The organism is Corallococcus sp. AB038B (assembly GCF_003668955.1).
In the GTDB taxonomy this organism is placed as follows: Bacteria; Myxococcota; Myxococcia; order Myxococcales; family Myxococcaceae; genus Corallococcus; species Corallococcus exiguus.
Genome location: NZ_RAWO01000010.1, coordinates 173015 through 387480, shown reverse-complemented (window position 1 = coordinate 387480; position 214466 = coordinate 173015). Strand labels below are relative to the sequence as shown.

Annotated in this window: 186 protein-coding genes and 3 tRNA genes (1 of these 189 cut by a window edge); 82 read left to right on the top strand and 107 right to left on the bottom strand. The window is 69.4% G+C overall.

The features are described 5' to 3' along the window. Positions 1–147: 147 nt before the first annotated feature. Positions 148–1221 carry an IS630 family transposase gene (locus D7Y04_RS31755; protein WP_233601656.1) on the bottom strand — a complete coding sequence of 358 codons (1074 nt, stop codon included), beginning with the start codon at positions 1219–1221 and terminating at the stop codon, positions 148–150. Positions 1222–1326: 105 nt separating this feature from the next. After that, positions 1327–1662 (bottom strand): hypothetical protein, encoded by a 336-nt coding sequence (locus D7Y04_RS31750; RefSeq protein ID WP_147477227.1) that lies wholly within the window; start codon positions 1660–1662, stop codon positions 1327–1329. A 191-nt stretch (positions 1663–1853) separates the two neighbouring features. Here D7Y04_RS31750 and D7Y04_RS31745 point away from each other — a divergent pair, with 191 nt between their 5' ends. Beyond that, positions 1854–2474, top strand: a complete 621-nt coding sequence (locus tag D7Y04_RS31745; RefSeq protein WP_233601655.1) for a class I SAM-dependent methyltransferase — start codon at positions 1854–1856, stop codon at positions 2472–2474. A 179-nt stretch (positions 2475–2653) separates the two neighbouring features. After that, the gene (locus D7Y04_RS31740) at positions 2654–3079 is read left to right on the top strand and encodes an OsmC family peroxiredoxin (RefSeq protein ID WP_014397999.1); all 426 of its coding nucleotides are present in this window, start codon (positions 2654–2656) and stop codon (positions 3077–3079) included. Positions 3080–3096: 17 nt separating this feature from the next. Here the strand turns inward: D7Y04_RS31740 and D7Y04_RS31735 are convergent, their stop codons facing one another. Next, a complete protein-coding gene (locus D7Y04_RS31735; RefSeq protein WP_120594595.1) occupies positions 3097–3342 on the bottom strand; it encodes a hypothetical protein in 246 nt (81 codons plus the stop codon). Positions 3343–3448: 106 nt separating this feature from the next. Here D7Y04_RS31735 and D7Y04_RS31730 point away from each other — a divergent pair, with 106 nt between their 5' ends. The 6 genes from D7Y04_RS31730 (at position 3449) to D7Y04_RS31705 (ending at position 8833) form a co-directional block, all read left to right on the top strand. Then, on the top strand, positions 3449–4024 hold the full coding sequence (locus D7Y04_RS31730) for an RNA polymerase sigma factor (protein WP_120577089.1): 576 nt from the start codon (positions 3449–3451) through the stop codon (positions 4022–4024). A 4-nt stretch (positions 4025–4028) separates the two neighbouring features. After that, positions 4029–4814, top strand: coding sequence for a hypothetical protein (locus D7Y04_RS31725; protein WP_121761675.1), 786 nt, complete (start codon positions 4029–4031; stop codon positions 4812–4814). After that, positions 4811–6457 (top strand): caspase family protein, encoded by a 1647-nt coding sequence (locus D7Y04_RS31720; RefSeq protein WP_121761674.1) that lies wholly within the window; start codon positions 4811–4813, stop codon positions 6455–6457. Before D7Y04_RS31725 ends, D7Y04_RS31720 begins: the two co-directional genes overlap by 4 nt. Next, complete coding sequence (locus D7Y04_RS31715; protein WP_121761673.1) at positions 6457–7125, top strand: hypothetical protein; 669 nt, start codon at positions 6457–6459, stop codon at positions 7123–7125. Before D7Y04_RS31720 ends, D7Y04_RS31715 begins: the two co-directional genes overlap by 1 nt. Before the next feature lie 199 nt (positions 7126–7324). Then, positions 7325–7822 (top strand): hypothetical protein, encoded by a 498-nt coding sequence (locus tag D7Y04_RS31710; protein WP_121761672.1) that lies wholly within the window; start codon positions 7325–7327, stop codon positions 7820–7822. A 75-nt stretch (positions 7823–7897) separates the two neighbouring features. Further along, positions 7898–8833, top strand: coding sequence for a DUF4382 domain-containing protein (locus D7Y04_RS31705; RefSeq protein ID WP_121761671.1), 936 nt, complete (start codon positions 7898–7900; stop codon positions 8831–8833). 12 nt (positions 8834–8845) lie between these two features. Here D7Y04_RS31705 and D7Y04_RS31700 read toward each other — a convergent pair whose 3' ends face one another. Continuing rightward, positions 8846–9391: a YceI family protein gene (locus tag D7Y04_RS31700; protein ID WP_121751617.1), complete on the bottom strand. Its 546-nt coding sequence runs from the start codon at positions 9389–9391 to the stop codon at positions 8846–8848. Positions 9392–9542: 151 nt separating this feature from the next. On the opposite strand from D7Y04_RS31700, the gene D7Y04_RS31695 reads away from it, so the two are divergent. Then, the gene (locus D7Y04_RS31695; protein ID WP_120594602.1) at positions 9543–10448 is read left to right on the top strand and encodes a LysR family transcriptional regulator; all 906 of its coding nucleotides are present in this window, start codon (positions 9543–9545) and stop codon (positions 10446–10448) included. A gap of 108 nt (positions 10449–10556) precedes the next feature. Further along, a complete protein-coding gene (locus D7Y04_RS31690) occupies positions 10557–11252 on the top strand; it encodes a pirin family protein (RefSeq protein ID WP_121761670.1) in 696 nt (231 codons plus the stop codon). 59 nt (positions 11253–11311) lie between these two features. Here the strand turns inward: D7Y04_RS31690 and D7Y04_RS31685 are convergent, their stop codons facing one another. The 3 genes from D7Y04_RS31685 to D7Y04_RS31675 all read right to left on the bottom strand — a co-directional run bounded on the left by D7Y04_RS31685 (position 11312) and on the right by D7Y04_RS31675 (position 13685). Beyond that, entirely contained in the window at positions 11312–12877 is a 1566-nt protein-coding gene (locus tag D7Y04_RS31685; RefSeq protein ID WP_121761669.1) for a fibronectin type III domain-containing protein, read from the bottom strand. A gap of 21 nt (positions 12878–12898) precedes the next feature. After that, complete coding sequence (locus D7Y04_RS45250; protein WP_199749761.1) at positions 12899–13060, bottom strand: DUF2378 family protein; 162 nt, start codon at positions 13058–13060, stop codon at positions 12899–12901. 82 nt (positions 13061–13142) lie between these two features. After that, positions 13143–13685: a DUF2378 family protein gene (locus tag D7Y04_RS31675; RefSeq protein ID WP_120594605.1), complete on the bottom strand. Its 543-nt coding sequence runs from the start codon at positions 13683–13685 to the stop codon at positions 13143–13145. Positions 13686–14308: 623 nt separating this feature from the next. Here D7Y04_RS31675 and D7Y04_RS31670 point away from each other — a divergent pair. Beyond that, entirely contained in the window at positions 14309–18235 is a 3927-nt protein-coding gene (locus D7Y04_RS31670; RefSeq protein ID WP_121761668.1) for a Dyp-type peroxidase, read from the top strand. Between the two features lie 53 nt (positions 18236–18288). Here D7Y04_RS31670 and D7Y04_RS31665 read toward each other — a convergent pair whose 3' ends face one another. From D7Y04_RS31665 to D7Y04_RS31615, 11 genes are all read right to left on the bottom strand, one after another. Next, entirely contained in the window at positions 18289–19002 is a 714-nt protein-coding gene (locus tag D7Y04_RS31665) for an immunity 52 family protein (protein WP_121761667.1), read from the bottom strand. A gap of 12 nt (positions 19003–19014) precedes the next feature. Next, the gene (locus D7Y04_RS31660; RefSeq protein WP_121761666.1) at positions 19015–19764 is read right to left on the bottom strand and encodes a Tox-REase-5 domain-containing protein; all 750 of its coding nucleotides are present in this window, start codon (positions 19762–19764) and stop codon (positions 19015–19017) included. A 277-nt stretch (positions 19765–20041) separates the two neighbouring features. Continuing rightward, a complete protein-coding gene (locus D7Y04_RS31655; RefSeq protein ID WP_121761665.1) occupies positions 20042–22885 on the bottom strand; it encodes an ATP-binding protein in 2844 nt (947 codons plus the stop codon). Continuing rightward, a complete protein-coding gene (locus tag D7Y04_RS31650; RefSeq protein ID WP_121761664.1) occupies positions 22885–25791 on the bottom strand; it encodes a DUF1156 domain-containing protein in 2907 nt (968 codons plus the stop codon). The genes D7Y04_RS31655 and D7Y04_RS31650 overlap by 1 nt, the downstream gene beginning before the upstream one ends. Further along, positions 25788–29291 carry a helicase-related protein gene (locus tag D7Y04_RS31645; RefSeq protein ID WP_121761663.1) on the bottom strand — a complete coding sequence of 1168 codons (3504 nt, stop codon included), beginning with the start codon at positions 29289–29291 and terminating at the stop codon, positions 25788–25790. The genes D7Y04_RS31650 and D7Y04_RS31645 overlap by 4 nt, the downstream gene beginning before the upstream one ends. Positions 29292–29491: 200 nt before the next feature. Beyond that, a tRNA-Leu gene (locus D7Y04_RS31640) sits at positions 29492–29573 on the bottom strand. 85 nt (positions 29574–29658) lie between these two features. Next, the gene (secG, locus tag D7Y04_RS31635; RefSeq protein WP_121761662.1) at positions 29659–30057 is read right to left on the bottom strand and encodes a preprotein translocase subunit SecG; all 399 of its coding nucleotides are present in this window, start codon (positions 30055–30057) and stop codon (positions 29659–29661) included. Positions 30058–30141: 84 nt separating this feature from the next. Continuing rightward, positions 30142–30903 (bottom strand): triose-phosphate isomerase, encoded by a 762-nt coding sequence (tpiA, locus tag D7Y04_RS31630; RefSeq protein ID WP_120568041.1) that lies wholly within the window; start codon positions 30901–30903, stop codon positions 30142–30144. A gap of 36 nt (positions 30904–30939) precedes the next feature. Then, entirely contained in the window at positions 30940–32133 is a 1194-nt protein-coding gene (gene pgk / locus D7Y04_RS31625) for a phosphoglycerate kinase (protein ID WP_120594616.1), read from the bottom strand. 55 nt (positions 32134–32188) lie between these two features. Then, positions 32189–33202 (bottom strand): type I glyceraldehyde-3-phosphate dehydrogenase, encoded by a 1014-nt coding sequence (gene gap / locus D7Y04_RS31620; protein ID WP_120568043.1) that lies wholly within the window; start codon positions 33200–33202, stop codon positions 32189–32191. Positions 33203–33299: 97 nt separating this feature from the next. Beyond that, positions 33300–36182 (bottom strand): N-acetylmuramoyl-L-alanine amidase, encoded by a 2883-nt coding sequence (locus D7Y04_RS31615; RefSeq protein WP_121761661.1) that lies wholly within the window; start codon positions 36180–36182, stop codon positions 33300–33302. Between the two features lie 80 nt (positions 36183–36262). Here D7Y04_RS31615 and D7Y04_RS31610 point away from each other — a divergent pair, with 80 nt between their 5' ends. Beyond that, positions 36263–36907, top strand: coding sequence for a diacylglycerol kinase (locus D7Y04_RS31610; RefSeq protein WP_120594534.1), 645 nt, complete (start codon positions 36263–36265; stop codon positions 36905–36907). 50 nt (positions 36908–36957) lie between these two features. On the opposite strand, the gene D7Y04_RS31605 is transcribed toward D7Y04_RS31610, so the two are convergent. Both D7Y04_RS31605 and D7Y04_RS31600 read right to left on the bottom strand, forming a co-directional pair. Beyond that, positions 36958–37356, bottom strand: coding sequence for a YciI family protein (locus D7Y04_RS31605; RefSeq protein WP_233601653.1), 399 nt, complete (start codon positions 37354–37356; stop codon positions 36958–36960). A gap of 194 nt (positions 37357–37550) precedes the next feature. After that, the gene (locus D7Y04_RS31600) at positions 37551–37760 is read right to left on the bottom strand and encodes a hypothetical protein (RefSeq protein WP_169820105.1); all 210 of its coding nucleotides are present in this window, start codon (positions 37758–37760) and stop codon (positions 37551–37553) included. A 321-nt stretch (positions 37761–38081) separates the two neighbouring features. Here D7Y04_RS31600 and D7Y04_RS31595 point away from each other — a divergent pair, with 321 nt between their 5' ends. The 5 genes from D7Y04_RS31595 (at position 38082) to D7Y04_RS31575 (ending at position 44920) form a co-directional block, all read left to right on the top strand. Then, positions 38082–39677 (top strand): NAD(P)/FAD-dependent oxidoreductase, encoded by a 1596-nt coding sequence (locus D7Y04_RS31595; RefSeq protein ID WP_120594531.1) that lies wholly within the window; start codon positions 38082–38084, stop codon positions 39675–39677. Positions 39678–39725: 48 nt separating this feature from the next. Beyond that, on the top strand, positions 39726–40100 hold the full coding sequence (locus D7Y04_RS31590; protein ID WP_120578096.1) for a hypothetical protein: 375 nt from the start codon (positions 39726–39728) through the stop codon (positions 40098–40100). 127 nt (positions 40101–40227) lie between these two features. Then, positions 40228–41367, top strand: coding sequence for a class I SAM-dependent rRNA methyltransferase (locus D7Y04_RS31585; protein ID WP_121761660.1), 1140 nt, complete (start codon positions 40228–40230; stop codon positions 41365–41367). Positions 41368–41423: 56 nt separating this feature from the next. Beyond that, a complete protein-coding gene (locus D7Y04_RS31580) occupies positions 41424–42944 on the top strand; it encodes an HD domain-containing protein (RefSeq protein ID WP_121761659.1) in 1521 nt (506 codons plus the stop codon). A 5-nt stretch (positions 42945–42949) separates the two neighbouring features. Beyond that, on the top strand, positions 42950–44920 hold the full coding sequence (locus tag D7Y04_RS31575) for an HD domain-containing phosphohydrolase (protein WP_121761658.1): 1971 nt from the start codon (positions 42950–42952) through the stop codon (positions 44918–44920). Here the strand turns inward: D7Y04_RS31575 and D7Y04_RS31570 are convergent. The 3 genes from D7Y04_RS31570 to metG all read right to left on the bottom strand — a co-directional run bounded on the left by D7Y04_RS31570 (position 44907) and on the right by metG (position 48898). Beyond that, positions 44907–45683 carry a TatD family hydrolase gene (locus D7Y04_RS31570; protein WP_121761657.1) on the bottom strand — a complete coding sequence of 259 codons (777 nt, stop codon included), beginning with the start codon at positions 45681–45683 and terminating at the stop codon, positions 44907–44909. The two genes, D7Y04_RS31575 and D7Y04_RS31570, sit on opposite strands and share 14 nt — an antisense overlap. Further along, on the bottom strand, positions 45680–46654 hold the full coding sequence (locus D7Y04_RS31565; protein WP_120594526.1) for a HEAT repeat domain-containing protein: 975 nt from the start codon (positions 46652–46654) through the stop codon (positions 45680–45682). Before D7Y04_RS31565 ends, D7Y04_RS31570 begins: the two co-directional genes overlap by 4 nt. Positions 46655–46771: 117 nt before the next feature. After that, entirely contained in the window at positions 46772–48898 is a 2127-nt protein-coding gene (gene metG / locus D7Y04_RS31560; protein ID WP_121761656.1) for a methionine--tRNA ligase, read from the bottom strand. Positions 48899–49007: 109 nt separating this feature from the next. Here metG and D7Y04_RS31555 point away from each other — a divergent pair, with 109 nt between their 5' ends. Further along, a complete protein-coding gene (locus D7Y04_RS31555) occupies positions 49008–49805 on the top strand; it encodes an NRDE family protein (protein WP_121761655.1) in 798 nt (265 codons plus the stop codon). 16 nt (positions 49806–49821) lie between these two features. On the opposite strand, the gene D7Y04_RS31550 is transcribed toward D7Y04_RS31555, so the two are convergent. From D7Y04_RS31550 to holB, 5 genes are all read right to left on the bottom strand, one after another. Beyond that, positions 49822–50712 carry a patatin-like phospholipase family protein gene (locus D7Y04_RS31550; protein WP_121761654.1) on the bottom strand — a complete coding sequence of 297 codons (891 nt, stop codon included), beginning with the start codon at positions 50710–50712 and terminating at the stop codon, positions 49822–49824. 238 nt (positions 50713–50950) lie between these two features. Then, complete coding sequence (locus D7Y04_RS31545) at positions 50951–52846, bottom strand: M4 family metallopeptidase (protein ID WP_121761653.1); 1896 nt, start codon at positions 52844–52846, stop codon at positions 50951–50953. 337 nt (positions 52847–53183) lie between these two features. Then, the gene (locus tag D7Y04_RS31540) at positions 53184–53633 is read right to left on the bottom strand and encodes a hypothetical protein (RefSeq protein WP_120594521.1); all 450 of its coding nucleotides are present in this window, start codon (positions 53631–53633) and stop codon (positions 53184–53186) included. Positions 53634–53658: 25 nt separating this feature from the next. Next, complete coding sequence (holA, locus tag D7Y04_RS31535) at positions 53659–54975, bottom strand: DNA polymerase III subunit delta (RefSeq protein ID WP_120594520.1); 1317 nt, start codon at positions 54973–54975, stop codon at positions 53659–53661. Further along, positions 54972–56006, bottom strand: a complete 1035-nt coding sequence (gene holB, locus D7Y04_RS31530; RefSeq protein ID WP_121761652.1) for a DNA polymerase III subunit delta' — start codon at positions 56004–56006, stop codon at positions 54972–54974. Before holB ends, holA begins: the two co-directional genes overlap by 4 nt. An 83-nt stretch (positions 56007–56089) precedes the next feature. Between holB and D7Y04_RS31525 the strand changes: the two genes are divergently transcribed. Continuing rightward, positions 56090–57580 carry a mechanosensitive ion channel family protein gene (locus D7Y04_RS31525; RefSeq protein WP_121761651.1) on the top strand — a complete coding sequence of 497 codons (1491 nt, stop codon included), beginning with the start codon at positions 56090–56092 and terminating at the stop codon, positions 57578–57580. 24 nt (positions 57581–57604) lie between these two features. On the opposite strand, the gene D7Y04_RS31520 is transcribed toward D7Y04_RS31525, so the two are convergent. Both D7Y04_RS31520 and D7Y04_RS31515 read right to left on the bottom strand, forming a co-directional pair. Continuing rightward, positions 57605–58660 carry a lipase secretion chaperone gene (locus D7Y04_RS31520; RefSeq protein ID WP_121761650.1) on the bottom strand — a complete coding sequence of 352 codons (1056 nt, stop codon included), beginning with the start codon at positions 58658–58660 and terminating at the stop codon, positions 57605–57607. Positions 58661–58681: 21 nt separating this feature from the next. Further along, positions 58682–59611, bottom strand: coding sequence for a triacylglycerol lipase (locus tag D7Y04_RS31515; RefSeq protein ID WP_120578082.1), 930 nt, complete (start codon positions 59609–59611; stop codon positions 58682–58684). A gap of 281 nt (positions 59612–59892) precedes the next feature. Between D7Y04_RS31515 and D7Y04_RS31510 the strand changes: the two genes are divergently transcribed. Further along, a complete protein-coding gene (locus D7Y04_RS31510; protein WP_120594515.1) occupies positions 59893–60678 on the top strand; it encodes a hypothetical protein in 786 nt (261 codons plus the stop codon). Between the two features lie 13 nt (positions 60679–60691). On the opposite strand, the gene D7Y04_RS31505 is transcribed toward D7Y04_RS31510, so the two are convergent. Then, positions 60692–61444: a pyridoxal-phosphate dependent enzyme gene (locus D7Y04_RS31505; RefSeq protein WP_121761691.1), complete on the bottom strand. Its 753-nt coding sequence runs from the start codon at positions 61442–61444 to the stop codon at positions 60692–60694. Between the two features lie 160 nt (positions 61445–61604). On the opposite strand from D7Y04_RS31505, the gene D7Y04_RS31500 reads away from it, so the two are divergent. Then, a complete protein-coding gene (locus D7Y04_RS31500) occupies positions 61605–62633 on the top strand; it encodes a lipoate--protein ligase (protein ID WP_120594514.1) in 1029 nt (342 codons plus the stop codon). A gap of 25 nt (positions 62634–62658) precedes the next feature. On the opposite strand, the gene D7Y04_RS46620 is transcribed toward D7Y04_RS31500, so the two are convergent. Further along, positions 62659–64092, bottom strand: a complete 1434-nt coding sequence (locus tag D7Y04_RS46620; protein WP_304988642.1) for a hypothetical protein — start codon at positions 64090–64092, stop codon at positions 62659–62661. Between the two features lie 116 nt (positions 64093–64208). Between D7Y04_RS46620 and D7Y04_RS31490 the strand changes: the two genes are divergently transcribed. The 5 genes from D7Y04_RS31490 (at position 64209) to D7Y04_RS31470 (ending at position 69686) form a co-directional block, all read left to right on the top strand. Further along, positions 64209–66038: a HAMP domain-containing sensor histidine kinase gene (locus D7Y04_RS31490; protein WP_120594513.1), complete on the top strand. Its 1830-nt coding sequence runs from the start codon at positions 64209–64211 to the stop codon at positions 66036–66038. Continuing rightward, entirely contained in the window at positions 66035–66760 is a 726-nt protein-coding gene (locus D7Y04_RS31485) for a response regulator transcription factor (RefSeq protein WP_120594512.1), read from the top strand. Before D7Y04_RS31490 ends, D7Y04_RS31485 begins: the two co-directional genes overlap by 4 nt. A 117-nt stretch (positions 66761–66877) precedes the next feature. Beyond that, positions 66878–67636, top strand: coding sequence for an energy transducer TonB (locus D7Y04_RS31480; RefSeq protein WP_120594511.1), 759 nt, complete (start codon positions 66878–66880; stop codon positions 67634–67636). 191 nt (positions 67637–67827) lie between these two features. Next, positions 67828–69315, top strand: a complete 1488-nt coding sequence (locus D7Y04_RS31475) for an NAD(P)/FAD-dependent oxidoreductase (RefSeq protein ID WP_121761649.1) — start codon at positions 67828–67830, stop codon at positions 69313–69315. A gap of 113 nt (positions 69316–69428) precedes the next feature. After that, positions 69429–69686, top strand: a complete 258-nt coding sequence (locus tag D7Y04_RS31470; RefSeq protein ID WP_120594509.1) for a hypothetical protein — start codon at positions 69429–69431, stop codon at positions 69684–69686. 44 nt (positions 69687–69730) lie between these two features. Here D7Y04_RS31470 and eutB read toward each other — a convergent pair whose 3' ends face one another. The 7 genes from eutB to D7Y04_RS31435 all read right to left on the bottom strand — a co-directional run bounded on the left by eutB (position 69731) and on the right by D7Y04_RS31435 (position 78686). Further along, positions 69731–71968, bottom strand: coding sequence for an ethanolamine ammonia-lyase subunit EutB (gene eutB / locus D7Y04_RS31465; protein ID WP_121761648.1), 2238 nt, complete (start codon positions 71966–71968; stop codon positions 69731–69733). A gap of 109 nt (positions 71969–72077) precedes the next feature. Further along, a complete protein-coding gene (locus D7Y04_RS31460; RefSeq protein ID WP_121761647.1) occupies positions 72078–73487 on the bottom strand; it encodes a hypothetical protein in 1410 nt (469 codons plus the stop codon). Between the two features lie 44 nt (positions 73488–73531). Beyond that, positions 73532–74686 (bottom strand): hypothetical protein, encoded by a 1155-nt coding sequence (locus tag D7Y04_RS31455; protein ID WP_121761646.1) that lies wholly within the window; start codon positions 74684–74686, stop codon positions 73532–73534. After that, positions 74683–76641: an ATP-binding protein gene (locus D7Y04_RS31450; protein WP_121761645.1), complete on the bottom strand. Its 1959-nt coding sequence runs from the start codon at positions 76639–76641 to the stop codon at positions 74683–74685. Before D7Y04_RS31450 ends, D7Y04_RS31455 begins: the two co-directional genes overlap by 4 nt. 77 nt (positions 76642–76718) lie before the next feature. Next, positions 76719–77648: a TIGR02757 family protein gene (locus D7Y04_RS31445; protein ID WP_171805969.1), complete on the bottom strand. Its 930-nt coding sequence runs from the start codon at positions 77646–77648 to the stop codon at positions 76719–76721. A gap of 13 nt (positions 77649–77661) precedes the next feature. Beyond that, entirely contained in the window at positions 77662–78129 is a 468-nt protein-coding gene (locus D7Y04_RS31440; protein WP_199749765.1) for a molybdenum cofactor biosynthesis protein B, read from the bottom strand. 242 nt (positions 78130–78371) lie between these two features. After that, a complete protein-coding gene (locus D7Y04_RS31435; protein WP_120579317.1) occupies positions 78372–78686 on the bottom strand; it encodes a Rieske 2Fe-2S domain-containing protein in 315 nt (104 codons plus the stop codon). 66 nt (positions 78687–78752) lie between these two features. On the opposite strand from D7Y04_RS31435, the gene polX reads away from it, so the two are divergent. The 3 genes from polX to mrtX are packed head-to-tail and all read left to right on the top strand — an operon-like array spanning position 78753 to position 81860. Then, positions 78753–80513: a DNA polymerase/3'-5' exonuclease PolX gene (gene polX / locus D7Y04_RS31430; protein ID WP_120594503.1), complete on the top strand. Its 1761-nt coding sequence runs from the start codon at positions 78753–78755 to the stop codon at positions 80511–80513. A gap of 19 nt (positions 80514–80532) precedes the next feature. Next, positions 80533–81138 (top strand): trypsin-like peptidase domain-containing protein, encoded by a 606-nt coding sequence (locus D7Y04_RS31425; protein WP_121761643.1) that lies wholly within the window; start codon positions 80533–80535, stop codon positions 81136–81138. Further along, entirely contained in the window at positions 81135–81860 is a 726-nt protein-coding gene (gene mrtX / locus D7Y04_RS31420) for a myxosortase MrtX (RefSeq protein ID WP_120579320.1), read from the top strand. Before D7Y04_RS31425 ends, mrtX begins: the two co-directional genes overlap by 4 nt. 9 nt (positions 81861–81869) lie before the next feature. Here mrtX and D7Y04_RS31415 read toward each other — a convergent pair whose 3' ends face one another. Beyond that, positions 81870–82703 carry a class II glutamine amidotransferase gene (locus D7Y04_RS31415; protein WP_120594500.1) on the bottom strand — a complete coding sequence of 278 codons (834 nt, stop codon included), beginning with the start codon at positions 82701–82703 and terminating at the stop codon, positions 81870–81872. A gap of 214 nt (positions 82704–82917) precedes the next feature. On the opposite strand from D7Y04_RS31415, the gene dnaK reads away from it, so the two are divergent. Then, a complete protein-coding gene (gene dnaK / locus D7Y04_RS31410; RefSeq protein WP_120594535.1) occupies positions 82918–84525 on the top strand; it encodes a molecular chaperone DnaK in 1608 nt (535 codons plus the stop codon). 1019 nt (positions 84526–85544) lie between these two features. Here the strand turns inward: dnaK and D7Y04_RS31405 are convergent. Continuing rightward, positions 85545–85961 (bottom strand): hypothetical protein, encoded by a 417-nt coding sequence (locus D7Y04_RS31405; protein ID WP_147477226.1) that lies wholly within the window; start codon positions 85959–85961, stop codon positions 85545–85547. Between D7Y04_RS31405 and D7Y04_RS31400 the strand changes: the two genes are divergently transcribed. Both D7Y04_RS31400 and D7Y04_RS31395 read left to right on the top strand, forming a co-directional pair. Further along, positions 85960–86928: a J domain-containing protein gene (locus D7Y04_RS31400; RefSeq protein ID WP_233601652.1), complete on the top strand. Its 969-nt coding sequence runs from the start codon at positions 85960–85962 to the stop codon at positions 86926–86928. The genes D7Y04_RS31405 and D7Y04_RS31400 overlap by 2 nt on opposite strands. Before the next feature lie 20 nt (positions 86929–86948). After that, a complete protein-coding gene (locus D7Y04_RS31395; RefSeq protein WP_120594619.1) occupies positions 86949–87713 on the top strand; it encodes a CvpA family protein in 765 nt (254 codons plus the stop codon). On the opposite strand, the gene clpX is transcribed toward D7Y04_RS31395, so the two are convergent. Beyond that, positions 87703–88779: an ATP-dependent Clp protease ATP-binding subunit ClpX gene (clpX, locus tag D7Y04_RS31390; RefSeq protein WP_120594620.1), complete on the bottom strand. Its 1077-nt coding sequence runs from the start codon at positions 88777–88779 to the stop codon at positions 87703–87705. The genes D7Y04_RS31395 and clpX overlap by 11 nt on opposite strands. A 237-nt stretch (positions 88780–89016) precedes the next feature. Between clpX and speA the strand changes: the two genes are divergently transcribed. Continuing rightward, on the top strand, positions 89017–91023 hold the full coding sequence (gene speA, locus D7Y04_RS31385; protein WP_120594621.1) for a biosynthetic arginine decarboxylase: 2007 nt from the start codon (positions 89017–89019) through the stop codon (positions 91021–91023). 13 nt (positions 91024–91036) lie between these two features. Here the strand turns inward: speA and D7Y04_RS31380 are convergent, their stop codons facing one another. From D7Y04_RS31380 to D7Y04_RS31370, 3 genes are all read right to left on the bottom strand, one after another. After that, positions 91037–91564 (bottom strand): hypothetical protein, encoded by a 528-nt coding sequence (locus tag D7Y04_RS31380; RefSeq protein WP_121761641.1) that lies wholly within the window; start codon positions 91562–91564, stop codon positions 91037–91039. A gap of 85 nt (positions 91565–91649) precedes the next feature. Further along, the gene (locus D7Y04_RS31375; RefSeq protein WP_120594623.1) at positions 91650–92078 is read right to left on the bottom strand and encodes an OsmC family protein; all 429 of its coding nucleotides are present in this window, start codon (positions 92076–92078) and stop codon (positions 91650–91652) included. A 45-nt stretch (positions 92079–92123) separates the two neighbouring features. Further along, on the bottom strand, positions 92124–93350 hold the full coding sequence (locus D7Y04_RS31370; protein WP_120577343.1) for a deoxyhypusine synthase family protein: 1227 nt from the start codon (positions 93348–93350) through the stop codon (positions 92124–92126). Positions 93351–93544: 194 nt separating this feature from the next. Here D7Y04_RS31370 and D7Y04_RS31365 point away from each other — a divergent pair, with 194 nt between their 5' ends. Next, complete coding sequence (locus D7Y04_RS31365; protein ID WP_121761640.1) at positions 93545–94375, top strand: PHP domain-containing protein; 831 nt, start codon at positions 93545–93547, stop codon at positions 94373–94375. Here the strand turns inward: D7Y04_RS31365 and D7Y04_RS31360 are convergent, their stop codons facing one another. Then, positions 94376–95926: a methyl-accepting chemotaxis protein gene (locus D7Y04_RS31360; RefSeq protein WP_121761639.1), complete on the bottom strand. Its 1551-nt coding sequence runs from the start codon at positions 95924–95926 to the stop codon at positions 94376–94378. A gap of 258 nt (positions 95927–96184) precedes the next feature. Here D7Y04_RS31360 and D7Y04_RS31355 point away from each other — a divergent pair, with 258 nt between their 5' ends. After that, positions 96185–96553: an NADH-quinone oxidoreductase subunit A gene (locus tag D7Y04_RS31355; RefSeq protein WP_120594627.1), complete on the top strand. Its 369-nt coding sequence runs from the start codon at positions 96185–96187 to the stop codon at positions 96551–96553. 9 nt (positions 96554–96562) lie between these two features. Then, positions 96563–97126 (top strand): NADH-quinone oxidoreductase subunit B, encoded by a 564-nt coding sequence (locus D7Y04_RS31350; protein ID WP_120566535.1) that lies wholly within the window; start codon positions 96563–96565, stop codon positions 97124–97126. Between the two features lie 84 nt (positions 97127–97210). On the opposite strand, the gene D7Y04_RS31345 is transcribed toward D7Y04_RS31350, so the two are convergent. Together D7Y04_RS31345 and D7Y04_RS31340 are read right to left on the bottom strand one after the other, a co-directional pair. Next, entirely contained in the window at positions 97211–97687 is a 477-nt protein-coding gene (locus D7Y04_RS31345) for a PaaI family thioesterase (protein WP_120594628.1), read from the bottom strand. Further along, positions 97569–99752: a sulfatase-like hydrolase/transferase gene (locus tag D7Y04_RS31340; protein WP_121761638.1), complete on the bottom strand. Its 2184-nt coding sequence runs from the start codon at positions 99750–99752 to the stop codon at positions 97569–97571. The genes D7Y04_RS31345 and D7Y04_RS31340 overlap by 119 nt, the downstream gene beginning before the upstream one ends. Positions 99753–99911: 159 nt before the next feature. Here D7Y04_RS31340 and D7Y04_RS31335 point away from each other — a divergent pair, with 159 nt between their 5' ends. From D7Y04_RS31335 to D7Y04_RS31300, 8 genes are all read left to right on the top strand, one after another. Then, the gene (locus D7Y04_RS31335) at positions 99912–101186 is read left to right on the top strand and encodes an adenylate/guanylate cyclase domain-containing protein (RefSeq protein ID WP_120594630.1); all 1275 of its coding nucleotides are present in this window, start codon (positions 99912–99914) and stop codon (positions 101184–101186) included. A 172-nt stretch (positions 101187–101358) separates the two neighbouring features. Continuing rightward, a complete protein-coding gene (locus D7Y04_RS31330) occupies positions 101359–101877 on the top strand; it encodes an NADH-quinone oxidoreductase subunit C (RefSeq protein ID WP_120594655.1) in 519 nt (172 codons plus the stop codon). A 13-nt stretch (positions 101878–101890) separates the two neighbouring features. Continuing rightward, positions 101891–103150, top strand: a complete 1260-nt coding sequence (gene nuoD, locus D7Y04_RS31325; protein WP_120594631.1) for an NADH dehydrogenase (quinone) subunit D — start codon at positions 101891–101893, stop codon at positions 103148–103150. Then, positions 103147–105039: a 2Fe-2S iron-sulfur cluster-binding protein gene (locus D7Y04_RS31320; protein ID WP_121761637.1), complete on the top strand. Its 1893-nt coding sequence runs from the start codon at positions 103147–103149 to the stop codon at positions 105037–105039. The genes nuoD and D7Y04_RS31320 overlap by 4 nt, the downstream gene beginning before the upstream one ends. Before the next feature lie 2 nt (positions 105040–105041). Next, positions 105042–106487, top strand: coding sequence for a complex I subunit 1 family protein (locus tag D7Y04_RS31315; protein WP_121753321.1), 1446 nt, complete (start codon positions 105042–105044; stop codon positions 106485–106487). A 27-nt stretch (positions 106488–106514) separates the two neighbouring features. After that, on the top strand, positions 106515–107273 hold the full coding sequence (locus D7Y04_RS31310; RefSeq protein WP_121761636.1) for an NADH-quinone oxidoreductase subunit I: 759 nt from the start codon (positions 106515–106517) through the stop codon (positions 107271–107273). A 173-nt stretch (positions 107274–107446) separates the two neighbouring features. Next, entirely contained in the window at positions 107447–107809 is a 363-nt protein-coding gene (locus D7Y04_RS31305) for a ferredoxin (RefSeq protein WP_121761635.1), read from the top strand. A gap of 17 nt (positions 107810–107826) precedes the next feature. Next, positions 107827–108894 (top strand): S9 family peptidase, encoded by a 1068-nt coding sequence (locus D7Y04_RS31300; RefSeq protein ID WP_158627614.1) that lies wholly within the window; start codon positions 107827–107829, stop codon positions 108892–108894. 8 nt (positions 108895–108902) lie between these two features. On the opposite strand, the gene D7Y04_RS31295 is transcribed toward D7Y04_RS31300, so the two are convergent. Beyond that, on the bottom strand, positions 108903–111509 hold the full coding sequence (locus D7Y04_RS31295; RefSeq protein WP_366934545.1) for an adenylate/guanylate cyclase domain-containing protein: 2607 nt from the start codon (positions 111507–111509) through the stop codon (positions 108903–108905). Positions 111510–111608: 99 nt separating this feature from the next. Between D7Y04_RS31295 and D7Y04_RS31290 the strand changes: the two genes are divergently transcribed. Continuing rightward, entirely contained in the window at positions 111609–112472 is an 864-nt protein-coding gene (locus D7Y04_RS31290; protein WP_120594636.1) for a hypothetical protein, read from the top strand. A gap of 6 nt (positions 112473–112478) precedes the next feature. On the opposite strand, the gene D7Y04_RS31285 is transcribed toward D7Y04_RS31290, so the two are convergent. The 8 genes from D7Y04_RS31285 to D7Y04_RS31250 form a co-directional block, all read right to left on the bottom strand. After that, positions 112479–113402 (bottom strand): hypothetical protein, encoded by a 924-nt coding sequence (locus D7Y04_RS31285; protein WP_199749764.1) that lies wholly within the window; start codon positions 113400–113402, stop codon positions 112479–112481. Between the two features lie 225 nt (positions 113403–113627). Then, the gene (locus D7Y04_RS31280; RefSeq protein ID WP_120594637.1) at positions 113628–113936 is read right to left on the bottom strand and encodes a YtxH domain-containing protein; all 309 of its coding nucleotides are present in this window, start codon (positions 113934–113936) and stop codon (positions 113628–113630) included. A 52-nt stretch (positions 113937–113988) separates the two neighbouring features. Further along, the gene (locus tag D7Y04_RS31275; protein WP_120594638.1) at positions 113989–114369 is read right to left on the bottom strand and encodes a hypothetical protein; all 381 of its coding nucleotides are present in this window, start codon (positions 114367–114369) and stop codon (positions 113989–113991) included. 26 nt (positions 114370–114395) lie between these two features. After that, positions 114396–114590: a hypothetical protein gene (locus D7Y04_RS31270; protein ID WP_120594639.1), complete on the bottom strand. Its 195-nt coding sequence runs from the start codon at positions 114588–114590 to the stop codon at positions 114396–114398. A 73-nt stretch (positions 114591–114663) separates the two neighbouring features. Further along, positions 114664–114873: a DUF3618 domain-containing protein gene (locus tag D7Y04_RS31265; protein ID WP_120577360.1), complete on the bottom strand. Its 210-nt coding sequence runs from the start codon at positions 114871–114873 to the stop codon at positions 114664–114666. Next, the gene (locus D7Y04_RS31260; protein ID WP_120594640.1) at positions 114863–115336 is read right to left on the bottom strand and encodes a phage holin family protein; all 474 of its coding nucleotides are present in this window, start codon (positions 115334–115336) and stop codon (positions 114863–114865) included. The genes D7Y04_RS31265 and D7Y04_RS31260 overlap by 11 nt, the downstream gene beginning before the upstream one ends. A 169-nt stretch (positions 115337–115505) precedes the next feature. Further along, positions 115506–116270 carry an endonuclease/exonuclease/phosphatase family protein gene (locus tag D7Y04_RS31255; RefSeq protein ID WP_120577362.1) on the bottom strand — a complete coding sequence of 255 codons (765 nt, stop codon included), beginning with the start codon at positions 116268–116270 and terminating at the stop codon, positions 115506–115508. Between the two features lie 25 nt (positions 116271–116295). Continuing rightward, positions 116296–116814 (bottom strand): hypothetical protein, encoded by a 519-nt coding sequence (locus D7Y04_RS31250; RefSeq protein WP_120594641.1) that lies wholly within the window; start codon positions 116812–116814, stop codon positions 116296–116298. Positions 116815–117129: 315 nt separating this feature from the next. Here D7Y04_RS31250 and D7Y04_RS31245 point away from each other — a divergent pair, with 315 nt between their 5' ends. Next, a complete protein-coding gene (locus D7Y04_RS31245; RefSeq protein WP_120594642.1) occupies positions 117130–118200 on the top strand; it encodes a M23 family metallopeptidase in 1071 nt (356 codons plus the stop codon). A gap of 19 nt (positions 118201–118219) precedes the next feature. Here the strand turns inward: D7Y04_RS31245 and D7Y04_RS31240 are convergent, their stop codons facing one another. The 9 genes from D7Y04_RS31240 to D7Y04_RS31200 form a co-directional block, all read right to left on the bottom strand. Then, entirely contained in the window at positions 118220–118981 is a 762-nt protein-coding gene (locus D7Y04_RS31240; RefSeq protein WP_120594658.1) for a TetR/AcrR family transcriptional regulator, read from the bottom strand. A gap of 153 nt (positions 118982–119134) precedes the next feature. After that, positions 119135–119485: a helix-turn-helix domain-containing protein gene (locus tag D7Y04_RS31235; protein WP_014398120.1), complete on the bottom strand. Its 351-nt coding sequence runs from the start codon at positions 119483–119485 to the stop codon at positions 119135–119137. A gap of 67 nt (positions 119486–119552) precedes the next feature. Beyond that, positions 119553–122252 carry an LPS-assembly protein LptD gene (locus tag D7Y04_RS31230; RefSeq protein ID WP_121761633.1) on the bottom strand — a complete coding sequence of 900 codons (2700 nt, stop codon included), beginning with the start codon at positions 122250–122252 and terminating at the stop codon, positions 119553–119555. A gap of 51 nt (positions 122253–122303) precedes the next feature. Continuing rightward, complete coding sequence (locus D7Y04_RS31225; RefSeq protein WP_199749760.1) at positions 122304–123803, bottom strand: AMIN domain-containing protein; 1500 nt, start codon at positions 123801–123803, stop codon at positions 122304–122306. Positions 123804–123901: 98 nt separating this feature from the next. Beyond that, positions 123902–125173, bottom strand: a complete 1272-nt coding sequence (locus D7Y04_RS31220; RefSeq protein ID WP_120580705.1) for an alpha/beta fold hydrolase — start codon at positions 125171–125173, stop codon at positions 123902–123904. Between the two features lie 9 nt (positions 125174–125182). Continuing rightward, positions 125183–126496 carry a folylpolyglutamate synthase/dihydrofolate synthase family protein gene (locus tag D7Y04_RS31215; RefSeq protein WP_199749759.1) on the bottom strand — a complete coding sequence of 438 codons (1314 nt, stop codon included), beginning with the start codon at positions 126494–126496 and terminating at the stop codon, positions 125183–125185. Positions 126497–126514: 18 nt separating this feature from the next. After that, the gene (accD, locus tag D7Y04_RS31210) at positions 126515–127372 is read right to left on the bottom strand and encodes an acetyl-CoA carboxylase, carboxyltransferase subunit beta (protein ID WP_121761631.1); all 858 of its coding nucleotides are present in this window, start codon (positions 127370–127372) and stop codon (positions 126515–126517) included. A 68-nt stretch (positions 127373–127440) separates the two neighbouring features. Continuing rightward, on the bottom strand, positions 127441–128196 hold the full coding sequence (locus D7Y04_RS31205; protein WP_120591634.1) for an MBL fold metallo-hydrolase: 756 nt from the start codon (positions 128194–128196) through the stop codon (positions 127441–127443). Between the two features lies 1 nt (position 128197). Further along, entirely contained in the window at positions 128198–128848 is a 651-nt protein-coding gene (locus tag D7Y04_RS31200) for a Crp/Fnr family transcriptional regulator (RefSeq protein ID WP_120594646.1), read from the bottom strand. Between the two features lie 152 nt (positions 128849–129000). Between D7Y04_RS31200 and purM the strand changes: the two genes are divergently transcribed. Genes purM through D7Y04_RS45910 form a run of 3 tightly spaced genes read left to right on the top strand, consistent with a single transcriptional unit; the run spans position 129001 to position 131392 of the window. After that, positions 129001–130038 (top strand): phosphoribosylformylglycinamidine cyclo-ligase, encoded by a 1038-nt coding sequence (gene purM, locus D7Y04_RS31195; protein WP_121761630.1) that lies wholly within the window; start codon positions 129001–129003, stop codon positions 130036–130038. Continuing rightward, positions 130035–130700 (top strand): phosphoribosylglycinamide formyltransferase, encoded by a 666-nt coding sequence (purN, locus tag D7Y04_RS31190; RefSeq protein ID WP_120594648.1) that lies wholly within the window; start codon positions 130035–130037, stop codon positions 130698–130700. Before purM ends, purN begins: the two co-directional genes overlap by 4 nt. Then, positions 130697–131392, top strand: a complete 696-nt coding sequence (locus tag D7Y04_RS45910; protein ID WP_233601651.1) for a DUF523 domain-containing protein — start codon at positions 130697–130699, stop codon at positions 131390–131392. The genes purN and D7Y04_RS45910 overlap by 4 nt, the downstream gene beginning before the upstream one ends. Before the next feature lie 2 nt (positions 131393–131394). On the opposite strand, the gene D7Y04_RS31180 is transcribed toward D7Y04_RS45910, so the two are convergent. Beyond that, the gene (locus D7Y04_RS31180; protein WP_121761628.1) at positions 131395–132462 is read right to left on the bottom strand and encodes an enoyl-CoA hydratase/isomerase family protein; all 1068 of its coding nucleotides are present in this window, start codon (positions 132460–132462) and stop codon (positions 131395–131397) included. A gap of 83 nt (positions 132463–132545) precedes the next feature. Between D7Y04_RS31180 and D7Y04_RS31175 the strand changes: the two genes are divergently transcribed. From D7Y04_RS31175 to D7Y04_RS31150, 6 genes are all read left to right on the top strand, one after another. Further along, on the top strand, positions 132546–133235 hold the full coding sequence (locus D7Y04_RS31175) for an HAD family phosphatase (RefSeq protein ID WP_120594660.1): 690 nt from the start codon (positions 132546–132548) through the stop codon (positions 133233–133235). An 86-nt stretch (positions 133236–133321) separates the two neighbouring features. Further along, the gene (locus D7Y04_RS31170; RefSeq protein WP_120594651.1) at positions 133322–134842 is read left to right on the top strand and encodes an NAD(P)-binding protein; all 1521 of its coding nucleotides are present in this window, start codon (positions 133322–133324) and stop codon (positions 134840–134842) included. 104 nt (positions 134843–134946) lie between these two features. Then, complete coding sequence (gene rpmB / locus D7Y04_RS31165) at positions 134947–135138, top strand: 50S ribosomal protein L28 (RefSeq protein ID WP_014398134.1); 192 nt, start codon at positions 134947–134949, stop codon at positions 135136–135138. A 23-nt stretch (positions 135139–135161) separates the two neighbouring features. Then, the gene (gene murQ / locus D7Y04_RS31160) at positions 135162–136094 is read left to right on the top strand and encodes an N-acetylmuramic acid 6-phosphate etherase (RefSeq protein ID WP_121761627.1); all 933 of its coding nucleotides are present in this window, start codon (positions 135162–135164) and stop codon (positions 136092–136094) included. Positions 136095–136213: 119 nt separating this feature from the next. Then, positions 136214–137377, top strand: a complete 1164-nt coding sequence (locus D7Y04_RS31155; RefSeq protein WP_121761626.1) for an anhydro-N-acetylmuramic acid kinase — start codon at positions 136214–136216, stop codon at positions 137375–137377. Next, positions 137374–138519: an ATP/GTP-binding protein gene (locus D7Y04_RS31150; RefSeq protein WP_121761625.1), complete on the top strand. Its 1146-nt coding sequence runs from the start codon at positions 137374–137376 to the stop codon at positions 138517–138519. Before D7Y04_RS31155 ends, D7Y04_RS31150 begins: the two co-directional genes overlap by 4 nt. 39 nt (positions 138520–138558) lie before the next feature. Here the strand turns inward: D7Y04_RS31150 and D7Y04_RS31145 are convergent, their stop codons facing one another. Then, positions 138559–139644: a DUF4388 domain-containing protein gene (locus D7Y04_RS31145; RefSeq protein WP_120594220.1), complete on the bottom strand. Its 1086-nt coding sequence runs from the start codon at positions 139642–139644 to the stop codon at positions 138559–138561. A 32-nt stretch (positions 139645–139676) separates the two neighbouring features. Between D7Y04_RS31145 and D7Y04_RS31140 the strand changes: the two genes are divergently transcribed. The 3 genes from D7Y04_RS31140 to D7Y04_RS31130 are packed head-to-tail and all read left to right on the top strand — an operon-like array spanning position 139677 to position 144726. Beyond that, positions 139677–140612 (top strand): metalloenzyme, encoded by a 936-nt coding sequence (locus D7Y04_RS31140; RefSeq protein WP_121761624.1) that lies wholly within the window; start codon positions 139677–139679, stop codon positions 140610–140612. Positions 140613–140623: 11 nt separating this feature from the next. Further along, positions 140624–141595 (top strand): hypothetical protein, encoded by a 972-nt coding sequence (locus D7Y04_RS31135; RefSeq protein ID WP_121761623.1) that lies wholly within the window; start codon positions 140624–140626, stop codon positions 141593–141595. Between the two features lie 38 nt (positions 141596–141633). Then, positions 141634–144726, top strand: a complete 3093-nt coding sequence (locus D7Y04_RS31130; protein WP_121761688.1) for an alpha-amylase family glycosyl hydrolase — start codon at positions 141634–141636, stop codon at positions 144724–144726. Here the strand turns inward: D7Y04_RS31130 and D7Y04_RS31125 are convergent. The 3 genes from D7Y04_RS31125 to D7Y04_RS31115 form a co-directional block, all read right to left on the bottom strand. Continuing rightward, positions 144723–146429: a TldD/PmbA family protein gene (locus D7Y04_RS31125; protein ID WP_121761687.1), complete on the bottom strand. Its 1707-nt coding sequence runs from the start codon at positions 146427–146429 to the stop codon at positions 144723–144725. The two genes, D7Y04_RS31130 and D7Y04_RS31125, sit on opposite strands and share 4 nt — an antisense overlap. A 127-nt stretch (positions 146430–146556) precedes the next feature. After that, positions 146557–147876 carry a nucleotide sugar dehydrogenase gene (locus D7Y04_RS31120; protein WP_121761686.1) on the bottom strand — a complete coding sequence of 440 codons (1320 nt, stop codon included), beginning with the start codon at positions 147874–147876 and terminating at the stop codon, positions 146557–146559. Positions 147877–147947: 71 nt separating this feature from the next. Then, entirely contained in the window at positions 147948–150023 is a 2076-nt protein-coding gene (locus D7Y04_RS31115; protein WP_172817807.1) for an alginate lyase family protein, read from the bottom strand. A gap of 280 nt (positions 150024–150303) precedes the next feature. On the opposite strand from D7Y04_RS31115, the gene D7Y04_RS31110 reads away from it, so the two are divergent. The 3 genes from D7Y04_RS31110 to D7Y04_RS31095 all read left to right on the top strand — a co-directional run bounded on the left by D7Y04_RS31110 (position 150304) and on the right by D7Y04_RS31095 (position 152217). Beyond that, positions 150304–151248, top strand: a complete 945-nt coding sequence (locus D7Y04_RS31110; RefSeq protein WP_158627613.1) for a histidine kinase dimerization/phospho-acceptor domain-containing protein — start codon at positions 150304–150306, stop codon at positions 151246–151248. Between the two features lie 124 nt (positions 151249–151372). Beyond that, the gene (locus tag D7Y04_RS44150) at positions 151373–152014 is read left to right on the top strand and encodes a hypothetical protein (protein WP_147477224.1); all 642 of its coding nucleotides are present in this window, start codon (positions 151373–151375) and stop codon (positions 152012–152014) included. Continuing rightward, positions 152011–152217: a hypothetical protein gene (locus D7Y04_RS31095; RefSeq protein WP_120574963.1), complete on the top strand. Its 207-nt coding sequence runs from the start codon at positions 152011–152013 to the stop codon at positions 152215–152217. Before D7Y04_RS44150 ends, D7Y04_RS31095 begins: the two co-directional genes overlap by 4 nt. 92 nt (positions 152218–152309) lie before the next feature. Here the strand turns inward: D7Y04_RS31095 and D7Y04_RS31090 are convergent, their stop codons facing one another. The 6 genes from D7Y04_RS31090 to D7Y04_RS31065 are packed head-to-tail and all read right to left on the bottom strand — an operon-like array spanning position 152310 to position 159539. After that, complete coding sequence (locus tag D7Y04_RS31090) at positions 152310–154847, bottom strand: response regulator (RefSeq protein ID WP_120594214.1); 2538 nt, start codon at positions 154845–154847, stop codon at positions 152310–152312. Between the two features lie 16 nt (positions 154848–154863). Beyond that, positions 154864–155445, bottom strand: coding sequence for a chemotaxis protein CheW (locus tag D7Y04_RS31085; RefSeq protein ID WP_120594213.1), 582 nt, complete (start codon positions 155443–155445; stop codon positions 154864–154866). Positions 155446–155455: 10 nt separating this feature from the next. Beyond that, complete coding sequence (locus tag D7Y04_RS31080; RefSeq protein WP_120566495.1) at positions 155456–155869, bottom strand: two-component system response regulator; 414 nt, start codon at positions 155867–155869, stop codon at positions 155456–155458. Further along, positions 155866–157452: a methyl-accepting chemotaxis protein gene (locus tag D7Y04_RS31075; RefSeq protein ID WP_120594223.1), complete on the bottom strand. Its 1587-nt coding sequence runs from the start codon at positions 157450–157452 to the stop codon at positions 155866–155868. Before D7Y04_RS31075 ends, D7Y04_RS31080 begins: the two co-directional genes overlap by 4 nt. A gap of 60 nt (positions 157453–157512) precedes the next feature. Then, positions 157513–158979: a CheR family methyltransferase gene (locus tag D7Y04_RS31070; protein WP_121761619.1), complete on the bottom strand. Its 1467-nt coding sequence runs from the start codon at positions 158977–158979 to the stop codon at positions 157513–157515. After that, positions 158976–159539, bottom strand: coding sequence for a chemotaxis protein CheW (locus D7Y04_RS31065; RefSeq protein WP_120594211.1), 564 nt, complete (start codon positions 159537–159539; stop codon positions 158976–158978). Before D7Y04_RS31065 ends, D7Y04_RS31070 begins: the two co-directional genes overlap by 4 nt. Positions 159540–159786: 247 nt before the next feature. Between D7Y04_RS31065 and D7Y04_RS31060 the strand changes: the two genes are divergently transcribed. Next, entirely contained in the window at positions 159787–161844 is a 2058-nt protein-coding gene (locus D7Y04_RS31060; protein WP_120594210.1) for a TonB family protein, read from the top strand. Between the two features lie 28 nt (positions 161845–161872). Here the strand turns inward: D7Y04_RS31060 and D7Y04_RS31055 are convergent, their stop codons facing one another. Genes D7Y04_RS31055 through D7Y04_RS31040 form a run of 4 tightly spaced genes read right to left on the bottom strand, consistent with a single transcriptional unit; the run spans position 161873 to position 165038 of the window. Then, positions 161873–162592, bottom strand: coding sequence for an HAD family phosphatase (locus tag D7Y04_RS31055; protein ID WP_120594209.1), 720 nt, complete (start codon positions 162590–162592; stop codon positions 161873–161875). Positions 162593–162601: 9 nt separating this feature from the next. Beyond that, on the bottom strand, positions 162602–163567 hold the full coding sequence (locus tag D7Y04_RS31050; RefSeq protein ID WP_120594208.1) for a myxosortase-dependent metalloprotease, MXAN_2677/MXAN_2678 family: 966 nt from the start codon (positions 163565–163567) through the stop codon (positions 162602–162604). Continuing rightward, on the bottom strand, positions 163564–164457 hold the full coding sequence (locus D7Y04_RS31045; protein ID WP_121761618.1) for a myxosortase-dependent metalloprotease, MXAN_2677/MXAN_2678 family: 894 nt from the start codon (positions 164455–164457) through the stop codon (positions 163564–163566). The genes D7Y04_RS31050 and D7Y04_RS31045 overlap by 4 nt, the downstream gene beginning before the upstream one ends. Further along, positions 164457–165038, bottom strand: coding sequence for a hypothetical protein (locus D7Y04_RS31040; protein WP_121761617.1), 582 nt, complete (start codon positions 165036–165038; stop codon positions 164457–164459). Before D7Y04_RS31040 ends, D7Y04_RS31045 begins: the two co-directional genes overlap by 1 nt. Positions 165039–165126: 88 nt before the next feature. Here D7Y04_RS31040 and gltX point away from each other — a divergent pair, with 88 nt between their 5' ends. The 4 genes from gltX to D7Y04_RS31020 all read left to right on the top strand — a co-directional run bounded on the left by gltX (position 165127) and on the right by D7Y04_RS31020 (position 167327). After that, on the top strand, positions 165127–166578 hold the full coding sequence (gltX, locus tag D7Y04_RS31035; RefSeq protein ID WP_121761616.1) for a glutamate--tRNA ligase: 1452 nt from the start codon (positions 165127–165129) through the stop codon (positions 166576–166578). Between the two features lie 46 nt (positions 166579–166624). Beyond that, positions 166625–167035 carry a hypothetical protein gene (locus tag D7Y04_RS31030; RefSeq protein WP_120574952.1) on the top strand — a complete coding sequence of 137 codons (411 nt, stop codon included), beginning with the start codon at positions 166625–166627 and terminating at the stop codon, positions 167033–167035. Between the two features lie 68 nt (positions 167036–167103). Beyond that, positions 167104–167174, top strand: a tRNA-Gln gene (locus tag D7Y04_RS31025). 81 nt (positions 167175–167255) lie between these two features. Continuing rightward, positions 167256–167327 (top strand) — tRNA-Glu (locus D7Y04_RS31020). Positions 167328–167458: 131 nt separating this feature from the next. On the opposite strand, the gene D7Y04_RS31015 is transcribed toward D7Y04_RS31020, so the two are convergent. Beyond that, positions 167459–168427 (bottom strand): response regulator, encoded by a 969-nt coding sequence (locus D7Y04_RS31015; protein WP_167548480.1) that lies wholly within the window; start codon positions 168425–168427, stop codon positions 167459–167461. A 72-nt stretch (positions 168428–168499) separates the two neighbouring features. Between D7Y04_RS31015 and D7Y04_RS31010 the strand changes: the two genes are divergently transcribed. Then, entirely contained in the window at positions 168500–169072 is a 573-nt protein-coding gene (locus D7Y04_RS31010; protein ID WP_233601650.1) for a hypothetical protein, read from the top strand. On the opposite strand, the gene D7Y04_RS31005 is transcribed toward D7Y04_RS31010, so the two are convergent. After that, positions 169050–170207, bottom strand: a complete 1158-nt coding sequence (locus tag D7Y04_RS31005) for a sensor histidine kinase (protein ID WP_120574972.1) — start codon at positions 170205–170207, stop codon at positions 169050–169052. The genes D7Y04_RS31010 and D7Y04_RS31005 overlap by 23 nt on opposite strands. Before the next feature lie 136 nt (positions 170208–170343). Then, positions 170344–170604 (bottom strand): DUF2795 domain-containing protein, encoded by a 261-nt coding sequence (locus tag D7Y04_RS31000; protein WP_120594203.1) that lies wholly within the window; start codon positions 170602–170604, stop codon positions 170344–170346. A 195-nt stretch (positions 170605–170799) separates the two neighbouring features. Between D7Y04_RS31000 and D7Y04_RS30995 the strand changes: the two genes are divergently transcribed. Further along, on the top strand, positions 170800–171006 hold the full coding sequence (locus D7Y04_RS30995) for a hypothetical protein (RefSeq protein ID WP_120574948.1): 207 nt from the start codon (positions 170800–170802) through the stop codon (positions 171004–171006). Positions 171007–171069: 63 nt separating this feature from the next. Here the strand turns inward: D7Y04_RS30995 and D7Y04_RS30990 are convergent, their stop codons facing one another. The 7 genes from D7Y04_RS30990 to D7Y04_RS30960 all read right to left on the bottom strand — a co-directional run bounded on the left by D7Y04_RS30990 (position 171070) and on the right by D7Y04_RS30960 (position 179749). After that, positions 171070–172707, bottom strand: coding sequence for a pyruvate dehydrogenase complex dihydrolipoamide acetyltransferase (locus tag D7Y04_RS30990; RefSeq protein ID WP_121761615.1), 1638 nt, complete (start codon positions 172705–172707; stop codon positions 171070–171072). A gap of 6 nt (positions 172708–172713) precedes the next feature. After that, the gene (locus D7Y04_RS30985; RefSeq protein WP_120594201.1) at positions 172714–173700 is read right to left on the bottom strand and encodes a pyruvate dehydrogenase complex E1 component subunit beta; all 987 of its coding nucleotides are present in this window, start codon (positions 173698–173700) and stop codon (positions 172714–172716) included. A 54-nt stretch (positions 173701–173754) separates the two neighbouring features. Continuing rightward, the gene (pdhA, locus tag D7Y04_RS30980) at positions 173755–174882 is read right to left on the bottom strand and encodes a pyruvate dehydrogenase (acetyl-transferring) E1 component subunit alpha (RefSeq protein ID WP_120594200.1); all 1128 of its coding nucleotides are present in this window, start codon (positions 174880–174882) and stop codon (positions 173755–173757) included. Positions 174883–175014: 132 nt separating this feature from the next. Next, positions 175015–175782 (bottom strand): hypothetical protein, encoded by a 768-nt coding sequence (locus tag D7Y04_RS30975; RefSeq protein ID WP_120574971.1) that lies wholly within the window; start codon positions 175780–175782, stop codon positions 175015–175017. A gap of 45 nt (positions 175783–175827) precedes the next feature. Next, positions 175828–177411 carry a hypothetical protein gene (locus D7Y04_RS30970; RefSeq protein ID WP_121761614.1) on the bottom strand — a complete coding sequence of 528 codons (1584 nt, stop codon included), beginning with the start codon at positions 177409–177411 and terminating at the stop codon, positions 175828–175830. Between the two features lie 101 nt (positions 177412–177512). Continuing rightward, entirely contained in the window at positions 177513–178985 is a 1473-nt protein-coding gene (locus D7Y04_RS30965; protein WP_120594198.1) for an MFS transporter, read from the bottom strand. Between the two features lie 83 nt (positions 178986–179068). Further along, positions 179069–179749 (bottom strand): NUDIX hydrolase, encoded by a 681-nt coding sequence (locus tag D7Y04_RS30960; RefSeq protein ID WP_120594197.1) that lies wholly within the window; start codon positions 179747–179749, stop codon positions 179069–179071. Between the two features lie 130 nt (positions 179750–179879). On the opposite strand from D7Y04_RS30960, the gene D7Y04_RS30955 reads away from it, so the two are divergent. The 3 genes from D7Y04_RS30955 (at position 179880) to D7Y04_RS30945 (ending at position 185892) form a co-directional block, all read left to right on the top strand. Further along, positions 179880–182276 (top strand): bifunctional UDP-sugar hydrolase/5'-nucleotidase, encoded by a 2397-nt coding sequence (locus D7Y04_RS30955; RefSeq protein WP_120594196.1) that lies wholly within the window; start codon positions 179880–179882, stop codon positions 182274–182276. Beyond that, positions 182276–184258 carry a hypothetical protein gene (locus tag D7Y04_RS30950; protein ID WP_121761613.1) on the top strand — a complete coding sequence of 661 codons (1983 nt, stop codon included), beginning with the start codon at positions 182276–182278 and terminating at the stop codon, positions 184256–184258. The genes D7Y04_RS30955 and D7Y04_RS30950 overlap by 1 nt, the downstream gene beginning before the upstream one ends. Before the next feature lie 101 nt (positions 184259–184359). Next, complete coding sequence (locus tag D7Y04_RS30945) at positions 184360–185892, top strand: hypothetical protein (protein ID WP_171806355.1); 1533 nt, start codon at positions 184360–184362, stop codon at positions 185890–185892. A gap of 66 nt (positions 185893–185958) precedes the next feature. On the opposite strand, the gene D7Y04_RS30940 is transcribed toward D7Y04_RS30945, so the two are convergent. From D7Y04_RS30940 to D7Y04_RS30910, 7 genes are all read right to left on the bottom strand, one after another. Then, complete coding sequence (locus D7Y04_RS30940; RefSeq protein ID WP_121761612.1) at positions 185959–187797, bottom strand: GspE/PulE family protein; 1839 nt, start codon at positions 187795–187797, stop codon at positions 185959–185961. Further along, the gene (locus tag D7Y04_RS30935) at positions 187794–189551 is read right to left on the bottom strand and encodes an MYXO-CTERM sorting domain-containing protein (RefSeq protein ID WP_120594192.1); all 1758 of its coding nucleotides are present in this window, start codon (positions 189549–189551) and stop codon (positions 187794–187796) included. Before D7Y04_RS30935 ends, D7Y04_RS30940 begins: the two co-directional genes overlap by 4 nt. Positions 189552–189624: 73 nt before the next feature. Further along, positions 189625–190386 (bottom strand): uroporphyrinogen-III synthase, encoded by a 762-nt coding sequence (locus D7Y04_RS30930; protein ID WP_121761611.1) that lies wholly within the window; start codon positions 190384–190386, stop codon positions 189625–189627. Between the two features lie 11 nt (positions 190387–190397). Next, positions 190398–191339, bottom strand: a complete 942-nt coding sequence (gene hemC / locus D7Y04_RS30925; RefSeq protein WP_120594190.1) for a hydroxymethylbilane synthase — start codon at positions 191337–191339, stop codon at positions 190398–190400. After that, a complete protein-coding gene (gene hemA, locus D7Y04_RS30920) occupies positions 191336–192679 on the bottom strand; it encodes a glutamyl-tRNA reductase (RefSeq protein ID WP_121761610.1) in 1344 nt (447 codons plus the stop codon). Before hemA ends, hemC begins: the two co-directional genes overlap by 4 nt. Positions 192680–192681: 2 nt before the next feature. Then, a complete protein-coding gene (locus tag D7Y04_RS30915) occupies positions 192682–193494 on the bottom strand; it encodes an inner membrane protein YpjD (RefSeq protein ID WP_120594188.1) in 813 nt (270 codons plus the stop codon). A 55-nt stretch (positions 193495–193549) separates the two neighbouring features. Continuing rightward, a complete protein-coding gene (locus tag D7Y04_RS30910; protein WP_120574933.1) occupies positions 193550–193912 on the bottom strand; it encodes a hypothetical protein in 363 nt (120 codons plus the stop codon). Between the two features lie 176 nt (positions 193913–194088). Here D7Y04_RS30910 and trxA point away from each other — a divergent pair, with 176 nt between their 5' ends. Beyond that, the gene (gene trxA, locus D7Y04_RS30905) at positions 194089–194415 is read left to right on the top strand and encodes a thioredoxin (protein WP_120599953.1); all 327 of its coding nucleotides are present in this window, start codon (positions 194089–194091) and stop codon (positions 194413–194415) included. Positions 194416–194853: 438 nt separating this feature from the next. Then, positions 194854–195195, top strand: coding sequence for a hypothetical protein (locus D7Y04_RS30900; RefSeq protein ID WP_120599954.1), 342 nt, complete (start codon positions 194854–194856; stop codon positions 195193–195195). A 16-nt stretch (positions 195196–195211) separates the two neighbouring features. Here D7Y04_RS30900 and D7Y04_RS30895 read toward each other — a convergent pair whose 3' ends face one another. The 5 genes from D7Y04_RS30895 to mreC are packed head-to-tail and all read right to left on the bottom strand — an operon-like array spanning position 195212 to position 200424. Next, on the bottom strand, positions 195212–195853 hold the full coding sequence (locus tag D7Y04_RS30895; RefSeq protein WP_121761609.1) for a PilZ domain-containing protein: 642 nt from the start codon (positions 195851–195853) through the stop codon (positions 195212–195214). Positions 195854–195871: 18 nt separating this feature from the next. Beyond that, a complete protein-coding gene (gene rodA, locus D7Y04_RS30890) occupies positions 195872–196999 on the bottom strand; it encodes a rod shape-determining protein RodA (RefSeq protein ID WP_169825988.1) in 1128 nt (375 codons plus the stop codon). A 7-nt stretch (positions 197000–197006) separates the two neighbouring features. Beyond that, positions 197007–199064, bottom strand: a complete 2058-nt coding sequence (gene mrdA, locus D7Y04_RS30885; RefSeq protein WP_120574928.1) for a penicillin-binding protein 2 — start codon at positions 199062–199064, stop codon at positions 197007–197009. Next, the gene (locus tag D7Y04_RS30880; protein WP_120599957.1) at positions 199061–199561 is read right to left on the bottom strand and encodes a hypothetical protein; all 501 of its coding nucleotides are present in this window, start codon (positions 199559–199561) and stop codon (positions 199061–199063) included. The genes mrdA and D7Y04_RS30880 overlap by 4 nt, the downstream gene beginning before the upstream one ends. Continuing rightward, positions 199558–200424 (bottom strand): rod shape-determining protein MreC, encoded by an 867-nt coding sequence (mreC, locus tag D7Y04_RS30875; protein WP_121761607.1) that lies wholly within the window; start codon positions 200422–200424, stop codon positions 199558–199560. The genes D7Y04_RS30880 and mreC overlap by 4 nt, the downstream gene beginning before the upstream one ends. Positions 200425–200654: 230 nt before the next feature. On the opposite strand from mreC, the gene D7Y04_RS30870 reads away from it, so the two are divergent. After that, on the top strand, positions 200655–202232 hold the full coding sequence (locus D7Y04_RS30870) for a SurA N-terminal domain-containing protein (RefSeq protein ID WP_120596548.1): 1578 nt from the start codon (positions 200655–200657) through the stop codon (positions 202230–202232). Here D7Y04_RS30870 and D7Y04_RS30865 read toward each other — a convergent pair whose 3' ends face one another. Then, positions 202233–203333 (bottom strand): sensor domain-containing diguanylate cyclase, encoded by a 1101-nt coding sequence (locus tag D7Y04_RS30865; protein ID WP_120596547.1) that lies wholly within the window; start codon positions 203331–203333, stop codon positions 202233–202235. A gap of 64 nt (positions 203334–203397) precedes the next feature. Between D7Y04_RS30865 and D7Y04_RS30860 the strand changes: the two genes are divergently transcribed. After that, positions 203398–203991 carry a nucleoside triphosphate pyrophosphatase gene (locus D7Y04_RS30860; protein WP_120596546.1) on the top strand — a complete coding sequence of 198 codons (594 nt, stop codon included), beginning with the start codon at positions 203398–203400 and terminating at the stop codon, positions 203989–203991. Beyond that, entirely contained in the window at positions 203988–204656 is a 669-nt protein-coding gene (locus tag D7Y04_RS30855) for a YggS family pyridoxal phosphate-dependent enzyme (RefSeq protein WP_121761606.1), read from the top strand. Before D7Y04_RS30860 ends, D7Y04_RS30855 begins: the two co-directional genes overlap by 4 nt. Before the next feature lie 7 nt (positions 204657–204663). Here the strand turns inward: D7Y04_RS30855 and D7Y04_RS30850 are convergent, their stop codons facing one another. Further along, a complete protein-coding gene (locus D7Y04_RS30850; RefSeq protein WP_120596544.1) occupies positions 204664–204882 on the bottom strand; it encodes a hypothetical protein in 219 nt (72 codons plus the stop codon). Between the two features lie 293 nt (positions 204883–205175). On the opposite strand from D7Y04_RS30850, the gene D7Y04_RS30845 reads away from it, so the two are divergent. The 6 genes from D7Y04_RS30845 to D7Y04_RS30820 all read left to right on the top strand — a co-directional run bounded on the left by D7Y04_RS30845 (position 205176) and on the right by D7Y04_RS30820 (position 212670). Beyond that, the gene (locus D7Y04_RS30845; protein ID WP_120596543.1) at positions 205176–205982 is read left to right on the top strand and encodes a DUF3108 domain-containing protein; all 807 of its coding nucleotides are present in this window, start codon (positions 205176–205178) and stop codon (positions 205980–205982) included. 36 nt (positions 205983–206018) lie between these two features. Beyond that, positions 206019–207704, top strand: coding sequence for a DUF4091 domain-containing protein (locus D7Y04_RS30840; RefSeq protein ID WP_121761605.1), 1686 nt, complete (start codon positions 206019–206021; stop codon positions 207702–207704). A gap of 25 nt (positions 207705–207729) precedes the next feature. Next, positions 207730–208710 carry a DUF3108 domain-containing protein gene (locus D7Y04_RS30835; RefSeq protein WP_120596541.1) on the top strand — a complete coding sequence of 327 codons (981 nt, stop codon included), beginning with the start codon at positions 207730–207732 and terminating at the stop codon, positions 208708–208710. Between the two features lie 176 nt (positions 208711–208886). Next, complete coding sequence (locus tag D7Y04_RS30830; protein WP_233601649.1) at positions 208887–210179, top strand: hypothetical protein; 1293 nt, start codon at positions 208887–208889, stop codon at positions 210177–210179. A 59-nt stretch (positions 210180–210238) separates the two neighbouring features. Continuing rightward, complete coding sequence (locus D7Y04_RS30825; protein WP_121761604.1) at positions 210239–211318, top strand: imelysin family protein; 1080 nt, start codon at positions 210239–210241, stop codon at positions 211316–211318. A gap of 20 nt (positions 211319–211338) precedes the next feature. Further along, positions 211339–212670, top strand: coding sequence for a di-heme oxidoredictase family protein (locus tag D7Y04_RS30820; RefSeq protein WP_121761684.1), 1332 nt, complete (start codon positions 211339–211341; stop codon positions 212668–212670). A gap of 9 nt (positions 212671–212679) precedes the next feature. Here the strand turns inward: D7Y04_RS30820 and D7Y04_RS30815 are convergent, their stop codons facing one another. Both D7Y04_RS30815 and D7Y04_RS30810 read right to left on the bottom strand, forming a co-directional pair. After that, complete coding sequence (locus D7Y04_RS30815; protein ID WP_120596539.1) at positions 212680–213030, bottom strand: hypothetical protein; 351 nt, start codon at positions 213028–213030, stop codon at positions 212680–212682. Positions 213031–213194: 164 nt separating this feature from the next. Next, a protein-coding gene (locus D7Y04_RS30810; RefSeq protein WP_121761603.1) for a hypothetical protein crosses the window boundary here: on the bottom strand, positions 213195–214466 show its 3' portion. It continues 141 nt past the right edge of the window; the window shows 1272 of its 1413 coding nt (coding positions 142–1413); its start codon lies beyond the right edge, outside the window; the stop codon is at positions 213195–213197.

The following is a 214466-nucleotide window of genomic DNA, read 5'->3' as shown; positions in this document are numbered from 1 at the left end:
GCCCATGGCCTCAATCTATGGGCTCCGGAGCGCGCGCCCTTGCTCGTCACGCATGGGCTGGGCCCACCGAGGGCTACGCCCTGCGTCTGCCTCGATCCACGTTCGTGAGCACCGTTGTAAACGACCGATCGTAATTCTCGAACGGTCTCATGCTGCGTGCCGAGCAGGTGCGGTGCGCAGCAGGGGGCTGGCCGTCTTCCGCGTGTTGCGCGCATCGAGGTAGGCGTCCACCTCGGCCATGAGCGCCTCTATCCTCTTGCAGCGATGGTTGCGGGTGACGTTGGCGTGCACGTCCCACCACAGACATTCGATGCGGTTGCCCTCCGGGCAGTACGGCGGCAGGAAGTGCAGCACCAGCCGCTCGCCCAGTGCCTCCAGCGCCTTCTTGCTGGAATGGGTGGCGGCATTGTCGAGGATGAAATGCAGACGCTTCGCTCTGGGATAGGCGGCGTCCACGGCGCGTACCAGGTCGATGAAGAGCGCACTCGTCTTCTTCTCCCCCTGCACCCAAGTCACCCGGGCGGTGCGCGCATCCAGCGCCCCCGCCACGAAACGCTTCTGGTTGTTGCCGGGAGTGACGACCTCTCTGCGCTGTCCAGGCAACGTCCAGTCGGGGCCGATTTTTGGGTTGAGGTGCACGTCCATCTCATCCTCGAAAAGCACAGGCTCGTCGGGCCGGGCCAAGGCCGCATGGCATTTCAGCTGCCAGAGGCGCCGTTGGCGTCGGCGCGCAGGCCAGGGGCAGCGCACCACGGGACGAGGGCGCCGTCTGCGTGCGCCCACCGAGGCCAAGGCGCGTCCCATCGTCGCGGGCGAGACGCGCACCCGGCCTCGCCTCTCCACCTCACGGGCCAGCAACTCGCGCGTCCACGTCGTGCGCCGCCAACCGGACTGCTGCGGCGTGCCTTCCAGCACCCGGCACAACGTCCGCCGGAATCTCTCGTCCACTTTGCGCCGCCCGTTCTGAGCGCGTCCGTCCGAGAGGCCTTCTCGGCCTGATTTCTGGAAGCGCTGAACCGCGGACACCACCGTGGACGTGGCGCACAGCAACTGCCGCGCGGCTTGCGCCCGTGACTGTCCACTGGCCACCTTCGCTACCGCCAGGCACCGCCGCAGGGTGAGCGGGCAGCCAGTCCTCTCTCCCCAGCGAATCAGCTGCCTGCGGTCAGGACATCGCAGGCGCAGCTGTTGCCTCCCCTGAGGCAGGGCTCGCTTCTTCATCCGGTTCTTGCGCACACAAGGCCGAACGAAGCGAGCTCCTACCCCTTCCTTCCTCCGCCAGCGCCTGCCTACCCTCCGAGCCGATCGGGAATTACGACCCGTCGTTTAGCAGCCCATGCAGACCGGCCGGATGTTCTGCCAGTTGCCGCAGCCGTTGTCACCGCAGCACGTCTGGTAGAGCGTACCGCTCCGGCCGTAGGAGCCCTGCGGCCAGGAGCCGTCGCCGCCCACCTCGCGACACGCGGCGCAGGTCGAAGACCAGATGACCTGATCCGCCACGTATTCGCCGATGGCACAGCTGGGCGTCTTACCGATGCCCTGCTCCACCTGCGCCGCATCACCGGCGGCCGGCGACGCATCCTGCTCCGCTGCCGGGCCACAGGCGGAGAGGAGACCCACGGAGAAGGTCGCCAAAACCAAATCACGGATCATGTTTCGCATGCAGGAGACTCCAGGTGACGGAAGCAGATATGCCTCGCGTCCCCGCAGTCCGGCAGAAAGCGATATCCTGCGCAACCGGGGACGTTTGACTTTGACTCCGCTGTTCCTTTCCTGCTCCGGTGCTCGCAATGAATCTCTTCCGTCCGCTGACGGTGTTCCCTTTCCTGAAGCGGTGGAGTCTGTGTCTCGCCATGGCCGCGACGGCCGGTGCCTGCCGCTCCGAGACCAAGGCGGAAGTGCCGCCCGCGCCCGTGGAGGCCGCCGCACCCCAGCCACCTATCGAGCTGCATGGTGTCGGCGGCGTCGAAGGCGTGGATGCCGCGTATGACCGCTCCCGTCAGCCCGCCCGGTTCGTCTCCGCGCTGGAGCTTTCGCCGGGGCAGCGGGTCGCGGACGTAGGGGCGGGGTTGGGGTACTTCACGCAGCGGCTCGCGGAGGCGGTGGGCCCCACGGGCCAGGTCGTGGCCACCGACATCAACGACGAAGCCATCCATCAGCTCCGCGCGCGGGTCCTCGGACGCAAGAACATCGAGGTGCGGAAGGTGGCCCCGGAGGCGCCGGGGCTCGAAGCGGGCGCGTACGACCTGATCCTCCTCTCGGAGGTGGATCACTTCTTCGGGGACAGGGTGGACTACCTCACCCGGCTGCGTCCCGCGCTCACCCCCCAGGGCCGCATCGCGGTGACGCACCTGAGGGCCATGCGCCCTCCGCTCGTCGCCGCCGCGCAGGCCGCGGGCTACGTCATCGTCTCCGAGTACGACGACCTGCCGGCCCACTACCTGCTCTTCCTGCGGCCCGCCCTGAGCCCCTGACGGCGGCCTCAACCGTCCAGAACCCAGGCCTTCGCGCTCGCGAGCGTCCACTCCCCGGCAGAACCCGGCCCCTGTCCGCCGACAGGACCGCCACGCTCCGGTGAGCGCCCTACCCTTCCGCCGCGCGAACGCAACGGACGCGGCACGGTGCCGCGCCGCGCATGGGGAGACAGAACGCCATGGGTATCAGCAAGGGCAGTGCGCAGTGGAACGGCGGGTTCAAGGACGGCAAGGGCTCGATGAAGCCCGGTCACGCCGCGGAGGTCCTCTTCTCGGTCGGCACCCGCTTCGAGGGTCAGCAGGGCAGCAACCCGGAGGAGCTCATCGGCGCGGCGCTCTCCGGGTGCTTCTCCATGGCCTTGTCGGTGGGGTTGGAGAAGGCGGGCCTGAAGCCCACGCGCATCCAGACGAACGCGGACGTGCACCTGGACAAGCAGGGTGACGGCTTCGCCATCACCACCATCGACCTCGTCACCGAGGCCACCATCCCGGGCGCCAACGATGCCCAGTTCCAGAAGATCGCCGAGGAGACCAAGAAGGGCTGCCCTGTCTCCAAGGCGCTCGGGGGCGTGAACATCACGCTGAAGGCGAAGCTCGCGACCTGACGGACCCTGGCCGGCCTTCAGCCGCCGGCGCACGCGTCGCGGCAGTCCTGCCGGCACGCGACGACCTCGGGCGTGTTGCCGACGCAGGTCGCGTAGCACTGGCTCAGGCACGGCGTGAGCCCATGCTCCGCCGCGCCGGGCTCCTCTCCGACCGGGTCCTGCGCCTCGAACGGAGGGTCCTCCGCCGGAGGGGCATCCGCGGGGCCACAGGCCGCCAGGAGCCCTCCCACCGCGGCCAGCGCCATCACCCATTTTCGTCGCATGCGCCACCCCATCCGCGGGAAGGTGAAGGCCCTATTCTAGCCGCGAAAGCAGGTGGAAGAATCCGGGCCCGTGGCCGATTCGTCCTCCAGGAGGTCTTCTGAGCAGGTGGGTGAGACGGACGATGTCACGGACGCGGTTCGGCGCGCGACGAGGGGGGAGTCGTCCGCCTTCAGCGAGCTATACCGCCGCACCCGCCCCTTGGTGGCCCGGCTGGTCGCGGGTTTCGGCACATTGGATCCCGACGAGGCGGAGGACGTCCTACAGGAGTCCTACGTACGGGCGTTCCGGGGGTTGCCCCAGCTGAAGTCAGCGGGGGCCTTCACACCCTGGTTGTTGACCATCGCGCGCAACCGGGCGCGCACGCGGCTGGAGCGCCGCAACCTGCTCCAGCGGATGGAGGACGAACTGGCGGACCCGACACCGGAGACGGTGCCGGCCCTGCCACCCACGCTCCAGGTGGAGAGGGACATCGAGGTGGTGCGGCGGCTCATCGCGGAGCTGCCCGAAGGCGAGGAGAAGAAGACCGTGCAGCTCTTCTACATCGAGGGTCAGCTCTCCGCGCGGGAGATCGCCGAACAGCTCGGCGTGGGCAAGAGCACGGTCACCATGCGGCTGGAGCGATTTCGCGGGCGCATCAAGCGCGAGCTCCTCCAGCGGGTGCTCGCCGGACGGTGGGAATGAAGCCATGAGACACCTGGATGCCACCGCGATGGCCGAGCTCGCCGGGCGCGACCCCGCCGCCGTCGCCTGGTTCCGCGAGCACCTGGCCTCGCCCTGCGAGGTCTGTGAGACGTTCCTCGCCACACACGCGGATCCGCTCGACGGGCAAACGGACGCGCTGCTCCTCGCGCTCGCGCCCGAGAGGAAGACCGAAGCGGAAGTCGTCCCACTGCGGTCGCCGGCCCGCGCCCGCCGCTTTGCCCCGCCGCCACGCCGGTACCTGGGATGGATGGCCGGCGCGATCGCGGCCTCCGTGCTGATGGTGGTGCTGGTGCCGCTGGTGAAGGGGCCCACGAAAGAGGCCACCGAGTGGACCGGTGTGAAGGGCCCGGGCCGCATCTCCCTGGAGCTGGCCGTGGTCGCGCGGAGCACCGACGGAGCCCTGCGCCGGCTGGACTCCGGCGCGGACGTCACCAGCGACGAGGTGCTGCTCCTGCGCTACCACGCCACGGAGTCCGGCACCGCGCTGCTCTACCAGCAGCGGGAGCAGCAGGCGCCAGAGCTGCTTGGCCGCTTCCCCCTGGCGGCGGGAACGCACGACCTGGAGGGGCCTGACGGCCTCGCGGGCGTGAGCCTCGACTCGGATGAGGGCCGGCTGTCGCTGGCGCTGGTGGCCTTCGCTCCCGGTGAGCCCGCAACGGAGCAGGACGCACTCGCCGCGCTCGCCGCGGACGGAAGCCCGGATGCACGCCCGGGGACCGTGGTGAGGTTCGACGTGCGGGTCCAATCCGGTCAGACTCAGGCCCCGTGAGGCGCCTGTTCCCCCTGCTGCTCGTCCTCCTCTGCGCCTGCGCGGGCCCATCCGCCACGGCCGGAGACAAGGGCGGGCTCGTGCCGCTGCGGCTCGACGCCGCGGACCTGTCGCGCGCGTACACACCCCGGCGGCTCGCGCTGCTCGTGGGCGTGTCGTCCTTCGATGATCCGCAGTGGCGCGCCCTGCGCTTCTCTTCCAAGGACGCCAGCGACCTGGCGGCCGCACTGAAGGATCCCGCGCGAGGCCACTTCGACCAGGTGCGCGTCCTCACGCGCCCGGAGGAGACGACCCGCGACGCCATCCTCGCGGCGCTGCGCCAGCTACGGCGTGAAGCCACCCGGCCCGACGACGTGGTGATGGTGTATCTGTCCGCGCACGGCACGCTCGCGCGCGACGGTCGTGGAGAGCTGACGCGCTACCTCGTCACACGAGACGCGTCCTACAGAGCCATCCCGCAGACGGCGCTCTCCATGGACGCGCTGAAGGCGGAGTTCGAACAACTGCCCAGCCGGCGGCGGCTGTTGGTGCTGGCCACCTGCCACAGCGGCAGCGGCAAGTCGCTGCTGCCCCACGAGCTGGAGGTGGAGCTCGCGGGCATCAAGTCCGGCTTCTACGCGCGCCCCCTGGAAGAGTCATCCCGGGCCTCCATGGTGTTCGCCGCCAGCGACTGGGGCGAGACGGCGCGCGAGGACGAGGGCCTGCGCAACGACATCTACACGTACTTCCTCATCGAAGGCCTGGGCGGAGCAGCGGACCGCAACGCGGACGGCGCCGTCACCGCCACGGAAGCGCACGACTATTCGCGCCGCCGCACCTTCGCCTTCACGGAGGGCCGCCAGCGACCGTCCGCTGAAATCATGGAGGTGGGCGCGGATCCGGTCATCCTCGCCGGCCGCATCGACCGCACGGGCCAGCCGGAGCTCTTCTCCTACAACCCACGCCTGGACGGCTTCCTGCTCAAGGTGGATGGCGAGCCGCGCCTGGAACTGCCAGGAGGCGCCGCGGTGGGCCCGGGCCGGCGCACGGTGGAGCTCACCAAGGGAGACGCCGTGCTCGTGCGGCGCGAAGTCGACGTGGCCCGGGGCGAGCGCCTGCCGCTGGAGCGCCTGCTGTCGGATGCCATCCCGCGCCGCGCTTTGTCGCTCGTGGGCGGGATGATGTCCTTCGCGGACGGCAGGAGCCGGCGCGAGCTGTTGCCCGCCGCGCCCCAGGTGGGCGTGGTGCTGCGACTGGAGGATCTGCCGCTCCAGAATCTGGGCCTGATGGTGGACATGGGACTCGGGCGCGGGCGCGAGAAGCTCCAGGTGGCGCCCGGCAGCGAGGTGCCCTTCGGCTACACCACGCTCACACTGGGCGCGGCGGTGCCGTACCTGTGGCGCTGGGAGCGATTGACGCTGTTCGCGGGTCCACGTGTGGCCGCGCTGTACCTGGGCAGGTCTTTCGACGTGGAGGCCTATTCGGGAGGCCAGCGCTACTTCACCGTCAGCCCCGGTGTGGTGGGCGGACTGGCGTGGCGCCTGGGGGAGCGATTGGAGCTCACCGCCCAGGGCCACGGGATGGTGACGTACGTGGTGGTGGACGGACAGGGACAGGCCGTGGGCTTCATCGGCGGAAACGCCGGCGTGGGGTACCGCTTCTGATGCGCCGCCAATCCCTGTTCCTGACGCTGTCGTCGCTCGGCCTCCTGGGCGCGTGCGGAAGCCTGGACAACGAGCCCTTCCGCGCGGGCACCGTGCGAGGCCGGCTCACGGAGTTCGACCCCGCCGTCGCGCTGGTGTCCGTGGTGGGCGCACCCGGCGTGCGCAGCGGAGTGGACACGCAAGGCCGCTTCACGCTGGAGGACGTGCCCGCGGGCCCGGCGGAGCTCTTCGTCGTGGCCACCGAGGAACTGGCCGCGCGAGTGCCGCTCACCGTGCAGGGAGGCCAGTCCGTGGACATTGCGGACGTCTCGCCGCGCACCGCCGGCACCTTCTTCGTGAAGTTCCATGTCCGGGGCAACCGGAAGCTGACGGACGCGAAGGCCATCGTGGACGGCACGCCCATCGAAGCCTCCGGGCTCGACGACAAGGCACCCCACCGTCTGGGGCCGCTGCCAGAAGGTTGTTACGGCGTGAGCGCCTCCGCGCCCGGCTTCGCCTCCACGTCCGTCCAGGACTGCGTGGACGAGGGCAAGCAGACGGTGCTGAACGTGGAACTCATCCCCGAAGGCTCCTCGGGCGAGGAGCGCTGCGCATTCGCGGGCTGTGCCGATGACAGCCATGCCGCGATGGATGGCCGCGACGTCGAAAACTCCGACGAAAGCCATTGAAAGACATCGCCAGGCCGCGACGTCTTCCGCTGTGAATCAAGCTTTCCGCAAAGCCACACATATCCAGACCGCGCGTCGCCTCGCACTTCGCCGCCCGTCTGGAGTTGTGGCCACCCCGCGATTCTCCGGGTCTTTCTGACAACGAGGCACTCCGCTCCCCGAGCGGCCCCCCACCGCCTCGTTTCACAGGAGGATGACCATGCGTATCCCGACCGCTCGCTCTTCCGCGGCATGGATGGTGTTGTGCGCGACGATGCTGTCCCTGGGCTGCGGAGGCCCCACGGAGGCGGAGGATCCGTCGCTCGTCTCGGGCGATGACAACCTGGGCGGCGCCGCCGGAGAAGCGCCCGCCGCGGATGGCGGCACCGCGCCCGGAGGCAACACGGGAATCACCCTCTGCCACATTCCGCCCGGCAACCCCGCCAACGCGCACACCATCACGGTGGGCGTGCCCGCGGTGGCGGCGCACCTGCGCCACGGCGACACGTTGGGCGCCTGCGACGACGAAGGCGAACCGCCCACGGACGGTGGCACCAGCGAGCCCGACGCGGGCACGACGGACGGCGGCTCGGGTGGCGGCATCGACGCCGGGCCCCAGTGCACCCCCGAAGGCGGCGAGTGCTCCACCGAGGGCGATGAAACCTGCTGCAATTCACTGTCGTGCCAGGAAGGCGGGTGCTGGCCGGTCATCGGCTGACACAGCGCCGTGGCCGCTCCGGACGCGGGAGGGTCTCCTCCCGCGTCCATTCCTGATTCCAACAAAGGCTTACAAATGAAGACCCTGCGACACCTGACCTCTACCCTGCTGATGGCCACGGGACTCCTGTTCCTCGCGGCCTGCGGCGACGGAAAGTCCCACGTCACCCTGAAGCTGACTGACGCCCCGGGCGACGGCATCGAGAAGGCCGTGGTGACCATCTCGAAGGTCTACCTGAAGGGCAGCGTGGAAGGAGAAGACGGCAAGGGAGACAAGGGAGACGTGGTGCTCCTGAGCGAGCCCGTCACCACCGACCTGCTCACGCTGGCCAACGACACCGCGGACCTGGTGACGGACGCGGAGGTGCCGGCGGGCACGTACAAGGAGCTGCGCTTCGTCATCACCGGCGGCTACATCCAGGTGAAGCAGGACGGCGTCAGCCGCATCTTCGCCACCTCCGCCGACTACGAGGGCCTGCCCGAAGGGGCCCAGGTGGACAGAGACCTGCAGATGCCGAGCGCCAGCAGCTCCGGCCTCAAGGTGAAGTTCGACAAGGACGCGGACGTCACCATCACCAGCGATGACGACCAGAAGGTCATCCTGGTGGACTTCGACGTGGCGCAGAGCTTCGGCAAGGAGGCCGGCAACTCCGGCAAGTGGGTCATGCGGCCCATCATCAAGGGCGCGGACATGGAGTTCTCCGGCAACGTGGAGGTGACGTTGGAGGCGGGCAGCGTGTCCCTGCCCATGGGCTTCCCGCAGCTGGGCAGCTTCGCCGCGGTGCTCATCAACGCCGACGGCAGCCGCGAGACGCTGTCCTTCCGCGCCAGCACGGCCACCCGCTACGTGGCGGACTTCAAGTACCTGCTGCCCGGCACCTACCAGGTGGACCTGGTGGCGCCCGCGGGCGTGTCGTTCACCACGGACATCACGCGCCCGGCGACCGCGACGGTCAGCTCGGGCGCGGAGTCCGACGTGCACTTCGTCCTGACGTCCTTCGACGTCGAGTAGTCACTTCGGGGTTCAGGCCGCCTTCTCGCCCTGCGCCTGGGCGGCCTGGACCTCGAGGGCGATTTCGATCTTCTCGCCCACCAGCACGCCGCCCGCTTCCAGGGCCTGGTTCCACGTCAGGCCGAAGTCACTGCGGTTGATGGTCGTCTTCGCCTCGAACGCGGCCTTGGTGTTGCCCCACGGGTCCTTGGCGATGCCCAGCTGCTCGGCCTCCAGGACGACCTCGCGGCTGATGCCGCGGATGGAGAGCTGACCCGTCACCTTCAGGTGCTTGCCGGAGGGCTCCACCTTCGTGCTCTGGAAGGTGATGGCCGGGAACTTCTCCACGTCGAAGAAGTCCGGCGAGCGCAGGTGGTTGTCTCGCTGGTCGACGCCGGTGCTGATGCTCGCCGACTCGATGGAGACAGAGACCGCCGAGGCCGCCGGGTTCGCGTCATCCAGGGTGAGGGTGCCGCCGAACTTCGTGAAGCTGCCGCGCACCTTCGCCACGACCATGTGGCGGACGCTGAAGTGGATGCCCGTGTGCGTGGTGTCGATGTTCCAGGTAGTGGTGGCCATGGTCGTCTTCCTTGTCGTGTGCGCCGCGGCAGCGGCGGTGTGTTTCAACGAGGCGTAAGGTAGCGGCCCCCCACGTTCCCGATTAGACGGGACGGACAGGATGCACTGTTCCACGGCTGGAACAGTCCTGCGCCTGCACGAGGGAAGGGCCATGGACCTCAACGAACTCCTCATCTTCGCCCGGGTGGTCCAGGCGGGCAGCTTCACGGCGGCGGCGAAGGCGCTGCGCATGCCCAAGTCCACCGTGAGCCGCAAGGTGTCCGAGTTGGAGGAGCGAGTAGGCGCGCAGTTGCTCCAGCGCACCACGCGCACGCTGCACCTGACGGAGGTGGGCCGCGCGTACTACGCGCACTGCGAGCGCATCGTCGCGGAAGCGGAGGCCGCGGAGCTGGCGGTGACACGCCTGCAAGCAGGGCCATACGGCCTGCTGCGCGTGACAACACCCCTGTCCGTCCATTTCCTCGCGCCACTGGTAGCGCGCTTCATGGAGAAGTACCCGGACGTGCAGGTGGAGCTGCTCTGCACGGACCGGGCGGTGGACCTGTTGGAGGAGGGCTTCGACCTGGCGGTGCGCGCCGGCCGGCTGCCGGACTCGTCGTTGATGGCACGGCGGCTGGGGGACATCGAGTGGCTCGTGGTGGCTTCGCCTGGCTATCTCCAGGCGCGGGGTGCACCGAAGACACCAGCGGACCTGGCGAAGCACGACTGCCTCTTCTTCGGTAAGTCGGTGCAGGGAAACGTCTGGACGCTGCACGCGGGCGGGCGCTCCGTCGAAGTGAAGGTCTCCGGGCGACTGGTGGTGAACGAGCCGGACATGCTGCGCGCGGTGACGTCGTTGGGCGCCGGGGTGGCGCTCATCCCGGGCCAGCAATGCATCGAGGACCTGGCGTCCGGGCGGCTCCAGCGCGTGCTGCCGGACTGGAGCTCCACCGGCGCGCCGGTGCACGCCGTCTACCCACCCACGCGCCACCACGTGCCCAAGGTGATGGCCTTCGTGGAGGTGCTGCGCGAGCACTGGCCCCACAACCAGGAAGCCTTCAAGCGGGCGAAGCGCTGAGACAGTGCCGGCGTTTCGTTCCGTGGATGGAACGATGTGTCCCGAGGTTCGTGTCTGGCCAGGTGGCGTTCCGGAGCGCATGTTGTGTCTCGAAAGGAAGCACACACCATGATGAACGTTCGCCCTTCCGAAGCACGCGGTCACGCCAACCACGGCTGGCTGGATTCGCATCACACCTTCTCGTTCGCGAGCTACTTCGACCCCGAGAACATGGGCTTCCGCTCCCTGCGCGTCATCAACGAGGACCGCGTGCAGTCGGGCGAGGGCTTCGACACGCACCCGCACCGGGACATGGAGATCATCACCTACCCGCTGAGCGGCGCCATCGCGCACCGTGACAGCACGGGAGGCCAGGGGCTCCTGCGCGCCGGTGAAGTGCAGCGCATGACGGCCGGCACGGGCGTGATGCACAGCGAGATGAACGGCTCCAACGAGGACGTCCACTTCCTGCAGATCTGGATCATCCCGGAGAAGAAGGGCCTGAAGCCGGAGTATGAGCAGAAGTTCTTCCCGGAGAAGGACCGTCAGGGACGCTGGCGCGTGGTGGTCAGCCCGGACGCCCGAGACGGCAGCCTCACGGTGCACCAGGACGTGCTGCTCAACAGCACGCTGCTGAGCCCGGGAGAGAAGGCGGAGTACACGCTGCCCAAGGGGCGTCACGCCTGGGTGCAGATCGCCAGGGGCACGGGCACGCTCAACGGCGTGGCCCTGAAGGCCGGTGACGGAGTCGCCGTGTCCGACGAGTCGAGCCTCGTGCTCACCGCCTCCGAGCCGCTGGAGGCCCTGCTGTTCGACCTGGCCTGATGCGCCGGCCACGAAGAAGGCCCCCGGATCCATGAGTGGATCCGGGGGCCTTGTCGTTTCTACGGCGTGAACGAAGTGGGGTTGGGAACGGGAGGGCTGGTGACGGCCTGTCCGTACACGAGCGTGTTGCCGGACACCGTGCCAGTGGCGTTGAGCTTCGTCGCGTCCAGCAGGGTGCCTCGGATGCCTTGCGCGTTGAACGTGCAGGGAGACGAGGACGAGCAGTCATAGGCCACGAGCTTCGCGCCGTTGCTGGAGTACACGGCGATGTCCTTGGCTGTGGTGGTGCCGGTGTGCATGAAGAAGTGGTCGTCGCGAGGCTGGTAGCTGCTGACGTTTTCGACGCGAGGGCCCGGCGTGACGGACTGCCACAGGCGGAAGTTGCGTTTGCACTCAGCGGCGACGGTGTTGCGGATGAGCATGTTGCGCACCTTGGTGTCGACGCAGCCGTCCTCGTTGCCGCGGAAGTAGCTGTCCTCCAGGACGACGTCGCTGGCGGTGCTCTCTCCGTCGATGCCGTCCCCTTGGGTGTAGCCCGTCTGCATGCCGGTGACGTTCATCACCGTGGCCCGGCGCAGGGTGACGTTGTTCGTGGTGTCGTAGAGGGCGATGCCCACGGGGTAGTCACTCCCCTGCCCGCCAATCTGCTCCGGCTCCATATCGACGTAGACGTCCTCCACGAGCGACTGGTTCGTCCCGGACGCGAGGAAGATGCCGCCGCGAGTGAACTGGAGGATCATCGCGTCGCGGATGGTGAGGTCGGTGAAGGCGGTGGAGCTGGAGCGCTCCACATCCACGCAGGTGGCCACATTCTCCGCGCGGAACTGGCTGAGCGTGACGTGGGCCACGGAAGTCGCGGCCTTGAAGCTGAAGCAAGTGCCCACGTGCCTGAACTCCAGGTTGTGGAACACGAGGTTGCTGGCCTTCACCGTGAAGGCCACGGGCCCCGTCTTCGCGCGAGTGGAGGCCTGGAAGGTGGACTGGAAGACGGGCCGGCCCGCCACGCCCTTGATGGTAACGGGAGCGCCCTGGGCGCCGCCCTGGGACACGGTGGTGCCGGTGCCATAGGTGCCGCCGTGGATGCACACCATGCCGCCGGGGCCCACCGCCTGGATGAACGCGTTGAGGCTGGAGAGCGTGCCCGCCGTCTGAGCCGTCAGGCCGTCCTTGGAGCCCGCGCCGGTGACGGTGATGTGGCGGACAGAGGAGCTGGAGCACTCGTCCGCGGTGGGCGTGGAGGACAGTCCGTTCGAGTACCCGGAGGTCGTGTCCCCCGTGGAGCCCTTGATGCGAACGTGGAACTCGTACTTCGTGCCGTTGGTGAGGCCGGTGACGGCGTAGGTCGTGGAGGTCCCCGCGCCCCGGTACACCCAGGAGCCGGAGCCCACGCGGTAGCGGACCTGGTAGCCCTGGGTGCCCGTGGGGCCCGCAGTCCACTTCAGCGTCACCTGCCCGTCGCCGGGGACGGCTTCGAGCAGCGTCGGGGCAGCGAGGGCCGCCTGGGCGACTTCGCCGGTCTCCGCCAGCTCCAGGGTCGGGTCATCCTGCGGCCCACAGGCGAGCGCCAGCAGGAAGGCGCCGGTGCCACACAGCACACGGTGTCGAGCAAAGGAGAATTTCTTCATTTCCCCGTTTTATCAGGGGGCCTACTGGATGCGGTAGGAGCAGGCGTGGCCGTCGAAGTCGAATGGTTCCACCCGGAGGTTCTGGGCCCCGGCCTTGGCCAGGCCGTCCTCGATAACGGTGGCCTGCGGCAATGTCATCACGAAGCCACGGCCGTCCACCAACCCCGGCACAATCTCAATCAAGCCCGTCCGTCTTTCCCAGACACCGGAACTGCTTCACTGTTCTGGCTTTGCCCGGCGCCAGGAGACTCCCTGGGTTTTCGCCTCAGCCGCCCCACCGGATGCGGTAGGAGCAGGCGTGGCCGTCGAAGTCGAAGGGCTCGACGCGAAGGTTCTTCGCGCCGGCACGGGCAAGGCCCGCTTCGATGAGACCGCGCAGGTAGCCCGGGTTCCCGTTGCACTCGTTGACGCGGATGATGTGGTGCCCGGGGCCCTGGGTGAGCAGCTCCGACTTCATGTAGTTGTTGACGGTGGAGAAGCTCTCCTGGATGCGCACCACGACGCGCTCCGGCCCGAAGATGGGCCACATGGACACGAGCGACTTGCCGAGCACGGTCTGCTCCATGCCCTGGATGATGCCGACGCCCAGGCGCCGGTAGCCCTCGCCCACATCGAGCTGCGGATACAGGTGCTCGACGGTGACGCGAATGGCCTCCGCGAAGAGCTTCCGAGCGGTGTGGTGCGGAGACTGAGCGTCCAGGTCCAGGCCCACGTCCTTCAGCTTCGTCCGGAGCTCTGGAGTCAGCCGGTCACCAATGGAGCGGAACACACCCTCCACCGTGTGGCGATAGACGATCTCTTCTTCCACGAAACACCCCGGCCCAGCCCGGCGGTCCCATTCCGCCGTGTCGCAAAGAAGCGTACCCCATCCCCCCGACAAATCCGAAGCCCCCTGGGGCTACGACCCGGGTCTGAGACGTCCCACGGATGTTTCACGGCTGGTTCTGATGCTTAATCTTGTATTGCACGACCTCGATGACTCAGCGGGTCCGGGTGACCTCGGTGAGCCCCACCGCGGAAACGTGGAACACGGCAAAGAAACGACCTCCGCACTCCAGGGCGCCTGAGCATCCCTGAAGCCGTAGGGCTCATGGCTTTCACCAAACATACACACAACAGACCAAACGCACCCAACAACAACAACAACACACAAACAACACAGACACCTGCATTCAAGCAGACTCCGCCATGGATTGACGCCGCCGACGACAGCGCTCCGAGGGAGGACCTGAGACCGCGAGGCCCCTGGTGTTCGCGGACACACCCAGGGTCAATGGGAACCGCATTCGCCTGAAAGGACTAGCGGGTTTCCCTGACATCGGCTTTCGACCCGCCGTGACGTGACAGGAATTGACGGCGTTTGATAGACCCTCCCGCCCGGGGGCCATGGCCAGACATGGCCCTCTATTCGCCCAGCCTTGGAGACGTCGAATGCGCATGCCGTCAGTCCTTGCATCCGAGCACCATTCCGCGAAGTCGTTGTCCACGCAGCAGGGAAACCAGCTCAGCCATGAGCTCTGGTCGCTGGTCCAGCGAGGCCTGGTCTACCCTTCGCCCTACGCCGTCTTCGCGACGTTCTGGCGCACACCGAGCGGAACCGGCGAGCCACTGACCCGGGCGCTCCTCCAGAAGCTGATGCGGGACGTGCGCGAGGAGATCCACAACAACTACGGGAGCGCCAACACCACGGCCATCGTCGGGGTGGGCTTCCGGCTCTGGCAGGAGTGGTGCGCCGAGGACGGGACCGACCTTCCCGAAGGCATGAAGCTGGCCTTCCCGGAGGAGTCCTCGCCGGCCTGGCGCTCCAACGTGTTCTCCCGCTCGAACGGGACGTTCGTCGACTCGCAGGGCGACCTGTGGTTCCACATCAAGTCCGACGAGGAGTCCCACTGCGACGCGGTCTTCGAGCTCATCCGCGCGCGGCTGCAGGACCAGGCGCGATGCGTGCGCTCCGCTCCCCATGACCACCAGAAGGCAGCCACCAAGTCCACGCGCCCCGACAAGCGCGGCGGCAAGGTGCTGGGCTGCCGCTTCGCGGAGAATCTCAACAACCCGTCCGACCCGGTCTCCATCCAGGAGCAGACCCTGGTCGGGTTCGAGGACCCCGCGCACCTGGGCGCCTCGTTCGTGGTCGCGCAGCGCTTCGAGATCAACTGGGAGCACCTGCTGGACATGAGCCCCCAGCAGGTGGAGGACCTGGTGGGGCGCACCACCGAGGACATCCTCATCCCCAGCCAGGACCAGCGCAGCCACATCAAAAGCGCCCGCGTGCAGGACGCCCAGGGCAACACGTTGCAGGTGCTCCGGCTGGGATTGCCCTTCGGGCAGGCGAACACGGTGCACAACACGGAACTGCGCGCCAAGGGGGCCAGCCTCCGGGACGAGGCGGGCATCTACTTCGCGGGCTATGCCCGGAGCGTCCGCGCGCTCGAAACCGTCATGAACCAGCAGATTGGCGACCAGCGCGGCTTCATGCGGGACCGGCTGCTCTCCGAGGTCCGCTCCAACCTGGGAGGCTTCTATTACATCCCCAGCCAGGCGGACCTGGGGCTGGAACCGGTGCGGCTCCAGAGCGCTGAGCAGCAGGACTGGAAGCGCTTCCCCGGCGTGGATTGGAGCCGGCTGGACCGGCACTTCGACGTGTCCTCGTCGAACGGGTACATGCATTACAACCACAAGAACTACCTGTTCCAGATGGCGACGATGTCCGGGGACAAGCGCCGGACGCACCAGCCCCCGTCCAACCGGGTGCTGCAATTGCTGTCAGACGCCTTCTCCCGCTGGCAGGACAACTGGTACGTCAACCGTTCGCAGCAGGAACTGGAGCACCTGTGCGCCTACGTGGCGCGCCAGTACGGCCCCGCGAAGGCCCGGGAGGTGATGGGGCTCTCCGTCGTGGAGCGCATGGGGTGGGCCATCAAGGTCAGCCTGGGCCAGGTCTTCGCCAGCGACGCCTACGGCTTCCGGGGCCGCCGTCAGGACTCGCAGGGCAACTGGTACAACGGCGCGGACACCTACCGAATCCACCCGGTGGAGCTCATCGTCGGGGCCCTGCCCAACCTGGGGCTCGGTCAGGGGCGGTATGTCATTGACTACGCACGCAAGGACGAGGAGCTGGGCAACTTCTTCGCGGGGCTGAGTTCCGCGTCGGGCGTGGGCCACCTGGTGCCGGGCTTCCAGCGCGCCCTGGACCGGGGCCTGGGCGGGCTGATGGCGGACGTCCAGGCCCGGCACGACTCGACCCAGGATGAAGGCAAGCGCCAGTTCTACCGGGGCGTCGTGCTGTCCCTGGAGGGCGTGCGCGACAGCTGCCTGGCCTACGCGGCGCTCGCGGGCAAGATGGCCTCGGAGCTGCCCTTGGGGCAGCACGCCGAGCGCGACAACCTGCTGAAGATCCAGGAGCGGATGCAGCGGCTGGCCACGGAGCGGCCCCAGACGATGCTTGAGGCCACCCAGCTGCTCTTCACGCTGCACGCGGGCCTGCACCTGATTGGCGAGCCCACGGCGGTGGGCCGGTTGGATCAGATGCTCTTCCCCTTCTACGAGCGCGACGTGGCGGCGGGCGTGCTGGACGACGCACAGGCGCAGGAGATCATCGACTGCTTCTGGGTGAAGCTGGGGGAGAAGGTGCTGCTCAACCGCCAGTTCGTGGAGGACCACCAGCCCTTCGGGAACCTCGCCATGGGCGGGATGAGCGGCAACTACCCGCAGGGCGCCGCGAACAACCAGTGGATCCAGCAGGTGACAGTGGGCGGGACGGTCGCGGACGAGACGCCGGGAGAGGGGCGGCCCGCGTACAACCGCGTCACCCTGCTCTGCCTGCGCGCGGCCCGGCGGCTGCCGCTCAACGCGCCGTGCCTGTCATTGCGCGTGCGCAAGGACATCCCGCCCGAGTACCTGCACGAGGCGGCGCTGGCGATCCTCAGCGGCGGCGCGCACCCCATCCTCCTCAGCGACGAGAAGATCATCCCCGGGATGCTGCACAGTGGTGACGGCGTGGGCCAGGGCACGCAGCCCACCGCGGCCACACCGGTGGCCCAGAAGGCCGGCAGCGCGTGGAGCAGCGAGGTGGTGCTCCGGGCGGCGCGCGACTACGCCTGCGACGGCTGCTACGAGCCGCAGATCGTGGGACAGAACTGGTTCACGCTGGGAGGCATGACGGCCCTGTCGCCGCTGGAGGCCGCGCTCAACCAGGGCAAGAGCTGGAGCACGGCGGGCCCCATGTACTTCCGGGGCCAGCGCGTGTCCTTCACGTCGCCTCCGCCCTCGGCCATCCAGTCGTTCGAGCAGCTCCAGGACCTGTTCTTCCAGCACCTGAGCTGGATGTACGCGAAGCAGGCGGACGGCATGGTGGGCGTCTTCGGATCCATGAGCGCCGTGTGCCCGTCGCCGCTGCTGTCGGTGTTCGTGGACGACTGCATCGACAAGGGGTTGGACCTCTACGGGGGTGGTGCCCGCTACAACATGGTGGCCCCGTGCATCACGGCCCTCTCCACGGTCATCAACTCGCTGTACGCCATCCGGAAGATGGTGTTCGAGCAGGACACGGCGGTGACGTCCCTGCCGGAGCTGGTGGAGGCGCTGCTGTGCGACTGGGGCTACAAGATGGACGAGCCCTTCATCAGCACCTTCGCGGGCCCCGCGCGCATCGAGGCGAAGGCGCAGCGCTTCCGGGACCTGCGCCAGGTGGCGCTGGCCCAGCCCCGCTACGGCCGCGGCAACCAGGAGGTGGACCGCTTCGCCAACGCCTTCATCCAGCGCGTGGCGGAGACGGTGGTGCGCGTCTTCACGGAGCCCGCCGAGCCCACCGCCCAGAAGATGGTGGACCTGGCGAAGAAGTTCGGGACGCCGGAGAAGCCATTCGGCGGGTTCCAGATCCAACCGGGAGCGGGCACCTTCGAGAACTACCTGGAGTTCGGCGCGACCTGCGGAGCCTCCGCGGATGGGCGGCGGCTCGGGGAGACGCTGGCCTCGGACCTGAGCCCGTCGCCGAGCATCGCGGACCAGCCGGTGGATCATCAGGAAGAGGGCTTCGTGCGAGCGCTGTCCGGCTACACCGGCGCGGGAGCGGAGGGCTTCACGAGCGGAGCGCCCACGGACTTCAACATCCGCGAGGACTTCCCCGTGGGCTCGCTGGAGCGCGTGCTGCACGCGTTCGCCCAGGGCCAGGGCTCGAACATCCTGACCATCACCTGCGCCAACCCTGAGACCTTCGCGCACGCGTCGAAGGACCCAGAGAAGTACGACGTGCTCCGGGTGCGCATGGGAGGCTGGTCGGAGTTCTTCGTCTCCATGTTCCCGGGGCATCAGGAACAGCACCAGCGCCGGCCGCTCAGCACGCCTGACGTGGAGCGCTGAGCTGCGGACCGTGGGGTGAGGGCCGAGTCACCCGCTGCTCGGCCCTCATGCGTCTACCCTTGGGGCTGGATCGGATTCAACAGTCCCGCCCGGTTCAGCTGGTCTTGCACCTGCTCGGCGAGCGCGATGTGCTCCGGGTTGCTTACCGTGAAGCGCTCAGGACACATGACGATGAGCGTCCCCTTGTCCTCGACCCGTTCGATATGCACCGGAGAGGGCAGCGGGGGCACTGTACCCAAACGGCGAGACAGGTACGTGACCCAGCCCACGAACGTGCCCGGCACAGCGAACTCCGACACCCTGTCTCGATGAGCCGTAGACGTGGCGATACCCCATTCGGGGTCCCAAGCAACAGCCGCTGCGCGAAGCGCCTGTGAAAGGACGGGAGCGGTCAGGACACGCTCTCTGGCTGCACCTCCTGTCGGAAGTTCCATCACGCAAAGGTCCCCCAAGAGATCCGAGGTGGAGCCGCATGCGAGCCTGACGCCAGTGCTTGCACCATCGGCCTCTCCGTTCCATGCAGAGAAAGAAACACCAGCCTCATCATTCCGGTATTTCTTCCCGAAGAGCTTGAGAAGCGACTCCTCATTCGGCACAAGTGGGTGCCTGAGTGCCTCAGCACGAGACCCGGCTTTCTCGAACCATCGGTTGAACATAGGTTCGGCACGTGCCAGGTGGAGGAAGAAGTCCTCGGCACGTCGAGCGTATGACTCGACTGGCTCAACGCGACCCGGCCAATACGCCCCCAGGTAATACTTCTCGTTCATCTGGCCTGTTGCCTACGGAGACGGCGGGGTGAATACGACCTTGATTGTGCCAAGCCCTTCGTTCCTGAATAGGTCTCTCACGGCGTCAGCAACTTCGCGCTCCGCGAAATGCCAATGGATCGGCGTGCCCTTGGCCGCCTTGAATTGTCTCTTTGCTTGCTCAAGCATTCCGTCAGCGCCTCGGAACCAGGTTCTGAAACTCCCATCCTTGAGGAACCTGGCATAGCCCGGCCCCTTTGTTTCAAGGAGCACCCCCATCTTGAAACCGTCGAATTTGACCTCTTGGACCTTGTAGACCTTCCCTGCCGGCGCCTCGGTGACCTGGGCCTGGTACTTGCGCGATGCCTCGCTCATGCTTTCGCTGGCATTCTCCCACTTCCCCGGGCCGAGATCCCCTGGGGACGAGGGCTGACCCGAAGCCGTGCCGGTCCGATGGAGGATGATGGTCGCCCCGGGCCCTCCACTCAACACCGACGCCGCGCGCCCCACCGGCACCGTGACGCGCTCGACGACCAGCGCACCCTCCACTGACAGCGAGAGCACCGGCACCGTGGCTTCCACGCCGGCAGCCATTCCCGTCAACGTCCGCGCCGTGGCCGAGGCCGCGCCCCAGGTCGCGATGAAGCTCGTCGCCAGCCGCGCCACCTCGCGGATCTGCTCGCCCTGCGTCATGTACCGGAAGCGCTCCCAGTACGCGGGCGACGACGCGATGAGGGCCGCCACACCGGCCGGCAGGTTGCTCAGCGCCGCGATGCTGTCCATGGGGCGGAGAAAGAGTCAGCCACTCATTTAGCTGCCAGTTCTCCTACCGCAGTTACCGATTCTCTTGCTCCAAATGCGCGATGCGCTCAAGCGCCGCTTCCAGCTTCGCAATCCGCGCGTCCCCGGGATTGAGTTCCGTCACGAGTGGCGGTGTGTCACGTCGCGGCCAGCACCGTCGAGCGCAATTTCGCCCACTGCCCGCTGCCCGGCAGTCCCCTCAACCAGGCATCAGCCGGTGAACAGTTACCCGCCGGAAAACACAGCGCCCCCGTCGGGTTCACTCCCAAAGCTTGCTCTTGAACCCGAGCGCCGCGGCGTTCTCGGTCACGGCGCGCTTGGTCTGGTCCGTCGCTCCGTTCGGGAAGTCCGCGGAGATTTCGACCGTCACCTTAACGGTCGCATTCGGGTCGGCCGCAAGCATCGCGATGATCTCCTCGGCGATCGAAACGAGCTTCATCTTCGCCGTCGCTGCGTTCACATCGATCGAGCCGAAGAACGCCTTCGCACGCGGCGGTGAAACACTTCCGGGCTTCTGCTGAGTTGGCGACTCAGTCCCGGTAAGCATGTCACCCCTCGCCGACAGCGACTTTGAGTCGGCTGCGTGTTCGGATTGCGTCGACTCTCGTTGCGCAGCTGCCGCCGCTGCATTCGCTTCCTCCGCAGCCGCGTACGCGGCTGCAGCCGAAGGTTCGACGAGTAGAAGGGTGTCGTCGAGTTGGACGCTGGCCGCGCCGAGGCGGAAGCCCTCGAGCTTGTCCCCGGCCTGCCCGTAGGCAATGCCGAAGAAGTCCTTCCCCGCAGCCCCCGTTGCGATGGCTTGCTCATACACGCCGCGGCTTTTCAAGCGCGGGAGATACAGGTACTTCTGCATGTCCTCCCACACCGACATCGCATTGACGACGGAGCGCCCGTCTTTCCAGTAGAGTTCGCACAGTCGATTCCGAAGGTGGATCGGCGACCACGTGCTGATGATGAGCTCGTTCTCATCGCAGACCCGGTCGATCTCAGCGCTGAGCGACGTCGCCCCCGTGTTGAGTGGAAATGCCTCGACCTGCATCTCGCGCTCGGTCGCTGCATGCATCACCGGACAGAGCACCCACTTGTAGCAGTCGCGCGCGGCGCGGATGGCTACCGCTTCCGCAGTCTCCGACTCCTTCTTTGCCTGGGCCTCCTGTAAACGATCGATGTTCAAGCGCCCGGTGACGATGTCGCTGACGATCGAGCCCCATGCCAGCGCGGTCCGTACGGCGTCACACAAGCGGCCGATAGCGCCGCCGTCGGGAGCGAGGAACACCAAGCGGTTGCCCTTGAAGCGGGGCTTCGAACCGTTGGCGCGTACGAACTCCTGCACGGCGTCGGTCACCGGTACGGCCATCTGCTTCGAGTAGGGGCGCTCGGGGTCGAGAACAACGAGCCGGAGCTGGCCGTCGTCGGGCACGTCGGCGTGGGGAGTGAAGACGTGCACCCCGTCGAAGAGCCCTCGCGCCGAGGTGAGTTTGGCAAGCACCTCAGCGATCTTGCCGCGCACCTCGTTCCGCTCGTCAAAGCGCCCCTTTCGGTCTTCCATCTCGCGCCGTAGGTTCGCGCGGGTATCAAACCAAAAGCGTGTGCTGTCGGCCGTCTTGTCTCCGGACGCATTCAAGTAGTGGAGGCGGTCGGCGAGCCGGTTCAGCGCGTCCGCGTAGAGCGAGGACGTTTGCCCGGGCTGAAGGCAGCCGAGCAGGATGCGCGCCCGATCGACACCACGGGTGACGTTCTTCGAGCCGGCCGATGACGGTGCGCTCCCGAAAAAGGTGGTTCGAGACACCCGGCGTGCTGCTTGCACCGCTCCGAACCGTGTCTCGCGGTTGTCGAGCTCAGCCGACTCAGCTCGATCGTCGTCCACGTCGCGGTCGAGCACCGGATCCCAGCCTGGGGGAAGATGAGACAGGAGTTCGTCGCGCGCTTTACCCCGGTACAGGGGCAGGCTGCTCGGCAAGACGAGGAGGTCCTTGTTCCCTTTGGCCCACAGCTCATGGATCACGTGCGCCATCAGCTTCAGCACGCCGCGGGTGCGCTGGAAGCTTTCAAGGCTCGACCAGTCCTCGTAGAGCCGGTCAAACACCTCAGGATGGATGGGGTACGCCTTCACGAGCCGATCGAAGTAACGGGCTTCCTGGGTCTCCGACGGGAGCTTCGCGCCCTCGTCGATGTAGAGGTTGGCGAACGCCCGGCACACTGCATCGCGCGCGGCGAGGTCGCCGATGGGCTCGAACAGACGACGACGCACGATCTCGAAGGACTCTTCGGTGGCGACCGGCTTCCAGAGCGCCTGCACGCGCCCGAAAGTCTTTCCCAGCGCTCGCAGGGCGATTACTCCACGGGAGCTGCCGGCCTCGACATCCGACTCCGGCAGCGACGCAAGCAGCATCGCGTTCGGAACCAGCTTCACCGCTTCGGTCAGCGCCTGGACGAAAGACAGGTTGCTGTCGTAGGTGCCACCGGAGAGCACCTGACTGTCGGGAAACTGGCGCACATAGGCGACGAGCTCGTCGACGAGCACCACGCACGGCGCATATCGACCGACGAGATTGCGGAGCGCGTCCTTGCCGGGCGAAGTGCCGGAGATATCGGCGGCACGCACCAGCTCGTAACCATCGGGACCTCCCAGCTGCCACGCGAGTTCGCCCCAAAGCGTGTGAACCTGGACCTTGCCGTGCTTCCAGGGCTGGCCCGGCGCGAGTGCGGTACCGTCCAGGATGGCGACCTTGGCCCGGGGCACGTCCATCACTCCCGCGTGGTCGAGGATCGCCGGGATGCCCGCGAGGTCGTTGAGCGACCCCTCGCGAGTGGCCAAGTGGAACACGGCGAGCATCGTGTGGGTCTTGCCGCCGCCGAAGGCGGTCTGGAGCTGCACCACGGGCTCGCCGCCCGAGCTATTGAGCCGCTGGGCGACCTGGGTCAGCAAGAGCCGCATCCCCTCGGTGATGTACGTGCGCGCGAAGAAGGGGCCGGCTTGCTGGTATTCCCGCGACGCCTCGCCGTTTCGCACAGCGGTGATGTCGGCGGCGAACTCGGACTGCTGGAAGGTGCCCTCCAGCACGTCCGGATGGGGGACTGCGATCTCGCGCCAGGGCTTCATCACGAATCTCCGAACAGGGCAAGCTGGGAAACGGGCTCGGGAACGGCGTTGGCTACGGTCTCGATGGCCGTCCACGACGTGACCAAGTCGTTGTACGCACGTGCGTCCTCGGCCCAGCCGCGACGCTCGCACACGGTGTATAGGCGGTACGCAAGCTGGCGGATGGCCTCGGCCTTACCCTTCACGGCGCCCAAGATCTGCCCAGCTCCGGTCTCGCCGTCCTTGCGGAACTCACGGGTGAGTTGATGCAGCGCCTCCCACACCGGAAGCCGCTTGTCGGTGCGAGGGTCCCAGTCTTCGGGGTACTCGACCGGGCGCAGCAACCGCACCTTACCGCTGCCGCTAACAAGCACGCCGGCTTGGTCTAGGCCGCCCACGCTCGTCGCCTTCGCGCGAGCCAGCACGTCGGCATCTCCGTACGCGCCCTCAGCCCAGCCGTGCTGATCAAACCAGTGCAGACAAAACTGCGTGTCAGCGTCAAAGTCATCCTCGGCGAGGAAACGGTTGATGATCTGCAGCGCCGTCTTCACGCTCATGGGCGTGCCGTCGGACTCAAGCACGGCGGCGTACTTGGAGAACACCGCCATGCCGGGGCCTATGATGGCCTGGGAGAGGTCGACGGGCGCGACAGGCGAGCGATCGTCGCCAGCCCCCTTCGTCATCTCGTCGAGGGCTTCGGGAAGCACAGCGTTGAGTTCGCGCAAGAACTCGCGGCGGGAGATGGTGGCGGCGGTGTGGGGGCGATTGCGGCAGACCAGGACGATGCTGGAGGCAAGAGCGTTGGTTCCCGAGCCGATCATGCGATTGCCGAGCTCCGTCCGCATTGGCCAGGTTCCGGTGAGCGCGAAGCCAGCGCTCAAGACTGCTTCAAGAAATGTCTCCCAACCAGTGGATGAGGTTCCCTGTTCGCCCTTTGTCTCAGACTGTTTGAAAGCGTAGTAAATGGTGACAGGCGACGATGGATGGGACCTGACTGCAAGCCCGCTCATCGCAGCAGTCATTCCTTCAAGGAAGAACTGTTCTGCCTTCTCCTTCGAGCCGTGACGGTAAGGAGTTGCAATAAGCTCCTCACTCTTAGGAACGGCTATGGTTGCAAACAGCGACGGCAGCACGTTGCGTAGCGATCGTCGCAACCAAACGTAGAAGAAATCAGACAGGTCCGCGTAGCCAATGTTGTCGTAGTACGGAGGATCGGTCGAGACGATGGCCGGACTAGCAAAAGCCGAGCGCGCATCCGACTGTAAGGCAGTTGACGGGGGCGCGGTGGGGAGGAACCCGATGGATTTCGCGACCCACTCAACACTTGGACTCCAAGTACCAGAAGACATACAGAACACGTTGCCCTCGCCATAATCCCAGGTCATGGGAATCGCTTGGCGCGCGAAAGTGTTTCGAAGCTGCAGCTTCGATGGGCTTGAGTCCCAAGTTGCAATTGTTGTATGGCGGTCCACAACGCGATCGACGGCGAAGGAGAGATAGATGCCAACGGCATCACTATAGGCTTGCGCCCCACTCCCACCCTGCTCCAGCCCCGCGTCGTCGTTGGGCAGTCCGGCAGCAACTGCATGCCGCACAGCGTGAGCACGCGCCTCACCTACTAGATCCGAGAACGTCGTCAATGCGACGAGTTGGCGAGGTGTAAAGAGGTCGCCAAACGTGGTGAGGCCATAATTCAGCGTCCAGAAGTTCCTTGGGTCGTCCGGCAGTCCCAGTTCAGGCTTCCACACCGGAGTTGCCTGGGCCGCGACTCGCTCGTGCTCGATGGTGGGGTCGAGGTAGATGCGCGCACGGCTTCCCTCTGCGACTACCGCGAGCAATCTCGCTCCGAGGCGCCCCGCAAGGCCTTCCGCCTTGATATAGTTAGGCTCGATAGCAGCCCCAGAGACCAAGCAGCGGAAGTTAGCACCACGTCCAAGCTTGGTCCCGTCGGCCGCACCTGCCGGTGGCTTGTTATTTCGAATAACGAACCGGTACCGGTCGCCCTCGACCACCGGATCAACCCACGCCTCCTTCCCCTCCTTTGTCGCGAGCACGAAGCTCGACACTAGGGGAACGTCGATATGGCTGAAAGCCGGGTTTGGGCTCTTGACAGTGCGAGCCCACAACCATGCGATGACCGTCAGCTCCTTCCCCACGAGCCCCTTTAAGTCCGATCGCTCGATCGCCATCTCGGCGGTGACCTTCACCTTAGGGTAGAGGTGCCCGATGCGCCTCTCTGCCTCCTCGCGCATCCACGCGCCGTAACGGCGCACGTCCTCCGCGAGCCCCTGGGTGCCCTTCCACGTCTGTAGCTTCGCCTCCTGCTGCGCATCGGGATGGACGGGCGGGCGGCCCGCGAACTTTGGCGGGATCTCGATCATCGCCTTGTTGATCAGCACGGCGACAGGGTTCAGGTCGGACGCGACCGATTCCAACCCGAGGCGCTGGGCCTCCAGCGGAATGGCGCCACCTCCCGCGAATGGGTCATGAAAAACCGGCAACTTGTCCGGATTGAACAGCGTTACTGCGTCCGGATGGTCGCGGTTCAGCTCACAGATGTCGCGCCACGACTGTCGGATCTCCGCACGCGCCTTCTTGAGCACGTCGTCGTTCGTCGTGTTCTCCCACTTGACCAGCTCAGAGATGAGCCCGAACAGGTAATTCCGCCGCTGGGTAAAGCCGCCGCGCTGCTGCAGGGACGGCTTCTGCCCGGGGTTCTGTTGCTCCCAAAGCGACGCCGGGTCATTCACGAGTTGGCCGAAGAGCACCGCGCGCGCAGCGGCGAGCGGACGACGTGCCCACCACAGGTGCAGAGTGCTCGGGTGCCCGTGACGGATTGACTTCTCACGCACGGCCTCTTTGTTGATGGCGTCGAGCGGGAGCGCGACCTCGATGAGCTTCTTCGGGGACTTGATCGGATGGGTCATGACTTCTTGCGTTCCGCGCGATCGAGGAGCGCCTTGATGTCGAAGGTGATCGACGACACGCCCCAGCCAGGCTCGGTGTCAAAGGGATTGCGAAGGTAGAACGGACCATCAACGGAGTCGTCGTCACCGACGAGCACGATGGCGAGGCGGAACTTGTCCGCTTGGTTCAGCGCGTAGAGCATCTCGTTGCGCGTCACCGTGATGGTGCTGGCCCCCTTCACGCGGCCTTTCACCTCGATGTGCCGCGCCTGCGGCTGCTTGCCGTCCAGCGACGTCGGGTAGGAGGTGAGGTCCCATCCGCACTTCTGCGCGGAGACGTCCACGACGCGGCAACCCTGCGCCTCTTCGGCGGCTCGCACTGCCCGCATCGCCAGTTGCTCGATTCGGCTGCGTGCGAGGGGGTCTGCGGAGAACACGTCGCCGGACAGAGCCTCTCCGCGCAACTGCCGCAGGAGGCCCATCGGGATTACCAGAGCGCCGCCGATCGCGACAGGGGTGGCCGATGCGACGTGTCGCATGGCCTGCAGTTCGCGGCGGCGGTTCTCAAGGCGGCCTTCGAGGTCCATCACCGTGCGACGCGCGTTCTCGAGGTTGAGGCGAACATCCTTGCCCGCTTCCTGGTCCTCGCGGAGCTTCATCCACCGGTCGGACCAGTAGTTGATCTCCTTGCTGAGCCGCTCGTGCACGGCTGCGAGGGTCTTGTCGACATGAGCGATGCGGCGCGCCGCGACCTCCTGAAAGTGCTCCGGAACGAGCGTCGATGCGGCGAGCGTCAGCGCCTTCTGCTCAAGGTCGGCGCGAATCCAGTCGGACTCGAGGACGCCCTTGAGCCGAGTACGATCGGCGTCGTCGATCGGCTGTAGGTCCAGGTGGGGTGCCCATCCGGCAAAGCTCGCCTTTCCATCGGCGTCCACACGTACGAACTGGAGACGCTTCGAGAGCGTGTGGCCGTCGCCCGACTTGATCTCGTGGGTGAGTAAGAAGAGCAGGTGCGGTGAGACTTCTTCGGCTGCCGGATCGACGAGGATGGCGCCTTGACGGAGCAGGTTGGCGTGCTGATCCAGCACGATATCGGTCACCGCCAACATCAGCGGGTGTCCGGGATGAATCATGCTCGCCATCACCAGCCCAGGCTTGTCGGTGCGAACGGCATCCTTCGTGAAGCAGACGCGCTCGTAGCGTTTCAGGACGGGGGTGATGTCACGACGGTTGCGGCCGGTGATCTGGCGGTCCCGCTCGCGAATCGCTGTCGGGACGTAGGACACCTCGAAGCGTCCAGCTTCGCGAGGATGGATCGAGCCGCCGAGAGCCTCGAAGGCATTCATGAAGAAAGAGCGGATGAAGAACGGCTGGAGCCGACGTGCCTCGGCCTTCTCCATCTCCTCCTTCACTGCGAAGAGGCGCTCAGCGCTCATCGATTCCTGTGCGAGAGCGTTGCGATCGAGGATCGTGCGCAGGTGCCCCGTGTCGAGTGCCTTCTCGACCTTCTGGTAGAGGCGCGCGCGAATCTCTGGCTGGTCGCCGTAGCGAATGGCCTGGAGTAGTAGGTCCTTGAGACTGGTCTCTTCGAAGACCTCGCCCAGGATGTCGAATACGCGGCCCTTCAGCGCCTCGCTCTCGACCGAGAGTTTCTCGAGAAGGCGATGGTATACGTTGCCTTCGCGCGTCTCCTTCGCAACGAGGTTCCAGAGGTGGCAGACTTCCTGCTGACCGATGCGATGAATGCGACCAAACCGTTGTTCCAGCCGGTTCGGGTTCCATGGCAGGTCGTAGTTGACCATCAGGTTGGCGTTCTGGAGGTTCACGCCTTCGCCAGCCGCGTCCGTTGCAATGAGCACGCACACCTCGGGATCGGAGCGAAATAGTGCTTGCACGCGCCGACGCTCATCGCGGTGGGTTCCTCCGTGAATGGTGACGATCGCGTCGGTGTTGCCAAGCACGCCCCCGACCTTCTGGTGAAGATAGTTCAGCGTGTCGCGGTGCTCAGTGAAGATAATGAGCTTGCGCAGCCGACCGCTGGCGTCCCGCATGTGCGGGTCGTCCTGGAGGATTCGAGAGAGTTCTTCCCATTTCCGGTCCTGGCCCGACGCAACCACGTCGAGCGCGCGTTTCTCGAGCGCCTGCAGGACGAGCACCTCCCCCTCAAGCTCTCCGATAGTCTTGGCGGCAGTCGCCTCATCGACGAGCGCTTCCTCAAGCCGCTCCTGCTCGTCTGCGTTGAGCTCGTCCTCGTCCTCCGGCGCGACAGGGATGGTCTCCGCGAGCGAACGGCGCCTCGCGCCCAGCTTCTCCTCGCGCAGGCGACGCTCAAGCCGTGCGTGGCGTCGCTTGAGAGACTGGTAGATGGCCTCGGGACTCGAGGCCAAGCGCCGCTGAAGCGCGGCGAGAGCGAACCCGACGGAACCACGACGCTGACCGTCGAGCTCGTCGGCCTTGCCCATTTGCTCCTTCACGTAGGTCGTGACCTTCTCGTACAGGGCAGCTTCGAGATTCGAGAGCTTGTAGTTCACCGTGTAGGCGCGGCGCTCAGGGAAGAGTGGCGTGCCGTCAAACTTGACGAGTTCCTCCTTAACCATGCGGCGCATGAGATCTGAGGTGTCAACCTTGTGCACTCCATCGCGGAACTTGCCGTAGAAGCGATCGGAGTCGAGCAGCGACAGGAAGAGCTGGAAGTCCTCTTCCTTGCCGTTATGCGGGGTTGCGGTCATCAGCAGCAGGTGCCGCGTGTGAGCCCCGAGCTTCTCGGCAAGATTGAACCGCTTGGTGCGCTTGAGCTCTTTTCCGAAGAAGTGGGCTGAGAGCTTGTGCGCCTCGTCGAACACGACCAAATCCCAGCTCGCAGCGCAGAGCTTGCCGTGTAGGTCCTCGGCTCGAGACATCTGATCGAGGCGGACGATGAGGTGATCGACGTCCTCGAACGGATTTCCACTAGGCGAAGCGAGCTCGAGATCCTTCGAGAACACACGGAACTCAAGCCCGAACTTCTCGAAGAGTTCGTCGCGCCACTGCTCAACCAAGCTACCCGGTGCGACGATCAACACTCGCCGCGCGTCCGCGCGCATGATCAGCTCGCGGATGTAGAGACCCGCCATGATCGTCTTGCCTGCGCCGGGGTCGTCCGCGAGCACGAAGCGCAGTGGCTGCCGCGGGAGGAGCGACTCGTAGACGGCGGTGATCTGGTGAGGCAGCGGGTCCACGTTCGAAGTGTGTACGGCCATCATCGGATCGAAGAGGAACGCAAGGTCGATCCGCTTCGCTTCAGCGGTCAGCTGGAACGCTGCACCGTCGCCATCAAAGGACCAAGGGCGCGCCGAGGTCGCGATCTTCAGCGAGGGCTCGTCATCGCGCGAAAGCAGTCGCTCGCGAAGCGCGCCATCCGGGAGACGGTAGACGAGTTGGAGCGAGTTGGGCGGGATTGCGATGGCGGCAACCACCATCACTACGCTCGACGGCTCGACGCCCTCAAGGCTCGCGCCTGGTAAGATCTCCTCAAGCTTCATGGCGCCCCCTCTCGCCGGTCCCTCGGACGCCTAGTAATCATCGTCTCGGTCCTCCTCGCTGCGGTCTGCGCCGCCGCACACCGGAACTGGGCTAATCCCCCCGACTGCGCCCGAGGGCACGCAGGGGCTCACGGCTAGCAGGCCACAGCCTGGAAATGAAAAAGCCCCCAAGTCACAAGGACTTGGAGGCTTAATCGGAGTGCCCAGGGCGGGATTCGAACCCGCACACCTTTCGGCGCCACCCCCTCAAGATGGTGTGTCTACCAGTTCCACCACCTGGGCGTTTCGGCGGGGTCCATCTACCGGACCCCGTGGATTCACGCAACAACCAATTCAACGGTCGCGTGAATCCGATGCTTCCTGACGACTACGGCGCGGGCGTCGTCGGCGCGGGAGCCGGCTGGCCCTCCGCCGGCGGCGTCGCGGAACGCTCCTGCTCCACCGCTCCAGGCGCCGCCGGAGCCGGCGTCGTGGCTCCCGGGGTCGCCGGGGCCGTCTTCGCCGGCGGCGTCGCCACCGAACCCGCGGCCACCGAACCGCGCAGGCCCACGAACGACAGGCCCAGCGAGGTCAGGAAGAACAAGCCGGCGCAGACGCCCGTCAGCTTGCTCAAGAAGGTCACCGCGCCGCGCCCACCGAAAGCGCTCGTCGCGGCGCCGCCACCGAGGGCGGAACCCATGCCGGCGTCCTTCCCCGGCTGCAACAAGATGACGAAGATCATGAACACGCAGAGCAGGACGTGCACGATCGTGAAGAAGGTCAGCATGGGTGTTCCAAACGCTCCGTGAAAAGAGGGCGCAACCTACACAAAGTGGTCAACGGGTGACAACTTCTAACGGGGATACCGGCTTCAGCCAGCCGCCTTCACGATGGCCACGAAGTCCGCCGCCTTGAGGCTCGCTCCCCCCACGAGCGCCCCGTCCACGTCCGGCTGCCCCAGCAATTCCGCCGCGTTGTCCGGCTTCACGCTACCGCCGTACTGGATACGGACCCGCTCGGCCGTCCCCTCGTCGTACATCCGGGTCAGCAGGCCTCGGATGGCCGCGTGGACCTCCTGCGCCTGCGCCGTCGTCGCCGTCCGGCCCGTCCCAATCGCCCACACCGGCTCGTACGCCATCACGAACGTCGCCACGTCCGCCCCGGAGAAGCCCTCCAGCGCGCCCCGCACCTGGCGCTCCACCACCGTGAGCGTCTGGTTCGACTCGCGCTCGGCCAGCGTCTCTCCCACGCAGACGATGGGCGTCATCCCGGCGGCCTTCACCGCCTTGGCCCTCTTGTTCACCGTGGCGTCCGTCTCACCGAAGAACTGCCGGCGCTCCGAGTGCCCCACGATGACGTAGGCACACCCCAGCTCCGCCAGCATCGGCGCGCTGATTTCACCCGTGAAGGCGCCCGAGGACTCCCAGTGACAGTTCTGCGCCGCCAGTTGCAGGGGCGCCCCCTCCAGCGCGACGTGCAGGGGCTGCAACGCGACGAACGGGGGCGCGATGGCCACCTCCACCTTGTCGCCCATTGCCGCCACCGCGCCGCGAAGCTCCCGCACCAGCGCGAGCGCTTCCGGCACCGTCTTGTTCATCTTCCAGTTGCCAGCGACGATCTTCCGACGAGCCATCGAGGTGTCTCCCCCGGTGCGTACCGCGTGGGTGCCCTACTTCGTCTCCAGCGCCTTGATGCCAGGCAGCGGCTGGCCTTCCAGGAACTCCAGCGACGCGCCACCACCCGTGGACACGTGGCTCATCTTGTCCGCGTAGCCCATCTGCTCCACCGCCGCCGCGCTGTCGCCGCCGCCAATCACCGTGACGGCGTCCTTGTTGATGGACATCGCCGCGGCCACCGAGCGCGTGCCTTCCGCGAACTTGTCGACTTCGAAGCGGCCCATGGGCCCGTTCCAGATCACCGTCTTCGCGTCGCGGATGCGCTGCGTGTACATCGCGCGCGTCTTGGGACCGATGTCCAGGCCGATCATGTCCGCCGGCACCACCTGATCCGGCGTCTCCTTCACCGGGCCCTTGCCGTCGATGTCCGCGCAGACGATGTGGTCGATGGGCAGCACCAGCGGCGTCTTCAGGCGCTTGGCCGTGTCCAGCAGCTTCGCCGCCAGCGCCAGCTTGTCGCCCTCCTCCACCCGGCTCTTGCCCACTTCGATGCCCTGCGCCTTCAGGAAGGTGTACGCCATGGCGCCACCCACGAGCAGCGCGTCCACCTTGGGCAGCAGGCTCTCGATGACCTTGATCTTGTCGCTCACCTTGGAGCCGCCCAGGATGGCCACGAAGGGCTTCTGCGGATTGCGCAGCACCTTGTCGCCCAGGTACTCGATCTCCTTGCGCATCAGGAGGCCGGCCGCCTTCTCCTTCACGAAGGGCACCATGCCGGCCGTGGACGCGTGCGCGCGGTGCGCCGTGCCGAACGCGTCGTTGACGTAGACGTCCGCCAGCGCCGCCAGCTCGCGCGAGAAGGCCTCGTCGTTCGCCTCCTCCTCCTTGTGGAAGCGCAGGTTCTCCAACAGGAGCACCTGCCCCGCCTTCAGGTCATTCACCTGCTTCTTCACGTTGTCACCCACGCAGTCGTCCGCGTGGATGACCTCGTGCTTGCCGCCCAGCAGCTCCGCCAGCCTCTCCGCGACGAGCACGGTGGACAGCTTGGGGTCCGCCCCCTTGGGCCGACCGAGGTGGGACGCCAGGATGACCTTGCCGCCCATCTCCAGCGCGCGCCTGATGGTGGGGAGCGCTTCACGGATGCGGGTGTCGTCGGTGATGCGGCGCCCCTCCAGCGGGACGTTGAAGTCCACGCGGATGAAGACGCGCTTGCCGGTCAACTGCAGGTCATCGATGTAGCGGATCATCTTGGGTGTCCCTTGTGCCTGTCTCGGTCAGCCTGGGGTGCCGGTGCGGCGCGACTTACGCCACGCCCTTGGACACGAGGAACTTCGCCGTGTCGACCATGCGGTTGGAGAAGCCCCACTCGTTGTCGTACCAGGCCATGACCTTGACCATGTTGTCGCCCATCACGAAGCAGTTGGTCGCGTCGAAGATGGCCGAGTGCGGGTTGCCGTTGTAGTCCACCGACACCGTCTGCGCGTCGCTGAACTCCAGCACGCCCTTGAGCGCGCCGTTGGCGGCGGCCTTCATCGCGGCGATGACCTCTTCGGCCGTGACCTTCTTGGTGGTGTTCACCGTCAGGTCCACCAGGGACACGTTCGGGGTGGGGACGCGGACGGAGATGCCGTGCATCTTGCCCTTGAGCGACGGGATGACCTCACCGATGGCCTTCGCGGCGCCGGTGCTGGTGGGGATCATGGAGAGCGCGGCGGCGCGGGCGCGGCGCATGTCCTCGTGGGTGAGGTCCAGGATGCGCTGGTCGTTGGTGTAGCTGTGCACCGTCGTCATCAGGCCCTTCTCGATGCCGAAGTTGTCCACCAGCACCTTGGCGATGGGCGCCAGGCAGTTGGTGGTGCACGAGGCGTTGGACACGATGTGGTGCTTGGCCGGGTCGTACTCGTTCTGGTTGATGCCGTACGCGATGGTCAGGTCCGGGCCCTTGGCCGGCGCGGAGATGACGACCTTCTTGGCGCCCGCGGCCAGGTGCTTGGCGGCGGCGTCGCGCGCGGTGAAGCGGCCGGTGCACTCCAGCACCACGTCCACGTTCATGCTCTTCCACGGCAGCGCGGAGGGGTCCTTCTCCGCGGTGACGGCGATCTCCTTGCCGTTCACCACGATGCCCTTGTCCGTGTGGGAGACCTCGCCCGGCCACGTGCGGTGCACGGAGTCGTACTTGAACAGGTGGGCCAGCGCCGACGGCTTGTCGAGGTCGTTGATGGCGACGATCTCGAGGTCTTCCTTGCGGCTGAGCGCGGCGCGAAGGATGCAGCGACCGATACGACCGAAGCCGTTGATGGCGAGCTTGATGGCCATGGTGTTTTCCGTCTCCTTGAAGGAGTGGGCCTTCGCGGCCCACCGTCATGAATCTCGTAAAGAAGGCGGGCGACCGTAGGCAGGCGCCCCCGCCGAGTCAACGCTTCGCGTGGGCCGCTTTCGCGCGTGCACGCCGGAGCTGAACAATCACCCCGACCAACAGCCAGAGCCCGGAGGCCGTTCCCGCGCCGGCCCCGCATCCGCAGCCGCTGTCCCCCTTGGGGGAATAGTCATTGGGGAGCGCCGGAATGACCGTGGGTTGCGGCTCCGGGTCCACCGGGCCCGGGTCCACCGGCGGATGCGGATCCACCTCCCGCACCGCCACACAGGAAGACAGCGGCCGGGGGCTGACCGCGGGCGTCACGTCCGCGTCGGGCAGGGCCGGCGCCTGGGTGACGAGTCCTGAACGCACCAGGAACGCGCCCACCAGCCGCGACCGCTCACGATTGGACGCAAGGCCCTCGAACGGGAAGCCCAGCACCAGCACCTGGCCCGCTGGCGCCGTGCCCGCGGAGAGCACGCCCGCGCCCAGCGACGTGCCGGTGTAACGCAGCACGTCCGCGCCGCCACCCGTCGGTGCCAGCACGTCCGTCACCCCCACCGGATAGGCGCCGAGCGTCCCATCCGCCAGCGGCGTGGCCGCCAGGTCCGCGAGGAGCCCGCCCGCCGAGCCCTGCACCCGGGCCACCGGCGCCCCCGCCGCGATGGACGCCCGGAGGATGTCCGTGAGGAACAGCTTGTCGTCCGCGCTACCGGCCGCGAGCGTAGACACCGTGCGTCCGCCCGACAGCATCAGGTGCCCGCCCCCCGTGACGAACGCGCGCAGGGCGTCCTGCTCCGTCCGCGTCAGTCCCGCGCCCCCCACCCCTCCGCGCCCGGTGGACCAGTCCACCAGTTGGTAGCCCGCGGGCGACACCAGCCCCGCCGCCACCGCGTTGCCCGTCGCGCTATCGAAGGCCACCGCCGACTGCGCGAACGCCGCGCCGTGCTGGCGCAGGTAGCTGCCGTCGTTCATCGCATCCAGGTAGACGCGCAGCGGGGCCTCCAGGTCGTACGGCGTCTCCAGCTCCTCGCCGCACGCCACCGTCCGGTCCAGGCGCTCGTACGCGTTGACCATCAGCACCGGCGCCGTGTCCCCCACCCTCACGCCCACCGTAGCGGACGGGAAGGACTCGCCGCCCGCGTTCACCGCGGCCACTCGGAAGTAGCGCAGCGTGCCGGACGACAGCGTGACGGTGGCCGACGTGTTCTGGACCTCCGTGCCCTCGTCCCAGCCGAAGCCGTCCGCGCTCTGGTAGAGCCGGTAGCCCGTGGGGGCGTCGCGTCCTTCCTCCGATGCGACCTGCGGAGGCGCGGTCCACTTCACCTCCACCGCGCCGGGCGTCGCGTTGCGCGCCACCACCGCTCCCGGCGTCTCCGGCGGGAGGTGCACCGCCGCGCCGTCGCGGGTCGCGAAGTACTTGATGAGTCCCTGGGTGATGGCTCGCGCGGCCACGTGGCGGACGCGGGCCTCCTTGAGGTTCGCCGCGTCCGTCGTGTTGTCGTGGTACGCCATCTCCAGGAGCACGCTGGGCATCTCCGGGTTGTGCGAGGGGTTCACCTCGCCCAGGTTCGCCGAGCGCAGGCTGCGCACCCGCCAGTTCGGATCCACCTCGCGCTTGATGTCCGTTTCAATCTGCGACAGCAGCGCGCGCGCCATCACGTCGCTGTCCTTCACGCCCGTGAAGTTGAGCGTGCCGTCCACCGGGTTCGGTCCGTAGACGTAGGCCTCCGTCCCCCGAATCGTGCCGGACGTGCCCGCGTTGGTGTGCCACGCGACGTAGACGGCGTCCTCGCCCTCCTCATGCAGCCACGCGGCGAAGCGTGGCCGGGACGTCACGTCCGCGTTGCGCTCGTTGGACAGCGCGTTGGCTCCCGACGGCGCGTACACGCTGAAGGGCGCCCCGCTGTACTGCACGTGGTAGCGCCCGCTCTCCTCGAAGCGCGGACGCAAGAGCGGCCCCTGCGCCGCGTCGCCCATCAGGCCCCGTCCACCGCCCAGCCGCACCGCGTCCACGGACAGCGTGGCACCCGTACCCTGCGCCGAGTCGTTCTCCAGCACCACCGCGCCGGACTCCGGGTGCTGGCCCGCCTTGAAGTAGAAGCGCCCCAGCAGCACCCACGTTCCGCCGTGGCGCTGCTGGTTCACGCGGAAGTGGCTCTCCCCTCCCGCGTGCTTCACCACGTAGTGCGCGTCCGTCGCGCGCGTGGGGTCGGAGCCGTAGGAGACGTAGACGTTGTAGGCCGCATCCGCCGGCACGTCCGGCGTCCACGTCACCTTCGCGGTGGAGGTGGCCGCCGTGTCCAGCGTGCGCGTGGTGCCCAGCGTGAAGGGCTCCACCCCGTTGCCCATGGGCACGGGCGGAGGCGCCCAGCCCTTCTGCGTGGAGGCGTGGAAGCGCGCGGCGTCCCCGTCCTCCACGTAGCCCGTGCCGCCGTTGTCCACGGTGGCGATGAGCGGGTTCAGGTCCGTCTCTCGCACGGACACCACCGTGGCGCCCGCCGCCATCAGCATGGGCTGCAGCTCCTGCGACACCACCTCCACGGAGATGAAGTCCTCCACCACACCCCAGGTGTTGGGCCGCTGCGTCGCCCAGCGCTTCAGGCCGTTGTCGCGATAGAAGCCGTGGCCCGGGCTCAGGTAGATGACCTTGCCGGACAGCGCGCCCTCGCCCCGCCGCGTCTGCGGCACGCCCGCCGTCTTCACGTTGGACTTCGCGGCTCGCGTCTCACGCCGCACCACGGCGGGCGCGTCCGGCGACAGGCGGCGCTGTTCGTGCGCTCGGGGCGCCGGAGCTGGCAGGTATTGAACACCCGGCGGCTCCAACCCCAGGTCGTCGCCTTCAAAAGCTTCAGGAGTGCCCGGCGCATGAGCGAGGACGGAGGTGCACAGCAGGGTCAGCGCCAGCGAGCGCGACCAGGACGGAAGGAACGTTCGCATCACGCGACCGACCTTACCCCTTCACTCCCCCGCTTCAATCGGACCCGTGGGTGCTAGCCTGCCCACCCCTTCACCTTCCGATGACCGTTCCTGTAACCCCCCGTCCCCAGTTTCCCTCCCGCCGCAGCAACGGCCTGTTCGCCTCGTTCGGACATGCGTGGGCAGGGCTCATCCACACCGTGGCATGGCAGCGCAACATGCGCATCCACCTCATCTCCGGCGTGCTGGTGGGGCTGGTGGGCAGCGGCATCCCGCTGGGCCTCGCGGAGAAGGTCACGCTCATCTTCTGCGTGCTGCTCATCTTCTTCGCGGAGATCCTCAACAGCGCGCTGGAGCAGCTGGTGGACCTGGCCGTGCAGCAGTTCGACGAGAAGGCCCGGCTCACCAAGGACGCGGCGGCCGCGGGCGTGCTCGTGCTCGCGGGCGGCACGGTGGTCATCTTCGCCGCCATCCTGATCAACTACTGGGAGACGGTGCGCACCAGCACCGACGCCATCTTCCGGCAGGTCGCGCTGGGTGTGCCGCTGGCCGCGTGCGCCACGGTGCTCGTGCTGCCTCAGCCGAGGCCCGCCGCGGTGGATGCGCTCGCGTTCCTGCTGTCGCTGGGGCTGCTTGCGCTGACGGCGTTCACGTCCGCGAGCCTCGTCTTCACCGCGCTCACCGCCGCGCTGCTCGTCATCGCCGCCGCCGCCGCCCGCGAGCGCCGTCGCCACCCCCAGCCCTGAAGGCCCGAAGACGACCCGGCGCGTCGCGCGGCCACGAAAAACCGACGGCCTCAGGCGACGCCGAGCTTCTCGCGCGTCTGGGCATCGGTCGACAGGGCCTCGGCCATGTCCTCTGCCTCGAAGAACGGCCGGATTTCGATCACGTTCCGGCCCGACATGGGGTTGGGGCAGCGCTTCGCCCAGGCCACGGCCTCATCCATGTCCTTGACCTTCCAGATGGAGAAGCCGGCGATCAGCTCGCGGGTCTCGGTGAACGGCCCGTCCATGACCGTGCGGCCGGGACCTTCACAGGCGATGCGCTTGGCTTCGGAGGAGGGCTTGAGGCCGGCGCCAGCCACCAGGATGCCAGCCTTGACCAGCTCTTCGGTGTACCGCTCCATCGCCTCGAACGCCTCGGGCGTGGGGGGCACGGCGTTTTCGCTGTCCTCATTGGCGATCATGAACACCATCACCCGCATCGTCTGTCCCCTGGTTTGAGCCGGCCCTGAATGGCGTCTCACCACGGCGACGAACAGGCGTGTCGGAGATCGACAGCGTTCTTGCGAATCTTTGTGGAGCCCCCCGTCACCTCGCGGGTGGGGCGCCCGGAACCAGTCCGGAGCCCGCTCACCCGCGGAGGGTTGATGCGCTGGATTCTAACGGGCTACACGCGCTGCTGAAAGCCTGCCCCGGAGTCGGGGGCTGGCGTCGACTGGGCGGCGACCGCCTTGTCGCCTTCCTTCAGGTCGGTCGTCACGAGCTCCAGGAGTTCCGTCGCGATGCCGATGACCTGGTGCGGCGTGTAACCGCTTGCGCGCAGCTGGTTGAAGAACGTGCGCGCGAGGATGCGGGTGCCCTTCTGGTCGGTGCTCACGGGAATTGCCTCCGGAATCGGCGCCAACTGTCCGGCGCCGCAACTGCGTGGGAGTCCGGTCTTCAACCTCCGTGCCAGCCGTTCTCTTCCGAACGGATTCTCCAGCAGTCCTGAGGGGTTGAAGCCCGGAAATGGACGGCACGGAACGTGGAAGGTGCGAAGGGGGTTACGCACCCGGACGTCCGCCCTGCCTGGAACGGCGTTGCCGGGTGTAACGGCGGGTACGCACCCACCCCACGGGGCATCTTGTCTTTTCAAGTGCTTGCATTCCCTCCGGGGGGTGGAGCACATACGCGCCCACCACCGAGGAGTCAGAACACAATGGCGTACCGGGTGAACAACATCGGGCTGTGGCTGGACGAGCCGGAGGAGCTGCTCGGCCAGCGCGCCGCGGAGAAGCTGGGGGTCACCCGGAGCGACCTCGCGTCCGTGCGGGTGGTGCGCTCGGTGCTGGATGCGCGCAAGAAGGGCAGCCCGCGTTACATCTACACACTGGAGGTGGAGCTGGCCCCGGGCGGCAAGGCGCCGCGGTTGCCCCCGGATGTGAGCGAGGCCCCGCCCCCGCCGGAAATGCCCACGCGCGTGAAGGAGCCGGAGAAGCTGCCGCTCATCATCGGCACCGGACCCGCGGGGTTGTTCTGCGCGCTGGGCCTGCTGGAGCGTGGCGTGCGCAGCATCCTGCTGGAGCGCGGCAAGGAAGTGGTGACGCGCCGCAAGGACGTGGCCAAGCTCATGCGCGACGGGTCGCTCGACCGCGAGAGCAACATGAACTTCGGCGAGGGCGGCGCGGGCGCGTACACGGACGGCAAGCTGTCCACGCGCATCAACCACCCCATGGTGCGCAAGGTCATTGAAGCCTTCGCGAAGTACGGCGCGCCGGATCAAATCCTCATCGAGGGCAAGCCGCACATCGGCTCCGACCTGCTGCCCGGCGCGGTGGCGAAGCTGCGCGACGAGCTCATCGCGGGCGGCTGCCAGGTGCACTTCGAGCAGCGAGTGGATGACCTGCTCTACCGCGACGGCCGCATCGCGGGCGTGAAGATGGCGGACGGGCGCACGCTGGAGAGCGACCGCGTCATCCTGGCGCCGGGCAACTCCGCTCGCGAACTGTACGAGCGCTTCGCCGCCGACGGCCGCGTGAGCGTGGAGGCCAAGCCCTTCGCGCTGGGCTTCCGCGCGGAGCACCCGCAGTCGCTGATCAACGGCATCCAGTACGGCTCCGCGGCGAAGCACTCCAAGCTGCCGCCGGCGGACTACAAGCTGGCGGAGAACCTGGACGTGGACGGCGAGGTGCGCGGCGTCTACTCGTTCTGCATGTGCCCCGGCGGCATTGTCGTGCCCACGCCCACGGAAGAGGGGCTGCAGTGCACCAACGGCATGAGCAACTCGCGGCGCAACGCGAAGTTCGCCAACGCGGGCATCGTCGTGTCGGTGTCCGTCGCGGACTTCGCGCGCGAGGGCTTCCACGGGCCGCTCGCGGGCCTGGAGTTCCAGCGCCACTGGGAGAGCGAAGCCTACAAGCTGGGCGGAGGCCGCTTCTTCGCGCCCGCGCAGACGATTCCCGACTACCTGGCCGGCCGCGTGAAGAAGGACCCGGGCGACACCAGCTACCGCCCGGGCCTGGCGCACACGGACCTGAACAAGCTCTTCCCGGAGCGGCTGACGCAGTCGCTCAAGGCTGCGCTGCGCACGTTCGACCGGAAGATGAAGGGCTTCATCAGCGACGAGGGGAAGCTCATCGGCATCGAGAGCCGGACGTCCTCCCCCGTGCGCATCACCCGGGGAGACGACCTGCAGTCCGTGTCCATGCGTGGCCTGTACCCCGTCGGTGAGGGCTGCGGCTACGCGGGCGGTATCGTGTCCTCCGCCATTGATGGACTGCGCGCCGCTGAGCAGATTGCCACCGAGCTGGCTTGAGGTCCCCGCCCCCTTCCGGGCAGGGTAGGCCGGGAGGGAGGAAGACCCATGGCGTACCGCGTGCGCACTCCGGATGGTGAGCTGATGTTCCCTTCGCTGGGCGACATCGAGCGCGCCTATGTGCAGGGCCTGGTGGACCCGGACGACGAGGTGCGCGAGGACGGCGCGGAGAAGTGGCGCAAGGCGTCCTCGCTGCCCGTCCTGGCCCGGGCGAAGAAGCCCCATGGCCAGGACATGTCCAAACGCGCCCAGACGCTCACGGTCGTGGGCGCGGTGGCGGCGGGGGTGCTCGCGCTCGTGTTGCTCTTCACCGGCACGAACTGGAATGTCCGGATGATGGGCATTGCACTGGCCCTGGTGGTCAGCGGAATGCTCACCCGGGTGTCCTTCAAGGCATACAAGCGGCCTCCGCCCGTCCTCTAGCGACGCTTACTCCCCTGCCCTCCGGGGCAGCGGCACGGCCCTCGCCGCCAGCAGGCCCCACACGGCCCATGTTTGATGGAAGGCACCCCGCGGGGCGCCTTCCATCGCGCTGGAGGAGGACCGCACCTTGCTCAGCACCTACCTGTCCCGAGAAGCCGCCCGCAAGCTGCGCCATGGCGCCCCCTGGCTGCGCCGCGAGGACATCGTCTCCATGGAGGGCGAGCCGCAGCCCGGCACGCCCATGCAGCTGAAGGACGAGGACGGGCATGTCCTGGGGCTGGGAGACGTGGACCTCCAGGCCTCGTACGCCGTGCGCCGCCTGGGCCTGCCGGACGAGTCCGTGGAAGGCATCATCCCCCGCCACGTGCGCCACGCCTTCGAGCGGCGCGGCCGGCTGGTGGATGATCCGCGCTTCTGCCGCATCGTCAACGACGACGGGGACGGGCTGCCGGGCCTCATCGTGGACCGGTATGATCAGCACTTCGTCGTCCAGACGCTCACCCGCTCCATGGACGCGCGGCAGGAGGAAATCACCCGCACGCTGGGAGAGGTGACGGGGGCGGCCTCCGTGCTGCTGCGCAACGACACGCTCCGGCGCAAGGCGCTGGGTCTGCCCGCGCAGCGCCCGCACGTGATGTACGGCACGCCGCCGCGCTGGTGTCGCCTCTTGGAGATGGGCGCGCGCTTCACCGTGGACCTCACCTACGGCCGGGGCACGGGCTACGGGTACGACCACCGCGAGCTGCGCCGCTTCCTGAGCCGCACCGGCAACGGGGACCGGGTGCTGGACGTGGCGTGCAACGTGGGCGGCCTCTTCGTCCACGCGGGGCGGCATGGGGCGAAGCAGATTCTCGCATTCGACGGCAACGCGGACGCGGCGGACCTGGCGCGGGAGAACGCGGAGGCCAACGGGCTGCTCGGCCGGGTGACGGTGGAACAAGGCGAGCCGCTGGCCGTGCTCCGGGCCCTCAAGGACACCTTCGACCTGGTGCTGCTCGACACGCTGGGGGTGGCGTCCGAGGAGGACTTCATCGACCAGGTGCGGCTGGCCCTGCGGCGCACGCGCCATGGGGGACGGCTGCTCGTGGTCGGTTATCACCCACCGCTGGCGCTGGGCTCATTCACGGAGTGCGTGGCCACGGCCTGCGAGCAGGAGGCGCGCATCGCATTCCGGCTGGTACGGATGGGACTGCCGCCGGACCACCCGGCGCCGGTCGGCTCCCCAGTGGCCGAGTACCTGGAGGCGGTGGCGCTCGAGGTGAGCTGAAGCCCGTGCTGATTCGCCCTCGACGGGCCCTCCTCGGTGTTAGTGTCCGCGCCGCGATGACAACCGAAAACGAATCCCAGGCCGCGACCTCTTCCACCCCGGAGGCTTCCGTCGAGACCGTCCGCAAGGTGTACGCGGCGGACCTGCGCGAGAAGGACCGGGTCAACACCGTCTTCCGCGTCACCAAGAAGGAGAAGGTGAACGCGCGCAGCGGCAAGGTGTTCCTGTCGCTGTCCCTGGCCGACAAGAGCGGCACCGTGGACGCGCGCGTGTTCGACAAGGTGGACGCGCTCGAGCCCGCCTTCCAGAGCGGTGACTTCGTCCTCGTGCAGGGCAGCGTCATCGTCTTCCACGGCCGCACCCAGGTCGTCGTGGAGGCCGTGGAGCGCCTGGATCCGGAGCCGCTCGACCCCAAGGAGTTCGAGCCGCCCCCCGCCCCGCCCGCCGAGGCGAAGGCCGAGTCCAAGTCCGGCGACGCGAAGTCTGGCGAGGCGAAGTCCGAGTCCAAGTCTGGCGACGCGAAGGCCGAGTCCAAGTCTGGCGACGCGAAGCAGGCTGAAGGCAAGGCCGAGCGCCACGAGGGTGGCGGCGGTGGCCCGCGCGCGGTGGGGCAGATCCGCGAGCTCATCACCGAGCGCGTCAACGACCCGTTCGTGAAGCAGTTGCTGCTGGCGTTCCTGGACGACGCGCAGGTGTCCGCGGCGCTGCCGGTGGCCTCCGCGGCCAAGGGCGTGCACCACGCGTGGCGCGGCGGGCTGGCCGAGCACGTCCTGTCGGTGATGCGCCTGACGCTGCGCGTGTCGGACCACTACCCCATGGCGGACCGCGACCTGCTGCTGGCCGGCGCGTTCCTGCACGACGTGATGAAGGGCGGCGACGGGGCGTCCGACAAGGGCTTCGACACCTCCGACGAGGGCCGGCTGGTGGGCCACGCGGTGCTGGCCGCGCAGAAGATCCGCGAGAAGACCCTGGGCATCCCGGGCTTCCCGCCGCTCCTGGAGCAGCACCTGACGCACCTGGCGATCTCCCAGGGGACGTCCGGCGCGAAGGTGCCGGTGACGCTGGAGGCGCAGATCGTCGACACGCTCAGCTCGCTCGACGCGCGCATCTCCTCGTGGGTGGAGGCCATGCAGCGCGACCCGAACGAGCGCTGGACGGACCACCTGCGCGCGTACGACCGCTCCCTCTGGAAGGGCTTCGTGCCCACCGGCCGCGGCCGGGCTCCGGTGGAGGGCGGCCGCCGCAAGCACCGCGAGGAGAAGCGCAAGGCGCGCGCCGAAAAGGGCCCGTCCGCTCCTGCCGGCGAGGGCGCTGCCGCCCCCGCGTCCCAGGAGGCCCGTCCGGAGCGTCCGCCGCGGCCTCCGCGCGAGCCCCGCGCCGAGCGTCCGCCGCGTGAGGACCGTCCGCCGCGCGAGGACCGTCCTCCCCGCGAGCCCCGCGCCGAGCGTCCGCCGCGCGAGGACCGTCCTCCCCGCGACCCCAAGAGCCTGCCCGGCGAGCTGACCTTCAAGCCGTTCAGCGCGCTGGCGCCGACCCCCAAGTCCGGTGGTGAGGGTGGTGGCTCCTCGGAGGGCTGAAGTCCATGGCGAAGCGGCTGGGAGAGCGGTTGATTGAGGCCGGCCTCGTGACACCGGGGGCCGTGGAGCAGGGTCTGGAGCACCAGAAGATCACCGGCCACAAGCTGGGGGACTGTCTGGTGGAGCTGGGCCTGCTCCAGGAGGCCGCGCTGCTGCGGCTCCTGGCCAATGAGTTCCAGACCCGCTTCGTCACCGCGGACAAGCTGGCCAAGGCCCGCATCGACACGAAGGTGTTGGACAAGCTGCCGGTGCGGCTGGCGGAAGCGCAGAACGTGCTCCCGCTGGCCGTGGATCCGGAGCGCAAGCTGCTCTCGGTGGTGGCCGCCGAGCCGCAGAACAAGTCGCTGCTCGACGAGATTGCCCTCGTCACCGGCATGTCCGAGGTCTACGCGTACATCGGCCTGCGCAGCGCCATCTCCGCGGCCATCCGCAAGCACTACTACGGCGACCCCACGGCGTTCTCCGCGCTGCTGGAGGGCCCCTCCGCGAACAATGGTCCGCGCCGTCCGGACACCCCGTCGAACACGCACGTGGGCGCGGAGCCCGGGCGCAGCGGGAGCTCCGCCGGACGCAGCAACGCCACCAGCCTGAGCATGCGGCTGGAGACGGACGCGCGGATGCGGCTTCAGCGCGGCGGCAGCGGCACCAACGTGGCGCGCGTCTCCACGCAGCGGCGCGAGCCGGGCGGCCCGCGCGGGCTCATCAGCGACACGGACTACGTGGAGACGCTGAGCCTGATGGTGGGCCTGCTGGAGCAGGACAGGCCCCGGCACCGCGGACACTCCGCGCAGCTGGCGCGGCAGGCGGGCATCGTCGGCCAGCGCATGGGCATGCCCCACAAGGAGCTGGCGGCGCTGTCCATCGCGGCGTACCTGCACGACCTGGGCAAGCCCCCGGAGCGGCACTTCTCGCTGGCGAGCAACGCGGCCAATCCGGAGTGGAAGGCCCAGGCGAAGGCGTGCTGCCGCGCGCCCACGAAGCTCTTCGAGACGGTGCACCTGCCCGCGCAGGTGAACACCATCCTCGCGCAGCTGTACGAAGCCTGGGACGGCTCCGGCACGCCCCAGGGCGCCAAGGGCGAGGACATCACCCTGGGCGCGCGCATCCTGGCGGCGGTCGACAGCTTCCTGGAGCTGACCAAGAACCCGGGCAACGCGCACGGCCGCGTCTTCAACAAGCAGCAGGCGCTGGAGCACCTGAAGAAGAACGCGGGCGTGCTCTACGACCCGGTGGTGGCGGACATCGTCGGGCAGCTGCAGAGCGGCGCGCTGCTGGTGCACCGGCTGGCCAGCGAAGGCCGCCAGGTGCTCATCGCGGAGCCGGACGAGGCCACGCGCGGCGAACTGTTGGAGGCTGTACTCAAGCAGGAGCTGGTGGCGCACGCGCTGTCCACGCTGGACGGCGCGCTGGACGGCCTGTCCCGGCAGGACTGCGACGTGCTGGTGGTGAGCCTGCGGCTGGGCCAGCAGGAGGTGATGGACCTGCTGGAGGCCGTGCGCTCCATGCCGGAGAGCGCGGGCCTTCCCATCGCCGTGGTGGGCGAACCGGATGCCCAGGCGCGCGAGCGGCTGCTGATGGCGGGCGCGACGGCGGTGCTCTCCCCGAGCGACAAGGCGGAGGTCGCCCGCACGGTGCTGTCCCTCTTCCAGGACCGCGTGCAGCACAACGGCCCGGGCCGGGTGGTGCGCGGCAGCTTCGACGAGCTGCCCCCCAAGGAACTGTTGCGCACGCTGGGCGGCGGAAAGAAGAGCGGGAAGCTCCAGCTGCGAAGCCACACGCTGGAGGGCTCGCTGCACCTGGAGCGCGGGCGCGTGGTGCACGCGGCGTTCGGCGGCCACGCGGGCGAACCCGCGCTGCAGGCCCTGCTGAAGCTGAAGCAGGCGGACTTCGTCTACGACCCGGACGCGCTGCTGCTGGACATGCCGCAGTTGGACCAGGACCTGGAAGCCCTGGCCAACGCGCTCACTCCAGCGTGAGGTTGAAGAGGCGGGCCGCGTTCGCCGTGGTGACGCGGGCCACCTCTTCCAGCGACACGCCCTTCAGCTCCGCCACCTTCTTCGCCGTCTCCAGCACGTGCGCGGGCTCGTTCTTGCGGCCGCGGTGGGGCACCGGCGCGAGGTAGGGACTGTCCGTCTCCACCATCAGGCGCTCCAGCGGCGCGAAGCGCACCGCGTCCTGGAGGGCCTCCGTCTTCTTGTAGGTGACGACGCCGGACAGCGACAGGAAGAAGCCCCGGTCCAGGTACTTGCGGGCCGCGGCCGTGTCGCCGGTGAAGCAGTGGATGACGCCGCTGGTAACGGCCTCCGCGGCCAGGGCCGCTTCGCAGTCGTCATGCGCGTCGCGCACGTGCACCACCAGCGGCTTGGACAGGCGCTTCGCGAGCGCGCACTGCCGCCGGAAGACGGTGGCCTGAATCTCGCGCGGCGAGCGGTCGTAGTAGTAGTCCAGCCCGGCCTCGCCCACGGCACGCAGCTCCGGGCGGGCGCAGGTGCGCTCCAGCATCTCGAAGTCCGCTTCGGTGGCGCGGGCGGCCTCGTGCGGGTGGATGCCCAGCGTGGGCGACAGGAAGTCCGGGTGCCGGGCGGCGACCTCCAGCGCGTGGCCCCAGTCACCGGGGCCGTGGAACTGCCCCACCAGCACCGCGTGCACCAGCCCCGCGGCCCGGGCGCGCTCCAGCACCGGCGCCACGTCCGCGTAGTCCTTCGGCTCCAGGTGGCAGTGCGCATCAACCAGCTTCATGGCTTCTCCTGAAACAGCTCTTCCAACTCAGTCCGTGCCTCTTCCGAGGCGAAGGTGGGCACGGCGGCGCGCAGGCGCTCCATGCCCTCCGCCACGCCCAACCGCCACACGCCGTCCGCCGCATCCAACCGGTCGTCCTCCGGCGCGCTCCGGTCTTCCAGCACGGCGAGCAGCCAGGGCAGCGCCTGTGCATCTCCCAACCGGCCCAACCCGCGCGCGGCGGCGCCACGGCACGGGTCCTTCGCGTCCGCGAGGATGTCCTTCAGCCGCTCCAGCGCGCCGGGGACCTTCAATTCACCGCACAGCTCCACCGCGAGCGCCCGGTCCGCGCTCCACTTCTTGCGCGTGCGCTGCATCAGCCAGTCCGCGCCCTCCGGGTCGCCCAGCTTCAGCAGCACGCCCGCGGCCTGCGTCTTGTCGAACGCGGGCAGCAACCACTTGCCGAAGAGACGCTTCACCGCCGGCAGTGCCCGCGCGTCCTCCAGCTCCGCGAGCGCGCCCAGCGCCCGGAAGCGCAGCGTGTCCACGTCCAGCGCGGCCACGAGCACGTCCAGGCCGGCGGGGTGCTTGAGGGCGGCGATGCCTCGCGCGGCCTCGAAGCGGACCTCCGGCGTGGGGTCCTCCAGCATTCCAGCCAGGGCGCCACGCGCGTGCGGCAGCGCGAGGTCCGCCAGCCGTCCAGTGGCCTCCAGCCGCACGCGGGTGTCCTCGTCGCGCAGCCTTGGCAGGAGCATGTCCGGGAGCTGCTCCGGCGGCAGGATGACGGACGCCAAGCTTACGCCCGAGCGGCGCACCTCTGGCTGCGCATCCCCGAGCAGCCTCACGAGCACGTCCGTGAACTCCGCCGCGTGCGCGGGCTCCTCCGACGCAATCTGGAACAACAGGTCCGCCGCCTCGGCCCGGCTCGCCGGCCGCTTCTCACGCTCCAGGGTCAACAGAGCGCGGTCCCGCTCGGCACGCCAGTCCGCCACGTCTCGTCACCTCTCTCGCCACCGGGGATGACTCACGCCCAGCGCGTCCTTGAAGTCCCCGCCACAGCCAGACGGGTGGGCCCTACCGCCCCACCCGTCCTTGAAGCCACGTCCGCGCTACTTCACGTCGGCGCCGGGCGGCACGTCACCCGGCTCCAGCAGGGACAGGTCCTTGCCGCCCGAGCCCGCCGTCAACAGCATGCCGCGCGACTCGATGCCCTTGAGCTTGCGCGGCTTCAGGTTCGCGACCACCACCACGCGCCGACCCACCAGAGCCTCCGGCACGTACGCCTCCGCGATGCCGGACACGATGGTGCGCGGCGTGCCCTCGCCCAGGTCCACGTCCAGCTTGAGCAGCTTGTCCGCGCCCTTCACCTTCTCCGCGGCCACGATGCGCCCCGCCTTCAGCACCACCTTGGCGAAGTCCGCGTACTCGATGTCGGCCGCAGGCGCGCCTTCCGCCGCCCCCGCTCCAGGGGACGCCTGCGTGGTGGGCACCGCTTCCGGACTCTTCGCTTCCACGGGCTTCTTCTCCGTCTTCTTGTCCTTGCCGCCTGCCTTCGCGGGCTCGGCGGCCGGCGTCCCCGCGGGGACCTTGATGATGGCGTTGACGCGCTCCTCCTCCAGCCGGGGCAGCAGCGGCTCCGGCGTGCCCAGCGGGCGGGTGCGGTCCAACAGCGGATACTTCGCGGTGGCGAGCGCCTGGAACGTCAGCGGCTCCGCCCCCAGCTGCGCGAACAGCTTCTCCGACACGCGCGGCGTCACCGGCGCCAGCAGCGCGCCCAGCAGGTACGCCACGTCCGCCGCGTCCGACAGGTCCGCCCGCGCGGCCTCCGCGTCCTTCTTCACCAGCGCCCACGGCGCCGACGTCTGCAGGAACGCGTTCGCCGTGGAGGCAATCTCCGTGATGATCCGGATGGCGTTGCGGTACTCCAGCTTCTCGAACGCCTCGCGCACCTCCGGCACACGCGCCAGCGCGTCCTCCACCAGCTTGCGCCCCGGCCCTTCCGCGCGGCCCGGCGCGAGCTTCTTCTCCAGCGGCCCGGCCAGCAGCGACAGCGCGCGGTTGGCCAGGTTGCCCACGTTGTTGACGAGCTCGCCGTTCACCCGGAGGCGGAAGTCCTTCAGGTTGAGGTCCAGGTCCTCCACGCCCGCGCCCAGGTTGGCCGCGTAGAAGTAGCGCAGGTAGCTGGGGTCCAGGAGCTCCAGGTAGTCACGCGCGGCCACCATGGTGCCGCGGCTCTTGCTCATCTTCTCCCCGTTCACGGTCAGGTGCCCGTGCACCTTGATCTCGTTGGGGATGTGGAACCCCGCGACGTTCAGCACCGCGGGCCAGAACAGCGCGTGGAAGTAGACGATGTCCTTGCCGATGAAGTGGACGATGCGCGTGGGCGCGTCCTTGCCCCAGTACGCGAGCGCGTCCGCGACGCGGCCCGACTCCTTCGCCCACTTCTCCGTCGTGGCGATGTACCCGATGGGCGCGTCCAGCCAGACGTAGAAGAACTTGTCCGTCTCACCCGGAATCGCGAAGCCGAAATACGGCCCGTCGCGGCTGATGTCCCAGTCCGCCAGGCCCTTCTCGAAGAAGCCCTGGAGCTGGGCGGCCAGGCCCGGGTGGATGAAGCCGGGGCGCTTGAGCACTTCCTGGAGGAAGTCCGCGTGCCGCGCCAGCTTGAAGAACAGGTGCACGGAGTTGCGGCGGACCGGCGGCGTGCCACACAGCGCGCACTTCGGGTCGATGAGGTCCGTGGGGTTGTACGTCTTGCCGCACTTCTCGCAGGCGTCGCCGTACTGCTCCGTGGCCTTGCAGTTGGGACAGGTGCCCCGGATGAAGCGGTCAGGCAGGAAGCGCTTGTCCTTCTCGCAGTAGGTCTGCTCGATGTCGCGGCGATCGATGTCGCCCGCGTCCTTCAAGCGCCCGTAGATGAGCTCCGCGTAGTGGCGGTTCTCCGGCGAGTTGGTGGAGTGGAAGTAGTCGAAGCGGATGTCGAAGTCGCGGAAGTCGCGCTGGTGCTCGTCGTGGAAGCGCGCGACGAACTGCTCCGGCGGGATGCCCTGCTTCGCGGCGTTGATTTCAATGGGCGTGCCGTGGGTGTCATCCGCGCAGAAGTAGACGACGTCCTGGCCGCACGAGCGCAGGAAGCGGACGTAGATGTCCGTCTGGATGTACTCGACAGCGTGGCCGAGGTGGATGGCGCCGTTCGCGTACGGAAGGGCGCTGGTGACGAGGGTTCTCTCCGCCATGGACTCTCCTGAGGGCGGCGGACCATAGCCGCTCGGGGATACGAGGTCATCGCCAACATGCAGGCCCGGGGCTGCAAGACGCGAAGATGGATGTTATCGACCGGACGCCATGTGCACCGTCCTGATCCTCCGTAACGCCCACCCCGAGTGGCCGCTGGTCCTCGCCGCCAACCGGGATGAGTTCTACGCACGTCCGGCCCACGGGCCGAAGGTCCTCTCCGAGTCCCCCCGCGTGGTGGGCGGCCAGGACGTGGAGCGGGGCGGTACGTGGATGGGGGTCACCCACGAGGGAGTCGTCGTCGCCCTGACGAACCAGCGCGGCGCCAGGAGCCTGGGCCTGGCCCCCCGCTCCCGGGGCGAGGTGGTGCTGCGCGCCCTGCAGGCCGGGTCGGTGGAGGCCATCGAGCGCTACCTCGGCACCCTGCCCGCCCCGGAGTTCCTGCCCTTCAACCTGCTCTACGGAGACGCGCGCACCCTGCGGGTGGCCTACGCGAGGCCGGGCCATGAGCACCTACTGCACGAGGACGTCCCGGACGGAGTGCACGTGCTCCCCAACGACAGCCTGGACAACCTGGCCCTCCCCAAGGTGCGGAGGGCGCATGCCCTGGCGGAAGGCGTCGCGAAGCGCCCATGGCCGGAGCTGGTGACGGGGCTCCAGGCGGCGTTGGGCGACCATGCCCTGCCGCCCCTTGAGTCCGCCACGGGACCGCTCTCGGAGGACGGCCTGCCCGCGGACTTCCTCCAGCAGCTCCAGGCGCTGTGCATCCACACGGAGGAAGGCTACGGGACGCGCTCGTCCGCCATCGTCGCGCTCAAGCCCGGCCGCGTGGGGCACTACCTGTCCACGGACAACGCCCCCTGCCAGGGCAACTGGCGGGACGTGACGGGCCTGCTCACGGCGCCCTGAGCAGCCCGCCGCGTCTTCAGTCCAGCCGCGCCCGCATCACCGCGTCGCGGCCCGCGTCGTAGGTGGCTTCGAAGGCAGGGCCCCGGCCGGTGAAGGCCTCCACCGGGGGCATGGCCACGTCCACGCGGACCTCCCGCACGGTGCAGCCCAGGTCGGAGCGGTAGAAGGCCGGTTCGCCGGTGACGTTGATGGCGATGAGCCTCGCGCCCGGGAACAGCTGACATGCGTCATGGATGGGCGTCGCGGATACGCGGTCCGCTCCCGGGTCGATTCGCTCCAGCGTCGCGTCCTTGAACAGGAGCGGGTTGGAGGCGCTCGCGGAGACGGCCTCCGCCAGCGAGCCTCGCGTGACCGGGACGAGCCGGATGCCGCCCGCGAAGGGCTCCTGGTGGAAGGTGGCGAAGGGCACGGGGAGCTCTTCCACGCGCGCGCCCGCGTAGAAGGAGTCCAGCACCTGGGCGAAGCGCTCATGGCTCAAGGGGGGCACCGTCGCCGCGCCACCCGCCGCGCCCAGCGCTCCCGCCGCCACGGCCGGTCCCAGCGCGCCGCCCGACACCAGCACCGCGAGCAGGCCCACCGCCGCGCCCACTGCTCCGCGCGTCGCGGCGACCTTGCGCGTCTGTTCCTCGTAGGCGGTGAAGAAGGAGTGGTAGCGCTGGCGCAGGTTGGCTCCGGGCGCGGACGCGTAGAGGCCGCCCACCACCGCGCCCATGCTGTTGCCCACCACGCAGTCGATGGGCACGCCCCGGGCCACCAGTGCGTCCATTGCGCCCACGTGCGCGAGCCCCTTCGTGCCTCCCACCGACAGCACCACGCAGGTGCGCGAGGCGCGCGTGTCCCGGTGGCACGACAGGGCCCCGGAAGCCACCACCACCGTCAACACCACCAGCCCCAACCGCCGCCCCATGCATCCTCCCGCGTGCGAAGTCGGGCCACCCTACCCCGCTCCCAGCTCGAAGGCCCAGGCGGCCGGACACCCGCCTTGCGAGGGCTCGCACGCGAGCCGACACCGGTGTCGGGTGCGGAGACGCACTCCCCCACCGCCGGAGGCCGGAAACACGACCGCCCCCGGGACAGGAGCCCCGGAGGCGGAAGGTGACCTTCACGAGGCCCGGCGTGGACTCACGCCGGACCTGTGCGAGGGACTAGTACGTGCCCTTGAGGGACGTGCCGCTGTACGTGGAGTAGCCGCGCAGCAGGATGTACATCTTGCCCGCCGCGGTCTTCGCCGCCGCGCTGCACGACTCGTTGTTGCCGGACAGGTACGGACGGCAGTCGTAGGACGACGTCGTCGGGGCGGAGCCGAACTTGATGTACATGTCCGCGTCGCCCGTGCCGCCGCTCAGGACGTAGGTGGACGCCTTGGAGGCCGGCAGGTCGAGGCAGTACAGGGTCTCGGAGCCGGAAGCGCCGGACAGGCCCGTCTTCGCGACACCGTTGGTCAGCGGGGTGCAGGTCGGGGGCGTAACCGTGCCACCCACGCCCACCGCTTCCCAGGCGGCCGTCACGGAAGCCTGCTCGGCCGTGGTGTAGCCCAGCGCCGCGGCGGCCTGGACGGTCCACGTCTTCGCCTGAGCGAACGTGGTGCCCGCCGTGAAGAGGTTGGTGTTGGCGTAGTACCAGATGCGAGCGGCCTTCTCGACGCCGATGCCCGTCACCGTGGGGCCACCCGTGCGGCGCGGGTGCACGCCACCCTTGGAGAGCAGCGCGAACGCCAGGTTCGGCACGCCGGAGCTGTAGTGCACGTCCGTGCTGGACGTCACGTTGGCCGCCCAGTCCTTGGACGCGCCGTCCTTCGCCGGGTCGTCCATGTAGCGCAGGGCGTCGTTCGCCGTGCCCGGCGTCCACACGTCCTCGCCCACCATCCAGATGGCCGCGGCCGTGCTCCAGCTGTTCACGCGGCTCTCGCAGACGGCGCCGAACGTGTCGGACATCGCCTCGTTGAGACCGCCGGACTGGCCGGAGTACGTGAGGTTGGACTCGTACTCCGTCACGGCGTGGGTCAGCTCGTGGACGGTGACGTCCGCGTCCTTGCCCAGTTCGATGGAGTTCACGCCGTCGCCGTCGCCGTACACCATCTGGGTGCCGTCCCAGTAGGCGTTCACGTAGTTGCGGCTGTAGTGCACCGTGCTGATGAGCGCCGTGCCCGCGTTGTTCAGCGAGTCGCGGTTGAACAGCACCTTGTAGCAGTCGTACGTGTAGCCCAACATGTTGTAGTTGGTGTCGACGTGCGCGTCACCGGTGGCCGCGCCGCCCTCGCTGCGCTTGAGCGTGCCCGGGGTGGTGGTGCCGTTGTTCGCGCTGTAGACCTTGCGGTTGAGCGCGGTGTGGATCTCCGGCACGCGCAGCAGCGTGGCGCCGTTGAGCGCGTCCACATAGACGCGGTCGCGCAGCGGCATCAGCTCGCTCTCGCCCGTGACCCTCACCTCGTACGCCAGGCGCAGGCGGCCGTCCTCGGCCTTCACGTACACCAGGCGCGCGCCGTCCGTGGCCAGGCCCGTGCCCTTCGTGTCGCGCAGCGCCGCCGTCTGGGCCGCCTCCGCGGCGACCAGCGGACGCGCGGACACGGCGCCGCCGGAGCGAGCGGAACCGTTCGCGCCGAAGATGGCGCCCGAGCTGTCCACGTGCACCACCAGCTCCTCGCCCACCACCGGCAGACCGTTCAGCGTCTGCGCGTAGCGGATGTGCGACGTGCCCTGCTCGTCCACGTTGATGCGGCGGACCTGCAGGTCGTTCGCGTTCAGGCGGAACAGCGACGCGATGGAGGGCAGCGACCCGGCGATGGCCGTGTGCACTTCCGCGGCCGCGAAGCCCGTCAGCGGGCGGTCCGCCTGGCCCAGGCGGCCCTGGATGGTGTGCGGCGTCCCATCCGCGTTGGTGCCGACAATCTGCGCGCCCGGAATCACGCTCAGGGCGTTCTGGACCTCGGCGACTTCATCCGGCTTCTGCTGATCCTTCTGCGTGTTGACGTCCGCGTCCCCAACGCCGCAAGCGACGAGAGGGAAGGCCAGCAGGGCTGAAACGAAACGGGTGCGAACCAAGGTACTGCCTCCTGCCCGGCGCAAAGGGGGTGGTCGCCGGGACAGCGCTCCTTTCAGCATTTGTCAGGCCAACTCATTAAGTCCGCGAAATGCCTCGCAGTACTGGAAGGCACTGAAAAACGGCTGGCACATCAGTGCCCAGTAAATCTTCTGTAATGTGGAAGCATTCGTTACGCGTCTGGCACAAAGGCCCGTTCTTGCTGGGCTTTTCGCCGTTCATGGGCCCCTGTCCTGAACCATGACAGTGCACACGGGGTGCGTCCTCTATTCGGACAATCCCAGGCTGGCGGCTTTTTCTTGCTACGCAAAGCAAGACCCCGAATTCGCGCGGCGTGCGTCAGCGCCACACGCCGAGCAACACCCGCGCGCGGCCGTCCATGGGGAGCGCGGCCTCTTCCACCGTGGTGTAGCCGGCGTCGCGGGCCACGTCGGCCAGGTGCCGCATCCACGGTTTGTAGGGCATCCCATTGTCGGAGCAGCAAGGGACGACGGCGAAGCCCAGCCCGTGGCGCGCGGCGTACTCGATGATGATCCGCGTGGCGCCGTCCGGGTGCATGCCCACGACGAGCTCCGCCTCGCAGGGCTCCTCGAGCGTGAAGAGCCGCTGCGCGTACTTCACGGGCAGGTGCTTGTGGCGCAGGTCGAAGGTGGTGACCGTGCGGCCACGCTGGGAGAGGGACTCGTTCAGCTTCCCCATGCCGCCGGCGATGTCATAGACGCGCAGGGCTTGGGGGAAGCGCGTGACGAGCAGGTCCGCGAAGAGGTCGAAGCGTCGCTTGTCCGCCATGGCGGCTCCTTCAGCCCGGGCCCTTTCAGGCGCGGGTGCACACCGTCCACAACAGCCGCTCGATGACGAGCTTCCCGCTGGCGGAGGACTTCAGGGCCAGGTCCGCGTCCGCGCACGCCACCAGGGCGTTGAGCAGTTCGCGGCGCTCGTAGCGGGCGGCGGCCTGCATGCCAAACGCGAGCGCCCACGCATTGGGCGTCTTGCGCTTGGTGGCCTTCAGCTCAGCCTCCAGCTTGGGGAGGATGCGCGCCTCCACGTCGCGGCCGGTGCGCGGCGGTTGGCCGCCCGCGTACTTCTCCAACCATGCGTGGTTCTCCAGCAGCGAGCGGACGATGGACGCCACCGCGCCCAACAGCTGCAGCGCGTGCGTGCCCTGCCCCATCGCGTCCTCCGCGTAGGAGAGCGCGTCGCGCAGCTCGCGCTTCTGGAGCGCCTCCGTCAGCTCGAAGAACTCCTCCTCGCGCGCGTGGTGCACCAGCAGCGCCACGTGCTGCGCTTCGATGGTGGGCCCCTCCGCGTAGACGGCCAGCTTCTCCAGCTCCGACTGGAGCAGCCGGATGTTGCCGCCGATGCGCTCCTTCAAGCCCTCCAGCGCGCCCGGCCCCAGCTTCTTCTTGAAGGGGGCGAGGAACTCCCTGGAGATTTCACTGAGGTCCAGGTCCTTGTGGCGCGCGGCCACCTTGCGCTCGAAGAGGCGGCCCTTGTCCTGCGCGAACTTGAGCAGCGGGCTGCGCGAGTCCACGTCCGTGGCCGCGAGCACCAGCGCGTGCCCCGGCGGTACGCCCTTCTGGAGCAGCTCCAGGAGCGCGGACGCATCCCCTTCCGGGGCGCTGATGCGCTCGTCACGGCAGAAGGCCGCGGCCTCCTGGAGGAAGGCCAGGTCCGCCTCCGCCAGGTCCACGTTGAGCTCGTCCTTCCACTGCTCCACCGAGGGCGCACCGGGCACGCGGGGGTCCAGTTGATCCACGCCCCAGCCCGCACGGCCCGCGAGCGCCAGCAGCCGCCGGGCGCCTTCCTTGCGCTTGCCCGCCTTCCACGCGTCGCGCGCCTTGGCCAGCGCGTCGCCCTTGCCCTTCTTGGGCGCAAGGAACTCCGGGTCGCGCACCAGCACCACCTTGCGCCCGGGGAACAGCGGCAGCGTGGCCAGCTCCTGCGCCACCTCGCGCGGGGAGGCCGCGTCCAGCACCGCGAGGTTCAGCCCCATGGCGGCGTCCGGCACCAGCGTCTTCACCAGCTCGTCGGCGCCCTTCCTGACCAGGAACTCCTCGCCCCACAGGAGGTACAGCGGCCACACCTTGCCGCCCTTCACCTCCGCCAGCACCTCGTCCATGTCCGCGCTCATCGGCCCTCCACGCACAGTTCGATGAGCAGCCGCTCCAGCTGCAACCGGGGCGCGCCGTTGCGCGAACCGATGGCCGTGCGCGCTGACTCCAGCAGCGAATGCCGCCGGTGCAGCGCGGCCTCCGACGTGCGCTTCGCCGCGTCCTCCGCCAGCGCCGTCATGTCCCGGTTCGCCAGCGACTCCAGCGCCCCGGCCTTCGCGAGAGACACGTCCCGCGTCCACAGGATGAGCAGCTCCAGCGCCGTGTCCGCGTCCTCGCGCGAGCCGCCGTGCGCCTCCGCGAAGCGAAGGAGGGCCGGGATGTCGTTGCCGCTCAGGGCTTCAAAGGCGGTGAGGACGTCCTTGCGCTCCTTCAGCGCGCCCACGTCCAGCGCGAGGGCGCGGCCCAGGCTGCCTCCGGACATCACCGCGGCCAGGGCGGCGGTGTCCGCGTCCAGCTTGCGCTCCTGCTGCACGTGCCGTGCGACCATGTCCACGGGCAGCGGACCGAAGTAGACCTTGCTGCACCGGCTGCGGATGGTGGGCAGCAGCCGGTCCATGGCGCTCGCCACCAGGATGAGGGTGGTCTCCGCGGGCGGCTCCTCCAGCGTCTTGAGGAACGCGTTCTGCGCTTGGACGTTCATCTGCTCCGCGCTGACCAGGATGGCCACCTTGCGCTTGGACTCCAGGCCGCGCAGCGCCAGGCGCTCCTGGAGCTGGCGAATCTGCTCCACTCGCAGCTCGCGGCTGGGCGTGCCGGTGAAGTCGGAGCGGCCCGCGAGTCCTCGCGACACGCGCTCGTCGTCCGGCATCACCCAGGTGACGTCCGGGTGCAGCCCCTTGGCCAGGCGCACGCAGCTGGCGCACTTGCCGCAGCCCACCTCCGGGGCTTCCGGGCACGTGAGGGCCTGGGCCAGGCCCACCGCAGCCAGCTCCTTGCCCACGCCTTCGGGCCCGGCGAACAGGTAGGCGTGATGCACCGAGCCAGACCGCAGGGCGGATTGGAGCGCGTCCATCGCGCGGGGCTGTCCCTGCACCGAGGCAAGCGTCATGGGGGGCGTGTATCCCCGCTCGGCGCCCACCCGTCAACCGCCACCTTGACCCGTGCGCGCGCCCCCGGTCTGATTCACCGGACGTGTTGAACTTCCTCGAAGGCCACCTCCCCCTGCTGGCGGGCTCCATCCTGACGGTGCTCCTGCTGGGCATCCAACGGACCACCCGCGACCCGGACCTGCGCGACGACCTGCGGGGCGCGGTGCGGATGCTGCTCGCCTTCCTGGTGCTGCGGCTGGTGTCGCGCCTGCTGCCGGAGGCGTCGACGCCGGAGGGCCTGCGCAAGTTCGTGGGCGTGGGCTGGATGCTCACGTTCGCCTACGGCGTCATCCGGGCCGCGGTGGCGTTCGCGCTGAAGCTGGTGCGGATGCGCTCGCCGGTGACGACGCCGAAGATTCTGCGCGACGTCATCGACTTCACGCTGTACGCGCTCGCCACCGTCCCCATCCTCCAGAGCCAGCTCAACCTGGACCTGGCGGGACTGGTCGCGTCCACCGCGGTGCTGACGGTGGTCATCGGTCTGGCGCTCCAGGAGACGCTGGGCAACCTCTTCGCGGGCCTGTCGCTGCAATTGGACCGGCCGTTCGAGGTGGGCGACTTCATCCGCATTGGCGAGCACACCGGACGGGTGGTGCACATCGGGTGGCGCTCCATCCGCATCGCCAACTTCCGGCGTGAGGTCATCACCCTGCCCAACAGCATGGTGGGCAAGGAGCACGTGAAGAACTTCACCCAGCACCGCGAGCCCGTGGGCATCGAGGTGCAGGTGGGCGTGTCCCTGGACGCGCCGCCCAACCAGGTGAAGCAGGCGCTGCTGGAGGTGGCCCGGGAGATTCCCCAGGTCCTGGTGCAGCCTCCGCCGCTGGCGCGCACGGTGGGCTTCACGGAGTCCAACACGCAGTACATGGTGCGCGTGTTCCTCAATGACTTCGCGCTGTCGGACAGCGTGAAGGAGGAGCTGCACACACGGCTGTGGTACCGGCTGCGCCGCGAGGGCATGGAGCTGCCCCACGCCCAGCGCACGGTGACCCTGCGCCGCGAGACGAAGCAGCGCCGCCGCGAGCTGGCGGACGAAACCGTGCGCGACCTCTTGCGCCAGGTGGACCTCTTCACGCCGCTGGGCCCGGAGGAGGTGGAGCGCCTGCAGTGCGAGGTGGTGGTGCGCCGCTTCGGCCGCAACGAGCGCATCATCCAGGAGGGCGACGAGGGCGGGACCTTCTACGTCGTGGCCTCCGGAGAGGTCAGCGTGCGCGCCGGCACGCTCCAGTCCGAAATCACGAGGCTGGGGCCGGGCCAGTACATCGGGGAGATGTCCCTGCTCACCGGCGAGCCCCGCGCCGCCACGGTGGTGGCGCTCCAGGACTCCGTGCTGTTGGAGCTGGACCGGCCCACCTTCGCGCGCCTGTTCTCCGACTACCCGGGCCTCGCCCGGCAGCTCTCCGCGCTCCTCGCCCAGCGCCGCACCCAGCTGCGCGCCGTGGCCCAGGCCGCGGGCGGAGGACCGGACCACTCACCCGAGGCGGGCCGCATCCTCGGAAGGCTGCGGTCGCTCTTCGGCCTCACGCACGAATAGGGTTCAAGCGGACCTGAAGCCGCCTCACCCGCCTCCGGAACCAGAGGCCGCTTCGATGGTGTCCGAGGCCTCCACCCGGAGGCGCTCCTCCGGGGTGAACGAGTCGAAGAGCAGCCGCTGCACCGCGGCCTGACGCCGGGCAGGGTCCGGCTCGCTCTGGGCCAGCGACTCACGCTTCGCGCGGAAGTCCGCCAGCCGCTGCTTCCACTGCGCGCGCTCCGCGTCCAGCGCCTCCAGCCGCCCGGTGGCCTCCGGCCCCACGGTGGACAGCCGGTGCTGGTGCAGGTCCGCCGCCGTCGCTCCCGCCGCCAGCAGCTCCTGCTCCACGGCCTGCTGCCGCAGCGGGCGCACGGCCTCCTCGCGACTGGCGCGCACGTCCGGGGGCAGCCGCTCCTCCAGGGCCGCCATGCGCTGCTCGCGCTCCTCCTTCGTCAGCGACGCGTCCTTCATCAGCTTCAGCCGCTCCACGGCGACGGCGTCCACCGCCTCCTCCTGCCCGAAGAGACCGTCAGCCGCGCCGCCCAGGTGCTCCCGGCGCAGCTTGCGCAGGGACTCCAGACGCTCGGCGGTGTCCATCGTGGCCGCGGAGCCCTTCGACCCCAGGCCCCGCGCTGCCTCCAGGTAGGCCAGGTAGTCGTCCAGCACCTGCACCGCTTCGTCCATGGCGGCGGCAGGCAGCTTCTTCGCCCGCAGGGCCGCGAGGATGCGCTCGCGGATGAGCGACGCGGACTCCTCGCCCGTGGCGGACAGGTAGTAGTTGAAGAGCCGGCGCAGGTCCGCGTTTGGCACCAGGTGCCCGGACGCATCCACCAGCACCGCGCCATCCTCCTCCGTGTCCTGGAGCGAACCGGGCAGTGGCGGCAGCGGCGCGCCAGCCTGCGAGTCCGGGCTCGCCGTCACGACGGCACCGGGAACGGCGGGAGACGCAGCCTGAGGCCGCGACGCCTGCGCTACGGGAACGGCGGACGGCGTTACAGCGGGTCCGGGCGCGTCCTCCGCCCGGACCTTCCACCACGAGAAGACGCCGGCACCCAGGAGGGCGCACAGCGCGACCACGAGAATGACGGCGCGGCGCTTCATGGCGGGGCACTCCTTGGGGGATTACAGGCCCGCGGTCTTCAGGCGGTTCGCCTGGGTGCGGAACACGGACTTCGGGTCGGTGAAGAACGCGGTGAGGCCCAGCACCTGGTTCACCTCGTCCAGGTGGTTCATGTCGTAGTTGTCACGGATGACCGTGCCGAAGCGCGAGCTGCAGCGGCCCACGAGGCCGTCGTTGGACTCGCTGTAGAAGAAGGACGACAGCTTCAGCGCGTAGTCGGACGCGTCGAAGACGTTGGTGAAGGGATCCGTGCCGGACCAGGAGTAGTAGCGCTGCCCCTGCGTGCCCGTCGCCGCGCCAGTGCCGCACGAGGAGGTGGGCAGACCCGCCGGGTACTTCGCGTTGTACGTGGCCGCGCCCGAAGCGGACAGCGCCGTCAGCGCGCCAATCGCGTCCTGGGACTGCGTGTGGCCGGACAGCAGGCCCAGCACCAGGCCCAGGTTGTTCGCGAAGTACGACAGCACGCCCTCCGTGAACGAACCGCCCTTGATGTTCGAGCGCAGGTAGGTGGCCAGGTCCGCGCCCTTGTGCGGCGTGCCCACCGTCGTCACGGACGCCACCAGGTCCGGCCGCACCGCCGCCACGTAGCGCACGTCCAGGCCGCCGTGGCTGTGGCCAATCAGGTTCACCTTCTTCGCGCCCGAACGCGCGAGCACGTCCTGCACCTGCGCCAGCAGCGCCTCGCCGCGCGCCTCGCTCGTGTTGAACTGCGGAACGTGCGTGATGTAGACCTTCGAGCCGCCCGACTTCAGCGTCGACTCGATGCCGTAGAAGTAGTCGAGCACCCCGAACAGCGAATCAAAACCCGCCATGCCGTGCGCCAGCACGATGGGGTACTTCGTCTGCGTGTACGTATCCGCGGCGCGCGCGGGCTGCGCCCAGAGGGCAAGAACCGCGACAGTCAGAACGAGGGTCCGGACGGCGTTTCGCATACAGGCTCCTGATTGGGGAGGGCGGATCATCGAAGGGATTGACCCGCGAATCAGCCCATAAAGCGAGGCTCTGATAAAAATCAAGCCAACCTCAGAATTAACTGAAAAGCGTGTCAGCTCCGGGTCAGGACAGACGCATGTGTTTGTTCTCCTTTCCCTCTGCGACCCATTGCGTCAGAAACAAAGACGCATCGCGCAACTTTAAATCAACGCAATGCATTACGATTTCAACGCCCCGCGTCGGAGTGTCAGCATGCGGGCCCTTCCCGAGGAGCACGCGTTTGGACACTGCTGCCTATCAGGCCTTCACCGTGGAATTGACGCGCAGGGCTGACGCGGACGGCCGTTTCCGCGGGCTCGTGGCGCTGGGCTCGATGGCGGCGCGCGACTACGCGCCGGATGACTTCAGCGACCATGACTTCTTCGTCGTCGCATGGCCCGGACACGCTGAAACATTGAGACAGGAGCGCGGCTGGCTGCCCCGCGCGGAGGACGTGGCGCTGGCGTTCCGAGAGACGGCGCACGGCCTCAAGGTCGTGTACCGCGACGGGCACCTGCTGGAGTTCGCGGTGTTCGACCTGGAGGAGCTGTCGTTCGCGCGCGTCAACCGCTACCGCGTGCTGCTGGACAAGGGCGGCGTGACGGAGCGCATGGACGAGCGCGCGCGGGACACAGCGTCGGAGCTCCAGCGCACGGCCCCGGACGACGCGTGGCTCTTCGGACAGTGGCTCACGCAGGTGCTGGTGGGCGTGGGCCGCCACGCGCGCGGCGAAGGGCTCAGCGGACGCTCGCGGCTCTACGAAGCGGTGCGCCTGTTCTGCCTGCTGCTCGCGCGCCACGTCCCCGCCCCCGCTGCTTCGCTGTTGGACGGATTGGATCCGGTGCGGCGCGTGGAGCGCGTGTATCCGGAGACCGGCGGTGAGCTGGCGCGAGCTTTGGAAGGCGATACGCCGGGCCTCGCACGCACGCTCCTGCGGCTGGCTGAACGCGAGCTGTCCCACGTGCCCGCGTACCCGCGCGACGGAGTGGCCGCCGTGCGGGCGCGAATCGAAGCGGCGCACCGGTAGGCGCGCGGTCGCCTCAGGCGCGGGCGGCGTCCGGCTCCCGGGCGTTGTGCGCGATGACGAGCACCCGTTCGGGATTCGGCTGCCGGCGCGCCCAGTCCAGGAGCGCGGTGAAGGCATCCGGCGTGGCGGCGGCCGTGGCCAGGAGCATGCGCGGCTGGTGTTCGAAGAACAGGTCCTCCGCGCCCAGGTTCTGGGCCCCCCACGTGCGCCAGCCGGGCACCGACGTGCCGGGCGCGGGCTGCAGGCCGGTGACGGTGAAGCCACCGGCCATGAAGACGCGCGTCAGGCCCACCAGCGTCGCGCCCGTGCCGAAGCCACACACCACGTGCCGCACCGTGGGGAAGCGCTCGCGCACCTGCGCGCGCAGCCCCGACGCCCAGGCCTCCACGCACGCGACCATCGCTCGATTGGTGAGCTGCCGGGGCCAGCTCCAGCCCTCGCGCTCCAGGGACTGGGCCTGGTGGAACATGTCCGCCATCGAGTCCACCTGGCGCACCTGCCCCTGGAAGCCGTTGGCGCGCAGGTACGTCGCGCCCGCCGCGTCCGTCAGGGCCACCGTGGGCAGGCCCCGCTCGCGGCCCAGGAGGTCCAGCGCCAGCGCGCTCGACGCGCCGGACAGCTCCACCAGCCCGCGCGAGCCCGGCGGCATCGCGGCCAGGTAGCGCGCGAAGGTGAGGTACTTGAGGCTGCCGGATGGCTGCGCCCCACCCCACAGCACCACCGGACCGCCCGCACGAGGCCGCGACAGGGAAAACACTCCACGCATGGCCGCCCCCATGGCGCGCACCCGCACTCCGCGCCCGACACGCGCCGGAGTCTTCCGGAGGCAGCCCCCCTCGGCCATTGCCCCCAGGGCGGAACGGATGTCCTGAGGGGGACGGCGCAAGTCCCTGCAAGCACGTGGCGGGCGGTTATGCTCCGCGCCCATGTCTCAAGCCCCGCGCGTCCGCATCCTGCTGTCGGAGACGTACAACCCCTGGTTCAACCTGGCGACCGAGGACTGGATCTTCCGCGAGTTGGATCCCTCCACCCAGACGCTCTTCCTCTGGCGCAACGACAACACGGTCGTCATCGGCCGCAACCAGAACCCGTGGTCCGAGTGCAACCTTGCGCGCATGGAGGAGGACAAGGTCTTCCTCGCGCGACGCACCAGCGGCGGCGGCGCGGTGTTCCACGACCTGGGCAACACCTGCTTCACGTTCCTGTCCGCGAAGGAGGGCTACGACAAGACGGCGAACGTCCGCATCCTGCTGGACGCGCTGTCGCGGCTGGGCGTGACGGCGCAGGCGTCCGGGCGCAACGACCTGGTGATTCCGCTGGAGGACGGCCCCCGGAAGATCAGCGGCAGCGCGTACCGCGAGACGAAGGACCGCGCCTTCCACCACGGCACGTTCCTCATCCACGCCAACCTGTCGCGGCTGGCCAACTACCTCACGCCGCACCCGAAGAAGCTGGAGTCCAAGGGCAGCGCGTCGGTGCGCTCGCGCGTGATGAACATCCGCGACCTCCAGCCGGAGACCTCCCATGAGTCGCTGGTGAAGGCGATGATCGGCGCCTTCTGCGACTTCCACGGCGCCACCGCGGAGCCGGAGCTGCTGGAGCCCTCGTTCCTGGAGAGCCAGCCGTCACTCAAGCGCACCTTCGACCACTACGCATCGTGGGACTGGCGCTTCGGCAACGCGCCCCGCTTCAGCCACCAGATGGTGGAGTACCTGTCGTGGGGCTTCTTCGAGGTCCACGTCGACACGGAGAACGGACACGTCACCCGCGCGCAGGTCTTCTCGGATGCGCTCTACCCGGACCTCGTGCAGGACCTGCAGGCGGCGCTCACCGGCAAGCCGCACAGCCGCAACGGGATGCAGCAGGCCGTCGCCGAGGTCCGCGCCCGCCACCCGCCGCAGGAGCGCGAGCTGGCGGAGCTGGAGACGTGGCTGATGGGCCAGGTCGAGGTCTGACCCGGCCCATCCGCCGTCACTTCACTCAGCGATGGCCACCACCGCCGGAGCCGCCACCCCAGCCGCCGCCGCTGCCACCGCCGCGGCTGCTGGAGCCGTGAGACGAGCCGCCGCTGGAGCCGCGCGAGGAGGAGGAACCCCCGCCGCGACCGGAGCTGCCGCCACCCCAACCGCCGCTGTTGCTGCTGGAGGACCCGCCGCCGGTCTGCTGGACGCGGCCGGAGCTGCCGCCACCCCAACCGCCGCCGTTGCTGGACGAGGAGCGTCCCCCGCCACCCGACGACGGACGCCCGGGGCTGGAGCTGGAGCCGCCACCCGACGACGGACGCCCGGGGCTGGAGCCGCCATTCCAACCGCCGGAGCCACCGTTGGACTGGTGAGCGCCGCCACCCGACGACGGACGCCCGGGGTTGGAGCCGCCACCCCAACCGCCGCTGGACTGGTGCGAGCCGCCGCTCGTGCCGTTCCCACCGGGGGGCGGATTGCGCGTGCCACCCCAGCCGCCGCTGTTGCTGCTGTTGCCGTTGTTCGACGAGTGGACGCCGCTGCCCTGCGGACGGTAGGGCCCGGGACGGCTGTTGCCCCGGCCGCCGTTGGACGAGTAGCGCCCGGGCGACGCGTCATGCGAGCGCGGGCTGTTGTACCGGTACGGCCCCGGGCGCGAGTAGCGGTAACCCCCCGGGCGGTAACGGCTGTGCCCGTAGTCGTAGTAGCGCCACGACACGCCCGGATACCGGTACCACGAGCGCAGGAACAGGTTCGGACGGCCGAAGGAGAACGAGATGTGCGCGTGGCGGTAGACCGGCACGACGACGCGCACCGAGCCGTTGTAGCCCCAGCCGCCGCCCACGAACGCCCAGGACGGGCCGCGGCGCACCCAGTGCGGCGACACGAACACCAGGCCCGGACGCGGCGGCTCCATCCAGGAGCCGGAGACCCACTCGTAGCCGTTGGCGCCCCAGTACCAGTAGCCCGGCGCCCACGTGTAGCCCACGGACGGCGCGGGGGGCTGCGACTCCACGCGCAGGGCCGGAGGCGCCTGGGTGGCCGTCACGTCCTCGCTGGCGACCTCCACGGGGATCTCCACCTCGGTGGAGCCCTCCTGGGCCCAGCCGCCGGACACCCAGCGCCAGACGTCGTCGTCCTGCGCCCAGTAGCCGTTGACGTACTGGTAGCCGGGCATGCGCTCCACCCAGCCGCCGGACTTGAACTGCCAGCTGTCGCCGTCCCAGTACCAGTGCCCGGACGTCCAGACCGCGCCGGCATAGGGCCGGGGGGTCGGTGACTCGGCGGGCAGGTCAGGGGGCGCAGAGGGCGCGATGGGCCCGGAATCATCCGCGTTGGACTGCTGGGAGTACCCGTCATCACCCCAGTCATCCGCTGCGACCGGCGAGGTCTGCGCGAACGCCCCCTGGGTCGCCAGGCCGACAATCAAACCCATCCACCATCGAGAACCCATGACTCCGTCTCCGATCTCCAGACACCCGTGGGGACGCCGGCTGCCCCCACTTTATTCACCCTGGAGGCTCCCGGCCCGCAAACCTGTCGACACTGCTACAGTCCCAAGGGACGCGAATGCTGCGCCGACTCCTCCCCACATTGCTCGCCCTGGGCTTCGGTCTGCTGGCCCTCGGATGGGGGCTGGTGAGCCTCCAGCGCATCTTCACCCAGGAGCGTGAGGACGCGCGCGCCCAGGTGCGCTCGCGGCGGATTGCCCTGGAGCAGCTGGCGGCCGAGTCCCTGCGCACCGCGCTCGCGCAGATGATGAAGTCCCACCTGCCGAAGCTCAACGCGGCCGTGGGCGACCCGCTGCTGCCCGCCGAGGGCTACTACCTGCTCTTCCGAGGCCACCAGTTCCTGCCGCGCGTGGACTGGACCCGGGAGGGCGCGGACGTCCCGGCCCAGGCCAACTACACGATGCTGGCGCACGCGCTGGAGGACGGTCAGGCCCCCTCCCCCTACCAGGAGCGGCTGTCCCGGCTGCGCGCGGCGGAGGCCGCCCTGGCCTCCAGCAGCGAGGCGCGCAAGGACGCGGCGGTGGAGTCCCTGCTGCGCTACCACGCAGCGCACCCGCTGCCGCCGGATCAGGAGCTGCCCTTCACCCTATTGATGGTGGAGTACCTGCAACGCGGCGAGGAAACGCAGCCCCTCATCCGGGCGCTGGTGCGCGAAGGCCTTCCGGAGGAGCTGGGCGGCATGTCGCGGGACGCGGGCCTGCAGCGCAACGTGCTGCGCTCCCGGGCCCAGCTCACGCAGCCGGACTTCAACTTCCTCCAGGCGCGCATCGTGGCGTTGAGCCACACCCTGTCGGAGCCCTCCGACGCCTTCGTGGCGCGCGTGCAGGAGGCCGGCGCGGGAGCCCTGGTGCTGCCGGAGCCGCTGGACGGTCCCACGCTCCTGGCCGAGCAGTGGTACGTGGAGCCCGCGGCCGAACAGGTGCACGGGCTGGCCGTGGACATGGGCGCGCTGCTCTCCGAGCTGACGCAGGAGCTGCGCGGGCGCAACCTCATCCCCCGGGATGGCCAGGTGCGGCTGGGGCCCGGCGGCGTGGCGCGGCCCCTGAAGCACCCGGGGCTGGAGGTGGCCACGCCCGGCTGGGCCGCGGCGGAGGCGGACATCGAGGCGAGGTACGGCCTGAAGACGCTGCTCGTGGCGGCGTGCGGCGCTCTCGCGTCGGCCATCGCGGCGCTGGCGGTGGTGGCCCAGCAGCGCAAGTACCGCTTCGTGGAGCTCAAGAGCGACTTCGTCTCCACCGTGTCCCACGAATTGCGCACGCCGCTCGCGTCCATCCGCCTGTTGGGGGAGACGCTGGAGCGCCGGCTGGGCAAGAGCCCGGAGGCGGGGGACTACCCCACCCGCATCGTGCGCGCGGCGGAGGGCCTGCACTTCCTGGTGGAGAACATCCTGTCCTTCAACCGCATCGACAAGGGGCGATGGGCGCTGAGGCCCGCGCGCGTGCGGCTGGAGGAGGCGGTGGGCAACCTGCGCGACGACCTGATGGACGCCGTCACCGTGCCGGTGGAGCTGAGCTCGGACGTGGGGGACGTGGAGCTGGACGCGGACGCGTCGCTCGTGCGGATGCTCTTCGCCAACCTGGGCCGCAACGCCTGTCTGTACAACCTGCGAAGCCCGGTGGTCCTCACGGTGCGCGCCTATCCGCAGCCGGGCTTTGGCGCCACGGTGCTCTTCAGCGACAACGGGGTGGGCATTCCCCCGGAGGAATGGGAGCGCGTGTTCCAGGACTTCTACCGACTGACAACACCCGGGCCGGAGGTGCATGGAAGTGGCCTGGGGCTGGCGCTGTGCCGCAGAATCATGGGCCTGCACCAGGGCAGCATCCAGGTGGCCTCCTCCGGCCCCGAAGGCACGACCTTCGCCCTGACCTTTCCCGAGACGCGCCGATGACGACGCAGACGCCACCCTCCACCACCCGCCCGACCATCCTCATCGTCGAGGACGACGCCAACCTGCGCATGGGCCTGCGCGACAACCTGCGCGACGAGGGCTACGACGTGACGGACGCCCCGTCCGCGAAGGACGCGGCGCCGCACCTGGAGTCGCGGGCTTTCGACCTGCTCATCCTGGACGTGATGCTGCCGGGCGAGGACGGCTACAGCTTCTGCCGCCGCCTGCGCGCGGAGGGCGTGAAGAGCATGGTGTTGATGCTCACCGCGCGCTCGCTGGAGGACGACCTGGTGCGAGGCTTCGAGGCCGGCGCGCAGGACTACCTCACCAAGCCCTACCGGCTGCGGGAGCTGCTCGCGCGCGTGCAGGCGCTGGTGCGCCGGGCGGGCACGGCGCCGCCGCAGGTGGTGACCTTTGGCGCCTTCACGCTGGACCTGGGCCGCCGCGCGGTGCTGCGGGCGGACGGCAGTGAAGTGGACCTGACGCGCACGGAGTTCGACCTGCTGGCGTTCCTCCTGCGCCACCGCGACCGCGCCCTGCCCCGAGGCGAAATCCTGGACGCGGTGTGGGGCCGCGACGTCGTGGTGGATCCGCGCACGGTGGACAACTTCGTGTCGAACCTGAAGAAGAAGCTCGGGTGGACGAGCACGTCCGGCTTCACCATCCACACGCTGCGCGGCGTGGGCTACCGCATGGAGGTCCTGAGCGGCGGCCCGTCATGACGCAACCATGACCAACACATGGAGCCCTGTCGGCCTTTCGACTGGCGGGACTTCGTACCTTGCATCTTGTGGGGACGGGACGCCTGGAGCGTCCGCCCCGAACAGGAGGCGGGTCAGATGTTTGAGTCGGTCATCGAACGGCGGGGAGTGCGCTCGGGACGGTTCGGCACGGGCGCGTGGGTGTCCATCGGCGTGCACGCGGGGCTCCTGGGCCTGGTGTTCTTCATCTCCGGCCGCGTGCCCGAGACCGTCGAGGCTCCCTGGGTGAACATCGTCCATCGCGTGCCCGCCATCCAGAGGGGTACGAAGCAGGCCGCGCAGCCGAAGCCGGCCACGACGACCGCACCGAAGCCGAAGCCCAAGCCGCGGACGGACCGCATCCCGCTGAACCCGAAGCCGCTGCCCGCGGATCCGCCGGAGGCGAAGCCGGATCCGGAGCCGACGACCCTCGCGGATGCGGCGGCCACCACCGACGCGACGGGCACGGGCGAGACCGGTCCGGTGGGGGACCCGGACGGCGATCCGAACAGCACCAGCCCCATCGGCAAGGTGGGCGTGCCGGTGATCCCGATCGCGCCCACGGGCACGGAGGTCCTTCCCTTCACTGGCGGGATGACGCCTCCGAAGATGCTGAGCGGTTCGCAGTTCAGCTACACGCTCGAGGCGCGGCGCGCGGGCGTGGAGGGGATGATCATCGCGAAGTGCGTCATCACCACGGAGGGCCGGGTGCGCGACTGCCGCATCATCAAGGGCCTGCCGTTCATGGATGACGCGGTGCTCGAGTCCCTCTCCTCGCGGACGTATCAGCCGCTGACGTTCCAGGGGCGTCCGGTGAACGTGTCGTACACGTTCAACATCAGGCTGAAGATGCCGTAGACGCGGGGCCGGGTGTTCGCCAGTGGAAGCGCCCGGACGCCTGTCTCCCCCTCGAGTGGGGAAAAGAATCGCGGCGGGAGTGCGGGCCCGTTAGGAAACTCCCGTCGCGCCTGGCCATGTGCGCGATACCGGCACCGGAAGGAGCGGGTCTCCCCCGGCCCGCTCCCGGTGCCGGTCCTTTTACCCGAGCAATGTCGGACACCTGGTACGACGCGGTGGTGGTGGGTGCGGGCTTCGGTGGCCTGGGCACGGCGCTGGAGTTGTGCCGCCGGGGCGCCCGGGTGGCGCTGTGCGAAGGGCTCAACTACCCGGGCGGCTGCGCGAGCACCTTCCGCCGCGGTGGCTACGCCTTCGAGTCCGGCGCCACGCTGTTCTCCGGCTTCGGTGAGCATCAGCTCTTCGGCCGGTGGATCCGCGAGCACGCGCTGGACGTGACAGTGGACTGGTTGGATCCCCTGGTGGAGCTGCGAACCCCGGGGATGCGGCTGCCAGTGCACCGGGACCGGGAGCGGCTCATCGCCGAGCTCTGCGCGTTGCCCGGAGCCCCCGTGCGGGGCGTGCGGCGGTTCTTCGAACTACAGGCCCAGGTGGCCGGTGCGCTGTGGCCGCTGTTCGATGACCCGGATCTGCTGCCGCCGTTGAACCTGAAGACGCTGATGAGGCACGCGGGGCGCGCATGGTCCTACGCTCCGCTGGCGCGGTGGCTGGGCCGTCCGCTGGGCGTGGTGCTCGCGCAGCACGGGCTGGAGGGCTTCACGCCGCTGCGCACGTACCTGGATGCGCTCTGTCAAATCACCGTGCAGTGCCCCGCGGCGGAGGCGGAGGCGCCGTTCGCGTTCGCGGCGATGGACTACTACTGGCGCGGCACGGGGCACGTGCGGGGCGGCATCGGCCGGTTGGCGACGGCGCTGACGAAGGCCATCTCGGCCCGGGGCGGCGACGTGTTCATGGCGAACCGGGTGCGCGCGGTGACGCCGGTGGATGGAGGCTGGCGGGTGACGGCGCGCAGGGGTGAGCTGCTCGCCCGGCATGTGGTGGCCAACGTGTTGCCTCAAGGGCTGCGCACGCTGATGGATGTTCCGGTGGGGAGGCTTCCCAGGGTGGACGCGCTCGCGGAGCGCGTGGACGACGGCTGGGGCGCGGCGATGCTCTACCTCGTCGTGCGGCCTCCCGAGGGTGACTCCGACGGCGCGCATCACTTCGAGCTGGTGCGCGACGAGCAGGCCCCTTTCATCGAAGGCAACCACCTCTTCGCCTCCGTGAGCGGGGCGGCGGACGAAGGACGGGCACGGCCGGGACAGCGCACGGTGACGGTGTCCACGCACGTACCGTTGAAGAAGCTCGCGGGCATGACGCCGGAGGAGCAGGCGCCCTACTTCGCCGGGCTCCATGCGCGGATGCGCGAGAACCTGGACGCGCTGCTCCCGGAGTGGATGGCCAACGTGGTGCACGTCATGACGGCGTCGCCGCGCACGTTCCAGCGCTTCACGTCGCGCGAGGCCGGCGCGGTGGGCGGCGTTCCCCGTCGCGCGGGGTTGAACAACTACCGCGTGCTGGGACCCTTCCAGGCGCAGCGCGGCGTGTGGTTGGTGGGGGACTCCGTGTTCCCGGGCCAGAGCACCCTGGCCACCGCGGTGGGTGGCGTGCGCACCGCCGCGAGCATCGCCGCGCTGCGCTGACGCAATGTTTTACAATGCAACCCGTCATCCCCGTTTCCACTGAAATCCGCGACACCTTGTTTCACGCGCAGTGGCAGGCCGCATATGGTTTGCGTCCCCCTCAAGGAGGACACATGCGGTCATTCATTCTCGGTGGTGTGCTGGCGATGGCGGTGGGCTGTGGCGGTCCCATGGAGCAGGAGTCCGAGCCGAACCTTGCCTCGCAGGAAGCTCCCCTTCCGGACTGCTCCAACGAGCCGAACGCGAACCTGCACCGGTATTACAACGACGCCGCGCACACCCAGTTGATTGGTGAGTTTGGTTGCTACTGCGGCGGGCTCTACTACTGGGGCGGCCGGTCGTCCTACTCGGAGTACATCCAGGAGTGCTGAGCCGCTGACGTCAGCGGTCGCGTGACAAAGACAGACGCACGTACCTAAGCCACCCCCGACACCACGGGGGCGGTTGAAGTCCGCGTCTCCGCGAGGATCCGCGCCAACTCCACGGCGGCGTCCTCCGGCCTGACGCTGGTGTCCGAGATGCCGGCGATGAGCCGGGTGCGGTCGTGGTCCACCGCGCCCGGCTTCGCCCAGGTGTCCGCGTCCGGAGCGGTGAGGTACGCGGAGAAGGCGTGGTGCCCGGAGCCAGGGCGCTCGCCAATCACATGCACCAGGGCGCGCGGGCGCGGGTCCCCTTCCGCGCCGAACAGCAACTGGCCCACCTGGTAGCCCGCGCGCACCCGGCCGTGCTTCACCACCAGCACCTCCGGCGCCACCCTCCAGCCCGTCGCCTCCAACTCCGAGCGCAGCCGCGCCAGGAACGGCGCCAGGTGGCCCTCGTCCATCAGCGAGCGCGGATCCAGCCCGTCCGAGATGACCACCTGCGCATCGTACCGGCCCGCGTGCTGGTCGCGCAGCGCGCGCACCTTCGCCTCCGAGGACTCGTCCAGAGACTCGCCGGACGGCGGGTGCAGGATGTAGTCGCGACGGTCCAGGGAGCGCGTCTTGAGCCACGCCGCGCGCGGGATGGACTCCACCGCCGCGTCGGACAGCTCCGACCACAACCCCACCTTGCCGTCGTCGTAGAGACCGCGCACCTCCCGCTCCAGCGAGGGCTCCAGCGTCCAGGGTGCCTCGCCGTGCCCCACCGCCAGCGGCACGCCCCGGGCGCGAACCTCCGCCATCTTCACTTCCGCCTCCGCCCGCAGCTCCGCCTCCGGGCGCGTATCGCCCTTGGCCCGGCGGAAGTGCACGTAGACGTGGGCCGGGTCGCCGAAGTGCTTCGTGGGCCGGCCGTCCGCGTCGATGACGCCCAGGCGCTGGAAGAAGGCCCACATCCGGTCGTCCACCTTCAGGCCGTACCGCTCGCGCAGCCGCACGTGGTCCTGGAAGGACGTGGTGAGGTAGCTGAGCATCGGATCATTCCGCGTGGGCAGCGACATCATGTACGCCGGCCCGGCCTCCGCGAGTTGCTCCTGGCACCAGCCCAGGTCATCCAGCGTGACGTCCATGTGCAGCGTGGAGCACACGTCCAGGCCCAGCGTGAGGCCGTGCAGCTTGCCCATCACGATGTCTTCCAGGCAGCAGCGCACCAACTGCTCGCGCGTGCGGAACACCTCCGGGCCAATGAAGCCCGCCACGTCGTTGACGTGCACCCACGGCGCCGCGTCCCGGCCTGCCCCCGTCTGAGCCAGGGCCACGCGACGCTTGAGCGCTCGCGCGAAGCCGTACTTGCGCGACTCGTGGATGAGCATGTCCGTGCCATGGTGGTGCCCGTTCGTCGCGTCGGCACCCTGCCCCGTCTCGAAGTACAGGCCCCACTTGCCGGTGCGCGACGCCGCGTGCGCCACCATCTTCTCCAGCGTCACGTCGAAGGTGCGGTTGGCCGCTTCGTTTCCACCGAGGCTCTGGAACCAGATGCCCGTGGTGCCCGGCCGCATCGCCTCCACCTGCGCCTGCACGTCGATGTGCGAGAGCACGCAGTGGGGCATCACCTCTTCCAACCCGAACGTCACCAGCACGTCATGCAGCGCGGACTCCACCGCGGCCACAGACGCCACGTCCGACGACACCGGGTTGGTCCCCAGCACCACGTCGCCCACCGCGAAGGACCACCCGTTGAGGACCTGCCAGCAGATGTCCTCCGGATGATCCGTGGGCGAGTTGGGCTGCAAGCGCGCACCCAGATAGCCCTTCGAGCCCACGTGGCTGCCCGGCAGCGGGTGGAAGATGCGCCCACCCACTGTCTTCAGCTCCGCGTCGTCCATCAGCTTCACGACGCACGCAATGACGTCGCTGGGCAGCCCGCCCAGGACGTCATGCACCTGGGGCTCCGGCGCGGTGAGCAGGAAGGCCTTGAGTTGGCCCAGCGTCCAGTCCGCCACGTGCTTCCAGCGCGCCGCGTCCCACGCCTCCAGGTTGAAGACATACAGCCGGTCCTCGAAGGGAGGATGCGCGTGCAGGTCGTCCAGCTGCGTGCGCGACAACAGGGTCCGTGCGTTGCGCCGCGAGTCTTCATCCGCCGCCGCGACACCGATGGCCTCGTCGCCTTCCTTGAAGGCGTTCGCCGCGCCCAACACCTGCTGATACAGGCGCGCATCAAAGCCGCCGCTCAGGCGCTGCACGTAGTCGATGACATCTTCGTGGGGGAGGACGTCGGGGAGACAGACGCTCATGGGGCGAGAGCTTTAACCGGCGCCCCCACCGCGCCACCATCCCCCGAGGGCCGTGTCGCCTGCGTGACGCCCGGACGCCTGCCCTCCGCGATGCTTGGTGTTGCAATCGTTAGCGCGCTGAAGCTCCCCCGCCGTTCTTGCCAGGGACGCAGCCCGCTGCGGGCTTCCAGGTGAGCAGCGCGTCCACCCGCGCGTCCTGGACCTTCGACACGCCCTCTGGTGCGTCGACGCGATTGACGCCGGGCCCTCGCGTGAAGTCGAGCTCCCGGACCGGAACGGGCAATGCCGGGCAGCCCTCCTGCAACGTGGCTTCGGCTTCGGTCATGAGCACGTTCGCGTGGTCCTCGCCGGGAGCCCATGAGTAGGGAAACCTGAAATCGCCAGACATGGGCTCCGCGCCCCCAGGAGGAAACCACTTCCAGCTCAAGGTCGTCTGCGCCGTGGATCCTCCGAAGACCCCACCGGCGATTCCGCCCTCGCTCCCTTCTTCGGTCGCGGGCCACTCGACGCGGAGGCCCTTCGGCACCGGCACGCGCACGGCCTCCACCTGCACCCGGTCCTTCACCTCTGGCTCCAGCAACAGCATCCACACCAGTTCGCGGATCCGCTCCGGCGACACGCGCCCCACCCTCACACCGGACTGCCGTGCGGCGTCCGTTCCCGCCACGTCCACCTTGCCGTCGGACTTCAACGCCAGGTTGGAGCAGCTGCTCGAGCGGTACGTGGTCCCCGTCGCCAGGTGGTAGGCGTCGAGCTGATCACAGAACGCGTAATGCCCCCGTCTGCCCCGTATCACCAGCCAGCCGTCCGTCGGCGCTCGGATGCGTCCCAGTGGAAGCACGGGCAGAACGTGCCGCGCCCCCGGGCTGAGCGCCAGGCATGCTCGCCACGTCTTGTAGCGATGGAGGGATGGCTGCTTCCGGGCTTCCTTCATGCAGTCCGGGGGAGTCTGCGCATCCTCGTCGAACGTGCCGGGGCGACGGTTCTCCGGACGGAAGGACTTCTCCGCCCGCGCGCGCCAGGCCTCGGTCTCCGCGCCGCAATCCCCCACCTTCATGGGACACAGCAGGGAGGCCAGCCGATGCTTCGGTGACGCCTCGCGCGACAGCACGTCGCGAACGTCCGGCGGAATCACGATGGTCTGCGCCCCTGGACCGCCCAGCTCCAGATGGGACGTGAAGTACGCCTTGCCCCCGTCGCGCCACCACGTCTTCAACGCGAGCGCGGGCACAGGGCCCTCCTCGTTCTGGGTCAGCGCTTCCAGCCCCTCCTCTTCGCGGGCAATCCGGAAGCAACGGTGGCCCAGCAGGGACAGGATCCCGGCCTGTGCCGCCACCACCTCGCCGTCGTCCGCGAGCGCCTCCATCCGCGCGTCGAACGCGGTCAACTCCTCCCGCGCCGACTTCCCATCGGCGGAGTCCGGCGTACACGGGACGATTCGCTTCGCCTGCGAAGGCGCGGCCGACAACAGCCAACCCAGCCCGACCGACACCATGAGGGACACGGACATGACCGCCATGGCACCCGTTCCCGGGCTCGGACGTCAAGTCGCGCGGCGGCGCACTACTCGCCGAGGAGACCCGACCAGAAGCGCACCATCTTCAGCGCGTCCATCGCGCTGGCCTGCCGGTCCATCTCCGCGTGGGTGATGAGCGGCGTGGGCAGCAGGTGCACGCGCGTGTGAGGCTCCAGTGCGCGCGCCAGCAACGTGGATTCGATGGAGGGGATGACGGAGTCGTCCATCCCGTGCAGCAGGTACACCGGAGCCAGGGGCGCGGGGGAGCGCTCCGGCGACAGCGACGGGTCCCCGGCGAAGTCCTTCACGAAGGGCAGCAACCGGGCTCCCAGCGCGGCCACGTCACGCGTGTTCACCTGGTGCAACAGCGTGGCGGCGGGCTCCGGCAACGTGGCCTCCATCGCGCGCGCCTCCGCGAACGCGGCCTCCGCCTGCTTCGAGTCCACGAGCGTCAGGTGCGACGCGTGCATGAACTTCAGGACGCCCTCGCGCAGGGCCGCCACCTGCTCCGGCGGCACCAGCCGGTCCGCCACGTTCAGCAGGATGACCACCACGCCGTAGTCGTGCGGCTTGCGGTGCGTCCCGTCCGCCTGCACGCCCGTGCACAGGAAGGACAGCACGCGCGAAAGGTCGCCGTGCCCTCCGAAGGACAGCACCGCGGCCACCTTGTCGCGCAGCGCGGGCCGGCCCGCCGCGACGATGGACAGTCCTCCGGAGAAGCTGATGCCGAAGAGGTCCACCTTCCCCTCCGGCGCCAGCAATCCCGGCCCCAGCGCCCACAGCGCCGTCTCCTCGATGATGTCCGTCAGGCACGGCGTGATTTCGTAGCGCAGCAGGTCCGGCGGCTCCGGCGTGAGCACCGGGTGTCCACTCATCGCCAGGTCCTCCGCCAGACGCACCAGCCGGGGCTCGTCGATGCCCGCCGCGTGCACGCCCGACGTGAGCACGATGAGCCGGCCCCTGCGCCGGTCCGGACGGTAGAGCCGCGCGGGCACCCGCCCGTGGTGCGTGGGCACGGTCAGGTCCGCGACGGAGAAGGCCCCGGTGCGGTAGCTGGCCAGGGCATCGGCCGGGGTGCCGTGGATGTTCGCCGCGCGCAGCACGAAGGACAGCCCTCGCAGCTCGGGCGGCAGCAGGAAGATGACCGCGAGCAGCAGGGCCGCCAGTGCGGCCCCCAATGTCCAGCGCATCCGGTGCTTCATTGCATCAGCGTTTCGACGAAGGTGCACAGCTGGTCGCGCTCGAAGGGCTTCTCCAGCAGCTCTCGCGCGCGGCGGCCCACGAACTCGCGGGCCTGCGGGTTCACCCCGCCTGTCATCAGGCCGGTGCGCGGCGCCAGCTCCGGCGCCAGCCGCTCCAGCTCCACGAGGAAGTCCATGCCGCTCATGCCCGGCATCATCAGGTCGCAGATGATGGCGTCGAACTTCTCACCGTGCGACAGACGCTTCAGTGCCTCGCGTGCGTCCTGGATGACGTGCACCTCGTAGAGGTTGCGCAAAAGGCGGCTCACCGCGCTGCCCACCGCGGGCTCGTCGTCGATGAGCAGCAACCGGCGCAGGTCTCGCGTCGTGCGCGCCGACTGCGACGGGGGCGCCTCCGTCACGGCCGGGGTGGCCTGTGCGGACTTGAGCGCTTCGAGCGGCAACGTCAGCGCCGGCAGCTCCACGCGGAAGAGGCTGCCCTGCCCCTCTTCGCTGGCCACCTCGATGTGGCCGCCCATCGCGTGCACCAGCGTGAGGCAGATGGACAGGCCCAGGCCCGTGCCGCCCTTGGGCGAGCGCGTGGTGAAGAACGGGTCGAAGATGCGCTGGCGCACCTCCGCGGGCATCCCGTGCCCGTTGTCCTCCACCTCGATGAGCACGTGGCCTTCGCGGCCCGGACGCACGCGCAGCTTGATGAGGTTCTCCTCCGGAGCCCGTTCGCCGAAGGCCTGGAGCGCGTTCGTCAGCAGGCCCGTGACGACCTGCGCCAGCCGGCCCTCGTTGCCATGCACCGCGGCCACCGGCTCCAGGTCGCACGCCATGCACGCGCGGTGCTGGAGGTCGTCGCGCATCAGCTTGACCGCGTTCTCCACCGCGCGCCGCACATCCACCGGTCCGTGCTGTTCCTCCTCCGTGCGTGAGAACGTCCGCAGGTCGCGCACGATGGAGCGCACCCGCCCCGCGCCCTCCAGCGCCTCCGCCACCACCTGCCGCAGTTCCTCCAGCTGCTCGGTCGGCACCGGAAGCACCGGCTGCGCGACGCGCTCCCAGAGGTAGGCCAGGTTGGAGGTCACGTAGGAGAGCGGGTTGTTGATTTCATGCGCGACGCCCGCGGCCAGCGTGCCCACGGACGTCATCCGCTCCGCCAGGCGCCGCTGCGTCTCCTGGCGGGAGCGCTCGGTGACGTCGCGCACCAGTCCCACGAGGAAGCGCTCGCCATTGGGCAGCATGTACGCGGCCCGCTGCGTGAGCACCTCGTGCGAGCGGCCCTTGGCGTCGGTGAAGGAGCCCTCGTCCTCCACCGTCTGCCCGGTGGTGAAGGCGCGCTCGTCCTGGCGCCATGACGCCTCCGCCTCGTGCGGTGGCACCTGCGCCGAGGAGACCGTGCCCCGCAGCACTTCAGCGGATTGATCCAGCAGGCGGCAGTAGGCGCCGTTCACCGCCACGAGCCGGTGCTCGCGGTCCTTGATGAACAGCGGCTCCGGCACCGCGTCCAGCGCACCTTGGAACATGTCGCGCGCTCGCCGGAGCGCCTGCGCGTCCCCGTCCGCGGATCTGCGCCGCAGCGCCACGAGCCTCGCGCCCCAGCGCGTGCCGGGTGGCGCCACGCACTCGTCCGCGCCCGCGGCCACCAGCGCCTCCGCCTCCTCGCCCTCCCGCTTCGTGAGCACGACCAACCAGGTCCGCGTCGGCAACCGCCGCGCGTGCGCCCACTGGCAACGCGCCTTCACGGCCTCCAGCGGACCGCCGTGGTCCCAGAGAACGAGGAGTCCTTCGGGCAGCGGCTCCGGCGGGGACTCCACGCGGATCACTCGACATGCACGCCCCTCTGCCGTGGCGCAAAGGTCGCGCTCCACGTCCTGGGCCACCGGGGCTGGAACCGCCACCAGCATTGCGTGCACCGCGTCGCTCCTCGTGCCCCGCAGGATCAATTTTCCCGCGTCGCCCGACCGCATTGCAGCCTTGACCGCGCCAACCCGTCAACGCGGGGCCGCGCGGACTGCCCGTAGCCCATTTCCGGGTCGGGTGGGACTCAGAATTGCAGTGAACCGCGCGCGATGACTTGGGGGCCTACCTTGCAGGAAGGTAGGAGCGAACAACGCTCGCAGTGCTGGGGCAGCGTCTTCGCCGGGCAGGCGCCACTCATTCCGTAGTGGCACAAAGCAAAGTCGTAGCGGACGGGGTCCTCTGGGTCGAGCGCCCGCAGCGAGGCCGTCACCTCCTCCGCCGTACGCCAGGTGAGGTCCGTGCGCTGCGTGAGGCCCAGGTGGAGCGCCATGCGTCCAATGTGCGTGTCCAGTGGGACCATCAGTGCTGACGCGGGCACCTGCTTCCAGATGCCGAAGTCCACCGCGTCAGGTCCGCGCACCATCCACCGCAGGTAGAGGTTGAGGCGCTTCGCCGCGCCCGGCCCCAGCGGCGAGGGAAGCAGGTGATGCAGTCCCTTCTCTGGTCCCATGGCCTTGCGGAGCGCACCCATGGGCACGTCCCGCAGCGCGCCGGTGAAGGCTGAAATCGCCCCGTGCAGCGTGCCGCTCGCCTGGAAGCCCCGCACGAACAGGGCCTCCAGGCTGCCGTGCTCGCGCAGCGCGCGGCCCATGCCCAAGAGCAGCACCGCGAGGTCGGTGCCCACGTTGAAGCGGTACACGAAGCCCGTGAGCAGCGCCTTCGCGCCCTTCACGTCCAGCGCGCGCACGAAGGCCGCGGGCGACGGCCCCATCTGCTTCAGGAGCGCGTCCACCTTCGGGCGGAAGAGGTCCGCGCGCCCGTAGGCCAGCGCCGCCGCGAGCAGCGCGCTGACCTCCACATCGCGTGGATCCGTGTAGCGGTGGGGAAACTCCACCGGGTCGAATCCGATGCGCGCCTTCTGGTCCGTCGACGTCAGGAAGGCATCCAGGCGGGGACGCAGGAGGTCGGCCGCCTGGGCGCTCAAGCCGGTGTGCGCGACACGGCGCTTCTTCATCACGCGTCCAGTCCTAACGCGTGAGCTCGCGCACCGCGTGGCCCAGCTCCGGGAGGATGAGCGCATCCAGTGCCAGCCGCACCGCCTGCGGCGAGCCCGGCAGCGCGAAGAGGATCATCCCCTGGTACGTGCCCGCCGTGGCTCGCGACATCATCGCGGGGCTGCCGATGCGCTGGAACGACAGCATGCGGAACAGCTCACCGAAGCCGGGCAGCTCCTTCTCGAAGAGCGCGCGCAGCGTCTCCACCGTGCAGTCGCGCCGGCCAATGCCCGTGCCGCCCGTGAAGAGCACCGCGCGGGCCCCTGCCGCCTGAGCCTGAGCGAGCGCGCCCCGGATGGCCTCCGGATCATCCTTCACCACCGTGTGCCCGGCGACGGTGTGCCCCGCGGCGGCCAGGCCCTCGCACAGGTCCTTCCCGCTGCCATCGTGCGCTTCGTCCCGGCTGTCCGAGCACGTCACCACGTACGCGCTGACATGCACCGGCGCGCGCGACTTGTGCTCCGCCGCGACCGGGGAACCCTCGTGCGAGTGCCCGTGGTCGTGGTCGTGCGAGTGGCCGTGGTCATGACCATGGTCGTGCGAATGCCCGTGGTCGTGGTCGTGCGAATGACCGTGGCCGTGGTCATGCGAATGACCGTGGGGGTGGTGATGGCCATGACCGTGGTCATGGTCGTGATCGTGTCCGTCGTGTCCCATGGTGGACGCTCCTGAAGAGGGAAGGCTCAAACGTCGGGCAGGTCGACGACGAGCGTTCCGTCCTCGACCGTGAGCTGCACCGTCGGCTGGTCATCACAGACGCCGGGCGAAGTCGCGTTCTTTCCCGAGTCCATGTCGAAGCCGACCTCATGGCAGGGGCACACGACCATGTTGTCCTCGATGCGTCCGCCCGACAGCAGACATCCGGCGTGGTTGCACCAGTCATCGAGGCCCTTGTAACGGCCCTGGATCTTCGCGATGCAGACGTTGCGCTTGCCGATTTCGTAGCCCCGCATCTCCCTCTCGGCGAAGTCCGCGGGGCCCAGCTTGATCTTCGTCATTGCGTTCCTTTTCCCACAACCCGTCCGGGCCTGCACCCCCGTTCCCCCGGCATTAATTTCCCGACCGTGACTCCTGACGTGACACCCTCCATCGCCGTGCTCACCGACAAGGCGGCCGTTGCCCAGCTCCTCCGGGACATGTCCCTTCTGCTCCAGCTCCAGGGGCAGAGCGGCTTCCGCGTCCGCGCCTACGACATCGGCGCGGACCGCATCGCGAACCTGCCGCAGGACCTGGGCGCCATCGTCACCGAGGGCCGCCTGCAAGAGCTCCAGGGCATCGGCCCGGGGCTCGCCGAGAAGCTCACCGAGTTGGTGACGACCGGTCGCATGACGGCGTTCGAGGAGCTGAAGGCCCAGTTCCCCGCCGGCCTGCTGGAGCTGATGAAGCTGCCGGACGTGGGCCCGAAGAAGGTGGCGGCCCTGTGGAGCGAACTCAAGGTCGGCAGCATCGAGGACCTGGAGCTCGCCTGCCGCGACGGCCGCGTGCGCGAGCTCAAGGGCTTTGGCGCCAAGAGCGAGGCGAAGCTCCTGGACGGCATCGCCGTGTACCGGCGCGCTCGCGGCGAAAGAAAGCTGCTGGGTGACGCGCTCCCCATCGCGGAGGGCCTGCTGGAGCGGATCCGCCAGGCCCCAGGCGTGGTGAGAGCAAGCCTGGGCGGCAGCGTGCGCCGTCGCGCGGAGACCGTGTCCGACGTGGACCTCATCGCCTCCGCGAAGGAAGCAGGGCCCGTGCTGGACGCGCTCGCGAACGCGCCGGGCGTGGCCACGGTGATTGGCAAGGGAGAAAGCAAGTGCTCCGTGCGCATGGTGCAGGGCGACCTCCAGGTGGACCTGCGCGTGCTGCCGGACGAGGACTTCGCCACCGCGCTGCACCACTTCACCGGCTCCAAGGCGCACCACATCCGGCTGCGCAACCTGGGCCACGAGAAGGGCCTCAAGATTTCCGAGTGGGGCGTGCACCGCGAGGACGGCACCAAGGTCCCCGTCCCCGACGAGGCGACGCTGTACCGGCTGCTGGACATGCAGGAGGTGCCCCCGGAGCTGCGCGAGGACAACGGCGAGGTGGAGGCCGCCAGGGCCGGGAAGCTGCCGGAGGACCTGGTGACGCTGGAGGACGTGCAGGGCGCGGTGCACGCACACAGCACCTGGTCGGACGGCCGCAACACGCTGGAGGAGATGGCGCGCGCGGCCCAGGCCCTGGGGCTCAAGTACCTCACCATCACCGAGCACAGCGAGGCGGCCATCCACGCGGGCGGCCTCAAGGTGGACGACCTCAAGCGGCAGTGGGACGAAATCGACCGCGTGAACGCGGCGGTGCCCGGCATGCGGCTGCTCAAGGGCATCGAGGTGGACATCCTGGAGTCGGGGGCCCTGGACTACGCGGACAGCGTGCTGGAGCAGTTGGAGGTCGTCATCGCGTCCATCCACGTTCGCCACTCCATGGACGAGGACCAGATGACGCGCCGGGTGCTGGCCGCGCTGGACAACCCGCACCTGCACATCCTGGGACACCCCACCGGGCGCCTCATCCAGAGCCGCGAGCCGTACGCGCTGCGCATGGAGGAGGTGCTGGAGCGAGCCCGGGAGCGCGGCGTCGCGGTGGAGATCAACGGCAAACCGGCGCGCCTGGACATCAAATCCGAATACGTGCGGCAGGCCGTGGGGCGCGGGGTGAAGCTGGTGGTGAGCTGCGACGCGCACCGTCAGGACGACCTGAAGAACCTGGCCTTCGCGGTGGCCACGGCGCGCCGGGGCTGGGCGAGGAAGAAGGACATCCTCAACACCCGGTCCGCGGAGAGCTTCCTCGCCGCCCTGCGGGAGCGCTGATAGGCTTCCGGGCGCGACGATGTTCCGCCCGGTCCTCCCCGTCCTCCTCTGTCTCCTCCTGGCCCTGCCCTCGCGGGCCAGCGCGGAGGCCCGTCCGTCGCGCGCCGACCTCCAGCGCGTGTTGGAGCTGCACGCCCGCTCGTCCGTGCGCGTGCGCGGTCCCCAGAATGCGGGCCCCGGCATCATCGTGGGCGCGGACGGCCAGGTGCTCACCGCCGTGTCACTCGTGGGTCCCGACTCCGCCCAGGTGGTGCACGCGGGCAACGCGCTGATGGCGCGCGTGGTGCTCTCCAGCGCGGCGCTCCAGGTCGCGGTGGTCGCGGGCCCCCAGGGCACGTGGCCCGCGGCGCCGGTGCGGCTGGTGCCGGAGGGGCTCGCGGGCCGCTGGGTGGTGGGGGTCATGCCCGCGCGCAAGAAGGGCCAGCGGGACACGCCCAAGGCCGCGGTGGCGAAGACCGCCCCCGCGCCGTTCTTCGACGTGGACCTCACGCTCGCGCCGGGCAGCCCGCTGTACGACGGGGACGGGCGGCTGGTGGGCCTCGTCGTCGAGCGCCGGAGCCGTGGTGTCCGCGCCCTGCCCCTGTCCGCGGTGAAGGCGGAGCTCGCCTCGGCGGACGTGCCATGAGCCGGCCTTCGGGGCCCCCGTTCAAGGTGAGCGCGGTGCAAGAGGCGATGGGCCTCTGGGCGCTGGGCTTCCTGGGCATCATCGCGGCGTTCCTCATCGCCGGAGGCACCAGCGTACCCAAGCTGGTGGCCACGGTGGGCTTCCTCTACCTGCCGCTCATCCCCATGCGCTGGCGCGACGAGGACTACCGCGACTACGGCCTCACCCTGCGCGCGTGGAAGCAGGACGTGCGGCTGTTCCTGGTGATGTGCGCCATCGTGGGGCCGTTGTTCTTCGCGGGCTTCGCCGCCTTCGTGGAGGTGGTGCCGCACCTGCCGCCCGCGCTCGCGCGCCACCTGACGCCCATCATCGGCGAAGGCCACTTCCAGCCGCGCCTGCCCCCGCGCTTCGGCGAGTGGGTGATTGATCAACTCTTCGTCGTGGCCCTGCCGGAGGAGTTCTTCTATCGGGGCTACATCCAGGCCCGCCTGCGTGACGCCTGGCCCCAGGGGCGCGTGGTGCTGGGCGCTCGGCTGGGGCGCGCCTTTTGGGTGACGGCGCTCCTCTTCGCGCTGGGCCACCTGGCCATCTTCCAGACGTGGCGGCTGGCGGTGTTCTTCCCCGCCCTCCTCTTCGGCTGGATGCGCGAGCGCACCGGCACCCTCGTCGGCTGCTCGCTCTTCCACGCCGCCTGCAACCTCTACGTGCGCTTCCTGGAGGTCTCCTTCTTCGGTGGTCCGTAGCGGCCTTCCTCAGCCCGGCGGCAGGTGCTGGACCTGGAGGTCCGCGCCCACCGTCAGCGTCGTGCCCTGCGGCAGCTCCACCCAGCCCTGCGTGCGCGTCACGTGGCTGGCCACCACCACCGTGCGGCGGCGACGGTGCGCGCCCACCTCCGGATGCGTCTCCGGAGTCGTGGGAGTCACGCCGCAGTGAGCGCACTCCGCGCTGCCCTCCAGGCGCGTGTAGTACAGCGGGGCCTCGCCTCGGCGGGTGGCGGCCAGCACTGCGCCATTGGTGGCGACCATGTTGAGCGGGGGCATGCGCCGCTGCCCGGCCTGCACGAACGCGGCTTCCACCTCGCGCACCGTGTCGCGCAGCACGCGGCCGGCGACGGCTGGCTCCAGGCGCGGATCATCCGTGCGGCCCAGCCCACGCAGGTGGGTGAGGAAGAGGACGAAGAGGACCTCGCTGTCGGTGGGGCCTCGCACCAGCCGCTGGAGGTGCTCCGGCACACGCGACAGCAGCAGGGCGCGCAGGGGCTCGAAGTCTGGCACTGGGCCCTGGTGGGCGAACAACCAGTGGCGGGCCCGGAAGGGCTGGGTGTTGTCCTCGGGCGACAGGCCCAGCGGCAGCCGGTTCGAGTGGAAGAGCACCGCCTCCGATTCGTGTGGCGGCCCCAGGTCGTCCAATGTGAGGTCCCGGTCCGGCGCCAGGCGGCGCAGCAGGACCTCCTCCTGGGCATAGGAGCCCACCCCCAGGGCATTGGCGCGGGCTTCCGGGCGAAGGACGACCTGCCCGCTCAGCCGGTGCAGCTCACACCGGAGGAGGTTCGGGTCCGACGACAGGGCGGCGAGGATGGCGGACATGGTGATTTCCCCCCTTCACCCCTAGAAATAAGGTCCATGGGACCCCGGTTCAGCGCCGCGAACCCGCTCCCCTGCTCTGGCGCTAAGCCCTTGAAATGGCTGGCATTTGATCAGGCATTGAATTGACACCCCAGTGCGTGGCGCCTAACCTCCGTGCGCTTCCCGACAGCCCTCTCCCAGAGGAATCGGGGTGCAGGTCTTCACCGGAGACGGAATGGCGGACGACATCGCAATCGGCATCGACCTGGGCACGTCGTACTCATGCGTGTCGGTCGTCCATGAAGGCCAGCCCACGGTCATCCCCAACGAGTGGGGCGAGACGACGCATGCCTCGTGCGTGTCCTTCCTGGAGGAAGGGTCCGTGCTGGTAGGCAACGCGGCGAAGAAGAACATCATCACCAGCCCCGAGAACACGGTGTACTCGGCCAAGCGCCTCATCGGCCGGTACTACTTCTCCGACGAGGTGAAGAAGGCGCAAGCGGTGATGCCCTACCGCATCGTCGAGGGCGACAACAACTCGGTGCGCATCGGCGTGCGGGAGCGCAGCTATTCGCTGCCGGAGATCTCCGCGCTGGTGCTCAAGGAGATGAAGGCGGTCGCTGAGACGTACCTGGGCCGCGAGGTGCACAAGGCGGTCATCACCGTCCCCGCGTACTTCAACGACAACCAGCGCCAGGCGACGAAGGACGCGGGCCGCATCGCGGGCCTGGAAGTGCTTCGCATCCTCAACGAGCCCACGGCGGCGGCGCTGGCGTATGGCTTTGGCCGGGACGTCAACCAGCGCGTCGTCGTCTACGACCTGGGCGGCGGCACGTTCGACGTGTCCATCCTGGAGATCGGCAAGGACGTCTTCGAGGTGCTGGCCACGGCCGGTGACACGTACCTGGGCGGCGACGACTTCGACGACCGCATCATGACGTGGATGGCGGACGACTTCCTCAACCGCACGCGGTTGGATCTGCGGCAGAACAAGTACTGCCTGCAGATGCTGAAGGACGCGGCGGAGAAGGCGAAGATCGACGTGGGCCAGTTCGGCACCGCGGACATCCTCTGCTCGGGCATCTGCCAGGACGCCAACGGCAACGTGATGGACCTGCGCAACACGCTCAACCAGGACCAGTTCAACCGGATGGTGATGGACCTGGTGCAGCGCACGTTCAAGGTCTGTGACGAGGCGCTGCAGAGCGCGCGGCTGACGGCGGCGGACATCGACGCGGTCATCCTGGTGGGCGGGCCCACGCGGCTGCCCATCATCCGCAACTCGGTGAAGCACTACTTCCAGCGGGAGCCGCTGGAGGGCATCAACCCGGATCAGGTCGTGGCCATGGGCGCCGCGCTCCAGTCGCACGCGCTGCTGGACAGCAAGACGGAGACGTTCCTGGTGGACGTCACGCCGCTGACGCTGCGGATTGGAACCGTGGGTGGGTACACGGAGAAGATCATCGACAAGAACACGCCGGTGCCCATCGACCGGTCGAAGACCTTCACCACCAGCCGCGACGGGCAGGAGAAGGTGAAGATCCGCGTGTACCAGGGTGAGTCCAACCGCGCCGAGGAGTGCGAGATGCTGGGCGAGTTCGAGTTCTCGGGCTTCCGCATCGGGTATCGCGGCGAGGTGAAGATCGAAGTGACGTTCGAGATCAACACGGACGGTCTGGTGAACGTGTCCGCGTGTGACGTGGAGACGGGCCAGAAGACGTCCACGACGATCACGCTGTCGTCCGGCATGACGGAGGCGGACATCCAGCAGTCGATCCAGTCGAACCGCAACACGCGGCTCGCCGGCCACAACAGCAGCGACCTGCCCGCCGTGGCCAACTAGGCACCGCCGATGTCCGAGCCTTCCGATCCGAACTCAGGCGCGCCGCCAGGGCCCGCCGCCCCCCCGGCACCCGCGCGTCCGGCGACGCCCGCCCTGCCCCGGGTGACGGCCTCCATGCCCCCGGCCGTCCCGCCGGCGGCGCCCCGGCCTCCCACGGCGGCCCCGGTCGCCCGCGCCACGCCGCCCCCCGTCGCGCCCCCCCAGGCAACGGCCCGGCCCGCGTCGGGTCAGGTGCCCGCGGTGCCTCCGGCGAAGCCCGCGTCGGGCCAGGTTCCTTCAGTGGCTCCGGCTGTGGGCGGCGTTCCGCCCGTGGCTCCGGCGACGGCTCGGCCCGCGTCGGGCCAGGTTCCTTCGGTGGCTCCGGCGACGGCTCGGCCTGCGTCGGGTCAGGTTCCTTCGGTGGCTCCGGCTGTGGGCAGCGTTCCGCCCGTGGCTCCGGCGACGGCTCGGCCTGCGTCGGGTCAGGTGCCTTCAGTGGCACCTGCCGTGGGCGGCGTTCCGTCCGTGGCTCCGGCGACGGCTCGGCCTGCGTCGGGTCAGGTTCCTTCGGTGGCGCCTGCCGTGGGCGGCGTTCCGCCCGTGGCTCCGGCGACGGCTCGGCCCGCGTCGTCCAGTGGAGTTCCGTCCGTTCCTCCCGCTGCAGGAGCACCCACGACGGGGGCGCCTCCGCCTCCCACTCCCGCGGGCCTCGCGCCCATGGGGGCCGCTCCTCGTGGGACACCGCCGGGCATTGCCCCTGTGGGTGCCCAGGCCACGGCACGGCCCACGGTGTCGGGGGTTCCGTCTGTTGGCGTCGCGTCCGTGCCGCCGGTGACGACCGCGCAGACCCGGCCCACCGCGACCGCAATACCTGCTGTCGGCGCGGTGACTCCGCCCCAGGCTCCGGCCGCGCCAGCAACGCCTCGCGCAACCGTGACCGCGATTCCGGCCGTGGGCGCGGTGACTGCTCCGCAGGCTCCGGCAACTCCCGTCGGTGCTCGCCCCACTGTCAGCGCGATTCCGGCCGTGGGCGCGGTGACTCAACCCCAGGCGCCCGCCACTGTCCAGCCAAGCACCACGGCGCCAGCAGTGGGTGCCGTGACGCCTCCCGTGGCTCCCGCCACTGCCCGGCCGACCACCACGACGCCAGCCGTAGGCGCGGTAACGCCTCCCGTGGCGCCCGCCACCGCCCGGCCCACCACCACGACGCCAGCAGTAGGCGCGGTGACTCCGCCCGTGGCGCCCGCCACCGCCCGGCCCACCACCACGACGCCAACCGTGGGCGCGGTGACGCCTCCCGTGGCGCCCGCGTCGACGCCTCGCATCGCGCCGGTCGTTCCGCCCACCGCGAGCGCTTCGCCCGCGATGCCCCCCGCCATGCCGCCGTCGGTGCCGAGCATCGCGTCCATGCCGACGCCGCCGCCCGTGGCTCGCGGGCCCTCGGCCGTGCCGACCATGCAGCCCCTGAGCCCGGTGATTCCGCCCGTGGCTCCCGCGGCCCGTCCGCCTTCGGTTCCCACCATCGCCCCCGCGGGTGCCCGGCCTCCGGCCCCTCCCGCCGCGCGCCCCATCCCCACCGTGGGTCCGGTGACGCCGCCGCCCGTCGCGGCCAGACCTCCGGCTCCTCCCGCCGTCGCCGGAACACCGCCGCCGGTGCTCGCCGTCGGTCAGGTCGTCCCGCCCATCGCTCCGGCGACTCCCCCGCCGCCGCGCCCCGGCAACCGCCCCACCACGTCCCTGCCCGCGCTCGCGCCCGCCGGTTCCCCCCGTCCGCCGACACCAGCGCCCGTGGCCCCGCCGCGTCCTCCCGCCGCCAGCACGCCTCCGCCGCCGCCCGCCGCCGCGGGGGGCCCGGCCCTCAGCCCGGAGCAGCTCGCGGACCTGGAGTCGCGCTGCGCGAAGCTCGACCAGCTGGACTACTTCGAGCTGCTCGGCCTGGAGCGCACCGCCGTCCCCGGCGACATCAAGAAGGCCTTCTACAAAGAGAGCCGCGTCTACCACCCGGACCGCTTCTTCCATCTGGAGTCCAAGGCCCTCAAGGACCAGGTGAACGAGCTCTACAAGCGCGTCACCGAGGCCTATTACGTCCTGCGCGACGACACCAAGCGCAAGAAGTACCTCTCCGACATCGCCGGCCCGGACCGCGCGCAGAAACTGCGCTTCACCGACGCCTCCGAGTCCGAGACCAAGGCCGCCGCGAAGAAGGAGCAGGAAGAGCAGATCGGCACCCACCCCAAGGGCCGTCAGTTCTACACCCAGGCCCAGAAGGACCTGGAGTCCGGCAACCCTTCCGCCGCGGAGCGCAACCTCAAGATGGCGCTCACCTACGAGCCCGCCAACGCCCGCTACAAGGAATCCCTCGCGGAAGCCCAGAAGCAGACCGCGGACAAGTCCAAGGGCGATTCCTCGTTCAAGATCCGCTAGCGGCCCCCAGGAGCCACCCCATGGTCATCGACCTCATCCTCCTGGGCATGGTGCTGTTCTTCGGCATCCTCGGCGCCCTCTCCGGCGCCGCCCGGCAGGTGGCCAACTCCGTGGGGCTCGCGGCGGGCTACTTCGTCTCGCGCAAGCTCGCGCCCCTCGTCGGCCCCAAGCTCGCCGTCGCGCTGGGCTCACCGCTGCTCATCGGGACGCTCTTCGGCACGGTGCTCCTCTTCGTCGTCACGTGGCTCACCGTGCGCTACGCCCTGGGCGCGCTGCTGCTGCGCTTCCTCTCCGGCAGGGATTCCGACGAGCGCGGCCTGGACCGCACCCTGGGCTTCGTGCTCGGCGGCGGGAAGATGGCGGCCCTGTTCTGGGTCTGCCTGAGCGCGCTGACGTTCATGGAGCAGCACGTCGTCATCGCCGGCAAGCGCTGGGGCGTGGCCCCCAAGGACTCCGTCGCCTTCGACATGTCCCGCCGCTTCAACCTCTTCGAGCTGACCCAGTTCGCCCCCCTGGAGGACCTGGTCCAGGTGGCCCAGGCCGCGCACGACCCCGCCAAGGCGAAGAAGCTCCAGGAGGATCCGGCCTACAAGGCGCTGCGCAAGGACCCGCGCTTCCAGCTCGCGCTGTCGCACCGGGACCTGCAGGACGCGCTGGAGCGCGGCGACACGCGGGCCCTGCTGCGCAACGACGTGGTGCTCCAGCTCATCCAGGATCCGCAGGCGGCGGCACGGCTGGGCGCCGCCGCCCGGGCCTCCGAGAAGCCACCGCCCGCTAAGCGTTGAGCTCCACGTCGTCCAACGCCGCGAGCCGCGCCTTCACGAACTCCGCGTCCACCGCCACCTGGCGGTGCTTGCGCTCCGGCGCCTCGAACATGATGTCCGACATCACGTGCTCCAGGATGGAGCGCAGGCCGCGCGCGCCCAGCCCACGCGACATGGAGTAGCGCACCACCTCCCGCAGGCCGCTCTCCGGGAACTCCAGCTCAATCTCATCCAGCGCGAGCAGCTCCTTGAACTCGCGGGTGATGGCATCCGGCGGCTCGGTGAGCACACGCAACAGGTCGGACTCGCCCAGCCGCTCCAACTGCACCATCACCGGCATGCGGCCCAGGAACTCCGCCATCATCCCGAAGTCCACCAGCTGCTTCGTGGAGATGCGCTTCTCCTTGCGCTTCGCCCCGAGCGCATCCGCGCCAAAGCCCATGGCCCGGCCGCCCTCGTCACCGAAGTCGTGCAGGTCGCTGAACGTGCCCGCGCAGATGAAGAGGATGTCGCGCGTGTCCACCTGCACGAAGTCACTTTTGTTCCACGCCTGCGTGACATTCATGGGCACGTGCACCTCGCGCCCCTCCAGCAGCTTCAGGAGCGACTGCTGCACGCCCTCACCGCCGATGTCGCGGCTGCCCGCGCCGTTGCGGGCGCCCTGGGTGCGGCGGGCAATCTTGTCCACCTCGTCGATGAAGATGATGCCCCGCTGGGTGTCCTCCACGGAGTGGTTCGCCTTGAAGAGCAGGTCGGACACCATCACCTCCACGTCCTTCCCGTAGTAGCCCGCCTCCGTGTACTCGGTGGCGTCCACGGTGGTGAACGGGACCTGGAGGATGTCCGCCAGGTTGCGCGCGATGTGCGTCTTGCCGCTGCCCGTGGGTCCGATGAGCAGGATGTTGGACTTCTTGATGAGGGACTGCCGGCGCATCCGCCGCGCCTGGATGCGCTTGAGGTGGTTGTGCGCGGCGATGGCCACCGCCCGCTTCACGATGTCCTGGCCGATGACGTACCGGTCCAGCCGTTCGAAAATCTCCCGCGGGGTCAGTGGCGCTGCCTCTTCCCTGCGTGCGGACGACTCCATGTACCCTCCCCTTCTCTCCACTCGACCTCCCTGCGCTGCCCAGGTGGAAGGGTAGGAATTGGATGATGACCGGCCCACCAGGGCCAGAGCCTTGAATGGGGCCCCTGCCCGCCTGCTTGCCCTGGGAACAGGCGGCTATTGAATGGATGGGGCGTTTCCGATAGTCCGGCCCCCCTCCCGTGTTCATGGGAGTTTCCACACCCCCGCCGCGCGCTCCACCGGAGGCACGAAACAACGATGGCCGCTCCCTCCCCTCAGCACCGCTGGACCCTGGCCGATGCTCATGAGCTGTACGGCATCCGCAACTGGGGCTCGCCCTACTTCGGCATCAACGACAAGGGCCACGTGTGCGTCCACCCGGACGGGCCCGCCGCTCCGAGCATGGACCTCAAGGAGCTGGTGGACGAGGTCCGTCGCCGGGGCATCGGTCTGCCGCTGCTCCTGCGTTTCACGGACGTGCTTCGCCACCGCGTGGTGCACCTGAACAACGCGTTCAAGAAGGCCATCGCGGATCAGGGCTACAAGGGCCTGTACCGGGGCGTGTACCCCATCAAGGTGAACCAGCACCGCTACGTGGTGGAGACCATCATCGAGGCGGGCAAGGAGCACACCTACGGCCTGGAGGCCGGCAGCAAGCCGGAGCTGCTCGCCGTGATGGCGCTCCTCGACAGCGAAGACGCGCTCGTCATCTGCAACGGCTACAAGGACGAGGAGTACATCGAGACGGCGCTCTTCTACTCGCGCCTGGGCCGCAACGTCATCCTGGTGGTGGAGAAGCCCAGCGAGCTGCCCCTCATCGCGGAGGTGGCGCGCCGCACCGGCATCACGCCGCGGCTGGGCATGCGCGTGAAGCTGTCCACGCGCGGCGCCGGCAAGTGGGAGGCGTCCGGCGGTGACCGGTCCAAGTTCGGCCTGTCCTCTTCGGAGCTGATGAACTGCATCAGCTTCATGAAGGACGCGGGCCTGCTCTCCTCCTTCGAGCTGCTTCACTTCCACCTGGGAAGCCAGATCTCCAACATCCGCAACGTGAAGAACGCGCTGCGTGAGGTGGGCTGCTTCTACGTGGAGGTGGCCCGCCAGGGCGCGCCGCTGAAGTACCTGGACGTGGGCGGCGGCCTGGGCGTGGACTACGACGGCTCCCAGACGAACTTCGCCTCCTCCATGAACTACACGACGGAGGAGTACGCCAACGACGTCGTCTTCGGCGTGATGGAGGCCTGCGACCGCGCGGGCGTGCCGCACCCCACGCTCGTCTCCGAGTCCGGCCGCGCCGTCGTGGCGCACCACGCGGTGCTGGTGGTGGACGTGCTGGGTACCAGCGAGTTCGACCCGTCCCAGACGCCCGACAAGGTGGACGACAAGGCGCCCTCCGTGGTGCGCAACCTCTATTCGACGTTCCGCGAGGTCACGAACAAGAACGTCATCGAGGCCTTCCACGACGCGCAGGACGCCAAGGAGGAGAGCCTCCAGCTGTTCTCCCTGGGCCACCTGTCGCTGGAGCAGCGCGTGGCGGCGGAGAACCTCTACTGGGCCATCTGCCACAAGATTCTGCGCGTGGCGCGCGAGGCCGGGGAGATTCCGGAGGAGCTGGAGGCCCTGGAGAAGCAGCTGTCGGACACGTACTTCTGCAACTTCTCCGTGTTCCAGTCGCTGCCGGACTCGTGGGCCATTGATCAGCTCTTCCCGATGATGCCCATCCACCGTCTGGCGGAGAAGCCGACCCGGCGCGCGACGCTGGCGGACATCACCTGCGACTCGGACGGGAAGATCGAGCACTTCATCGACAAGCGCGAGGTGAAGGACGCGCTGGAGCTGCACGCGCTCAACAGCGACGACTACTACCTGGGCATCTTCCTGGTGGGCGCGTACCAGGAGATCCTGGGCGACCTGCACAACCTCTTCGGAGACACGCACACGGTGCAGGTGTCGCTGGCTCCGGGCGGCGGCTACCTCATCGACCACGTCGTCGCCGGGGACACCGTGACGGAAGTGCTCAACTACGTGAGCTACAACAAGGACGACCTCGTCGCGAAGCTGCGCAAGTTCACGGAGCTGGCGCTGCGCCAGGGACGCATCACCCTGGACGAGTCCCGCAACCTGCTGCGCGTCTACGAGGACGGCCTGTCCGGCTACACGTACCTGGAGCGGGAGGTGGACGCGACGTTCACCTCCGCCAGCCAGCTGCGCCTGCTGCCCGGCCCCGAGAACGGGGCGCGCACGCCCGTGACGCCCTCCGGGACCTGAAGGCCCTGACGGCTCAAGCCTCCGTCGGGACCGGTGCCTGTTCGCCGGTCTCGACGGATGTGTCGCTGAACGCGGTCTCCGTCGCGCGAAGGCGCAGCATCTGGAGCGTCTCCAGCTGCCCGTCGGCGCGCTCGGCGAGGAAGGCGAAGTCGAACCGCGCCAGACGCGGCTCCTTCACGGCCACCTTCGCCAGGCTCCTCCACATGGACACGCGTCCGTGGGAGCCCACGCACAGGCCTTCCAGCTCCACCAGCCGGCTCAACGGTGAGTAGCGCAGCCAGGAGCCGTTGAGCTTCAGGCGCGACAGCTTCTCCGTCAGCCACGCGCCGCCCACCTTCAGCGGATCCACGCGCGCCTCCACCGAGGACATCACCGACAGCAGCGTGGCGCGGTCCTGCTCCAGCAGCGGAATCAGCGTGGCCAGGTACTGGCCCACCGGGTTGCTGCGGTTCTCGCGCTCCGTCCGCTTCGCGAGATCCAACCCCACGGTGGAGCCCAGCAGGTGGTCGTTGAGATAAATGCCCAGTCGCTTCAGGTTCATGTACCCACGAGAGTGGGCACGGCGGCCGCTTGCCGCACGCGGGGCTCGGAGGGCGGGCAGCCGACCGAGCCCCCTTACGGCAGCTTCAGTCCGGATAGCCGAACGACGCCGTCACCTTCACGTCCGGGTGGAGGCTGCGCGCCACGGGACACTCGTGGGCGATCTTCTCCAGCATGGCGCGGTGCTCCGGCACGAGTCCGGCCGGCATCAGGATGGAAATCACCAGCTCGCCAATCTTGCGCGGCGGCGGGGTCATCCGCTTCTCCACCGTCGCGCGCACCTCGCCCAGGGTGATGCCCTCCTTGCCGGCCACCAGGTGCATGGTCGTCACGACACAGGACGCCAGCGCCGTGGCCACCAGGTCCGTGGGGGAGAAGCTGCCGCCGGTGCCGCCGTTGTCCTTCGGCGCCTCCGTGGGCAACGTCGCGCCGGACGGACCGTGCGTCACCTGCGTCTTCAGCTGGGGAGCACTCACCAGGGACATCACCACACCCGTCGCGGGCTGCTGACTCATCACCGTCTCCTTGGGACTTGAGGCCTGGGTTGGAAGAACTGCGCTCTAACGCACGAAGCTGTCGTGGGCCTTCGCATCCTTCTTGGAGGAGGGCGCGGCTTCCTCGACGCTCCAGTCCAGCGTCTTCATCAGCGACTTGCTGCGCTTCTTGACGTCCGCGTCCAGGAACTTCACCGCGTCGTCCATCTTGTCCATCAGGCGCATGGGCTTGCGCTTGTTCTTGGGCTCGCTGAACAGCGCGTGCGTAAGCCAGGGGAACACCGCCGTCACGTCGCAGTGCACGTACATGGAGCCCGTCTCCACCGCCTCCACGGACACCTTGCCCCAGGTGTGGCCCTCACCGGCCGGGCAGCTGGACAGCGCGCCGTTGTCCACCGGGTCCACGCAGAACTGCACGTCGATGTCGAAGCCCGACGTGGGGACGTTCAGGATTTGGTCCAGCAGTGGCTCGCCCTGGAGCGTGTAGTTCTTGGGCACGCCGCCGCCCAGGATCCAGATGGCCAGCTTCCCGCTGCCATTGTGGCGGCAGTAGTGCTGCATGGCGGCCATGGAATAGACGTCGTCGTTGATGTCGAGCTCGAACTTGAACTCGTCACCCAGCAGGCGCTTGAGCTTCACGACGTTGAGGAAGATGGAGCCGTCCTGCACCGCGCCCACCCAGATGGGCACACCGTGCTTGTAGCAGGTGGACAACAGCGACGGCTGCTTCACGCCCAGCTGCTTCTCGATGCCGTAAATGGCCTTGCCCAGGAGGTAGTGGAACTCCGGGGTGGTCATCTTCCGCTGGAACTGCGGCTGCCGGAGGATGGCGGAGAAGAGGCGGTCGGTGTCGAGCAGCGCCTCTTCCCAGAAGCCCAGGTCGTAGATGCGGATGATGCGCGCCAGGCGGTACTGGAGGTCGCCCGCGTTGGGGTTCACCTCGCGGATGCCGTGGCCGATGATGCGGTGGGCGTCGTGGTAGAGGTTGGCGCCCGTGGTGGTGATGGCGGAGATGATGCCCTTCTCCACCAGCGGGATGAGGCAGGACTGGTGCAGGCCCGCGGGCGTCATGGCACCCGACAGCGTGAGGAAGATGGACGCGTCCTGCTGCACGGACTGCTGCATCAGCTCGAACGCGGTGCGCTCCTGGCGGCCCACGTAGGCGCTGAACGCGTGCGCGAGCAGCTCCGCCGGCTTCTCCTTGCCGGTGATGGGGCGCGGATCCGCCTTGCGCGCGTTCGCGTAGGCGGCGCGAAGGGTGGACTTCTTCGGGGTCGGGGTCGTCTTGGCCATGGCGCGGCGATCTAGCACCGCCGGCCTGCCAAGGGGAGGCCCGGCTCCAGCCCCGCCCTCCCCTGGGGCCGCCACCGGACAGGAACAAACCCCTCGCCGTGCGGATTCACACAGGGCCCGCTCTTCCGGCCCCTTCCCATGGGGACATGGCGTAAGAGTGCCCGCCTCGCCGCCCTCCGGAGGGTTCCACCGCCGTGATTGACCTGCATTCGCACACCACCGCCAGTGACGGCCAGTACCCGCCCTCGGAGCTGATGGCGAGAGCCGCCGCCGCGGGCGTCACCGTCCTGGCCGTGACGGACCACGACACGGTGGCGGGGCTCCACGAAGCCCGTCAGGCCGCGGCAACGCATGGTGTCGAGCTGGTGCCCGGCATCGAGCTGTCCGCCTTCGTCTACGGCAAGGAGGCCCACATCCTGGGCCACTTCCTGCGCCCGGAGGACCCGGACCTCGCGCGCTTCGCGGACCGGCTGCGGGACGAGCGCACCCACCGCATGGAGGCCATGGTGGCCCGCCTGCGGGAGCTGGGCTTTCCGGTGCGCATGGAGCAGGTGCGCAAGGTGGCCGGGGACGCGCAGCTGGGGCGGCCCCACCTGGCGCGGGTGCTGGTGGATCAGGGCTGGTGCATCGACGTGAAGGCCGCGTTCGACCGCTTCCTGGGCACGGGCCGCGCGGCGTGGGTGGAGCGCTTCAAGCTGGACGGCGCGGAGGCCATCCGGCTCATCCGCAACGCGGGCGGCACCGCGACGCTGGCCCACCCCAGCTCCTCCAAGATGGAGCGCTCGGAGATTCAAGCGCTGGCGAAGGCGGGCCTCTCCGGCCTGGAGATCCTCAGCGCGGACCACAACCCCTCGGTGCGGCAGAAGTACCTGGCGTTCGCGGCGGAGTTCGACCTGGTGCCCACCTTCGGCAGCGACTTCCACGGTGAGGCGGTGGCGCCCGACCACCGCCTGGGCGTCGCGGCCATGTCACCGGAGCTGTTCCAGAAGCTGCGCGCCCGCGCGCCTTCGTCCCGGCCCGTCTGACTACGGCCGGGGCTGGGCCTTGAAGCGGCTCGTCACCGCGGTGAGGCCTTCGGCCACGGACTGGAGGTCCTGGGCGATGCGGGTGGTGCGGCCGGTGGCGTCCACGCCCTGCTTCACCAGGTCCGCCACGTTGCGCGCGCCCTGCACCGCCTGCTCGCTGGACTGACGCTGCTGGCGGGTAGCGATGGTGATCTGCCGCGCCGCCTCGCTGGTGCCGCGCGCCAGCTCCACGATGCGCAGGAAGACGGCGGAGGCCTGCTCGGCCACCTCCACGCCCCGGTCGCTGGTCGCCATGCCCACGCGGGCCTTGGACGCGGCCTCCTCACCGGAGTCCTGCACCTTCTCCACGATGCGAGCGATGTCGCGCGCGGACACGGACACGTTCTCCGCCAGCTTGCGCATCTCCGCGGCCACCAGTGAGAAGCCCCGGCCCACGTCGCCCGCCTTGGTGCCCTCCAGCGCCGCGTTGAGCGCCAGCAGGTCGCTGCGCTCCGCCACCTGGTTGATGACCTGGGCAATCTTGGAGACCTGCTGCAGGTCCTTGTTCAGCCCGACGATGGCGTCCGCCACGCCCTTGGACTCCGTGCGGATGTCGTTGATGCCGCCCACCACCTGCGCCACCACCGCCATCGCCTCCGCGACCGCGTCATGGGTGCGCCGCGCGCTGGACTCCACCACCTCCGTGGACGAGGAGATCTGCTCGGCGGTGCGGGAAAGCTCCTCGAACGTGGCGGCGATCTGCTGCGCGTACGCGGCCTGCTGGCTGATGACGTGCTCCTGATCCGCGGAGGCCCCCATCAACCCGCGCGACGCGCTAGAAAGCTGTTCGGTGCGTGTGACGAGCTCCATCACCGTGGAGCGCAGCGTGCTCAGCATCTCGTTGAAGGAGGTGGCCATCTGCCGCACCTCGCCAGCGGCGGACACGTCCAGTTCGCCCCGGAACACGTCGCCCCGGGCCACCTCACGCGCCACCTGCGTGACGCGCGACACGGGGTCCGCGATGGCGCGGCTGATGATGACGGCCAGCCCCAGGCCCAGCACCGCGGCGCCCAGGTAGCCCATGAGCGAGTAGCCCTCCGTCGCCGCCAGCGCCGCCTTCACCTCGTGGGTGCCGAAGCCCGCCCGGTACACGCGGCCATCGCTCTCGCAGCGCACCACGACCTGATCCGAATCCGTCAGCCGCGCCACCGTGCACGCACCCGGCTTGAGCTCCTTCGGCTCGGGGGGCCCTTCCGGCACCTGGCCGCGCACGGCCACCACCGTGCCGTCCGCGCGGGTCAGCTCCTGGAACGTCAGCGTGAAGCCGCCGGACTCCACCTGGTTGAAGACCTCGTCGCGCCGCGCGCGGGCGTCCGGCGCGCTCTCCGGCAGCGCGAGCGAGGGGTGCCGCACCACCAGCGTCCCCAGCGTCACGGCCCTGCCGGCGAGCACTTCCAGGCCCGCCGCCTTCTGCCGCGCGGGGAAGTACACCCCGGTGAAGAACATCACCGCGAGGCACGGAAGCAGCACCGCGATCGCCACCTGCATCCGCAAGGTCAGCCGGCCCCACATGTCGACGACTCCCCAGGCGATGAAGGCAAGAAGGACAGCCCACTGACGCTAGGCGTGGGCTCCCCACAGCGTCAAACCGACCCCAGTCCAGGCCTGGGAGTGGCGGGGCGGACACGGGCGCCCGCTGATCCACCGCCCGTCCGGGAGCAGGCGTCCGGGCAGCGCGGTTTCGGCCGTCTTCTCAAGGGGTTGGCGGGCCCGGCGCGGGGGTGTTTCCCTTTGACACGACGCCAGCGGTGTCGTTAGGGTCCGCGCCCGATGACAACACCCCTCGCCCCGTACCTGCCGATGGCGGTGGTGCTCCTGCTGGCTGGTGTCATGGGGATGATCATCCCCCAGATCACCTCCCGGTTGGGCCCCAAGCGCCCGAGCAGCACCAAGTCGGCCCCCTTCGAAGCAGGCTCCGAGTCGAGCGGTCCCGCTCGCCAGCGCTTCGCCGTGAAGTTCTACGTCATCGCGCTGCTCTTCATCGTGTTCGACGTCGAAGCGGTGTTCCTGTACCCCTGGGCGGTGAACTTCCAGGCGCTCGGCTGGTTCGGCTACGTGGAGATGCTGGTTTTCGCGTCGACCCTGGTCGTGGGCCTTATCTACGTCTGGAAGAAGGGCGCTCTCGATTGGGAGAGCTGAGACACCACCATGGCTGACACCGACATCGCGCCGATCATGACCACCCGCCGGGACGAAGCCATGGGCTTCTTCCAGAAGCTGGTGTCCAAGGGCCTGGGCTGGGCCCGCAAGTACTCGCTGTTCACCTACCCGTACGCCACCGCGTGCTGCGGCATGGAGTACATGTCCGTGGCCGCCAGCCGCCACGACATCTCGCGCTTCGGCGCGGAGTTCCCGCGCTTCTCGCCGCGCCAGGCGGACCTGCTGATGGTGGTGGGCACCATCAACCTGAAGCAGGCCCCCATCCTCAAGCGCGTCTACGAGCAGATGACCGAGCCCAAGTGGGTCGTGTCCTTCGGCGTGTGCGCGTCCTCCGGCGGCTTCTACGACAACTACGCGGTGCTCCAGGGCATCGACCGCATCATCCCGGTGGACGTCTACATCCCCGGCTGCCCGCCGCGTCCGGAGCAGGTGCTGGACGGTCTGATGCTGCTGCAGGACAAGATCGGCAACCAGGTGCACCGGCTGCGCGACCCCGGCGAGCCCAACGAGACTGCGGCGCACCACGCCCGCATGCTCGCCGCCGGCAAGTAGTCACACCGCTTTCGCTTCACCCCACGGGCCCCGCGCCGCCTCTCACGAAGAGGCTGGTGACGGGGCCCGAGGCGTTCCTGGGGCCTACCAGCGGTGGTACGCGGGGTGGCCTTCCTTCACGGCGACGAAGGTGCCGCGGCAGGTGGCCGTCACCTTGCCGTTCTCTCCGGTGAGGGTGCCCTCCACGACGACGCGGTCGCCCTCGATGGACACGGGCTTCGCGGACAGGTGCACGGGGCCCATGGGCGTGGGGCGCTTGAGCACGATGGCGTAGTCGGCGGTGACGGTGCACGGCGGGGTGGTCGCGCCCTGCGCCTTCATCAGGTGGTACGCCGCCGTCCAGTTGCAGTGGCAGTCCAGCAGCGCGCCGATGATGCCGCCGTTGAGCACGCCCGGAAACGCCTGGTGGTGCTCCTCCGGCGTCCAGTCCGCGACGACGAGGTCACCCTCCACGCGGCTGCGGATGCGCAGCCCCTTGGGGTTGGCCGGGCCACACCCGAAGCAGGCGTTGTGGGGGGCGTACGTTTCCTGGAGGCCGCGAGTCGTTTCGGTCGTCGACATGGCCGGCGACTCTACGTGAGGCGGACTCCGGTGCGCGCTCCGTCGCGTCGTCCAGCCAGTCCGCCAGCGCTCGCGCGTCCGCCCCTTCACAGTCACCCATGCAGGTGCGGCGCACGCTGCCATCCGCCTGCGGCCGGTCCACCACCCAGCGCTGGCCATCGAAGGCGCCGGTATCCTTTTCGCGCAGCACCGCCGTGCCCGCGTCGTCACCCATCTCCACCACGCCGTCCGGGCGCAGGCGGTACGCGTCGAAGGTGCGCGGCGCGCCCGGCCAGTGGCCCGGGTCGAACACCTCCGGGCTCACGTGCGTGTAGCCCGTCTCCGCGTACAGCGGCGTGAGCGGACGCGCCTCGCCACGGAGCAGCGGCCCGAGCGACGCCCCGTCCGACTCCGGCAGCGCGGTCAGGCCGGACAGCTCCAGCAGCGTGGGGCCCACGTCCACCAGCCGAGCGAGCGCGTCCACCTGAGCCGGGCCCGCGCCACGGCCGCCGGGCATCTTCACCGCGAGCAGGATGCGGTTCTCCTCTTCGCCCAGCCGGGCGCCGTGCACGGACGTCGCGCCCGCCAGGTCCGGCCGGTCCGCGTGGAAGCTCTCGCCGTGGTCGGACATCAGCACGATGAGCGCGTCGTCGTAGCGCCCGGAGGCCCGAAGCGCGTCCAGCAGCGTCCCCACCTGCGCGTCCGCCTGCGCGATCAGCTCGTCGTAGAGCCCCTCCGCGCCCGCGCGGTTCCACGCCCCCTTCGCTCCCGGGCTCACCGGCGCGAAGTGCATGCGCAGCCGGCGCTCCAGAGGCTCGGAGGAGGACACGTAGCGGCGGTAGAACGGGTACACCGGGTCGCCCGGGAAGTGCGCCGCCGTGGCGTGGAAGGCGAAGAGCAGCGGCCCCGCCCCTGCTTCCGCCACGAGCCCGTCCGACAGCCGCTGGGCATAGCCCATGGGGTCGTGGATGCCGGCCAGCGCGCGGTTGTCGATGAACTCGGGCACCCACTCGGCGCCAGCCGGGTTGTCCGCGAACAAGCCCAGCGCCCGGTAACGCAGCTTCTCCAGCGCGAAGTTGATCGCGCCGCGCGGAGGCTGCCAGCGCGTGGCGAAACCGGAGGCCGGCCCCTCGAAGTGGAAGCGCGAGCAGTCCGTGGCGAACACCGTGCGCCATCCGGCGTCCGTGAAGCGCTGCGCGAAGGTGGGCGCCAGCACGAGCCGCGCGTCGGGCGTCAGCGGGTAGCGAACGCCCGTGCGGTACGGCCAGCGCGCGGTGAGCAGCGAACGCCACGCGGGCTCCGTCTGGGCCACCGGCGTGTATGCCTGGGTGAAGAGCGTGGCGTCCTGGAGGAAGCGCTCGACCTGGGGCGCGACGCCATGCCCCGTCGCGCCCAACCGGTCCGGCCGGAACGCGTCGATGCCGATGAGCACCACCAGCGGCTGCCGGACGAACGGCTCAACACGCCGCACCGTCACCGCAACAGCCAGCACCACGACGACGCCCGCCACCACCGCCCACGCGGCGCGCTCCGCCCGGAGGGCCGCCGGACCGCCAGTGGCCGCGAACCGCCGCAGTCCCCGTGCGCCGCGCCACGCCAGCACGGCCAGATGGACCGCCACCCACGCCCCGGCCGCCGCGCGCGCCTGCCACGGCTCTCCGTGATCCACCAGCCACGCCAGCACAGGCCGCACCGCCGGCAGGTCGTCAAAGAGGGCGGGCCGCGCGAGCGCCCGGTCCCAGGCCCAGAACAGCAGCAGCCCCACCCAGTGCGGCACCATCAACGCCAGCGCCACCCACCCACCCCGCCGCGTCCAGGCGGAAGTCAGCACCGCCGCGGCGAGCCCCAGCAGTCCACCCGCCAGCATGTACACGGAGACCACGCGCAGGATGACGCCGGGCAGGAGGGGCCGGACCGCTGCCGCCAGCGCCGCGTAGGGGCCATCCAACGGGATGTCCACGCCCACCACGCCCGCCTTGAGCAGCCAGACGGTCTCGGCGGCGAAGAGAAGCAGCCCCAGCAGGGCGCCCAGGGCCAGGCGCCCCGAGGCGGCGCGGAGGAAGGAGGCGACGGACCGCACGGACATGCCTCTAGCCTCTACCCTGTCCGGGCATTTCCACGCCAACTCTGCGCTCTTCCGGGTTTTCGGGGAGCACCTGATGTGCATGTCACACACTGTCGGTGCAAGATGGCGTCTTCACTGTTCCTGACCGCCGCTTCCCTCGGCCCGGGGGGGCCCACTCCCATGTCATCCAGCGCCACGCCCAGCGACAGCCTGCAGGAGTCCGTCCGGCGCGCGCTCGACATGGAACGGCAGTCCAATGGACGCCACCTGGCGTGGGTCCGGCTGGGTGCGGTGGGCGTGCTGTTCTCCATGGCCGTGTACCTGGGCCGGGTGCGCGAACTGCACGACTGGGACGTCTATCTGGCGCCCTTCGCGCTGTACCTCGTGTGCACCACCATCGTGGCCGTGGCGGTGACGGCCTCCGCGCGCATCGCCCGCTGGGCGTCACTGTCCGTCGCGTTCGTGGACGTACCCGCCGTGTACTGGCTGCAGCACCTGGCGCTGCCGGTGTCCCCGTCGCCGGGCGGCGTGGCCGGCTTCACGCTGGGCATCTTCGCGGCGCTGGTGCTGCTGTCCGCGCTGAGCCTGAGGCGGCCCGTCACCCTGCTCGTCACGGTCATCGCCATCCTCGCGGAGGTGGAGCTCCAGCGGCAGGCCTCCATCGGCGGAGGCGCGCAGGTGGCCGGCGCGGTGATGCTGGCCATGACGGCCGCAGGTGCGTCCCGACTCCTCCAGCGCATCCGCTTCTTGTCCGCCGCGGTTACCCAGGAGGAGCTCCAGCGCGCCCGCCTGGGCCGCTACTTCTCCCCCGCCGTCGCCGAGCGGCTCCAGGACCGGGACTCCCCCGCCCCGGAGCTGCGCGAGGTGTCCGTCCTCTTCGCGGACGTGCGCGACTTCACCTCCATGAGCGAACGGCTGCCGCCCGAGCAGGTGGTCACCATCCTCAACGAGTACTACGGCCGCATGGTGGAGGTGGTGTTCCGCCACGGCGGCACGCTCGACAAGTTCATCGGGGACGCACTGATGGTGTACTTCGGCGCCCCGCTGCCGGACGCACACCACGCCCGGAGCGCCACCCGGTGCGCGCTGGACATGGTGCGCGAGCTGGAGGCCGTCAACGCCGAGCGCGCCGCCCGAGGAGAACCCGGCCTGCGCATGGGCGTGGGTGTGCACACGGGGCCGGTGGTGCTGGGCAACATTGGCTCGCCGTTCCGGCGCCTGGAGTACACGGCCATCGGCGACACGGTGAACCTGGCCAACCGCATCGAGCGACTGACCAAGGGCTTCGGGGTGCCGGTGCTCGTCTCCCTGGCGACCCGCGAGCGGGCGGGTGACGCCTTCCGCTGGGCCCCCGCCCCCATCGCGCTCGTCCCCGGCAAGAGCCAGCCGGTGGTGACCTTCATCCCCGAGCCCGCCGAGGACGCCCCGGTGCTGGGTCCGGACGTGGCCGCCTGAGCCCTTCCGCCCGCGTGCCCAGGCAGGCAGGGGGTGGATCGCGACGCGGGCTGCTGGACCACCTAAGTGGCCTACACGGTTGAGGGTTTACGTTGACGCCTCACGCGAACGGTCCTTATAAAGCCGCGGTTTCCTCTGTCGTAGATCGAGGCCCCCCTTGAGCATTTTCGCGTTGGACCGGGTCGCCGCCCAGTTCCCCGAAGCGGTCGCGGAGCGCTATGTCGACCGCGCCGGCGGAGCCTGGGCCGTCATTCATGCGGAGTGGCTTCCGAAGGTCGCCACCTTCCTGAAGATGGACCCCGAGCTGGACTTCAAGCTGTTCGGCTCCGCGGACGCCGTGGATCGCCTGCACCTGGCGGAGAGTGATCCGCGCTTCGAGGTCGTCTACTTCCTCTATTCGCTCAAGCGGAAGGAGCACGTGCGCCTGAAGGTGCGCGTGACCGAGACCCGCCCGGAGCTGCCCTCCCTCACGCCGCTGTACCGTGGCGCCAACTGGTGGGAGCGGCTGGTGTTCGACTTCTACGGCATCCGCTTCACGGACCACCCGGACCTGCGCCGCATCCTGCTGTACGACGAGTTCCAGGGTCACCCCCTGCGCAAGGACTACGCGCTGCGCGACCGCCAGCCGCTGATCCCCGAGCGCCCCATCAAGGACATCTTCCGCGGCCCCGGCACCAGCGGCGTCGCCTGATCGAGACCTCACCATGTCCGACAGCCACAACATCGACGCGCAGAAGCCGCACAACCCCGACACCGATGGGTTCGCCCACGAGGAGTCGGATCTGGAGTCGCACTTCCAGACGAAGAACATGGTCATCAACATGGGCCCCTCCCACCCGGCCACGCACGGCACCGTGCGGCTGAAGGTGGAGCTCGAGGGTGAGACCATCGTCAAGATCGACCCGGAGATCGGCTTCCTCCACCGCGGCTTCCAGAAGAGCTGCGAGAACGTCACCTGGACGCAGTGCCTGCCGTACACGGACCGGCTCAACTACCTGTCCGCGATGATGAACAACTTCGGGTTCCTCAACGCCGTGGAGAAGCTCATCGGCCTGGAGATCCCGGAGCGGGCCCAGTACATCCGCGTCATCGGCAGCGAGCTGCACCGGCTCACCGACCACCTGACGTGCGTGGGCGCCACCGGCCTGGAGATGGGCGGCTTCGCGCCGTTCCTCTACGGCATGGAAGCCCGCGAGCTCATCCAGGACCGCGTCACGGAGCTCACCGGCGCGCGCCTCACCACCAGCTTCGGCCGCGTGGGCGGCATGAACCGCGACCTGCCGGAAGGCTGGTCGGAGAAGGTTCGCAAGACGCTGGACCGCACCGAAGAGCTGCTCGTGGAGATGGACGGGCTGCTCACGCGCAACCGCATCTTCGTGGACCGCACCAAGGGCACCGGCGTCATCTCCGCCGAGGACGCCATCGACTACGGGTGGACGGGCCCCGCGCTGCGCGCGTGCGGCGTGGATCACGACCTGCGCAAGGTGCAGCCGTACTGGGTCTACGACCGCTTCGACTTCGACGTGGTGGTCGGCGAGCACGGCGACAACTACGACCGCTACCTCGTGCGCCTGGAGGAGATGCGGCAGTCCATCAAGATCATCCGCCAGGCCCTCGACACCATCCCCGCGGGTCCCATCATCGTGGACGACTGGCGCATCGCGCTGCCGCCCAAGCCCGAGGTGTACGGCACCATCGAAGGCGTGATGGCGCACTTCAAGCTGGTGATGGAGGGCATCCAGGTGCCCCCCGGTGAAGTCTATGACGCGACGGAAGCGTCCAACGGCGAGCTGGGCTGGTACCTGGTGAGCGACGGTCGCGGCCGCCCGTACAAGGTCCACGTGCGCGCCCCGGGCTTCCCGGTGCTGGCGGCGCTGCCGCACATCATCCAGGGCAAGATGCTCGCGGACCTCGTTCCCACCTTTGACACCATCAACATGATCGGCGGCGAGGTCGAGCAGTGAGCGACAACGACACGAAGAAGCCTACCGGTGACGCGCAGACGCCCCCCAAGGGCGCGCCCACCGACACGCCCGCGGCCAAGATTGGCCCGGAGCCGTCCAACCCGCCCGCCGGCGCGAAGCTGGACAATCCGCCCGCGGCCGCCAGCGGCCCCACCGGCACGCCTCCGCCCAAGCCGGCGGCGCCTCCGGCCGGTGGCCCTCCGCCCAAGCCGCAGCCCAAGAACCCGGGCTTCGTGACGGCGGTCATCGACGGACGCGAAGTCGTGGTGAAGCCGGGGACGAACATGATCGAGGCGGCCAAGTCGGTCGGCTCGGAGATCCCCTACTACTGCTACCACCCGCGCCTCTCCATCGCGGCCAACTGCCGCATCTGCCTCATCGAGGCGTCCAACGCGCCCAAGCTCGTCCCCGCCTGCCAGACGCCCATGGCCGAGGGTCAGGTCATCAAGACCACGACCCCCAAGGTCAAGGAGCAGCAGCGCTCGGTGATGGAGTTCCTGCTGCTGAACCACCCGGTCGACTGCTCCATCTGCGACCAGGCCGGTGAGTGCAAGCTGCAGGACTACTACATGAAGTACAACTACAAGCCCTCGCGCCTGGAGGGCACCAAGGCCCTCAAGCACAAGCGCAAGGTGCTGGGGCCTCACGTGGTGCTGGATCAGGAGCGCTGCATCATCTGCACGCGCTGCGTCCGCTTCATGAACGAGATCCCGAAGGAGCCGCAGCTGGGCGTCTTCGGCCGTGGCAGCCACGAGCGCATCGACGTCTTCCCGGGCAACGAGCTGAACAGCAACTACTCGCTGAACACCGTGGACGTGTGCCCGGTGGGCGCGCTGCTCTCCCGCGACTTCCGCTTCAAGGCGCGCTCCTGGTTCCTGTCCGCCACGCCGTCCGTCTGCACGGGCTGCTCGCGCGGCTGCAGCATCTCCGCGGACTGGATGTCCCAGGACACCTACCGCTACCGCCCGCGTGAGAACGAGGCCATCAACAAGAGCTGGATGTGCGACCAGGGCCGCCTGTCGTACAAGGACCTGAACGTGGGCCGCGTGCTGTCCGCCCGCGTGGGCCGCGGCCTGCAGGCCCCCGGCACGGTGCAGCCGGTGCTCACGCGCAAGGACGCCGCGCTCGGCGCGGTCAAGGCGCTCAAGCCGCTCGCGGGCTCCAAGCAGCTCGCGGTGCTGGCCTCGCCGGTCGCGTCCAACGAGGACCTGCTCGCGGGCCTGACGTTCGCCAAGAAGGTGCTGGGCGTCACCAGCGTGTTCGTGGGCGGCCGGCCTCAGGGCAAGGCGGACCACTACCTGATGACGGCGGACAAGAACCCCAACCGCCAGGGTCTGGCGCTCATCGCCAAGGGCCTGGGGCTGTCGCTCAAGGGCTTCGAGGAGCTCACCCCCGCCATCAACGCGGGCCAGGTGAAGGCGCTCTACGCGGTGGGCACGGAAGTCCCCACGGACGCGGCCGCCTTCGCGGAAGTCGCCGCGAAGCTGGAGGTGTTCGTCGCCCAGGCGCAGAACGAGTCCCCGGTGACGGCGCAGGCCACGGTGCTGCTGCCCGCCTCCGCGCACATCGAGGACGAGGGCACGTTCACGCAAGCGGACGGCATCACCCAGCGCTTCCGCAAGGCGTACCCCTCCAAGGGGGACGCGGTGCCGCACTGGAAGTGGGCCACGGAGCTGACGCGCGAGCTGGGCGGCGAGGCCGCCGCGGCTTCCGCGCGCGACGTGTGGCGGGCGCTCTCCGGGCAGGTGTCCGAGTTCGCCGAGTTCAACTGGGACAAGGCCTCTCCTCCGGACCGGGAGAAGCCGGGCATCAATCCGCTGCCGTCGGGAGCCGACGGCCGTCCGCCGGGCTACCGTGAGTTCGGCGCGCCGCGCGTGAGGGGCATCTGACCATGAGCCGTATCCTGACCATGCTGTTCGCCATGGCCTTCATCGTCTTCGCCATCGCTGGCGGAGTGGCCTCGGCGTATCTGGTGGGCTACCTGGCGGAGGAGTACCTCTTCGAGGGTGCCAGCCGCCTGACGAACATCATCTTCCTGATGCTCGTCTTCGTGATGATCACCGCGACGCTGCTCACGCTGGCGGAGCGCAAGTGGTCCGCGTTCATGCAGGACCGCGTGGGCCCCAACCGCGCGCGCCTGTCCGCCATCCCGGGCCTGGGCAACCGCTCCCTGGGCGGCATCCCGCACATCATCACCGACGTGCTGAAGATGCTGACCAAGGAGGACTTCGTCCCCGGCACCGCCAACCGCTTCCTGTTCAACCTGGGCCCCATCCTCGCCTTCGCGCCGGTGTTCGCGCTGTTCGCGGTGGTGCCGGCCGGGCCCACGGTGAACGTGTTCGGCAAGACGGTGGACATGGTCGTCGCCACGCCGGACTTCGGCATGCTGTACCTGCTCGCCATCGCGTCGCTCGCCGTCTACGGCACGTCGCTGGCCGGCTGGTCCTCCAACAACAAGTTCGCGCTGCTGGGCGGCGTTCGCGCTTCCGCGCAGATGATCAGCTACGAAGTGGCGCTGGGCCTGTCGCTGGTGGGCCTGTTCCTGGCCTTCTCCTCCGTGCAGCTGCCCACGCTGGTGGGTGACGTGGGCAACGCGCTCGTGTCCGGCACCGGCCAGGCGAAGTACCTGTGGCGCACGGACGGCGGCTTCGACCTGGGCCTGCCGGCGTGGGGCATCTTCATCCAGCCCCTGGGCTTCATCGCCTTCTTCGTGGCCTCCTTCGCGGAGACCAAGCGCGCCCCGTTCGACGCTCCGGAAGGCGAGTCGGAAATCATCGGCTACTTCGTGGAGTACTCCGGCATGAAGTTCGGCATGTTCATGATCTCCGAGTTCGTGGAGGTCGTGGTGCTGGCCGGCGTGACGGCGTCGCTCTTCTTCGGCGGGCACCACCTGCCCTTCGGCGGCGAGTGGCTGGCGGCGCAGCCCTTCTTCCAGGAGCACGGCTGGGTGTACGGCACGCTCCTGGGCACGGTGTTCTGGATCAAGGTCATCCTGCTCATCTGGGTGCAGCTGGTGATCCGCTGGACCTTCCCGCGCTTCCGTTACGATCAGATCCAGAACCTGGGCTGGAAGATCCTCCTGCCCGTGGGCCTGGCCAACGTGTTCATCAGCGGCGCGCTGGTGCTGTGGGATCCGTCCCTCCAGGCGCTGGGCGTGGTGGGCCTGCTGGAGATCGGCTTCGTGATCGCGCTGACGATGACCTCGGGTTCCAAGGCGGCGGACGCGCACGACGCGGCGCACGGCCATGGGCACGACGCGCACGGCCACGGAAGCGATGCGCACGGCCTGCCGGCGCACGCGGACCCCCACTCCCACTCCCCGGCGGGCGCGCACTAGCGCGGTCCGGAAGCGAGACAAGACACCATGGCGTTCAATGCTTCCCAGGACCCGCGCACGGACCTCCGCGAGCGGATGTACATCCCGGAGCTGCTGCGCGGTCTGGCCATCACGACCAAGCACTTCTTCCGCAACATGTTCGGCACGCGCGACCCCAACCCCCAGGTTGTGGACCGCACGGGCATGAACCTGATGACCACGGTGGAGTACCCGGAAGAGAAGCCCATCTATCCGGAGGGCTACCGCGGTCTGCACCGGCTGGTGCCGCGTGACGACGGCAAGCCGCGCTGCGTGGCCTGCTACATGTGCGCGACCATCTGCCCCGCGCAGTGCATCTACATCGAGGCCGGTGAGTACGAGACGGCGTCCTCCGACTCCGAGTCGGCGGTCATCGAGAAGTACCCCACCCAGTTCGTCATCGACGAGCTGCGCTGCATCGTGTGCGGCCTGTGCGTGGAGGCGTGCCCCAAGGACGCCATCCGCATGGACACGTACATGCACACGCCGTCCGAGTACAACCGGCAGAACTTCGTCTACGACATCCCGAAGCTGCTCAAGGGCCCGCCGGTGTCGCACCCGTCCGACCCGTGGAACAAGCGCGACAGCTCCTCGGAGCCGCACCACGTCCACAAGGAAGCGCACACGCGCGTCGGCGAGGGACACGCGGACCACGGCCAGGGCCACGCCAAGCAGTTGGGCGCGGGCCACGGCCACGCCAAGGCGAGCACCGGGCACGCGGTGGTGACGCAGCAGGGTCCCATCCAGGTGACGAAGTTCATCAAGTAGTCCTCTGTTTCGCACCGCGTGGGGCGGGCCGTCCGCCGCCCCTTCGCACGCATCCCGGCCCGCCTCCTTCCCGCTGGATTGGGAAGGGCGGGCCGAAGCCTTTTCTGGGGGCATGTGGTGATGCTGCACCTCTTCAATGCGCATGGTGCCGGCCTGGCACGGGGAGCCCCGCCGTGAAGCGCTACCGGATGTCGGTGTGCAAGGGCTCCAGCTGCCGCGCGGGCGGCTCGGACGCGGTGCACGTGGCGGCCCGCGAGGCGCTGGCGGAGAAGGGCCTGCAGTCGCGCTGCGAGCTGTACCGGGGCGGCTGCTACGGCTTCTGCCACATGGGGCCCAACGTGGTGGTGCGCGAGGACACGGGCCGCAAGCGAGACCCGCTGTCCCCGGAGGACTACCAGCTCATGGGGTGGCCTGGAGAGGTGTACTACTCCGGGATGACGGCGGAGAAGATGCGCCGCGTGGTCGCTGAGCACATCCAGGACGACGTGCCGGTGCGCGAGCTGTTCGGCCAGCCGGACTCCGGCGACGACGACTGACGTTCAGGAGGTGGGCCGTGCTTCGCGCATCCCGTTCTCCCCTCCTCCTGCCGGGTCTCGTGGGCCTGCTGGTGCTGGGTGCATGTTCGCGGCCCGTGGCCCCGGCGCCCCTGAAGGTGCTCGGCGCGCATGCGGATGCGGACAGCCCCCGCGTCGTGGGCGCGGCGCTCGTCCGGGACGGTGATTCGCGCGACGAGCTGCTGCGCCGCCATCCCCGTGTCGAGCCCGACGCGGCGCTGACGTCCACCCTGAAGGGCATCCTCGAGGACTCCGGGCAGCGTCTGCGATGGAGCGCGGCCCCCGCGGAGGACCTGGAGTGTGACAACGACGACGTCCGCTTCCGGATCCAGGTGCGGGTGCCGCCCACGTGCCGGGAGCGCGTGTGTCCCGTGCTCGCCTTTTACACAACGGGCTGTCCCCGGCCGGACTACCACTGGCGCCCGGAGTTCTTCCTCCGCGCGGGCTTCATCTTCGCGGAGCCCGCGGTGCGGGGCACCAAATGCTCCGAGGACTGGGCCCGCGCGGACAACGGGCCGCTACGCGTGGCGGCCGCCACGGACCTGGAGGCCGCCAGCCGCTGCCTGCGCCAGCGCTTCACCCGCGATGGAGTGGTCCCCAGGCTGGGCATCCTCGGGTGGAGCTACGGAGGCAACCAGACGCTGGTGGGCATGACGCGCTTCGCGGGCAGCTACGATGCGGGCTTTGCCTTCGCGGCCAAGACGGACCTGGCCTCATTCCTCTCCCAGACGACGCCGGAGCTGCGCGGTGCCCGGGCCTCTGAGTACGGAGAGCCGGAGCGGGACGCGGAGCGGCTTCGCGTCATCTCCCCCGTGACCTGGGTGGACCGGGTGGAGGCCCCCATCGCCCTGATGCTGGGCGCGAGGGACCCCAAAGTGTCGCTGTCGGACGCGGACGTCTTCGTGCGCAAGCTCCGGGCAAGGGGCCAGGACGCGACCCTGATGATCATCCCCGAGCACGCGCACCTCACGGAACGCCCGGAGGAGATCGCCTTCGAGCACGCCCACCTCCTCCAGTTCTTCACCACGCGCTTCGGTGTGCCCCTGAAGGTCGACACGCAGCCCTGACGGGCGGCCTAGCGCGTGTCCGTGCTGCGCCGGCCCCAGCGGATGACGCCGTCCCAGTCCTCGGGCGGCGGCGCCTGGATGAGGCGCTGGCAGCGCTGGACGTAGACGCGGGCCACCGGGTCGCCGTGCTCCACGGTGCAGCGGCGGAACAGCTCCTGGGCCACGATGAAGTCGCGCCCGTAGTAGGCGGTGAGGGCCTTCTCGTAGAGGGCGATGCCGGCCTGCTTCTCGGGAGAGAATTCGCCCCGGCGGCCCAGGAGCTCGTGCACGCGCACGGGCTGGGGACGGTCTCTCAGGAGCACGCGGTCCACCTCGCGGAAGACGTAGGCGTCGCTGGCGAGCTGCGCGGTGGCATGCCCCACCAGCACCTGGGTGCCGTACTCCTTGTTCGCCGCCTCCAGCCGGCCAGCCATGCTCACTGCTTCGCCCATGACGGTGTAGTGGGACTTGAGCTCGCTGCCCATGTCGCCCACCAGCAGGTCGCCCGTGTCGATGCCGGCGCGCACCGACAGCCGGTGGCCGAACTGCTTCTCCCAGAGCGGCTGCTTCTGCGCGAGCGCCGCATGGAGCTTCAGCGCCGCCTCGCAGGCCAGGTGCGCATGGCGGTCCGTGCGCACGGGCGCGCCCCAGAAGGCCATCACCGAGTCGCCGATGTACTTGTCCACCTGCCCCGCCGTGGCGCGCACCACGGCGGTCATCTCCGTGAGGAAGGTGTTGAGCAGCGGCACCAGCTGCTCCGGTGGCATCGCTTCCGACAGGCGCGTGAAGCCCTCGATGTCGCAGAGGTACACGGTCATCTGCCGGCGCTCCGGCTTCATCAGGCTCACGTCGCGCGCCACCAGCCGCGCCACGTCCGGGCTCACGTAGCGGCCCAGCGCGCTGTGCACGAACTCGCGCACGTCCTGTTCGGTGCGGAAGGCGTAGAGGGTCGTCACCAGGAACGCGAGCCCTCCGGACCACAGCGGCCCCGCGACGGCGATCCACACCTGGTCATGGACGAAGACGTAGCCCGCCGCTCCCACGTAGCCCGCTCCGGCCGCCACCGCCACGCAGACGAAGAGGAAGGCGCCGCCCACGGAGCGCAGGAGCCAGCTGCACGACAGCGCCAGGAACGCGCCGATGAACGCGAGCCCCATGGTGGCGAGCATGTCCACCTTCGGCGGCGCGCGGGTGATGCCGTCCGACGCGAGGATGTTGGCGAGCGCCTGGCCCAGCACGGCGCCGTTGGCGATGCCCGGCCCGATGGGCGTCACCCGGCGCTCGGGCGCGTAGCTGCTGGTGTTGGTGAGGATGACGGCGCGGCCATCCAGGTCGTGGTCGAAGCGGACGGGCCGCGCCTCTTGCGAGTCGAAGAGGTTGAGCAGCACGTTCCACGCGCGGATGGAGCGGGCGAGCGGGCCGCGAGCACCGCGGGTGGCGGCCGGGGCCTCCCAGCGCAACAGGCTGTAGCCGGCCGCGTCCATGGGCACGGAGTACTTGTCCCCGATGTAGAGGCGCCCCTCCGCGTACCGCAGCTTCTGCGTGCCCGCGAGCCGCATGGCGGCGGCCAGGGGCAGCGAGGGCAGGACGTAGCGCTCACCCCCGCGCGGGCTGTACGCGACGAGGTGGGGCACGCCGCGCACGACGCCGTCGGAGTCCGCGGGCAGCGTGGTGGCGCCGTAGCCGCTGGCCTGGCTGAGCAGCGGCGTCACCGGGTGCTGGAGCTGGCGCACCTCCAGGAGCTTCTCCGGATCCAGCCCCTGCACCTGCACGGAGGCCAGGGCGAGGAACAGGTCCGACGGGGCCACGCGGAAGGCGTCGTCCGCGGCGCGGCGCTCCTGGATGGACGCGGCGGTGGTGCCCAGCTGCTCGCCCAGGCTGCGGCCCTCGCCCTCGTCCGCGACGCCGGCCCAGACCTCCAGGGCCTTGCCCGCGGGGATGAGGAACGCGGGGCGCTGGAGGGCGAGGACGGACTGGGCGCGGGTGCGGGCCTCGGTGACGCTGGGGTAGCTGCCCAGGCGGACGCGGTAGGGCCATAGGCGGCCGGTGGGAGGAAGTGAGCGGGTGCCCTCGGCGCCCCAGCGGAAGGCGAGCACGGAGTGGCCGGGGTCCTGGTCCAGGAGGGCACGGAGCGCGTCGTCGTCCTGGGACAGGGCGCCCCGGCCCGAGCGCGTGGGCGTGACGCAGGCGCGGGGGCTGAGCTCCGGGTAGGCGAAGTCCAGCATCACCACGGAGGCGCCCTCCTCCACCAGCCGGTGCACCATGCCGCCCATGACCTGGCGCGGCCACGGGTACGCGGCGATGTCCGCGCGGGGGCCCTGCTGGGCTTCGGCGAGCGTGTCGTCGTCGATGGAGACGAGCACGACGCGGTCGGAGCGCTCGGACACCTCTCCCAGCTGGCGGATGCGCCAGTCGTAGAAGACGCGCTCGCCGCCGTCTATCCAGCGCGAGAGCCCGTCGATGAAGCCGGAGGGCGACAACCAGGGCGCGGGCGTGTCCTCCGGCCGCACGGGGCCCGTGTCGCGTTGGGAGACGAGCAGGCCCAGCAGGCAGCCGAACAGGGCCGCCATGGCGAGCGAGAAGCCGAGCCGGTGGAGGAAGCGGCGGCCAGAGGAGTGGATGCGGAGGCGTTGCACGAGCGGCGCACAGGATACTCCGTCGGAGCCCCGCGCCCATGGGCAACACGCGCGGTATGGTTGGCCGCCGTCACCCGTGCCCCGTTCAAGAGAGTGCCCATGAAACGCCTGTTGCTGTCCGCCCTGGCCACCGTGTCCCTGCTGTCGCCGCTCGCCTGTGACCTGGAGAAGACGACCAACCAGCTCAAGGCGGACCACGTCATCGTGGGCACCCTCCTCTCGACGCCGCAGGTGGACGTGTCCGCGTCCGCCATGGCGGGTTACGACGCGGGGACCTTCGGGCCGGACGGCGGGGACGTGGTGAGCTTCCCCGGGCAGACGGCGGCGTTCGTGTTCTTCGGGACGAAGTCGGGGGAGAACTCGCAGCCGCAGGGCCTGAGTGGGGCCACCGTGACGCTGAACACCGGGAGCGCGGCGGGCGTCCCGCTCAACGGCCAGGGAGGCGGCAGCTACGGCGTGACGAGCGACTCCACGGACGACCTGAAGTACGCGTCCGGCGCCACCTATTCGTTCTTCGCGGAGCAGGGTGGGACGAAGTACGAGGCGCGGGTGGAGGACGCGCCGACGAAGGAGGTCATCCTGGGGCTCCATCCGGCGGAGGGCTTCGTGCGGATCAACGCCAACACGGCGCTCGCGTTCGACCGGCCGCCGCCTCCGGCGAACCAGGACCGCACGCTGGGCTTCGTGACGGTGGTGCCGCTGGGGGCGAACGGGGAGAAGGGACAGACCACCTATTCGAACGTGCCCACGTCGCCGGTGGAGTTCCTCCAGCTGGCGGCGACCCCGGCGCTGTTCCGCGAGGCGCGCGTGACGATTCCCGCCACCGCGTTCCCGACCCCGAAGCAGACCTACCTGGTCGTCTTCCAGGCCGTGCGCATGGGCGGCCCGGAGTCCGACAACCTCTTCCTGGGCAGCGTCGTCCTGGCGGGCACCGCGGAAGTGGGCATCGTGCGGACGAACTGAGCGCGTCTAACCGGCCTCGATGTCCAGGCCGATGCGCTCCTCCAGCTTGAGGCGCAGGAGGTGGCCCGCGAAGCGCTCCGACTCTTCGCGGGTGAGGATGCTGCGGAAGTCGGGACCGTCCGCGATCTCCACCTCCATCACGGCCCCGCGCTGGAGGAGCCGGAAGAAGTCCTCCCCTCCTCCGGGCCTGGGCACGCGCAGGGGGATGAAGCCCTTGAGCGGCACGACGTCCGTGCTCGCGTCGATGACGCGCAGCAGGCCCGGCGCGTCCGGGCGCACGGCGTCAGAGGCGACGGACTCCTCCGCGTAGAGCGGCGCGGGCGGAAGCGACAGGTCCTCGGTGGAGTCGTCGAAGAGGAAGCCGTAGCGGGACGGCACCCGCTGCGTGAGCAGGTAGCAGAGCAGGACGGATTCATCCGGCTGAATTCGCGCGACGTGGAGGATGGAGCGCTCCGCGCCCACTCGGCGCAGGAGCAGCGTGAGGTGCGGCTGGCTGCGCTGGAGGTAGCGCTGGACGCGGTCCAGCAGCGTGGTGCGGACCTCCGTGAACGCGGACTGGTAGCGGGCTTCGCTCTCCGTTTCGCGCTGGGAGACAGCGTCTCGAGCCTTGGCGAGCTTGGCCTCCGCATCGCGCAGGAAGTCGCTGGCGGATCCCTGGGGCTGGAGGCCCGGAGTCGTCGAACCGGCGTCCATGCCCGCGGCACGCACCGCGCCCAGCAGGAATGAACCCTGCTGCGTGAGCCGGGCCTGCTCCTCGCGGAACTGGATGACGGAGGCCGCATGCTCGCGCTTCAGCTCCGCCCAGGCGTCGTAGGCGGACTCCAGCGTCTCCAGCGCACGCAACTGTCCCAGCGCACCCTCGGGTCCGGAGGCCCACGGCGTGTCTGTGTTTCGCGCGGGAAGTGACGTGGACTCATCCACGGCGGGCATGTCCACGGGCGTGTCGTGTCTCGGTGGCGGTGTCGCCCCGGGCGGTTTCGTACCGGATGTCCGTCGATTCTTCGCCGCGCTCACCGGGTCTGCTCCTGATGCGAAGGCTCGCCCATCGCCTCGCATCCTAGGCCATTCGCCCTCCCCCTCCGCCGGAAACACGAAGGCCCCTCCCCGCCATGAGCGGGAAGAGGCCCGTGTGCGACTCCAAGGCACGCCCTGGAATCAGGTCGTCCGCTGACCCGGCGGCACCGTGGAGCCGGCGCCCTGCTGGGTCTCCGAGCCACGCGAGTTGTTGATGGCCGTGGCCAGCTTGTCCTGACCGCCCTGGATGCGCTGGCGCAGGTCACCGCGCAGCTGCTGGCCCGGCTTGTCCGCGAGCAGCAGGCCCACGCCCACGCCCACGAGCACGCCCGCCGCGAAGATGCCCAGCGCCGGCAGCGCCGTCTCCGCCGTCGTGCGGCGCGTCTCCAGGCCGATGAGGTCCAGCACGTCGTCCCTGTCCAGCTTCTTCAAGTCCTTCAGGCTCAGCATGTCCGACTCCGGGGAAATGACTTCGGGGAAAGACGCGGGTGCTTCGGAAATCCTAGACGCTGCCCGACGGCGGCGGGCCACGGCCCGTCTGGTAGCCCTGGAAGGCGGACTCCGCCATGCCCATCAGCTCATCCTTCACGAAGGGCAGCGCGGCCAGCCGCACGCCCAGCTTGAGGATGCGCCCGGTCAGCGGCGTGAAGAGGCCACCGCCCAGCACGTAGCCCACGCCCACGGCGATGGCCAACGTGCCATAGGGATTGCGCTCCACGCGCCCCTTCAGGTCCAGCGTCTGCCCCAGGTCCGCCACCGCGCTGCGCGCGTTGTCGATGAACTGCTGCGCGTCCGAGCCCAGCTGATCCACGCGCTGGCCGAAGCCCGCGTCGTCACCATGTTCCGCCGTGCCGTTGCCCGTCGTGCCCGAGTAGTTCGTCATGTCCGTGCTCGCTTTCAGGCAACCGGTTAGCGGGACGCGATGCGGCCCACGATGAAGCCCACCGCGATGGCGCCCAGGAGGCACGTGCCCGGGTTGGCCTTGATGAACCCGACGACCTGGTTGTTCAGGTCCACCAGATTCTGCCGCGCCTCGTCCATGTCCGGCAGCTGATCCTGAATCTGCCGCGCCCGGTCTGCCATCTGCTGCGGATTGATTTCCATGGAAGCCCTCTGCTGTGCGTTCGTTTTCCGATTGCGTCTTGAAGTGTCTGCATCCAGGGCCGCGGGCGCAGCCTCAGCGCCGCGAGCCCACCAGGTAACCAACGAGGAAGGCGGTCCCCACGCAGGTGTAGGGATGCTTGCGCACCCACTGGCGCCAGTCGGTGACTTCCGCCACCTCCACCCGGAGCGCGCTCACCGACGTGGCCAGGTCGGCCCGGGTGCGCTCGATTTCCTCGCGAAGCGCCGCGCTCGTACGCGGCAGGTGTCCATTGCTAGCGCCCATCCCGCGGCTCCTTGAAAGCCATTCCCGTTGCGTCCTTCAGCGTGTTCACCCCGGGCGCCGCGGACACTCGCGGCTGCGCCGTGGTGAGCGCCGCCATGCTGCGCGACAGCTCGCTCACGCTGTCATCCATCATCTGGCGTGACTTCATCCGCTTCACCGCGCGCAGGATGCCCAGACCGCCGCCCACCAGGTTCACCGCGCCCACCAGGGCCAGCGCACCCGCCCACCCCGTCCACGGAGCGAGCACGGCCGCCAGCGCCCCGCAGACGAAGGCGTACCCCACGAGCAGGAAGGGCACGAACACGGCGATGCTCGCCACGTCCAGGCCCATGGCCTTCGCGTCCTCCGCCAGCTCCACGCGCGCCAACTGGAGATGCTGCGTCACCAACCGACTGAAGCCGTCCGCCATGCGCCCGACGAGCGCGGCGACGCCGCGGTCCGTCTGTTCACTGCCCACGTGCATGCGCTCTCCGGCCGACGCTCACGTCCCTGTGCGCGTGGGCGCCAACCTAGGCACCCCACCTCCCCGCGACAACCACGGCGCGAGGAATTTGTCCGGCGTTCGCCAGCGTCGGCCACTCAACGCGAGAAACCACCGGACCCACGTGAGAGCCTACCCCAAGCCCATACTCCTAGCCGATCAGCTGCACCGGCGGTGCGACGGGCGGCTGCACGGCGATGGGCGCCTCGAAGCGCATCACCAGCGGCAGGTGGTCCGACGCCACGCGGCTCAGCGGCGAGCGGTGCGGCGTCACCGACACGGGCCGTACCCCCGAGTCCACGTAGATGCGATCCAACCGGAACAGGGGCAGCCTCGTGGGGTACGTGCGCGCGGCGGCGCCCAGCTCGAACGCGGCGTCGTGGATGGCCTCGCGCACGAGCGACGACACCGGCCCGTTGCCCCACGAGTTGAAGTCTCCGCACACCACCATGGGGTCCTTGCGGGCCGCGTCGCGGAGCAGGTCGGCGGACAGCAGGAGCGCTTCCTGCCGCCGCCGCTCGCTCACGGACAGGCCCAGGTGGAGGCAGAAGACGTGCAGCTGCTGCCCTCCTCCCAGGTCCAGATCGCACCTCAACGCGCCCCGGGGCTCGCGGCGCGGCACGCTCAAGTCGTAGTTCTTCGACTTGAGCACCGGCAGCCGGCTGAGGATGGCGTTGCCGTACCTTCGGCCGTTGCGGACCACGTTGGGTCCGAAGGCCATGTGCATCCCGAGCATCGCGGCCAGGTGCTCGGGCTGGTCCTCCCGGGACGTCTTGCCCCGGAAGTCCCCCACCTCCTGCAGGGCGATGATGTCCGCGTTCACCTCGCGGAGCACCAGGCCCACGCGCTCCAGGTCGAAAGCTCCGTCCACGCCGATGCCGGAGTGGATGTTGTAGGAGACCAGGGTCAGCTCCACGCGTCGTTCACCCTCCCCTTCTTGCTCAGGCCGGAATGATGCGGCGGGCCGCCAGGCGCACCGCCTCCAGGGGCAGCAACGCCAGCCGCTGCACGGCCGACGCCACGTCACCCACGCCAGACTGGATGGCCTTGAGCTGCCGGCGCGCCTCGTCGATGAGGTCCGGCAGCCGGCCCTGCTGCGGCGGCCGCTCCTGCGTGGGCGGCAGGGCGCCGATGGGCGCCGTCGTCCCGATGATGGGCGACGCGGCCGCCTTGCGCTGCTTCTTCTTCGACGCCCCGCTCACGCGCGACACCGGCCCGTGGGAGAACTTGGCGTCCGCATCCGGACGGGCCAGTTCCTCCAGCTGGAGCTCCATCTTGCGCGCGTTGAGGATCTCCTCCGTCTGCGCGTGGCTCTTGCCGTAGTGGATGCCCTCGTGTTCGTCCACCGACACCCGCGACGACTGGGCCAGGTGCTCCTTGTCGCGCTGACGAAGGCCGCGCTTCTGCGGCGGGAGCGTCTTGGGAACCTGGAAGTGGTCGAAGCTGTAGGAGCGAGGCATGCGTGCCCTCCCTTTCGAAATTGATGTGCTGCGTTGATGTCGGAAAGCTAGGGAGCCCCTCGCCGTCCGTAACGCCTTGACACGGGGAGAACTGGCACGGCTGCCTGCCTCACGTCCGGCCAGGAACAGCCTTTCGCCTCCGAGGGCACCCAAGTACCGGCAATGGCACATTTCTGGAGCCTGCTTCCGGGACGTGCGACCAGGCGTCCAGCGGGAGTCAGCCAGCCGAGCCCTTCCGGGCAGAGAAGCAGCCAGCCAACACGCCCGACGCCGGTCCGGGAAGGTTCCGCGCGTGCGTGGTGTAAAGAACGGCCCATGCCCGCCCGGACCCCTTCCGCCGCCCGCTTCTTCGTCCTCTCCCTGCTCGCCTCCGGGTCTCCGGCGTTCGCCGCGGCCACGCCCACCGCCCCCAACGCAGTGGTGACGGGCAGCGTGCCGGGCTCCTCGGCCACGCCCACCGCGTCGGGCCTCCGCGCCCCGGGCGCGCCCACGACGGGCGCCGTGATCCAGGGCGAGCTGGCACCGCTGAAGGTGGCGCCCCTGGACGGGCCGCGCCTGTCGCTCCAGCCCGCCAACCCCAAGCCGGGCGACCCGGTGCTGGTGACGGTGAACGGCGCGTCCTCGCTGCCCACGGGCTCCATCGCGGGCCGGCCCCTGCGCTTCTTCGCGTGGAACAACGGCTACGCGGCCCTCTCCAGCCTGCCGGTGGAGCAGACGGAAGGCACCGTGGCGGTGGACGTCACGGCCCCCGGGCGCGGCCTGCCGGTGCTGCTGTCCGGCGTGCTCAAGGTTGGCGCGCCGGGCTTCCGCGAGCGCGAGCTGCGCGTGGCCAACAAGTACGTGAAGCCGCCCAAGGCGGTGAAGGCGCGCATGGAGGCGGACCGCAAGGCGTTCGCCGCGGCGTTCGCGCAGCCCTTCCACACGCCGCTGTTCGGCCAGAACTTCGCCTGGCCGCGCGAGGCCACGGTGACGGCGCCCTTCGGCGACCGCCGCTCGTTCAACGGCAAGCTGCAGACGCAGCACTTCGGCGTGGACCTGGATGGCGCCACGGGCTCGCCGGTGGTCGCCGCCAACGACGGCACGGTGGTGATGTCGCGTGAGAATTACGCGTCCGGCAACACCGTGCTCGTGCACCACGGCGCGGGGCTCTTCACCGCGTACTTCCACCTGTCGCGCATCGACGTGAAGGACGGCGCGCAGGTGAAGCAGGGCGACCCGCTGGGCCTGGTGGGCAGCACCGGCCGCGTCACCGGTCCGCACCTCCACTGGGGCGTGAAGGCGGATGACCGCTGGGTGGATGGCCAGACGCTGCTCAAGCTGGACTTCACCGGCGCCCCGGAAGCGCCGGGCGTGGCCACCAACGCGCCCGGATTGAGCAACCCGTAGCGCGCCGCGCGGCCTCTTCTCAGCCGCGCTTGGGCGTCCGGGACTTGGGCGCGGCCTTCTCCCGCTTCGGAGGGGTCGCGTCCTGGGGCTCCTCACCCTGCGGAAGCTCGTGCTTCACGGGCTCGTGCTTCGCGGGCTCCGCCTTGGAGGACGCGCCGCTCAGCAGCACGCCGTGGAGGAACGAGTCGGCGATCTGCGTCTTCGCGCGCTCGAGCATCGCCGTGTCGCGCGCGTCCGCCAGCCCCACGACGAAGGCCGTGAGCCCCATTTCAATGGAGCCGAAGAGCAGCGCGGACGCGAGCAACGGATCCACGTCCGGGCGCAGCTCCCCGGATTCCTTCGCGCGGGTGAACATCTGCGCGCTCAGGCGGATGACGTCCACGAAGGCCGTCTGCCGGTTGATGCGGGCTCCGGCCGGTGAACGGGCAATCTCCAGGATGAGCACCTTCACCGCGCGGGGGTCCACGCGGTAGGCATCGAAGGCCACGTCCGCGATGCGGCGGACCTTCTCCACCAGCGGCCCCTCGCTCTCCGCGACGGCGCGCGCACGCGCAATGAAGCCGCTCCAGCCCGTCTCGAAGACGGTCTCCAGCAGCTCATCCTTGTTCTTGAAGTAGTGGTAGACGAGCCCGTACGCGACGCCCGCCTCCTTGGCGACGTCCGCGATACGGCAGCCGTGGTAGCCCTTTCGGGCGAACACGTCGATGGCGGCCCGCAGGATGGTGCGGCGACGCTCGCTCTCCCGCGTCCCGTTCTCCGGCGCCGTCTTCTGCTGGCCCACGCGTCCTCCCATGACTGGTTGATTCAAGAATCAGCCAGCCACGCTATGGACGCGGGGCCCCGGGGTCAATCCTTACGTGGGGCCCTCCGCCTCGCCGGGGGGGAGGCGGGCGGAAGGGAAACGCACGGGGAAGAGCCCTCCCCGGGAGGGGATTCAGGCCGCCGAGCCGTTGAACATCACGCGGGCCACGCCGAGCAGGCGGTCCACGTCGCGCGCGTTCAGGCCGCGTGCACGGGCGAAATCCGAAAGGGGACGCAGCAGGTCCTCCGTCTGGGCAGGCGTCTGCTCGGTGCCCGTGAAGAGCTCACCGAGGCTGACGCTCAGGGCGTTGGAGAGCGCCGCAAGCGTCTCCACATGGGGCACGCGCTCGCCGCGTTCGATCATCGACAGGAAGGACACGCTGATCTGCGCTCGCTCCGCGAGCTCTTCCTGCGTCCATCGCTCCGGGCGCTGCGTGCGAAGCTCGCGAATGCGCTGGCCAATTCTTTTTCCGAGATCCGACACGAAGTACTTCTCCTCTAGGGGGGATGTTTCCGAGGTGTGTGCAACGCTCGCGTACGGCGGGTGATTCCTATCCACCCGACCCGAAGGATCCAAATCCGGCCACACTCAGATTCACGCCGGCGAATTCCGGTGTCTGGTTGCGCCGCAGGATCACCACCCCCTCGATACGCCAGCAGTCACAGGCGGGTCCATACGACACGCCAAAGGTCTGCTGCGCAAGGGGCTGACTTTCCTGGGTAATCAGATCCTTATAAAGCGGCTGCACAAGTGCTTCGTATCGCAACCCGAGCCCGAATCCGAGCTTGATTCGCGTACCAACAGTGAGGGCCTGTGCCCGTTCGGTCGGAGAGGGGTCGACTTGATCGTTGTGGGACGGAAGGGGACGAGGTGCGTCTCCCACCAGCATGTCCACGCCCCGACGCACGAAATCGGGTCCTTGTGCCAAAGGATCCAACCCACGATCAATTGACAATTGTTTCACGGCCAGCAGGTCGTCGTATCGCGCGTACAGGGCGTTGCCCTTGCCGTTGTCGATGGTGAAGTCGGCGGACAGCTGGGTGATGTCGAGCGTCGTCGGGTCCATGCGCACGAGCCCGCCCGCGGTGAGCACGCCGGCGCTGGCGGACAGGCGCGCGAAGGTGTCGCGCACCACGCTCCCCTGCACGGTGTCCCGGCCCGCGACGGGCGCGATGCGCGACAGGTCGAACCCCTGGCCGATGCGCAGGCGCAGCGGCTCCCGGGTGGTGGGCCCCTTGCGAACGCGCAACGACTGATCCACGGCGACCACGGCGTGGAGGAAGCCGCGCACGCTGCCGTTGGACTGGAGCGGCACCGCGGAGTCCCACTCGTCGTAGATGAGCGGCACGGTGCCGGTGCCGCTGCCGTTGAGGGCGGTGAGCCCGTGGCCCCAGCCGCCGGGCACGTAGCGCAGGTTCACCGACGGGGACATCGTGTGGCGGTAGAGCGTGTCGCGGTCCGCGAAGGTGCGCGCCAGCTGCGAGTCCAGCATCAGGTCCGCCAGCGCGTAGCCGCGCGCGGCGGTGCGGCCGGAGACCTCGCCCACGGACACGTCCTGGCGCAGCGCCACGGAAGGCGTCAGCCGGCCCCAGTTGCCCAGCCCGTAGGACGTGGACAGGCGCGGGGCCAACGACACGCGGTCGCGGCCCTCGCGCTCGGTGGGGTCCAGGCGTCCGTTGCCCTCCAGGTCGTCCTTGGGAAGCGTGAAGGTGTTGATGTCCAGCGGCGTGCCCTCGGGGCGCCAGGTGCCATTGAGCGCGAAGAGCGCGTCGGAGCCGTCGTCCGCGAAACCGCCGCTGCGCAGGGGCGCCAGCCGGCTGTACTCCACCTGCACTCCGCCCATCACCCGCCCACCGAAGAGGGGCCGCTGAGGCAGCGCCAGGGTGATACCCGGCAGGCGCTGGAACGTCGTCGGGCCGTGGGGGTTGATGGCGTCGCCACTCAGCGAAGCCACCGCGGGGATGGGGTTCGGCTGGAAAAAGCGGTAGGCGTAGCGCAGGTCCTGGCGCAGTGACACGTCCAGCCCCAGGTAGCGTTCGTCGCGGCGCTGGTACACGACGGCGGTGCTGCGCAGGTAGTTGGTGTTCTGCACCAGCAGGTCGGCGGTGAGGTCGCGCGTGTAGAAGCCGTCCGACACGAAGTACGCGTCCACGCGGTCGTGCCAGCCGTCGCCCAGGTCCTGCGTGTGCTGCCAGGACGCCTCGCCCCGCAGGCCGCGCTTCTCGTCGATGATCTGCGACGTGTAGAAGGGCAGCTCCGGGTTGGTCCGGTCCACGACGCGGAGGAAGTCGGAGGTGGTGGGATCCAACCGGGGCCGCAAGTCATAGAGGAATCCCAGCGTGGCCCGGCCGCGCGTGCGGTCGCTGGGGACGTAGCGGAACTCGGTCAGCAGCCGGGGGCCCCTCACGCCGGTGGGGCGGAGCTCGCGGATGGGCGTGACGCCGTCCTCCTGGAGGAACCGGGGGTTCGAGATGTCCCCGCCGCCCGTGTAGATGCCCGGCGTGAACGTCAGGTCGTAGCTCTCCCCCAGCGTGACGAAGACGGGGGCGTCCAGCCCGAAGCCGTTGAGGCCGGAGTTGGACGGACGGGGGATGAGCAGGCCGGAGCGGCGTTCCGCCAGGGGCAGGTACAGCCACGGCAGCGCGAACACCGGCACCGAGCGCACGTACACCACGGGCCAGGTGAGGATGGCGCGCTCGCCCATCTTCACGTTGGCTTCCTTCGCCTCCACGCGCCAGCCGGGTTCGCCCGGGCCGCACTGGCACGGAGTGAAGGCCAGGCCGTCCACGGAGAAGGCCGTCTCTCCGGTGCGGCGGATGCGCGTGCCGCTCATCAGGACGGGCGTCTCCCCCATCTTGCGCAATTCGTCCGGCGTCTTGGCGGCCTGGAGCGCCTCGGGGGTGACGCCCTTCTTCTGCATGAAGAGGCCGCCCTTCACGTTGGCCTCGTTGGAGCGCAGGTCCACGCGCACGTCATCCGCGATGGCGGCCATCAAGCCGCTGACGAACATGACGTTGCCGGTGGCGGTGGCCACCTGCGTGGCCTCGCTGTACGTCACTTCATCCGCGCGCAGCACGTTGGGGCCGCTGCGCAGCTCGCAGTGGCCCCGGGCGGTGAGGACGTCGTTCTCGAAGACGACGTAGTCGGCCGCGAGCTCCACGACCTCGCCGGTGGGAAGCTCCACCTGCGTGGCCAGCGGAATCTGGGCCGACACCCAGAGCGTCAGGACGACCGGGGCAAGGAAGGTCATGCGGGAGGCGTGGGCGGTGGGCGCCGTGCCGGCAACGGCGCCCGCCCCGTCCTACCGGCCCGGGCGCGGGAAGTCGAGGGTGATGAGGCCGCCTTCCTGGCGTGTCTCATAGCGAACCCCCTGCTTCAGCTGGATGACGACGCGCACCGTCTGGCCCGCGCCGGAGAACGCCTCCACCCGCGACACAGCCGACGGGAAGAAGTGCGTGTCCAGGGGGAGCGTGTTGTTGGACTCCACCACGCGCGTGTTCTCCAGCTCCAGGACCACCTGATTGCCGGAGGTGCCCACCGTGTAGCGCACCGGCTCGTTGGTGCGCACGAAGACGCGCGAGCTGTCCGACTGCTGCTGGAAGCCAATCTGCGTCATCGTCTTGCGGCGAGACGACACCGCGCCCCCGCCGCTCTCGCGCGACTCGGCCGCGGCGCTGCCCTGGCTGGGGCGGGCGCGCGACTCACGGGCCGCCAGAGCCTGCTCGCGGCGCTCACGGGCCTCCGCCGCACGCTGGCGCTTCTGGTCGGCGGCGGCCTCGCGGGCCGACTGCTGCTCCTCGCGGCGGGCCTGCGCGGAGGCCTGGCGCTCCTCATCCTTCAGGCGCTTCGCCTCGGCGGCGGTCTGCGCGGCGGCGCGCTTCTGCTCCGCGGCCGTCTTCGCGGCGGCCTGGCGCTCCTCGGCGGCGGCCTGCGCGGCGGCGCGCTTCTCTTCGGCGGCGGTCTTCGCCGCGGCCTTCGCGTCCGCTTCCTGCTGGCGCTTCTGGTCGGCGGCGGCCTGCGCGGTGGCGCGGCGTTCATCCTCGGCGCGCTTCGCGGCGGCCTGGGCCTCCTCCTCCTGGCGCTTCTTCTCCGCGGCGGCGGCCTGCTCCGACGCGCGGCGCTCCTCGTCCTGGCGCTTCGCGGCGGCCTGGGCCTCCTCCTGGCGCTTCTTCTCCGCGTCCGCATCCGCATTGGCGCGGGCGGTGGCCTCGGCGGCGGCCTTCTCCTGGGCCTCGCGCTCCGCCCGGGCGGCGTCAGCGGCGGCCTTCACGGCCTTCTCCTGCGCCTCCCGGTCCGACGCGGCGGCGCGGGCCGCGTCCTGCGCGTTGGAGCCGGCCTGGGTGTTGGCCGCGGTGGCCCCCTGAGCGGTGGTGCCCTGCCCTTCCGAGGGGGTGATTTGCGCGACGACCGCGCCGCCCCCGCTGCCCAGGACCTTCACCACCAGCTTGTTGCCGGAGGTCTGGATGTCCGTCTCCACTTCGCGCTCATAGCCGATGAGGATGCGCGCGATGGACGAGGACTCCGTGCCATAGGCCTGCGTGCGGATGCCCGTCACGGTGCCATTGCCGACCGGCAGCTCCTCGGGCACGTCCTTGAAGACGGCGCCGGACACGTCGATGACGAGCCGCGGAGGGTCCGTCATGGTGAAGCTGTTGAAGTCCGGCTTCTTGCTGCCGGAGATCTCCACCGTCCCGCCGCTGACGTTGACGGAGGTGATGGTGTTGTAATCCGCCGGCTGCTGCGCCAGCGCCACCAGCGGCACGAGCCACAATCCCAGCAGAGACACCGCCAAGCCCCTCATCGACCACTCCCGTGACATGCGTCAGAAGACAGACGCGCACGAAATTATCACGCACCCGGGAGGCACCAACTTTTCAGTCTGGCCGGAACGTCCGCGCTTCAACGCAAGCGAGGCAGGGCCGGCGAGCGCGTGCGGTGCGTGCGGGTGTACTCGATGAGGTTCTTGATGTCGTAGCAGATCTGCCGGATGTCGTGCCCCATGGTGAGCTCGACGTGGCTGTTGCCCTTCACCGGGCGCCACAGCAGGTATTCGCTCTTCGCGGCGCGGTAGACGCTGCGGGTGGATTCCACGGATGCCAGCGGATCCAGGTCCCCGAAGATGATGGCCATGGGGATTTCAATCTTCCCGAAGCCGCGCTTGAAGTCGTAATCCGTGCGGTAGCAGACCATCTCGCCCCGGCGGATCCACCGGGCGAACTGTTCAATCACCTTGCGGGGCTCGCGCTCGCCGCCCTCGCGCAGGAGCCACCGGATGTCGTCCCGGCTGACGCGCTCCGTGTTGATGAGCCGGTTCAGCTTGCGCGTGAAGCGCTGATACAGCGCGGACTCGTCCGCTTGCGACAGCTGGCGCTCCACCCACTTGAGCACCACGTCCACCGGCACCGCGTTGAACACGAGCGGCTTGGACGCGTCCGGCTCCAGGCGCTTCTGGAGCGCGGGGCTGAAGGCGCCCGCCCCCTTCGCCAGGAGCGAGAGGCCCAGCGAGGACGCGCGCCGGTTGAGGTTCAGCCCGCCCAGCGTCATGTCCACCGCACCCGCGAGCAGCGGCGAGCCGTGCGCCAGCATGCGCAGCAGCATGAAGCCGCGCCCCAGGTCCGCGGGCGACCCGATGGTGATGAGCCCCTCGAAGTCGTCATGGATGCCGGCGTAGCCGTAGCCCAGCATGCCGCCCATGGAGTGGCCGCAGTAGAAGACGCGCTCGCGGCGGGTGATGCGTTTGACGCCGGACACGGCCGCCGGCAGGTCGTAGAGGAAGTAGCTGTCCAGGTCCCAGCCGTAGTCCAGGTCCTGCGGCAGCGGGCGCTTGAAGCGCTCGGCGCGCTCCTTCTGGAAGGCGATGGAGCTCTTGCCGTGCCCGCGCAGCTCCAGGATGTGGATGTCCACGCCGAAGAAGAGCAGGTTCTTGACGAACTGGCCGCTCGTCCACGTGTGCCGGTTCTGGGAGAAGCCGTGCACCAGCAGCAGCGGCTCACCGAACAGCGGCTGCGCGAAGGCCTGTTTCACCGGCCGGTAGCGCGTGATGACGAGCGACCAGCCGTCCGCCGTCTCCACCACGTAGTTGGTCTTGGAGTACAGCGCCCGGAAGTCGACCTCATCGACGGTGGGCATCGGAGGTCCCGGAAGCGCTGATCTCCAGTCCGGCAGGCGCATGTCGCAAAGTTACTGCTGATACCGCATCGCGCCAAGGCTTCGGTCAACCCATCGCTTCACGGCGCCTACCAGGAACAGTGAGCCTGTAGCGAGGACCACGCCGTCCGGACGACCCACTGCATCAGCCCTCGCTCCGGCAAGGGCCTCCTCCAGGGAGGAGTGCGCGACGACCCGTGAACACAAAATCCGTGCTTCAGCGATGTATCGCTCCGGGGCAAGCGAGCGCGGCGTATCCAGCGGCGTGAGGTGCACGGAGGCCGCCAGCGGAAACAGGGCTCGCATCATCGGCCCCCGGTCCTTGTCCGCCACCACCCCGAAGACAAGGTGCAACGGCCGCCCGGCATAGAGGGTGCGCAGGGCCTCCAGCAGCACCGCCACGCCCGCCGGGTTGTGGGCCCCGTCCACCACCATCGTCGGGTCCTGGGCCACCTCCTCCAGCCGCCCCGGCCAGCGCGCCGTGGCCAGACCCTCGCGCGCGGCCTCGGGCGTCACCGCCACGCCCCGGGCATGGAGGGCCTCCAGACAGGCCAGGGCCACCGCCGCGTTCTGGTGCTGATATGGCCCCCGCAGCGCCAGCGTGAGGCCGTCGAGCGACCAACCGGGTCCCCGATACGACAGCGTCCCATCGGCCCCGGGGACGATGCCGAAGTCGCGGCCCTCCACCTGGACGGGCACGGCCAGTTGCTCCGCGCGGCGCAGGAGCGCGTCCAGGGCCTCCGGCTCCTGCCGGGAAAGCACCGCCGGGACGCTGGGCTTGAAGATGCCGGCCTTCTCCCCGGCGATCTCCCGGAGCGTGTTCCCCAGGTACTCCATGTGGTCGAAGGACACGGGGGTGACGCAGGTGACGACGGGGTTCGCGGCGGTGGTGGCGTCCAGCCGGCCGCCCAGCCCCGTCTCCAGCACGGCCACGTCCACGCGCTCGCGGGAGAAGTGCCAGAGCGCGACCACGGTGCCGAACTCGAAGTACGTCATCGGGTCTGACAGCGCGGAGGGGTAGCGCTCCAGGACCTCCAGGATGCGCTGCCCGAAGACCGCGTCCGGGATGTCTTCACCGGAGACGCGGATCCGTTCGTTCACGCGCACCAGGTGCGGGGACGTGTAGAGCCCCACGCGGTGCCCGGCGGCCTCCAGCGCGCGCGCCACGAAGGCGCAGGTGCTGCCCTTGCCGTTGGTGCCGGCGACGTGCAGCGCCGGGTAGTCCCGCTCCGGGTGATCCAACGCGGCGAGCGCGTCCCTCACCCGCTCCAGCCCCAGCTTGATGCCGGAGGGGTTGAGCGCCTGGAAGAAGCGCAGGGCCTCTTCGGGGGTGCGGGGCGCGTCCATGGGTGGAAGCCCGCTGCCCTACCCCAGCATGCCGAGGATCTGCCCCAGCTTCCCGCGCAGGTCCTTGCGGTGGACGATGGCGTCGATCATCCCGTGATCCAGCAGGAACTCCGAGCGCTGGAAGCCCTCCGGCAGCTTCTGGCGGATGGTCTGCTCGATGACGCGCGGGCCGGCGAAGCCGATGAGGGCCTTGGGCTCCGCGAGGATGATGTCGCCCAGCCAGGAGAAGGACGCGGCCACGCCGCCCGTGGTGGGGTTGAGCATCACGGAGACGTACGGCTTGCCGCTGGTGCGGAAGCGGGCAATGGCCGCGGACGTCTTCGCCATCTGCATCAGGGAGAAGATGCCCTCCTGCATGCGCGCGCCGCCGGACGCGGAGAACACCACCGCGGGGCACTTGAGTTCGAAGGCGCGCTCGAACACGCGCGTGACCTTCTCACCCACCACGGAGCCCATGGAGCCGCCCATGAACTCGAAGACGAAGCAGCCGACGGAGACGGGGTGTCCCTCGATGCGGCCCACGCCGGAGATGAACGCGTCGTTCTCCTCCAGGTTCTTGCGCGTGGACTTGATCCGGTCCTTGTACTTCTTGGTGTCGGTGAAGTTGAGCGGGTCCTGGGGCTCCAGCGCCTTGTCGAACTCCTCGAAGGAGTCCGGATCCAGCGTGCCCACCAGCCGCGCGCGAGCCGTCCAGGCGTGGTGGTGCTCGCAGTGCATGCACACCATCCAGTTCTTCTCGAGCTCCTGGCGGTAGATGATCTCGTCGCACTGCTCGCACTTGGCCCAGAGTCCCTGCATGCGGGAGGGCTGGGGCTCGGCGGCTTTCTCGGACTCAGCGGCGACGGCGATGCGGGGCTTCTTGGAGAACCAGGCCATGAGGCCCGGGGGTTAATCCGACCGCCGCGGGCCGTCAATACCCGCGTACGCCGCGCCGCGGCACGTCCCTAGAACTGGAACGTCTCGCCCAGCTCCAGGACGTTCACGGGCAGCGGGGCCAGCTCCTTCTTGAGCTGGGTCACGAAGGCGGGCTTCAGGTGGTAGAGCATCACCTGGGCGCCGTTGCGGTCGAACTTGCGCAGCTCCGAGCCCACGGTGGCGGGCGTCAGGTGGCCGGAGATGTCCGCCAGGGCCTGGAGGCTGTTGGGGAAGCTGGCCTCCAGCAGCAGCGCCTTTAGATTTTTCGTGGCGTTGAGCGCCTTCCACAGCTTGTCCGTGGGGCCGGTATCGCCGCTCATGGCCAGTGACGTCTTGCCGTCGCTGATGATGAAGGCGCAGGACTCCACGGGGTGGCTCACCGGCACGCTCTTCACGGTGTAGGGGCCCACCTGGAAGGTGCTGCCGGCGCGGAAGGTCTTGATGGCCAGGACGGGCTTGTGGCGCGTGGGGATGCGCGTGAAGTCCGGCCACAGCGAGTTGTTGAACATGTTCTCGCGCAGCGCTTTCGCGCACTCGCGGGAGGCATGGATGGTGACGGGCTTGTCCCTGCGGCCGATGACCAGGTCGGCGAGCAGCGGCAGGTCCTTCACGTGGTCGAAGTGGCTGTGGCCGACGAGGATGTCGTCCACCTTGCAGAGCTGATCCAACGAGAGCGTGCCGGTGAGTGCGCCCGCGTCGAGCGCGAGCACGTCGTCCACGAGGAAGCAGGTGCTCCTGCACGTGGGAAGCTCGCCGCCGTGGCACCCGAGGACTTGCAGCTTCACGCTAGAGGTCTCCGAACTTCCACTTCATCTCGAGGTAGTTGAGGAAGTCATGCAGCCGGGCCGTGTCGTACACGGTGATCCGGTCGCCGCTCCGCTCGATGAGGCCCGCGCGCTCCAGGCGATCCAGCATGCTGCGCACGGCGGGCTCGCCCACGCCAATCTGCCGGGGCATCTCCCGGACGGCGAAGTCCACCTCCACGCCCTCCTCCAGCGGCCGGCCGCGCGTCTGGCAGGCCTGGAGGATTTGATGGACGACGCGGCTGGCGGGGTCGCCGTGGAGCAGGTTTTCAATCTGGGCGTCCGCCTCGGAGAGGCGCTCGGCCAGCTTCTTGATCATCCGCACGGCGATCTCCGCGTTGCCGCGGATCATCGCCTCGAAGGTCTTGGGATCGATGACGAGCAGCTTCGCGTCGTCATGCACCACGGCGGAGGCGTTCCGGGGCTTGTTGGAGATGATGGCCATCTCCCCGAAGAATTCGCCCGGCCCCAGGACCGCGAGCACCTTCTCCACGTCGCGTACGCGCTTGGAGATGGCGATCTTCCCGGACTGGATGACGAACATCTCCTTGCCGATCTCTCCCTCGCGGAAGAGCTCGGTGCCCTTGGGGAACTCCTTGCCAAAACGTTGAAAGAGGGTTTCCTCGGCGCCCATCTGGCCCGCGAGTCAATCAGCCCACACCCCACCGGTCAAATATCCCAGACCGATATCGTGCGGGCGCCCGAGGGCAGCGAGCCGCCGCAAACCCGACACGTCCCATCCGAGGCCCGAGACAGGGGCCCCCGGGAGGGGTACAAGGCCGGCCCGTGGGAACGACCTACAAGCAGTCCGGAGTAGACATCGAGGCCGGCGACGCGTTCGTCGAGAAGATCAAGCCCCATGCCGCGCGAACCACGCGCCCTGAAGTCCTGGGCGGAGTGGGTGGGTTCGGCGGCCTGTTCGCACTGCCGCCCGGCAAGTACCAGGCGCCGGTGCTGGTGGCGGGCACCGACGGGGTAGGCACCAAGCTGAAGGTGGCCTTCCTGGCGGGGCGCCACGACACGGTGGGTATCGACCTGGTCGCCATGTCGGTGAACGACATCCTCACCTGTGGCGCGGAGCCGCTCTTCTTCCTGGACTACTTCGCCACGGGGAAGCTGGAGGTGGACGCCGCGGCGGAGGTGGTCAAGGGCATCGCGCTGGGGTGCGAGCAGGCGGGGTGCGCGCTCCTGGGCGGGGAGACGGCGGAGATGCCGGGCTTCTACGCGCGGGGCGAGTACGACGTCGCGGGCTTCTGCGTGGGCGTGGTGGAGCGGTCCGCCATCATCGACGGCAAGACGGTGAAGCCGGGAGACGCGCTCATCGGGCTCACGTCGTCGGGGCTGCACAGCAACGGCTACTCGCTGGCGCGCAAGGTGCTGCTGGACGACGCGAAGCTGCCCCTGGACATGACACCACAGGGGCTGGACCGGCCGCTGGGTGACGCGCTCCTGGAGCCCACGCGCATCTACGTGAAGGACGCGCTCGCGCTGTGCCAGGCCGTGAAGGTGAAAGGCATGGCGCACATCACCGGCAGCGGCATCCCGGGCAACCTGCCCCGGTGCCTGCCGGACGGGACGCGCGCGGTGCTGAGCGAGTCCACGTGGAAGAAGCCGGCCATCTTCGACCTCATCGCGAAGACGGGCGGAGTCGCGCGCGACGAGATGTTCAGCACGTTCAACATGGGCCTGGGCCTCATCGTCGTCGTGGCGAAGGAGGACGTGGCGAAGGCGCTGGAGGTGCTGCACGCCCGGGGCGTGGAGGCCTCCGAGGTGGGCCGGGTGGAAGCGGGCCAGGGCGAGGCCACGGCGGTCATCGACCCATGAGCGCGCGGCGGGCGCGGCTGGGGGTGCTCGTCAGCGGCGGCGGGAGCAACCTGCAGGCGCTGCTCGACGCGGCCGGGCAGGCGGACTTCCCGGCCGAAGTGGCGTGCGTGCTGTCCAACGTGCCCACGGCGTTCGCGCTGGAGCGCGCCCGGAAGGCGGGCGTGCGCGCGGAGGTGGTGGACCACAAGGGCTTCGGGTCAAAGGTGGACTTCGAGGCGGCGCTGCTCGGCGTGTTGGCGGACGCGGGCGTCGAGTGGGTGTGTCTGGCGGGCTTCATGCGGCTGGTGAGCGCGGACTTCCTGAAGCGCTTCCCGGGGCGCGTGCTCAACATCCACCCTTCCCTGCTGCCGGCGTTCCCGGGCCTGCATGCGCAGAAGCAGGCGCTGGAGCGCGGCGTGAAGGTGGCCGGGTGCACGGTGCACTACGTGGACGCGGGCACGGACACGGGCCCCATCATCGCGCAGGCCGCGGTGCCCGTGCTGCCGGAGGACGACGAGGCGAGCTTGAGCGCGCGCATCCTCGCGGAGGAGCACCGCCTGTATCCGCTGGCCGTGCGGCTGGCGGTGACGGGCGCGGTGACGCTGGATGGGACGCGCACGAAGGTGGCCGCACAGGTGACGGGAGACGGCACGGCGCTCCGCAGTCCGGGTGCCCCGAAGTGACGAAGGCCGTGGAGCCGTCGCAGGCCACGGCATCCGAAGCGGTAGCGCCGACGCATGCCGCGCCGAAGCCCATCGAGCTGTCGCCATCTTCGACGCACGAAGTGACGCCGACGCATGTCGCGCACGACGCGCCGAAGGCAGTAACACCGGCTCATGCCGCGCCCGAAGTGCAGAGGCCGGCTGAGAACGCCCCCTCGGATCAAGGCGAAGCGTCGGCCCGCGATGCACGACGAGAGGCCCTGCGTGCGGCCCCCACGGTGATGGTCAGTGCGTGCCTGTTGGGCGAGGCGTGCCGCTACGACGGACGCTCGCAGCGTTCGGAGCGGGTGCTCGCGGCGCTGGAAGGAAAAGCCGTCATCCCCATCTGCCCTGAGGCCGCCGCGGGCATGGGCATTCCACGGCCTCCCGTGGACCTCGCGGGAGGCACGGGCGTGGACGTCTGGGCCGGCCGTGCACGGGCCCTCACGCGGGAGACGCGAGAGGACCGCACCGCCACGTTCCAGGACGGCGCCCAGCAGGCCCTGGAGGCCGCCCGGAGGTTCGACGTCACGGTGGCGCTCTTGAAGGAGAAGAGCCCCTCGTGCGGCAGCCAGCGCGTCTACGAGACAGGCGTGCTGCGCCCGGGTGAAGGCATCACCACCGCACTGCTTCGCGCGGATGGACGCACCGTCGTAAGCGACGAGGACCTGTAACCTCAGCCCAACACGGGCAACTCCAGCTCGTCACCCGGCCGAGGCGCGAAGCACGCCTCCACCTCCGAGTCCGTCACCTCCGCGAGCGTGGCCGGGCTCCAGCGCGGCTTCTGATCCTTGTCCACCAGCACCGCGCGGATCCCTTCCTGGAAGTCCGGCCGCTGCGTCAGCGCCTGGCTCAACCGGTACTCCATGCGCGCCGTCGCGTCGTAGTCCTGGCCACGCCCGATGCGCAGCTGCCGCAGCGTCACCCGCAGGCTCGTGGGCGACATGCGCAGCAGCGTCGCGCGAGCCTCCTCCGCCCACGCCATCCCCTCGCGCGCCAGCGCCGCGAAGATGTCCTCCACGCGGTCCCCCTGGAAGCACCGGTCGATGACCTCCGCCCGCGACGCGAGCCCCGAAACACCGGCGTCCTGATGGAAGCCCTTCAGCACACGCGCCGCCACCTCGCGCCCCGGTCCGCTCCAGTCCGCGGCCGCCAGCGCGCCCACCACGTCCTCCAGCCGCGAGGCCTCCACCCGATGCGTCGCGTACCCCAGCCACAGCGCATCCGCCGCGTCACACCGCGCGCCGGTGAGCCCCAGGTACGTCCCCGCCTCGCCCGGGAAGCGCGGGAGGAACCAGCCGCCGCCCACGTCCGGGAAGATGCCAATGGCCGTCTCCGGCATCGCGAGCACCAGCTTCTCCGTCACCACGCGGAAGGCCCCGTGCACGGACAGCCCCAACCCACCGCCCATGCAGATGCCGTCCACCCACGCGATGAACGGCTTGGGGAAGTGGTGGATCCGATGGTTGAGCGCGTACTCCGCACGGAAGAACTCGCGCGACAGCGACATGTCCGACCGTGCAACCGAACTGGCCACCGCGCGCACGTCCCCTCCCGCGCAGAAGGCCCGGCCCCCTGCTCCGCTGATCACCACCGCCTTCACGGACGGATCCGCCGCCCAGGCGTCCAGTTGGGGATGCAGCGCGCGGCACATGTCCAGGGAGAGCGCGTTGAGCGCCTTCGGTCGATTGAGGGTGACCAGGCCCACGGCCTCCCGAGTCTCCAGCAGCACGTCCTCGCTCATGGCGTGGGGGATATCAGCCCGGAAGGGGCTCGCATGGGAGATTCAGGGGTGACATGGCGGAGGAAATCGGTATTGGGGAGAACATGACTCCCGCAGCCGCCCCCCTGCTCGCCGCCGTCTTCGACATGGATGGCACGCTCGTCGACAACATGGACTTCCACAACCGCGCCTGGCTGACGCTCGCCCGGAAACTCGGTCTGGATGGCCTGACCGCGGAACGCTTCCAGAACGAGTTCGCGGGAAAGAAGAACGAGGAGATCCTCCCGCAGCTGTTGGGCCGCACCCTCTCCGTCGCGGAGCTGGACGCGCTTGCGGAAGAGAAGGAGTCCCACTACCGCGCCATCTACCGGCCCTACCTCGCGTTGCACCGGGGCGCGGAGGGCTTCCTGCACCGCCTGCGTGACGCGAACCTGCTCCTGGCTGTGGCCACCGCCGCGCCGCACGGCAACCGCGAGCTGGTGCTGGACGGGCTCTCCGTGCGTCCGCTCTTCGCCTGTGTCGTCGGCGCTGAACAGGTGACGCGCGGCAAGCCCGCGCCGGACATCTTCCTCGCGGCGGCGAAGGCCCTCCAGGTGCCCCCCGAGTCGTGCCTCGCCTTCGAGGACGCCATCAACGGCGTGCTGTCCGCGCGCGACGCCGGCATGGTCACCGTGGGCATCACCACCACCACGACCGCGGAGGCACTGAAGAACGCGGGGGCCCACTACACCGCCCCGGACTTCGACACGCTGCCCCCGGAACTGCTCGCGCGCCTCTTCAGGTCCAGGGCCTGAGGGGGCACATACGCCCCACCCCGGGCGTGTCAGGAAGGCGCCAAAAGGGCGCCAGACGCGGTGACGTTGTGTAGTGTTCGGCGGCCATGTCGACGTCCTCCGCCAAACTCAAGCTCCCCTCGGGCCCGTCCCGGCACGTGTACGACGTCATCGTGCTGGGCAGCCAGGTCGGAGGCGCGCTCGCCGCCGCGCTCCTGGCGAAGCGCAACCACCGCGTGTTGCTGGTGGAACACGACGGCATGGGGCCCGGCTACGAGCACGACGGCTTCGTGCTCCCCTACGCCCCCTTCGTCGCGCCGCCCCTCAAGGCGATGCCCGCCGTGGACGAGGCCCTCAACGAGCTGGGCCTCTCCACCGCCATCGGCCGCGCGCTGCGCCCCCACGCGCCGGAGCTCCAGCTGGTGCTCCCCCGAAACCGGGTGGACCTGGTCGGGGACGCCGCCCGCCGCCGCACGGAGCTGACGCGCGAGTTCGGCGAGGCCGGCGAGGGCATCCAGGGCGCGCTCGCGGGCAGCGCCGCGCAGCACGAGTCCACCGATGCCTTCTTCAAGGCCGGGCCCCAGCTGCCGCCCGACGGCTTCTTCGAGGGCTGGAAGCTCAAGGGACAGATCAAGGATCACCCGGCCCTGGACGCCACGCCCCGGCTCGCGGGCGAGGATCCGGCGCTGTCGCTGGTGCGCGGCCTGCTGCCCTTCCTCGTCCACCTGGAGAAGCCTGGCGCGCCCCTGGCGCAGACGCGGGCCTTGTCCCAGGTGCTCACCGCGCCGTCCACGTACCCGGGCGGCATGGACGCCCTGCGCGACGTGCTCACCCGGCGGCTGACGGAGCTGGGCGGCGACGTGCTGGGCCGCGACAACCCGGCGGGCTTCATCGTCGAGGAGCTCGCGTTCGACGGCAGCAAGTTCTCCGGCGTGAAGCTGGTGCGCTCGGACACGCTCTACCGCGCGTCGTGCCTGGTGACGGCCACGGACTCCGGGGCGCTGCGCCGGCTGGTGACGGACAAGAAGCACAACCGCGGCCTGCTGGAGCACCTGGATCAGTCCAACATCAAGTCGCTGCTCTTCAGCGTGAACTGGGTGGTGCCGGAGGCGGCCCTGCCGCGCGGCATGGGTGAGCTGGTGCTCGTGGACACGCAGGACCCGGAGCTGGGCCCGCTGCTCGTGCAGCAGCACCCGGCGCGCACGGCCGCGGCCTCCGGGCACAAGGACGTGGAGGGCGTGCGCGTGGTGTGCGCGGGCGCCTTCGTCCCGGCCTCCGCGCGCGAAGAGGGCGAGGAGCACCTCCAGGCGCTGGCGAAGCGCATCGACGAGCACCTGGACCGGCTGATGCCGTTCACGAAGCAACACCGCGCGCTGCGCTCGGTCCCCTACCTGGACGCCGGCGGAGTGCGCGGCAGCCGGCTCATGCCCCACCCGCTCTACAGCTTCGAAACGGAAGCCTTCCTGGGCGTCACGGGGTTGAAGCAGCGCACGCCCGCGAAGAACGTGATCCTGGCGGGCCGCGAGGTGCTGCCCGGCCTGGGCCTGGAGGGCGAGCTGCTCGCGGGCATGCGCGCCGCGAAGCTGGTGCAGGACATGTTGAAGAAGAAGGATCCGCTCAAGGGATAGGTCCCGGGTCGGATCCGGCTGGATTTCCGGCCTGTTTCTGGTAGGGTCCGCCGCTCTTTTATGGGCTGCTGTCGAACGCCCCAGTTTTCAAGGAGTTAGCAGTCATGGCGTGGAAGTGCGACCTCTGTGGGAAGCGTCCGCTGGTGGGTAACAACGTCAGCCACGCGAACAACAAGACCAAGAAGCGGACCCTGCCGAACCTGCAGAAGGTGCGGGCGAACGTGAGCGGCTCCATTGAGCGCGTCCTGGCCTGCACCCGCTGCATCAAGGCGGGCAAGGTGACCAAGGCCGCCTGAAGTCCGGGAGCCTTCCGGTGGGCATGACGCGCGCTCGAAAGTCCGCGCTTCCGCCCACCGAACGGCTCCATCCCCGTACGGATGACCTGGACCTCCTCCCTGTCGAGGCGGTCGTCCGACGGTTGCATCAAGAAGACCTGATCGCGCTCCGCGCGGTCCGTGAGGCGTTGCTGTCCATCGCGGCGGCGGCCCGGGCCGTGGCGGAAGCGTTACACGCTGGTGGCCGGCTGCTCTACGTGGGCGCGGGAACCAGCGGTCGGCTCGGCGTGCTCGACGCGAGCGAATGTCCCCCCACCTTCGGTGTCCCGGCGACGCGGGTCCAGGCGGCCATTGCTGGCGGTCGGCGAGCCCTGACGCGTGCCGTGGAGGGTGCCGAGGACGACGTCGCCGCGGGGGCCCGGGCGGTGCGGACGTTCCAGGCGACGGCGCGGGACGTGGTGTGCGGCATCTCCGCGTCGGCCTCCACGCCCTATGTCCGGGGTGCGCTGGACGAGGCCCGCGAGCGTGGGGCGCGCACGGTGCTGGTGTGCTGCAACCCGCCGGGGCCGGCCATGCGCGCGGACACGGTGGTGCTGGCGCGCACGGGGCCGGAGGTGGTGGCGGGCTCCACGCGGCTGAAGGCGGGCACGGCGACGAAGCTCGTGCTCAACGCCATCACCACCGCGGCCTTCGTGTCGCTGGGCCACGTGTACCGGGGGCGCATGGTGGACGTGCGCCCCACGAACACGAAGCTGCGGGCTCGAGCTGCGCGCATGGTCGCGGAGCTGACGGATCTACCTCCCGCGCGGGCAGAGGCGCTGCTCCAGGCCGCGGGGGACCACGTGAAGCTGGCGCTGGCCATGCACTTCACGGGGCTTCCGGCGGCCCAGGCCCGGCGCCGCTTGAAGGACGCAGGCCTGCGAGGGCTCGAACGCCCGGCGGTCGCCCGAGCGCCGCGTCGGCGCCCCACGCGCTGAGGCGGCGAGGGCCTGCGGTCCCTCCAGAATCCGACAGGGTGGGCGTCACTCACAGACACACGAGGTGCCCTGCGGGCCGGGGTCCGGCGGCCGTGGGAGCGGGCCTTTAGACTTGGGGCATGCACCCCGCCACGCCACCCTCCCCCTCCCTGCCGCCCCGGCTGTGCGTGGGCGTGCTGTCCGGCACCAGCGTGGACGCGGCGGACGCGGCGCTGTGCCGGGTGGACGGAACCGGCGCGGACGTGAAGCTCCAACTGCTCGCGCATGTCTCCCATCCCTTCACGCCGGACCTGGTCGCGCGGGTGCTGGGCCCTCAAGACGCCCGGAGCCTCTGCGCCCTCAACTTCGAACTGGGGGAGCGCTTCGCCGAGGCCGTGCTGGCCGTCATCGCGCGCGCGGGTGTGAAGCGCGAGGACGTCCACGTCGTCGGCTCGCACGGTCAGACGATGGCCCACCTGCCTTCGGACCTGTCCGCCATCGCCTCCACGCTCCAGATTGGCGAAGCGGCCGTCATCGCCGAGCGCACCGGCCTGCCCGTCGTCAGCGACTTCCGCACCCGCGACATGGCGGTGGGCGGCCAGGGCGCTCCGCTCGTGCCCTATCTGGACTGGGCCGTCTTCCGGAACCGCGAACGGCCGGATGTCACGCGTGCGTTCCTCAACCTGGGCGGCATCGCCAACATCAGCGTCGTGGGCGAGCACGTGGACGACACGCTCGCGTTCGACACCGGGCCCGCGAACATGGTGCTGGACGGCCTGGCGCGCCGGGTGACGAAGGGACGGCTCGCGTGCGACCGGGACGGGAGCTTGTCCTCCCAGGGCCAGGTGATCCCCGCGCTCCTGGAGGAGCTGCTCGCGCATCCGTTCCTCGCGCGGCCCCCTCCGCGCAGCGCGGGCCGCGAGGGCTTCGGCGAACCGCTGGTGGACCGGCTCTGGGCGGCGGCCCCGGAGCGGCCCCACGACTTGATGGCCACCGCGCGGGCCTTCACGGTGGAGGCCACCGCGCGCGCCTTCGACACCTGGGTGCGGCCCCGCTTTCCCCGGCTGGAGGCCGTGTATGTCTCCGGCGGCGGGACGCGGAATCCTGTGCTCATGGCGGATCTGCGGGCGCGGCTGGCCCCGGTGCCGCTGGAGCGGCTGGACGTGCTGGGCTTCCCCGAAGAGGCGAAGGAAGCGGCCCTCTTCGCCCTGCTCGCGGCCGAGCACCGGGCCGGAACGCCCGCGAATGTTCGCCCGGCAACTGGCGCCGGGCGCCGAGTCGTTCTAGGTAAGCTGACACCGTGAGCAGCGTGAACCTGATGGCCCGCGAAGTGGCCGCGAAGATCGTCTTCTACGGCCCCGGCCTGTCGGGGAAGACGACGACCCTGCGAAAGGTCTACGAGACCGTTCGCCCGGCCCACCGCGGCGAGATGATGTCCATTGCCACCGAAGGCGACCGGACGCTGTTCTTCGACTTCCTACCGGTGAAGGTGGAGCGCGTGGGCGATTGCTCCGTGCGCCTGGCCCTCTACACCGTGCCCGGACAGGTCTTCTACAACGCCACCCGCAAGCTGGTGCTCCAGGGCGCGGACGGCGTCGTGTTCGTGGCGGACTCGCAGGCGGAGGCGATGGACGCCAACCGCGAGTCCCTGGCGAACCTGGAGGAGAACCTCCTGGAGAACGGCATCCGCCTGGACCGCTTCCCACTGGTGATGCAGTGGAACAAGCGGGACCTGGACAACATCCTCTCCGTGGAGGACCTGCGCCGGGAACTCAACCCGCGCGGCGTCCCCGACTTCGAGACGGCCGCCGCCAACGGCCGCGGCGTGATGGACGCGCTCAAGACCATCACCCGGCTGGTCATCAAGGACCTGCGCGCCAAGCGCATCGTCCCGCCGCCCCGTCCCGCCCAGCCCGGCACGCCCCCCGCGGGCCTGGAGGCGCAGCTCTCGCAGCACCTGCACAACCGCCAGCCTCCGGCCGGGACGCCGCCCGCCCCTGCCAGCCCCACCGCCGCCACCATCCCCGCCACGCCCGTGCCCCGCACGCTGACGACGCCCGCTCCGCCTCGCGTGGAGCCCGCCGCCATGCCCGCCGTGGCCGTGACGCCGAACACGGGCAGCAAGCTCCTGGGGCCCACGAGCGCGCTGGCGCCGGGGGACCTCTTCGACCACGCCCGGGCCGCGGAGGCCGCCTTCACCGCCGGGGACTACACCACCTGCGTCACCGCCTGCACCGACGCCGTCCGTCGCGCCATGGCGTTCGCGGGTGAGGGCTCACTGGCCCAGCAGGCCTTCCTGCTGCACGTGGACGGTTCGGACCTGCTGCGCCTGCAGGGGCTGTCCACGCTGCCGCAGCTGCGCGTGGATGACGCGGCGTTCGCGCTCTACGTCCTCATGCAGGTCTTCGTGCGACTCAACGCCGTGGGGCTTCCGACCGCCGGGTGATTCGCAGGGGGCACGGCTCCCAGGCCGTGCCCCAAAGACTCAGCGCGGGAGCATGAGCTGCAACAGGCCCATGCGGTGCAGCTTCGCCAGCGTCTTGAGCGTCTCCAGCTCTCGCGCGGGGCTGGCCAGCACCACCGTGGACACGTCCCACGTCCCGCTGACGAGCCCGGCGATCTGCCGCTCCTCCGGCTTGAGCATCACCATCGCATGGGGGGCCTGGATGAGCTGCGGCACCACCAGCGGCGGCAGGTCCGCGTAGAGCGCGGCCACGTGCTCGCGCTGCACCAGGCGCGCGAACTCGCGCACGCGCCGGTCCGCGGGGTCGCTGGCCAGCAGGGACGCGCAGACGATGCCGGCCGCGTCGTACTGGCCCTCGCGCATCAGCACCGCGCCCTTCTCCAGCATCTCCGCCACTGGATCCGCTTCCACCTGCGGCGCGCCGTCCACCTCCACCAGCTTCGCGCGCAGCAGCTCGTGCACCCGGCGCGTCACCGACGAGCGCGACACGCCCATGGACAGCCGCAGCCGCCCCAGGTTCTGCGGCGTCGTCGTCAGCGCCAGGATGATCCGGTGCATCAGCGGCTGGCTGGGGCTGGGCGGCGCCAGCGCCTTCACGCTCAGCGCGTCGATGGGCAGCGCCCTGTCCACGTCCCCCTGCTCGTCCACCCAGCGCAGGGACTCGAAGAGCAGCTCGCGGATGCTCATGTCGGACGGCACCCAGTCCTCACCGGTGCGGTCCGCGTCCTCCGTCCAGTGGAAGGTGCCCTGCCCCGCGATGGTCAGGTCCGTCATCGCCGCGAACAGCTCCTCGCGGCCCAGGTCGCGCACCCACCGCGCCTGCACGCCGTGCGCGTCGAAGGCCGCGTCCACGTCCGGCGTGCGCGCCAGCTCGTCGAACGCCGCCAGCACGCGAGTGCCCGCCGCCAGCTTCGGCAGCGACAGCAGGCGGGCCACCCGGCCGCGCAGGCCTTCGCTCGCGGTGGCGCCCACCTGGCCGGACAAGAGGAACAACTTGCGCTCGCCTGCCTCCCACGACAGCTGGAGCGTCCCCGTCTTGCGGGAGCTGTCCAGCCATTGAAGGAACTCAGGGAGCGGGTAGCTGAAGAGGTCGCCGTGGATGGCCATGCGTGTCGGATTCGAGGATACAGTTCCAGGCCGTGCGCGTCGCGGTCCTGTTCATCGACGGGGTGGGCATCGGACGGAAAGACCCGGCCGTGAACCCGCTCGCGGACCGCGACCACCTCCTGGCCTGGTTCCAGGACGCCCCCGCCCCCATCCTGCCCCATGGCGGCGTGGGACTTCCGGTGGACCCCACCTTCGGCGTGCCCGGCCGGCCCCAGTCCGCCTCCAACCAGACAGCCATCCTCACCGGAGACCCCGCCCCCGTCCTCGTGGGCGGCCACGTGCTGGGCTACCCCAACACCGCCCTGAAGGATTTGCTCGCGGAGCGCTCCATCGTGCGGCGCCTCAAGGCCGCGGGCCGCACCGCCACCTTCGCCAACGCGTACCCCGCGCCATACCTGGACGCGCTCGGCGTTCCCCGGCGCCCATCCACGTCCCCGCCGGAGTTCACCCTGTCCGAGCGCGACGCGCGCAAGGTGCGCCCCTCCGCCGCGAAGCTCGCCTTCGCCGCGGGAGGCGAATTGCTGCGCACGCTGGATGACGCGAGGGCCGACGATGGCCTCACCCACGACATCACTGGCGTCGCCGCGCGCGCATACGGATTGGACGTGCCCCACCGCACGCCCGGAGAAGCCGCGGCCCTCTTCTGGCGCATCGCCGGACAGGCGGACTTCACCTTCTTCGAGCACTACCTCGCCGACGAGGCCGGCCACGCCCAGGACTTCACGGCCGCCCGCCTGGCGCTCGACACCTTCGATGCCTTCCTGCGCGCCGTGGCGGCCACCCGCCCGCACGACGCGCGCGTGTTGGTGTGCAGTGACCACGGCAACGTGGAGGACCTGTCGGTTCGAGGACACACCGTGCACGCCGTGCCCATGCTCTACTTCGGCCCCTCCGCCCCGGAGGTAGCGTCGTTCTCCACCGTCGCGGACGTGGGCCGCTCGGTGATCCGCTGGCTCGGGGCCAACTAGAGGGACGCAGGATGCAGGTGGGCGGTACCGGACGATGGAGCCTGTTGCCCGCCCTGCTCGCGGTGCCGCTCCTCCTTTCCGCGTGCGCCGCCGCGCCGAAGAAGGCCGACAGCCCCACCGCCACGCTGGCGCTTCCCAGCGGTGAGTTCCTCTTCGAGCACTCCGCGAAGGACACCCAGGCCGCGGACATGGTCCGCCGCGCCGTGGAGAACGCCGCGCCAGGCCTGGCCCGCTGGGGCACCTTCCAGGAGCCCGTCACCCTGGTCATCCACCCGAACCACGCCGCCCTGGAGCGCGCCGCACGCCGCTCCGGCTACGACTTCCTGCGAGCCTGGGCCCGCTACGAGCAGGTGGAGGTCCAGAGCCCCCGCACCTGGACACGCTCCGGCGCCACCCAGAAGCAGGTGGACGAGCTGCTCCTGCACGAGCTCACCCACAGCCTCATGTGGCAGGCGTCCGCCTCCGTGTCCGACTGGACGAAGAAGGGCATCCCCATCTGGTTCAGCGAGGGCATGGCCTCGTACACCGCCAGTCAGGGCTACCGCGTCCCCAGCCTGGAGGACCTGTCCCGCTTCCTCCACCAGTACCCCCAGGCGGATCCGCTCGCCCGCGCCGAGTCGCTCTACGAGACCGAGAACGCCACCGTCTACGGCGCCGCCCACCACGCCTTCACCTTCCTCATGGAGCGATACGGAGAGGCGCGCGTCCGGGGCGTCCTCGCCTCCATGCGCCGGGGCCAGGACTTCACCGGAGGCTTCCTGGAGGCCATCGGGCTGCCCGTGGATGCCTTCCTCCGCGACTTCCGCCGCTACGTGTACCTGCGGGGCTTCAAGGGGGGCCGGCTGACCCCACCCCTGGTCCTTCCACGCCTGGAAGGGCGCGGAATTCCTGGGAATCCCAAGCTCCCAGCGCCATCTGCCCCACACTCGCCCACTTCCACGCCACCGGACACAACTCCGGTGGCCCCAAGCCCGACAAGTTGAGCAAGCCCGCTATGCGTGGGCCGCCGGAGGTCTCCCCCGTGACCGATTCGAAAATCAACCGCCCGAAACTCACCTCGTCCCCCACCACGGGTAACACCACCACGGATGCCGCCACGCTGGCCGAGCGGCAGAGGGCCGCCGCCGCGAAGGCCGCCGCCGCGAAGCGCAACCAGTCCGGCTTCGAGTCCGCTCCCGCGACGGGCGCTCGCGCTCCGGTGGCCGGCACCGGCAACCTGGCCCGCTCCGCCAACGCGAGCGCGCTGTTGGGCGCCGCGCCCACGTCCGCGGTGAAGAACGGCGCGACGGTGGCGAACCCCACCACGCGCACCATCACGTTCACGTACGACGCGGGCCCGCACGCGGAGCTCACCAACCCGAAGCTCAAGGGCAGCTGGGACACGGACGGCCGCTACAACGCGCAGTGGTCCTCCGGCGGCATCCCCATGAAGTCGCTGGGCAATGGCAAGTACGAGGCCACGGTGAAGGTGGCGGACGACGGCCTGGCTCGCAACTGGGAGTGGGGCGTCAGCGTGGACGGCCCGTCCGGCAAGGACCAGTGGGCGCTGATGGGCGAGGGCAACCTCAAGTTGGACCTGTCCAAGTCCACCGCGTCCTACTCGCCCACGACGTACCACACGATGGGCGCGCAGAAGTCCGGCCAGGACGTGAACTTCAAGTTCTGGGCGCCGGACGCGCGGGCCGTGCAGGTGAAGGTGACGGACAAGCAGGGCCGCGAGCAGCGCATCCCCATGACGCGCGACGAGGGTGGCAACTGGACCACGCAGGCCAAGGGCGCGTGGGCCCAGATGGAAGGCAAGGCCTACGTCTACGAGGTGGTGGACTCCACGGGCGCGGTCAGCGACCGGCCGGACCCCTACGCGCGCCGGATGATGGGCGAGCAGCGCGGCCTGGACCGGCTCTACCTGGACCCCACGCGCGGCAAGGAGGTGGACCGCTACTTCACCGGCGCCACCGGCCTGATGCGCTTCGACATCGACAGCGCGGAGGACGCGGACAGCGCGTTCCTCGTCCTCAAGGACGGCGACGGCAACCCGCTCAACAAGCAGCAGCTCCAGGAGCGCCTGGGCAAGTTCGACGACACGCTCATCGACAAGCTGCACGGCGGGAAGCTCAACGACTTCTGGTCGCGCAACGTCACCGACGACGGCCGCATCAAGATGACCAACCAGGCCGGCGCGTGGACGGCGCTCGTCAATGATCCGGAGAAGCTGGCCGGCCTGCGCTACGAGTTCCAGGTGTTCGACAAGGACGCGCAGGGCAAGCTCCACCTGCGCGACGACGTGAACAACGACGGCAAGCTCTCCGACACGGAGCGCCTGGCGTCCGCGGAGAACGACCCGTGGAGCGACCTGATCACCACGGGCAGCGGCGTGTCCTTCCGCGGCTCCATCCTCACCGACCCCACGACGTTCCAGTTCAAGAACGACGACGTCCCGCGTGAGAAGGATCCGTCGAAGTGGGTGGTGTACCAGCTCCACCCGGGCAGCTTCCTGGGTGAGGCGGGCAACGCCAACCGCTCCACGATGGAAGACCTGATCAAGAAGCTGGATTACTTCAAGGAGCTGGGCGTCACCACGCTGGAGCTGCTGCCCACCAACGAAGTGGAGGGCGCGCGCAACTGGGGCTACCTGGGCGTCAACAGCCTGGCCACGGAGAGCTCCTTCGGCTTCGAGGATGAGACGGGCCAGTGGGTGGAGGGCGATGAGGCCCTCAAGCGCTTCATCGACGCGGCCCACGGCAAGGGCCTGAACGTGGTGTCGGACGTCGTCTACAACCACGTCTTCGGCGACCACAACGGCCTGTGGAACGTGGGCGGCCCCAGCAACCCCTACTTCAACTGGTCCAAGGAGCCCGGCCAGTTCGAGCAGCGCGACACGCCGTGGGGCGCCGTGCCCGCGTACAACACGCCGCAGGTGAAGCAGCTGTTCGTGGACCACGCCGTGCAGCAGATCGCCGAGCTGAAGTTCGACGGCCTGCGCTTCGACTTCACGGAGCCCATCAAGGGCACGGGCGGCAAGGACGGCTGGGAGATGCTCCGGGAGATCAACCGCCAGGTGCACTTCATCAACCCGGACGCGTGGACCGTGGCGGAGCAGTTCGACTACGAGCCGGACATCTCGCGCCCGGCGAAGTCGGACGGCACGGGCGGCGGCTTCGACGCCCAGTGGTACACGGAGTTCCAGCACCGGCTGGTGCGCGACAACAGCAAGCCGGGTCTGATCCAGGCCGCCTCGCGCGGGATGAAGACGGACGTGGACGCGTTCGTGAACCTGATGACGAACCCGCGCGGCCTGGATGGCTGGAAGCACGCGCTGTCCATCATCAGCAACCACGACGAGGTGGGAAACGCCGAGCGCACCATGAACACCGCGGAGGGCGCGAACGCCACCGACTTCCCGGACAACTGGTCGCGCGGCGCCGCCCGCTTCGCCGCCGGCATCGGCATGGCCGGCCCGGGCATCCCCATGTTCTTCCAGGGTGACGAGTTCGGCGCGCAGAACGACTTCAAGTGGGGCAACCCGTCCACCTGGGACAGCGACTGGAGCTGGCAGGACGTGGGCCAGGGCGTGGACTTCGGCAAGGTGACGTTCAACGACACCACCAAGGCCACCTACGAGCGCCTCTTCGAGCTGTCCCCGGACGCGCGCGCGAAGGACAGCGCGTACAAGGCCTTCTCCGCGGACGACAAGAAGCTGTTCGGTGAAGTGGCCGCCCTGCCCGCCTCCGAGCGCAAGGACGCGATGCTGGACGTCACCCGCCGGCAGTCCTTCAGCTTCTACAAGGACTCCATCGGCCTGCGGAACAGCAGCGACGCCTTCAGCGCGGCGGCCGAGGTGAAGCGCGTCTACACCCACAACGACGACAGCGTGATGGCCTTCACGCGCAAGTCGGGCAACGAGGAGTTCCTCGTGGTGGGCAGCCTCAACCAGAAGAACCTGGAGGGCTACTCGCTGCCGCTGCCCCCGGGCCAGTGGAAGGAAGTGCTGAACAGCGACGCCTCCGCGTACGGCGGCGGCAACTTCGGCAACTACGGCGCCACGCTGAACGGCGGGAACACTCCGGTGAACATCCCCGCCGCCGGCTACGTGGTGTTGAAGAAGGTCGGCTAGTCCTTCTTCGCCTCCGGTCCGGCCGGCCCCTTCTGAGGGGCGGCCGGGCTGGGCAACAGCGGCGGCCGGTCCTTGCCCTCCATGGTGCGCTGCAGCTCCAGCTCCTGGAGCAGCACCGCGGGCGCCACGGTGGACACAGGGACGTTGCCGCTCTCCGCGCCGCAGAAGCCGTTGAACACGCCCAGCTTCTGCCCCGTGGCGAGGATGCGGTTCACGGACGACAGCGGCGTGCCCACGATTTCGACTCCGCGCACCAGCGTCTCCTCGCCCGTCTTCACGTCCACGCGGTACACCATGCGCGGCACGCCCTTGAAGGCCTGGTAGCCGTAGCTGGACGTGTTGGTGTTGCCGCCGGTGATGTCGCGGATGATGAGCCCGAACGGCTTGCCCTGCCGCTTCGCCTCCGCGATGAGCATCTTCTTCAGCTCCGCGTCGCTCACCTGCTTCGTGCTGTCCACCAGCAGGTTCGCCATGCGCGCCACCGGCTGGAGCGTGCCCTGCCCGCGCCCGTGGCCGTTGGACTTGGGGAAGCCGTCCACCGGGTGACGGCTCATCAGGTAGCCCTTGAGCACGCCCTTCTCCACCAGGCTCACCGGCTGACCCTTCACACCCTCTTCGTCGTAGAGGTAGTAGCCGTTGAGCGGCTCGCCGTTCACCTCGCGCCGGGACGGATCATCCCGCAGCGACAGGAAGGCCGGGAGGATCTGCTTCCCCTCCTGACCCTTGAACGTCTTGCCGTCGGTGTCGCCGTCCTGCCGGTCCGCTTCCAGCCGGTGGCCGAGCGTCTCGTGGAAGAGCACGCCCGCGGCCTCCGGCGCCAGGATGGCCGGGCCCGCGTACGGGGTGATGGCCGGTGCCTGCCGCAGCGCGAGCAGCTCGTCGATGACCTTCTGCGCCGCCGCGTGCACCCGCGCCTCGTCAGGCATCCCCGCTTCCGTGGGCAGGTAGAAGCTGCGCGAGTTGTCGAGCAGCTGTCCGTCCGGCGCGCGCGTCACCGCGGAGACGTGGAACGCGTACAGCGTCTCCTCCGTGATGAGGCGCGTGCCTTCGGACGACACGAACAGCCGCGTGACCTTGTCCGCGGTGATGCGCACCTCTGAATCGAACAACTCCGGGTGCGCGTTGAAGCGCGCGGACACATCGCGCGCCAGCTTGCGCCACTTCTGGCGATCAAACGGGAACGCCACCGGCGGCTGCACGTAGGTGACCGGCGTCTCCTTGGAGAAGGACGCGGGGCGCTTGGGGTCTTCCACCGAGTAGACGTCCTCGCCCTTCTTCTTCAGGTACTGGAAGAGGGCGGCCTTGTACTTCTCGTCGGTGACGAGCCACAGCGCCGTGCGCAGCGCGAGCGGCGAGTCGTCCTGCGGCCCGTCCTTGCGCGCGGTGAAGCTGGAGCCCTTGCTGGTGCTGAAGCCGAAGTCGAGCGAGTCCGCCACGGAGCTGTCGTAGTCATAGCTGCCCACGCGCACGTCCACGCCCAGCTTGCGCTCGCGGTAGTCGTCGTCCTGGAACAGCGCTCCGTAGCGCGCGAGGATCAACCGCGACTCGTAGTCCTTCACGCCGTAGCTCAGGAAGTACGGCGCTTCATGGCCGTTCACCTTGAGCTGCTGCTGGTTTCGCTGAAGCTCCGCGCTCATCGCGTCCAGCAACGGAGCGCGAGGATCGGGAGCGGGCGCCGCGCCCATCAGCAGCGACGCGGCCATGAACAGCGGGAACAGGGGACGGGAGGAGCCGGGCACGGCCACGCACTGTAGCCAGAAACGCGGCGAGGGCCCTCCCTCACGCGACTGGCGTGAAGCGAGGACCCTCCTGCCCGCATGCCCTGTTCGTTTACGCCTTGACGATCTTCTCGCGGCCCTGCGTGACGGCCTTGGTCGCGTTGCGCGTGTCGACGACGATGTTCGAGCGCTGGACCAGCTCGTTGTAGTCGATGTGCGAGTGGTCCGTGAGGATCATCACCGCGTCGTACTGGTTGAGCGTCTCCGGGTCGAGCGGGACGGACTTCATCTCCATGTTGAAGCCGTGGCCCTTGTGCAGCTCCTTCACGAACGGGTCGTGGTAGGCGATTTCCGCGCCCTTCTCCTTGAGGAGCGTCATCACGCGCAGCGACGGGGACTCGCGGAAGTCGTCGATGTCCTTCTTGTACGCCGCGCCGATGCAGAGGACCTTCGCGCCGTTGAGCACCTTCTTGTTCTGGTTGAGCGCCTCCATCGTGCGCTGCACCACGTAGTACGGCATCTGCCAGTTCACCTCACCGGCCAGCTCGATGAACTTGGTGTGGAACTCGAACTCGCGCGCCTTCCACGTCAGGTAGAACGGGTCGATGGGGATGCAGTGCCCGCCCAGGCCGGGGCCCGGGTAGAACGGCTGGAAGCCGAAGGGCTTGGTGCTGGCGGCCTGGATGACCTCCCACACGTCCACGTTCATGCGGTCGCAGAGCATCTTCATCTCGTTGACCATGGCGATGTTCACGCAGCGGTAGATGTTCTCCAGCAGCTTGGAGAGCTCCGCGACGCGCGTGGAGGACACCGGCACTACTTCCTTCAGGGCGCTGCCGTAGAGGGCGACCGCCGCCTCCAGGCACGCGGGCGAGTAGCCGCCCACGACCTTCGGAATCGTCTTGGTGTTGAAGCCCTTGTTGCCCGGGTCCTCGCGCTCGGGGCTGAAGGCCAGGAAGAAGTCCACGCCCGCCTTGAGGCCGTTCTTCTCCAGCAGGGGCTTGAGGATCTCCTCGGTGGTGCCCGGGTAGGTGGTGGACTCCAGGATGAAGAGCTGGCCGGGGCGCACGTACGGCGCCAGGGCCTCGCCCGTCTGGATGATGAAGGTCATGTCCGGCTCACGCGACGCGGTCAGCGGCGTGGGGACGCAGATGATGACGCAGTCGAGCTCGCGGGACTTCGCGAAGTCGTTGGTCGCCTTGAGCTTGCCAGCGTTGGTGAGCTCCGCCAGCGGTGCGCTGGGGATGTGCTTGATGTAGCTCTCACCCTTGGCGATCTTGTCGATCTTGCGCTGGTCCACGTCCAGCCCCGTGACCGGGAAGCCTGCTTCCGCGAAGGCCATGCCCAGCGGAAGACCGACGTACCCGAGACCCACCACGCCCACCTTCGCTTCCCGATTCTGAATCCGACCCAGCAACGGGTTGCCAACCATCACGCGCATTGTCGTTACTCCCAGCAGTTGACGTGCGGCCTCGCCGGCTCACACGTCCCGACCCACACCAATCACCTGAAGACGAACACCCACCCCAACCATGCCGGAGGCGTCAGCTGCCTCCGGAACTCCACCGACACCGCCGGCACCACGCGCCCATACGCGGGCGAGTAGCGAGACGGCACGAGCAGGGTCTCCAACCCCCGCCCGAAGAGCACCCAACCCGCGGGTGCATCCGCCGGTCCAATCTCCAGGGCCCGTGCATCGAAGGCCTCCGGGCCCTCCTGCACGCGCCCCGCCCGCGCCACCACTTCCGCCGCGGGCTGGCACCACCGCGCCTGCGCATCCGGCAGGTGCAAACGTCCAACCACCTCATGACGGCCCGTTCCGACGAGCCGGTCCCCCACGGCCAGCGCGCGCACGTGCCGGTCGAGGAAGAAAGTCCTCTCAATCCCTACCGGGGCCGGCAGGTGGCGGTAGCCGTCATGGCGCACCACCAACCGGTCATGCTTCGCGCCGGGCTGGAAGGCCACGACGCGAGCCCGGGCATCCTCCGGCAGCGCGAACAGCCGCGCCGGATCCAACGGGGCCTGCTCCGCCCCATCCACCTGAAGCGTGTTGTGCGCCGCGGTGCTCCGCATCGCGTTGCGCAGGGCCGGATCCCGCGTGTACGAACCCGTGCCTGAATCGACGATGACGGGGCGGCCGGCGAGGTGAAGCTCGAAGGAAAGCTTGTCGTTGTGGCTGTGTCCTCCGACGCCTCGCTGCCCCTGTTTTCCGGCCGAGACGGTGAGCACGACCCCTTCGCCGCGCAAGATGTGAAAGCCACCTTCCGAAAAGCTTACCGACGCGGGCGCAGGAGCCACGGGCAGCGCGTTGAAACGCACCAGGCCCGCGTCGCCCAGGAGCCACGCCGCCTCGTCCGGGAACACGCCGCCGCCCAGCCCCGCGTCGTTGAAGAGCGCCGCGCCCAGCCCCGCGAGGTAGCTGTGATCACCGTCCTCGCGCTCCTGGAACGGGAACACGCGGCCGCTGTCGTTGTCGCCAATCTGGGGCGCCAGGCCGGATTCCGAAGACCACGCGCGGGCCGCGACGAACATCAATCGCAGACGCGCTTCATACGCGGGGCCCATCGACACGCCCGCGCCGCGAGCAACGAGGAAGGCCAGCGTGAACAACTCCACCGACAGGCGGTGGTAGGGAATGGAGCCCTCGAAGGACGTGCCCTCGGGGTGGACCTGCGCCTCCATCTGGGTGCGCAGGCCGTTCGCCGCGAGCGCCACCTGACGGGGCGCGCCGGGCAGCTCCGGAAAGAGCAGCCCCACCACCGCCAGCCCCACGTAGTTGGAGACGAGGTGGTTGTTGGGCACCGCGCTGGTGTCCTCCTGATGGGCTTCCACCCAAGCGCAGTGCTCCGCGAGCGCGCCCAGCACGGGCACCAGGAACTCCGGACGGCGCACTTCCGGCGCGTCCGCGAACATCACCAGCGCCTGCGCGATGTTGGCCGCGCGCAGGGCAATCTCCATGGGGCAGGTCCAATGGACGCCCATGCCCACGGGGTTCGCCTGCAGGAAGTCCAGCGTCTGCGCGACAAAGGCCGTGGCGAAGCGCGAGCGCTCCGCGTCGGTGTCCGCCACCCACGCGCCCTGGGCCAGCGCCAGCGCGCTGTCCAGCCGGGCCATCACCCACGGGTACTTCGGATCCATGCCCGTCACGTGCAGCGGCATGCGCTCCACGGGATCCACCGGATACTGCCGGCCGCTCACCGGCTCCAGGGACCAGTCCACCGGCTTGCCTTCGCCGAAGGCCACCTTCATGCCGAAGACGTCCCACTCCTGACGGAGCGCCTGTTCGGCGCGCTCGAGCGTGCGCACCTTCGCGCCCGGAAGCTTCTGGATGGCGGCGCGAACGGACTCGCGCTGCGACAGTTCGCACCAGGCGCGCGACGTGCGGTGATCCAGCGCGAGCGTCACCAGCTCCTCGGCGCGGGTGGCGCCGAAGGACTCCAGCAACTGCGCTTCGTCCACCTGCTCCCGGCGGCGGTACAGCGCCTGCCGTGCGACCTTCTGGACCCGGCGGACCGCGCTCTTCGCGAGCGCCCCAGGCGCCATCCGAGCCATCGTCGCGTAGTAATCGAGAGTACCCATCCGCCCCTTCCCGCCCAGCCTGACGTGGGCAGGTGATAGCAAGCGGCTGGCCAAAACCTTTTCCCAGCAAGAGCAAGGGTTTGGCGTGAGGGGGCTGCCCGAACGGCGGTAAAAATGTCCGCCCGACGTGATCAGCGTGGGTAAAGGATTGCTGCCTGGTGCGGAACGGAAGTGCTCCCCAGTGGAGCCATTGCGCCTCTTGACGGGCATGACCATTCCTTGGCGCGTGCGGGCTGGGGCTTGGATGGGGCGGCGCATCGAGGACGACCTCGATGCCAGGATGGAAACGACGCTGACGGCGGTGGCCGAGCAGGCGCTGCGCAAAGGAACGCGCGCGGGCCTGGAGGCTCTCCTCAAGGCGTCCTTGCGGCTGACCGGTGCGACCGGCGCGGCCCTCTATGAAGGACGCGTGTGCGTGATGAAGGTGGGGAACGTCCCCGCCCGTCGCGCGGATGCATCGAAGCGGTCCTCTGTATTGGAGACATGGCCCGCTCCGCTGACGACGTCGCAGCGGAGCGTGGTGGCGCGCTTCAGCGCGTTCGCTCCGGCGCTGCTCGCGGCGCATGCGCGTGAGGTGGCCCAGGGCGCACGACAGGCCCGGCTGCTGGAAGCGAAGCGGCGCCTGGAGCGCACCGTGGCGGTGCAGGACAAGCGGCGCTCGCGCGCGGCGCACGACCTGCGCACACCGCTCATGGTCATCAAGGGCTACGTGGACATGATGCTCAAGGGCACCGGCGGACCGCTGGGCCCGCAGGCGCAGCGCTACCTGGAGCGCATCGCCAAGGTCGCCGCGGATCAGAAGGAGCTCATCGACCGGCGCCTGGCACCACCCGTGCCGGGCCTGGATGACCTGCGCCCCGTGCTGACGCGCGCCTTCGCGCCCACGCGAGGCCGCGCCGCCGCCACGCTGACGCTGCCCGCGGAACGGACCGTGCCGGTGAGAGGCGCCCGGGCGGACTGGGAGCTGCTCGCCCGCACCCTCGCCAGAGGCACCGTTGGCGCCGTAGCGGTGGACGTCCACCTGGGCCCGGCCCAGGAGGACTCCCAGTGGCTGCTGCGCGTCCGGGCCTGCCCTGGCACGGCCCTGACGGCGCGGACGCAGGCCATGCTCCAGCAGCTCACGGAGCGGCTGGGAGGCACGATGGCCGTGGCCGTGGAGCCCCGGCTGGAAGTCACCCTGGTGCTGCCGGGGGATGACGCCTTCCCCGTACCCACCCACTGTTGAGGGTATGAGAAGGCGGGAGACGTCGGGCCAGTGCGTGAAAGGTAGGCAGAGGTCGCAACTCGCCTACTCGTAACTGCGATAAAAGGGAAAGCGGTTTTCCTTCCTGACCCCGAAGGCCTCCCCCATGAAGCTCAACCGAAGCTCGAGCGTGCTCTCCACGAAGTCCGACTCGGCGCTGTCGACGTCGCAGCCGCGTCGCAGCAACTCCGTGGATGCGAAGCCCACCCCGACGACGTCGCCGTCCTCGACGCCGACGAAGCCCGCCCGGTCCAACTCGGCGCCCCCGACAGCCAACCGGCCGCCCAGCGACGTGTCCACCGGCAGCCCGTCGCGCACCCGCCCGCGCAACCCCGAAGGGGCGGCGAGCGTGAACAACGCGCAGGCGAGCGGCGCCAAGAAGCCCACGACGAACACCGAGATCCGCGCCTGGTACAAGCAGCAGATCGCCGGCATCCCCGCAAACGACGCGAAGCTCCAGGCGCAGGGTGCGTCGCTGGCGGACCGCGCGAAGGCCGCGCACGCCATCCGCCACGAGGCCCGCGTGGGCGCGCGTGAGTTCATGGGCACGTTCGAATCCGCGATGCTCAAGGCGCGCGACTTCTTCAAGTACGGCCGTCTGGACGGCCCCTCTTTCGACCAGCTCGTCGGTGAAGCCAAGAAGAGCGGCTTGAGCGAGGCGCAGGCGTACGACAAGATCATCAACAGCTCGCAGCGTACCAACCAGGCCGTGGACAACATCTACGCCAAGCCACAGGCAAAGCTATGAACGCTGATCAACTGATGAAGCAGAAGCTGGAGTGGGTAAAGACGTCGGACCCGCTCCACCCGCTGCGCACCAAGGCGGAGGGCAAGGAACTGCGCCTGCGCATCGGCGACTTCCCCGAGGAGTCCATGTACACGCTGCTCGTCGACGACCAGGAGGTCACCGAGTTCGACGACTGGCCCAAGGCGTGGGTCCGCCCGCGCTGAAGAAGCGCCTCGCGGCTGAAAAAACAGACGCCCTGTCCCTCGCTCCAGGCGAAGGACGGGGCGTCGTCGTTTCCAGGCTGCCCTGCCCTGCTTCAGCCAGGCAGCAGCTGTCGCACGAGCTCCAGGAGCTTGCCGCGCTCCACCTCGCGCTTGACGAGGTAGCCGTCCGCGCCCGCCTCCAGGCCGGCCGCGCGGTCCTCGTTGCTGTCCAGCGACGTGACCAGGATGATGGGCGTGCGCCGGAACATGGGGTGGCCCTTGATGCGCCGGGCCAGTCCCACGCCGTCCAGCCGGGGCATCTGCCAGTCGCTGACCACCAGGTGGCAGTGCACGCGCTCCAGCACCTGCCACGCCTCCTCGCCGTCCGACGCCGTCACCACCGGGTAGCCGGCGATCTCCAGCAGCGACTTCATGGCGAAGCGCGTGGTGAGCGAGTCGTCGCACACCAGGATGCGCGGCAGCTTGGATTCACCACCGGAGGTGCGCGTGTCCGGCTTGGCCGCGCGCAGCAGCTCCGGCGCGTTGAGCACCGGCACCACGCGGCCGTCGTCCAGCACCGCCGCGCCCGCCAGGTGCGTGACGTCCCGCAGGTGCTTGCCCAGCGCGCGGACCACCAGCTCCTGCTGCCCCACCACCTCGTCGATGGCGTACAGCACGCGCTCTTCACCGAGCGACAGCAGCACCGCGGTCTGCCGCCGGCCCGACTCCAGCGCGAGCGGCATGCGCGGCAGGCCGATGGCCTCCGAGAGCGACAGGAACGTGAGCTGCTCGCCATCCAGCCGCGCCACCACGCGTCCGGCCACCGTGCCCACGTCGTCCGCGTCCAGCCGCAGCACGCGCTTCACGGTGTCGGAGGGAATCGCGGTGACGGTGGTACCGGTGCGCACCAGCAGGCCCAGCGCAGCCGCCAGCGTCAGCGGCAGGTCCACGATGAAGCGCGTGCCCTTGCCGGGCGTGTACTCCACGTCCGCGCTGCCCTGCAGCCGCTGCGCGGTGGCCAGCACCACGTCCAGGCCCACCCCACGACCCGACGTGGAGGTCACTTCATCTCGCGTGGAGAAGCCCGGCTGGAAGATGAGCCGCGCGGCCTGCGCGTCCGACAGCTTGTCCGCCGCCTCCTGGTTCATCAGGCCCCGGCGCACCGCCGTCGCGCGCACGCGCACCGGATCCAGGCCCGCGCCGTCATCCTCCACGATGACGCCAATGCGCGTGCCCCGCGCCTCCACCCGCACCACCAGCCGGCCCGTCTCCTGCTTGCCCGCCGCCTTGCGCTCCGCGGGCATTTCCAGCCCGTGGTCGATGGCGTTGCGCACCAGGTGCACCAGCGGGTCCTTCAGCGCGTCCACGATGCGCCGGTCGAGCCGCACGTCGGTGCCGCCCAGCTCCAGCGCCACCTCCTTGCCCAGCCGCGAAGCCGTCTCACGCACCGTGCGCCGCAGGGGCTCCAACACCTGCGAGGCCGGCACCATGCGCAGGTCTCGCAGGTCGTCGCGGATGACCTGCGCCACCAGCGACTGCTGCTCACCGTCGCGGTGCGCCTCCTTCGCATGCTCCAGCAGGCGCTTCTGCATCGTGCGCATCAGGCCCACGCCCGTGCGCAGCGGCTCCAGCGCGGATCCACCGCCGGACATGGCCAGCTGCGACGCGGCGCGCTCCAGGTGCAGCAGCACCTCGTGCGCCTGATCCGTCAGCGACCGGAAGCCCTCCGTGCGCCGGCCCTGCTGCGACCGCCCGGACACCAGGTGCTCCACCTGGAGCGCCAGCGAGTCCAGCGTCTTCACGGACACGCGCACCGCGCGGTCCACCGTCCCGGCGCGGCCTTCGGGAGCCGGAGTGCTCGCACGCGCCGCGGGCTTCGCCGCGGGGGCAGGAGTCAGATTCACAGGCTCGGGCTCGCGGACCGCGACAGCCTCCTCCGCCAGGCTCAGCGCCATGCGCAGGTCCACCAGCGCGCCCGCCACCTCCGACGCCGCCAGTCCCGCCGCGTCCCCGCCCTCCTCCATGCGCGTGAAGCCCAGCGCCGCCGCCTCCGCCAGCGTGGCCACCGCATCCGCCTGGACGGCCTCCGCGATCTGGCGCAGGGCGTGCGCCTGGTCTACCGCCGAACGCACCGCGCCCGCCCGGTCCTCCACCTTGGGGGACACCAGCGTGCTCAGCGCCGTCTCCAGCGCCACCAGCGCCTTCAGCCCGTCCTCACCCAACGGGCCGTTGATGGCGGCGTCGTCAGACCCGGGAGCGGCCGGCTCCTCGTGGCCCAGGGCCTTGAGCAGCGAGCCCACGCCGTCCACCACGGGCTGTTCACCCGCGTCGCCCCGGTTGAGGGCGTTCTCGATGGCGGAGAGGCCCCGAAGCATCGCCTCCACGGCGCCCCGGGAGATGGGCTGATCCACGTCGACGTGGGACAGCCCGTCCTCGATGGCGTGGACGATGCGTTCGATGTCGTCCAGCCCCAGGCTCGCCGCGGAGCCCTTGAGGCTGTGCACCACGCGCTTCAGCGACGGCATCAGGTCCGCGTCGCGGGCGCTGGCCGGCTGCTCCAGCCCCAGCACCTTCGACCCGATGGCCTGAATCTGTTCGCGCGTCTCCGCGGCGAACACAGGCCAGATGCTGCGCAGCAACTGCGGATCCATGAAACCCCAGTCCCCTCTAGCCGCGCCTTGCGGCCGCCGGGTTGCCCAGCTGTGTGAGGTCCAGCACCGTGAGCCGGTCCGGCGTCAGGAACAGGAACGGCCCCGGCGGCGGCTGGGACAGCTCCGCGCGCGGCAACTCCAGCCGTCCGTCCACGACCTCCGCCGCCAGCCCGAACGCCTCGTCGTCCACTTCCACCACCACGACCTTGCTCAGGTCGGCCATGCCCCCGCCCTCCAGCCCCAGCAACTGCCGCAGGTCCAGCACCGGCACGATGCGCGAGCGCGACAGGAGCGCCCCCAGCACGTGGCGCGGCGCCCCGGGAAGCGAGCACATCCCGCGCGACTCCAGCACGTGGTCCACGTAGTCGATCTTCACCGCGTAGCGCTCGCCGCCCACCTGGAAGGCGAGCACCGTGACGACCTCCTGGCGCGTCTCGTGGCGCGAGTTCGCCAGCGCCACCGCGCGCTGGTGCAGCACCTCGCGCCGCCTGTGGGCGCTCACCACGGTGGCGCCTTCCAGCAGCATCTGGGCCGCGTCGAGCGAGGCCTTCAGCTCGTCGAAGTCGATGGGTAAGAGCTTGCGGTCGTCAGTAGACATGGGCGGGCGGTCAGTACTTCGTGGCCGGCAGCTTGAGGATGTCCCGCACCTTGGAGCGCAGGTCGTCCACGGACACCGGCTTGTTGAGGAACGCGCTCGCGCCAACGAGCTTGCCCTTCTGGCGGCTCGCGTCGTCCTTCAGCGACGTGAGCAGCATGAAGGGCGTGTCGTGCAGCTTCGGGTCACCCCGGATGGCCGCGCACAGCGCGAAGCCGTCCATCTCCGGCATCTGCACGTCGGAGATGATGAGGTCCGGCTTCTGCTCGCGCGCCCGCTTCAGTCCCACCGCGCCGTTGGGCGCGTCCACGAAGTCCAGCCCCCACCCCATCAGGTAGACCTGCAGGAGGTTGGTGATGGTCTTCGTGTCCTCCACGATCAGCACCTTCGCTGCCTTGCGTGCCCCACCCGTCACGTTGCTGTTCATAGCTGGTACCTGCCTACAAGTTCAGAGAAGCGCTTCGACAAGATGGAGAGATTGCCGGCCACCTGCTCGATGCGCCGGGTGCCCTCCACCGAATCACTCATGGCGGACGTCAGCTCGCCCATCGCCGTGGCGATCTGCTCCACGCCAATGGTCTGCTGCCGCGTGTTGCCCGCGATCTGCCGCGCCGCCCCGGACGACTCGCGGATGACCTCCGACAGGCCCAGGATGGTGGAGCCCGCGCCGCGCGCAAGCTCCATCGCCGCCTGGGCGCGCCGGCTGCCCTCGTCCGTCGTGGTCACCGCCAGGCGGGTGCCCTTCTGCACTTCACCCAGGAGCACGCGCACCTGCTCGGCCGCCATGCGGGACTGCTCCGCCAGCGTGCGCATCTCCGTGGCCACCACCGCGAAACCGCGTCCGTGCTCGCCCGCCTTCGCCGCCTCGATGGAGGCGTTGAGGGCCAGCAGGTTGGACTGCTCCGCCACGTCCTTCACCTGTCCGATGATGTCGCTGATCTGCAGCGTGCGCTCGTTCAGGTCCGTGATGGCCAGGGCAATGGCCTTCACCTGTTCGCCCAGCTTCTCCATGCCCTCCACGCTCTCCGTGACGACCTTCTGTCCCTGAGCGCTGAGCGACTCCGACTTCTGCGTCTGGGCGATGACCGCGTCCGCGTAGGACGTGGCCTGCTTGGAGGTCTGGGCGATCTCCGCCACCGTGGTGCTCGTCTCGTTGATGGCGGACGCCTGCTGGTGCGCCATCGCGGACTGCTGCGTGGACGTGGCCAGCACGCCCGCGGCCTCGTGCTCAAGGTCCGTGGCCGCGCCGCGCAGGTCGTGCAACAGGTGCACCAGCGCGTCCGCCATGGTGGCGAAGCTGCCCGCCAGTTCGCCAATCTCGTCCGTGCCGGTGGTGTCGATCTGCTGGCGCAGGTCCCCCGCGGCAATGCCCACCGCCGCGCGGGCCAGCCGCTCCAGCGGCTGGATGAACAGGCTGGCCATGCCGGCAGCCGCCAGCAGGCCCAGCACCAGCACCAGCAGGCCCAGGCCCGCGGTGCGCCAGGTGCTGGAGGACAGCGACTCCGCCAGCGCCTCGCGGTCCAGCGCCAGCTGCACGGTGCCCACACGCTTGAGCACGCCGCCCGGCGGGCCGAAGAGGATGGGCGCCGTCGTCTCCACCACGGGCAGCGTGCCAGCCGTCAGCAGGCGGTCCACCACCGCGTCGCCGTCCGCGGGCTCCACGGCGGCGGCGGTCGCGAAGTGCTCGTCCGCGGAGCGCGCCAGCACCTTGCCGCTCGCGTCGCGGATGACGATGTACGCGATGTCCGGCACGCTCTTGAGGGCCGCGTCGGTGCCCAGTTGGAGCATCATCGCGTCGTTCGCCGCGGCGGACGCACCCACGGCGAACGCCATGCCGATGCCCACCGCGCGCGAGCGCTTGGTCAGCTCATCCAGCAGGCCGTCGCTCATCTGCATCCAGAACGCGAAGGTCAGGATGCCGACCAGCACGACGCCGAAGATGCCCGTGCCCCCGAGGATCTTCGTCCGCAGGCTGAGCCTGGTCGAATCCGCCCCTTGAGGCGACGCCATCTTCAAACCTTTCGCTTCCACGTTGTCCCCACCTCACGTGTACCGGCGCGCCCCACGACTTCAGCGCGCGCCCTGCCAGCCCATCTGCGAATGCCGGGGAGCCAGCGCCTGCCGCAAGCCCCCCGCCGTCATCGTCGTCTCCACGCCTCGCAGCGGGTGCTCGTCATCCAATCCATCCAGCGCGCGCAGCGCGTTCTGCCTCGCGCGCTCCGCGTCCTCGCGCCTGTCCAGGCGGCTGTAGAGCGCCACCAGCGTCGCATGTCCCAGCGCCAACTGCGGCTCCAGATACAGCGCCTTGCGCACCGCTTCCACCGCCGCGTCCAGATCGTTGCGCGACTCGGCCACCATCGCCAGGAGCAGGTACGCCTCCGGAGACAGCGCCCGCGCCGCCTCGCGCGCCAGCGCCTCCGCCTCCTCGAAGTGGCCCGCGTGCGCCGCCTCCAGCGCCCGCGTCAGCAGTCCCGCGTCCTGGGCCGCGCGAGCCGCCGGCGTGGACGCCTGGGCACGCGGGGCTTCCGCCACCGGAGCCGGGCTGGACGGCCGCGCCGAGTAGGCCGCCATGGGAGCGTGCGGCGTGGGGCGGCGGGACAAAATCCGCAAGCTGCCCGGCACCGGCGTCTCCCGGCGGAGCGAGGCGGCGGTGAAGGCCGATGGCGCGTCGCGACGCGGAGGGGACACGGGGGCGGACTCGCCCGCGGTCCAAAGCTGCTCCAGAGGCATGCGCAGGACGGGGGTGCCGTCCACGTCCAGCGTCTCCAGCCCCATCCCGTTGGTGAGCGGCACCTCCGCGGGCGACACGAAGAGCAGCCCGCCCGGCGCGAGCGCGCTCACCAGCCGGCTCAGCACCGCGCGCACCAGCTCCGGCGTGAAGTAGATGAGGACGTTGCGGCAGAAGATGGCGTGGAAGCCCAGGGACGGCACCGCGTCCGTGGCCAGGTTGTGGCGGCGGAAGTCCACCGTGCGCACGACCTCCGCGGTGACGGAGTGCTGCGTGTCATTTACCGACGAGCCCGGGTGCGGCACGAGGAAGCGCTTCTCCAGGTCCGGCTCGATGCGCCGCAGCGACCACGGGCTGTACACGGCGGCCTTCGCGCGCTGCAGGGCCCGGCCGCTCACGTCCGTCGCCAGCACGCGGAAGCGCCCGCCGTTGCCCAGCCCCGCGGCCATCAGCGCCATGGCGATGCTGTAGGGCTCCTCGCCGCTCGCGCAGCCCGCGCTCCAGACGTTGAACGGGCCGCCCTGGTGCAGCCGCGCCCGGGACGCCAGCGCGCGCAGGTGCTCCGGGTGGCGGAAGAAGTAGGTCTCGCCGATGACGGCGTGCTCGATGAACGCCTCCACCGCCGTCGGCTCGCGAATGAGCAACTGGCGCAGGAAGGCCGTCTCGGACAGGTTGCGCGTCAGCGCCGCGCGGGACAGCGCGGGCTCCAACGAGCGACGCAGGCTGCTCGCGAGCGTCAGGCCGCAGGCGCCCTGGAGCACCTCCTCGACCTTCGCGAGCGTGGCGTCGTCGAGAAGCCCGTCGCTCACAGGCCCTCCGTGCCGTTCAGCAGCGCGCTCGTGCGCAGGAGCGGGCGCAGGCCCTCCGGCGTGCGGCACAAGCCCGCCATCAGCCCGGTGCCGTCCCAGGGCAGCTTCTCTTCGCCGCCCTGCGAGCCGTCCACCAGCACCGGCGTCTCCACCAGGTCCTTCACCCGGTCCACCAGCAGCGCCACCATGCGGCCCGCGTCCACCACCACCAGCAGCGAGTCCAGATCCGGCGTGCGCTTGACGCCCATCAGGCGCGCCACGTCCACCACCACCGCCGGACTGCCGCGATAGACGAACGAACCGGACACGTGCACCGGCGCGCCGGGCAGCGGCTCCAGCGCCACCAGCCGCACCACCTCCTGCACCTGCCTGGCGGGCACGAGAGCAGTCGTATTGCCTGCCTCCACGGTCAGGTAGAGGCCCGGCAAGCGGACCTCGCCCTGCAAGGTGACGAGCTCCTGGCGCAGCTGGTTCTGCTCCGCCTCCAGCGCGCTCAGGCGCTGTTGCACGGAAAGCCGGCGCGCCTGTGGAGGGACGGGGACTCTGGGGGTTTCGGCCATCGAAGAACTCGGCCCGCCGGATGGCAGGCAGGAAGAAAAACCGTAATCCGGGAGCCCCACCCAAAGCAATGCGGGCTTACCCGAAGGTCGCGACTCACATCCCCCCCTGCGACCGGGGTCGCGCTTGCCCCGACGTGGTGGATTCCGGACCCCCTTGGCGTGCGCCGCACCGGCGAGTTGTGCTTGGATACGGAGCTGCTGCTTTTGCCGGAGAAACCATGTTGCACGCAGCTTCTAGGGGACACGAATGATCAAGAGCGATTCCCCGAGCCCTGAGGCCCCGGGAACGGATCCGCTCATCGGCCGGACGTTGAACGGCCGCTTCAGCATTCTAGAGCCCCTGGGCGTCGGTGGAATGGGCAAGGTATACCGCGCCCTCCAGGCCCCCTTGGAGCGCGTGGTCGCGCTCAAGGTGCTCAACCCCACCTTCCCTAGTAGCCGCGACCCCGGCTTCCAGAAGCGCTTCCTGCGCGAGGCGTCGCTGACGTCGAAGCTGCGGCACCCGAACACCGTCACCGTCATCGACTACGGGCAGACGGACGACGGCATCTACTACATCGCGATGGAGTACCTGGAGGGCCGCACGCTCCAGCAGGTGCTGGGTCAAGCCGGTCCCCTGCCCTGGGCGCGCGCGGTGTCGGTGGCGCAGCAGGTGTGCCGCTCGCTGCGCGAGGCGCACGCCCTGGGCATCATCCACCGCGACCTCAAGCCCGCGAACATCATGATCCTCAATGAGGCGGATCAGGACCTGGTGAAGGTCCTGGACTTCGGCCTCGTGAAGTCCGTGGGGCCGCAGGAGGGGCCGGTCAGCCCCGAAATCACCCAGAACGGCACGTTCCTGGGCTCGCCGCAGTACATGGCGCCGGAGCAGGCGCGCAACGTGGCGGACGCGCGCAGCGACGTGTACTCGCTGGGCATCATGCTGTTCCAGATGCTGATGGGCCGGCCGCCCTTCATCGCGCGCGACCACATCGAGCTCATCTTCGCCCACTACAAGGAACCGCCCCCCACCTTCCAGGCCGTGCGCCCGGATCTCGCGGTGCCGCCGGAAATCGAGATGGTGGTGCGCCGCTGCATGGAGAAGGATCCGGCGCGGCGCTTCCAGACGATGGACGAAGTGCTGGAGGGCCTGCGCGAGGCGCACATGGCCGCGGGCGGCAACAGCGGCGTGTTCCGCCGGCTGGGCGGCGCCTCGACGACGGGCCCCTACCCCTCGCCGCCGACGACGGGCCCCTACGCGTCCCCGCTGTTCGCCAACGTGGGCAACGCGGAGCCCGCGGACGGTGGGCTCGCGGTGGACATCAGCGTGGAGGTGCCAGCGGACGTGCAGCGCGCCCGCCAGCGCACGCTCATGATGGGCGCGCTGGGTGGCGTGATGGTCGCGGGCCTGGTGGGCATCACGCTGTTCTTCCTGCGCGGCGGCAGCCCGGATGAGAAGCCCGCGCAGCCGGTGACCCAGGCCACGGCCCCCGCCACGCCGGCCCCGGTGGCGGAAGCCCCCACGGCGGCGCCCGCGCCGGGCAAGGTGCGCTTCCGGCTGATGAGCCAGCCGTCCGGCGCGCGCGTCTATTACAAGGGCAAGGAAAAGGGCGTGACGCCCTTCATGCTGGAGCTGCCGCTGGGCAGCGAGGGCAGCATCACCGCGGAGCTGACCTTCGCGCTGGAGGGCTACCAGACGGAGACCATCATCACCGGCGGCTCTGGTGAGGTGGTGCTGTCCCAGAAGCTGACCAAGCGCCGGGGCGGCAGTGAGCGCCCGAGCCGCGTGGACCTGGCCACCGCCTCCACCCCCGAGGACTTCGAGAACGTGGCCCCGGCGACGCCGGGCGGACTCGCGGCGCCGGTGATGATGACGGCGAACCCGGCCACCCCCGCGGCCGTCCCCGCCACGACGACGGACAAGGCGCCGGGCGCGGTGGGTGTGTCCGCCGCGGCACCGGTCAGCGCGGCGGGCAGCCTCGCGGTGCCGTCGCTCACGACTGGCGCGCTCGCGCCCGTCAACCCGAACGCCGTCATCCCCTTCAACGACGCCATGGAGCGGCCCACGCTGCTCGAGGAGGGCCGGGACATCGCCTACACGCGCGAGGCGCTCGCCACCAAGGCGGAGGGGCTCGTGGCGGTGCGCTGCACCATCACCAACAAGGGGCGCGTGGAGAACTGCCGCATCCTGAAGATGGTGCAGCACATGGACAAGGCGGTGCTCGACTCGCTCATGTCCCGCGTCTACAAGCCCATCCAGTACCAGGGCCGCCCGGCGAACGTGGACTACACGTTCACCATGCGGCTCGTGTCCCCGCGCCGCTGAAAGAAGCGACGCGCCTCCACCGCGTCCTTCAAGGGCCGGTGGAGGGCACGAGCGGCGGCGGCGGAGGGACGGACGGGGTGGCGCCTCCAGAAGGCACGCCCCAGTCCACCACCGGCCAGCCCCGCCTCCGCGCCTCGCGGCGCAGCCGGTGGTCCGGGTTCACCACCACCGGGCGCCCCACCACCTCCAGCACCGGCAGGTCCGAGTACGAGTCCGTGTAGAAGGCGCACGCGGACAGCGGCACCCCCGCATCCTTCGCGGTGGCCTCCGCGTAGAACCGCTTGCCCTCGCCGAAACACACGGCCCCCAGCGGGCGCCCGGTGTGCAGCCCCGCCGCGTCCACCTCGAAGCGGTTGCACAGCACGCCGTCCAGCCGCAGCTCGCGCGCCACCAGGTCGGACAGGTAGCCCGAGGACGAGGTCAGCAGGACCAGTTGGTCTCCGGCCTCGCGGTGGGCCTCCAGCGCAAGCAGGGCCCCGGGCCGGTACTGCCCGCGCACGGCCTCCGCGTAGAAGTCCGCGGAGCGAGCCTCCAGGGCCCTGGCATCGGAGCCCGAGAGCAGCGCCGTGGCGCGCAGGAGCACGTCCTGCATGGCCACGAAGCCCAGGTGGTAACGCGCGAGCAGCAGGCTGGCGCGCAGGGCCTCCCAGCGGGAGATGTGGCCCAGCGCCAGCTCGCGGCGCACCCAGAGCGACGCGGAGTTGGCGGCGAGCAGCGTCCTGTCCAGGTCGAAGAAGGCGACGGCCACGGTCAGAGTCTAACCGCGAGGTCCGCCCGGGGCAGCGCCGGGGAGGCAAGCCCGAGGGGCCGCTGACCGCCTGCCCCTGCGCATCAGCGCCACGCCCCAGAGCAGCACGACGGCCACGCCCGGTCCTCCCGCGGAAGCGCCGCAGCCGGTGCCCTTCCCGTCGGCCACGAGCTTCAAGCCCGGGTCCTCCGGAATGCGGCACTGGGTGGGCGGCAGGCCGCGCGGATAGGCCGAGCAGAAGCCGGCAGCGGAGCCCGCGTCGATGACTCGCTTGGACGTCTCACCCTGGGAGGCGGTGGCCTCCATGGTGGAGCCCGCGGAGTAGACGTGGTCCAGGCCGATGACGTGGCCAATCTCATGCGTCATCGTGTTCTGCACGTCGTAGGCGACGCAGTCGGTGGACGGGGTGCCCGAGCACGGCGGCCCATTCACGGTGGTGAAGAGGAAGCTGGGACCGTAGTCCGTCTCCGCCGCGTTGAGCTCGATGTCCGAGTCCACCACGGAGCCGTCCTTGAAGCTGAACGACGAAGTGGTGAGCCCGATGGTGGCGCCCCCGTGCGCCCAGCACTGGTAGACGTTGCCGCACGTCTCCTCCGCCCAGCACGCATCGTCCGGCGGGGCGACGTCCTGGCAGTTGCGCTCGCGGAAGGTGACGACGTTGTAGTTGTCGAAGCGGTGCTCCTCGTCGTAGCCGATCTCGACGGGGCGCGACCAATCCTCACCCCGGATGAAGCGGAAGTCGCTGCACGTCGAGGACAGCGCCCGCCACGCGTCGAAGGCCGCCTCGATGGCGACGACCTCCGTGTCCCCGGGCGTGCGAGTGCTGCCTGCCGCATCCAGGTGGTAGACGTAGTCACGCCCCGGCCAGACCAGACACAACGGCCGGCCCGGCACGAGCGTGCGCTTGAAGTCCTGCTGCGCGCCCGCCGCTCCCGCGCACAGCAGCACTCCCAGGAGCAGCAGGCGACAACTCACCGTCCACCCCGCCGACGGCGCGCCAGCAGCGAGGCCGCGGCCAGCAGCGGCAGCACCGCCAGTCCGCCGGCCGCCGCGGTGCAGCCGTCATCATCCCCTTCGTCAACTCCATTGCCGTTGGAGCCCGGCACCGGGAAGCAGGGCTGGCTCGCGCTGCCCTTGGGGTACGCGGCGCACACGAAGCTGCGCGAACCGGGGTCGATGTTGCGCTTGGACGTCTCGCCCGGCGGGGCGCTGGGGTTCATCGTGGAGCCCGTGGCCAGCGTGTGGTCCAGGCCCACGAAGTGGCCCACCTCATGGGTGGCCGTGTTCTGCACGTCCGTGTCCACGCAGTCCGGCGTGGCCACGATGCCGCACGGCCCGGCGTTGCCGGTGGTGAAGTTGAAGCGCGCGGCGTTGAAGGAGATGTCCGAGTCGTAGACGATGCCCGTGCGCTCGTCGTACGTGGTGAGCGTGATGGCGATGGTGCCGTCGCTGTCATCCCAGCAGTCGTACGTGTTCGCGCACGTGTCCTGGGTGAAGCAGGCGTCGCTGGCGTCCACGACCTCGCGACAGGCGCGGCCCCGGAAGAGGATGAGGTTGATGTTGTCGCCGGAGCGGTTGTAGCCCACCGTCCGGGAGTTCACGCGCGCGCCCTCTGCCAGCGTCAGGTTGCCGCAGCTGGCGAAGATGTCCTGCCAGCTCTGGAACGAGCGGGTGATGGCGTCGAACTCCGTGTGGTTCGTCGCCTTCGGGTTGCCCACGGTGCTCTGCTGATAGGTGACGCGAGTCTGCGTCCAGTACAGGCACTGCGTGGTCTCGTCCCCGGGGGACACGCGGCTGCGCACGTACGGCGCGGAGCTCTGTCCCATCACCGCCGCCAGCACCACCCACGACGCGAGCGTGCCCATCACTTCGCCCCCTTCTTCGCGGGCGCCGCCTGCTGCGCCTGGACCGCCGCGCGCACGGACGCCTTCAGCTCCTCCAGCGTCACCGGCTTCGCGTTGGACGCCGTCTCCTGGCGCGTCTTCGGATCAATCAACACCGCGTCCCCAGTGGACGCCGGAACCGCCATCGCGCCCGGGCCGGTGCGCTGCACCTGGTACTTGCCCTGCGCCATGCCCGCCAGCTGGAACGCGGCCGCGCCGCGCTTCTCCAGGAAGACGACGACCTCCTCGCCCTCGGAGAAGGACGCCAGGCCACCCACCACCTGGCCAATGTCCCCCACCCGGCCTCCCGGCTGGGTGACGACCACCGTGCCGCCGGGCTGCCCCTTCAGGGCCTCTGTCACTTGAATCTCCACGTCGGTGACGATGCGGCGCTTGTCCCCGCTCCAGCGGCTCTGCACGCGGCGGACGACGCCCTGCACCACCGCGTCCGACGCCTGCGCCATCTGCGGCAGGTCCGCCCGCAGCATCGTGGTGGCCCCCACCGGCAGCCCTCCGAGCAGGGTGGCCAGCACCACCGTGCGAACCGCGTGTCGAATCGACATGGATAGTCTCCTTGGCCGCGCAGCCTAACCCCAAGCGGGCGGCTTGCGTTGACCCTCGTGCACCCGTCCTGCTATCGCGCGCCTGCCCATGGCTCCGTCAAAACCCCGCGTCCGCTTCGCTCCGTCACCTACTGGATACCTCCACATCGGAGGCGCCCGTACCGCGCTCTTCAACTACCTCTACGCGAAGCGCTACGGCGGAACCTTCATCCTGCGCATGGAAGATACGGACCAGGAGCGCTCCACGCCCGAGTCCGTCCAGGCCATCCTGGATGGCCTCAACTGGCTGGGACTGGATTGGGATGAGGGCCCCGGCAAGGAGGACCCGAAGTACGGTCCCTATTTCCAGACCCAGCGCCTGGACACGTACCGCAAGCACGCGGACCAGCTCCTCGCGGAAGGAAAGGCCTTCCGGTGCTACTGCACCCGCGAGGAAATCTCCCAGCGCCGCGAGGCGGTGGAGAAGGCGAAGGGTCAGGGCAGCTACCGCTACGAGGGCACCTGCCACGACCTGAAGGGCCCGCCCCCCGGCAAGAAGCTGGAGGACGCCGTCCTCCGCTTCCGCATGCCCTCGGGCGAGGGCACCGTGTCCTTCGACGACAAGGTGCTGGGCACCATCACCAAGGCGCACTCGGACCTGGATGACTGGGTGATGATGCGCGCGGACGGCATCCCGCTCTACAACTACGGCTGCGTCATCGACGACCACCTGATGGACATCACCCTGGTGTCGCGCGGTCAGGAGCACGTCAACTCCACCTTCCCGCAGTTGATGCTCTACAAGGCGCTGGGCTGGACGCCGCCGGACTTCGCGCACCTGCCGCTCATCCTGGGGCCGGACCGCGAGAAGCTCTCCAAGCGCAAGCATCCGGAAGCGGACGTGATGCTGCACAAGCGCACGGGCATCATGCAGGAGGCCCTGCTCAACTTCGTCATCCGCCTGGGCTGGAGCCACGGCAACGACGAGGTCATCACCCGCGAGCAGATGGTGGAGTGGTTCGACTTCGACGGCGTGGGCAGCACCTCCGGCGTGTGGAACCCGGAGAAGCTCCAGTGGCTCAATCAGCAGTGGTTCAAGCTGCTGCCTCCGGCCGTGGTCGCGGAGCGGCTCGTCCCCTTCCTGGAGGCCCGCGGCTTCCAGGCGAAGGGCGATTCTCGCCTGGAGCCGCTGGTGCTCGCGCTGCGCGAGCGCTCGCGCACCCTGGACGAGATGGCGAACACCGCGTCCATCTACTTCAAGAGCGGCGTCACCCTGGATGAGAAGGCCGCCGCCAAGCACCTGAGCGGGGACTCGCTCAATCTGCTGCGACAGGCCCGGGAGCAGCTGGCCGCCCTGCCCGCCTGGACGGTGGAGCCGCTGGACGGCGTGGTGAAGACGGTGAGCGAGTCGGCCCAGGTGGGCATGGGCAAGGTGGCCCAGCCCATCCGCGTGGCCATCACCGGCAACACCACCAGCCCCGGCATCGGTGAGACGCTGCTGCTCGTGGGGCGCGACGAAGCCCTGCGGCGCATCGACGCGGCGCTCTCTCGCGGGACGTGAGATTGACGGTGGACGCGGGCATCGCCGGGCCCTATCTTGGCCGGCGATGACGCGACCGCTTGACAGCCTGCGACCCCATTTCTATAAGGCGCGCCCGCTCGGGGCGGTGCTGCTGGCCCTCTGGGCAACGGCTTCCGGCGCCGAGCTGGTGAACGGCGCGCAGATTCCGGATGGTGCCCAGAAGGTGGGCGAGAACAGGTACCGGGCTTCGCGAGACTTCGAAGCGACGCTCGACTACTACAAGAACGTCTACCCGACCTCGAGCTACCCGAGGCGGTCGATCGTCAACCAGCCGGGCGTCAAGGCCGTGCACATCTCCAACCCCTCGGGGAAGAACTTCGAGGGGCTGAACATTTACGAAGCGAACGAAGAGGTTCGCATCTATGTCGTCCCGCTGCAGGGGGCGGCGAAGCCGGCGAAGAAGACTGAAGGCAAGCCGGTCAGGAAAACGAAGTAGTTGAAGTCAGCAGCAGAAGCCGGTAGTAGAAGCGCCCGCAACAAGCAGCACCGCAGCACGCAGCTCCTTGGGGAATCGTCTAACGGCAGGACAGCAGACTCTGACTCTGCTTATCTAGGTTCGAATCCTAGTTCCCCAGCTGAAAATCTCCGGTTGACTGGTCAGAACGGAGAATGTAGGAAGCAGCAGCAGAAACGCAGCGGTTGTAGGGAAGCAAGCCGGCCCTGTCGTCTAGCGGTTAGGACGGAGCCCTCTCACGGCTCAAACTCGGGTTCGAATCCCGGCAGGGTCACTCAGAGACGCCCACCTTCGGAAACGAAGGTGGGCGTTTCGCTTTGCGGGGTACAGCACTCCGCCCTGCCCTTGCGGACAGACCTCGGGCAGTGCCGCGTCCAGACACCTGGACGCGGGCGCGGCTCCTCTTCAGTTCGGGGTCGCGATGCTCTGGCGGAAGGTGTCCAACGCGGCGGTGAGCCGCTGCTGGGCACGCTGGATGCCCCGGCGCATCAGCAGCATCCGCACCTTCTCCGGCAGGACGCGGGTGGCGTTGGACTGGCCGTAGCCCACCAGGTCCATGCGCAGGGTGATGGCCTCCAGCAGGTCGCTCAGGTCCGCGTCCGCGCCGGCCAGCAGCACCACGTCCGGGGAGCGGCCCTGGAGCCTTTCCGCCAGCGTGTGCCACTGCGGATCTCCGGTCTCCACCACCACCACGTCCGCGCTCTCCAGTTGGGGCGAGTACGGCGGCAGCTCCACCACCTCGAAGGACGCGTCGCGCAACACCTTCACGGCCTCGGCGCTGCCCACCACCGCGACGTTGCCGGTGTGGCCCAGGCGTACCGCCTGCTCGTAGTTGCGCAGCTCCGTCTCCAGCGCTTCATGCGCGGGCTCCGGAGCATCCCGCCCCGCGTCCAGCAGCGCGGCGGCCTGCCGGGCCATCTCCCGGGCGCCGTCGCGCGTGCGCACGCGCTCCGAGCGGCGCTCCAGCGCTGCGCGCACCTTGGCGCGCAGCACGCGCAAGTCATCGAAGGGCTTCACGATGTAGTCGCTGGCACCGGCGGCGAACGCGGCGATGACGGACTCGGAGCTGGCGTAGGCGGTGATCATCACCGCCTCCAGCGCGGGCTGCATCCGCCGCGCCTCCGCGATGAGCTCCACCCCACCCATGCCGGGCAGGTTCTTGTCCGTCACCAGCACGTCGAAGCGCTGGTCCTTCAAGAGGACGAGCGCCTCCTCCGCGCTGCCCACGGGGGAGACGATGAGGTCCGCCTCCCGCCCCAACAGGCGCACGCAGATATCCAGCACCACTGGCTCGTCATCCACCAGCAGCACCTTCGAGGCGAGCGTCCCACGCCCTTCCCCTTCACCTTCGCCGGTCTCGAACGGGAGATCCATGAATTGGGAGGATCGCACAGCTCTCGTCCAACTTCGAGGGTGGGAAACAGTCGCGACCACTATGCTCTCCCGGTGAGCTTCGAAGACGCGCTGCGGGAGAACCGGGTGCCGCCGCGGCTGGGCGACGTCCGGCTTTTCTACGACGGGGGCCGCCTGGTGGGGGAATCCCTGCCGCCAGCCTGGACGCTGCGGCTGTTGCCCACGCTCCTCGTGGCCTTGGCCGCCGTGTGCACCGGGGTGGGGTTGCTGCTGCTCGTCCTGGACTCGGCCCGGACGCCGGGCGCCGCGACCCTGCTGCTCGTGCTGGCGGGAGCCATGGTGGGCGGCGCGCTGGTGACAGAGGCGCGGCTTCAACGGCGGCGCTTCGTGCTGCACTTCAAGACGGAGTCGCTGCGGCTGGAGACGCTCGCGTGGGCCCCAGGCGCGGCGCGCACGGAGGTGTTCCCCTTCGACGACGTGCGCGCGGTGCACATCGTCCAGCCTCCGAAGGGTGGATACGCACTGGTGGTGGAGTACGGCCCGGAAACCGCGCCCAGACGCGCACTGTTGGTGCGGGACGTGCGGGCGCAGGAGAGCGACACCCTCTACCGGGTGTGGCGGCTCCTGCACAACGCCTTCGGGCTCAAGGGAGCAGGGCTCGCTTGAAGATGAGCTCGATTTCGGTGCCCTCGCCCGGTGTGGACGACAGGCGCAGCTGACCGCCGAACTGCATCACCAGCTCGCGGCAGATGGACAGGCCCAGCCCCGTGCCGATGCCCACGGGCTTCGTGGTGAACATCGGCTGGAACACCTTCTCCTGAAGCGCCACGGGGATGCCGCAGCCGTTGTCCGACACGGTCAGCACCACCTCCTCGTCGCGCGCATCCCACCGCACGTCGATGCGTCCCGGACGGCCCGTGCCCTCCATGGCCTGCGCCGCGTTGACGATGAGGTTGAGCAGCACCTGGCACAGCTTCACCGGCCCGAAGACGATGCGGAGGGGCTCGCCGTTGCTGCTGAGCCGCGCCCGGTCCCGCACCTCCGCTCGCGCCAGCTTCACCGCGAAGGAGACGACCTCCGCTACGTCCGCGGTGGCCTCCATGTCCTCGCCGCGCGCCTGCGCGCGCAGGCCCAGCGCCACGCCGCGCAGGTGGCTGGCGCCCTCGGACAGGTCCTTGATGAGCGACGGCAGGTCCTCGATGGTGGAGGACACCTCCGCGTCCGGATCCGTGGCCAGGTGCCGCGACACGTACTGCACCACCCGCTCCATGTCGCGCTGGAGCGACGACACGTTCTGCGTGAGGTAGCCCACCGGGCCCATCAGCTCGTGCGCGATGCCCGCCGTCACCTGCCCCAGCGTGGCCAGACGCTCGGACTTCATCATCCGGCCTTCCACTTCGCGGATGCGCAGCTCCAGCCGGGCAATCTTGAGCGCATCCTCGAGCGCCGCCAGCAGCTCCGCGCGGTCCCACGGCTTGACGAAGTAGCGCGTCACCTGGCCGCGGTTCACCGCGTCGATGACGGCCTGCATGTCCGCGTACGCCGTCACCAGCATGCGCTTGGCGTCCGGCGCGATGGTGCGAGCGCGCTCCAGCAACTCCACGCCCGTCATCCCCGGCATGCGCTGGTCGGACAGCACCACGCCAATCTCCAGGCGTCGCTGCTCCAGAAGCGCCAGGGCCTCGTTGGGGGACGAGCACCGGAAGATGCGAAACCGCTGCCCGAAGTTGGCGTCGAACACCCTCAGGTTGAGGGCGTCGTCGTCCACGTACAGCACGGCGGGCAGGTCCGAGGCGTTCATGGAGCTCCTCCAGACCATGGCTTCCTCATCCGGAAGACAGGCTGGTCGCGCCGAAGATAACGCGCACGTCCGTCAGCGCGCCTGGGGGTACCTTGTACCCAGGCCGAAAGCGAACGTCGCGCGAAAGCACTCCGCCTCAGACGGAGGCGTTCCCGAGCGCGAGGGCCACCGTGTCCACCGACGGGAAACGGCCCCGCGGCAGCGTGCCCAGCAGCGACACCACGTGGGACGGCGCCTCGTTCTCACGCGCCACCCAGACCAACTGCTCCGCGCTGAGCGGATACACCGCGCCGCGCAGCGCCTGCTGCAGCGAGTGCGCCAGGGACACCACCGGAGTCTGGGGAGCCGGTGAAGGCTCCACCTCCCGCAGTCCAAGTCCCAGGCGCTCGCGAGTCATGTCGTCGTTCATTGAGTGAGAAGTTAAGCAGCGAACCGCCCCGCCTGCCGACCTTTTTTCGCCGTCCGAAGAGAGTCAGGCAGGCAGGCGCTCTGCCCCTCCATCCCACCGGGTGGCCTCGCCAGCGTGGGCATCCCACCGTACCGCCACGGAAGTCCCATCCCCACCCCTGACTTCAGGGAGGAGTGACGCACCATGGCGAACAAAAAGAACGAGGACGTGAAGCCGGTGAAGCACGTGGAAGCCACGCGTCCGGAGCCGTGGCCCGGCATCCAGGGCCGCAGCCGCGAGCACGAGGAGGACCTGGAGACGGGCACGCGCCGCGCGGAACAGGCGGACGTCACGGAGGCCCAGCGCAAGTTGGAGAAGGACGTCGAGTCGGACGAGCCGACGCGGGAGTAGTCCGGGCCATGCCCCGCCCCCGTGCGTGTCACACGGGGGCGGAGGCGGCGGACCGCTCGACCGCTAGAACAACAGCCGCGAGGGATGCTCCAGGAGCCCCTTCAGCTCACGGAGGTACTCCGCGCCGGTGGCCCCGTCGATGACGCGGTGGTCACCCGACAGCGTCACCGTCATCATCTTGCGCACCGCCAGCTGGCCGTCACGCACCACGGCCTTCTCCGCCACGGCGCCCACCGCGATGATGGCGGACTGGGGCGGGTTGATGACGGCGATGAACTGGTCGATGCCGTACATGCCCAGGTTGCTCACCGTGAGCGAACCGCCCGTGTACTCGGCGGGCTTCAGCGAGCGCTTGCGGGCGCGCTCCGCCATGTCGCGGGACTCGGAGGAGATGGCCTGCAGGCCCTTGAGGTCCGCGTCGCGGATGATGGGGGTGATGAGCCCATCCTCGATGGCGACGGCGATGCCCACGTCCACGGTGCCGAAGTGCAGCACCTGGTCGCCCTGGAGCGACACGTTCATCTTCGGTGAACGGCGCAGCGCGATGGCCGCCGCCTTCACGATGATGTCGTTGACGGACACCTTGAGGTCCAGTGCCTTGGCCTCCTCGCGGATCTTCACCGCGGCGTCCATCTCCACCTCCACCGTGAGGTAGAAGTGCGGCACGCCGGGCTTCACTTCCGACATGCGCTGGCCAATGACCTTGCGCATGGAGGACATGGGCACCGCCTGCGGCTCCGGACGCGTACCGAAGGCGCGAACCTCCGGCTGGGCCCCGGCCTTCTTCGCCGCCGGCGCCTGCGCGGGAGCCTTCGCCAGGCCCTGGCCCAGCGCCTGCTCCACGTCGCGCTTCACCACGCGGCCCAGCGGGCCCGTGCCGCGCACCTGGCTGATGTCCAGCCCGCGATCCTGGGCCATGCGCTTCGCCAGGGGGCTGGCGCGCAGCCGGCCGCCAGCGCCACCACCGGCTGCCGGAGCCTGGGGCTCGCGGCGCAGCGGAACGACCTGTCCTCCGGCGGGCGCGGACGGAGCCGCGGCGGCGGGGGCCTTCGGAGCCTGGGGCGCGGCCGCCGAAGCGGAGGCCCCGGCCTTGGCGCCCTTGGGCGTGAGGAACGCGATGGGCGCGCCGACCTTGGCCATGTCGCCATCGCGCACGGTGATGCGCGCGAGCGTGCCGTCGTCGTACGCCTCCACCTCGAGGTTGGACTTGTCCGTCTCCACCTCGGCGATGGCGTCCCCGGAGGAGACCTTGTCCCCCTCCTTCTTCAGCCACTTGACGATCTTCCCCTCCGTCATCGTCGGAGAGAGGGAGGGCATCAGGATGGCAATCCCCTCGCCCGCGCCGCTGGCGGCGGGAGCCGGGGCCTGCTCGGGAGGCTTCGGGGTGGCGGGAGCGGCGGCCTTGGGGGCCTCCGCCTTCTGGGGCGCCGGAGCCGAAGGCGCACCACTGGTGGCCTTCTCACCCTTCGCGCCGAGGAAGCCGATGGGCGAACCCACCGCGGCGACCTCGCCCTCGGGCACGGCGATTTGGATGAGGTAACCGTCGTCGAAGGCTTCCACCTCGAGGTTGGACTTGTCCGTCTCAACCTCGGCGATGGCGTCTCCGGAGGAGATCTTGTCTCCCACCTTCTTCAGCCATTTGACGATCTTCCCCTCCTTCATCGTCGGGGAAAGGCTGGGCATCTGGATGGGCGTCGCCATACGCGTTCAGGCTCCCTCGCGGTACAGGACCTTCTTGATGGCGGCGATGATCTTGGGCGCGTCCGGCTGGGTCGCGTTCTCCAGGTTCGCCGCATAGGACATGTTCACATCCAACCCGGTGACGCGCACGACGGGCGCGTCCAGGTCGTCGAACGCCTGGGACTGGATGAGGTCCACCACGGACGCGCCAATACCGGCCAGCGCCCAGCCCTCCTCGCAGATGACCACGCGGTTCGTCTTGCGCACGCTCGCGAGGATGGCCTCCTCGTCCAGGGGCCGCAGGGTGCGCAGGTCGAGCACCTCCACGCTGATGCCTTCCTTCGCCAGGGCCTCCGCGGCCTCCATGCAGAAGTAGTACATCCGGCTCCAGGTGATCAGCGTGACGTCCGTGCCCTCACGCTTCACGTCCGCCTTGCCCAGCGGAACGATGTGCTCACCTTCCGGCACCTCGCCCTTGATGGCGTAGAGGCGCTCGCCCTCGAACATGACCACCGGGTTCTCGTCCCGGATGGCGCTCTTGAGCATGCCCTTGGCGTCCGCCGGGGTCGCCGGGGCAATCACCTTCAGGCCGGGGAAGTGCGCGTAGTTGGCCTCCAGCGACTGGCTGTGCTGGCTGGAGAGCCGGCCGCCCGCGCCGCCCGGGCCGCGGAACACGATGGGGCAGCGCAGCTGGCCTCCGCTCATGTGGCGCAGCTTGGCCGCGTTGTTGACGATCTGGTCCATCGCCAGGATGGCGAAGTTCCAGGTCATCATCTCCACCACCGGGCGCAGACCCACCGCCGCCGCGCCCACGGAGAGACCCGTGAAGCCCAGCTCACTGATGGGCGCGTCGATGATGCGCGCGCTCCCGAACTTGTCCAGCAGGCCCTGGGACACCTTGAAAGCGCCGTTGTAGCGGCCCACTTCCTCGCCAATGAGGAACACATTGGCGTCGCGCTCCATCTCTTCGGCGAGCGCCTGGTTCAACGCTTCGCGATACATCAACTCGGGCATCGTCGGCTCCGAACTCGAATCTCGAAAGGGTAGTGGCTTGAGGGAACGTGGGCGCTAGCGGATCAGGCCCGCCTTCTTGTCCGCCTGCTCGGCCTCTGCGCGGGGCTCCAGGTCCCACGTCACCTTCAGCTCCTGGCCCGTCGGGTAACTCGGCCAGTTGGTGACCTTCACGCCCAGCACGCGCTCGCGCGGGCGCACGTCCTGCTCGCCCTCCTCCACGATGGTGTCGCGCCACAGCTCTTCCACGCTGGGCTCGGGCGACTCGTCGGCGAACTTCACCGCCGCGTCCACCGCGCGCTTCTCTTCTTCCTCGATGGCCTCGAAGTCCGCGTCCGTGAGGTTGAAGCCCTGCTTCATCGCGAACTCGCGCAGCTTCGGGATGGGGTCGCCCTTGCGCTCTTCCTCCACCTCCTGCTTGGTGCGGTAGTTCGCCGGGTCCGCCATCGAGTGGCCACGGAAGCGGTAGGTGTTCGCCTCCATCAGCACGGGGCCCTTGCCCGCGCGGCAGTACTCGGCGGCGTCCTTCACCGCCTCGTACATCTTGAGGACGTCCATGCCGTCCACTGCCTCACCGCGCATGCCGTACGCGGAGGCGCGCTTGTGGATCTCCGGCACCGCGGAGGTGCGCGCGATGGCCGTGCCCATGCCGTAGCGGTTGTTCTCGCAGATGTAGATGACCGGCAGCTTCCACTTCTGCGCCATGTTGAAGGTTTCGTGGAACGCGCCCTGGTTCGCGGCCGCGTCGCCGAAGAAGCACACCGTGACGCGGTCTTCGTTGCGATAGCGCGCCGCGAAGGCCATGCCCGCCGCGAGCGGAATCTGCCCGCCGACGATGCCGTAGCCGCCGTAGAAGTGGTGCTCGATGTCGAAGATGTGCATCGAGCCGCCCTTGCCCTTGCTGTAGCCAGAGCCCCGGCCGAACAGCTCCGCCATGATCATCCCGGCGTCGCTGCCACGCGCCAGCGGCTGGCCGTGGTCGCGGTAGGCGGACAGCATGTAGTCATCCGGGCGGATGGCCTCGTTGCAGCCCACCGCCACGGCCTCCTGGCCGATGTAGAGGTGGCAGAAGCCGGCGATCTTCCCCAGCGTGTACTGCTGGCCGGCCCGCTCCTCGAAGCGGCGCAGGAGGTACATCTTCCGGTACATCGTCAACAACAGGTTCTTCGAGTACGCGCTGGCCACCGCGGCATGCCTCCGTCTGGGCCGCCCCTTGAAGACCCGAGGGGGAAGGGCGGCGAACGCCGTGCGCCTCTTAGCGCGCGGCCAAGGGACTTCCAAAGCCTTTCAGAAACCGTCGTCCACCATGCCTTTCTTTCAGGCGCGGTGCGTCACGTCCTCCATGGAGAAATGTGGCACCGACACGATGCCATCCTTCAATTCCACGACCCGTCCCGAGTGGTCCGTGGCCAGGTGGATGACCGTCGCCTCCGGGAAGCGGTGACGGTAGTCATTGGCGTGCGTGGGTTCATTGTCGAACGCCGCCACCACGGTGCCCATGCGGCCCAGGCGCGCGTGCGCCTCGCGCTTGAAGGCGTCGTCGTTCTCCGCGAGCGTGGGCTTCATGACCAGGTGCACGCGCCCGTCCGCGCCAGGGGGCGTCACCATTCCGCAGCGCGCGAGGCATGACACGGTGCCTTCACGCATCGCTTCATGGCGGCCCGTCAGGTAGACGACCTGCGCGCCCGTGGCGGCCACCGCCTGCGTGAAGGCGGCCGCGCCGTCAATCGCCTCGTCGGAGACGCAGTAGGCGCTGGTGAAGAAGCGCTCCTGCCAGAAGGCGCGCGCGTCCGCGTAGCGCTGCTCCACCTCCGCGTCCTCCATGCCGCACGCGCGCATGGCGGCGCGCATGTCCCAGCCGGTGTCCCAGTGCCGCGGCTCGCACACGGAGAGCAGGCTCAGGGACCGAGCGTCACCGTACTCGCGCAGGATGCGCGCCTGGCGGGGCCGGTTGTCGAAGAGGGTGGAGTCCAGGTCGAACGCCAGGACGGCCTGCGGGCCTAGCGAGCGGGCCTTCTCCAGGATGCTTTGGAGCGTGTCGCGCCAGTCCGGCCGCACGCGCTGCTTGAGATCTTCAAATGCCATGGACGCCGGAAGATACATGCCCCCGGCGCGAGGCTGGCCATCAAATCACGCGCCCTGGCGCAACGCGGCCGGCCGGATGGGCAGCGACCCCGCGGGCTCCGAGGCCTCCACCCGAGCCTCTGGGGCCCGGGCGAAGTTCTGCATGCGCTGGATGCCGTTGCGATCCAACACCAGGCGGACCAGCTGCGCGGATTCATGACGCACACCGTCCTCCATCACCGTGAAGCGGAAGACCAGGTCCACCGGGTAGCGCTTCGCGCCGCGGATGTGGCCCACGGAGAAGTCCTCCAGGTCCACGTACTCCAGCGCGAACTCCGGCTCGTCCATGTCGCGCAGGAAGCGCCCCACGTTCAGCCGGAGGATGTCCGTGACGCCCGTGAGGCCGCGCTCGGAGCGGGGCAGCAGGCGCGCGTCCAGCACGATGCGCTTCTGGTAGCGGATCACCGCTTCCGACAGCTCGCCCTGGGACACGGTGAGGAAGTCATCCTGCAGCCGCAGCGACGACACCGCCTTCGGCACCTTCACCGCCGCGCCGTAGTCCACGCGCTCCTCGCAGATGCCGATGGCGCGCGCCGTGACGGGGTCCACCAGGTCCGTGGTGCGGTCGTACAGGTGCGTGGCGGCCACGCGGCTGAACATGCGCCGCAGGCCTTCCTTGATGCGGTCCTTCATCATGTAGCCGACCACGGCCACCAGGAAGAAGTTGAGGCTCACCTGCGTGAAGCGGACCTGCGCCCAGAGCGCCACCGACGTGGCGAAGGCCATGGCCACGCCCGCCGCGATGGCGAACAGCACCTCTTCCCAGCCCTGCCGCCGCTGACGACGGCGCGAGGACAGGAAGAGCACGTTCATGCAGAACTTCTTCAGGAAGCCCAGCCGCTGCATGTACTCCTCGTTGTCCCCGGTGGGGCTCAACACGGAGCGCAGCCGGTGCTCCTTGCGATAGGACTCCTCGCGCAGCACCGCCTCCATCAACCCCTTGCGCAAGGGCAGCCACGGCCCCGTACGCGGCAGCGCGTCCATGTCCGCCACCGCGCGGCGGAAGAACTGCTCCACCAGCAGGCTCACGTACTCGTCCACCAGCCGCAGGGACGCGCGCGTCTTCTCCTGGAGCTTCGCCTCACCGGTGGCGCGCAGCCACGCCCGGAAGCGCTCCAGCACCACGGGCACTGACTCCCCCGCCTGCCGCACCACCATCTCCAGGTCCACCCTCCCCGCCTCGCCCGTCTTGGCGTCACAGCGCGTCTCCACCGTGGTGGCGAACCTGCGCAGCGCGCCGCGCAGCACGCACGAGAAGAGCTTCGCCTGGTAGACGACGTCCGACTCCGGAGCCAGGCCAATGCGCTGCCACGCCTCCAGCTTCACCAGCGGCGAGCCCTCCGAGGACAGGAGCTCCCCCAGCCCCATCACCGGCGTCTTGAAGCGCACGTAGTTGTGGATGTCCGCGTAGAAGTCCGCGCGAGGGTACGTCTCCGCGTCGATGTTCAGACTCGACGGCAGGAAGAGGTAGGCCTCCACCAGGTAGCGCGTCTCATCCGCGCCCGTGGGCTGGTACTCGAGCTTGATCTCGAACTGCTTGCGATCGTGGACGTCGAATCGGCTGTGGAGCGCTTCAGGTGCCTGGGACACAGACTCCAGTCTATGTCACAGGGCTGTCACACGGGAGTCACCCTCACTTCGGGGCAGTAGAGCGTCCGGGGGGGTACACCGGACGCCCTTCCGCTGGAGCCTCAACCGTTGGTGCCCGTACGAGAAGAAGACGCGCCCGGCACGGCGCCCGGGACGACGTCGCCCACCGGCAGCGGAGCGGCCTTGGGCTGGGGCTTCGCGTTCCACACCCGCGTCGCCAGCACCAGGCCCACGACGGCCAGCGGCAGCATGGCCAGGGGCCAGGGCTTCCAGTTGGCGGGGTCCTTCATGGCGTCGCCAGTGGGCAGGATGGCCCCGTAGACGAGCGCGTGGATGGCCGTGCCCGCGTACACCGCGCCGTCGATGATGCCCACCACGATGCCCGCGTTCTTCTTGCCGCCGAAGTCCATGGTGGCCGTGCCGGACAGCATGCCGTGCACGCCGATGACGCACAGGGACATGAACACCACGGACCAGCCGGCGCCCGGCGTCCCCAGCAGGAACACCGCGCCGACGGCGCCCAGGAGCAGGCCCCCGTAGAGCACCGCGGACACGGGGCCCCGGCGCGAGTCGAAGATGCGGTCGCTGATGACGCCCGCGAACATGCCGCCCAGGATGCCGGCGACGCACGACAGCATGCCCCAGTTGGAGGCAACGAAGCCGCCGGACTCCCCAATGGCCTTGGCGTACTTGGGGAACCACTGCATCACCGCGTTGCGCAGGAAGCCGCTGCAGAACTCCACGCCCAGGATGATGAGGATGACGCGGTTGCTCAAGAGCTTGCCGAACATCTGCGGCACGGTGAGCGCCGGGCCCGTCTCCCCGCTGGACGCGTCCGCCGTGTCGAAGTCCGGGTGGCCCGTCTGCGACGGCGTGTCGCGGATGACGAAGAAGTCCAGCACCAGGAAGGACAGGAGCAGCGCCGCGGGCACGAAGAACACCCACCACACCGGCGCCGCGTCCGCGATGAAGCGGCACCAGTCGAACGCGAAGTACAGGCCCAGTGAGATGAGGATGCCGAACACGCCGCCCAGCTGGCCGCGCTCGCGCACGTGGAACCACGACGCGTTCACCTTGACGATGGAGACCGCGCCAAAGCTCTGGAAGTACATGTTCACGCTGTAGAGGAACGCGAGCCACGCGACGACGCCGCCCGGCGGGGCCCAGCCGTTCTTCAGCACCGCGTACACCAGACCGCCCATGGCGATGTTCGCCACCGCGCTGCCGCCCGCGGACAGCAGGATGGTGAAGCGGCCGCCCAGCTTGTCCGTCAGCGGGCCATTGATGAGGAAGGCCGCGCCGTAGGTCAGCGTCCCCCAGAAGAAGATGGTGGCGAAGTCCGCGTTGGACGTCTGCGCGCCCATGGCGCTGGTCGCCACGTTGACGTTGTAGCGCCCCATGTAGAGGAACGCGTACGTCAGGCCCAGCGGGAACCAGTTGAAGAAGCGGCGGCGGCGGAACGCATCGGTGTGCCCCAGCTCCACCTTCGGCAGCCGTGAGAGCACCAGGCCAATGGCCCCGAGCAGGATGACGATGGGGAGCAGCTGGGCCAGCCACGGGGGCAGCGACGACATGCGACGAACCTCGCCTGCAGGAGGAAACGGAACGGGGCAGCACCCTACCCCGTCCGTCGTCACCCCGGAAACAGCAAGCGGCGTCAGGAAAGCCGGGCGAGCAGCCGCGTGAGGGACACCTCCGTCTTCGCGTCCGCGATGTCACCCCGACGGCACGCGTCCAGCACCGCGTTCAACGGCCGCCACTGAAGGTGGATGCCCTCCTCCAATGGAGAGCCGTCTCCCTCCACCTCGCCCTGCGCCACGCCGGTGACGTCCACCGCGGCCGGGAAGACCTTCTCCGACAGGATGCCCGGCGCCAGGAAGAACGCGCCGCCCAACAGCTGGATGTCCTCCGGTCGCACCGTGTAGCCCGCCTCCTCCTTCACTTCTTCCGCCGCGCGGCGGCGAAGCCCCTCCTCACCTTTGTCAGCGGGCTCCAGCAGGCCCGCGACGATTTCCTCCACGCGCAGATGGCTCACCGTGTCAGGCACGGTCATGGACGCGGTCTGCTCGCGGCGGAAGTACGCCGCCGGGCGCAGGTTCATCCGCGTCAGGACTTCCAGGTTTCCATCCGACGCACGGCGGTAGATGAGCACCGACACCGCGTCCAACCGGGGCCGGTCCACCACATCCACCCGGTACACCGGAGACGACGAGCCATCCGCGCGCCGGTTGCGGCAGCGCAGCCGACGCACTCGGAGGAAACCCTCGTCACAACGCGCCGTGGCGGAGAAATCCTCGATGATCTCGATGTCAGTTACATTGGAACTGCTGGGACGCATGTCTGCCTGCTCTCCTGGTGTCCTGGTAGGTGGAGGTGCCACGGTGGCGTTGCTTGCCCGTGCACCCTTGATCCCGTAGGTTGCGCCGTCCTCAAGTCGTCACTCTCTACGAATCACGGATCCGCCACGAATGTGTCGCGCACTGCTCGGCCTCTTCTGCGCCTGCGCCCTGGCCCTCGCCTCGTGCATGCCTGTGCTGGAAGGCCAGGATTACCACCTCGAAGGTCAGGAGGTGCGGCTTACCCTCCTCCATACCTCTGACATCCACTCGCGGCTCGTCCCGTACGACTTCACGCCGCTGAAGACGGACCAGGACCTGGAGCTCATCCCGGAGGCCGGTCCCTTTGGCGGTGCCACGCGCATCGGGTCCATCCTCAAGCGCGAGCGCGCGAAGGGCGACCGCGTCCTGCACCTGGACTCTGGAGACTGCTTCCAGGGCGCGCCCATCTTCAACGTGAACACGGGCGAGGCGGAGTTCCGCTTCCTCTCCGAGACCCGCCTGGACGCCGCCGTGGTGGGCAACCACGAGTTCGACGCGGGCGCCCTCAACTTCGTCCAGAAGGCGCGCAACTTCGCCAACTTCCCGCTGCTGGCCGCCAACTACTTCTGGGACGACCCGAAGACGACCGGCACCAACGGCGCCTCCATGGTGACCAACCCCTACACCATCCGGACGGTGAAGGGCCTGCGGGTGGGCGTCATCGGCATGGCGAACATCTCCTCGCTCAACTCCATCGTGGAGGGCGGCAACAGCCTCCAGGTGACGCCGCTGGAGCAGAACGAGGCCGCGCGCGCCTATGTGGAGCTGCTGCGCCCGGTGACGGACCTGATTGTCATCGTCAGCCACCTGGGCCTCACCGAGGACCAGGATCTCATCCAGGGCTACGAGGGCTACTATGAGTACGGCCGCGCGAAGCCCTTCATCAACCGCTCGCACGACGCGTGGAAGGTGCTGGAGTGGTTCGGGCCGGAAGGCAACGACAAGTCGGTGGTGCGCGTGCACATCGCGGGCGTCACCGGCATGGACGTGATTCTGGGCGGCCACCTGCACGTGGTGCTCAACCCGCCGCAGCTGGTGACGGACCCCTCCGGCCGCAAGGTCGTGCTGTCGCACTCGGGCGCGTTCGCCAAGTACGTGGGCCGCCTGGAGCTGGTCGTGAAGATGCCCAACCAGCTGGGCGAGGGCGAGGGCGCCGAGGTCGTCAGCCAGGACTACCACGCGTTCCCGGTGGACGGCCTCTGGTGCAACGAGGCGATGCGCAAGTACCGCTTCGACGACAACATCTTCTGGGACCCGGGCGAGTTCATCAACGCGCCGGGCGTGCGCGAGGCCATCGCCGAGTGCGGCCGTCAGGAGGACGCGCAGGTGACGGACCTGCTCATCCCGTACCTGCTGGGCATGGACGTGAAGCTGCAGCTCACCTCCATCTTCTCCTACGCCCCCCTGGACGTGCAGCGGCGCAACAACTCCAACGGCGGTGACTCGCCGCTGGGCAACATCGCCGCGGACTCCATGCGCAAGCGCAATCGCGTGGAGGCGGAGATGGCGCTCACCAACTCCCTGGGCATCCGCGACAACCTCTACGCGGGCGTGGTGACGCAGGAGGCGATGTTCAACGTGTTCCCCTTCGAGAACACCATCAACATCATGTACCTGTCCGGCGCGGAGATGCAGGAGATGTTCGACTTCGTCACCGAGCGCTCCGCGGAGCGCGGGTGCGTGAGCCAGGCGCAGGTCTCCGGCGCCCGCTTCACCATGGACTGCGCCCAGGTGCAGCTCAACGACCTGCGCGTCGCGTGCACCCCGGCCACGGTGGCCACCGCCTGCCCCCAGGAGAACCGCGAGGGCCACGCGCCCTGGCAGTGCCTGGAGGACACCGCGGGTTCGCGCTGCTGGGCGCACCCGGGCATCAACATCGAGATCAACGGCAGGCCGCTGGACACCAACGGCACGTACAAGGTCGCGGTGAACGACTACATCGCCAAGGGCGGCTCCGGCTTCACGGTGCTCAAGCGCAACACCACGCGCATCGAGACGGGCATCAGCCTGCGCGACTCGCTCATCGGCTACATGCAGGGCTTCTGCAACTGCGACGACCTGCTCAACGGCCGGGAGACGTCCAGCAACGGCACGCGCTGCGGCTCGCTGGTCAACGGCGCGTGGACGGTGGACGAGAAGACGCTGAACTCCTGCAAGGTGTCCAAGGCCTTCGAGGAAGGGCTCGACAAGACCGTGGGCAGCTGCTCGTGCCGGGACCTGCTCAAGGTGACCGACAACGCCCAGGAGCAGCCGGCGGCCATGGCCCGGTGCGGCCTGGCGGACACGACGAAGCAGGCTGCGCTGGAGCAGTGCGCGCTGCCGCAAGGCCCCTACACCGGCCGCTGCACCTGCCGGGACCTGCTGACGGGGAACAACCCCACGTGCGGCACCGTGACGAGCCAGCTGCGTTCATTCTGTGAGAAGCCCACAGCCATGCCCATCGCGAGCGCCATCGAGGATGGCCGCATCGGGCGGAGGGTGAAGTAATGAAGCGACTCTTCCTGCTGTCCACGCTGGCCCTGGCGGCCGGCTGCTACACGAAGGAGTCCGAGGAGCCCACCGGACTCACGTCCTTCCGCGTGGAGGTGATGAGCATCACCACCGGGGGCTCCGCCGCGACGCTGCTGCCGGTGGTGAACGCCTGCGCCGGGAAGTACGGCAACGACCAGGCCGCGGTGCCGCCCGAGGTGCGTGGCACCACGGACTGCCCCTACACCCTGCCCCGGTCGGACGTGGACATCGGTCTGTCCATCACCGCGCTGGACGGCACCGGTGGGGAGATGACGACCTTCAACGGGCCGGTGTCGTTCCGGGTCATCCCGGGCGACCTCACCGGTGAGTACGGCCAGCGCTGGACGCAGCTCACCAACGGCAAGGGCACCGGCACCGTGCGCGTGGCCCACCTGTACGGCGAGACGCACGTCTGGGTGCAGGACCAGGACCTGGAGCTGGTGTACGCGGACGGCGGCGTCGTGGGCGACCTGTCCCAGCTGCCCCAGGAGCCGGCCACGCGCACCCTCGCGACGGGCCTGTCCCAGGGCATCCGGTTCGAGGAGCCCGCCCTCGCCACCATCAACCTGCCCGAGGGCGGCTCGGAGACGAGCGTCTTCATCAAGCAGTTCATGCGCGTGGGCCGCAACCCGGAGTCTGGCGAGCCGCTGACGCAGAACTGCGACCCGTCCGACCCCAACAACGGCCAGCAGATGATGCTGCTGGTGACGGGCACGGACTCCAGCGGCTTCTACGTCACGGACATGACGGCCTGCCGCGTGCTGGAGAAGAGCGTCACGGGCGCGAACGTCCAGACCGCGGAGCCGGATGGCTTCAACCCGGGCCGCTTCAACAGCATCTACATCTACAACTACTCCTTCCCGGAAGGCCTGGACTCCGGCGACCTGCTCTGGACGCTGTCCGGTACGGTGGCGGAGTTCACCAACACCACGCAGATGAGCTTCCCCGCCTGGACGCTGCGGGAGAACGTGCGCCTGCTGCCGCAGGACCAGTGGAACAAGTACCTGGACCGGGTGCCGCCCGTGGAGATCAACGGCCGGCTGTGCGGCTACAGCGGCTCGCCGTACCTGGACGACATCCTCTGCGGCTACAGCTACAAGAACTACAAGATGGAGAGCCTGGAGTCGTCGCTGGTGAAGCTGCGCCGGGTGAAGTTCCCCAAGGTGTTCCGCAACTGCGACGCCAACGGCAACAACGACATGCCCATGTTCTGCCCGGTGGGCAGCAGCGCGTCGCGCACCTGGCAGAACTGCTTCGAGGAGCCGCCGGATGATCCGGACCTCCCGGAGCGCCAGTGCGTCATCGACTGCACGCTGGGCATTGGCGAGTACGCCGGCACCATCTGCGCGGAGAAGACGACGTACACGAGCTTCGGTCAGTTCGTGGTGGAGATGAACGCCACCGGTCCCGCGTCCATGGGCATGGACGAGTCCGTCCCCAACCGCATCATGAACGTCAACGTGGGCACCACGCCCGTGCGGCCGGACAAGTCGCTGCCCCAGGGCTACCGGATGAACATCATCTGCACCCAGCCTGTGCACGCGCGCTTCGGCCCGGTGAGCGTGACGGCGGACCAGACGGACACGCTCATCGCGGCCAACACCCGCTTCGAGTACACCCTGAAGGGCTCCGAGGTGACGGTCGCGCTGGTGCGCGACGCCGCCGCCACGGCCAACGCCGCGTGCAAGGTCGCTCCGGACACGCGCTCGCGCATCAGCCTGCAGATCAAGGACGCGGTGCCGGACCTCAACCCGGACTGCAACGAGAACGACGCCGACGCGGCGAAGGCGCTCCAGTGCAAGCAGCTGCGCGCGGCCACCTTCGACGTCGTGGGTCACCTGAAGCACGTGGGTCCGGCGCGTCCGCGCTGGAACGTCCTGCCGAGAGACCAGGACGACCTGTGCTGCTACCCCGGGCCCGGGATGGAGTGCCCGAAGCCCATCAAGCCGTGCCCGTAGTCGCCATTCACTTTTGATTTGAGCAGTCGCATTGCGCGCCCCGGCGGTAAGCCGGGGCGCTGGGAGGAGCGGTCTCCCCCGGACCGCTTCCTGGAGGGAATTTGAAAACGTTGCAGACGCTGGCCCTGGCGGGCCTGACAACCCTTTCCGCGCCCGCTTGGGCCGGGGACTTCGTGGACACCCGTTTGTCGTTCGTCTTCGCGGACGACAACGTGCTGGCGGGCGCGGGAGAAACCACTCCCAACAGCCCGAACGCGCGCTTTGGCGCGGGCAACCAGAACACGCAGTTCTACGACAACTTCAACACCCGGTTCTCCGGCTTCGAGTCCCTGTCGAACGTCGTGCTCTACAAGCGCATGCCGGCGTTCTTCGAGGGCCTCACGACGGAGGCGGCCCTCACGCTGCTGGTGCTGGAGCGCCCGTCTGGCGGTGTCGACATCCTCGACAACTCCAGCTACGTGCGCCTGAACTACCAGCCGATGGGCTGGGGTGAGAAGGAAGGCATCTCGCTCACCGGCTTCCCGGTGTCCGCGGACCGCTTCCGTCTGGGCTACGCGTACCGCATCTCCTGGGGCGGCAGCTCCATCTTCACCAACCGCGCGTCCGCGGCGGGTGTGCCGGGCGCCAAGTTCCAGGTGACGCGCGACCGCTGGTACGCGTACGTGGGCGGCAAGACGGCGCTGGTGCTCAACGACCTCATCCTGGAGCAGGAGACGCTCTACGGCGTGATGGCCGGCGCGGGCTGGGACATCCTGGAGACGCTGCGCGTGGAGGCCGGCGGCGGCTACTTCCAGAAGGGCATCGTCCCGGGTCTGGCGAACCAGTCCATCGAGGCGGGCGTCAACTCGGCCGGCGTGTCCGGGCAGGTCGTCTACCACGTGGGCGTGCCGGTGGGCACGAGCGTGGACTTCCGGCTCTACAAGAACGACCCGGAAATCTACCAGCGCTTCTTCGCGCCGGAGACGTACCCGGGTGGCCTGTCGTACTCCTTGTCGCTGGAGGGCAGCTACCTCACGCAGACCCTGCAGGACCCGGACAAGTTCGGCGCCACCAAGCCCCAGGGGGCCGTGGCGCTCGCCTTCCAGGGCCGCGCGAAGCTGAACCGGTTCCGCTTCAACGCGCTGGCGCTGGTGCGCAGCCTGTCCTTCATCCAGTTCGACGTGCCGGGCTTCCCCCCGTTCCAGGACTTCCCCACGGGCACGGTCCTGAAGCCTGAAGTCTTCGGCGCGCTGGGCGTGGACTACAACATCGAGAAGCTGCACCTGACGCCGGGCTTCATCATCGGCGCGCAGCAGCCGGCGTCCTTCCGCAGCCCGGTTCCGCTCGTGGGCGGCAGCAACCCGCCCCCCAGCCTCACCGGGACGCGCACGGTCGTGGTGCGTGACGCCAACCAGCTGAGCATCCTGCCCAGCACCTGCGGTGGCACCAGCGCCTGCGAGGCGGAGCTCATCTGGTCCGCGAAGGCCACCTTCCGGTGGGACCTGTCTGAGACGGTCGCGGCCGTGGGTGAGGTCTACTACACGTACGACACCAACCGGACCACGTTCGAGGACGACGTGACGGGCATCGCGCAGCCGAACTTCGAGAAGCCGCACGCGCTGGGCTTCAACACGCTGCTGCAGGCGCGCTTCTAGGCCGCCCTGCCCTCTTCGGGCAGCTTCGCGGGGCCCGCCGTGCTTCACGGCGGGCCCTTCGTGTTTCTAGAAGGCGGACGTCATCCGCACCACCTCGTCGAAGGCGGTGAGGCCCTGCGCCAGCTTGCGCACGGCGGCCTCGCGCAGCGTGCGCATGCCACTGCGGCGAGCCGCCTGCACCAGGTGCTCGTAGGGGGCCTCGCGGGCGATGAGCTCACGCACCTCCCGGTTCGTGGAGACGATTTCGAAGACGCCGGTGCGGCCGGAGAAGCCGGTGCCTCGGCAGCGCACGCACCCCGCGCCCTTGGACAGCTTCACGCCGCCGGGCAACAGCGGCAGCGGCGCATCGAGTGCCAGGAGTTCGTCCGGCGTGAGCACCGCATCCTCCGCGCAGTGCACGCAGACGCGGCGCAGGAGGCGCTGGGCCATGACCCCCAGCAGGCTCTGAGCGAGGAGGAAGGCCGGCACGCCCAGGTCCTTCATGCGCGCCACCGCGCCCAGCGCGTCGTTGGTGTGCAGCGTGGAGAGCACCAGGTGGCCGGTGAGCGCGGCTTGAATCGCGTTCTCCGCCGTCTCCGCGTCGCGGATTTCGCCCACCATGATGACGTCCGGGTCCTGGCGCAGGATGTGGCGCAGCGCCCCCGCGAAATCCAGGCCCACCTTGGGCTGCACCTGCACCTGGTTGAAGGTGTCCCACACCATTTCGATGGGGTCTTCAATCGTGGTGACGTTGACGTCCGGCCCCGCCACCGCCTTGAGCGCGGAGTAGAGCGTCGTCGTCTTGCCGCTGCCCGTGGGGCCCGTCACCAGGATGAGTCCGTGGGGTTGATCAATCCACGACTCGAAGTGTCCCTTCTCATCCGGGTCGAAACCCAGCTGGGCGATGTCCTGCACCAGCGTCTCCGGGTCGAAGATACGGATGACCACCTTCTCGCCGAAGGCGGTGGGCAGCGTGGAGACGCGGAGCTCCACCTCGCGGCCGTCGCGCTCCGTCTTGATGCGGCCGTCCTGGGGGCGGCGCTTCTCTGAGATGTCGATGCGCGACAGCATCTTCACGCGCGACACGATGGGCGGGTGAACCTGCGCGGGCAGCGTGTAGACGGGGTGCAGCACACCGTCGATGCGCAGGCGCACCACGGCGGTGGCCCGCTTCGGTTCGATGTGGATATCCGACGCGCGATTGTCGAACGCGTAGCGCAGCAGGTAGTCCACCGCCTGCACCACCGGCCGGTCGGACGCCTCCAGCTCCTGGGTGCCGCTGAGCGACACCAGCTGCTCGAAGTTGGCGATCTGCGCGTTCGAGCCACTGAAGTCGTCCGCGGCCTGGGCCAGCGTCTTCTTGAAGCCGTAGATGTCCGCGATGGAGCGGAGGATGTCCGTCTTCGCGGACAGCACGGGCTCCACCGGCTCGCCGGTGAGCCGGTGGAAGGACTCGAAGAGTTCGCGGTCGAAGGGGTTGGCCACCGCCACGCGCAGCCGCCCCTGTTCGGTGCGCTCCAGGGGCAGCAGCACGTGCTTCTGCGCGTAGGGCCGGGACACCGTGCGGGTGGCCAGCGCCATGTCCATCTTCAGCGGATCCAGCTTCCGGTAGGCCAGGCCCGCGGCGCGCGCGGCGGCCTCCGTGACGCGGTCCTCATCCAGCACGCCCCGTCCCCCCGGCGCCGGAATCTGGAAGGCCGCGACCAGCTCCACGGGCGACACGTCATAGCGGGCCGCGTCCTTGCCCGTTCCGCCCTGCGCCTTGATGACGCGGGCTCTCGCGGCGGGCTCGCGCGCCAGCACCTCCTGCGCCTGCTGTGGTGTCAGCAGGCGCTGGGCGACCAGGGCCTCCAGGACGAAGCCGAGGGTGAAATCCGTGGCGCCGCGCGAGGGGCCGCTGCTTCCGGGGGAAACCGCCTGGGTCACACGTTCCTCCTTCTGCGGGTGGCCAGGAGCAACACCCCAAGCCCCACGAGGAATGCCGCGGAGGAGGGGCCGCTCTGGCAGCCGCAACCGCCGGGGTCGTTCGTCGAGCCGCCCGCGCCGCCGTCCAACGGCGGGGGCGGCGGCGTGCCACCGTCACTGCACAGGGTGCAGGTGCCGCCGTCCGTCTTCACGTACGGGTCGTAGCACTGGCCGCCATTGCCGCAATACAGGCCGTTGGGGCAGTCCTGGTTGGTGCGGCAGGGGGCGATGCAGGCGGTCCCCTCCTGGAACGGCACGCACTGGAGCGGCGAGGAGCAGGTGCCCGTGCCGCAGTCGCGGAAGCAGAAGCGGTCCTCGCCAGTGCCCGCCGAGCGGCAGGTGCTGCCGGGGCTGCACGTGCAGGCGGCCACCGAGCACGGCTCCGCGCATACGCCCTGCGGGTTGCCGTTGAGCTTCAGGCACTGCTGGTTGAAGCCGCACTCCGAATCCTGGAGGCACGGGTCGCCGACGCTGCGCGTGCCCGTCAGCTGCTGCACGCAGGCGTGGTCGCACGAGCGGCAGGCGTAGTTGGAGCCGCAGTCGTTGTTGGTGGAGCAGTCGGCGACGCACACGTCGCCACCGCCGTTGGGCAGCGTGTTGCAGGTATAGCCGTCACGACAGTCACCCTTGCCCGGGCGGCAGTTCTTCAGACAGCGCTTGCCCACGGAGCCCACGGATGAGCACGTGGAGCCGGTGGGGCAGTCCGCGTTGGCGACGCAGGACTCCGTGCAGTAGCCGTCCTTCCAGGCCGGGAAGGCGGGGGTCTTGTCCGCGTCCGTGAGGCAGCGCGAATCCGCCGCGCCGCACGAAGAGGCGCTGGCGCAGGGGTTGCCCACCTTGGTGCCCGTGCCAATCGCCTCCGGCAGACAGGCGAACTGCGAGCCGGCGATGAGCGTGGACGCGCGGCACTGGTAGGGGTCCGGGCAGGCCCCGGGCGCACCGGACGGGCACGCCTTGGAGCAGATCTTCATCGAGTTGCCGCTGGTGGTGGACTGGGTCGTGACACAGGTGAGCCCCGCGGAGCACGCGGTGGTGTCACAGGGCGAGCCCACCGCTCCCGTCTGCGGGTAGCGCTGGCAGAACGCGCCCCGGTCATAGGACGACAGGGTGCGCCGCTGCACCCCCGTCTCCTGCGCGAAGTACATCACCGAGTCCGGGTACTCATACGTGCTGCCCAGGCCCAGGCAGTGGCCCACCTCGCGCATCACCGCCGTCTGGATGTCCATGAAGCCCACGGGCGTGGGGGTGAACGAGGTGAACTTGTAGCGCACGGCGTTGAGGAAGATGTCGCACTGGTAGACGTTGCCGCCGTGGCTCAGCGGCACCGCGACGGACACGCTCGTCTCGTTGAGCACGTCCTTGTACTGGGTGCTGAGCGGGTCGGTGACCCAGATGGCGGCGACGCTGAAGCCGTCCAGCCGGTCGTTCACGTCCGGGATGGGGACGATGGTGGAGCGGCCCTTGTACGTGAAGGCGGGCCACGCGCAGTCCACGTCCTGCCAGGCCTGGAAGGACTTCTTCACCGCGTCTTCCACCAGCGAGATGTCATTGCCCGCCGGCTGGTTGTTGCGCGCGTCCACGTAGTACGGGAACGGGTCCTGGCTGTTGTTGAGCACCCAGTGGTCCAGGAACTGGTAGCCCCCCTGGGCCTGCGCCGTCGTGGCCAGCGCCAGCAGTCCAAGGAGGAAGACACTCCGCTGCGTCCCACGCATCATCACCCGCACCTCGTCACGTCACGTCCGCACGGGGCGCTCCGACTGGGCGCCCGGACGTCACCGGGCGCGCAGTCTACCCGTGAACGGCGCGAACGGTGGCATCCACCAGCGCTTCGGGCGTGGGACGCTCGGCCACGGCCGCCACGGGGATGCCCAGCTGAGTCAGCGCGGTCGCCGTGGTGGGGCCAATGGCCACCACCTTCGCGGAGGCCAGCGGCTCACGGCCCACCCCCTCCACGAAGGCCTCCGCGGTGCGCGGCGAGGCGAAGAGCACCACCTGGGGCGGGGACGCGGCCAGTTGGGCGAGCGCCTCCGGGTCGACGGCGGCTGGCGTGCTCCGGTAGGCCGTCACGCGGGTGACACGCACGCCCAGGTCGCGCAGGCCGTCCTCCAGCTCCCGCCGCCCCTCCTCCGCCGCGGGCAGGAGCACGTCGTCATCCGGCCCCAGCACGTCGCGCAGGGCGGTGAAGAGCGCCGCGCCGGTGCCCTCGTGGGGTTCGGCCTCCACCTTCAGGCCAAAGCCCTCCACGGCCCTCGCGGTGCGCGGCCCCACGGCGGCCAGCTTCACGCGGGACAGCCGGTCCAACGTGCCCGCGAGCCGCAGGGCCTCCAGGAAGGCCTCCACGGCGGAGGGGCTGGCGAACACCACCCAGTGGTAGCGCTGCACGTGCTCGGCGGCGGACGCGAGCGGGCGCGGGTCCTCCGGCGGATGCAGCTCCAACAACGGCAGGCTGAGGACCTCCGCGCCCTCGTCCTCCAGGAGGAAGCACAGCTCCTCTGCCCGCTCACGGGGGCGCGTCACCAAGATTCGGATGCCATCCAGTCGCCGGTCCACGGGCCGGCACTCTAGGCGCGGGACGCGTCTTCGCGGCGGCCGAAATCGCGCAGGATGTCTCCCGCCCCGCGCGAAAGGAGCTCGTCCGCGAGCGATTCGCCCAGTCGCTCCGCTTCCGGTATGGGGCCCTTCACCTCGCCCCGCACCACCAGCGAACCGTCCGGCCGGCCCACCAGACCGCGCAGGTACACCTGGCCGTCCTCCACCGTGGCGTGGCCGGCGAGCGGCACGGTGCAGCCGCCCTCCAGCTTCGCCAGGAAGGCGCGCTCGGCCCGCACGGCGTTGCGAGTGAGGGCGTCCTCCAGGGGGGCAAGCAGCGCACGCACGTCCGCGTCCGCCTCGCGGCACTGGATGGCCAGCACACCCTGCCCCACCGCCGGCAGGCTCTCCGCCACCGGCACCACCTGGGTGATGTGGTGGTCCAATCCCAGGCGCTTGAGTCCCGCCGCCGCGAGCATCGCGCCCGCGAGCTGCAAATCACGCGTCTTCTGCAGGCGCGTCTGCACGTTGCCGCGCAGGGAGACGATCTCCAGGTCCGGCCGGCGCGCGCGCAGGATGCAGCTGCGGCGCAGCGACGACGTGCCCACCTTCGCGCCCGCGGGCAGCATCGCCAGCGTGTGCCCATCCGGGCTGCAGAATGCGTCGCGCGGGTCCTCGCGCGCCGGCACCGCCGCCAGGATGAGCCCTTCCGGGAACACCGACGTCATGTCCTTGAGGCTGTGCACCGCCACGTCCGCGCGACCGTCGAGCAGGGCCTGCTCAATCTCCTTCACGAACAGGCCCTTGCCGCCCACCGCGGATAGCGGCGCGGACAGGAAGCGGTCGCCCTCGGTGGTCATCTTCACCAGGGTGACCTCCAGGCCGGGGTTGCGCTCGGTGAGGAGCGAGGCCACGTGATTCGCCTGCCACAGCGCCAGCGGGCTCTCCCGCGTCGCGATGCGCACCGTCTTCATCGCCGGCTCCCGGTGGCCACCACGGTGTTGCGCGCCTCCTGCTGCGGGGGTGCGGCGGATTCCTCCGGAGCGATGGCGGCGGCCTCCGCCTCCGTGAGGCCGAACAGCTCCGCGGCGGCGCCCGCCAGCCGGTTGCCCTCACCCTGCGGACCCACGGCGCGCAGGCGCGCGGTGGGCTCATGCAACAGCTTGTTCACGATGGCTCGCCCCATGGCCTCGATGCTCTTCTTCTGCTTGTCGGTGAGGCCGTCGCCCAGGCCCAGCAGCGTGCGCTCCACCTCCGCGCGGGCAATGGCTTCCGCGCGCTGACGCAGGCGCGCCAGCACGGGCATGCCGTCGCGCAGCGCGCGCTCCCGGGCGAAGCGCGCCACCTCCTGCGCCACCAGCCCGCCCGCCTTGTGCGCCTCTTCCGCGCGCGCGGCGGTGTTGTCCGCGACGAACTTCTGGATGTCATCCACGTCGTACGCGTGCACCCAGTCCAGCGTCCCCACCGCCGGGTCGATGTCTCGCGGCACCGCCAGGTCCACCATGAACAGCGGCCGTCCCTTGCGAGCCTTCCCCAGCGCGCCGACATTTTCGCGCGTGAAGATGGGCACCGGCGACGCGGTGCTCGTCACCACCACGTCCGCGGCGCCGAGCAGCGCGAAGAGCTCCTCGTAGGGCTTCGCCACACCGCCCACCTCCGCCACCAGCGCCTCCGCGCGGGCGAGCGTGCGGTTGGTCACGATGAGCTTCCCGGCGCCCGCGTTCTTCAAATGCCGCGCCGCCAGCTCACCCATCTCTCCCGCGCCCACCACCAGCACGGTCTTGTCCTTGAGCCCGTCGAACACCTTGCTCGCCAGCTGCACGGCCGCGGACGCCATGGACGTCGCCGCGCGACCCACCGCCGTCTCCGTGCGCACGCGCTTGGCGCATCCGAACGCCGCCGCGCACGCACGCGTCAACTCACCGCGCACCGCGCCCGCGCCTTGACCGCGCTCGAAGGCGTCCTTCACCTGCCCCAGAATCTGCGCCTCGCCCAGCACCATGGAGTCCAGGCTGGACGCCACGCGGAACAGGTGCACGAGCGCCGCCTCGCCCTGGTGCTCGTACAGGTGCTCCAGCGCCTCCGCGCCGCCCAGCGAGTGCAGCGTCTCCCGCGCGCGCTCCCGCGCCAGCTCCGCGCTGGGGGCCGCCAGGTACACCTCCACGCGATTGCACGTGGACACCCAGAGCGCCTCCACGGGCGATTGCGCCAGCCGCTGCAACACTTCCGTCTGCCGGGCTTCAGGCAATGCCAGCCGCTCGCGGACGCCCAGGGGCGCGGTGCGGTGTGACACGCCGATACAGATGAATTCCATGGCTACGGCATCCCCGGGCCAGCGGCGGACAGATCGTAGGACGACAGGAAGGAGACCAGCACCAGGCAGAAGCCGGCCATGGTGAGCAGCGCCACCCGCCGGCCACGCCAGCCGGCGAAGATGCGCGCGTTGACGAGCGCGGCGAACACGCCCCAGGCGACGAACGTCGCCACGTGCTTGGCTTCAAGCGCCCAGGTGAGCCCCCTCAACGTGGTGGTGAACAGGGCGCCGGTCGCCAGCGTGAGCGACAGCGCGATGAACCCCCACAGCACGAGCCGACGGTTGAGCGTGTCCAGGAACTCCAGGGACGGCAGCCGGGAGAAGAGCAGCCCGAAGTGCTTGGCCTTCACCTCCCGCTCCATCAGCAGGTACATGACCCCCACCCCTGCCGCCACGCCGAAGGCCGTCATGCCCAGCAGCGCGATGGTGACATGCACCGGCAACAGCGGCTGGCGCACCGCGTCCGGCAGCGGCGTGGACCCGCCGTGCAACAGCATTCCGATGAGCAGCACCGCCACCGCCAGCGGAGTGAGGAACGCGCCAATGACGGGCTTGCGGTAGCGCACATCCAGCGCCAGGAAGAGCGCCAGCAGCAGGAAGGCGAAGGTGGACATGCCCTGCGCGGGACCCACCAACCGGCCCCCCTGCGCGCTCAGAAGACCCATGAGCGCAACGCAATGCATCAGCAGCCCCGTCCCCACCAGCACCCGGCCGGTGACGGCGAGCACCTGGGACTGGCGGACCAGGAAGGCGAGGTAGACGAGCGCGGCCAGGCCGTAGGCGTGGCAGGCGAGCGAGACGAGCGTATGGCTCATGGCGGCAGGCTCATAACCCCGGCCGAGGAGGCATTCAGTCCTGCCTCAGCCCGTTTTACATTTTATTGAGAATGAAGGCCGCCAGCAGGTCGGTCTCCGAATTGGGCTTGCGCTCGGGTGCGGGCGCCCCCACCTCCGCGACATAACCCGGAACGACTTCGTACGCGGAGTCCCCGACCAGGATGGAGTCGGCCATCTGTTCGGCGCCCAGCCGGCCGAGCTGCTCCTCGGTCTTCACCCGGGATACCAGTTGGTGCGTGTCCTCCCCGGACACGAGCTGCACCACGTGGACAGCGGGTGTGAGCGGCCAGGTGCTCCCACCCTCGGCGGCGACCACCAGGCGGCCTTCGCGCAGGTCTGCTTTGTCCTCCAGCGCCCACTCCTCGAGCTGGGCCTGGGACAGGAAGAGCTTCGTCACGCCCCCCAGACTACACCACCCTCATGTCCGGCGGGCCTGGAAATGGGGTGCAACCTCCGGCCAGATGCGGCATCCGTTCCACCGGAAGCGGCCCGGCCTTCCCGCCCCCCCGTGGCACCCGCCGGACGCGAAGCTCAGGACGTATCCTACTCAAGCAGTAGACACGAGGTGACGACATGGCTGGCGACGTGATCAACATCAGTGATTCGGACTTCCAGAAGCAGGTCCTGGATTCTCAACAACCCGTGCTCGTGGACTTCTGGGCCACCTGGTGCGCGCCCTGCCGCGCCATCGCGCCCTCCGTGGAGGCGCTGTCCGCCCAGTACAAGGGCCAGGTGACGTTCGCGAAGATGGACATCGACGCGAACCAGGACACGCCCCAGCAGTTTGGCATCCGCTCCATCCCCACCCTGTTGCTCTTCAAGGGCGGCGTCGTCGTGGAGCAGATTGTCGGCGCGGTGCCGAAGTCGCGCATCGAGGACGCGATCAAGAAGAGTCTCTAAGCGCGTGTGTTCCCGGTGACGGGCCCGCGCTTCGCGGCCGTCTCCTTCGTCCCCTCCCACCCTCGGCGCCGCTGGCTCTCACCGCCAGACTCCGCGCCCGGTGAGAGGGGACGCTGCGTCTGGGCTCCCAACCAGACACCCTGGCGTGACATGCCTGGCGGTTCGATATGTCTGTAGAAAGACAACTCACCGCGACGGTAAGGGCTTTCACGTACCGGGTGCAGGTTGCCCCCTGACGCAGACATTTCTCTGCCCTTGAGACAAACGCCCGACAGGGACGGCTGGACGATCCTCCCGTCGTGTTTTGTTCAACAGACATTGAAATTGCATTACGAGTCAAACACGACCCCAACATGTCTTGTTGACAGAGTTCGCCACAACAGACAGAAGTCGCGAGTACACGCCTGTCTTGATTGGCGAGTTTCTACAGGAGTTTTCATGGCACGCCTTCGCAAAGAATTGACCTCGCAAGCACCGCTGACCCCTGCCCTGACGTCGTGGGCGGAGGCCCTGGGTGATGCCATCGGCCGCGGCATGCTGCGCGCGCTGAACACGGGAATGCCGAGCATGGGCGCCGTCGCGCCGTCGCCGGGCAATGGCGCGGTGATGGCGGGTCGCCGCCGCGGCCGTCCCCCCAAGACGGTGGCGGGCGGGCCGGTGCCCATGGACCGCCGCTGCACGGTGAGTGGTTGCACCCGCGAGCAGCGCTCCAAGGGTCTGTGTTCCGCGCACTACCAGGCCGAACGCCGCAGGCAGATCGCCACCGGCAAGCCCGCCTGAACCCCGGACCGGGGCCCTACTCGCCGCGCCAGGGGTCTCCGGGCGTGGTGGCCTTGAGCAGCTCCCAGGCCGCCATCACGTCGATGACCCGCTCCAGCTCATTGGGCAGGGAGCGGGCGCGCTGGGACTTGAGGTAGTCCTCGGTGAAGGCCCTCAGGCGCATGCCCAGGAAGAGCCGGGCGAGCGCCACCTCCGTCTGACCTGAGAAGTCCAGGAAGCGCAGGGCGAACCCGCTGCGGCCCTCCTCCTCCGGGCCACGCTCCTCCCGCACAATCTCCGCGCGAGCCTCCACGGGGGCGGCCCCCTCCTCCAGCGCGAAGCGCGCGCGCACCACCGAGCCCATGGGCAGGAAGAAGGTGCTCGCGAGGAAGGCACCGCTGACGCTCACGTTCACGGACGTGAGCCCGGCGGAGAAGCGCCGGCCGCCCGCGTCATCCTCCATCCAGAGGTCGAAGTGCGTGGCCAGCTGCGCGCGCGGGAAGTGCCGGTGCTCCGGCTCCCCCTGGTTCATTTCGATGCGGGGCACCGCGCCGGGCAGGGGCACGTTGCGTGAAGCGCCCACCGGCGGAACCAACGGCCGGGGTGTCTGCGTGTCCTCCGGCCCGCGAACCGCCGTGCCGGCCTTCGCCGTCGTCACACCCTTCCTCTGCACCACCATCGGAAGCCTCCGCGGCCGTCAGAACATGTGACGGCGCATGCTGATGTTCACCAGCAGCCCGATGCACAACATCACCGACAGCATCGAGGAGCCGCCGTAGCTCATGAGGGGCAGCGTGATGCCCGTCACCGGCAACAGGCCAATGACCATGCCGATGTTTTCGAACACCTGCCAGAAAAGTGTGGCCACCACCCCCACCGCAACGAACGCTCCAAAACGGTCTCGTGCACTGAATCCCACGCCCAGCCCGAGAATGAAGATGCCGCCGTAGAGCACGAGCAACAGGAGACAAGAGAAGAAGCCGTGCTCCTCGGCCCACACGGAGAAGATGAAATCCGTGTGCTGTTCCGGCAGGAAGCGCAGACCTGTCTGGGTTCCCTCACGCCAGCCCTTGCCGGTGAGACCCCCGGAGCCCACGGCAATCTTGGATTGCGCGGCGTGATAGCCGCTGCCGCGCAGGTCCGCTTCCGGGTCCAACCACCCGGAGATGCGCTGGCTCTGGTGTTTCTTGAGGTAGTGGCGCACGACGGTGCTGCGAGGTTCAGGCATCTCCCGGACGTAGTCGTTCCAGATGATGAGGCCGCCCACCAGCACGCCCGCCACGATGGTGGCGGCCAGGTACCAGCGCACCTTGCCGAAGAGGATGACGGTCCCGGAGGACAGGAAGATCATCAGCGCGGTGCCCAGGTCCGGCTGCACCAGCACCAGCGTGAAGGGCACCATCACCACCAGCACCGGCTTCCACAGCCGCACGATGCCGTAGGACGGCTGATTGGGCTGGAAGTCGTCGTGGTAGACCTTGGCCAGCATCAGCACGACGCCAATCTTCATGAACTCGGCGGGCTGAAGGCGGAACGGGCCAATGACGAACCAGCTCTCCGCGCCCTTGGCCGTATGCCCCACCAGCCGCAACGCCAGCAGCGCCAGGATGTTGAGCACGTAGATGGGGAAGGCCATCCGCTGAATCCAGCGGTAGTCCACCAGGCACACCATCAGCACCGCGCCCAGGCCCACGCCCAGGTAGAGCGCCTGGCTGGTCCACACCGGCGCCATGGGGGGCCGGGACGCGGACGCCAGGTTCCAGATGCCCAGCGCGCACACGCCCAGCACGCACACGACGAGCCCCCACGGCACGTGGGGCATCATCCGGCGCTCAATCCGCAGTTGCACTGTCGTCTCCGGTTTCCGAGGGCGGCTGGATGGGCTCTCCCGGCAGGTTCACCTTGGGCGGCGGCACCGCGCGGGTGAGCGAGGCTTCATCCAGGCTGGGCGCCGGCGGCAGCGACGGCGTGTAGGGCTGGTTGGCGCGGGGCGGCGGTGACGTCGCGTCCTGCGCCTTCAATTCGAAGTACTTCTTCATCACGGCCAGCGCCGTGGGCGCCGCGTCCACGCCACCGTGGCCGCCGTGCTCGTTGAGCACCACCACGGCCAGCTCCGGCTTGTTCGCGGGGGCGAAGCCGGCGAACCACGCGTGGTCGCGCTCGAAGTAGCTCATCTGGTGCGTCTTCAGACGCACGGCGCCGATGCGCGCCACCTGCGCGGTGCCCGTCTTGGCCGCCACCAGGAAGTCCGCGGGCAGGCCCGACTTGAGCTTCGCGCGGTACGCGGTGCCGCCGGGCTCCTGCGCCACCGCCTCCAGGCCCTCCACGATGGCCTTCAGGTGCGCGGGGTTGATGTCCGTCTGAGACACCACCTCCGGCTTGAACTCCTCCATCACCTGCCCGTCCAGGTTCTCCAGCCGCTGCACCATCTGCGGCTTGTAGAGCTTCCCGCCGTTGGCCACGGCCGCGTAGACGAGCGCCAGTTGCAGGGGCGTCACGTTGTCGTCGCCCTGCCCGATGGCGCTGTTGAGCGCCATGCCCTTGGTGTAGCCGCCCGGCGAGGCTTTGTCGTGGTACGCGCTGGACGGCATGATGCCCGGCACCTCCGCCACCACGCCGATGCCGGTGGGGCGGCCCAGGCCCAGCGACTTGCCCATCTCCGCGATGGGGTCCAGGCCGATGGTGTCCGCCACCTTGTAGAACCACGCGTCGCACGACGCCTTCATGGCGCCCCGGCCGTCCAGGGGCCCGTGGCCGCTGTCCTTGTGGCAGCGCCACACGCGCGCGCCCAGCCGGTAGCCGCCGGAGCAGTGCACCACCGTCTCCGGCCGGAACGCGCCGGACTTGAAGGCCGCCAGCTGCGTCACGACCTTGAACGTGGAACCCGGGCTGTAGTGCTCCGCGGCCACGCGGTTGATCATCGGGTGGAGCGGATCCCTCGCCAGCGTGGCCATCTGCGACGGCGTCACGCGGCCCGTCAGGAGATTGGGGTCGAAGCCGGGGCGGGACACCAGCGCCTTGATGAAGCCGGTGTTCACGTCGATGGCCACCACCGCGCCCGTCACGCCCGGGAACGCGCGCTCCGCCTCCTCCTGGAGGCGCATGTCGATGGAGAGCACCACGTTGCTGCCGGCCGTGGGAGGAATGACGGCGTTCTCCCCCAGCTTGTCGTTGAGCTCTTCAATCGTCTGACCGCGCGCGTTCACCACTTCCTTGCGCACGCCGTCCCGCCCGCGCAGCTTGGACTCGAAGTAGCGCTCCAGGCCGCGCCGGCCGATGTAGTCGCCCAGCGCGTACTTCGCGCCGTCCCCGTTGAGGCGCTCCAGCTCCTCCTGGGTGATTTCGTTCATGTAGCCCAGCACGTGCGACAGCACCGTGTCCGCGCGGTAGTTGCGGTGCGGCACGGGCACCACCTCCACGCCGTCCAGGATGTCGCGCCGGGCGTTGAGCCGGTCGTACTCGTCGCGCGTCAGGTCCACGCGCACCGGCACCGGCTGGAAGGGCGCGTTGCGGCGGCTCGAGCGGACCAGGTCTTCAATCTTCTTGCGCTGCTCGGGGTCCCACTGGAGCAGCTCACCCAGGCGGGGAATCACCTGCTCGAAGCAGTCCGTGCAGAAGGCCGGCGTGACGAAGGCGTCGAACGACGGACGGCTGTCCACCAGGATGGTGCCGCGCGCGTCCTTGATGACGCCGCGGTCGGCGCGCAGGCGCACCTCCTTCACGAAGTTCGCCACGCTCTTGGCGGCGTACTCTTCATGGCGGATGAGCTGGAGCCGGTACAGCTGGATGGCCAGCGCCACCATGCCCAGCGACATGGCCAGGCCCAGCCACAGGAAGCGGCGCTTCAGGTCCCGGCCTGGAGTGGTGTTGCCAATGGTCGGAGGCGTCAACGGAGCAACCCCGCCGGGCGCTCCTGCGCCACTTCAAACCGCTTGAACAGCGGGAAGAGCAACAGGGCCGCCACGCCCGTGAGCGCCAGCTGCACCGGCATGCCGGAGAGCAGCGGCGCCGTGGAGCCGTCCTTCAGCGTGAGCCACGTGAAGAACGTGGACAAGAGGGCGTGCCCCAGGTCCGCGCCCATGGCGAACAGCGCGAAGGCCACGGGCCCTCGCACGTCCACGAACGACGCCACCAGGCGGCCCACCAGGAAGGTGAACACCGCGAGGAACGTGAACAGGCCCGTGGGCTGGCCGCTCATCAGGTCCAGCAGGTAGCCCACCGCGAAGGCGGAGCACGCCCCCTCGGTGAGACTCGCCCGGAGCGCGAGGAAGGCCACCAGCACCACCGTGACGTCCACGCGGCCCAGCACCAGCCCCGCCTGTTGGACGAACACGGACTCCAGCGTGAGCAGCACCAGCGCCAGGATGACGGTCACCAGGAACTTCATTTCTGCGTGCCCTCCGTGGAGGCCCCGCCGATGGCGGTCATGTCACTGTACGGACTGCCCACCACCAACACCTCCTCCAGCCGGCTGGTGTCCACCGCGGGAGTGATGTCCGCGCCCTGGAACATGCCGTGCTCCTTCTTCTCCAGCTGCGTCACCCGCCCCACCACCAGCCCCGGAGGATAGATGCCATCCGTGCCGGAGGTGATGATGAGGTCGCCGTCCTCCACGTCCTCGGTGCGCAGCATGTTCTCCAGCGTCAGGGGGCCGCTGCCCGCGCCCGCCGCCGTGCCTCGGGCCCGCGAGCGCTGCACCCGCACCGCCACCCGGCTCTGCGGATCCGTCACCAGCGCCACGTCCGCGTAGCCGCCCGTGGACCGGATGACCTGCCCGACAATCCCGTCCGGCGTCACCACCGACATGCCGCGGAACACCCCGTCCTTCTCCCCGCTGCTGATCCGCACCGACAGGAGCTTGGCCACCGGATTGACGCCCACCACCCGCGCCGGAATCTCCGGCCCGGGCACGGCCTCCGCGTACGCCAGCAGCTTTCGCAGCCGCCCATTCTCCGAGCGGGACTCGCCCAGGGCCTGCACCGTCGCCCGCAGCTGCAGGTTCTCCAGGCGCAGCGCGTCATTATCCTGACGGACGCCGCGCAGGTCCAGGTAGTTGCGGACCGCGGCCACGGCGCCGTCGATGCCGGCGGTGAGTCCCTGCTGCACGGGGGCCGTGAGCGCGATGACGCCCCGGTCGACGAAGTTCGGGTCGCGGCCCCTCCGCCCGCCCAGCAGGAAGGCGCCGAGGGGGTACAGGAGGAGGGCGGCTACGAGGAGGAAGCGGCGGTACCGCTTGAGAAGAGACAGCACGGACGGGGGCTTTCCCGGGGTGGGCGAAGGACGCGGATGGAAGGGGGAGAGGGTCGGGCTAAGCTGGCTGAATCGCTTGCATTTTCCGGTCTGTTGTCCTAGGCAGTCAAGGCCCGGATGAGGGGGTGTTGACACTCATGCATCCCCACCGGCCGGGCTACCAACAACACGGCGCCGCGAGACCTTCCGCAAGGTGATTCGCGGGCGCTTCCGACCGTGAAGTGACCACAATGGACGGTTTGAATCCCCGGAAGGTCTTCTCCCTCCTGTTCATCATCGGCATCGCCGTGGTGTTCACGCTCCAGTTCGGCCCTGGCAGCAACGGGTTCGCGGACAAGGGCAGCCAGGCGCCCACCGCCAGCGCGGTGGCCACGGTGAATGGCAAGGAGATCCCTGTACGCGACTTCAGCATGGCCTGGTCGCGACAGATGAACTTCCTGCGTTCGCAGGGCAACCCCATCCCGGAGTCGGTGGCCCGGCAGTTCGGCCTGGACAAGCAGGTACTCGACCGGCTGGTGAACGCGGAGCTGCTCGCCCAGTCGGCGGAGCGCCACGGCATCACCCCGTCGGATGAGGAGCTGCGCAAGCTCATCCACGAGAACACCGACTTCCACAGCAAGGAAGGCGCGTTCGACTTCGCCCGCTACCAGCAGGTGCTGCGCGACTTCTACCGCCGCACGCCCCAGGAGTACGAGCAGGAGCTGCGCCGGCAGATGGCCGCCCAGAAGATGCTGGACGTGGTGCGCACGGGCGCCGTGGTGTCGGACGACGAGGTCCGCGCCCGCTACGAGAAGGAAGGCAACCAGGCGAAGCTGGTGTTCGCCCGCTTCCTGCCCACGATGTTCGCGGACAAGGTCCCCGCGCCCACGCCCGCGAAGCTCGCGGAGTTCCAGAAGACGCACGAGAAGGAGATCGCCGACTATTACGCGGCGAACAGCTTCGTCTACAACGTGCCGGAGCGGATCCGCGCCCGCCAGATCCTGGTGAAGGTGGCCCCGGACGCCACGCCCGAGCAGAAGGCCCAGGCGAAGGCGAAGGCGGAAGGCCTGCGCAAGGAGCTGGATGGCGGCAAGGACTTCGCCACGCTGGCCAAGGCGAGCAGTGACGACGACGCCACCAAGCTGAAGGGCGGCGAGCTGGGCTGGGTGGAGCGCACCACGTGGGATCCGGCGCTGGCCGACGCGGCGTTCGCGCTGAAGGCCGGGGAAGTGACGCAGCCGGTGGAGTCCGCGCTGGGCGTGCACCTGGTGAAGGTCGACGAGAAGAAGGAAGCCCAGGCCAAGAAGCTGGACGACGTGAAGGGCGAAATCGCCACCAGCCTCTACAAGCAGGAGCAGGCGAAGGGGCTGGCGAAGGCGGAGGCCGACAAGGCCCTGGCCGCGGCGAAGGCCGGCAAGTCCCTGAAGGAGCAGTTCCCGGTCCCCGCCGGCCAGCAGCCCGCGCTGCTGCGCTTCGAGGCGGAGACGAAGCCGGAGGCCGTGGAGACGGACAGCTTCACCGCGCAGGGTGACTCCGTGCCGCACCTGGGTCCGGCGCCGGGCCTGGTGAAGGCCACCTTCGAGGCCAGCGGTCCGGCGGTGCTGGGCGAGGTCTTCACCGTGGGCGAGGCGAACATCGTCGCGCAGGTGGTGGAGCGCGAGAAGCCGGACACCGCGGGCTTCGACAAGCGCAAGGAGGAGCTGCGCACCCAGGCCCGTCAGGCCAAGCAGATCGAGCTGACGGAGTCCTTCCTCAAGTCGCTGAAGAAGAGCGGCAACGTCGTCACCAACAACGAGGCCATCGACTCGGTGTTGGGCGCCGCGGGGTAATCACCCGCCGGAGCGGGCGTAGGGGACCTCCAGCGGGGTCCCCTCCGCCGAAGGGGCCTCGGAGACCGCGATGCGGTCCCGGCCCCGGCCCTTGGCCGCGTACATGGCGAAGTCCGCCGCGCGGATGAGGTCCGTGGAAGTGGTGGCGTGCTCCGGAAAGGAGGCCACCCCGACGCTCGCGGTGAGCGCCACGTCCAGCCCCTGCTCGCGCAGGAAGTGCTGGCCGCGGAACGCCTCGCAGATGCGCTGGGCGATGACCTGGGCCCCTTCCGTGTCCGTCTCAATCAACATCACCGCGAACTCGTCGCCGCCGTAGCGGAAGACGGCGTCCAGGTTGTGGCGGCCCAGGCTGATGAGCAGGTCCCCCACCTCCTTGAGCGTGGCGCTGCCCACCAGGTGCCCGTGCCGGTCGTTGATGGACTTGAAGTGGTCCAGGTCCAGGAACACGAGCGACAGCGGGTGGCGGAAGCGCGCCGAGCGCTTCACCTCCTGCTCCAGCTGCGCGCGCAGGTGCCGCGCGTTGAAGCAGCCGGTGTGCTCGTCCGTGATGGTGAGCTCCTGGACGCGGCGGAAGTTGCGCGCGTTCTCGATGGCGATGGCCGCGTAGTCCGCGATGGCGGACAGGGCGGTGAGGTCGTCATGCGTGAAGCCGGGCTCGGTGGGGCCGTTGACCAGCTCAATCACGCCCAGCACGCGCTCGCGCGCCACCAGCGGCACGGCGAGCAGCGAGCGGGTGTGGAAGGCGGAGGCCTCATCGAAGCGGGGCGCGAAGCTGGAGTCGCCGGCCACGTCGTGGACGAGCCGCGCGACGCCCGACGAGAACACCGCCCCGGCGATGCCTTCCCCCGGATTGAGCTGGAGGCCCTTGAGCGCTTCGGCGCCCTCCCCCACGGCGATTTCGAAGTAGAGCTTTCCGCTGCGCTCGTCCTGGAGGATGAGCGACCAGTTGCGCGGTTTGAGCAGTGCGCTGACCTTCTGCATCACCAGCGCGAGCACTTCGCGCAGCTCCAACGTGGAGGTCAGCGCCTTGGCCATCTCGTTGTAGGCGGCCAGTTGCTCCACTGTCCGCTTCATGGCCGACAGGAGGTCCGCGGGGTTCATCGAGGTGCCCTCTGGAGCGCAAGTCTGCTAAGGCCCGCGAGCGCGAAACATCCCGCACCCGCCCATGGATCCAACCGAACGCTTCGTTCTCGCCTCCGCATCGCCCCGGCGCAAGGATTTATTGGCCCAGTTGGGCCTTCGCTTCACCGTGGCGGCGGCGGATATCGATGAAACGCCGATGGCCGGAGAAATTGCGTCGGACTACGTGCTTCGGCTGGCCGTGGAGAAGGCTCGCACGGTCGCCACCCGACACCCGGACGCATGGGTGCTGGCCGCGGACACCACCGTGGCCCTGGGGTCGGAGCTGCTCGGCAAGCCCCGGGACGCGGCGGAGGCACGGCAGATGATCGCCCGGCTGTCCGGCCGGATCCATGAGGTCTTCACCGGCATCGCGGTGGCGGGCCGTGCCCGGGACTCCCAGGTGGTTCGCACGCAGGTGACTTTTCGCACGCTCTCGCCGGATGAGATTGCCTGGTACGCGGACACCGGCGAACCGCTGGACAAGGCGGGCGCCTACGCCATCCAGGGCAAGGGCGGCTTCCTGGTGCAGGGAATTGACGGCAGCCACTCCAACGTCGTGGGCCTGCCGCTGGGAGAGACGCTGGCGTTGCTGAAGCGCGTGGGCATGCCGCTGCCCTGGACGGAAGGTCAGCGATGAGCAGCGTGGCGGACAGCCTGGCGCGGGTGCGTGAGCGCGTGGCGAAGGCCTGCGCGAGCGCGGGGCGGCCGGAGTCGTCGGTGACGCTGGTGGCCGTGTCCAAGCTCAAGCCCTCTGCGCTCATCCGCGAGGCGTACGCGGCGGGGCAGCGCGACTTCGGGGAGAACTACGCCCAGGAGCTGCGGGACAAGGCAGAGGAACTCAAGGACCTGGACGGCCTGCGCTGGCACGCCATCGGGTCGCTGCAGACGAACAAGGTGAAGTACGTGGCTCGCGTCGCGCACGCCTTCCACGCGCTGGAGCGGCTGGACGTCGCCACGGAGCTGTCCAAGCGGAGAGCGGGCACGCCTCCCCTGCCCTGCTACGTGGAGCTCAACCTGGGCGGCGAGGACACCAAGCACGGGCTCACCCCGGACGCGCTGGGCGACTTCCTGTCGCAGGTGCGCGAGCTGCCGAACCTCCAGGTGGTGGGGCTGATGGCGCTGCCGCCGCCCACGGACGACGTGTCGCGGATGCGCGAGGGCTTCGCCCGGCTGCGCGAGTTGGCGGCGACGCATGCGCTGACGGCCCTGTCCATGGGCACCACGCACGACTTCGAGCAGGCCATCCTGGAGGGCGCCACCGCCGTGCGCGTGGGCACCGCCATCTTCGGCGAGCGCGCCTGAAGCCCGCTCACAGCTCGCGGAACCGCACCCGCCCCTCCTGGTTGACGAGCGCCTTGTACTCGCAGCCGCAGTAGTTGCAGCGCACCTCGTCCCCGTCGGTGAACGTCTCGTCCACGGGGTTGTTGGCGTTGCAGCCGGGACAGTCGAACTCCTTCAACACGCGGCTGCCGCCGGCGCCTGCCTCCTTGGCGAAGTCGTCGTCGTCGAATTGGAAGTCGTTGGCCATGGCCCTGGACGCTAGCACCGGGCCTTGCGTCCGGGGGTGCCCTGCTGGGCATCCAGGCAGGCGCGCCGGACTGTCCGCCATTTGTCAGCGACCCTTGCGGGCGTGTACCCCTGCGGGCCGCCATTTCCGTCCCCTGTCAGTCTTTCCCAGGCGCGTCCGGAGGGCAGCCGGACGGCTTTGAATGCTGTCCCACGGCCGCCCGTCCTGGAAATGTCCGGTGGTGGGGGCGGTTGAGGGGCACGGTTGGCTTGGGCGGGCCGGCCACCTAACTTGCAAGCAAGGGAGCACACCCGATGCGCAGTCTGTCCAGGTGGGGGTTCACGGCGGCGATGGTGGGACTCATGGGGTCCACGCTGGCGCATGCCCAGGAGCCCACCGGCGCGGCGTTCGGCCCGGGTGAGCAGGCCCAGTACCGGGTGCGCTACCTGGGGCTGACGGCCGGCACGGCGACGGTGACGGTGGGCGCGCCCATGACGCAGTGGGGCCAGAGCGTGTGGCCCATCGTGTCCATGGCGAAGTCCGACGACCTGGTGGGCGTCTACCCGCTCAAGAGCCGCTTCGTGTCGTACTGGGACGCGGGCACCCAGCGGGTGACGGGAAGCGACCTGCACTCGGAAGAGAACCGCAAGCGCCGCCGCCAGCGCATCCAGCTTTCCGCGGACGGAGCGGGCGCGAAGGTCATCAAGCAGAAGGAGAGCGACCCGCCGCGCGAGTCCGAGCACACGCTGCCCGAGGGCACCATGGACGTGGCGGGCGCGACGTTCGCGCTGCGCGGCCAGGAGCTGGTGGTGGGCCGCTCTTTTTCATACCCGGTGTTCACCGGCAGCAAGCAGTTCACCATGAGCGCCACGGTGGAGGGCCGCGAGACGGTGACGACGCCCGCGGGAGCGCGAGACACCTTCCGCGTGCGCGTGCACACCGACTTCGGCGGCAAGCTGGAATCCAAGCGCGACATGGTGGCGTACCTCAGCGCGGATGCGCATCACGTGCCGGTGCGAATCGAAGCGGACTTCGCGCTGGGCACCGTCGTGGCGGAGCTGACGGACTACAAGCCGGGCCGCGTGGTGGCGGTGGCCCGGGCAGACAACTCGGGCGACTGAAAAGAGTCGTCCGCCAACCAGGGGAAGGCAGGGGGCATGGGCGTGGGTTGGGCATGGGCAGTGGCGGCGGCGCTTTCCGCCGCGCCGGGTGGCGTGCAGGTGGTGTCGCCGCTGGTGAAGGTGCGGCCGGACGCGACGCCGAAGGGCGCGAAGGAGGCCCGCCTCAGCGCGGCCCGGGGTGAATGCGAGGGCACGCAGCTGGTGCTCCCCCAGGGCGTGACGCGCGTGACGATGAAGCCCCTGGCCCTCAAGGGGCCGGGCGCGCCGCTCACCGTGGACGCGTGGCGCGAGGCCTACCTGGACGTGAAGACGCCCTCCAACGGCGAGGGCAAGACGGGCCCGTGGCCTGACGCGCTGGTGCCCCTGTCGGCGCCCGCCAATCCCAGACATCCGACGGTCGTCTACGTGGAGGTCTGCGTTCCGGCGAAGCAGGCCCCGGGCACCTATGCGGGGAGCCTGAGCGCGGCGGTGGATGGAAAGGACCTGCCGGCCGTCCCCTTCCGCGTGGAGGTGCAGCCCTTCGAATTGCCCGCGACGTCGTCGCTGCCCAACAGCTTCGGCATCTCGCTGTACAGCATCGCGAAGGGGCACGGCATCCCGGCGGAGTCAGCGGAGGCGAAGGCGCTCCTGCGCGAGTACGGCAAGACGCTGCTGGAGCACCGCGTGAGCGCGCACGGCATGGGCATGGACCCGCCGCCGGTGAAGTTCCAGGACGGCCGCGCGGTGCTGGACTGGACCGCGTACGACGCGGAGATGGGGCCCTTCCTGGACGGGAGCGTGCTGCCCTCCGGCGCGCGCTTCACCACGGCGGACGTGCGTGACAACCGCAAGGCCTCCACGGACGCGGAGAAGAGCGCGTACTACCGCGCCTTCCAGAAGCACTTCGAGGACAAGGGCTGGAAGGCGCAGCTCTTCTTCTACGCCAAGGACGAACCCAAGCCCGCGGACTTCCCGCTGGTGAAGGCGCAGTCCAAGCGCGTGCGCGACGCGGGGGGGGACATCCCGGTGCTCGTCACCACGTCGCTGAATCCCGCGCTCATGGGCTCCGTGGACATCCTCACGCCCATCATCAACTGCTTCTACCCGCGCGAAGGCCCGCAGACGTGCCACAACGTGGCCAACGCCTCGACCGCTCGCACGAAGCTGAGCTCGCGCGCGAAGGTGTGGTGGTACCAGAGCTGTATGGCCCACGGCTGCACGGGCGGCCCGCCGCCGGACAAGGCGCTGGACAAGGCGTACAGCGATTGGGCGTCGTACATGGTGGACCACCCCGCCCCGCTCAACCGCGCCATGGGCCCGCTGGCCTTCGAAAGCGGCGTGGACGGCGAGCTCTATTTCGACACCGTCTTCGCCTACAACACGAAGAAGGATGTCTGGGCGGACCTCTTCGAGTTCGGCGGCAACGGCGACGGCACCCTCTTCTACCCGGGCACGCCCGCGAAGCTGGGGGGCACGCAGCACCAACCCGTGGTCTCCCTGCGACTGAAACACATCCGTGACGGCCTGGAGGACTACGAATACCTGCGCCTGCTCACCTCCCTGGGCGATGGCGCCTTCGCCAGGGCGGCGGCGAAGCGGCTGGCGAAGTCCGGATACGAAATCACGCGGGACCCGGCGGAATGGGAAGCGGTGCGCAAGGAAGTGACCGAGCGCATCGTGAAGCGGAAATCGGCTGAACAAGCGAAGCGCTCCGGACGTCGGACTTCCGGGGGAACCCCGTAGTCACTCCCCCCTGGGAGGAAGCAGAATGAAGCCCATGCGCACCCTCGTCGCGGCCTGCCTCGCCTTCAGCGCCCTTGGCGCCATCCCGGGACAGGCCCAGGAGGCCCAGCCCCGTCCCATCAACATCCTGAGTCCCTCCAGGCTCCCGACGGTGCCGGACCCCTCCGACCCGGCGAAGCCCGCGGCGAACGCGGAGAACACCGGCGACGCGTCCTCCACCCCGGCCCCGGACGAGCCCGTGGTCGCGGTGAAGCCCTGTGAGCAGGGCCTGCCCGTGCTGCGCTCGCCGCTGGCCTTCAAGCCGGGGGAGCTGCTCGAGTTCGACATGGACGCCATGGGGGCGAAGGCGGGCAAGCTCACCATGCGCGTGCAGCGCCCCGCCAACGGCTCGCTGCCGGTGTTGGTGGAGGCTCAGACGAACACGCTGTTCTCCAAGGTGCGCCGGGTGCGCGGCAGCGCGACCAGCTACCTGCACCCCAAGACGCTGCGCCCCTCGCGCTACACCGAGGAGGCCGTGGAGAACGAGCAGCGCCGCAAGGTGAACGTGGACTTCAGCGCGCAGGACAAGAGCGTCAAGGTGGACTACCAGTTTGGGGACCGCCCCAAGGGCCACTACGACTACGCCTACGACAAGGACGGCCTGGACGTCGCGGGCGCCATCTACCTCATCCGCCAGCTGCCCCTGAAGAAGGACCTGCCGGTGTGCTTCGACGTGTACGGCATCCGCCGCATGTGGCGCATGACGGCCACCGTGGTGGAGCGCGAGCACGTGTCGCTGCCCCTGGGCGAGTTCGACGCCTGGCACCTGGCCGGCACCGCCGTGCGCATCGACCGGCCGTCGCAGACGCGCGACATCCACGTGTGGATTTCCGACGACGACCGCCGCCTCCCGCTGGCCGCCGTGGGCGCCATCGACCTGGGCGCGGTGCGTCTGACGCTGTCCGGCGTGAAGCGCCCCGGTGAAAAACCCATGGAGGCGCAGGGCAAGGAAGATCTCAAGTGGTGACGCGGGGTTGAGACCCCGCCCCAGGCCCGCCTCCCGCTGGGAGCGCGGGCTTTTCATTGCCTCTAAGTTGAGAGTGGTTTGCAAAGTCAAAAAGCCGAGCGTAGGGTGCGCGCCGCTCGATGCGCCCCCACCATTTGAACCCCCTCCTGAGTTTGCTGTGCGTCCCCCTGTTCCTGATGCCCTCCTCGGCCCGCGCCGACGAAGGACGCGTCGGTGAGAACGAGAAGGACCGCGTCCTGACGGTAGGCAGCAAGCCGAAGCTGGACCTGTCCGTGAACGCGTACGCGGACCTCCAGTTCGCGTACTTCAACTATGGCGAGAACCAGAACCGGGCCAACGGCTCGCAGAAGGACTCGCGGCTCGTGTTCGACACGACGCGCCTGGTGCTGGAGCTGGAGGCAGGGCTGCCGGAGTACGGGCTCGAGGCCGAGTTCGAGGTGGAGTTCGAGCACGGCGGCGCGGGCGCGGCGATGGAGCTGGAGTACGAGGAGTTCGGTGAGTTCGACACCGACGTGGAGAAGGCCGGTGAAGCGCTGGTGGAGGAGCTGTACCTGACGAAGAAGCTGGGCCGGGACGTGGAATTGTCCGTGGGCCGCTTCTACGTCGCGGTGGGCACGCTCTTCTCCCACTACCTGCCCACGTCCTACCTGGGCACCATCCGCTCCGAGGCGGAGACGCGCATCATCCCCAACACGTGGAACGACATGGGGATGCAGCTGCGCTGGGACACGCCCTGGGGCGTGCGGCTCACCGGGCAGGTGGTGAACGGGCTGGACTCCACGGGCTTCAATTCGAATACGTGGGTGGCCACAGGCCTGCAGCAGCGCTTCGAACTGGTGCGCGCGACGGACCTGGCGGGGGTGCTGCGCGTGGACGTGCGGCGCTTCGAGGGCTTCAACTTCGGCGTGTCCGCGTACTACGGCGGCACCACGCGCAACCGGCCCAAGCCGGACCTGGTGAAGCAGTGCGACGACGCGAACCCCAACATGGTGGCGCCGTGCGGCTACATCAGCGCGCCCCTGTTCGTCGCGGACGCGCACCTGTCGGTGAACCGCAACCGGTGGCGCGGGCAGGCGATGGTGATGTTCGGCCACCTGGGCAACGCCGCGGCGGTTTCCGCGCGCAACGCGCGTCTGTCCAACCTGCTCAACGTGCTGCGCACGCCGGTGTCCGACAACGCGCTCTCCGCGTGGGGCGAGCTGGGTTACGACATCGCGCCCTGGCTGGGGCTGGACGGGAACCACCGGCTGGAGCCCTACGTCCGCATCGACTACATGGATTCGCAGTTCAAGCCCCGCGCTGAGCTGTTCGACAACCCCCGCTTCGAGCGCACCGTCTACACGGTGGGCACCAGCTACACGCTCGCGGGGCTCGCCGTGCTGAAGCTCGACTTCAGCCAGCGGCGCATGGGCAGCTCCGTCTTCCGGCCTGAGAACGCGCTCCGGATGTCGACGGGCTTCGTCTACTGATTCGCCATCCCCGACTGTCTCAACCGCTGTCGCAAAGAAAGGCATTGAAGGTACACCCCATGTCCTCCCGTTCCCTGAAACTCTCCCTGCTCGTGGGCGGAGCGCTCCTGCTGGGCGCCTGTGGCGATGACGACGACACCAACCTGGAGTCGTTGGATCAGCAGCTCGTCGTGAACTTCGCCGACAACGTGGTGGTGCCCACGTACAACCTGCTCGCCACGCGCATGATTGAGTTGGACGCGGCGTCGCAGGCGCTGAAGAACGCCCCCAGCGCGACGACGTTGAAGGCGGCACAGGACGCGTGGTTCGCCGCGCGCGTGCCGTGGGAGCAGAGCGAGTCCTTCCTGTTCGGGCCGGTGGACAGCAACGGGTGGGACCCGGCGATGGACAGCTGGCCGGTGAACCGCACGGACCTGGACGCGGTGCTCGGCAACAACGACACGCTGTCCCAGCAGTACGTGAGCAACCTGGCGGAGACGCAGAAGGGCTTCCACACGACGGAGTACCTGCTCTTCGGCGAGGGCCAGGTGAAGAAGCCGGAGGAGTTCAACGCGCGCCAGTTCGAGTACCTGCTCGCGCTGACGGCGGAGCTGAAGACGGTGTCCAGCAACCTGGCGTCGTCCTGGGCGACCGGCGTGAACGGCCAGGCGCCGTACCGCGACACGCTGGCCACCGCGGGTGATTCTGGCAACACGGCGTACCCCACGGTGGAGGCGGGCGCGCAGGAGATGCTGGGCGGCATCCTGGTCATCCTGGACGAGGTGGCCAACGGGAAGATCGCCGACCCGTACGACGCGAAGGACGCGAACCTGGTGGAGAGCCAGTTCGCGCTCAACTCGCTGTCTGACTTCACCAACAACATGCGCAGCGTGGAGAACGTCTACCTGGGCCACCGCCCGGAGGCCGCGCAGAAGGGCCTGTCCATGTCGGACGTGGTGAAGGAGCGCGACGCGGCGCTGGACACGCGAGTGAAGGCGGAGATCGCGGCGGCCATCGCAGCGCTGGGCAAGGTGCCGGAGCCGTTCCCGGTGTCCATCAAGGACCCGGCCTCCGCGGATGAAATCGAGGGTGCGCAGGCCGCCATCCGCAAGCTGCACGACACCTTCCAGGTGGACGTGAAGGCTGTCATCCTTCCCTGATGTGGGAGCGGGGGGACGCGATGCGACGGACTCTGGGACTCGGAATGCTGCTGTGGCTCGCGGGCTGCGGCACGGAAGCCGAAGCCCCGGGGGCTTCGCCGCGCGCGGGGGGCGACACGACCATCGACGACCGCACGTCGCGAGCGTTCGCGCAGCCCGCCCCCAACCTCACCACGGAGCATGAAGCGCTTCACCGCGAGGGCGACGCCGCCTTCGCGGCCGTCTTCGTGCCCGGCCCCGCCCCTGTGAACCCGGGGTTGGGGCCCGCGTACAACAATGCCTCCTGCAATGGCTGTCACCTGCGCAACGGGCGGGGCATGCCGGTGATGGGGAGCGGACCGACGCGCACGCAATTGCTGGTGCGCGTGAGCCTTCCGGACGGCACGCCAGAGCACCCGAACGGCGCGGTGCCGGTGCCCGGGCTGGGGCTCCAGATTCAAGACCAGGCCGTCTACGGCGCGTCGCCGGAGGCCACCGTGACGCTCGCGTGGGAGGAGCGCGCGGGGAAGTACGCGGACGGGACGGCGTATGGCCTGCGCTCGCCGCGCATCACCATCGTGATGCCGGACGGGTCGTCTCCGCCCGCGGGCATGCTCACGTCGCTGCGCCTGCCGCCGCCGGTGGTGGGCCTGGGGCTGCTGGAAGCGGTGGACCTGGCCACGCTGCGGGCGCTGGAGGACCCCACGGATGCGAACGGCGACGGGATTTCCGGCCGACTGAACACCGTGTGGGACGTGCAGGCGCTCGCGCTGGTGCCGGGGCGCTTCGGGTGGAAGGCGAACAGCCCCAACCTGCGGCAGCAGTCAGCGGAGGCCTACTTCAACGACATGGGGATTACGAATCCGCTCTTCCCGGACGCGAGCGGCGGCTTCGAGCTGCCCATGAAGACGCTGGACTCAGCGGTGTTCTACGCGCAGTCGCTCGGGGTGCCGGCGCGCACGGCGCTGGACAACGCGACGGTGAAGCGCGGCGAGACGAAGTTCAAGGACCTGGGCTGCGTGAAGTGCCACCGCGACACGCTGGAGACCGGGGAGTACCCGGTGGCGGAGCTGTCGCATCAGCGCATCCACCCGTACACGGACCTGCTGCTGCACGACATGGGCGCGGACCTGGCGGACGGGCGGCCGGATGGGGACGCCACCGGCACCGAGTGGCGCACCGCGCCCCTGTGGGGCCTGGGACTGACGCAGACGATTCTTCCGTACTCGGGCTACCTGCACGACGGGCGGGCCCGGACGTTGGAAGAGGCCGTGCTGTGGCACGGCGGTGAGGCGGAGCGGGCGCGGGAGGGGTTCCGCAACCTGTCCGCCAGCGACCGGGACGCGCTGGTGCGCTTCCTCCAGTCGATGTAGCGCCCGGCCTCAGCCGTTGCGGATCATCCCGGCGGCCTGGGACAGGCGGCGGCGCAGCTGCGTCACCACCTCGTTCAGGTCCTCCAGGCGCTGGAGCACGTGCAGGTTCTCGCCCGCGTTCATCAAGGCGACCGGCGTGAGCGTCTCGCGGTGGAGGGCCAGGAGCAGGTCGTAGAAGTGCGCCTGCACGTCACCCAGGGCATCCAGGCCCTCGCGGAGGTCGTCCTCCACGAAGTCCAAGAGGACGGTGGCGTCCTCGCGCACGGGCAGCGTCCGGGCCAGGCGCTCCACGGCCCCGCGAACGGGGTCGGAACGGCGCAACATCGCGGGGGTGGCGAGGGCTGCGACGGGAGGGGGCATGCTCAGGACGCTACAGGTCCGTAGCGACCGGTCAATTTTCCCACCCCCTGCCCGCCAGTGCGAAACGCCGCCCCGTCAGAGGCGCGGCTCGCGAACCTGTCCGACTGTAGGACAGGTTTTCATCGCATCGGGCGGGCAGGTCGCGGCGGCGTCGCGACACTCCCTCAGGGCGCGGGCCCCGCGGCACCACCCGCCGGTGCCGGGGCCGCCGCGGGAGCCGTGGCGGGCGCGGCGTTGGCCGGGGACGGAGTGGCCGGCAACGCGATGCTCGGCGAGGAATTGAGCGGCGCGGGTGTCCCCAGGAGAGGCCCGGGCGTTCCAGTGTTGAGCGGCGCGGGCGTCCCCAGGATGGGCGACGCCGGCGTGGTGGCGGACTGCGACAGCGGCGGCACCGTGGCGAGGATGCCCGGGCTCACCTGGCTGGTGCCCACGAAGTTGTTGAAGTCCGGCGCGGACATCTGCGGCGCGGTGAAGCCCCCCACGGACACGCCCGCCACCGTCGGCGGCGTGGTGAACGTCCCCTGCCCCACTGGGGCCGCGGAGCCCGGCGTAACTCCCGACACCACGGAGGGCGGATTGGTGGGCGCCGAGGGCGCGAACGAACCGCTGTACGTCGAAGGCGCCTCCGAAGGCAGCGCGGGTGCCGAAGGCAGGATGACCGTCGTCGTCCCCGCCGCGCCCACCTCCGGAATCACCGCGCCGGTCCCCGGCCCCGCCGTGGTCGCGACGCCCGTCGTCCCGCTGCCGCCCGTGCCCTGCGCGAAGCGTGGCGGGGACATGGGCGCCACCGCCGCCGGGAACGCCGTGGGCGCCACCGGCGTCAGCGTCGCGAGCGACGAGGGCAACTCCCCCGTCGTGGGCACCACCGCCAGCGATGGCACCCGCGTCCCCTCCACTTCGATGGACACGTTGTCGAACAGGAACTGGATGAACCCGCGCGGCTCCGCCTGCGGCGGCAGGTTCCACACCACCACCACCACCTCTGTGTCCCCCGGCCGTGCTTCGCGCAACAGCCGCGTCGTGTCGTCATCCGAGAACGTGCCCGCGTCCAACGCCGCCGCGTGCACCAGCGCCGAGTCCGTCAGCAGCGTCCCGTTGCGCCACACGCTGCCAATGCCCCAGACGGCCATCGCCGCGTGCGCGCGCGTCGTGGCGCGCCAGCCAATGCCTGTTTCGCCGTAGATGGGCGTGCCCATCAGCACCCCGCCCTCGATGAGGTGCGGCGGCGGAGGGGGGAGCGGCCCGGCGGGCACCGGCGACATCGACTGCACCGGCGGGAAGCCCGTCTGCGTCAGCTCCACGCGGTACTCGGTGCCGCCCACGCGCAGGCTCGCGGAGAGCTGCGCCTTGTCCCCGAAGGTCGCGTTCGGCATGCCGACCCGATCCCGCACGGAGAACGAGGCCTGCCCCGTGCCCCGCTCGGTCAAGTCGTTGAA

What these genes read in the sequence shown, in the direction of transcription:
- purN (WP_120594648.1), top strand. Translation starts at nt 130,035, where the DNA reads ATGAGCGCGCGGCGGGCGCGGCTGGGGGTGCTCGTCAGCGGCGGCGGG.
- D7Y04_RS31555 (WP_121761655.1), top strand. Translation starts at nt 49,008, where the DNA reads ATGTGCACCGTCCTGATCCTCCGTAACGCCCACCCCGAGTGGCCGCTG.
- D7Y04_RS31570 (WP_121761657.1), bottom strand. Translation starts at nt 45,683, where the DNA reads ATGAAGCTGGTTGATGCGCACTGCCACCTGGAGCCGAAGGACTACGCG.
- D7Y04_RS31540 (WP_120594521.1), bottom strand. Translation starts at nt 53,633, where the DNA reads ATGGCGGACAAGCGACGCTTCGACCTCTTCGCGGACCTGCTCGTCACG.
- D7Y04_RS31670 (WP_121761668.1), top strand. Translation starts at nt 14,309, where the DNA reads ATGCGCATGCCGTCAGTCCTTGCATCCGAGCACCATTCCGCGAAGTCG.
- D7Y04_RS31200 (WP_120594646.1), bottom strand. Translation starts at nt 128,848, where the DNA reads ATGGGCGCCGAGGAAACCCTCTTTCAACGTTTTGGCAAGGAGTTCCCC.
- D7Y04_RS31250 (WP_120594641.1), bottom strand. Translation starts at nt 116,814, where the DNA reads ATGCCTCGCTCCTACAGCTTCGACCACTTCCAGGTTCCCAAGACGCTC.
- D7Y04_RS31755 (WP_233601656.1), bottom strand. Translation starts at nt 1,221, where the DNA reads ATGAAGAAGCGAGCCCTGCCTCAGGGGAGGCAACAGCTGCGCCTGCGA.
- D7Y04_RS31405 (WP_147477226.1), bottom strand. Translation starts at nt 85,961, where the DNA reads ATGGTCGGCACGGCCGAGGGCCCGCGAGCCACGGGCGGCGGCGTCGGC.
- D7Y04_RS31665 (WP_121761667.1), bottom strand. Translation starts at nt 19,002, where the DNA reads ATGAACGAGAAGTATTACCTGGGGGCGTATTGGCCGGGTCGCGTTGAG.
- murQ (WP_121761627.1), top strand. Translation starts at nt 135,162, where the DNA reads ATGACGCGCGCTCGAAAGTCCGCGCTTCCGCCCACCGAACGGCTCCAT.
- hemA (WP_121761610.1), bottom strand. Translation starts at nt 192,679, where the DNA reads ATGGAATTCATCTGTATCGGCGTGTCACACCGCACCGCGCCCCTGGGC.
- D7Y04_RS30990 (WP_121761615.1), bottom strand. Translation starts at nt 172,707, where the DNA reads ATGGCGACGCCCATCCAGATGCCCAGCCTTTCCCCGACGATGAAGGAG.
- D7Y04_RS31180 (WP_121761628.1), bottom strand. Translation starts at nt 132,462, where the DNA reads ATGAGCGAGGACGTGCTGCTGGAGACTCGGGAGGCCGTGGGCCTGGTC.
- D7Y04_RS31650 (WP_121761664.1), bottom strand. Translation starts at nt 25,791, where the DNA reads ATGACCCATCCGATCAAGTCCCCGAAGAAGCTCATCGAGGTCGCGCTC.
- D7Y04_RS31230 (WP_121761633.1), bottom strand. Translation starts at nt 122,252, where the DNA reads ATGACCTTCCTTGCCCCGGTCGTCCTGACGCTCTGGGTGTCGGCCCAG.
- D7Y04_RS31395 (WP_120594619.1), top strand. Translation starts at nt 86,949, where the DNA reads ATGGTCATCGACCTCATCCTCCTGGGCATGGTGCTGTTCTTCGGCATC.
- secG (WP_121761662.1), bottom strand. Translation starts at nt 30,057, where the DNA reads ATGCTGACCTTCTTCACGATCGTGCACGTCCTGCTCTGCGTGTTCATG.
- D7Y04_RS31350 (WP_120566535.1), top strand. Translation starts at nt 96,563, where the DNA reads ATGGCTGACACCGACATCGCGCCGATCATGACCACCCGCCGGGACGAA.
- D7Y04_RS31705 (WP_121761671.1), top strand. Translation starts at nt 7,898, where the DNA reads ATGAAGACCCTGCGACACCTGACCTCTACCCTGCTGATGGCCACGGGA.
- D7Y04_RS31700 (WP_121751617.1), bottom strand. Translation starts at nt 9,391, where the DNA reads ATGGCCACCACTACCTGGAACATCGACACCACGCACACGGGCATCCAC.
- D7Y04_RS31135 (WP_121761623.1), top strand. Translation starts at nt 140,624, where the DNA reads ATGCAGGTGGGCGGTACCGGACGATGGAGCCTGTTGCCCGCCCTGCTC.
- D7Y04_RS31285 (WP_199749764.1), bottom strand. Translation starts at nt 113,402, where the DNA reads ATGCCCGCCGTGGATGAGTCCACGTCACTTCCCGCGCGAAACACAGAC.
- D7Y04_RS31445 (WP_171805969.1), bottom strand. Translation starts at nt 77,648, where the DNA reads ATGAAGAAGCGCCGTGTCGCGCACACCGGCTTGAGCGCCCAGGCGGCC.
- D7Y04_RS31690 (WP_121761670.1), top strand. Translation starts at nt 10,557, where the DNA reads ATGATGAACGTTCGCCCTTCCGAAGCACGCGGTCACGCCAACCACGGC.
- D7Y04_RS31090 (WP_120594214.1), bottom strand. Translation starts at nt 154,847, where the DNA reads ATGGATCCGCAGTTGCTGCGCAGCATCTGGCCTGTGTTCGCCGCGGAG.
- D7Y04_RS30950 (WP_121761613.1), top strand. Translation starts at nt 182,276, where the DNA reads ATGAAGCGACTCTTCCTGCTGTCCACGCTGGCCCTGGCGGCCGGCTGC.
- D7Y04_RS31370 (WP_120577343.1), bottom strand. Translation starts at nt 93,350, where the DNA reads ATGGCCAAGACGACCCCGACCCCGAAGAAGTCCACCCTTCGCGCCGCC.
- D7Y04_RS30815 (WP_120596539.1), bottom strand. Translation starts at nt 213,030, where the DNA reads ATGCCCCCTCCCGTCGCAGCCCTCGCCACCCCCGCGATGTTGCGCCGT.
- D7Y04_RS31460 (WP_121761647.1), bottom strand. Translation starts at nt 73,487, where the DNA reads ATGGCGGTCATGTCCGTGTCCCTCATGGTGTCGGTCGGGCTGGGTTGG.
- D7Y04_RS30840 (WP_121761605.1), top strand. Translation starts at nt 206,019, where the DNA reads ATGGGCGTGGGTTGGGCATGGGCAGTGGCGGCGGCGCTTTCCGCCGCG.
- D7Y04_RS30820 (WP_121761684.1), top strand. Translation starts at nt 211,339, where the DNA reads ATGCGACGGACTCTGGGACTCGGAATGCTGCTGTGGCTCGCGGGCTGC.
- D7Y04_RS31015 (WP_167548480.1), bottom strand. Translation starts at nt 168,427, where the DNA reads ATGGATCTCCCGTTCGAGACCGGCGAAGGTGAAGGGGAAGGGCGTGGG.
- gltX (WP_121761616.1), top strand. Translation starts at nt 165,127, where the DNA reads ATGGCTCCGTCAAAACCCCGCGTCCGCTTCGCTCCGTCACCTACTGGA.
- D7Y04_RS31425 (WP_121761643.1), top strand. Translation starts at nt 80,533, where the DNA reads ATGTTCCGCCCGGTCCTCCCCGTCCTCCTCTGTCTCCTCCTGGCCCTG.
- D7Y04_RS30855 (WP_121761606.1), top strand. Translation starts at nt 203,988, where the DNA reads ATGAGCAGCGTGGCGGACAGCCTGGCGCGGGTGCGTGAGCGCGTGGCG.
- D7Y04_RS31265 (WP_120577360.1), bottom strand. Translation starts at nt 114,873, where the DNA reads ATGGGCGCTAGCAATGGACACCTGCCGCGTACGAGCGCGGCGCTTCGC.
- D7Y04_RS31490 (WP_120594513.1), top strand. Translation starts at nt 64,209, where the DNA reads ATGCTGCGCCGACTCCTCCCCACATTGCTCGCCCTGGGCTTCGGTCTG.
- D7Y04_RS30835 (WP_120596541.1), top strand. Translation starts at nt 207,730, where the DNA reads ATGAAGCCCATGCGCACCCTCGTCGCGGCCTGCCTCGCCTTCAGCGCC.
- D7Y04_RS31485 (WP_120594512.1), top strand. Translation starts at nt 66,035, where the DNA reads ATGACGACGCAGACGCCACCCTCCACCACCCGCCCGACCATCCTCATC.
- D7Y04_RS31515 (WP_120578082.1), bottom strand. Translation starts at nt 59,611, where the DNA reads ATGCGAAACGCCGTCCGGACCCTCGTTCTGACTGTCGCGGTTCTTGCC.
- D7Y04_RS30860 (WP_120596546.1), top strand. Translation starts at nt 203,398, where the DNA reads ATGGATCCAACCGAACGCTTCGTTCTCGCCTCCGCATCGCCCCGGCGC.
- nuoD (WP_120594631.1), top strand. Translation starts at nt 101,891, where the DNA reads ATGTCCGACAGCCACAACATCGACGCGCAGAAGCCGCACAACCCCGAC.
- D7Y04_RS31505 (WP_121761691.1), bottom strand. Translation starts at nt 61,444, where the DNA reads ATGCGTGGAGTGTTTTCCCTGTCGCGGCCTCGTGCGGGCGGTCCGGTG.
- D7Y04_RS31550 (WP_121761654.1), bottom strand. Translation starts at nt 50,712, where the DNA reads ATGGGGCGGCGGTTGGGGCTGGTGGTGTTGACGGTGGTGGTGGCTTCC.
- D7Y04_RS31380 (WP_121761641.1), bottom strand. Translation starts at nt 91,564, where the DNA reads ATGAACCTGAAGCGACTGGGCATTTATCTCAACGACCACCTGCTGGGC.
- D7Y04_RS31110 (WP_158627613.1), top strand. Translation starts at nt 150,304, where the DNA reads ATGGAAACGACGCTGACGGCGGTGGCCGAGCAGGCGCTGCGCAAAGGA.
- D7Y04_RS30830 (WP_233601649.1), top strand. Translation starts at nt 208,887, where the DNA reads ATGCCCTCCTCGGCCCGCGCCGACGAAGGACGCGTCGGTGAGAACGAG.
- D7Y04_RS31225 (WP_199749760.1), bottom strand. Translation starts at nt 123,803, where the DNA reads ATGAGGGGCTTGGCGGTGTCTCTGCTGGGATTGTGGCTCGTGCCGCTG.
- D7Y04_RS30955 (WP_120594196.1), top strand. Translation starts at nt 179,880, where the DNA reads ATGTGTCGCGCACTGCTCGGCCTCTTCTGCGCCTGCGCCCTGGCCCTC.
- D7Y04_RS31450 (WP_121761645.1), bottom strand. Translation starts at nt 76,641, where the DNA reads ATGCGGTCGGGCGACGCGGGAAAATTGATCCTGCGGGGCACGAGGAGC.
- D7Y04_RS31080 (WP_120566495.1), bottom strand. Translation starts at nt 155,869, where the DNA reads ATGAACAGCAACGTGACGGGTGGGGCACGCAAGGCAGCGAAGGTGCTG.
- D7Y04_RS31360 (WP_121761639.1), bottom strand. Translation starts at nt 95,926, where the DNA reads ATGTGGGGCCGGCTGACCTTGCGGATGCAGGTGGCGATCGCGGTGCTG.
- D7Y04_RS30850 (WP_120596544.1), bottom strand. Translation starts at nt 204,882, where the DNA reads ATGGCCAACGACTTCCAATTCGACGACGACGACTTCGCCAAGGAGGCA.
- D7Y04_RS31715 (WP_121761673.1), top strand. Translation starts at nt 6,457, where the DNA reads ATGCGCCGCCAATCCCTGTTCCTGACGCTGTCGTCGCTCGGCCTCCTG.
- D7Y04_RS31170 (WP_120594651.1), top strand. Translation starts at nt 133,322, where the DNA reads ATGTCGACGTCCTCCGCCAAACTCAAGCTCCCCTCGGGCCCGTCCCGG.
- D7Y04_RS30845 (WP_120596543.1), top strand. Translation starts at nt 205,176, where the DNA reads ATGCGCAGTCTGTCCAGGTGGGGGTTCACGGCGGCGATGGTGGGACTC.
- D7Y04_RS31115 (WP_172817807.1), bottom strand. Translation starts at nt 150,023, where the DNA reads ATGGGTACTCTCGATTACTACGCGACGATGGCTCGGATGGCGCCTGGG.
- gap (WP_120568043.1), bottom strand. Translation starts at nt 33,202, where the DNA reads ATGGCCATCAAGCTCGCCATCAACGGCTTCGGTCGTATCGGTCGCTGC.
- D7Y04_RS31345 (WP_120594628.1), bottom strand. Translation starts at nt 97,687, where the DNA reads ATGTCGACGACCGAAACGACTCGCGGCCTCCAGGAAACGTACGCCCCC.
- D7Y04_RS31335 (WP_120594630.1), top strand. Translation starts at nt 99,912, where the DNA reads ATGTCATCCAGCGCCACGCCCAGCGACAGCCTGCAGGAGTCCGTCCGG.
- D7Y04_RS31260 (WP_120594640.1), bottom strand. Translation starts at nt 115,336, where the DNA reads ATGCACGTGGGCAGTGAACAGACGGACCGCGGCGTCGCCGCGCTCGTC.
- D7Y04_RS31220 (WP_120580705.1), bottom strand. Translation starts at nt 125,173, where the DNA reads ATGCGCCTGCCGGACTGGAGATCAGCGCTTCCGGGACCTCCGATGCCC.
- D7Y04_RS31155 (WP_121761626.1), top strand. Translation starts at nt 136,214, where the DNA reads ATGCACCCCGCCACGCCACCCTCCCCCTCCCTGCCGCCCCGGCTGTGC.
- D7Y04_RS31645 (WP_121761663.1), bottom strand. Translation starts at nt 29,291, where the DNA reads ATGAAGCTTGAGGAGATCTTACCAGGCGCGAGCCTTGAGGGCGTCGAG.
- holB (WP_121761652.1), bottom strand. Translation starts at nt 56,006, where the DNA reads ATGACGCTTGCCTCGGTGCAGGGACAGCCCCGCGCGATGGACGCGCTC.
- D7Y04_RS31435 (WP_120579317.1), bottom strand. Translation starts at nt 78,686, where the DNA reads ATGACGAAGATCAAGCTGGGCCCCGCGGACTTCGCCGAGAGGGAGATG.
- D7Y04_RS31710 (WP_121761672.1), top strand. Translation starts at nt 7,325, where the DNA reads ATGCGTATCCCGACCGCTCGCTCTTCCGCGGCATGGATGGTGTTGTGC.
- D7Y04_RS31685 (WP_121761669.1), bottom strand. Translation starts at nt 12,877, where the DNA reads ATGAAGAAATTCTCCTTTGCTCGACACCGTGTGCTGTGTGGCACCGGC.
- rpmB (WP_014398134.1), top strand. Translation starts at nt 134,947, where the DNA reads ATGGCGTGGAAGTGCGACCTCTGTGGGAAGCGTCCGCTGGTGGGTAAC.
- D7Y04_RS31175 (WP_120594660.1), top strand. Translation starts at nt 132,546, where the DNA reads ATGACTCCCGCAGCCGCCCCCCTGCTCGCCGCCGTCTTCGACATGGAT.
- D7Y04_RS31610 (WP_120594534.1), top strand. Translation starts at nt 36,263, where the DNA reads ATGACCGTTCCTGTAACCCCCCGTCCCCAGTTTCCCTCCCGCCGCAGC.
- D7Y04_RS31340 (WP_121761638.1), bottom strand. Translation starts at nt 99,752, where the DNA reads ATGTCCGTGCGGTCCGTCGCCTCCTTCCTCCGCGCCGCCTCGGGGCGC.
- D7Y04_RS31270 (WP_120594639.1), bottom strand. Translation starts at nt 114,590, where the DNA reads ATGGAAATCAATCCGCAGCAGATGGCAGACCGGGCGCGGCAGATTCAG.
- pgk (WP_120594616.1), bottom strand. Translation starts at nt 32,133, where the DNA reads ATGATCCGCTACATCGATGACCTGCAGTTGACCGGCAAGCGCGTCTTC.
- D7Y04_RS31315 (WP_121753321.1), top strand. Translation starts at nt 105,042, where the DNA reads ATGAGCCGTATCCTGACCATGCTGTTCGCCATGGCCTTCATCGTCTTC.
- D7Y04_RS31045 (WP_121761618.1), bottom strand. Translation starts at nt 164,457, where the DNA reads ATGGGCACGCTCGCGTCGTGGGTGGTGCTGGCGGCGGTGATGGGACAG.
- D7Y04_RS31120 (WP_121761686.1), bottom strand. Translation starts at nt 147,876, where the DNA reads ATGGTTGGCAACCCGTTGCTGGGTCGGATTCAGAATCGGGAAGCGAAG.
- D7Y04_RS31615 (WP_121761661.1), bottom strand. Translation starts at nt 36,182, where the DNA reads ATGCGAACGTTCCTTCCGTCCTGGTCGCGCTCGCTGGCGCTGACCCTG.
- D7Y04_RS30895 (WP_121761609.1), bottom strand. Translation starts at nt 195,853, where the DNA reads ATGGTGGTGCAGAGGAAGGGTGTGACGACGGCGAAGGCCGGCACGGCG.
- D7Y04_RS31355 (WP_120594627.1), top strand. Translation starts at nt 96,185, where the DNA reads ATGACAACACCCCTCGCCCCGTACCTGCCGATGGCGGTGGTGCTCCTG.
- D7Y04_RS30960 (WP_120594197.1), bottom strand. Translation starts at nt 179,749, where the DNA reads ATGCGTCCCAGCAGTTCCAATGTAACTGACATCGAGATCATCGAGGAT.
- D7Y04_RS31605 (WP_233601653.1), bottom strand. Translation starts at nt 37,356, where the DNA reads ATGGTGTTCATGATCGCCAATGAGGACAGCGAAAACGCCGTGCCCCCC.
- D7Y04_RS31745 (WP_233601655.1), top strand. Translation starts at nt 1,854, where the DNA reads ATGGCCGCGACGGCCGGTGCCTGCCGCTCCGAGACCAAGGCGGAAGTG.
- D7Y04_RS31695 (WP_120594602.1), top strand. Translation starts at nt 9,543, where the DNA reads ATGGACCTCAACGAACTCCTCATCTTCGCCCGGGTGGTCCAGGCGGGC.
- eutB (WP_121761648.1), bottom strand. Translation starts at nt 71,968, where the DNA reads ATGAGCGTCTGTCTCCCCGACGTCCTCCCCCACGAAGATGTCATCGAC.
- D7Y04_RS31580 (WP_121761659.1), top strand. Translation starts at nt 41,424, where the DNA reads ATGACAACCGAAAACGAATCCCAGGCCGCGACCTCTTCCACCCCGGAG.
- D7Y04_RS31075 (WP_120594223.1), bottom strand. Translation starts at nt 157,452, where the DNA reads ATGGCGTCGCCTCAAGGGGCGGATTCGACCAGGCTCAGCCTGCGGACG.
- D7Y04_RS30995 (WP_120574948.1), top strand. Translation starts at nt 170,800, where the DNA reads ATGGCGAACAAAAAGAACGAGGACGTGAAGCCGGTGAAGCACGTGGAA.
- D7Y04_RS31415 (WP_120594500.1), bottom strand. Translation starts at nt 82,703, where the DNA reads ATGTCCGCCATCCTCGCCGCCCTGTCGTCGGACCCGAACCTCCTCCGG.
- trxA (WP_120599953.1), top strand. Translation starts at nt 194,089, where the DNA reads ATGGCTGGCGACGTGATCAACATCAGTGATTCGGACTTCCAGAAGCAG.
- D7Y04_RS30865 (WP_120596547.1), bottom strand. Translation starts at nt 203,333, where the DNA reads ATGAACCCCGCGGACCTCCTGTCGGCCATGAAGCGGACAGTGGAGCAA.
- D7Y04_RS31725 (WP_121761675.1), top strand. Translation starts at nt 4,029, where the DNA reads ATGAGACACCTGGATGCCACCGCGATGGCCGAGCTCGCCGGGCGCGAC.
- D7Y04_RS31040 (WP_121761617.1), bottom strand. Translation starts at nt 165,038, where the DNA reads ATGTCGATTCGACACGCGGTTCGCACGGTGGTGCTGGCCACCCTGCTC.
- D7Y04_RS31275 (WP_120594638.1), bottom strand. Translation starts at nt 114,369, where the DNA reads ATGACGAACTACTCGGGCACGACGGGCAACGGCACGGCGGAACATGGT.
- D7Y04_RS31480 (WP_120594511.1), top strand. Translation starts at nt 66,878, where the DNA reads ATGTTTGAGTCGGTCATCGAACGGCGGGGAGTGCGCTCGGGACGGTTC.
- D7Y04_RS31470 (WP_120594509.1), top strand. Translation starts at nt 69,429, where the DNA reads ATGCGGTCATTCATTCTCGGTGGTGTGCTGGCGATGGCGGTGGGCTGT.
- D7Y04_RS31475 (WP_121761649.1), top strand. Translation starts at nt 67,828, where the DNA reads ATGTCGGACACCTGGTACGACGCGGTGGTGGTGGGTGCGGGCTTCGGT.
- D7Y04_RS31290 (WP_120594636.1), top strand. Translation starts at nt 111,609, where the DNA reads ATGAAACGCCTGTTGCTGTCCGCCCTGGCCACCGTGTCCCTGCTGTCG.
- D7Y04_RS31400 (WP_233601652.1), top strand. Translation starts at nt 85,960, where the DNA reads ATGCAGCCCCTGAGCCCGGTGATTCCGCCCGTGGCTCCCGCGGCCCGT.
- dnaK (WP_120594535.1), top strand. Translation starts at nt 82,918, where the DNA reads ATGGCGGACGACATCGCAATCGGCATCGACCTGGGCACGTCGTACTCA.
- hemC (WP_120594190.1), bottom strand. Translation starts at nt 191,339, where the DNA reads ATGAAGACGGTGCGCATCGCGACGCGGGAGAGCCCGCTGGCGCTGTGG.
- D7Y04_RS31735 (WP_120594595.1), bottom strand. Translation starts at nt 3,342, where the DNA reads ATGCGACGAAAATGGGTGATGGCGCTGGCCGCGGTGGGAGGGCTCCTG.
- holA (WP_120594520.1), bottom strand. Translation starts at nt 54,975, where the DNA reads ATGAGCGCGGACATGGACGAGGTGCTGGCGGAGGTGAAGGGCGGCAAG.
- D7Y04_RS31455 (WP_121761646.1), bottom strand. Translation starts at nt 74,686, where the DNA reads ATGAAGCACCGGATGCGCTGGACATTGGGGGCCGCACTGGCGGCCCTG.
- D7Y04_RS30825 (WP_121761604.1), top strand. Translation starts at nt 210,239, where the DNA reads ATGTCCTCCCGTTCCCTGAAACTCTCCCTGCTCGTGGGCGGAGCGCTC.
- D7Y04_RS30900 (WP_120599954.1), top strand. Translation starts at nt 194,854, where the DNA reads ATGGCACGCCTTCGCAAAGAATTGACCTCGCAAGCACCGCTGACCCCT.
- D7Y04_RS31000 (WP_120594203.1), bottom strand. Translation starts at nt 170,604, where the DNA reads ATGACTCGCGAGCGCCTGGGACTTGGACTGCGGGAGGTGGAGCCTTCA.
- speA (WP_120594621.1), top strand. Translation starts at nt 89,017, where the DNA reads ATGGCCGCTCCCTCCCCTCAGCACCGCTGGACCCTGGCCGATGCTCAT.
- clpX (WP_120594620.1), bottom strand. Translation starts at nt 88,779, where the DNA reads ATGGAGTCGTCCGCACGCAGGGAAGAGGCAGCGCCACTGACCCCGCGG.
- D7Y04_RS31500 (WP_120594514.1), top strand. Translation starts at nt 61,605, where the DNA reads ATGTCTCAAGCCCCGCGCGTCCGCATCCTGCTGTCGGAGACGTACAAC.
- D7Y04_RS31660 (WP_121761666.1), bottom strand. Translation starts at nt 19,764, where the DNA reads ATGGACAGCATCGCGGCGCTGAGCAACCTGCCGGCCGGTGTGGCGGCC.
- D7Y04_RS30935 (WP_120594192.1), bottom strand. Translation starts at nt 189,551, where the DNA reads ATGATGCGTGGGACGCAGCGGAGTGTCTTCCTCCTTGGACTGCTGGCG.
- D7Y04_RS30965 (WP_120594198.1), bottom strand. Translation starts at nt 178,985, where the DNA reads ATGTCGTCGCTGCCCCCGTGGCTGGCCCAGCTGCTCCCCATCGTCATC.
- D7Y04_RS30915 (WP_120594188.1), bottom strand. Translation starts at nt 193,494, where the DNA reads ATGAGCCATACGCTCGTCTCGCTCGCCTGCCACGCCTACGGCCTGGCC.
- D7Y04_RS30975 (WP_120574971.1), bottom strand. Translation starts at nt 175,782, where the DNA reads ATGGCATTTGAAGATCTCAAGCAGCGCGTGCGGCCGGACTGGCGCGAC.
- D7Y04_RS31310 (WP_121761636.1), top strand. Translation starts at nt 106,515, where the DNA reads ATGGCGTTCAATGCTTCCCAGGACCCGCGCACGGACCTCCGCGAGCGG.
- metG (WP_121761656.1), bottom strand. Translation starts at nt 48,898, where the DNA reads ATGGCGGAGAGAACCCTCGTCACCAGCGCCCTTCCGTACGCGAACGGC.
- D7Y04_RS31060 (WP_120594210.1), top strand. Translation starts at nt 159,787, where the DNA reads ATGATCAAGAGCGATTCCCCGAGCCCTGAGGCCCCGGGAACGGATCCG.
- D7Y04_RS30985 (WP_120594201.1), bottom strand. Translation starts at nt 173,700, where the DNA reads ATGCCCGAGTTGATGTATCGCGAAGCGTTGAACCAGGCGCTCGCCGAA.
- mrtX (WP_120579320.1), top strand. Translation starts at nt 81,135, where the DNA reads ATGAGCCGGCCTTCGGGGCCCCCGTTCAAGGTGAGCGCGGTGCAAGAG.
- rodA (WP_169825988.1), bottom strand. Translation starts at nt 196,999, where the DNA reads ATGATGCCCCACGTGCCGTGGGGGCTCGTCGTGTGCGTGCTGGGCGTG.
- D7Y04_RS30880 (WP_120599957.1), bottom strand. Translation starts at nt 199,561, where the DNA reads ATGAAGTTCCTGGTGACCGTCATCCTGGCGCTGGTGCTGCTCACGCTG.
- D7Y04_RS31245 (WP_120594642.1), top strand. Translation starts at nt 117,130, where the DNA reads ATGCCCGCCCGGACCCCTTCCGCCGCCCGCTTCTTCGTCCTCTCCCTG.
- D7Y04_RS31655 (WP_121761665.1), bottom strand. Translation starts at nt 22,885, where the DNA reads ATGAAGCCCTGGCGCGAGATCGCAGTCCCCCATCCGGACGTGCTGGAG.
- accD (WP_121761631.1), bottom strand. Translation starts at nt 127,372, where the DNA reads ATGGCCTGGTTCTCCAAGAAGCCCCGCATCGCCGTCGCCGCTGAGTCC.
- D7Y04_RS31005 (WP_120574972.1), bottom strand. Translation starts at nt 170,207, where the DNA reads ATGAACGCCTCGGACCTGCCCGCCGTGCTGTACGTGGACGACGACGCC.
- D7Y04_RS31145 (WP_120594220.1), bottom strand. Translation starts at nt 139,644, where the DNA reads ATGGCCATCCACGGCGACCTCTTCAGCTACCCGCTCCCTGAGTTCCTT.
- D7Y04_RS31595 (WP_120594531.1), top strand. Translation starts at nt 38,082, where the DNA reads ATGGCGTACCGGGTGAACAACATCGGGCTGTGGCTGGACGAGCCGGAG.
- D7Y04_RS31750 (WP_147477227.1), bottom strand. Translation starts at nt 1,662, where the DNA reads ATGCGAAACATGATCCGTGATTTGGTTTTGGCGACCTTCTCCGTGGGT.
- D7Y04_RS31520 (WP_121761650.1), bottom strand. Translation starts at nt 58,660, where the DNA reads ATGAAGCGCCGCGCCGTCATTCTCGTGGTCGCGCTGTGCGCCCTCCTG.
- D7Y04_RS31125 (WP_121761687.1), bottom strand. Translation starts at nt 146,429, where the DNA reads ATGGCCGCGTCGCTGCTGATGGGCGCGGCGCCCGCTCCCGATCCTCGC.
- D7Y04_RS31095 (WP_120574963.1), top strand. Translation starts at nt 152,011, where the DNA reads ATGAACGCTGATCAACTGATGAAGCAGAAGCTGGAGTGGGTAAAGACG.
- D7Y04_RS31740 (WP_014397999.1), top strand. Translation starts at nt 2,654, where the DNA reads ATGGGTATCAGCAAGGGCAGTGCGCAGTGGAACGGCGGGTTCAAGGAC.
- D7Y04_RS31030 (WP_120574952.1), top strand. Translation starts at nt 166,625, where the DNA reads ATGACGCGACCGCTTGACAGCCTGCGACCCCATTTCTATAAGGCGCGC.
- tpiA (WP_120568041.1), bottom strand. Translation starts at nt 30,903, where the DNA reads ATGGCTCGTCGGAAGATCGTCGCTGGCAACTGGAAGATGAACAAGACG.
- D7Y04_RS31215 (WP_199749759.1), bottom strand. Translation starts at nt 126,496, where the DNA reads ATGGACGCGCCCCGCACCCCCGAAGAGGCCCTGCGCTTCTTCCAGGCG.
- D7Y04_RS31280 (WP_120594637.1), bottom strand. Translation starts at nt 113,936, where the DNA reads ATGCTGAGCCTGAAGGACTTGAAGAAGCTGGACAGGGACGACGTGCTG.
- D7Y04_RS31085 (WP_120594213.1), bottom strand. Translation starts at nt 155,445, where the DNA reads ATGTCTACTGACGACCGCAAGCTCTTACCCATCGACTTCGACGAGCTG.
- D7Y04_RS46620 (WP_304988642.1), bottom strand. Translation starts at nt 64,092, where the DNA reads ATGGGTTCTCGATGGTGGATGGGTTTGATTGTCGGCCTGGCGACCCAG.
- D7Y04_RS31375 (WP_120594623.1), bottom strand. Translation starts at nt 92,078, where the DNA reads ATGAGTCAGCAGCCCGCGACGGGTGTGGTGATGTCCCTGGTGAGTGCT.
- D7Y04_RS44150 (WP_147477224.1), top strand. Translation starts at nt 151,373, where the DNA reads ATGAAGCTCAACCGAAGCTCGAGCGTGCTCTCCACGAAGTCCGACTCG.
- D7Y04_RS31065 (WP_120594211.1), bottom strand. Translation starts at nt 159,539, where the DNA reads ATGGCCGAAACCCCCAGAGTCCCCGTCCCTCCACAGGCGCGCCGGCTT.
- D7Y04_RS31575 (WP_121761658.1), top strand. Translation starts at nt 42,950, where the DNA reads ATGGCGAAGCGGCTGGGAGAGCGGTTGATTGAGGCCGGCCTCGTGACA.
- D7Y04_RS31590 (WP_120578096.1), top strand. Translation starts at nt 39,726, where the DNA reads ATGGCGTACCGCGTGCGCACTCCGGATGGTGAGCTGATGTTCCCTTCG.
- D7Y04_RS30870 (WP_120596548.1), top strand. Translation starts at nt 200,655, where the DNA reads ATGGACGGTTTGAATCCCCGGAAGGTCTTCTCCCTCCTGTTCATCATC.